At 30.8% G+C, this 194,221-nt stretch carries 174 protein-coding genes, 1 other RNA gene and 1 pseudogene; 83 read left to right on the top strand and 93 right to left on the bottom strand.

Annotation, left to right across the window (positions count from 1 at the left end; translation table 11 throughout):
* The 4 genes and pseudogenes from NHF47_RS12620 to NHF47_RS12605 all read right to left on the bottom strand — a co-directional run.
* A pseudogene (locus NHF47_RS12620) lies at positions 1–256 on the bottom strand (endonuclease III); the annotation flags it as partial.
* Between the two features lie 136 nt (positions 257–392).
* Complete coding sequence (locus tag NHF47_RS12615; RefSeq protein WP_252765264.1) at positions 393–1,271, bottom strand: TraB/GumN family protein; 879 nt, start codon at positions 1,269–1,271, stop codon at positions 393–395.
* 16 nt (positions 1,272–1,287) lie between these two features.
* Complete coding sequence (locus NHF47_RS12610; protein WP_252765263.1) at positions 1,288–1,929, bottom strand: hypothetical protein; 642 nt, start codon at positions 1,927–1,929, stop codon at positions 1,288–1,290.
* Between the two features lie 4 nt (positions 1,930–1,933).
* Positions 1,934–2,428, bottom strand: a complete 495-nt coding sequence (locus tag NHF47_RS12605; RefSeq protein WP_140996939.1) for an RNA polymerase sigma factor — start codon at positions 2,426–2,428, stop codon at positions 1,934–1,936.
* Positions 2,429–2,781: 353 nt separating this feature from the next.
* Between NHF47_RS12605 and NHF47_RS12600 the strand changes: the two genes are divergently transcribed.
* Both NHF47_RS12600 and NHF47_RS12595 read left to right on the top strand, forming a co-directional pair.
* A complete protein-coding gene (locus tag NHF47_RS12600; protein ID WP_252765262.1) occupies positions 2,782–4,086 on the top strand; it encodes an NAD(P)/FAD-dependent oxidoreductase in 1,305 nt (434 codons plus the stop codon).
* A 2-nt stretch (positions 4,087–4,088) separates the two neighbouring features.
* Positions 4,089–5,057: a hypothetical protein gene (locus NHF47_RS12595; RefSeq protein ID WP_252765261.1), complete on the top strand. Its 969-nt coding sequence runs from the start codon at positions 4,089–4,091 to the stop codon at positions 5,055–5,057.
* 17 nt (positions 5,058–5,074) lie between these two features.
* Here the strand turns inward: NHF47_RS12595 and NHF47_RS12590 are convergent, their stop codons facing one another.
* Positions 5,075–6,133, bottom strand: a complete 1,059-nt coding sequence (locus tag NHF47_RS12590; protein WP_252765260.1) for a DUF3810 domain-containing protein — start codon at positions 6,131–6,133, stop codon at positions 5,075–5,077.
* Positions 6,134–6,231: 98 nt separating this feature from the next.
* Here NHF47_RS12590 and NHF47_RS12585 point away from each other — a divergent pair, with 98 nt between their 5' ends.
* Positions 6,232–7,695 (top strand): aminoacyl-histidine dipeptidase, encoded by a 1,464-nt coding sequence (locus tag NHF47_RS12585; protein WP_252765259.1) that lies wholly within the window; start codon positions 6,232–6,234, stop codon positions 7,693–7,695.
* A 108-nt stretch (positions 7,696–7,803) separates the two neighbouring features.
* Here NHF47_RS12585 and NHF47_RS12580 read toward each other — a convergent pair whose 3' ends face one another.
* A complete protein-coding gene (locus NHF47_RS12580; RefSeq protein WP_252765258.1) occupies positions 7,804–8,406 on the bottom strand; it encodes a hypothetical protein in 603 nt (200 codons plus the stop codon).
* A gap of 434 nt (positions 8,407–8,840) precedes the next feature.
* Between NHF47_RS12580 and NHF47_RS12575 the strand changes: the two genes are divergently transcribed.
* On the top strand, positions 8,841–9,053 hold the full coding sequence (locus NHF47_RS12575) for a hypothetical protein (protein ID WP_252765257.1): 213 nt from the start codon (positions 8,841–8,843) through the stop codon (positions 9,051–9,053).
* Between the two features lies 1 nt (position 9,054).
* On the opposite strand, the gene NHF47_RS12570 is transcribed toward NHF47_RS12575, so the two are convergent.
* The 12 genes from NHF47_RS12570 to NHF47_RS12515 all read right to left on the bottom strand — a co-directional run bounded on the left by NHF47_RS12570 (position 9,055) and on the right by NHF47_RS12515 (position 23,728).
* Positions 9,055–10,758: an AraC family transcriptional regulator gene (locus NHF47_RS12570; RefSeq protein WP_252765256.1), complete on the bottom strand. Its 1,704-nt coding sequence runs from the start codon at positions 10,756–10,758 to the stop codon at positions 9,055–9,057.
* A gap of 64 nt (positions 10,759–10,822) precedes the next feature.
* On the bottom strand, positions 10,823–11,926 hold the full coding sequence (locus NHF47_RS12565) for an acyltransferase family protein (RefSeq protein WP_252765255.1): 1,104 nt from the start codon (positions 11,924–11,926) through the stop codon (positions 10,823–10,825).
* Between the two features lie 93 nt (positions 11,927–12,019).
* Positions 12,020–12,469 carry a Na(+)-translocating NADH-quinone reductase subunit F gene (locus tag NHF47_RS12560; RefSeq protein ID WP_252765254.1) on the bottom strand — a complete coding sequence of 150 codons (450 nt, stop codon included), beginning with the start codon at positions 12,467–12,469 and terminating at the stop codon, positions 12,020–12,022.
* A gap of 79 nt (positions 12,470–12,548) precedes the next feature.
* Positions 12,549–13,397 (bottom strand): T9SS type A sorting domain-containing protein, encoded by an 849-nt coding sequence (locus tag NHF47_RS12555; protein ID WP_252765253.1) that lies wholly within the window; start codon positions 13,395–13,397, stop codon positions 12,549–12,551.
* A gap of 70 nt (positions 13,398–13,467) precedes the next feature.
* A complete protein-coding gene (locus tag NHF47_RS12550) occupies positions 13,468–14,370 on the bottom strand; it encodes a GyrI-like domain-containing protein (RefSeq protein ID WP_252765252.1) in 903 nt (300 codons plus the stop codon).
* Complete coding sequence (locus tag NHF47_RS12545; protein ID WP_252765251.1) at positions 14,354–15,163, bottom strand: alpha/beta hydrolase; 810 nt, start codon at positions 15,161–15,163, stop codon at positions 14,354–14,356. The genes NHF47_RS12550 and NHF47_RS12545 overlap by 17 nt, the downstream gene beginning before the upstream one ends.
* Complete coding sequence (locus NHF47_RS12540) at positions 15,163–16,275, bottom strand: DUF748 domain-containing protein (RefSeq protein WP_252765250.1); 1,113 nt, start codon at positions 16,273–16,275, stop codon at positions 15,163–15,165. Before NHF47_RS12540 ends, NHF47_RS12545 begins: the two co-directional genes overlap by 1 nt.
* Before the next feature lie 75 nt (positions 16,276–16,350).
* Positions 16,351–17,322 carry a DUF4421 family protein gene (locus NHF47_RS12535; RefSeq protein WP_252765249.1) on the bottom strand — a complete coding sequence of 324 codons (972 nt, stop codon included), beginning with the start codon at positions 17,320–17,322 and terminating at the stop codon, positions 16,351–16,353.
* A gap of 162 nt (positions 17,323–17,484) precedes the next feature.
* Positions 17,485–18,594 (bottom strand): PepSY domain-containing protein, encoded by a 1,110-nt coding sequence (locus tag NHF47_RS12530; protein WP_252765248.1) that lies wholly within the window; start codon positions 18,592–18,594, stop codon positions 17,485–17,487.
* Positions 18,595–18,654: 60 nt separating this feature from the next.
* Positions 18,655–20,823: a TonB-dependent siderophore receptor gene (locus NHF47_RS12525; protein WP_252765247.1), complete on the bottom strand. Its 2,169-nt coding sequence runs from the start codon at positions 20,821–20,823 to the stop codon at positions 18,655–18,657.
* Positions 20,824–21,025: 202 nt separating this feature from the next.
* Positions 21,026–21,574 (bottom strand): PepSY-associated TM helix domain-containing protein, encoded by a 549-nt coding sequence (locus NHF47_RS12520; protein ID WP_252765246.1) that lies wholly within the window; start codon positions 21,572–21,574, stop codon positions 21,026–21,028.
* 12 nt (positions 21,575–21,586) lie between these two features.
* Entirely contained in the window at positions 21,587–23,728 is a 2,142-nt protein-coding gene (locus tag NHF47_RS12515; protein ID WP_252765245.1) for a TonB-dependent siderophore receptor, read from the bottom strand.
* A 188-nt stretch (positions 23,729–23,916) separates the two neighbouring features.
* Between NHF47_RS12515 and prfA the strand changes: the two genes are divergently transcribed.
* Both prfA and NHF47_RS12505 read left to right on the top strand, forming a co-directional pair.
* Positions 23,917–24,990 (top strand): peptide chain release factor 1, encoded by a 1,074-nt coding sequence (gene prfA, locus NHF47_RS12510; protein WP_140996902.1) that lies wholly within the window; start codon positions 23,917–23,919, stop codon positions 24,988–24,990.
* A gap of 73 nt (positions 24,991–25,063) precedes the next feature.
* Positions 25,064–26,377 carry a DUF5723 family protein gene (locus NHF47_RS12505; RefSeq protein WP_252765244.1) on the top strand — a complete coding sequence of 438 codons (1,314 nt, stop codon included), beginning with the start codon at positions 25,064–25,066 and terminating at the stop codon, positions 26,375–26,377.
* Positions 26,378–26,485: 108 nt separating this feature from the next.
* Here NHF47_RS12505 and NHF47_RS12500 read toward each other — a convergent pair whose 3' ends face one another.
* The 17 genes from NHF47_RS12500 to NHF47_RS12420 form a co-directional block, all read right to left on the bottom strand.
* Positions 26,486–27,151, bottom strand: coding sequence for a DUF6565 domain-containing protein (locus NHF47_RS12500; RefSeq protein ID WP_252765243.1), 666 nt, complete (start codon positions 27,149–27,151; stop codon positions 26,486–26,488).
* 164 nt (positions 27,152–27,315) lie between these two features.
* Positions 27,316–27,699, bottom strand: a complete 384-nt coding sequence (locus tag NHF47_RS12495; RefSeq protein ID WP_252765242.1) for a hypothetical protein — start codon at positions 27,697–27,699, stop codon at positions 27,316–27,318.
* Between the two features lie 2 nt (positions 27,700–27,701).
* Positions 27,702–28,055 (bottom strand): hypothetical protein, encoded by a 354-nt coding sequence (locus NHF47_RS12490; protein WP_252765241.1) that lies wholly within the window; start codon positions 28,053–28,055, stop codon positions 27,702–27,704.
* A 10-nt stretch (positions 28,056–28,065) separates the two neighbouring features.
* The gene (locus tag NHF47_RS12485) at positions 28,066–28,350 is read right to left on the bottom strand and encodes a YtxH domain-containing protein (protein ID WP_252765240.1); all 285 of its coding nucleotides are present in this window, start codon (positions 28,348–28,350) and stop codon (positions 28,066–28,068) included.
* Between the two features lie 32 nt (positions 28,351–28,382).
* Positions 28,383–28,535 carry a lmo0937 family membrane protein gene (locus tag NHF47_RS12480; protein ID WP_140996895.1) on the bottom strand — a complete coding sequence of 51 codons (153 nt, stop codon included), beginning with the start codon at positions 28,533–28,535 and terminating at the stop codon, positions 28,383–28,385.
* 22 nt (positions 28,536–28,557) lie between these two features.
* Complete coding sequence (locus NHF47_RS12475) at positions 28,558–29,205, bottom strand: porin family protein (protein WP_252765239.1); 648 nt, start codon at positions 29,203–29,205, stop codon at positions 28,558–28,560.
* Between the two features lie 117 nt (positions 29,206–29,322).
* Positions 29,323–29,781, bottom strand: a complete 459-nt coding sequence (locus tag NHF47_RS12470; RefSeq protein WP_252765238.1) for a DUF4142 domain-containing protein — start codon at positions 29,779–29,781, stop codon at positions 29,323–29,325.
* Between the two features lie 403 nt (positions 29,782–30,184).
* On the bottom strand, positions 30,185–31,123 hold the full coding sequence (locus NHF47_RS12465) for a YihY/virulence factor BrkB family protein (protein WP_252765237.1): 939 nt from the start codon (positions 31,121–31,123) through the stop codon (positions 30,185–30,187).
* Positions 31,124–31,125: 2 nt separating this feature from the next.
* Positions 31,126–33,339, bottom strand: coding sequence for a PAS domain-containing protein (locus NHF47_RS12460; RefSeq protein WP_252765236.1), 2,214 nt, complete (start codon positions 33,337–33,339; stop codon positions 31,126–31,128).
* 11 nt (positions 33,340–33,350) lie between these two features.
* Complete coding sequence (locus NHF47_RS12455) at positions 33,351–33,797, bottom strand: response regulator (protein WP_252765235.1); 447 nt, start codon at positions 33,795–33,797, stop codon at positions 33,351–33,353.
* 12 nt (positions 33,798–33,809) lie between these two features.
* The gene (locus tag NHF47_RS12450) at positions 33,810–34,373 is read right to left on the bottom strand and encodes an AraC family transcriptional regulator (protein WP_252765234.1); all 564 of its coding nucleotides are present in this window, start codon (positions 34,371–34,373) and stop codon (positions 33,810–33,812) included.
* An 83-nt stretch (positions 34,374–34,456) separates the two neighbouring features.
* Positions 34,457–35,197 (bottom strand): MlaD family protein, encoded by a 741-nt coding sequence (locus NHF47_RS12445; protein WP_252765233.1) that lies wholly within the window; start codon positions 35,195–35,197, stop codon positions 34,457–34,459.
* Between the two features lie 15 nt (positions 35,198–35,212).
* Positions 35,213–35,944, bottom strand: coding sequence for an ABC transporter ATP-binding protein (locus NHF47_RS12440; RefSeq protein WP_252765232.1), 732 nt, complete (start codon positions 35,942–35,944; stop codon positions 35,213–35,215).
* Entirely contained in the window at positions 35,941–36,750 is an 810-nt protein-coding gene (locus NHF47_RS12435) for an ABC transporter permease (protein WP_256477034.1), read from the bottom strand. The genes NHF47_RS12440 and NHF47_RS12435 overlap by 4 nt, the downstream gene beginning before the upstream one ends.
* Positions 36,751–36,864: 114 nt before the next feature.
* Complete coding sequence (locus NHF47_RS12430) at positions 36,865–39,147, bottom strand: BamA/TamA family outer membrane protein (RefSeq protein ID WP_252765231.1); 2,283 nt, start codon at positions 39,145–39,147, stop codon at positions 36,865–36,867.
* On the bottom strand, positions 39,147–44,105 hold the full coding sequence (locus NHF47_RS12425; RefSeq protein ID WP_252765230.1) for a translocation/assembly module TamB domain-containing protein: 4,959 nt from the start codon (positions 44,103–44,105) through the stop codon (positions 39,147–39,149). Before NHF47_RS12425 ends, NHF47_RS12430 begins: the two co-directional genes overlap by 1 nt.
* A 2-nt stretch (positions 44,106–44,107) precedes the next feature.
* Positions 44,108–44,902: a phosphatase PAP2 family protein gene (locus NHF47_RS12420; RefSeq protein WP_252765229.1), complete on the bottom strand. Its 795-nt coding sequence runs from the start codon at positions 44,900–44,902 to the stop codon at positions 44,108–44,110.
* A gap of 204 nt (positions 44,903–45,106) precedes the next feature.
* Between NHF47_RS12420 and NHF47_RS12415 the strand changes: the two genes are divergently transcribed.
* Together NHF47_RS12415 and NHF47_RS12410 are read left to right on the top strand one after the other, a co-directional pair.
* On the top strand, positions 45,107–46,018 hold the full coding sequence (locus NHF47_RS12415) for a DUF6268 family outer membrane beta-barrel protein (protein ID WP_252765228.1): 912 nt from the start codon (positions 45,107–45,109) through the stop codon (positions 46,016–46,018).
* Between the two features lie 2 nt (positions 46,019–46,020).
* The gene (locus NHF47_RS12410) at positions 46,021–48,330 is read left to right on the top strand and encodes a GAF domain-containing protein (RefSeq protein ID WP_252765227.1); all 2,310 of its coding nucleotides are present in this window, start codon (positions 46,021–46,023) and stop codon (positions 48,328–48,330) included.
* On the opposite strand, the gene NHF47_RS12405 is transcribed toward NHF47_RS12410, so the two are convergent.
* The gene (locus NHF47_RS12405) at positions 48,318–49,490 is read right to left on the bottom strand and encodes a Pycsar system effector family protein (RefSeq protein ID WP_252765226.1); all 1,173 of its coding nucleotides are present in this window, start codon (positions 49,488–49,490) and stop codon (positions 48,318–48,320) included. The genes NHF47_RS12410 and NHF47_RS12405 overlap by 13 nt on opposite strands.
* Positions 49,491–49,514: 24 nt before the next feature.
* On the opposite strand from NHF47_RS12405, the gene NHF47_RS12400 reads away from it, so the two are divergent.
* Positions 49,515–53,252 (top strand): metallophosphoesterase, encoded by a 3,738-nt coding sequence (locus tag NHF47_RS12400; RefSeq protein ID WP_252765225.1) that lies wholly within the window; start codon positions 49,515–49,517, stop codon positions 53,250–53,252.
* A 100-nt stretch (positions 53,253–53,352) separates the two neighbouring features.
* On the opposite strand, the gene NHF47_RS12395 is transcribed toward NHF47_RS12400, so the two are convergent.
* The 7 genes from NHF47_RS12395 to NHF47_RS12365 all read right to left on the bottom strand — a co-directional run bounded on the left by NHF47_RS12395 (position 53,353) and on the right by NHF47_RS12365 (position 59,375).
* Entirely contained in the window at positions 53,353–54,234 is an 882-nt protein-coding gene (locus NHF47_RS12395) for an SdiA-regulated domain-containing protein (protein ID WP_252765224.1), read from the bottom strand.
* A gap of 41 nt (positions 54,235–54,275) precedes the next feature.
* Positions 54,276–55,121, bottom strand: a complete 846-nt coding sequence (locus tag NHF47_RS12390; RefSeq protein ID WP_252765223.1) for a mechanosensitive ion channel family protein — start codon at positions 55,119–55,121, stop codon at positions 54,276–54,278.
* A gap of 6 nt (positions 55,122–55,127) precedes the next feature.
* Positions 55,128–55,505 (bottom strand): lipocalin family protein, encoded by a 378-nt coding sequence (locus NHF47_RS12385; protein ID WP_252765222.1) that lies wholly within the window; start codon positions 55,503–55,505, stop codon positions 55,128–55,130.
* 10 nt (positions 55,506–55,515) lie between these two features.
* The gene (locus NHF47_RS12380; RefSeq protein WP_252765221.1) at positions 55,516–56,646 is read right to left on the bottom strand and encodes an AI-2E family transporter; all 1,131 of its coding nucleotides are present in this window, start codon (positions 56,644–56,646) and stop codon (positions 55,516–55,518) included.
* Between the two features lie 92 nt (positions 56,647–56,738).
* Positions 56,739–56,924 carry a CsbD family protein gene (locus tag NHF47_RS12375; protein ID WP_130733594.1) on the bottom strand — a complete coding sequence of 62 codons (186 nt, stop codon included), beginning with the start codon at positions 56,922–56,924 and terminating at the stop codon, positions 56,739–56,741.
* Positions 56,925–56,983: 59 nt separating this feature from the next.
* Positions 56,984–57,463 (bottom strand): Dps family protein, encoded by a 480-nt coding sequence (locus NHF47_RS12370; RefSeq protein WP_252765220.1) that lies wholly within the window; start codon positions 57,461–57,463, stop codon positions 56,984–56,986.
* A gap of 115 nt (positions 57,464–57,578) precedes the next feature.
* On the bottom strand, positions 57,579–59,375 hold the full coding sequence (locus tag NHF47_RS12365) for an FAD/NAD(P)-binding protein (RefSeq protein ID WP_252765219.1): 1,797 nt from the start codon (positions 59,373–59,375) through the stop codon (positions 57,579–57,581).
* Positions 59,376–59,597: 222 nt separating this feature from the next.
* Between NHF47_RS12365 and NHF47_RS12360 the strand changes: the two genes are divergently transcribed.
* Genes NHF47_RS12360 through pdeM form a run of 4 tightly spaced genes read left to right on the top strand, consistent with a single transcriptional unit; the run spans position 59,598 to position 65,354 of the window.
* Complete coding sequence (locus NHF47_RS12360) at positions 59,598–60,617, top strand: ligase-associated DNA damage response exonuclease (protein WP_252765218.1); 1,020 nt, start codon at positions 59,598–59,600, stop codon at positions 60,615–60,617.
* Between the two features lie 18 nt (positions 60,618–60,635).
* A complete protein-coding gene (locus NHF47_RS12355) occupies positions 60,636–62,237 on the top strand; it encodes an ATP-dependent DNA ligase (protein WP_252765217.1) in 1,602 nt (533 codons plus the stop codon).
* A 3-nt stretch (positions 62,238–62,240) separates the two neighbouring features.
* Entirely contained in the window at positions 62,241–64,703 is a 2,463-nt protein-coding gene (locus tag NHF47_RS12350; RefSeq protein ID WP_252765216.1) for a ligase-associated DNA damage response DEXH box helicase, read from the top strand.
* A gap of 15 nt (positions 64,704–64,718) precedes the next feature.
* Positions 64,719–65,354, top strand: coding sequence for a ligase-associated DNA damage response endonuclease PdeM (gene pdeM, locus NHF47_RS12345; protein ID WP_252765215.1), 636 nt, complete (start codon positions 64,719–64,721; stop codon positions 65,352–65,354).
* Between the two features lie 22 nt (positions 65,355–65,376).
* On the opposite strand, the gene NHF47_RS12340 is transcribed toward pdeM, so the two are convergent.
* Complete coding sequence (locus NHF47_RS12340) at positions 65,377–65,643, bottom strand: hypothetical protein (RefSeq protein ID WP_252765214.1); 267 nt, start codon at positions 65,641–65,643, stop codon at positions 65,377–65,379.
* Between the two features lie 135 nt (positions 65,644–65,778).
* On the opposite strand from NHF47_RS12340, the gene pyrF reads away from it, so the two are divergent.
* The 3 genes from pyrF to NHF47_RS12325 are packed head-to-tail and all read left to right on the top strand — an operon-like array spanning position 65,779 to position 67,900.
* Positions 65,779–66,600, top strand: a complete 822-nt coding sequence (gene pyrF, locus NHF47_RS12335; RefSeq protein WP_252765213.1) for an orotidine-5'-phosphate decarboxylase — start codon at positions 65,779–65,781, stop codon at positions 66,598–66,600.
* Positions 66,600–67,103 (top strand): hypothetical protein, encoded by a 504-nt coding sequence (locus NHF47_RS12330; protein WP_252765212.1) that lies wholly within the window; start codon positions 66,600–66,602, stop codon positions 67,101–67,103. Before pyrF ends, NHF47_RS12330 begins: the two co-directional genes overlap by 1 nt.
* Positions 67,100–67,900, top strand: a complete 801-nt coding sequence (locus NHF47_RS12325; RefSeq protein WP_252765211.1) for an ABC transporter substrate-binding protein — start codon at positions 67,100–67,102, stop codon at positions 67,898–67,900. Before NHF47_RS12330 ends, NHF47_RS12325 begins: the two co-directional genes overlap by 4 nt.
* Before the next feature lie 183 nt (positions 67,901–68,083).
* Here NHF47_RS12325 and NHF47_RS12320 read toward each other — a convergent pair whose 3' ends face one another.
* Complete coding sequence (locus NHF47_RS12320; RefSeq protein ID WP_140996868.1) at positions 68,084–68,794, bottom strand: DUF4197 domain-containing protein; 711 nt, start codon at positions 68,792–68,794, stop codon at positions 68,084–68,086.
* Between the two features lie 128 nt (positions 68,795–68,922).
* On the opposite strand from NHF47_RS12320, the gene NHF47_RS12315 reads away from it, so the two are divergent.
* Positions 68,923–72,348 (top strand): methylmalonyl-CoA mutase family protein, encoded by a 3,426-nt coding sequence (locus NHF47_RS12315; protein WP_252765210.1) that lies wholly within the window; start codon positions 68,923–68,925, stop codon positions 72,346–72,348.
* A 559-nt stretch (positions 72,349–72,907) separates the two neighbouring features.
* On the opposite strand, the gene NHF47_RS12310 is transcribed toward NHF47_RS12315, so the two are convergent.
* From NHF47_RS12310 to NHF47_RS12300, 3 genes are all read right to left on the bottom strand, one after another.
* On the bottom strand, positions 72,908–73,453 hold the full coding sequence (locus NHF47_RS12310) for a type 1 glutamine amidotransferase domain-containing protein (protein WP_252765209.1): 546 nt from the start codon (positions 73,451–73,453) through the stop codon (positions 72,908–72,910).
* Positions 73,454–73,640: 187 nt separating this feature from the next.
* On the bottom strand, positions 73,641–75,803 hold the full coding sequence (locus NHF47_RS12305; protein ID WP_252765208.1) for a choice-of-anchor I family protein: 2,163 nt from the start codon (positions 75,801–75,803) through the stop codon (positions 73,641–73,643).
* 136 nt (positions 75,804–75,939) lie between these two features.
* A complete protein-coding gene (locus NHF47_RS12300; RefSeq protein WP_140996863.1) occupies positions 75,940–76,155 on the bottom strand; it encodes a DUF5963 family protein in 216 nt (71 codons plus the stop codon).
* A gap of 186 nt (positions 76,156–76,341) precedes the next feature.
* On the opposite strand from NHF47_RS12300, the gene NHF47_RS12295 reads away from it, so the two are divergent.
* The gene (locus NHF47_RS12295) at positions 76,342–76,872 is read left to right on the top strand and encodes a hypothetical protein (RefSeq protein ID WP_252765207.1); all 531 of its coding nucleotides are present in this window, start codon (positions 76,342–76,344) and stop codon (positions 76,870–76,872) included.
* A 66-nt stretch (positions 76,873–76,938) separates the two neighbouring features.
* On the opposite strand, the gene NHF47_RS12290 is transcribed toward NHF47_RS12295, so the two are convergent.
* The gene (locus tag NHF47_RS12290; protein WP_252765206.1) at positions 76,939–78,369 is read right to left on the bottom strand and encodes a T9SS type A sorting domain-containing protein; all 1,431 of its coding nucleotides are present in this window, start codon (positions 78,367–78,369) and stop codon (positions 76,939–76,941) included.
* 484 nt (positions 78,370–78,853) lie between these two features.
* Between NHF47_RS12290 and NHF47_RS12285 the strand changes: the two genes are divergently transcribed.
* A complete protein-coding gene (locus NHF47_RS12285; RefSeq protein WP_252765205.1) occupies positions 78,854–79,102 on the top strand; it encodes a hypothetical protein in 249 nt (82 codons plus the stop codon).
* Positions 79,103–79,117: 15 nt separating this feature from the next.
* On the opposite strand, the gene NHF47_RS12280 is transcribed toward NHF47_RS12285, so the two are convergent.
* From NHF47_RS12280 to NHF47_RS12265, 4 genes are all read right to left on the bottom strand, one after another.
* Complete coding sequence (locus NHF47_RS12280; protein WP_252765204.1) at positions 79,118–79,684, bottom strand: DUF1543 domain-containing protein; 567 nt, start codon at positions 79,682–79,684, stop codon at positions 79,118–79,120.
* Between the two features lie 40 nt (positions 79,685–79,724).
* The gene (locus NHF47_RS12275; RefSeq protein ID WP_252765203.1) at positions 79,725–81,680 is read right to left on the bottom strand and encodes an OmpA family protein; all 1,956 of its coding nucleotides are present in this window, start codon (positions 81,678–81,680) and stop codon (positions 79,725–79,727) included.
* Positions 81,681–81,761: 81 nt separating this feature from the next.
* Positions 81,762–82,700 carry a type IX secretion system membrane protein PorP/SprF gene (locus NHF47_RS12270; RefSeq protein ID WP_252765202.1) on the bottom strand — a complete coding sequence of 313 codons (939 nt, stop codon included), beginning with the start codon at positions 82,698–82,700 and terminating at the stop codon, positions 81,762–81,764.
* Between the two features lie 10 nt (positions 82,701–82,710).
* The gene (locus NHF47_RS12265) at positions 82,711–85,461 is read right to left on the bottom strand and encodes a gliding motility-associated C-terminal domain-containing protein (protein WP_252765201.1); all 2,751 of its coding nucleotides are present in this window, start codon (positions 85,459–85,461) and stop codon (positions 82,711–82,713) included.
* Positions 85,462–85,715: 254 nt separating this feature from the next.
* On the opposite strand from NHF47_RS12265, the gene NHF47_RS12260 reads away from it, so the two are divergent.
* The 11 genes from NHF47_RS12260 (at position 85,716) to NHF47_RS12210 (ending at position 98,009) form a co-directional block, all read left to right on the top strand.
* Positions 85,716–87,905: a glutamine synthetase III gene (locus NHF47_RS12260; RefSeq protein ID WP_252765200.1), complete on the top strand. Its 2,190-nt coding sequence runs from the start codon at positions 85,716–85,718 to the stop codon at positions 87,903–87,905.
* A 9-nt stretch (positions 87,906–87,914) separates the two neighbouring features.
* Entirely contained in the window at positions 87,915–88,364 is a 450-nt protein-coding gene (locus NHF47_RS12255; protein WP_252765199.1) for a GNAT family N-acetyltransferase, read from the top strand.
* Positions 88,365–88,494: 130 nt separating this feature from the next.
* Positions 88,495–89,301 carry an OmpA family protein gene (locus NHF47_RS12250; protein WP_252765198.1) on the top strand — a complete coding sequence of 269 codons (807 nt, stop codon included), beginning with the start codon at positions 88,495–88,497 and terminating at the stop codon, positions 89,299–89,301.
* Between the two features lie 9 nt (positions 89,302–89,310).
* Positions 89,311–89,760, top strand: coding sequence for a hypothetical protein (locus NHF47_RS12245; protein ID WP_252765197.1), 450 nt, complete (start codon positions 89,311–89,313; stop codon positions 89,758–89,760).
* Positions 89,761–89,837: 77 nt separating this feature from the next.
* Positions 89,838–91,016, top strand: coding sequence for an AIR synthase related protein (locus NHF47_RS12240; RefSeq protein WP_252765196.1), 1,179 nt, complete (start codon positions 89,838–89,840; stop codon positions 91,014–91,016).
* Positions 91,017–91,020: 4 nt separating this feature from the next.
* Positions 91,021–91,686 carry a hypothetical protein gene (locus NHF47_RS12235; protein WP_252765195.1) on the top strand — a complete coding sequence of 222 codons (666 nt, stop codon included), beginning with the start codon at positions 91,021–91,023 and terminating at the stop codon, positions 91,684–91,686.
* Positions 91,687–91,943: 257 nt separating this feature from the next.
* Positions 91,944–93,476, top strand: a complete 1,533-nt coding sequence (gene guaA, locus NHF47_RS12230) for a glutamine-hydrolyzing GMP synthase (RefSeq protein WP_252765194.1) — start codon at positions 91,944–91,946, stop codon at positions 93,474–93,476.
* Positions 93,477–93,582: 106 nt separating this feature from the next.
* Positions 93,583–95,283, top strand: a complete 1,701-nt coding sequence (locus tag NHF47_RS12225) for a LysM peptidoglycan-binding domain-containing protein (RefSeq protein ID WP_252765193.1) — start codon at positions 93,583–93,585, stop codon at positions 95,281–95,283.
* 67 nt (positions 95,284–95,350) lie between these two features.
* Positions 95,351–97,336, top strand: a complete 1,986-nt coding sequence (locus NHF47_RS12220; RefSeq protein ID WP_252765192.1) for a LysM peptidoglycan-binding domain-containing protein — start codon at positions 95,351–95,353, stop codon at positions 97,334–97,336.
* A 2-nt stretch (positions 97,337–97,338) separates the two neighbouring features.
* Entirely contained in the window at positions 97,339–97,743 is a 405-nt protein-coding gene (locus tag NHF47_RS12215) for an OsmC family protein (RefSeq protein ID WP_252765191.1), read from the top strand.
* A gap of 38 nt (positions 97,744–97,781) precedes the next feature.
* Positions 97,782–98,009, top strand: coding sequence for a DUF3820 family protein (locus NHF47_RS12210; RefSeq protein WP_140996847.1), 228 nt, complete (start codon positions 97,782–97,784; stop codon positions 98,007–98,009).
* 50 nt (positions 98,010–98,059) lie between these two features.
* Here the strand turns inward: NHF47_RS12210 and NHF47_RS12205 are convergent, their stop codons facing one another.
* Positions 98,060–98,428 (bottom strand): RDD family protein, encoded by a 369-nt coding sequence (locus NHF47_RS12205; RefSeq protein WP_252765190.1) that lies wholly within the window; start codon positions 98,426–98,428, stop codon positions 98,060–98,062.
* A 298-nt stretch (positions 98,429–98,726) separates the two neighbouring features.
* Between NHF47_RS12205 and NHF47_RS12200 the strand changes: the two genes are divergently transcribed.
* From NHF47_RS12200 to proC, 3 genes are all read left to right on the top strand, one after another.
* A complete protein-coding gene (locus NHF47_RS12200; RefSeq protein ID WP_252765189.1) occupies positions 98,727–100,340 on the top strand; it encodes a CTP synthase in 1,614 nt (537 codons plus the stop codon).
* 208 nt (positions 100,341–100,548) lie between these two features.
* The gene (yidC, locus tag NHF47_RS12195) at positions 100,549–102,429 is read left to right on the top strand and encodes a membrane protein insertase YidC (protein ID WP_252765188.1); all 1,881 of its coding nucleotides are present in this window, start codon (positions 100,549–100,551) and stop codon (positions 102,427–102,429) included.
* A 173-nt stretch (positions 102,430–102,602) separates the two neighbouring features.
* Positions 102,603–103,412, top strand: coding sequence for a pyrroline-5-carboxylate reductase (gene proC / locus NHF47_RS12190; protein WP_252765187.1), 810 nt, complete (start codon positions 102,603–102,605; stop codon positions 103,410–103,412).
* 82 nt (positions 103,413–103,494) lie between these two features.
* Here proC and NHF47_RS12185 read toward each other — a convergent pair whose 3' ends face one another.
* Positions 103,495–104,487, bottom strand: a complete 993-nt coding sequence (locus tag NHF47_RS12185) for a fasciclin domain-containing protein (protein ID WP_252765186.1) — start codon at positions 104,485–104,487, stop codon at positions 103,495–103,497.
* 164 nt (positions 104,488–104,651) lie between these two features.
* Here NHF47_RS12185 and NHF47_RS12180 point away from each other — a divergent pair, with 164 nt between their 5' ends.
* The 8 genes from NHF47_RS12180 to NHF47_RS12145 all read left to right on the top strand — a co-directional run bounded on the left by NHF47_RS12180 (position 104,652) and on the right by NHF47_RS12145 (position 113,716).
* Positions 104,652–105,416 carry a toxin-antitoxin system YwqK family antitoxin gene (locus NHF47_RS12180; protein WP_252765185.1) on the top strand — a complete coding sequence of 255 codons (765 nt, stop codon included), beginning with the start codon at positions 104,652–104,654 and terminating at the stop codon, positions 105,414–105,416.
* Between the two features lies 1 nt (position 105,417).
* Positions 105,418–106,605, top strand: coding sequence for a tRNA 2-thiouridine(34) synthase MnmA (mnmA, locus tag NHF47_RS12175; RefSeq protein ID WP_252765184.1), 1,188 nt, complete (start codon positions 105,418–105,420; stop codon positions 106,603–106,605).
* A gap of 8 nt (positions 106,606–106,613) precedes the next feature.
* Positions 106,614–107,552: a sodium:calcium antiporter gene (locus tag NHF47_RS12170; protein WP_252765183.1), complete on the top strand. Its 939-nt coding sequence runs from the start codon at positions 106,614–106,616 to the stop codon at positions 107,550–107,552.
* A 50-nt stretch (positions 107,553–107,602) separates the two neighbouring features.
* Positions 107,603–109,213 carry a S8 family serine peptidase gene (locus tag NHF47_RS12165; RefSeq protein ID WP_252765182.1) on the top strand — a complete coding sequence of 537 codons (1,611 nt, stop codon included), beginning with the start codon at positions 107,603–107,605 and terminating at the stop codon, positions 109,211–109,213.
* Complete coding sequence (locus tag NHF47_RS12160; protein WP_252765181.1) at positions 109,213–110,157, top strand: nitronate monooxygenase family protein; 945 nt, start codon at positions 109,213–109,215, stop codon at positions 110,155–110,157. The genes NHF47_RS12165 and NHF47_RS12160 overlap by 1 nt, the downstream gene beginning before the upstream one ends.
* Before the next feature lie 6 nt (positions 110,158–110,163).
* The gene (locus NHF47_RS12155) at positions 110,164–110,574 is read left to right on the top strand and encodes a hypothetical protein (RefSeq protein WP_252765180.1); all 411 of its coding nucleotides are present in this window, start codon (positions 110,164–110,166) and stop codon (positions 110,572–110,574) included.
* Between the two features lie 29 nt (positions 110,575–110,603).
* Positions 110,604–112,211: an alkaline phosphatase PafA gene (gene pafA / locus NHF47_RS12150; RefSeq protein ID WP_252765179.1), complete on the top strand. Its 1,608-nt coding sequence runs from the start codon at positions 110,604–110,606 to the stop codon at positions 112,209–112,211.
* Positions 112,212–112,519: 308 nt separating this feature from the next.
* Positions 112,520–113,716, top strand: a complete 1,197-nt coding sequence (locus NHF47_RS12145; protein WP_252765178.1) for a hypothetical protein — start codon at positions 112,520–112,522, stop codon at positions 113,714–113,716.
* Between the two features lie 39 nt (positions 113,717–113,755).
* Here NHF47_RS12145 and lysA read toward each other — a convergent pair whose 3' ends face one another.
* Positions 113,756–114,982, bottom strand: coding sequence for a diaminopimelate decarboxylase (gene lysA / locus NHF47_RS12140; RefSeq protein WP_252765177.1), 1,227 nt, complete (start codon positions 114,980–114,982; stop codon positions 113,756–113,758).
* Positions 114,983–115,205: 223 nt separating this feature from the next.
* On the opposite strand from lysA, the gene sucC reads away from it, so the two are divergent.
* Positions 115,206–116,399, top strand: coding sequence for an ADP-forming succinate--CoA ligase subunit beta (gene sucC, locus NHF47_RS12135; RefSeq protein WP_140996833.1), 1,194 nt, complete (start codon positions 115,206–115,208; stop codon positions 116,397–116,399).
* A gap of 58 nt (positions 116,400–116,457) precedes the next feature.
* Here sucC and NHF47_RS12130 read toward each other — a convergent pair whose 3' ends face one another.
* From NHF47_RS12130 to NHF47_RS12115, 4 genes are read right to left on the bottom strand one after another with little or no spacing between them, the layout of a single operon-like run.
* Positions 116,458–116,787 (bottom strand): hypothetical protein, encoded by a 330-nt coding sequence (locus NHF47_RS12130; protein ID WP_252765176.1) that lies wholly within the window; start codon positions 116,785–116,787, stop codon positions 116,458–116,460.
* A gap of 58 nt (positions 116,788–116,845) precedes the next feature.
* The gene (locus NHF47_RS12125; protein WP_252765175.1) at positions 116,846–117,322 is read right to left on the bottom strand and encodes a hypothetical protein; all 477 of its coding nucleotides are present in this window, start codon (positions 117,320–117,322) and stop codon (positions 116,846–116,848) included.
* A gap of 21 nt (positions 117,323–117,343) precedes the next feature.
* On the bottom strand, positions 117,344–117,727 hold the full coding sequence (locus NHF47_RS12120) for a RidA family protein (protein ID WP_252765174.1): 384 nt from the start codon (positions 117,725–117,727) through the stop codon (positions 117,344–117,346).
* A gap of 34 nt (positions 117,728–117,761) precedes the next feature.
* Entirely contained in the window at positions 117,762–120,506 is a 2,745-nt protein-coding gene (locus NHF47_RS12115; RefSeq protein ID WP_252765173.1) for a putative LPS assembly protein LptD, read from the bottom strand.
* Between the two features lie 49 nt (positions 120,507–120,555).
* Between NHF47_RS12115 and NHF47_RS12110 the strand changes: the two genes are divergently transcribed.
* From NHF47_RS12110 to NHF47_RS12060, 11 genes are all read left to right on the top strand, one after another.
* Positions 120,556–121,710, top strand: a complete 1,155-nt coding sequence (locus tag NHF47_RS12110; protein WP_252765172.1) for an N-acetylmuramoyl-L-alanine amidase — start codon at positions 120,556–120,558, stop codon at positions 121,708–121,710.
* A gap of 34 nt (positions 121,711–121,744) precedes the next feature.
* A complete protein-coding gene (locus NHF47_RS12105) occupies positions 121,745–122,716 on the top strand; it encodes an MlaD family protein (protein ID WP_252765171.1) in 972 nt (323 codons plus the stop codon).
* Between the two features lie 11 nt (positions 122,717–122,727).
* Positions 122,728–124,059, top strand: a complete 1,332-nt coding sequence (locus tag NHF47_RS12100) for a (Fe-S)-binding protein (RefSeq protein WP_252765170.1) — start codon at positions 122,728–122,730, stop codon at positions 124,057–124,059.
* A 99-nt stretch (positions 124,060–124,158) separates the two neighbouring features.
* Positions 124,159–124,953 carry a (Fe-S)-binding protein gene (locus NHF47_RS12095; protein ID WP_252765169.1) on the top strand — a complete coding sequence of 265 codons (795 nt, stop codon included), beginning with the start codon at positions 124,159–124,161 and terminating at the stop codon, positions 124,951–124,953.
* A 12-nt stretch (positions 124,954–124,965) separates the two neighbouring features.
* The gene (locus NHF47_RS12090; RefSeq protein WP_252765168.1) at positions 124,966–125,577 is read left to right on the top strand and encodes a hypothetical protein; all 612 of its coding nucleotides are present in this window, start codon (positions 124,966–124,968) and stop codon (positions 125,575–125,577) included.
* A complete protein-coding gene (locus NHF47_RS12085) occupies positions 125,577–126,059 on the top strand; it encodes an ABC transporter ATPase (RefSeq protein ID WP_252765167.1) in 483 nt (160 codons plus the stop codon). Before NHF47_RS12090 ends, NHF47_RS12085 begins: the two co-directional genes overlap by 1 nt.
* An 18-nt stretch (positions 126,060–126,077) precedes the next feature.
* Complete coding sequence (gene serB / locus NHF47_RS12080; RefSeq protein WP_252765166.1) at positions 126,078–127,298, top strand: phosphoserine phosphatase SerB; 1,221 nt, start codon at positions 126,078–126,080, stop codon at positions 127,296–127,298.
* Between the two features lie 110 nt (positions 127,299–127,408).
* Positions 127,409–130,297, top strand: a complete 2,889-nt coding sequence (locus NHF47_RS12075) for a glycoside hydrolase family 3 N-terminal domain-containing protein (RefSeq protein ID WP_252765165.1) — start codon at positions 127,409–127,411, stop codon at positions 130,295–130,297.
* A gap of 2 nt (positions 130,298–130,299) precedes the next feature.
* Entirely contained in the window at positions 130,300–130,755 is a 456-nt protein-coding gene (locus NHF47_RS12070; protein ID WP_252765164.1) for a DUF1801 domain-containing protein, read from the top strand.
* A 132-nt stretch (positions 130,756–130,887) separates the two neighbouring features.
* Positions 130,888–132,030: an N-acetyl-alpha-D-glucosaminyl L-malate synthase BshA gene (bshA, locus tag NHF47_RS12065; RefSeq protein WP_252765163.1), complete on the top strand. Its 1,143-nt coding sequence runs from the start codon at positions 130,888–130,890 to the stop codon at positions 132,028–132,030.
* Complete coding sequence (locus tag NHF47_RS12060; protein WP_252765162.1) at positions 132,020–132,487, top strand: protease complex subunit PrcB family protein; 468 nt, start codon at positions 132,020–132,022, stop codon at positions 132,485–132,487. The genes bshA and NHF47_RS12060 overlap by 11 nt, the downstream gene beginning before the upstream one ends.
* Before the next feature lie 35 nt (positions 132,488–132,522).
* Here the strand turns inward: NHF47_RS12060 and NHF47_RS12055 are convergent, their stop codons facing one another.
* Together NHF47_RS12055 and NHF47_RS12050 are read right to left on the bottom strand one after the other, a co-directional pair.
* A complete protein-coding gene (locus NHF47_RS12055; RefSeq protein WP_252765161.1) occupies positions 132,523–133,020 on the bottom strand; it encodes a porin family protein in 498 nt (165 codons plus the stop codon).
* A gap of 101 nt (positions 133,021–133,121) precedes the next feature.
* Positions 133,122–133,928 carry a hypothetical protein gene (locus NHF47_RS12050; protein WP_252765160.1) on the bottom strand — a complete coding sequence of 269 codons (807 nt, stop codon included), beginning with the start codon at positions 133,926–133,928 and terminating at the stop codon, positions 133,122–133,124.
* Between the two features lie 228 nt (positions 133,929–134,156).
* On the opposite strand from NHF47_RS12050, the gene aroC reads away from it, so the two are divergent.
* A complete protein-coding gene (gene aroC / locus NHF47_RS12045; RefSeq protein WP_252765159.1) occupies positions 134,157–135,218 on the top strand; it encodes a chorismate synthase in 1,062 nt (353 codons plus the stop codon).
* 212 nt (positions 135,219–135,430) lie between these two features.
* On the top strand, positions 135,431–136,387 hold the full coding sequence (locus NHF47_RS12040; RefSeq protein WP_252765158.1) for a T9SS-dependent choice-of-anchor J family protein: 957 nt from the start codon (positions 135,431–135,433) through the stop codon (positions 136,385–136,387).
* 53 nt (positions 136,388–136,440) lie between these two features.
* Here the strand turns inward: NHF47_RS12040 and NHF47_RS12035 are convergent, their stop codons facing one another.
* Positions 136,441–136,860 carry a thiol-disulfide oxidoreductase DCC family protein gene (locus tag NHF47_RS12035; protein WP_252765157.1) on the bottom strand — a complete coding sequence of 140 codons (420 nt, stop codon included), beginning with the start codon at positions 136,858–136,860 and terminating at the stop codon, positions 136,441–136,443.
* A gap of 16 nt (positions 136,861–136,876) precedes the next feature.
* Positions 136,877–139,045, bottom strand: coding sequence for a DNA mismatch repair protein MutS (locus NHF47_RS12030; RefSeq protein ID WP_252765156.1), 2,169 nt, complete (start codon positions 139,043–139,045; stop codon positions 136,877–136,879).
* A 77-nt stretch (positions 139,046–139,122) separates the two neighbouring features.
* On the opposite strand from NHF47_RS12030, the gene NHF47_RS12025 reads away from it, so the two are divergent.
* Together NHF47_RS12025 and NHF47_RS12020 are read left to right on the top strand one after the other, a co-directional pair.
* On the top strand, positions 139,123–139,788 hold the full coding sequence (locus tag NHF47_RS12025; RefSeq protein ID WP_252765155.1) for a uracil-DNA glycosylase: 666 nt from the start codon (positions 139,123–139,125) through the stop codon (positions 139,786–139,788).
* 117 nt (positions 139,789–139,905) lie between these two features.
* Entirely contained in the window at positions 139,906–141,285 is a 1,380-nt protein-coding gene (locus NHF47_RS12020) for an energy transducer TonB (RefSeq protein WP_252765154.1), read from the top strand.
* 81 nt (positions 141,286–141,366) lie between these two features.
* Here the strand turns inward: NHF47_RS12020 and NHF47_RS12015 are convergent, their stop codons facing one another.
* The 9 genes from NHF47_RS12015 to NHF47_RS11975 form a co-directional block, all read right to left on the bottom strand.
* The gene (locus NHF47_RS12015) at positions 141,367–142,521 is read right to left on the bottom strand and encodes a M23 family metallopeptidase (RefSeq protein WP_252765153.1); all 1,155 of its coding nucleotides are present in this window, start codon (positions 142,519–142,521) and stop codon (positions 141,367–141,369) included.
* A gap of 67 nt (positions 142,522–142,588) precedes the next feature.
* Entirely contained in the window at positions 142,589–143,521 is a 933-nt protein-coding gene (locus NHF47_RS12010; protein WP_252765152.1) for a transglutaminase, read from the bottom strand.
* A gap of 28 nt (positions 143,522–143,549) precedes the next feature.
* Positions 143,550–144,395: a substrate-binding domain-containing protein gene (locus NHF47_RS12005; RefSeq protein ID WP_252765151.1), complete on the bottom strand. Its 846-nt coding sequence runs from the start codon at positions 144,393–144,395 to the stop codon at positions 143,550–143,552.
* Between the two features lie 22 nt (positions 144,396–144,417).
* Positions 144,418–144,957, bottom strand: a complete 540-nt coding sequence (locus NHF47_RS12000; protein WP_252765150.1) for a GNAT family N-acetyltransferase — start codon at positions 144,955–144,957, stop codon at positions 144,418–144,420.
* Positions 144,935–145,471, bottom strand: coding sequence for a GNAT family N-acetyltransferase (locus NHF47_RS11995; protein ID WP_252765149.1), 537 nt, complete (start codon positions 145,469–145,471; stop codon positions 144,935–144,937). The genes NHF47_RS12000 and NHF47_RS11995 overlap by 23 nt, the downstream gene beginning before the upstream one ends.
* Positions 145,472–145,477: 6 nt before the next feature.
* The gene (locus tag NHF47_RS11990; protein ID WP_252765148.1) at positions 145,478–145,996 is read right to left on the bottom strand and encodes a GNAT family N-acetyltransferase; all 519 of its coding nucleotides are present in this window, start codon (positions 145,994–145,996) and stop codon (positions 145,478–145,480) included.
* A 68-nt stretch (positions 145,997–146,064) separates the two neighbouring features.
* Positions 146,065–146,931, bottom strand: a complete 867-nt coding sequence (locus tag NHF47_RS11985; RefSeq protein ID WP_252765147.1) for a nucleoside phosphorylase — start codon at positions 146,929–146,931, stop codon at positions 146,065–146,067.
* Between the two features lie 88 nt (positions 146,932–147,019).
* Positions 147,020–147,355: a translation initiation factor gene (locus NHF47_RS11980; protein WP_252765146.1), complete on the bottom strand. Its 336-nt coding sequence runs from the start codon at positions 147,353–147,355 to the stop codon at positions 147,020–147,022.
* Positions 147,356–147,441: 86 nt separating this feature from the next.
* Complete coding sequence (locus NHF47_RS11975; protein WP_252765145.1) at positions 147,442–148,395, bottom strand: isopenicillin N synthase family oxygenase; 954 nt, start codon at positions 148,393–148,395, stop codon at positions 147,442–147,444.
* 201 nt (positions 148,396–148,596) lie between these two features.
* On the opposite strand from NHF47_RS11975, the gene NHF47_RS11970 reads away from it, so the two are divergent.
* A complete protein-coding gene (locus NHF47_RS11970; RefSeq protein ID WP_252765144.1) occupies positions 148,597–150,573 on the top strand; it encodes a thiamine pyrophosphate-dependent enzyme in 1,977 nt (658 codons plus the stop codon).
* A gap of 34 nt (positions 150,574–150,607) precedes the next feature.
* On the opposite strand, the gene NHF47_RS11965 is transcribed toward NHF47_RS11970, so the two are convergent.
* On the bottom strand, positions 150,608–151,309 hold the full coding sequence (locus tag NHF47_RS11965; RefSeq protein WP_252765143.1) for an RluA family pseudouridine synthase: 702 nt from the start codon (positions 151,307–151,309) through the stop codon (positions 150,608–150,610).
* 23 nt (positions 151,310–151,332) lie between these two features.
* On the bottom strand, positions 151,333–152,151 hold the full coding sequence (gene panB, locus NHF47_RS11960) for a 3-methyl-2-oxobutanoate hydroxymethyltransferase (protein WP_252765142.1): 819 nt from the start codon (positions 152,149–152,151) through the stop codon (positions 151,333–151,335).
* A gap of 133 nt (positions 152,152–152,284) precedes the next feature.
* On the opposite strand from panB, the gene NHF47_RS11955 reads away from it, so the two are divergent.
* Positions 152,285–152,713: a nuclear transport factor 2 family protein gene (locus NHF47_RS11955; protein WP_252765141.1), complete on the top strand. Its 429-nt coding sequence runs from the start codon at positions 152,285–152,287 to the stop codon at positions 152,711–152,713.
* Positions 152,714–152,717: 4 nt separating this feature from the next.
* Here NHF47_RS11955 and NHF47_RS11950 read toward each other — a convergent pair whose 3' ends face one another.
* Positions 152,718–154,139 (bottom strand): L-serine ammonia-lyase, encoded by a 1,422-nt coding sequence (locus NHF47_RS11950; RefSeq protein WP_252765140.1) that lies wholly within the window; start codon positions 154,137–154,139, stop codon positions 152,718–152,720.
* 263 nt (positions 154,140–154,402) lie between these two features.
* On the opposite strand from NHF47_RS11950, the gene NHF47_RS11945 reads away from it, so the two are divergent.
* Positions 154,403–155,308, top strand: a complete 906-nt coding sequence (locus tag NHF47_RS11945) for a metalloprotease (RefSeq protein ID WP_252765139.1) — start codon at positions 154,403–154,405, stop codon at positions 155,306–155,308.
* Positions 155,309–155,511: 203 nt separating this feature from the next.
* Positions 155,512–157,398 carry a molecular chaperone DnaK gene (dnaK, locus tag NHF47_RS11940; RefSeq protein WP_252765138.1) on the top strand — a complete coding sequence of 629 codons (1,887 nt, stop codon included), beginning with the start codon at positions 155,512–155,514 and terminating at the stop codon, positions 157,396–157,398.
* Positions 157,399–157,505: 107 nt separating this feature from the next.
* Here the strand turns inward: dnaK and NHF47_RS11935 are convergent, their stop codons facing one another.
* Positions 157,506–160,043 carry a zinc-dependent metalloprotease gene (locus NHF47_RS11935; protein ID WP_252765137.1) on the bottom strand — a complete coding sequence of 846 codons (2,538 nt, stop codon included), beginning with the start codon at positions 160,041–160,043 and terminating at the stop codon, positions 157,506–157,508.
* 264 nt (positions 160,044–160,307) lie between these two features.
* Between NHF47_RS11935 and NHF47_RS11930 the strand changes: the two genes are divergently transcribed.
* From NHF47_RS11930 to NHF47_RS11915, 4 genes are all read left to right on the top strand, one after another.
* On the top strand, positions 160,308–160,940 hold the full coding sequence (locus NHF47_RS11930) for a hypothetical protein (protein WP_252765136.1): 633 nt from the start codon (positions 160,308–160,310) through the stop codon (positions 160,938–160,940).
* Positions 160,941–161,013: 73 nt separating this feature from the next.
* Positions 161,014–161,964, top strand: coding sequence for a nitronate monooxygenase family protein (locus NHF47_RS11925; protein WP_252765135.1), 951 nt, complete (start codon positions 161,014–161,016; stop codon positions 161,962–161,964).
* Between the two features lie 4 nt (positions 161,965–161,968).
* Positions 161,969–162,490 (top strand): DUF4442 domain-containing protein, encoded by a 522-nt coding sequence (locus NHF47_RS11920; protein WP_256477029.1) that lies wholly within the window; start codon positions 161,969–161,971, stop codon positions 162,488–162,490.
* Between the two features lie 521 nt (positions 162,491–163,011).
* Positions 163,012–163,503 (top strand): hypothetical protein, encoded by a 492-nt coding sequence (locus NHF47_RS11915; protein ID WP_252765133.1) that lies wholly within the window; start codon positions 163,012–163,014, stop codon positions 163,501–163,503.
* A gap of 28 nt (positions 163,504–163,531) precedes the next feature.
* Here NHF47_RS11915 and NHF47_RS11910 read toward each other — a convergent pair whose 3' ends face one another.
* A complete protein-coding gene (locus NHF47_RS11910) occupies positions 163,532–164,230 on the bottom strand; it encodes a carboxypeptidase-like regulatory domain-containing protein (RefSeq protein WP_252765132.1) in 699 nt (232 codons plus the stop codon).
* A 9-nt stretch (positions 164,231–164,239) separates the two neighbouring features.
* Positions 164,240–165,313: a glutaminyl-peptide cyclotransferase gene (locus NHF47_RS11905; protein ID WP_252765131.1), complete on the bottom strand. Its 1,074-nt coding sequence runs from the start codon at positions 165,311–165,313 to the stop codon at positions 164,240–164,242.
* Positions 165,314–165,402: 89 nt separating this feature from the next.
* On the opposite strand from NHF47_RS11905, the gene ffs reads away from it, so the two are divergent.
* The 4 genes from ffs to fsa all read left to right on the top strand — a co-directional run bounded on the left by ffs (position 165,403) and on the right by fsa (position 168,167).
* Positions 165,403–165,501, top strand: an RNA gene (gene ffs, locus NHF47_RS11900) — signal recognition particle sRNA small type.
* A gap of 78 nt (positions 165,502–165,579) precedes the next feature.
* A complete protein-coding gene (locus NHF47_RS11895; RefSeq protein WP_252765130.1) occupies positions 165,580–166,578 on the top strand; it encodes an enolase C-terminal domain-like protein in 999 nt (332 codons plus the stop codon).
* A gap of 49 nt (positions 166,579–166,627) precedes the next feature.
* The gene (locus tag NHF47_RS11890; RefSeq protein WP_252765129.1) at positions 166,628–167,431 is read left to right on the top strand and encodes an SDR family oxidoreductase; all 804 of its coding nucleotides are present in this window, start codon (positions 166,628–166,630) and stop codon (positions 167,429–167,431) included.
* 79 nt (positions 167,432–167,510) lie between these two features.
* The gene (gene fsa, locus NHF47_RS11885) at positions 167,511–168,167 is read left to right on the top strand and encodes a fructose-6-phosphate aldolase (protein ID WP_140996788.1); all 657 of its coding nucleotides are present in this window, start codon (positions 167,511–167,513) and stop codon (positions 168,165–168,167) included.
* A gap of 80 nt (positions 168,168–168,247) precedes the next feature.
* On the opposite strand, the gene NHF47_RS11880 is transcribed toward fsa, so the two are convergent.
* Positions 168,248–169,651 (bottom strand): thioredoxin-like domain-containing protein, encoded by a 1,404-nt coding sequence (locus NHF47_RS11880; protein ID WP_252765128.1) that lies wholly within the window; start codon positions 169,649–169,651, stop codon positions 168,248–168,250.
* A 162-nt stretch (positions 169,652–169,813) separates the two neighbouring features.
* Between NHF47_RS11880 and NHF47_RS11875 the strand changes: the two genes are divergently transcribed.
* A complete protein-coding gene (locus NHF47_RS11875) occupies positions 169,814–171,430 on the top strand; it encodes an ABC-F family ATP-binding cassette domain-containing protein (RefSeq protein WP_252765127.1) in 1,617 nt (538 codons plus the stop codon).
* Positions 171,431–171,533: 103 nt separating this feature from the next.
* Here NHF47_RS11875 and NHF47_RS11870 read toward each other — a convergent pair whose 3' ends face one another.
* Positions 171,534–171,881, bottom strand: a complete 348-nt coding sequence (locus NHF47_RS11870) for a BLUF domain-containing protein (RefSeq protein ID WP_252765126.1) — start codon at positions 171,879–171,881, stop codon at positions 171,534–171,536.
* A 120-nt stretch (positions 171,882–172,001) separates the two neighbouring features.
* Between NHF47_RS11870 and pyrR the strand changes: the two genes are divergently transcribed.
* From pyrR to pdxH, 6 genes are all read left to right on the top strand, one after another.
* A complete protein-coding gene (pyrR, locus tag NHF47_RS11865; RefSeq protein WP_252765125.1) occupies positions 172,002–172,544 on the top strand; it encodes a bifunctional pyr operon transcriptional regulator/uracil phosphoribosyltransferase PyrR in 543 nt (180 codons plus the stop codon).
* A gap of 25 nt (positions 172,545–172,569) precedes the next feature.
* Positions 172,570–173,499 (top strand): aspartate carbamoyltransferase catalytic subunit, encoded by a 930-nt coding sequence (locus NHF47_RS11860; protein ID WP_252765124.1) that lies wholly within the window; start codon positions 172,570–172,572, stop codon positions 173,497–173,499.
* Positions 173,500–173,585: 86 nt separating this feature from the next.
* A complete protein-coding gene (locus NHF47_RS11855; RefSeq protein WP_252765123.1) occupies positions 173,586–173,918 on the top strand; it encodes a ribonuclease Z in 333 nt (110 codons plus the stop codon).
* A gap of 4 nt (positions 173,919–173,922) precedes the next feature.
* Positions 173,923–174,126 carry a hypothetical protein gene (locus NHF47_RS11850; RefSeq protein WP_252765122.1) on the top strand — a complete coding sequence of 68 codons (204 nt, stop codon included), beginning with the start codon at positions 173,923–173,925 and terminating at the stop codon, positions 174,124–174,126.
* A gap of 9 nt (positions 174,127–174,135) precedes the next feature.
* Positions 174,136–175,041 (top strand): ribonuclease Z, encoded by a 906-nt coding sequence (locus tag NHF47_RS11845; RefSeq protein WP_252765121.1) that lies wholly within the window; start codon positions 174,136–174,138, stop codon positions 175,039–175,041.
* Between the two features lie 283 nt (positions 175,042–175,324).
* Positions 175,325–175,969, top strand: a complete 645-nt coding sequence (gene pdxH, locus NHF47_RS11840; RefSeq protein ID WP_252765120.1) for a pyridoxamine 5'-phosphate oxidase — start codon at positions 175,325–175,327, stop codon at positions 175,967–175,969.
* A 282-nt stretch (positions 175,970–176,251) separates the two neighbouring features.
* On the opposite strand, the gene NHF47_RS11835 is transcribed toward pdxH, so the two are convergent.
* A complete protein-coding gene (locus tag NHF47_RS11835) occupies positions 176,252–178,156 on the bottom strand; it encodes an OmpA family protein (protein WP_252765119.1) in 1,905 nt (634 codons plus the stop codon).
* 12 nt (positions 178,157–178,168) lie between these two features.
* Positions 178,169–179,077, bottom strand: coding sequence for a type IX secretion system membrane protein PorP/SprF (locus NHF47_RS11830; RefSeq protein ID WP_252765118.1), 909 nt, complete (start codon positions 179,075–179,077; stop codon positions 178,169–178,171).
* A gap of 240 nt (positions 179,078–179,317) precedes the next feature.
* Here NHF47_RS11830 and NHF47_RS11825 point away from each other — a divergent pair, with 240 nt between their 5' ends.
* From NHF47_RS11825 to NHF47_RS11805, 5 genes are all read left to right on the top strand, one after another.
* The gene (locus NHF47_RS11825) at positions 179,318–179,833 is read left to right on the top strand and encodes a histidine phosphatase family protein (protein ID WP_252765117.1); all 516 of its coding nucleotides are present in this window, start codon (positions 179,318–179,320) and stop codon (positions 179,831–179,833) included.
* Entirely contained in the window at positions 179,802–181,925 is a 2,124-nt protein-coding gene (gene ppk1 / locus NHF47_RS11820; RefSeq protein ID WP_252765116.1) for a polyphosphate kinase 1, read from the top strand. The genes NHF47_RS11825 and ppk1 overlap by 32 nt, the downstream gene beginning before the upstream one ends.
* Before the next feature lie 30 nt (positions 181,926–181,955).
* Positions 181,956–182,846 (top strand): Ppx/GppA phosphatase family protein, encoded by an 891-nt coding sequence (locus tag NHF47_RS11815; protein WP_252765115.1) that lies wholly within the window; start codon positions 181,956–181,958, stop codon positions 182,844–182,846.
* A 79-nt stretch (positions 182,847–182,925) separates the two neighbouring features.
* Entirely contained in the window at positions 182,926–183,735 is an 810-nt protein-coding gene (locus tag NHF47_RS11810) for a hypothetical protein (RefSeq protein ID WP_252765114.1), read from the top strand.
* A gap of 47 nt (positions 183,736–183,782) precedes the next feature.
* Positions 183,783–184,196 carry a hypothetical protein gene (locus tag NHF47_RS11805; RefSeq protein ID WP_252765113.1) on the top strand — a complete coding sequence of 138 codons (414 nt, stop codon included), beginning with the start codon at positions 183,783–183,785 and terminating at the stop codon, positions 184,194–184,196.
* 39 nt (positions 184,197–184,235) lie between these two features.
* On the opposite strand, the gene NHF47_RS11800 is transcribed toward NHF47_RS11805, so the two are convergent.
* From NHF47_RS11800 to dnaX, 5 genes are all read right to left on the bottom strand, one after another.
* Positions 184,236–184,655: a hypothetical protein gene (locus NHF47_RS11800; protein WP_252765112.1), complete on the bottom strand. Its 420-nt coding sequence runs from the start codon at positions 184,653–184,655 to the stop codon at positions 184,236–184,238.
* A gap of 554 nt (positions 184,656–185,209) precedes the next feature.
* On the bottom strand, positions 185,210–185,770 hold the full coding sequence (locus NHF47_RS11795; protein ID WP_252765111.1) for an HAD family hydrolase: 561 nt from the start codon (positions 185,768–185,770) through the stop codon (positions 185,210–185,212).
* The gene (locus NHF47_RS11790) at positions 185,767–186,345 is read right to left on the bottom strand and encodes a hypothetical protein (RefSeq protein ID WP_252765110.1); all 579 of its coding nucleotides are present in this window, start codon (positions 186,343–186,345) and stop codon (positions 185,767–185,769) included. The genes NHF47_RS11795 and NHF47_RS11790 overlap by 4 nt, the downstream gene beginning before the upstream one ends.
* Positions 186,346–186,381: 36 nt before the next feature.
* Complete coding sequence (locus tag NHF47_RS11785; protein WP_252765109.1) at positions 186,382–186,819, bottom strand: DNA polymerase III subunit gamma/tau; 438 nt, start codon at positions 186,817–186,819, stop codon at positions 186,382–186,384.
* Between the two features lie 215 nt (positions 186,820–187,034).
* A complete protein-coding gene (dnaX, locus tag NHF47_RS11780) occupies positions 187,035–188,120 on the bottom strand; it encodes a DNA polymerase III subunit gamma/tau (protein WP_252765108.1) in 1,086 nt (361 codons plus the stop codon).
* Between the two features lie 88 nt (positions 188,121–188,208).
* Here dnaX and NHF47_RS11775 point away from each other — a divergent pair, with 88 nt between their 5' ends.
* Entirely contained in the window at positions 188,209–188,976 is a 768-nt protein-coding gene (locus NHF47_RS11775) for a DUF3667 domain-containing protein (protein WP_252765107.1), read from the top strand.
* A gap of 1 nt (position 188,977) precedes the next feature.
* Here the strand turns inward: NHF47_RS11775 and NHF47_RS11770 are convergent, their stop codons facing one another.
* Positions 188,978–190,387, bottom strand: a complete 1,410-nt coding sequence (locus NHF47_RS11770) for a serine hydrolase domain-containing protein (protein ID WP_252765106.1) — start codon at positions 190,385–190,387, stop codon at positions 188,978–188,980.
* 311 nt (positions 190,388–190,698) lie between these two features.
* Between NHF47_RS11770 and NHF47_RS11765 the strand changes: the two genes are divergently transcribed.
* On the top strand, positions 190,699–191,046 hold the full coding sequence (locus NHF47_RS11765; protein ID WP_374670171.1) for a GIY-YIG nuclease family protein: 348 nt from the start codon (positions 190,699–190,701) through the stop codon (positions 191,044–191,046).
* 523 nt (positions 191,047–191,569) lie between these two features.
* Here NHF47_RS11765 and NHF47_RS11760 read toward each other — a convergent pair.
* From NHF47_RS11760 to NHF47_RS11745, 4 genes are all read right to left on the bottom strand, one after another.
* On the bottom strand, positions 191,570–192,067 hold the full coding sequence (locus NHF47_RS11760; RefSeq protein ID WP_252765105.1) for a hypothetical protein: 498 nt from the start codon (positions 192,065–192,067) through the stop codon (positions 191,570–191,572).
* Positions 192,068–192,414: 347 nt separating this feature from the next.
* On the bottom strand, positions 192,415–192,909 hold the full coding sequence (locus NHF47_RS11755) for a hypothetical protein (RefSeq protein WP_252765104.1): 495 nt from the start codon (positions 192,907–192,909) through the stop codon (positions 192,415–192,417).
* Positions 192,910–193,056: 147 nt separating this feature from the next.
* Positions 193,057–193,728, bottom strand: a complete 672-nt coding sequence (locus NHF47_RS11750) for a DUF4919 domain-containing protein (RefSeq protein ID WP_252765103.1) — start codon at positions 193,726–193,728, stop codon at positions 193,057–193,059.
* Between the two features lie 145 nt (positions 193,729–193,873).
* On the bottom strand, positions 193,874–194,221 hold a 348-nt coding region (locus NHF47_RS11745; protein WP_252765102.1), incomplete at its 5' end, for a hypothetical protein.

Genomic DNA, 194,221 nt, shown 5'->3' with positions numbered 1-194,221 from the left:
TTTTATTGGCGTCTTTATATTGTGGAGTTAATCCAAATCGAGGCACCACTCGTAAAACATGTAAGTCAACTAGAATGCCTTCAGGGCTTTGATGGGTTTCTCTTAAAATAACATTGGCTGATTTTCGACCAATACCTTTTAATTTAACTAGTTCATCTAGTCTTTTAGGAATAGTTTTGTCTTTTAAAACACTAGCGATATCTAAAATCCAGTTGATTTTATTGGAATAATTCTTTACACTTGAGAAATAAACCAAAAGATCATTAGAATTAGAGATAGATAGATCATGGAGTAAAAGCTGAAGGTATCTAATGATACCAACTTTCCTAAAAGTAGAGCTATAAAAAAAGAGGATTAATTATCCTCTTGTCAAGTTTTCTATTGTAATATTTTTAATTAACAGCTTCAACTTTATATCCATTTTTTCTAAGTAATTTAATAACTCCTTCTTCACCTGCTAAATGAGCTGCACCAACAGCAAAAAAAGTGGGTTTTAGTTTAGTCGTTTCTTCAATTACAGGAATCCAGTTTTTATTTCTTTGCACTATTAAATCATTTTCATATTCAGTAAACATCTTGCTTTCCGATTCTTTTGATATTGATAACATACCTTCAATATTTTCGCTTTTATAAACGGCAAGCATTTTGGCCATTTCATCTTTATCTGAAATTAAATTATCATTGGAAGCTTTTAAGAGTTCTTCTACTTGTATTTTGTAGGGTATTTTATCAAAAACGTTCATTTGATCTTCAATAGATTCTAATCCATAAATCTCTTCATTTTGCTCTTTAGCAATTTTCATAAGTTCCATGTCAACCGCTTTCATAGGACAATCCAATAATTTTGGTAAATACATAGAACTAATCATAAAGGGTTTGAATGTATCTATCATTTGTAAAGAAAAACCAATATTATCTTTTAGGAAGGTATCTAGTTTTTTTGCTTCATCTTTCGTTATTAAAGAACTAATAGTTACCCCATCATTCATCATTATTTTACGCATCATGGTAGCTTGTAAATTAGGGTCATCCATATCAATCTCAAGATATAATTGCGAAGTTTCATCAAATGCTTTTAAAACAGCATCATTTATATTGGTTTCACATACGGCATGCATGGTTCCATATAAATAGGATGGTTTTTCAATACCATTACCAGAAATTTTCCATAATAAACTATTTTCCAATTTTTGTGCATTGGCTAAATAACTAAAAATCATAAGGGCAAATACTACAGAAAATTTAACTAAGTCTACAATAATTCGTATCATAATGAAATATATTTAGTTATAAATCTAATTTTTCTAATTCTTTGTAATTTCTATTCAATCGTTTTAATAAAATACCATACAGTAGTTTATAAAATAACCATATCACACCTATAATAATTAATACGCAAACGGTATAAGCTGCAAATAAGAGAGTATAGAATACATTCGGATTTACATTTTGTGTCGCTTTTTCAATGACTTCATTTAAATTAGGATCATATTTAAATTGAAATGTAAAAACAAGAATAAACAGAATAAAAGACATCATTAGATTATACCATACATAGTATTTTACTGTTTTTCTAGTTTTAATGATGGATTGCATTAGTTTTTTTACCGTTTCAGTAGTATTAATATTTTTAAAATTTTTATAAAACTGAAAGATGAAGAAAATAATAATACCATAATTAATAATAGTAATTATTGGTATAATTTTATTTAAATGATACATTTCAAGTGTTTTGAAATAATGTTCATCTGTTGTAAAGAAGCTTAAAGTAAGCCATAAGACAATCTCTAAAATACTGATAATTAAAATCCATTTCACAATAGAAGAAGATCTTTTATGAAGCATTTTATAAATGTCTTTTTCGGTAAGTTGGTTAAAGGAATGTTCTCTTTTTTTCCAATCTTTTTTTAATATTTCTAATTCATCCATTCAATTACGGATTTAATATTTTTTTTAATTTTCCTTTCACTCTGTTCATTTTCACTCTGGCATTTACTTCGCTAATACCAAGTGTTTCTGAAATTTCAGCATAGTCTTTATCTTCTAGATATAAAAATATTAATGCCTTTTCTATATCATTCAACTCGCTTATGGCACTATACAAGAGTTTTAACTGCTCTTCCTCTTCATAGTTGTAATCTTCTTGTTTTACTTTATGAAAAGTACTGTCAAATTCTATAGTATTTATTGATTTTTTCTTTTTTCTGTATAAGGTAATAGCGGTATTTAAACCTACACGATATGCCCAAGTAGTAAATTTTGAATCTCCTCTAAACTTAGGAAAAGCCTTCCATAATTGGATGGTGATTTCCTGAAACAAATCATTATGCGCATCCTCATCAGTAGTATATAACCGACAAATCTTGTGGATTATATTCTGATTTTCCTGCAACTGTTTTACAAAAATTTCTTCCGATGTTGGATTCATAGAACTATAAGTAGCCATTTCCTGCTATTCGTTACAATTTTTTGAAATCATTTTGTATTTTTCTAATAAGCACAAGAACTTCCTACGGTCGTTTTGTCCTTTTAACAAAAATAAAAAAAGGATTTCAAAAAGATTTCCACTACTATCAGGGCTAGAAATATAATAGCAATAGCAATAACAATAACAATAACAATGGCAATAACAAATTGAATAGCAATTTCAATTTTTAAAGGATTCATTTCAATACTTATAACTATTTATTCCTTCAAGTGACTTCATAAATGCTTTTTGAATAGTATAAAATCCATCAATAAATGCGTATCTTTGGGTATACCAAATTAAGTATCTCAAAAATGAATATACCTCGTAGTAGTTTTCCTAGAATTGTAATTATAGGAGGAGGATTTGCAGGCATCGCTTTAGCCAAAAGATTAAGAAATAAAAAAGTGCAAGTGGTATTATTAGACAAACATAATTACCACAATTTCCAACCTTTAATGTATCAAGTTGCTACAGGTGGTTTAGAACCCGATTCTATTGCATATCCTATTCGTAAAGTAGTACAAGAGCATAAAGACTTTTACTTTCGTTTAGCAGACGTAAAAGAAATTGATTCCAATAACAATAAAATTATTGCCGATATTGGTGAATTAAAATACGATTATCTGGTAATTGCTACCGGTTCAAAAACGAACTTTTTTGGGAATAAAGAAATGGAACGCAATTGCATGGCCATGAAGACGATTCCACAATCCTTAAACATTCGTAGTCTTATTTTAGAAAACTTTGAACAGGCTTTATTAACTAATGATATCGATGAAAGACATAGTTTAATGAACTTTGTTTTAGTGGGTGGTGGACCAACAGGTGTAGAACTTGCTGGTGCATTGGCAGAAATGAAAAAGGCCATTTTACCAAAAGATTACCCTGATTTAGACATTCGAAAAATGGAAATCAATCTCATTCAAAGTGGTGATCGTATTTTGAATACCATGAGTGAGAATGCATCTCAAAAAGCGGAAGAGTTTTTAATTAAACTCGGAGTAAGTGTTTGGAAAAATGTACGTGTGACAGGGTATGACAGTAGAGTAGTAACCACTAATTCCGATTTAACTTTTGATAGTGCTACAGTAATTTGGACAGCAGGTGTGCAAGGTGCTTTGGTTAACGGCCTTAATGTACATTCTTTAATAGCAAGAGCCGATCGCATTAAAGTGAATGCTTACAACCAAGTAGAAGGTTATGATAACATATTTGCTATTGGAGATATTGCTTCCATGTCTTTAGAAGAGTATCCACAAGGACATCCTATGATGGCACAACCTGCCATTCAGCAAGGCAAACATTTGTCTGAAAATTTAGCGCGTTTATTAGATAAAAAAGAAATGAAACCTTTTGTATATAAAGACAAAGGCTCTATGGCAACCATTGGTCGTAATAAAGCGGTTGTCGATTTACCCCATTATCATTTTTCGGGTGTTTTCGCTTGGTTTGTTTGGATGTTTGTACATCTTTTTTCTCTAATTGGTTTTAAGAATAAAGCGGTAGTCTTTTTAAATTGGGTGTATAATTATGTTCGTTTTGACAGAGAAGCTCGGTTAATCATCAGACCTTATAAAAAGAAACAAATCGCCACTTTTACTACTGATGAGATTTAGATATGGATTTTAATAATATTCAACAAAGAATATCTTTGTTATATAAGGCGATTGAACTTTATTACGATTTTAAACAACCTATGATTCCCGTTACAGAAGAAGGAGAAAATAACGGTAAAAGATATTTGACTGTTAAATTGGGAGCAGGGATTACAACTGAAGATGAAAAGTTAGATTTTTTTAATAGAATTATCCTCATTATTCATAATATAGCAAATATAAAAGATAATTTAAAAAAATTTTTATCTGAGAGAAATTTAAATCAAAAAGTTGTTGAAATGATAATTGATGACTCAATTCACTTATCTATAATAGCTGATTTATCTAATTCAGAGAAGCATGGTTATCCATTAACAAAAACTAGAAGGTCTAAATTAGACCCAAAAATTACAAATATTAGAAAATCCTGGGATATAAATTTTCCCTTATCGAAGGTCTATCATAATATAATGGATTCTAATGTTCAATTTAAGGCTGATATTGTAGATTTTAATGATAATTTTATTTGTGATTTTGATGAGTTAATTGAAAAAGCCATTGAAAATTGGGAAGATTTTTTTATTAAAAATTTAAATGAGGTTTCTGGTGAAATTTTATTAATTCGTGAAAATAAAATACAAAAAAACAAACAAATATTAAAAGTTCAACAGACTATTAATGAAGTAAATAAAATTATTCAATCTTCAGAATGGATTAATGTTTCATGGCAAGAACTAGTTGTTGGAATGATTGTTAGAAATATTCAAAGAGAAAATAATCTAACTAATTCTACTGGAATTATTGTAGAGCAATTTATAGATGGAAATGCACTACCAATTATAAAATTAAAAGATGACTCTCCTTTTGGTATTATTAATTTTCATGTTGAAAAATATAATTGGCAAGTGATTAAGATTGTTAAACCAAATGACTTAATGGTTTTAAGTTATTACTATTACAATTGTGATGTTTTATTTCAAAGTATTAACTGAAAACTAATCACTCTTCACTAACCACTAATTTCTTCATACCCAATCATCAAACCCACAAATTTACTATAACTTTCTAAACCGTCTTTTTGTTGGTTCATCTTTAAAAAGTTATCATAGAAATATTCAAAAAAGGTATCGATAGGAGTGTGGTAACTTTCCCAAAAGGCTTCGTTTTCATCTAAGTTTTTTACCACTCCTTTGTTGAGTTTTTCAAAAAAAGGTTTGCTTTTGCCTTCTTCCATTTTTTCTAAATTTCCTAAACAATAACGTGTGATAAAATTATAAGCGGAATACTGAAAATAAATATCTTCATTTTTTATTGCAGCTAGAAAACCAATAAAATTACACTCACTTTCGCTTCCAATACCAGTTTGATGTGCCATTTCGTGACAGGTAGTCATCGGGCAATTGTATTTGGGTTTTAGAGTGTTTACTTGAGCTTCATTGGTAAACGGATTCAAATACCCACCAAAACCCATATAACTTAACGGATAACTCAATAACGAACCTTTTATACTTTGATGCTTGTATTGAAACTCTTTTAGGTTTTCGGGTAAGTTTTGATACCCTTTTATCGCTAATGTAAAAATTTCTGCTTCCGTATAAGGAATCGTTACTGCTAACGAATCAGTACCCGTAATTTTCTCTTGTAAAGCATTGGTCTTGCGAATCATTTTATCGGTGAAAGCTTCTAATTGTGCCAAGGTGTATTCTTTTGGAATATCTAATTTTTTGTTTAATGGAACCCGATAATAATTCAAACCCCATAAAATATTGAAGAAGAAATAGAATATCGCAAACCAACTCATGACGGTTAATCCATTGGTTTTCCAATTTTTAAAAAATCCTTTTCTGTTTTTCCAAAACCACCTTAGCAGAAAAAAGATGAGAATAAAATAGAGGAGATCTCCAATAGAGAAAGGAATCCAACCCAAACTGTTTCTAGAAACAAAGGCAATTTTTGGATATAAACCGTTACTGTACCACTTTTCAACACTTTCTGGAAATAATGCAATTAATTTTACAATAAGAATTTGTAGGAGTAAAGAAAGCGGTAAAATATATTTTTTCTTCAAAGCATCAATTTTAAACGTAAATATAATTAGAAATCATTTAGTAAAGCATTTAAACTTTGTAACTTTGGCATGTTAAAACCTTGAAATTATAAAGTAACATGAGTCAAGAAGTAAGAAACTTAGAGCCTAAAGCACTTTGGAACAAATTTGCCGATTTAAATGCAGTACCCAGACCTTCAAAAAAAGAAGAGCGTGTGATTGCTTTTATGATGGACTTTGGAAAAAAATTAGGCTTTGAAACCATAAAAGACCAAGTTGGAAATGTCATTATAAAAAAACCAGCCACTTCAGGAATGGAAAACAGAAAAACCATTGTCATGCAATCGCATTTAGATATGGTGCATCAAAAAAATAACGATACCGTTTTTGATTTTGATACACAAGGTATTGAAATGTACGTTGATGGTGATTGGGTTCGTGCCAAAGGAACTACTTTAGGAGCTGATAATGGGTTAGGAGTAGCAACTATTATGGCTATTTTAGAAAGTAAAGATATTCCACATCCTGCTATTGAAGCGTTATTTACGATAGATGAAGAAACGGGAATGACAGGTGCTATGGGCTTGCAAGGCGGTATGCTTGAAGGTGAAATTTTACTAAACTTAGATACGGAAGAAGATGACGAAATTGATATTGGTTGTGCTGGTGGAGTAGATGTTACAGCTGTAGCAGAATACGATGAAGAAGACACTCCTGAAGGTTCAGTTGGATATACTATTACCGTGAAAGGATTACAAGGAGGTCATTCTGGTATGGATATTCATAAAGGATTAGGAAATGCAAACAAAATTATGAATCGTTTGTTGTTTGATGGTTTTGATAATTTTGGTTTACAAATTGCCTCTATTAAAGGGGGAAGTTTACGAAATGCAATTCCAAGAGAAAGCGTGGCTCAGGTAATTATTGCTAATGTTTATGATGAAGCTTTCGTTTTTGACATGCAAGATATTATTTCGGAAATTAAAACAGAATTAAAAACGACAGAACCGAATTTACAAATTGTAATTGAAAAATCGGAAACAACTCCTGCTAAGGTAATGCCTCCAATGGCACAATATTATTTAGTGCGTGCTTTGTATACTGCACATAATGGCGTGTATAGAATGAGTGCTGATTTTGATAACTTAGTAGAAACATCTAACAATATTGCCAAAGTAACTGTAGGTGAAGGAAAATTAAACATACAATGTTTGACTCGTTCTTCCGTTGAAACGGCTAAGTTTGATTTGGCAAATGCACTTCGTTCTGCTTTCGAATTAATGGGTTGTGAAGTAGAATTTTCAGGAAGTTACCCTGGTTGGACACCAAATGCTAATTCTGAAATTTTAGATGTGCTAACTACTATTTATGAAAAGCAAAATGGAAGTAAAGCCCATGTAGTGGCTTGTCATGCAGGTTTAGAATGTGGTATTTTAGGGACGAATTATCCAGACATGGATATGATTTCTTTTGGACCAACCATTCATGGTGCACACAGTCCAGATGAAAGAGCAAGTATCTCTTCGGCTCAAAAATACTGGAAATTTGTATTGGAAATTTTAGAAAATATTCCAGTAAAATAATATAATAAGCTAAACAAATTATTTTTGTTATGTGATAAAAATTATTTTTATCAATAATTATCTATTAAAAAAGGCTATTCGTTCTTTTGAATAGCCTTTTTTATTTATTTATGGTAAATCAAAAACTTTAGTCGAACTAAAATTTTCTCTGTATACATCTGGTTCTGGGTTTTCATCAATAGAAGGATATCTATAAACCGCTTGAAAGCTCATAATTACATGCAATTTATTACCAACAACAACTGCAGATCTGCTTGAATATATTATTTCTTGTAAAAATGGGTGTCCACAATCATATTTCGCAAGTGAAATTTCTGAATTTGTTAAATAATATGTTCCTTGGGCATTTTTTGCAACAGTAACATCATAATCCATATAAAAGGAAATTAAAGATGCAGGATTGTTTGTTTGAAAAACTTTTGTTCCTTTCATTGTATATGTATTGTTGTTTTCACTAACATTACTGTACTCATTTTTTACACATTGTGTTGAACTTCCACCTCCACCACTAGCTTCACCATCCGGATTGTCTGCATCTGAATGTGTAAATACATTTGAACCATTATTATTAGAGTCTGCAGGATCTCTTTGTAACATTGTATTGTTATCTTTTTCCATTTGTAGTTCTTCACTTATACTTTCGTGTGAACAGGAGTTAAATGCAAAGGCAAATACTATTAGTAGAGCTACTCTTAAAAAAATATTTTTCATAAGTTTATTTTAAAAAATTAATACTTTAAATAAATCTGTTGTTAGATGTTATTTGATAAAATTTGTGTTTAAATAATTTCTTTCAAACCTTTTAAGTCAATTGAAAGTTTTGACTAGTGTTGCAACAATATTTTTATTTTAATATAAAATTCATTTTTAATAAGACTCGAAATTGTATCTCATTTTGTCTTTTCTAAAATTTTATTTCTTTGGCAAATCTCTTTATTAAAATGACATAAAAAAAGCATAGTATTAGATGTTTTATAAAAAATGTAGTACACATTTTATAAAAAATATAATAGTTTTTCTGTGTTAATGAATTGTTTTTTAGGTAATTGTGTTTGTTACTGCTGAGAATTGTCAACGAAGGAGAAGAATTGTTTTTAAATCAATTATTATCTGTAATTTTACATTAATAAATTAAAATGAGAAATATGAAAGTAAAGTTTTTATCCTTAAATGCCTTTTCAGAGAATAGTTTAACTATTGGACAAAAGAAAAATATTTTGGGTGGAGAATTAGAAAATTTAGATCCGAATGTGAGAAATCTACCACCTCCAGATACAAATACAGATACTACGAATGGACCTGGTATGGGTGATGATGGTGATCCAACTAAAAACAATCCAAAACTTGGAAATCCATAATCTATTGTGTATTATTAATTTTTATAATAAACTGAGCAGGAGAAACACCTGCTCTTTTTTTAAATGATTTAGTAAAGGATACATTATTCTTAAAACCTACACTTTCAGCGATGGCTTGTGTAGAATATTTCCTGTAAGTAGGATTATTAATTAATTCTTGGATAGCATAATTAATTTTTAATTCATTTGAATATTCTCTAAATGTCTTTTTAAAGTTTTTGTTTACTATTTGTGATAAATAAGTAGTATTTGTTTTAATTTTCTTAGCTACATTTTGTTGATTAAAATCTTGGCTTAAAAAGTATTTATTATCTATTAATGTTTTTAGTTTTTCTAATATTTCTTTTTCCTTATCATCATCAATAACCATTTTTTGATCCATATTAAAACTAGAATCTATAGTTTTATTTGCTTTAAATTCATTTAATAGTTTTTCAACTTTCTGATTTGCTTTATTTTTTTCATAGTAAAATTTAAATGCAATTAACAATAGAGAAATAAGAATGATAACTACTAATGATTTCCATAAAGAAGTATATAAGTTTTCTTTTTCAATAACTTTTTTTAAGGATTCAACTTCTTTGTTTATATCTAATGCGCTAATTTCGGTATTAATCTTAAAAGCGTGATTAATAATATTATTTTCATATTTTTTATATTCTTCAGAATAAATATTCAAATGTTTTAATCCTTCTTCATTGTTTTTTAAATAATAATAAATTTTTCCTTGATAAAAGTTAGATTTTAAAAATTCTTCACTATAAAATTTTTTTAAATTACTAATTGAATCAACTTCTCTAAAATAGATTAGCGATTTCTCATATTTTTTTTGAATATAATTTAAGTAACCTAGATTATATTTTATTGTTATTTGCTCGTTTACGAATTTTTTTTCATTTGCTAAAGCGTTGGCAGTATTATAGTAACTTTCTGCTTTTTTATACTCTTTTTTAAATAATTTAATGGATGCTAAATCACATATTGCTCTAATTTTATCATTCAATAAATTATTGGTATAAAGAAGTGTTTCATTGAAATAATATTCTGCTGAATCTAAATCTTTTAAAACTTTGTCGCGTATGTATAAATCTTGATAATAATTACCAATATTATAAGTGATTAGACTCTTACTTTTATTAAATTCATTTTCCGTATATAATTGTCTACTATTGTTAAGTAAGTTATTGTTGTCTTTTAGAGAATTTATTGCAAGATTATAATTTTGAATATCAGCGTTTAAAGATGCTAAATTATTATTGAATTTTAGAATGAATTTTTGATCCTTATTTTCTGTAGCAATTATTTTTCCTTTTTCAAATTTCTGCAAAGCATCACTATATTTATTTCTATTGCGATCTATTAAACCGCTTAAATTTATTATTTGACACTCAATTTCATATTTTAAAGGAGAATTTTTTATTTTTTTTAAATAATTATTTGCTTTAATAAGATGCTCATTTGAAGATAATGTATCCTTTTTTAATTCATATACATAAGCTTTGTATCCTTCTGAAAAAGATTTATGAAGATAATTGTTTGATTTTTCAATTACATCGCAATAATAATAAGCACTATCTAAATTATTTCTTATTTCTAATTTAATTTTTAATTTCAGTTTCTCAAAATCTTCATTTGTTAGAGTTTTACTTTGGGAGTAAATATTTGAAATTAGGAATAAGAGTATTAAGTTAATTGAAAATTTCATAGGATAATACAGTTGCTAGCGCAAATATAAACAAAGTAGTTAAAAGCTTAGATTGATTATTCAATTACACTTTAATAAAAATCTTCTTTTTATATAAAAAGAATAAGAACAACCATTCTACAATTAGTAATCCTAAGATTAAAATAATGGGTTTGAAATTTCCAAATAGAGAGGCTATTCCGTCAAAAATAAAAGTAGAGGTGGCTTGAAAATGTATCATAGCGACTGCCATATAAATAGCAATAGCATTTAAACCAATGACTCTAAAAACAAAGGTCCATTTTTGGTATTTCCAAACATCAATAACCAAATAGAATAGTGCTAATAAAATAAAACTGATACCTCCTGTCAACAAATTGAAAGTAGATGTCCAAATCGATTTGATAATCGGATATACGTTTTCTAAAAGTAATGCCAATCCAATTAAAACGATTCCGGTTATAATGAATAGTTGTACTTTTTTATAAGGTGAAAAGAAATGAGAACGCAAAATAATTCCTGCCAACGTTCCCATCAGGGTAATGGCTGAAGCCGAAATAATGCATAAAATGCCTTCTGGATCAAAGACAGTTCCATACAATTTTCCAGGAAGTAATAATTGGTCCAAATAACTGTTTATACTTCCATCTGGAGTTAAATTACCTGCTCCAAAATTAGGTACTGGAACAACCAATTGTAAAACAGCATAACCTACTAAAATTCCGATGACCCAAAAAAGTAGGGTTTTAAAATTTTTAAAATGTATACCAATGAAAGCTGCTATAGCATAAGCAATACCTATTTGTCCCAAAACACTAGCAATGCGCAACGTATCGAATTGAAAATTCAAACCACCGTTGTAAATAATTCCTAATACAATAAGTATAAAAGCTCTTTTTAAAATTTTGGGATACAACTCTTTTGTCGTTTTTCCTTTTTCTAACTGACTGAATAAAGCATATGGAATGGCAACTCCAGAGATAAACATAAACAAAGGAAAAATTAAGTCGTAGGCATAAAACCCTTCCCATTCAGCATGATCCATTTGTCTAGCAAAAAGGTCTGCCCAAACCCAATTGGTTTCTTTTCCTAATGCTTTAAAAAACAAATCACCACCAATTATCCAAAACATATCAAATCCTCTTAAAGTGTCTAAGGCTAAAAGTCGTGGTTTGGAAGTATCGTTCATTGTTTGTTTGTTTGTTTGTTAAAGTAAATATAAAAAAAACACCAAAGCAGTACTAATTGGTGTTTTAGATTCTTTATTAAATATTGGGACGATTTATGCGAATGTCATTGCTGTTGCTTTCGTATTTTGGTATTGAAATAATTGAGAACAATCCATTACATTTGGAATATGATCCAATGCACAAAGTTGGGCAACAACAGCTTCTAAACCTTTAAATAAAATGTCTTTAGAAGGTGTTTTTGTTTTTTTACGATTTAATTGTAAGGGTAATTGATAACCACAATGCGTTAAAAATGCCATTTCAATTTGTAATAATTCAAGCGGTGTGTACCCATTAAAACGTTTCCCTAATCTTTGATTTACTAAACCCACATAGTTGAGTTGTAGGGAGCCATGATTGTCTGATAAATGTTTCCAAGAATCGGTATTATCCAAAATGTTACCAACGGCACATTGTGTACACGATTCAGGATGCAAGGTATTATTATGAAAAGCTTGATATAGTTTTTTTACAGCAGTATCAAATCGTTTTGTCGTTTTCATAATAACTAATTTAGTCCTTTAAAAGTATTAAAAATAAAGGAATTACCAAAATCTAGTAAAAGGAAAAATGAGTAAAAAATCAATTTGTAATCATTATTTTACTTTTTTTAACCACTTTTGAATTTTCCATTAGTTCAAATAAATAGATTCCATTATTTAAGTTTTCTCTGTTAATTGTAAACGAAGTACCATTTATGTTTTCCATTAACCTAACAAGTTGTCCTAATGAGTTAAACAACATCAATTGTGCATTTTCAAGACGCGTTTCTGATGTGATTGTTACTTCATGTTGAAATGGATTAGGAAAAAAAACTATATTTTTATCATTCAAATGATAATTATCTGTACTTAACATTGAACAATCTGTAGGAGTAGAGCCATTTGCAAGTCCATGATTGTATACATCTTGTCCATTTTGCGAACTACAAGTCATATAAACATAAGGATCACTTGGTAATTCATAAGAAGGAAATAAAGGATGACGATTACTACCTATGCCTTCAATCCAAGTTTCTCCACCAGCAAAATTATACAAATTGTATTTTTTTCTGGTACCACCATTTATAGTAACGTCTGTGATAGAAGTTACAGTGTAGGTAATACCATTTGAAAGTGTTATCATATCAGAGATTTGTAAACTAAAATCATATAATAATTGATCCACTGAATTTACAAGTCTATATACTTTTTTGGATGCTACATCTTCCCGAATATAAACATCATTATTAAAAAATGGATCTACAAATTTTTTATAGGTGTAAGCTCCTACAACAACATCAACTCCTTCATTGATTACTAAATTATATGAGCCACCAAAATTGGCCACGGTAAGATTCCACTTTGAATTATTTAAAAAAGGAGTATAAGATTGCGAAAAGACGAAAGTAAAAAGTAAACTAAAAAAAAGTACATGTAATTTTTTTATCATAATGTATTGAAATTTAATTTGTTTCTTCTCTCAAATATAAAAAAAAATGAGCACAAATTTTAATTAAATATTATTCAACAGGAATATACAAATCGATAATTGCTTTTTTTTCAGGATGCTTATTAAAATCATTATGATACACTTCAAACGGATTATAATTTGCTTTTTTATACCCATTTTCATTCATCCATATAAATAAACCAGTCCATGCTTTTTCTAAATCTTCAATTGACAATTCATAACTACCTACAATATATTTTCCTTTTGGTAATTCTGCAATACTAATATCACCGTGAGTTTTTATTTTTTCGGTTAAAGTCACACCGATGCTCATGCGTACTTTATCAGGAGCAGTAATTTTAAAACTATCGTGAAAAACACGAATGATTTTGCAGCTGTGGTCTTCTAAAATTTGTTTTGGAGCACACCATTGAATAATTTTTTGAAAGGCTTTTTCTACTCCTTTAACTCCGATATGAGTTACATAGGCATAAGGTTGGGTAACCCATTCTTTAATTTCAATTTTTGCATGCATAGTCGTAAAGTTTTTAAGATTAATAAGGTTACAAATGTAGGTTTCATAACTTTCCTTTTGTTGACTATTCTTGCTATCCACTTGACTTATCTTGCTAAATTTATGAGGATGTGTTTTTCTAAAATCGGAAGGGTTTTGATGGTAATAGTTTTTAAATGTTCTTGTAAAAACGGCGTTGCTTGTAAACCCTAATTGATGAACAATTTCGGTAATTGTAAGTTCTTTTTTGTGTATTAATAAGGCAGCTGCTTTTTCAATTTTTCTGCGAATGATATACTGATTCAGCGTTTCATTGGTAATCATTTTAAAAATGCGATGAAAATGAAAAGGGGAATAGTAAGCCATTTGCGCCACTTTTTCTAGCGACAATTCGTTATCCAAATTGGCATCTATAAATTCAAAAACAGCATTGATTCTTTTTTTATATTCTTCTGTCATTTAAAATTTTTTCAATTTCAGATTGATACATAGAATTTTCATTCATACCATTGTGCCCTAGGTCATCTAATAAAATGAGTTGGGAAACCCTGTTACATTCTTTTTGTAATTTTTGAGAAGACTGAAAGGGTATAATTGTATCTTCTTTTCCATGAAAAAGGTATATAGGACAATGACAACTTTTTAAATAGCGATTGTTCTCTAATTTATATTTTAAAATAAAAGTGGGTACAAAAGGCATTTTTTGTTGCATCATATCAACAAGATTGTAATAAGGAGCTTGTAAGATAAGCATTTTAGGATGGTTCGTTGCCGCGAGATAGGAAGCAATTCCAGAACCAATTGAGTAGCCAGTAATTACAATTCGATTCTCATCATATTCTTGTTTTATGATTTGGTATACTAAAGTAGCATCATCAAAAAGTTGTTGTTGGTTTTTAATTTCGCCTTCGCTTTTGCCATAACCACGATAATCAAGAATAAAAACATCATAGCCTAAACGTGTATAGGTCTCAGCAGCAAAACCCCACGAACTCAAATTACCTGCGTTGCCATGCAAATAAAAGACGAGCCCTTTAGAAGGTACAGATTTAAAAAGTAAACCATTTAATTTTTTTCCATCTGAAGTTATAAAATTCCTTTCCTCAAAAGGTTGCTTGAATTTAAATTGAAAATTGGGGTTTAATTTTGTGGGTAAAAAAATGATTTTTTCTTGAAAGAAATACAAAACACTACAAAGCAGTACATAGAGTATAATTACAATTTTAAAAAAACTAAAAATGATTTTCTTCATTATTTTTTCTTCTCTTTTTTTGATTCCTTTTGCGCTTCTTGGAATGCATCTCTGAATTCGACATCATTATCCACTTGTCTTTTAAAAGCTTCAATCCAAGCATTTTGAAAAATATGAATAACAGTTGGCCAAACTCCTGCTTTTACATTTTTTAAATCTCCTTCAATAGGAACTTTAGTGGCTAAGGTATTGGTACGTTGATTTTTGAGAGCAAATTTAAAGAAACCGACAAAACCTTCCCATAGTTTTTCAAAAAATCCATCTTCTTTTCCAATTAATTTCGAATCTTTTAAAAGAGGTTTGATATATCCTTTTAGATAACCATCCGCAATAGCCACTTCGCTATACAATTCAAAAGTACCTTTTTCAAAATCAATACCTGCATAATGTTTGGAAAAATCATTTAATGCTGTAGCATTGGCCGATTGAAGTGAAAAAGTTAAATCCATATCAGGAATTTCTTTTATTAAATTGATATTTCCATCCAATGTCATTTTACCATTGCCAACAGATATTCCAGTAGCATGGAAAGGAGAAGGTAAGGTGCGAGATTTGGCTACTACATTTCTAAGATTATCTGCGTAAAGTTCAATTTTTTCAATGTGCAAATCAATGTCTGGACTGGCTTGTATTTGTACAAAAGCAACTTTTCCGTTATGAATTTCAAAATGGTTGATGTCGATAGGAATAATTTCAGTTAAGGCTTTGGTCCAATCGTCTACATCGGGTTCCTTTCCTTTAGAATTTTGATCTTCAAACACATAAATAGCATCAGGATTGTATAATATTACTTCACTTACAATTTTACCTTTGAAAAGCGATTTCCATTCAATAGAAATGTCGCTTTTAGGAAACTTTAAGAAAGGAATTTCAGTTTTTGGATTTAACTTATTTAAATACATACCTTTTATTATATAAGCACCTCTAATTAAAGCAATGTCAACATCATTCACGTAGCCATTATAACCCGGAATAGTAGCCAATGTTTTGTTGATTTGGTTTTTCACCAATGTAGGTAAGTAGATTCTAAAAATTAGAAGACCTAACACAAGTATAGCGATAAAGATATATCGCTTTCTTTTATAAAATGCTATTTTTTTTGGGTCTTTCATTGTATAAAATTACTCGTAAAATAGCCTGACAGTGTTATAGTTTTTCCTTAAAATGTTATATAATTTAAAAAATAATTAGTCCTTATTTTTCTTTTTAGGTGTTATTTTATCTACGAAACGAGCCACTCGTTTTGGAGGACTAAAACGATACCCAATGTAAAAAAGCAAATAGCTCTTCCCTTGACTGATGGTTTTTGACCCTTCTTCTTTGTAAGCATTTGCTGAAAAATTTAGATGAGTTCCAAAAATGAAATGATCCGAACTATATCCTAATTGTAGTCCGCCATCTAAATATTGGGTACTATACGTGTCTTTAGATATAGTGGTTTCATTTTGAGAAGTGTTTGTGTTTTTAGAAAATCGAATTCCATACGCTGGTGCTAAATAAACGGAAACAAATCCTTTTTTTTGGATAACCAAAGTATAGTAATAACCTAAAGCCAATCGAATATTAAAAAAATCTTCGGCTATCTTAGTGGATTCAAGTTGTAAAGAAGTTCTATTGTAATCATAGTACAAAGTGGGTATAAAACTACCTGCACTTTTTTGCTGCCATTCTGATTGAAAAAGAATATTGCGATAAGAAAATTTTGGATTGAAAACATAACTGGTATTCAAACCTATAGTTAAATATTTTAAATCTGGAAATTGGATGTAGGGATCTTTATTCTCGGTCCAATTTGCAATATAATCTTGCGAATTTTCTACATAGAATCCTCTTACTTTGGAAAACTCAATGCCTTGTACCCATTTGCCTAAGAAAAATCGAAATTTATAATTCGTATACGAAGATTTCCCTTTTAAAAATTCATCATTATTATCTGAAATAAATTTTGGGGCAAACCCGATGCTACCACCTATAAACTTATAATCTAAAGATATAAAAAGCCTAAAAGTAGTATTGGATTGAAGAGTAAGTTTTTTGTTATCTTCTGTATCATTTAAGGAGAACAAATCTTCTTGTGTATCTACATTTAATCGCACAGAAACTTTATCTGGAAATGTTTTGATATAAGTTGAATCGATTGCTTTTTTTTCTTGCGCCATTGAACTAGTGCAAAGAGAACAAATGAAAAATAATATGATGACTTTATACCACAAAATCCTGTAAATTCTAAGTTACTCAAAGATATAAAATATTGAATTAACGGCTTACAGGATGTTTTTATAAAAGTATTTTTTTCTTTCCTTAAAAGTGATAGTCTAAATTTATTTATTTCTCTTTCCCCACCAAATTAGAAAACCCGTTATAGGCAAACTAGCAATAAGTAAGCTAATTAAGAACGCAAAAATTTTTCCTGGTAAACCCATTATTGCACCTGTATGTATGTCATAATTCATGCGCATAATTTTATCTGAAGCTGTTGCGTGGTCTAGTTTTCCATAAATATGTTCCACTTCTTTTTCTTCTAAAGTGTACGGATCAAAATAGCGATAATCGGTTTGCCAATAAGTACCTTTTCCTACATTAGCATTAGCTGCAATTATTCCATCTGCTTTTTCAGGTGGATGTACTTCAATAGCGGATGCATTTGGATATTCTTCTTGCATTTTAATCCAAACTTTATCCAATGGATTATCTACAATCAAAGGAGAATCTGTTTTAGTAAATGCAGGTTCTTCATACACTAATGATTTTTTGCCACCAATTACCGTGTAATACGAATAGGCAAACCAAGGAAAACCCCAAACTAAACCCGTAACTGCAAAGATGAGTGCAATGGATAAAACATAAAAACCAGTAATATTATGTACATCATAATTTTTACGCTTCCATTTCGTAGTATTTTTCCATTGAAACCAAAAACGTTGTTTAGCCGCTTTTTTATTTTTGGGAAACCAAAGTATGAAACCAGAAATAATAAGTAAAACAAAAATTAATGTGGCAGAAGCAATAACCGTTTGTCCTATTTTTTCAGGTAACCAAAGATAAAAATGACCATCTAAAATAAATCTAAAAAAACCAGAAAGTTCATTTACCGTTCGTAATACTTCTCCAGTATAAGGATTAACGTAACAAATGTCATAGTATAATGGTTCCGCATTATAAAAGATGACTTCAGCGGCTTGTTCCTTTCCTCTATACTGAACCGCATGAATATGTTTGTGGGGTAGTTGCTGTTGTCCAATACTTTTTAATTGGCTGGGTAGCAAAAAATCGTGTTCTTGTTTTTTAACTTTTTTATAGGTTTCAGTTAGTTGAAGAATTTCCTCCTGAAATGCATAAAAGCAACCTGTTACAGCCACAATAAAAACAATGATACCAGAAGTTAATCCTAACCAAAGATGTATTTTTCGAATACTTTTTTTAAAATTCATAATCGTTTGATTAAAAAACTAAGACGTTTCAATACGTTGAAACGTCTTAGAAAGGAATTACTAAAATTTATAAGTTAAACCAGCTACGACATTTCGTAATTGTTGAGGTGTTACAGTTGACCAACCTGCAAAATACTTTTCATTCCATAGATTATTGATTTTTAATGCAAAGTTGAAATTTTCTGTATTGTATGATAAAGCCGAATTTAAAACGGTATAAGAAGGAATTTCAAAAGTACCAATATTAGCTCTATTTAAAGTTTTATAGACACTCGCATAGTTTCCACCAAAACCTATTCCTAACCCTTTTAGAGAGCCTTCAGTTAAGGTATAATTGGCCCATAAATTAAGTAGTGTTTCTGGTCCAGCTTGTTCTGGTCGTAAACCTAAGTAACCTCCTCCAGGAGTTTCTTCTATGACTTTACTTTTGTTGTTACTTATTCCAGTAATAATATTTAATCCTTTAGTGGGGTTTACAATTAGACTTACTTCAACCCCTTTGCTTTCCACTTCACCACCTTGTGTAAAACTATTCGGATTATTAGGATCAGCCATTAATATGTTTTGAACAGAAATATCATAATAACTTACGGAAGCAGTTAAAATGTCTTTGAATAAATTGGTTTTCACTCCAAATTCTATTTGATTCGCATGTTCTGGATCATAAGAAGCAATTCTTTGATTGCTACCATCAACATTTGCAACTGTTTGTGGTGTAATATTTTTAAATCCATTCATGTAATTTCCAAAAACAGAAACCTTGTTTTCAATGATTTGATATACGAGACCGAATTTAGGTGACAAATAAGTTTGATTATCAATTTCTTCAGCATCGTATTGTGACGGTTTTCCACCAAAATTATCCAATCGTAAGCTTGTCATTACAGCTAATTTATCCGTAATATTTAGTACATCTGAAAAATAAGCGCTAAAAATTTCTTGCGTAGCGTCTGAATTGGGACTAAAAGAACCAACCAAAGCATTATCTACACCTGCTTGAGTTAAAACAGTTGGATTGCCACCATTTAAATCGGTACCATTTACTAAAGAAACAGTTCCATAGCTTACCCAACCTGGGCCACCATTCGTTAATCTTGAATTAAAGTAATCTAAACCAACGGTTAATCTATTACGTAATGAACCAATTTTGAAGTCACCTATAAAGTTTTGTTGAATATCTGTTGTGTAATTGGTACCAATCGCTTTTGAAATAAAACGTGTAAATTCATCTCCATTAGCGGAATCCCATAAATATTGGTAATATCCATTCGTTTTAGTGGTACTTTTTGACAACACTGTTTGGGAAGTCCATTTATCAGATAAGGTATAGAAAGCCTGTGCTTGTATATTGAAAGAATTAGTATTTATAGTTAAATCATTTGCAGTGAATGATTTTTTATAATTTTTTTCAAATAAATCCATTGAATCAAAAGACAATGGGGAGTATCTACTCAAGAAAATCATAGCCGCTTTTGCAGAAGTATTTTTATAAATTTCGGTATTAATGTAGAACGTTAATTTGTCATTTACCTGATATTTCAAAGATGGAGCTACAAATAAAGAATTGGTAAAACCTGCATCTTGAAAAGATTCACCATTTTCATAAGCCGCGTTCACTCTTACTGCAGCTTTATCATTTAGAGGAAGGTTAAGGTCGGTTGTGACTCTGTTTAATCCGTAAGTTCCAGAATTATAACTGATTTCACCTCCAAATTTATAATATGGTTTTTTGGTAACAATATTTATCAAACCACCATAGGAGATAACACTACTACCAAATAATGTTCCTGAGGGACCTTTAATTACTTCAATATTGTCGATATTAATTGGGTCAATTGTAGTATTACTTAAAGCGGGCAATCCATTTATCATTGAAGGTTGAACGGAAAAACCACGCATCGAATAAAACTCAGCACCATCACCATTTCTACCGGTAGATTCCCAAAGCCTGGTTACCCCTGTTGCATTTTTTAAAGCATCGTTAAGGTTTGTGACTACTTGTTCTTTTAATAATTCATTCGTAACTAAATTGTAGACTTGTGGATTTTCTATGTTTTTAAGAGGCATTTTAGCAACTGTATTACTTTTCTCACGACTGTATTTATAGTTGCTTGTAATGGTAACTTCCTTTAATTTATTTATGGTATCTTTTTGAGTTTCATTCGTTTCTTGACTGAAAAGCGATAAGGATGTGAAAATTAAAATAGCGGGTAAAATTTGTTTGTACATTTTATTTAGATTAAATTAAAATAATAATGCAAAAATACACATGTCAAAAGAAATATACAAAATTTATTTAGACTTATTTAATATAAAAATATAACAAAATAAAACTTGAATGTTGTAAATTTTAAAAGTGTTGTTTGAATATATACGCAGAAAAAAAATCCTCAATAGAATTTTTATTGAGGATTTTGAATTGAAATATTTTTTATGAAAAAATCAAAAATAAGATAGGGAAGAGTAGACCAGCAAGTGTTAATTTCCAGCCTCTTCGTTTAAAAGTATGCTTTCCATGTTTGATCATTATTGCACCTGTAACAGCAATTAGGATTAGAGAAATACCAAAAATATCAGAAAAATAAATCCACCAATTCGATGTATTTTTATGTAAAAACATACTTTGACTAATGATTGGTGTTTTAATAAAAGAAACAATTTCTCCATCACCCGATTTTAAATCAATTTCGACTTCTGTATTTTCAAATTGCATTCTAAATTTACCTTTTCTTACATTGTGTCGTCGGATTTTATCTTCAATTTTTAATTCTTTTGCTAGATTTTCAGCATAAGCATCAGTAATGTCTTTTTCATTTTCAGGGAGCGTAACATGAATTTCTTTGGCTTCTAAAGTATATTTTTCAGGATGCCAATGCTCTCTATGATTCATCAGAATTCCAGAAAAAGCAAAGGAAATAATTAAACCTAAATAAATATAGCCTAAATCTCTATGGAGGTTTCTAACAGTAGTTGGTTTCATTTATAATAAATATTAAAGATTGTATTGTAAAGCAATTGAAAAATTTCTAGGAGCAATTGGGTTTAAGCTGTTGTCATCATGAGCATTATAGCTTAATTCATTAAAAACATTACTTAGTTTGGCTCTAAGCGTTGCTTTTTTAAATTGATAACCAACAGTAGCATCTACTTGAAAAAAATCTTGCAAATATATTAATTGTCGGGTATCATTTGCAACTCTTACTTGTGTTGATCTTCCTGCATATCTTTCACCAAAATAGGTGTTGATTAAGCCTAGATTTAAACCTTTCAGGCGTCCTGCTTCAAAGCTGTAATTTGCACTAAGATTAGCCGTATTCTTTGGGTTATATCGCAATAAACTGCCTTCAACATACGTATTACTTTTTACGTATTTTGTTTCATTAAAGCTATAACCAGCCACTATTTGTAAACCTTGGAATGGTTTGGTAATAATGTCAATTTCTACGCCTTCACTTCTAATGGAACCTGCTAATTCTTTAAAATTAGGATCTACTAATGAAGTTTGTGCTAAGTTGTTATTGTTAATTTGATAAAAAGTAACATTAGCCTGGATAATTTCTTTGAATAATTTATTTTTAAAACCTACTTCATATTGATCAATGATAGAAGGTTTTAGTGGTTCATTATTAATATCGGCACCTGTATTTACATCAAATGAATTGGAATACGTTGCAAAAACTGTATGATTTTTAGTAGGTTGGTAAATTAAACCTACTCTTGGTGAAAAAGCATCATCATAATTATTTGTCGTTGTTGAGGTATTATTGTTATACGTTACTACATTCGTTTCTGTATCTTGATAACTGTATCGTACACCTGCTAGCACTTTCCATTTTTCAGTAAGACTTACTAAATCTTGTATATAAATTCCAAAACGACTGATAGGAGTAGTGGTTAACCTATTTTTTGTAATGTCAGGAATTGCGGTTTCTGTATCTGGATTATAGTCTTCAAAAATATTTATCGTATCATATGAAGCATTGTTGTATCTCGTGGCATAATTTTTAAAATTTTCAACATCAGCTCCAAATAAAACATTATGTTTTGTTGTGCCAAGTGCAAACAAACCATTTAAATTCGCTTGTTGGGTGAAATAATTATCTTTAGAATCTGCTTTTTGTATGCTTCTATTCCAATCCCCATTTTCAGAAATTAAACCACCGGTATTCGGTCGTGCATTGGCTAAAAGGTTGGTTTGATAGTAACGAATTCCGTTTATAAAATTTACGCTCCAATTTTCATTGATTTTATGTGTTAAAGTAAGTGTACTCGATAGTTGTTCCGCATCATACCTTCCCCAACTAACACCTAAAAATCGATTTCTTGGTAAATCTACAATCTCGTAATTAATAACACCTGCTCCAAAATCTGGAGTTCTAGAATCATTGGTGTAATCCGCTTCTACTAATAATTCGGTTTTTTCAGATAGTTGGAAAGAAAAAGAAGGATTGATATAATATTTTTCAGAAGTTACATAATTTCTATAACTTTCAGCGTTTTCATAAGTTCCGTTAATTCGAAAAGCAACATTTTTTTTGGCTCCAAGTCCATCATAAACATCAAATGTTGGTTTGTAAGTACTAAAACTACCTTGTGCAAAACCAATTGCACCACCAAAGTTTTTCTTCGGTTTTTTGGTAACCAAATTCAGAACACCACCAGGAGCAACGTTTCCATATAACATAGCAGCACTTCCTTTTAAAAATTCAACTTTTTCAAGCCCTGATGTTTCTATCATCATACCATTATAATATCGAATTCCATTTTTAAACGTATTATCACTACGTAAAGAAAATCCTCTAGAAGCGATTTCTTCTTGATAACCACCACTAGTTCCCATAATGTAAACACCATTAGCATTTTTTAAAACATCAGTAAGAGATTTTACTTGTTGTTTTTGTAATACCTCCGAAGAGATGCTACTGGTAGCTTGAGGCAAATCCATTTCTTTTATGTTTGATTTACTTACATTAGGGGTATTTTGGTGCGAACCAGCAACAATAACTTCTTCTAAAATGTATTTTTTTGGTTTCACGGTATCTTTTTCAGTTTCTTGGTCTAAAAACGAATTTTCTTGAGCAGAAGCAAGGGTTGTTACCAAAAATATTGCGGTAAAGTAGAATTTGTTTTTCATGTTTATTTAGATTTAATAAAAATAATTACGCAAAAATAATTGGAGAAAATTAGTTTACAAAATTTATTTAGACTTATTTTAAATAAAATTTCTAAGAAGCACATTTTCAGATGGTAAAAATGTCAATTATAAACTGTAATAAGAGAATGATTTTTTTATTAACTTTGCACTCCAAATAAAAGTATACTATGCTAGATAGATTGCAATATGTGAAACAACGTTTTGATGAAATATCAGATTTGATTATTCAACCTGATGTTATTGCGGATCAAAAACGTTATGTACAATTAAATAAAGAGTATAAAGACTTAAAGGCTTTAGTAGAAAAGCGTGACGAATATATCGTATTAGATGGTAATATTAAAGAAGCGAATGAAATTCTAGCAGATGGTTCTGATCCAGAAATGGTAGAAATGGCTAAAATGCAGTTAGATGAAGCGAAAGAAAGATTGCCTCAATTGGAAGAAGAAATTAAGTTCATGTTAATTCCTAAAGATCCTGAAGATGCTAAAAATGTAATGGTGGAAATTCGTGCAGGTACTGGTGGCGATGAGGCTTCTATTTTTGCTGGAGATTTGTATAGAATGTATACGAAGTATTGTGAGTCCAAAGGATGGAGAACTTCAGTGGTAGATATGAACGAAGGAACTTCTGGTGGTTTTAAAGAGATTATTTTTGAAGTAACTGGTGAAGACGTTTATGGAACTTTAAAATATGAAGCAGGGGTACATCGTGTGCAACGTGTTCCTCAAACGGAAACGCAGGGTAGAGTACACACCTCTGCAGCTACCGTTATGGTTTTACCAGAAGCAGAGGAGTTTGATGTACAAATCGATATGAACGATGTAAGAGTTGATTTCTTTTGTTCTTCTGGACCTGGAGGTCAATCTGTAAACACCACAAAATCGGCAGTGCGTTTAACTCATATTCCTACAGGTTTAGTGGCACAATGTCAGGATCAAAAATCGCAACATAAAAACAAAGATAAGGCTTTAGAAGTGTTACGTTCTCGTTTATACGAATTAGAATTAGCAAAAAAAGAAGCAGAAGATGCCTCTAAACGTACTTCACAAGTGAGTAGTGGTGATCGTTCTGCAAAAATTAGAACCTACAACTACGCACAAGGTCGTGTTACAGATCATAGAATTGGTTTAACTTTATATGATTTAGGTAATATCATGAATGGTGATATTCATAAAATTGTGGATGAACTTCAGTTAGTTGCCAATACAGAAAAACTAAAAGAGACCGAAGTATTTTAAAAAAAAATAGTATTTTTGAAAGGCTATAAACTGATGTTTATAGCCTTTTTTTATAACCCTAAATCCAAGTTTTATGATAAAGAATGCTTTTTTAGTAGCTGTTTTATTACTAAGTACTACGTTGCAATCTCAATCTTTTTTTGGGAGTCAATATGATAATTATGCTGGAATTTACAGTGTTATGAATAACCCAGCGAATATTGCAGATTCACGTTTTAAATCGGATATTAATATTGTTTCAGGTAGTTTTTTTGCAGGTAGCGACTATTATGCGGTTAAAATTGGTGATTTATTAAGTAATTCTGATTTTGAAGCGTATGCAAAGAAGACGCCTTCAGATAATAATAATTTGTATACCAATGTTGATTTTTTAGGCCCTTCTTTTTTATTAAATATTGATGATAATAGTACTTTCGGATTCTTTACAAGAGCGAGAGGTATTGGACATGCTTCAGAAATCAATGGTCTATTTTTAGAAAAAATACAAGAAGATATTGAAGAAGATATTGATATTCAAAATCAAAATTTTAGCATTGCTACGAATTCTTGGTTTGAAGTGGGTTTGTCATATGCGAGAATTTTATTTAATAATGAGAGACATTTTATAAAAGGAGGGGTTTCTGTGAAATATATTGGGGGTTTGTATTCAGGTTATATTAAAGCTAGAAATTTGTCAATTACTTATGATTATACCGGTTTAGAATTAACGAATACAACTACTACTTCTGGTGAAATTGAAACAGGAAATATTAGTAGTTTAGAAAATTTTGACGACCCTATTGACAATCGAGGAAGTGGTTTTGGAACCGATATTGGTTTTACCTATGAATTAAGAACCAATGAATCCAATGCTAATTCTAGTAATGCTTATAATAAGTATTTAGTAAAATTTGGAGTTTCTGTAACTGATATTGGAAATATTAAATTTAAAGAAGGTGAAAAAGTAGTTTATGAAGCTGATGCTTCTTATACTGATGCAGAATATGCGATTAATGATGATTTCGATTCGTATTACACCAGAATTAGTGAAAGTAAGTCTTTTAACGTTTCTTTGCCAACAGCACTTCATTTTAATGCTGATTGGAATGCGTATGAAAAATTCTATTTGAATGTAAATACCGATTTGAATATGAATAAAGAGACTAAGCCTAATTCGAATTATATTAAGAATACTTTTAGTATGACTCCAAGATATGAATCGAGATGGTTTAGTATTTATTTGCCGTTTTCAGTGGTTGAAGATTCTGGTTTTTTATCTGGATTTGGATTTAGAGCTGGACCCATTACGTTAGGTTCTGGTTCTCTTTTTAATGGTTTATTTGGTTACTCAAATGCGGTAGATGTACATTTAGGTATTAAAATTCCATTATATCATACTGATAAATAAAAAAACCGTTTGAAATTAACTTTCAAACGGCTCTCAATAACTAAAACCTTTTTATTGAAAAAACAACAGCAAGTAAAAGCTTGCTGTTTTACTTTTATCCCAATGGGATTATTTTTTAGCTTCTTCGTTTTCTTCAGATTTAGCACCAATTCTGTTTACAGTATACATTGGAGCAAATTTGATTTTTAAAGCTGCAATTTTTCTATTATCTTCAGACGATAAACCTTCTTTTTCAACCGTATTTTTTCTAGTATCTAACGCTTCATACAGTAATTTAATTTCGTCCCAATCTTCTCTTGAATACGAATCTTTGTTATTTTCAACAGTAGTTACAAAGTTGTCATAAACACTTAAAATGTTATCTTTATTAACCCAGGCAAAAGTCATATCTGCTGAACCATCATAGGTTGGTCCTAAAAGTGTTTTGCGCATCGTCATTTTTGCATTTTCAGCGTCTGCTTTTTCTTTTTCAGTAACTACTTTCACTCTGTATTCTTCATATCTTACAGTAGCATTATCAATAGATTCTTTTAATTTTTGATCTTCTTCAACTCCAGTTAAAGAGTTTTCTGCATTCATTTTTAAACGATCGTAATCTTTTTGGATTTCATCCCAATCGTTAGCTGCTTGATTCATTTCAACGTTGCTTACTGAGTCTACATAATTTGCATACATAGCAACATCTTTTTCAGCTTGTAATTTTTTCTCATCTGTACAAGCAGTAAATGATACTGCTACAGCTAATAGTCCTAATGTGATTTTTAAGTTTTTCATCTTTATTTTTTATTTATGTTATTATTATAGTGTAAAATTAGTCCAGTTTATTCGATTACTTTTTATATAATTTTTGTAATCCTTTACATAATTTTTATTTTAAAGGAAGCTATAAGAACAAATAAATTGAGTCTAATAAGCCACTGTTAAATAATTAATTACCTTTAATTTTGTTGAATAGTACTGGGCTCTAATTTGTCTTCTTTTTCTTTTGAAGTTATTTGTTCTGCCTTGTTTGTAATAAAGTTGGAAACCAAATACTGTACAATTGTAGCTGTTATTTTTTTTAGTGTTCCTGCAGATTTTCCAATCATCATTTTTCGAGTTAAGTAACCTCCTGCAATTCCTAAAGTTGTTTCCAATAAAGAACTTTTTATTTCTTTTGATTTTTTAAAATCAGCTATTGTTTCTTTTACAATATTGACTGGTTTTAAGCTATCTAAGGTTTCATTAAATTGATTACGTAAAATTTCAAAATCATGATTTCGTTTAATTTCTAGTAATCTAATTTTTTCATCTAGAATTTGATTTTCGTCTATCCTTTTCATCTTTATCTGATTTTAGTTTCTAAAAGTTTTCTAATAACCATATTTGTTATTGGCACTTTAATTAATTGTTTTCTAAAAACAAATATTAGAATGGCAAGAACCAAATAAAATCCAGATACAATAAGAAAACCTAAGTATGTTTCTCCAAGTAGTTTTCCAATGTATAAACTAATTCCAATATTGATAAACAAGGAGAACATAGCTACAACTAAACCAAATGCTAATCTAAAAGTTAAAGAGGCAGTTATGTCTGCTGTTTTATCAATGGCATTCAATTTAAATAATTCAATGCTAGATTTTGTGTAATCTTGTGCCTTTTCTAAAAGCATTTCGAAATTTGTAGCTATCTTTTCCATCTTGTTTTACTTAGATTTTTGATAATTCTTCTTTTATTTTTGTTTTTCCTTCTTGAATTTTCTCATCGATATTTTCAGAAAGGAAATTGTATTTCTCTTGAAGTTCACCATATTTTTTTTCAAGTGTACTTACTGTGTTGTCAAAACCTTCTTTTAGGTTATCTTTTAACTCATTGGCTTTTTTACCAATTTTTTTTCTCGTGTTTGATCCTTTATCTGGTGCTAATAATACTCCGATAACTGCTCCAGCTGCTAATCCAGCTACTACTCCTAATATTGCATTATTTGATTTCATAATTTCTTTTTTTTAGATTTTTAATATGTTTTTTAAATTCTTCTTCCTTGAATAATTCTAACGATAATTGCTATGATAGCGATTACCAATAATATGTGTATTAATGAACCCACGCTATACACAAAGAACCCTAGTGCCCAGCCAATTATCAGTATGACTGCAACGAGATATAATAAATTTGACATCTTGATTAAATTTTAATTGTTATTAATTTAAACGAACGGCTAAGTATAAACTTAAGTTGCTATTTTTTCCATCTGGAACTGTATAGGTGGTTCCAGCAAATTCTCTATCTTTTCCAACAGTTTGTAAACCATAGTTGTATCGAACTCCAATTCCAATTGATTCAAAATCTAGACCTACACCAGCAGATAAACCATAATCGAATTTGTTGAAATCATCATTATCATAGTTGTCTTCAAAATCGAATGTTCCACTGTCAGTTTCATTAGTAACTTGTGCATTTACAAGATAGGCTAAGTAGGGCCCTGCGTGTACATTGAAACTATCTGTAATGTTTAATTTTAACAAGATTGGTAATTCAATGTAGTTTAATTTAAATTTAGCAGTTCCTTCAGCAAAAGCATTGTCATATACTAATTCTGCACCTTTTCTACTGTACAATAACTCAGGTTGAATGGCTACAGCATCTGAAATGGGTAACTTTGCATAGAAACCTGCGTTAAAACTTGTAAGAACGTTGTTATCATCTACATCTTCTGTGTACATGTTGGAGAAATTAACTCCTCCTTTAACTCCGAATTCTGCATTAGAGTCTTCGGATTGTGCATTAACTCCTAGTGAAGTCATTAAGGCTAATGCTAAAGTGGCTACAATTTTTTTTCTTCTTTTCATGTCAATTGTTTTTTAATGTTTGTATTTGGTTTTTATTAATTTAATTACTCATTACTATTGTGGCATTTGCAATTAGTGTAAAGAGAATACATACAACTAATGCTATAATCCATTTTTTCATGTTTCTGCAATTTTTATTTGGTTTACCTTATCTAGCGATGTATTTAATTTTACTATAGTTTGTAAGGCTAAAATTTTAAAATCTATGTCGTTTGTTGTTTTTGATAATTCTGTTAAATCCTGTATTTGATTTGATAAAATTTTTGATACAGTTTCTAAATAAACACTGTTGAAATTGTCTTTTTTAGTTCTCTCTAATCTATTGATGCTTTGTTCAACATTAAGATTTGGAACGATTATTAATTTTTCTGAAGTAATTTTGCTTATTACTTTATTTATCTTACTCTGTTCCTTTATTAATTCTGTTGCTAAGCATTTGACTCTAAAAGGAACTTCTTTTTCCTTAACATGATTACTTATTGTAATTAAGTTTAGATTCTTTTCATTAAACTTCGCCAATAGTTCTGCTTCTACATTTTTATAATTGTTTGTATTATTACTAGTTTTGGTTAGCATACTTTCTTCTTTTTTATTATTTGTAAAAACACAAGAAGTAACCGACAATAGTGTAATACTACACAGAATGAAATAGAAGTTTAACGTTCTCTTGGGGTTTGTCTTTCTCATTTTATTCGTTTTAATTACATTACAAAGTTGGTGTATTATGAAAAAATCTGTATTACATCATTTTTTGTATTGCTTATATCATTCCCATTTTACCAACTCACAAATTAAATTTCATTTTCTTTTCTAAGAACTTACATTACAAAAGTACTAGTTATAATAGGGGTTTATGTTATATCATTTTTATAGAAAATTATAGAATTTCAAGTTCTAATTGTCTTTTAAATTAAAATCATAAAAAAACACTTCCTAGGGAAGTGTTTGATGACTAATTATTACTATTTATCATAAAGAATTATGTATCAATAGTATTTTCATGTAAGATTTGTACATTACTTTTTTTTTCAGTGGTTGTAATAAATTCAGCAAAGGAAGAAGGTTGTATGGGAGACGCATATTCCACAGCATACGATTTTGCTAGTTGTGCTCCAAAGTACAATATCATAGAAGAATAATATACCCAAACCATTACTATTACAAATGAACCAGCAGATCCATATACCGAATTTATATTGGAATTTGCAATATAAAATGAGATTAAAAATTTACCTATTATAAATAATGTAGCTGTGGTAAAAGAGGCAAATTTAACCTGTCTCCATTTAATTTCTGCATCTGGTAAAATAGTGAAAATAGCTCCAAAGAGAAAGGAAATAACTAAGAAAGAGATTAAGGAATTAATGGTATAAATCACATAATAGAGCACTTCGGGAAAATAAGAAGTCAATTCATTACTTATGGTATCTAAAATAGCTGAAATACCTAATGAAACAAGTAAAATAAAACCAATACTACCAATAACTCCAAAAGACAATAAGCGAGCTTTTATAAATATCCAAAATCCAGAAGCTTTCTTTTTAGGTCGAATGTCCCAAATGGTGTTTATGGAATCTTGAATTTCTGCAAAAACAGAAGTAGCACCAATAATTAACATGACAATCCCAATTATTCCAGCTAGACTTGTACTATTTGAAATGCTTAAATTTTTAATCATTTCTTGTACTTGTATGGCACTTTCTTCCCCTACAAATTTTTTCAGTTGATTATAAATACTACCTTCTATGGCTTCTCTTCCCCAAAAAATATCACATAGATATAGAAGAACAAGTAATAAAGGACCAATTGAAAAAACAGTGGTATAGGCTAAGGAAGAACTTAGCTTTAAGATTTTTTTATCTAAAAAACCTGTAAAGGTGTTTTTCAATACTTTCCAAAATCGCTTAAAATCTATCATTATTAAATATATTTAGGAATATAAATGGTAAATGTTGCCCCTTTTCCAGGTACGCCTTTTGCAAAAATATAACCATTATGATTTTCAACAATTTTTTTACAAATTGCTAAACCTACACCTGTTCCTTGATATTCAGTTTTTCCATGAAGTCTATTGAATAATAAAAAGATTTTTTCAGCATTTTCTTGTTCAAACCCGATTCCATTGTCTGTAAACTTAATTTTATGATATACTTCATGAGAATTTTCTTTTAATATCGGCTCGTTTTTAGCTTTTACCTTTTTATATTTGATTACTATTTCTGGAACTACCTCTTCTTTAGAATATTTTAAAGAATTACTAATTAAATTCGTAAAAAGTTGTTGCATTTGAAACTCTACGCCTTCTATAATCTCTAAAGAGTCGTATTTTATTATTGCTTTTTTATCTTCAATGTTTTGAGATAATTCTAGAATACTATTGGCTAATACTTCATTTAAATCCACTTGTGTAAAAACATTATCACCCCTATTGGTTCTTGAATATTGTAATAAGTCGTTAATTAAAATACGCATTCTACTTGATGCTTTTTCAATGCGAATGAGATAATCTTTTCCAAAATCGGTTAGATTTTCTTTTTCTTTATCATTAATTCTAGAAATAAAAGTTTGAATTTTTCGAAGTGGTTCTTGTAAATCATGACTGGCAACATGATTAAATTCGCTTAATTCTTTTATGTTTTGTTCTAATTCGTAATTTCTTTCTTCTAATAATTCGTTTTTATGGTAATCTTCCGTAACATCTTGAGTAGTTCCAATCATACTTTCCATACCACTCAAATCGGTAAATAACTTTGCAACCGTTTTAAAATGTCTTATTCCTTTATCCTTGTGAACAATTCGATAATTAAGACTTGGGATTTCTCCTGTAATTAAGGCATTTTCAAACGCTTCTTTTACTAATTCATGGTCATCTTCATAAATGTAATCCAACAAATTATTCAAGTTAGGTTCAAAAGATTTAGGCTCAAATCCTAACAATCTGTACTTATTATCGGAATAGATGAATTCATTGGTTTCAAAATTTAAAATCCAACTTCCGTAATTACCCAAAATTTCAGCTTGTCTACTCGACTCATCGAAAATGATAAGTTCGTTATTTAATTTTTCTAAACTTTGTATATTTTGTTCTAAAAGCTTGTTTTTATTAATTTCTTCTGTGATATCGTGAGTAACACCTAAAACTGTTTTATGTTTTAATTTTTCAACAAATAATCTTCCTGTAGCTCTAAAATAGCGTATTTCTCCATCAGGGCGGATAATTCGGAAAGTAGTAGGAGGTAAGTTTTCCTCTCTTACGGTTTGATCCATGATTCCTAAAACAATTTCTTTGTCTTCTGGATGTACAAAAGTTAGAAAATTATCATTTGTTGAAGGAAAAGAGTAAGGTTCGTAACCTAAAATGCGATAAAAATTTTCAGAATATTTTGTTACATGGGTAACTAAATCCCATTCCCAAGTACCAAAATTAGATAAAATTTCAGCTTGAGAATTCAGAAAAAAAGATTTGTTTAAAGAATTGTTTGCCTCTTTAATTTTTTCTAAATCTTTGTTGGTTTTATAATACGCATACACAATTAAAAGTATAGTGACTAATAAAATGCTTAGCGTTAGAACTGGAGTTAAGCTGATTTGCTCATTATAAATTGAATTTCTTTTTTTTAAAAAAGAATCTTCAATTTCGGTCATTTGATTAATTTTATTACGAATAGCAACCAAAAGGCGACTACTTTCATTAAAATCTTCTTTGAACTTTTTTGTCTTTTGGATTTTTTTATTATTGTCGGGATCCGAATATTCTCCATTATAATCTAAACGTTTTTTTATAATTTCATATAGTTCATTTAGATTTTGTTGCTGTTTTTTATTGTCTTTGGTTAATTTTTTTAATTTCGAAAAAGACTCATTAATGTTGCTATTAGCCGTATAATAAGGGTTTAAATACATACTCTCATTAGTAATCAAAAAACCTCTCATACTATTTTCTGAGTCTTTAATATAAGAGAATAATTGTTCGAGCTCTAAATTAACTTCATAAGTATGTACTACGAGTTTTGATGACTGTGAAAGATTTTCAATGTGTTTATAGGTAACAGCACCAACAAATAGTACAACAAATAAACTGATAGTAAAGATAATTTTATGAACTTTTGAAGTTTTAAATTTATTTTCTCTCATACCGTTTTTCTTTATAAACGTAATAAAAAATTATCTTTATTTAATCCACTTGTATGGTACTGCCAATTGATAGTTACTACTTCAGATAAAACTTTCTTTAAAGTATTAAAATCACTCGGTTTTTTAATATAAATATTAGCACCAAGTACAAAAGTATTCTCTACATCTTGATCGGATGATGAGGTAGAATAGATAGCAATAGCGATATTATCAAACTTCTGATTTTTTTTAATTTCTTTTAAACAGTCGATTCCATTCAGAATAGGCATATTTAAATCTAGAAAGATAATATTGGGTAAAACAGATTCTGGGTGATGTAGAAAATCTAATAATTCTTTACCATTTTTAAAAGTGTTAACAACGGTGTTTATTTTTAATTCATCAAAAGCATCTGTAAAAAACAAACGATCATCTTCGTCATCATCGGCTAACGTAATTAAGATATAATCTTTCTGCATGAGTTTAGTTTATTAATTTATATTTTTTGTAGCAATTTCTCTTCTTTTAGTAATAATCCTTTGGAAAGCAGAAGGAGTAATACCAGTAGTGTTTTTAAATTGAGTACTTAAATGCGCCACACTTGAATAATTCAATTTAAAGGCAATTTCGGTAAGACTTAAATTTTCATTTATAATCAAATGTTTGGTCAGTTCAATTTTTTGTAGAATAATAAAATTTTCAATAGATGTATAGGTTACTTCTGAAAAAATATTGGATAAATAGCCGTAACTATGGTCTAATTTCTCAGCCAAATAAACGGAACTTTTGACATTTGGGGCTTCTTCATTAAATACCATTTCAATAATGGCATCCTTGATTTTTTGAACCAATATGTTTTTCTGATTTTCAATTATTTCAAACCCATACTCTTCTAACAAAGCCGTAATTTGATGATAGGTTTCAGTAGGGATGTTTTCTAAAAACAAAACTTCAGAAGCATTTACAATTTCAAATCGAATATTGAAACTTTGTAATTTTTCTTCTAAAATTTTTTTTGCTAAAACATTGGTGTCAAGCTTTAAAAATAATTTCACGGTACTGTTTTTAAATTTTAGTAAAAGTAAGAAAAATGTTTAATAAATGAATTGTGTTTATTAAACAAAAAAGTAGTGTTTTATCATTTCTTTTCCGCTTCTTCTTGGTTTTTTTCCGCTTCTTTTTCTGCCTCTTCTTGTGCTTTTCTTTTCTCTCTTTCTTTTTTTCTAAAGTAGCCTCTTAATAAAAAATTATGCTTAGCCGCTTCCATATTTTCATTTAAGCCTTTGGAACTTTTTCTTAAATTTTCCATTGTTTTTTCTAAATCTTCTGCCATAGTTTCATCGTTCATTAATTTACCTAAGGTCCCTTCACCATCGTTAATATCGGTCAATAGAATGGCTAATTCGTCTGTAATCACTTCAGCATTTTCAGCGGTTACTTTTACAGAAGCCATAATATCATCCATTTCAACAGGTTCAAATGAGCCTATCATGTCTCCATCTTCAATTTCTTTAGAATTTGATGAACCTTGTGATATAGTTAGTAATTTATCACCAATCACGCCTTCTGAACCTATCGAGGCCTTGCTGTTTTTTTTTATAAACTTTTTTACGTCTGATTTAATGGATAAATCAACTTGAACGGTACTATCATTAATTATTTCAACATTATCTACCGTACCAACATCTATTCCTGAAAAACGAACGGAACTACCTACTTGCAATCCGCTTGCATTTCTGAACTTGGTTTTTATTTTTATTTCTGAGCTAAATAAATTTTGTTGGCTACCAATTAAAAAGATAATTACAATTAAAAATGTTAGGCCTAAACTTACAAATAAGCCTAATTTTACTTTATATGATTTATTTTGTGTTTCCATGTTTGTTGTTTTTTATTAGTTGAAAAATGATTGTATGTAACTATCGTTATCGTTTTCAAATTCAGATAGTGTTCCTTCTTTATATACTACGCCATCTTTTAGCATAATAATTCGATCTGCTACAGTTTGTACACATTTTATATCATGTGTAATAATAATAGACGAAGTTTTAAATTTATTTTTGGTTTCATTAATGAGTTGACTAATTTCATCTGATGTAATCGGATCTAAACCTGTTGTAGGCTCGTCGTAAAGTAAAATTTTTGGATTTACGATTAACGTTCGTGCTAAACCAATTCTTTTTTTCATACCACCAGATAATTCAGAAGGCATTTTATCAATAGCTTCTGGTAAACTAACATCCTCTAATACTTTTTCAATTTTTTGAGTTATTTCTTCTTTTGAGAATTTTTTATCCAATCTCGTTAATGGAAAGGTTAAATTTTCTCTTACCGTCATGGAGTCATATAATGCAGCACCTTGGAATAAGAAACCTATCTTTTTTCTAACTTCAATTAAATCTTCATCTGTGCTATTTGCTATTTCATAATCTTCCACTTTAATACTTCCTGAATCGAGTTGTAGTAAATTAACGATACATTTAATTAAAACCGATTTTCCCGTTCCTGATTTTCCCAAAATCACTAAATTTTCATTCTCAAAAAGTTGTAAAGTAACTCCCTTCAGAATATCTTGTGTTCCAAAACTTTTGGTTACATCTTTTATGTCGATTAATACGTTTTTCATAATAAATCAGTTATTTGAACGGCAATTAAGTCGACGATAATTAATAATAAAGAAGCAGTTACTACAGCTGAATTGGCAGCCACACCCACACTTTCTGTTCCTCTTCCTGCGTTGAAACCTTTATAACATCCTACTAAACCAATAACAGCTCCAAAAAAGAAAGATTTGATAAGAGCAGGCAGTAAATCTATAAATTCAACACTATCAAATGCTTGATGCATAAACAAAGTGAGACTTACATCATCTTTGATATTCACACCCAACCAACTTCCAAAAATTCCTATGACATCAGCATATAATGTTAAAATAGGTATCATTACTGTAGCGGCTAATACTCTTGGAACAATTAAAAAATTAACTGGATTTGTATTGGAAACTTCCATGGCATCTATTTGTTCCGTCACTCTCATAGAACCTAGTTCAGCTCCCATACTGGAACCAATTTTTCCTGCACAAATAAGTGCAGTTATAACAGGTCCCATTTCTCTAATAATGGATATAGCAACCATACCTGGAAGCATAGCAACTGCTCCAAATTCTACTAGAGGAGGTCGAGATTGAATGGTTAAAACTAATCCAATAATAATACCCGTAATAGAAATTAATCCAACAGATTTATTTCCAATTTGATAACATTGTTTTAGGAATTCGCCTTTTTCAAATGTGGAATGAAGAATATTTTTTGCCACACTTTTCAAATACGACATTACATTGGCAACGTCTATAAAAAAGTCGATAAATTTTTGCTTGATATCATTCATAAAACTATTGGTTATGAATGAATTATTTGGTTTTAAATAAGACATGGTTGGTTTTTTATTAGTTATTCAAAGCTAGATATAAAACCAGTTGGTATGCTTACATAATTTTTTCCAAAGTTTATATAATTTAGTAGCTGAAGTGCTTTGTGAATTATATTTTTAAAAAGGATATCCAATAGCTAAATTGAATATTAAATTTTCTTTTCGCCAATTTCTGTCCCCAAAATCAATCTCATCAATTACCCATTCTTGTCCTTTAGGTAAATAAGGTTTTCGCAAAGGAAAAGCAAAATCTGTTCTTAAAATTAAAAAAGAAAAATCAAATCGAAGGCCCACACCAGTACCTATTGCTAACTGTTTTAGGAACTGATTTGAAAATTGAGCTCCAGGTTTATTGGGATTTTCATTTAGTAGCCAAATATTTCCTCCATCTACAAAAACGGCTCCTTTGATAAAATCATAAATTTTAGTTCTTAATTCGGTATTAAACTCTAATTTAAGATCTCCAGATTGATCGGGTAAAAACGTATTATTAGTAGTGTCAAGATACGTTCCAGGACCAATTGATCGCGCTCTAAAGGCTCTAATACTACTGGTTCCTCCAATAAAAAATTGTTTTATGAAAGGCAGTTCATCGGAGTTACCATATGGAATTCCAACTCCTAAAATAATTCTACTGGCTAGTTTGGTTTCCTTACCAAAGTTCAAGTAATGTCTAAAATCGGTTTCAAATTTAGCAAACTGGCTAAAGGGAACACCGAGAATACTTTTTGGATTATTGGAATCATTGGCACCCATTATTAAACCTGTTGCATTAGCAGATAAATCTAAAGCACCTTTAAAATAAATAGTGTTTTTTTTCTGTGTATGCATGGTATTGGTATACGTGTAAGAGTAGGTTGGACCAAAAATGAGCTGTTTCTGAATCACTTTTTCTAAAGAGGAATTCTCTTCAATTTGCTGTTTGTATAAGTCGGTTACTTTATTTGGTTTCGTATAGGTAATATCAAAAACATTCAAGTTATGTTCTTTTCTTTCATTTTCTTTCCACATGTAGCCAAACGAACTTTGGAACGTTTGTAACGCATATAATTGGGTTCTTAACTGGTATTCATAAGTGATGGATGCTTTGGTTCTAGGGACAAAGCCGCTTGCAGTATGTACTCTAAATGGTGTAATGAATCGAGGCCAAATTAAATTGGTTTCACCCCCAAAGCGATACACATTAAACCCATTATTTTGTCCAGAAACTTGTATTTCTAAACCACCAAATGCTTTTATACTTAACAATTCAGCACCTCTAAAGGTATTGCGATTGCTCCAATTGATATTTAATTCGGTACCTGAATAATTGGCTGAATTACTTTTTGCTAAGGCTTCTACACGTATTGATTTTTTAGGTAATGGAGTGAGGTAATAATAGGCATCTAAATAATTACCAATGGTATCACTTTCTTTAAACTGATTTTTTACAAATTTGAAAGTTCCTAGAGTAATTAATCGATTCAATGATAAATTATGATTCGTTCTATTATATATATCTCCTTTTTCGAAATTCAAGGTGTTTCCAAAGACGATAGGTTTGAAAAGCTTTTCACGATCAATAATGGTAAAATTTTTATATTTTTCGGCTACTGTTGAATTTTCTTGTAAAGTATCTTGTTCTAATTTAAAATTAGAATACACATAAATTTCATTAATATGATAGGCTTTTCTTGCTTTTTCAGGAGTTGTTTCTTTAATATCTAACCAAAGTTTTACTTCATGATTTCCTACTGTACTGTCGACTTGAGTTAGCATAAAATTTTCGTTAAAATAATAGTAACCTAATTCTTTCAGTTTTACATCTATTCTTGCTCTTTCAGCTTTAATTTTGTCTAAATCGTAGGGTTCACCAAGTTTCAATAGACTATTTTTTTTCAATCCTGCAATTTCTTTTCCTAAAGAAGTAGAATCATTAGGATATTGTATTTCTTTAATTTTATATTGATAATTTAAACTAACCACATAATCTGCAGTAGCTTTTTTTCTGTTTTTAGTAGAATCAGCTTCTGTTTTGACATTAAAAAAACCTTTGTTTTCAGCGTGGTTTTGAATGATTTTCTTATTGTAATTTAAATCTACTTCACTAAATAAAACAGGTTTTTCACCTAATTTATATTTTAACCAATAGCGAAAACCTTTCTCTTTTTTTACATCTCCAGCCAAGTTGTAGAAGAAAATCCCAGGGCGCATTCCAAGAAGGGAACGATTAGGCTTAGGGCGAATTAATTCATCCAATGATTTTTCAATTTTTTTTCTTTCACTGCGAGATGTTTTTTCTCCATTTATATCTATTTTATGTCCTGTATAAAGGAGGTCACCTTCGGGGATGTTTTTAGTACCACTACAACTATACAAAAATAAAATGGTAAAAAATAGGATGGAATATAGTGTCTTCATTAGTCTTTTTTGTCCTTGTTTTTTTGGAATAATTCTTTAAACTTATCATAATTCATTGTAATGATAAAAGCAACTCCAGTTTCAATGACTTGACCTTGAAGCGCCACTTGATAGTTGTTTTTTCTATAGGCTTTTAATTTATAACGTCCGTCTTTTGTAATTAAATATTCCGCAGCTACGTCGCCAGCAATATTGTTTGCTTGTTCATTTTCATTTTGAGTGCCTTCAATTCCAAAACTACTTCCTACAGATATTTTTAAGCGATCGTCTAATAGTTCTTTAGAAATGCCCACATTCAAATCGGTTCTATTTTGTTTTTGGCCAGAGGTATAATCTTCAGTAGCTTGTAAATCAAAGTCAATTTGAAATCCTTGAATTAAATCACCTGCAATTTGATTGAGTTGTTCCGATAAAATTCGGCTCGCACTTTGTTTGGCTAAGTAGGAGGCACTAATTCCTCCAGTTTCACTTTGGAATGGATTTTCTCCAATGAATCGATTCAGTAAAAGAACTGCAAAAACTTGTTTATTTAGAACATCTTCTTGCTGACGAATTTGTTCTAATTTTGCTTGAGTTGTATTAATAACTTCAGCTGAAACATCATTATTTCCATCTTGTAAAACAATATCAAAATGAATTTCAGGTTTCATGAGTTCTCCTGTCATTTTTAATTGAGTTTCAAAGGGTATTTTTTGTTTATACGTATTTCTCACTTCAGCGGTTACTTCGCCTAATTGATCATTCACTAAATCAATAGGAGCAATATCGGTTTTGTAAATAGCGGTTACATTTACATTGGCACTAGTTGGTTCCCCAATCCAAACAATATAACTACCAGGTTTAATATCAAATTTTCTTTTTATAAGATTAAAATTCATCTCATAAGAACCCGAAGTAAATTCATATTTACCGGTTAAGGTCGTTTTTCCAGACGGGTCTATACCTCCATTTAATTCTGCTTCTCCTTTTAACTTTAAGAAATCACCATTGGCTTTATCAATGATGATTGAGATTTCCGCATCCTTATCAATTTCAATATTGACTGAGGCATTCATCCCTTTTATATCGGTTTCTGTAATTGCTTTGGTAGGATCTTTTACGGTTATTAATACAGGCTGATCCTCATCAACAAATTCTACGATACCTTCTCTGTCTGCAATAGAAGGATCTTCTTGTGGTAAAACAATCGTAAATTTAGTGTCTTTATTAATTTTAATATTTCCTTCAATTATTGGACTATCAAAATCTCCTTTCAGGCTAAGGTTATTATCTAAATATAATTTACCGTAAAATAAGTCACTATCTTTTGCTTCTGAATTTACCGCTCTAAAATTGTCTGCTTGAATGTTTAAATCAAACCCTAAATTAGCATAATTAGCAGTAGTAACAGTGCCATTAATCTCTAAATCGTTATCATTTTCATCTTTAAATCGAAAGGTATTGAACGTTATGGTTTGATTGTTGAAATCAATGGCGTCATTAATTAGCTTAAACTTCGAATTAAGAGGTGCTACAACAAAACCAACATTATTAAATTTGAGTTGCCCTTGAATTTCTGGATTATTGGCTTGCCCTGAAACGGTTAAATTACCATTCAAATACCCTTCACTTTCTGTCAAATTTCCTGAAGTAAAAGGTTGAATCGATTTCATTTGTAATTTTTCTAACGTTACTTTAAAATCTAAGTTTCCGCTACCAATTTGATAATCACCTTGTATTGTTGCTTGATTGTTTTGTCCAGTTAAACTGATATTAGCTGTGTAAGTATTGGCAATTTTATTATCTATTTTTAATGCAACAGTTCCAATAGTATCTTTTTTAAAGCTTGCATTATCAATTGTAATATCGGCTGTAAAAATCGGGGTTTTATTTAGGTTCTCAATAGTGGTTGAACCATTCACAGTTCCACCAAATTCATAATTGGAAGTCACTATATTTGTAATAGATTCTAATTCGAAATCTTTCAAATCAATTTGAATAGGTGATTCAAATGATTCCGTTTCCGATTGAATTTTTAAATTATTCTGATTATGATTTAAGACGAAATCTTGTATGTTAATCCCATTATTAATGATAGTAATGGTGTTCTTTGGATTAATATTCCAATTTTCATAGTTTAGGACTAGTTTTTCAGCATCAATTTGAATCGTAGAATTTGTTTCTGTTTGTTTATAGCTACCTGCAAAATTGTATTTTTCAACGTCTTTAGTATCTGAAATGCTAAGTTGATAATCGAGTTGGTTATTCTCAATTTTACCAGAAACTTGAGTTTTTGGAACAATTATATCATTATTTTTTAACCTACCAATTTCAACATCGTATACTAGAGCTTCTTGCGCTTTATCAACAGAAATTGTAACCCCATTTATTTCATTATTAGCATATTTTATATGAGGGATAGTTCCTTTTATACGGATACTGTCATTGGCCGAATTGTAATTACCATTGATATGAATAGCTGATGTTTCTTCTAAATCAGGTACTATCTTTTTTAAAATTTCTTCTTCTTTTATGTAAATATCAAAATTTAGGTGTTGCGGTGGATTGGGTGCTTTTGACCCAGAAGATGAAGTACTATTAAAATAATGGTTAAAAGATTGCGAAACAGCTGCTGGTAAAGAAGCCAATTCATAGTTTCCATTTAAATTGACATTTACAAATTGCGATTTTAAAAGAATTGAATCTTGTGTTTCTGTTGCAACCGATTTTAAATAAATGGTATCCAAAGGGAATTGTTCGTTTTCAAGCGCTACTAAGAAATTAGTTGCCATTAAAGAACCATTCAAATGGTTCACATCTAAAGTTTCAAAATCTGCAGTAATAGTTCCCTTCATCTTTAAAGGACCTGCATGCAAATTTAATTTGTTTAAATCGATTAAATCTAGATTTAGATTGAGTTGCGCTTTAGGGTACTTTCCATCAAAACCTCCCTTAGATTCTAATTGAAAAGTGATATTAGGATCATTACTTTTAGTTGTGAATACAAAATGCCCGTTTTTAATCTCTCCATTTAAGATAAGGTTTTTATAATTATAGGCATTGTAATCTGCAGAAATAACAGTGACATCAGCTTTTGTGTTCATTATTTTGGGATCCAAAGATTTTCCATTAACTATCGTTTTAACCGAAACTTTACCTAATTTGTCATTTTGGATGAGTTTACCAATGTCAAATTGATCAAAGGATGCATTTAAAGTATATTGTTCTTGATGCACTTCCTTTTGATTCAAAGTTGCATCGACTACGGCATTTCCGAAAGAGCTTTTTAAATCAATATGCGTTGTGAAATTATCTAAATATCCAATAAAATTTCCAGTAGCTTCAAAATTTTCAGGTAAGGTTATTGTGTTTGGAATCGTATTTTTAGGAAGAAAGGTATTGACGTCTTTTGCGGTGCTCACTAATGCGTTAATACTAATGTCTAAATAGGTTGTTTTAGTATTTGGTAAGCCAGTAATTACCCCATTCATGTCAATTGCAGTGGAACCTATTCCAGAAGCTTGAATTTTCTTAACCTTTAAATTGTTTAATTTTCCACTAACTTGCGCGGTTAAATTTACAATACTATTTTTATTGGTATTGAATGGAATTTGATTTGCTAAATCTGGCACAAGAAATAAAATATCTTTGAATCCAATTTTACTGTTAGTAAAATTAGCTTGGACTTCAATACTTTCAGGATTTTTTGAGAGTGAAGCAATTGAGGGATATTTTAATAAAAGTGTTTCCTTATCGAGGTTTGTATTGGGAGTAACTAGTACTAAATTTTTTAAGAAGGCATTCTGTGAAGCATATTCAAATTGCGTGCTTAACTTTGTGACTACAAAACCTTTGTTTTCAATAAAAGAAAGATTTTTTATTATACCTTTTATAGTATGGGTAGCATAGACTAAATTGGTAGCTTCCCAATTGAGTTTTTTAATAGATAAATGATTGGTATCTAAACCATATTTAGTTTTCTTTACAGCTGTATTGTCATAATCAAAATTTACATTTTTAAATGCTACTTCATTAGCACTTAGTTCCCAACCTTTAGTAGTAGTTGTATTATTAGCTGAACCAATTTTATCTTGTGCTAAATTCAAAGATAACTTCCCATATGTCTCTTCTAACTGAAGATCATGTAAGGCTATTTTTTGTTGATTTAAATCAAATTCTTTAACCTTAGTGTTTAGTTTTTGGAATTGTAATTGTGTATCTAATTGTGTGTTTTCATCTTTATACTTTATCGCTATTTTTGAAAGAGCAATGTCTTTTAACTGCAATTTAATTGTTTGATTTTGAGTCTCTTCCTTGATTTTATCTGTTGCTTTTTCAATTGCTTCTGAAAGTCCTTGATTGAGTTCTAACTTTAAACCGTCTAATTGAATTTTTGGAATATTAAAGGCTAACTTTTCTAAATCGAAAGCATCTATTTCAGTTTCAAAATAGGCTATGGAAGTAGCAAGATCATTTTTGTTAATGGCATCATTATAGTAAAAGTGAGTATTGGAAATTTTAACTTTGTTTACATCTATTGCCATTGGTTTAGAGGTTGTACTAGGCTCTTTTGAGGCAAATGCTTTAATGATATAATCGAAATTAAAAACTGAATCTTTGTTTTTATTTATTTTAGCAGTAACTCCATCGATGTAAACATGATTGATTTCAAGTGAATTGGAAAAAAGTTTAATAAGACTTACATCTACATCTAGTTTTTTCCCAGATAATAAAGTGTCACCTGATTGATCTTCAAAATAAAAATCAGTTAAAATAACTTTTTTGGGTAAACCAATTTCAATTGTTCCCACACGAACTTCCGTATGAATCTTACTTTCAAGATAATCAACTGCTTTTTCTTTAACTTTATTTTGTACAAAAGGAATTTGTAAGGCTAGTATTAAAAGCAAAATAAGTCCAAAAATTGAACTTATAATCCATAAAATTATTTTTAAAACTTTTTTAAACTTCTTTTTCAAAATTAGAAAGTATATTGAATTCCTATTCCTTGATACCCAAAGCCAACTTCTGGTGCAATTTTTAAATTACTATCTTTTCTTCTATGTAATCTTGGTATTAGAATACCACTAGTGGCACCAATAACATAACCCACTATTGCATCTGATAAAAAATGATTTCCGCCCTTTACTCTATAATATCCTACTGCAGCTGGAAGTAGTGCAGCACCAGCCCAAATATAAGGCTTTGCTTTCGAATTTGGATAAAAGTCAGCATAAACTTGTGCCGCAAAAAAAGTTGATGCAGCTGCCGCAGCTACATGACCACTAAAAAAAGATCTTTGATTGTTACTTTCTAGTTTTTCATCTAAGCTTAAATTAGGATTGTATACTTTAGGTCTTGATTTTTCAATAAATCCTGATGAAACTGTAAAAGTCGCCAAAGACAAACCAACAGCTTCAACATACATAATGGATAATTGTCCCATATGCTGACGAGTGTCTTTATTTAAAGCAAATATAAGAGGTACAGCTATAGAAGTGTATAATGGAATGTCACTAGCCGAAGAAGCTTTTTCGTCATAATTTCCTGCTGACCATCGGTCTACAAACCAAATATCTTCTGCATTCAAAGCGCTTAATTTTTCTTCTGTAAGGGGCTTTTTATCTTTAATCACTAAAAGTCCCCAAGTATTTATCACAGTAGCACCACCTATTAATGAAGCATCGGTTAAAAAATCGGTCGTATAGGGAGATTCTTTTTGGCCTAACAGAGAATAGGGCAATACTAAAACAAATAAAAGGGCTATCTTTTTCATTTTCATCTTTGTTTATTTTCCAATGAAACAAAGTAACAATAGAAGGTTTTTATTTGTTTTATATAATGCGGAGTAACTTTTATATAATTTAAACATTAAAGGGAAGTGTACAGGATGCTTTATTGTAATTATATAAATCATCGTTTATAAAATGTAACTCTAACAGTTGCCATATTTCTAATTTTACTATTTAAATTAAGATTTATGAGATTCCAAAACAGTATAGTAGGCATTACTCTTTTATTTGTATCATTGGTTCATGCCCAATTTGATACCGATGCGATTCATTTAAATGTAAGTCACATTCCTAATTCAGATTTAAAAAATGCGGATGCAAGAGCTGATTTAACGGAAATAGATTTTCAAAGTTTTACACCCACGATTCGGATTGGTAGAACTACAAAGTTGAATAGTATTATTAATTATAGATTATATGATTATAATTTTGATTCTCCAGATCCTATTTCTGATAACTATCCAGATAACATGCATCATTTTAAATATACGTTATTGGTTAGACAAAAAATAAACGAACATTGGAATGCATACATCGCTCCAAGATTGAATATTCGAACTGATTTTAAGAGTAATTTTACTTATCGTGATTTATTTCCTGCACTTACTGCTATGTTTGTTAAAGATGTGGTTCGCAATCCACATTATAAATATGGTATTGGAATCAATTTTAATAACAACAATGGTAAATTTAGAGTATTGCCTACTGCTTATTTTCAATATCAAAAAGAGAATATGAAAATTAGCGCTTTCATTCCCTCAAAAGCTTCGATTACATTTGCCAATGAAAAATATGCCTATGGATTTGGATATCATTCTGAAAGTAATATAACGCATTTAAATTTATCGGACGATCCTGCTGTTAATCCCAATAATATTACTTATCTTAGGAACATGAATGTTTTTGTGTATCCTTCTTATTCAAGAAACTTAGGTTCAAATATTTGGGTTACCTTAAAGGCTGGAATTACGATATTAAGATTGTATGAACAATATAATAGTAGTTTCGATGATATTTCAGATTATTATAATGATTCGTTTAAACCGAATGCCTATTTTAGTATAGGATTTAGTTATAAAGTAGATGATAGTAAAAAATAAATATGATTACTAAAGAAAACATAGTTTTATCACCTTATGAAGTGGAATTTTCAATTGCACCTTTTCTTGATGCTTTTACTTTTCCGAAAAATCCTGAATTAAAGGAATATTACGAAAATTTGTTTTCTAAAATTGAACATGTGCTTGTTAAAGAAAAAGAAATAACAGGAATTGTTAGGGATAATGCTTCCTTGTTTGATGAATTTTTTTCTATTCTAATTCCTGAGCATATTTCCAAAAATGAATATAAAGCTGTTGTATTACCTGTAAAAAACACTATTTTATATCGTAGTGAAAAACTAAACGAGATAGATTGTTCTGTTAAAGAAAGCATTCGTTTCTTCGATGCTTCACCAGATACGATTTATAAACTAAAAGCCATGGTTATCTTAAATTCAATCATTGAAAATAAAATAACTTTAGACAATAAAATCATTTTTGAATTTAAAGATAATAAAGGGGTTTATAAAACATTTTTTATCTCTAATAAAAATGATTTTTTAAAAATTTATCCAAAAGACACTTCCCGTTATCCCACTACAGAACAAATTGATATGTTATTGGACGATTTAGATAATATTGATTTATGGAAAGAAATTTTTCCTGAAGGGAGTTGGAATGTAGAGGGGTTTTGTATTTTGACTATGGTCGAAAACACGTTAGAGAATGCAGTTTCCCAATTAAAAACCAATCTGTTAAGTTCTCAAAATGATACCTTAGTAAATGATGAAAGTTTTAAAAAAATTTTTAGATCTATTTTTGATATTCCTGATTTAAAAATTGGGATAACGGTTTACGATAGTGAAGAAAATGCGTTAATCAAAACGCGATACAATGATGTAGAGATTGACAGTTTTATTTTAAATGATAAAATGAGTAAAACCATTTCTGAGTTTAAAAACGATCAATTATTAAAGTACAGCATACTAAAAAGAGAACCTATTTATATTCAAAATTTAGAGCAATATAGTATTTCAAATTCCGATTCCGTATTATTAAAAGTATTATTGGAACAAGATATTCAAAGTGTAATTATTGCTCCTATTGTGAGTAGAAAAGGAATTATTGGTACCATTGAATTGGTGTCAGAAACCAAATACGCCATCAATAAAAAGAGTTTGAGCCGTTTGAAATTAATTTTACCCATTATTACCAATACGCTAGAACGCTCCTTAGAAGCTACAGCCAATCGGATAGATGCTATCATTCAAAACGAATACACTTCAATTCATCCTAGTGTATATTGGAAATTCAAACAAGGAGTAAGAGATTTTCTGAATTCGGATAAAAAACTAGAAGAATATTCGTTTAAAGACATTGTATTTAAAGATGTTTTTGCATTATTTGGTCAAATAGATATTAAAAACTCGTCTCATAATAGGCAATTAGCAACTATTGAAGATATTAGAAATCAATTGCAGCTATTAGTAAACTTATTTCAATCTATAATTAGTGAAAATAAAATTTTAATTGCCGATCAAATTCTTTTTGAATTGGATAAATTTTCTGTTGAGATTGAAAATAATTTTGATACGACTTCCGAAAGCAGTTTTAAATTATATGTAGAGAGCGAAGTGCATCCTGTTTTGGAAACCATGGCGTTTTCTGAAGGAATAACTGAAAAAGTAACCGCCTATTTTGAAAAATTAGATCCAAAACTGAATATCATTTATGACAATAGAAAAGCATATGATGAATCAGTGGCATTATTAAACAAAAAGATGTCATCCTATTTAGATGAATGTCAGTTAGAAGCGCAAAAAATATTTCCTCATTATTATGAACGTTATGCAACGGATGGCATAGAACACAATATGTATATTGGCGCTTCCATTAATCCAAGAAAGGAATTTAGTCCTTTGTTTTTCAATAATTTAAGATTGTGGCAATTAAAATCCTTATGTGAAACCGTTTATAATTTCCAAAAATGGAAACATATATTAGAATTTCCTTTAGAAGTAACAACTTTAATATTAGCTTTTAGTTCGCCTTTAACCATTCGTTTCCGAATGGATGAAAAATTATTTGATGTTGATGGCTCTTATAATGCACGTTATGAGGTTGTCAAAAAAAGAATTGATAAATCGCATATTAAAAATTCAGAAGAACGCATTACACAAGAAAATAAAATTACTATTGTATACGCTCAAAATTCTGAGAAAGTAGAGTATATGAAATACCTAAAATACCTTATTGCAAAAGGGTTACTCGAAGAAGAGATTGAAAAGTTTGATGTTGAAGAACTACAAAGTATTTCAGGCTTAAAAGCACTACGAGTTACCATTAAGTCAATTCCCAATCAAGAATGTTGATACGCATATAAAAAGGTAAGTACAGAAACGACGATACCTACCATAAAAATATTGTAAGTAATTCTCAATAATTTATATTTTCGGTCTAAAATAATACCTAAATAGTGTAAATCTTTCGTAAGAGAATTATATAAATAGTCGTTGTCTAACATCATTTTGTTAATTTCATCTTCATAATCTTGATAAGGAACTTTATAAAAGTTTCCAAAAAATAAAAGATTGACCTTTTTGTTTAAAATGTCTTCTTTTGTGAATTCTGTTGAGGTTACTTTCGGACGTGTTGCTAAAATGGCAAAGACTATCGAAATTACACTAAAAAATAAAAGTACAAATGTGGGTAAGGTGAGATAAATATTTCCTGGACTGTCTAATTTTGGTATTAAAACGGATAAGGCTACCGAAATAATAACTGCATTAACAGAGAGTAAAATATTCGCCTTACTATCTGCAATGTCACTTAATCTAGTATGATTAGTTATAGTAACTCTAAACAAGGTTTCAACACCACGCCCTAATTTTTTTTTCTTTTTCTTTTTTTTCTTTTTTGGGGTTACAACAAGATCTTCATTTTTTTCCATTCTTTTTTCTTCCAAAATTTGTATGTTTTTTTGTTTGATTGGCTCCCAATTTTCCTTAGCGTAATTGGTGTAAAATTGATGTTTTTCTTTTAAAAATAAAATGTTTTCATTCAACCATTCTTTTTCTGAAAATATGGCTACATCACATAATTTCCATTCTGTGCGTAATTCTTTTAAAAAGGAAAAGTAAGCATCACTACCTACATGGTAATAATCGGAATCACACATTACTTTTTCTAAAATGGTTTTAGGTTCATGATTAAAAACGGTTGCCATAATTAAATTACTAACCGCATCAATAGTGTTTTGATCAACTTCATTCGCAACTAAAAAAGTAGTAGCAATTTTTACACTTTCTCCTTCATGACCATCTTTGCATTTGATATAACCTGTATCATGAAACCAAGCTGCCAATTGCAAGATTTCAATATCTTTTTCAGAAATATTTTCATGCTGACCAATTTCTTGAACAGCATTAACAACATTTTTAGTATGCGTTACATCGTGATATTTATATTTAAATTCTAATACATTTTTAAATAATTCTGTAACGTAGAGTTCCGCTTTTTTTACTAATTTCATCCATTAAAAATATACTACTAAATTATGAAATTTAATTACTTTAGAAAGCTTTTTTTTGTAAAAATAATTTGTGTTTTAGCTTTAATAGGCTTTCTGAACTCTTGTGCTACTTTTTCAGTTCAAACGGGTAAAAATATTAAAAATCCTATTGCACCCATTGAGGTTGAAGCTCAAGAAGTGGATCATACCTTTTATTTAGTTGGAGATGCAGGAAATGCAAATGCTGTTAATTCAAAGCAGGCTTTATTACCATTAGAGAATAAATTGGAAAAAGCCTCTAAAAACAGTACTTTACTGTATTTAGGGGATAATGTTTACCCAGTAGGAATGTCTGATGATAAAGATACTGAAGAATATAAAATAGCAGAGAAAATATTAGAAAATCAATTAAAAATTACTAAAAAATTTAAAGGTAAAACTATTGTAATACCTGGGAATCACGATTGGTATAGTGGTTTAAAGGGGTTAAATAATCAAGAAGATTTTGTAATTTCCTATTTAAAAGATAAGGAATCATTTTCACCACGAAAAGGTTGTGCTATTGAAGACTTTGAAATCAATGATAATATTACTTTAATCACGATTAATAGTCAGTGGTATTTAGAAGATTGGAATAAAACCCCAACGATAAACGATGATTGTAATATAAAGAGTAGAGAAGAATTTTTTGCTGAATTTGAAAGTCTTTTAAATAAAAATCAAGACAAAACAATAGTGGTTGCGATGCATCATCCTTTGTTTACCAATGGAGTTCATGGTGGTCATTTTGGAGTGCGAAAAATGTTATTATCGGCTGAAAACTCATTTCCAGTACCATTATTAGGAACTTTATACAATTTATTGCGAAAAACTTCTGGAATCAGTTCGCAAGATGTTTTGAATAAAGATTACACCGCTTTATCCAAACGCATCCAAACCTTAATTCAAAAAAATGAGAATATTATTGTGGTTTCGGGTCACGAACATAGTTTGGAATACATTGAAAAAAATGGTGTCAAGCAAATTGTTAGTGGTTCTGGAACCAAAACAAATGCAGCTAGAGCTATTTATCCGAATGATTTCTCTTATGGAAAAAATGGTTTTGCAACTTTAGAAATCTTGAAAACTGGAGAAGGAATTCTTACATTTTATGGGAAAGAGAATGATAAAGAAATTGTGCTTTATAAACAATCTATTTTAAAACCTGTGAATACAGAAACAAAAGATTATCCCAATTCATTTCCGGCATACAAAGAAGCAACCGTATACGTACCAGAGAAAACTAAAAAATCTGGTTTTTATAATTTTTTATGGGGTAAGCATTATCGTAATTATTATGGATTACCCATTACGGCAAAAGTTGCCACTATTGATACTCTTTTTGGCGGTTTAACCATAGATAGAGAAGGAGGAGGACAGCAATCGAATTCTTTACGCGTAATTGATACAAAGAAACAAGAATATGTATTACGAGCAGTAAAGAAAAATGCAACTCGTTTTTTTCAAGCGGCTGTATTTACCGATCAATATGTACAAGATGATTTGAAAGATACCTATGTAGAAACTTTTTTAATGGATTTTTTCACAACTGGACACCCTTTTATGTCTTTCATAATTGATGATCTTTCAAAGAATATAGGAATTTATCATGCCAATCCGAAGTTGTATTACATACCCAAACATGATGCTTTAGGGAAATTCAATTCTAGTTTTGGTGATGAATTGTACATGGTTCAAGAAAGGGAATCGGATAGTCAATTGGATGAATCTTCCTTTGGTAAACCAGATGATATTATTGGAACAGATGATTTATTTAAAAAATTAAGAAAAGACGAAAAATACCAAGTTGATGAACAAGCATTTATTAGAGCACGACTTTTAGATATGCTTTTAGGAGATTGGGACCGACATGCAGATCAATGGAAATGGTCGGAATTTAAAAAAGGGGATAACGAGGTCATTTATAAACCCATTCCAAAAGACAGAGATCAAGCCTTTCCTAAATATGGTGGCGTTCTAATGAGCTTAATTCTTAATCTTCCTGAATTTAGAAAAATGCAATCTTATGATTCAGAAATTCAAAATTTAAAATGGTTGAATCATGTAGGTTATCAATTGGATATTGCTTTTTTACAATCGAATAAAAAGGAAGATTGGGAAAAACAAGCCACTTTTATTCAGGAAAATTTAACCGATGCTGTGATTGACAATGCCTTTTTGCAATTACCAAAAGAGGTTCAAGATGCAACAAGCGACAAACTAAAAGCCGATTTAAAATCGAGAAGAGATCATTTAAAAGAATATGCGGTTCAATACCATAAATTATTAGAAAAGAGAGCAATTATTGTTGGTACAGATAAAAAAGAAGATTTTTATATCAAAAAAATTAGTCCAAATGAAATTGAAGTTTCTCAGATTAGAAATAAGAAAGATGGTGAAGAACAATTTATTATGAAACGTACGTTCACCTCTAAAGACACTAGAGAAATTTGGATTTATGGTTTAGATGATGATGATAAATTTATAGTAGAAGGCGATTTTAGATCGAAAATTCATGTGAAGCTTATTGGTGGTCAAAATAATGACGTTTATAAAATAGAAAACGGTCATAATGTGAAGATTTATGATTATAAAACCAAGGACAATACTTTTGAAATTGATGGTAAAACCAATACTCGCTTAAGTGATGATTATGAAATGAATGTGTACACTTACAGAAAAGCCAAATACAATTCTTTTTCTGTAATTCCAGGAGGTGGATTTAATCCAGACGATGGTGTGAAATTAGGAGTAATTATGAATTATATTTACAATGGTTTTAGACAAAATCCGTATACGAGTAAACATACTATAACGCCTAATTATTTTTTCGCAACCAATGGTTTTGAAGTAAAATACAAAGGGCATTTCCCAAAATTAGTTGGCCCACTCGATTTTAATATTGATGCTAAAATTACCAGTCCAAATTTTACTATTAATTATTTTGGATATGGCAATGAATCGGTCTACAATGATTTGGATGCAGATATAGAATTTGATTATAACAGAGTTAAGTTAAGAAATTTCAGTTTTTATCCTTCATTAAACAAAGTAGGCAAAAAAGGAAGTTTGGTAAGTTGGCAATTAGGATTTGAAGATTTAGAAGTTGAAAAAACAGCCAATCGTTTTATTAGTGAACCAAATGTGGTTGCAGAACGTGTGTTTACGCATCAACAATATGCAAGTACAAAAATAAGTTATGGTTTTGAAAATTATGATATTGTTTCTTTACCAACCTATGGCATGGGATTTTTATTAGGAGCAGAATGGAAAAGCAATTTAGAAGACACTCAAAAGAATTTTTTCACTTTAGAAAGTAAATTTAATTTTTCTCATAAAATTTCTACGAAAGGGAATTTGGTTTTTGAAACCTTATTGAGAGGAAAGCTGATTACGAATGATAATTTTGATTTTTATCATGCTGCAGCTATTGGTGGAAATAATGGTATACGGGGCTTGCGAAATGAGCGTTTTATAGGTAGGCAATCTTTTTATCAAACTTCGGATGTGCGATTGACTTTAGGAAGTATCAAGCGCAGTTTTGTTCCAATGAAATATGGAATTATAGGAGGATTTGATTATGGAAGAGTTTGGACCAGTAATGATACTTCAAATACTTGGCATACTTCATACGGTGGAGCACTTTGGTTAAACGGAATTAATATGGTAACTGCCAAACTGGGTTATTTTAAAAATCCAAATGATAAAGGACGTGTTACTTTTGCAGTACAATTTGGATTCTAAATTGGAATAATAATAAAGCAAAAAGAGAGTAACTCATCTGTTACTCTCTTTTTTTATAAATATATAAGTGATATTGATTTATTAATATGAAATAGGAAAACTATTCTTGAATTTTATATTCATAAATTTTACCACCTACTTTCTTCGTTTTTTCATCTGAAATAAGTAAGATGTCATTATCTTTAAAGGTAACACCTTCACGTTGGGTAAAAGAATTAAACTGCACTTCTTTTAAGCTTCCTTTAGTGAAATTGTCTTCCACAAAATCAGAAAAAATCCACATTCTTTTGTTACTTAATAAAACTACTTTATCTTCATCTGGACTAATTGCTACATCAGTAATAGCACAAGTTGTAAACTTATCACAAGTAACATATTTGTTTAATAAAATGGCTTTATGTTCGCCTATTTCGTTTGGAATTTTATAAATATGAGTCGTACCATCAAAATCTTTGCTTCTATTTTTGGTAAACAAATAGAAATAACCGTCTTTATATAAGAAAGATTCACAATCGTAAAACAGCTCATCTTTTTTAGGAGGAAAATCTTCTTGATCTTCATAGTAGAATTCTATTTTTTGAATAGAATCGATAGTTTCTTTTTTTAAATCCACACGATTGATTTTATAAATGGCTAAATTTTTTCTTTTATTGTTATTGTTACCAAAATCTCCTATATATACATTGCCCTCTTCATCAGAAGTTAAAGCTTCCCAGTCATTATTTTTAACACCATTAAGTTTTACTTCTCGAAGTAGTTTTCCATCTGTGGTTACTTGGTACAATTTGTTAGGATTGCCATTATCTTGAATAACCCATAAGGTATCATTAACATAGGTCATTCCAGAAACTTCATCTAATTTATCTGAAAATTCTTGTACTTCAGTTACATCAATTTGTTTGATATCTGAATCCAAAGAGATACAGGAATAGTATAAGGCACTAGAAAACAAGAATGAGGTGAATATGAGGTACTTTTTCATTTTAATTTATTTTAGTTTATAATAATTTTTAAAAGTAAGTATTATTTTTCAAGCATTTTTACTTCCACAATATCAGAAGGTAATCCAAATCCTTTATCTAATAAAGATTTGAAAACTTTGAGCATAATATTACTTTTTAGTTTTACACCAGGAACTTTAATATCATTGGTCATATACCAATAAGAAACTCTTACATTAACGGTACTGGTGGCTAATTCATCAATTACAGCAAAAGGTTCAGGATATTGTAAGACACCTTCTTCGTTTTGTAAAATAGATTCTATTACTTGCAACGCTTCTTCTGTATTGTCGTTATAGTCTAGACCAATAACAAATTCGGTACGTAATAAATCGTCTAAAGTATAATTCACCAAACCATTTTTAGCAATCAAACCATTGGGAATAAAAACTTCTTTACCATCTAGGGTTTTAATTAAAGTTTCTCTCAGAGACATATTGGTTACTTTTCCTTTAAAACCATCAATTTCAATAAGATCTCCTATACGGAAAGGTCTTTTAAAAGCCATAATAATTCCCGAAAGGAAATTTTCTCCAATATCTTTTAATGCAAATCCAATAATAAAAGTTGTAATTCCTGCTCCAGCTAATATTTTATCTGTAATTTCTCCTAAACCTAAAATACTAAGTGAAATTACTAATAACAGAATGGTTAATATTAAAGCAATTACATTCACTAAAAAATCACTTACTAATGGATCTTTGGATCTTTTATCAATAAACGAATATGCTAACCCTTTTAATTTTCGTATAATTAATAAACCAATGGCAAAAATAAGTATAGCAAATACTATGGAAGGTAATGCCTCATAGAAATTAATCCAACTTTTTTGTAATGCTGCTCTAAAATTATCTAACTGTTCATTCATAAGGTGTTATTTACTAAGCTCTAAAGTTTGTACTTCGTTTTCACCATTCGTTGATTTCCAGATTTGAGAACTATTTTTATTCTCTAAAATAATCCATGTTTTAGCAAAATCGGAATTTTCACTATCTATAGTAATATAGTTTTCCGTGAGTTTCCATGTGAAGGAAACATTGTCTTTTTTTTGCATCCCTAAAACCGTATAATCAAGATTTTTTTCTCCTTTATGATTCGATTTAAAAGTCATGGTTCCAATATTTGTTAAGGTAATATTTTCAACTCCTGGTTTCGTAATTTGATATTTATGAACGTTCCATTCACCTACAATTTTCTCTGAACATGAAATGAATGAAAGAATCATAATCATAAAAAGTATTTTATTTTTCATAGTAATTTAATTAGGTATTATTTACTGCTTTATTTTTTCTAATTTTTTTCCAAATTTTCAATCGGTTTTTCGCTTTACTGCAAAAGTATTTTTCATCGGCTTGACCTAATAAGAATCCTATAGGTTTAAACTTTTCGGAGTTATCAAACAGTACTTTTAATGATGCTGTAATAGGTAAAGCGAGTATCATTCCTGGAATTCCCCATAGCATTGAAAAAAGTAAAATGGCTAAAATTGATACAAAAGAATTTAAAGATACTTTGGAACCTGTTATTTTTGGAGTAATAAAATTACCTTCAATAAATTGAATAAAACCAAAAATAGCAATTACACCAATGGCATACCAATACGAATCTTTAATTGCCAAAGCGACTAAAGCGGGTAATAAGGAACCTATTATAATTCCAATATAAGGAACTAATAGGAGTAAAGCACAAAGAAAGCCGAAGAAAAAGGGATAATCTATTCCTAATGCTAAAAGTCCGATACTGTTTAAAAGTCCGACAATTCCCATTACGCTTACTAAACCGACTAAATAGTTTTGCTGTACTTTATATAATTGTCTTAAGATTGCACGCATGCTTTTTTTGGTACTGATACGAGCTGTAGCTTTATACAAAAAACTAATTAGGAAATTTCTATATAATAATAGAAAAAACATATACAAGGGCGTAAAAAGAAAATCGCTAATTACCGATCCTGAACTAGTAATAAAATTTAAAATTCTATTCGAATTTTGTTTTACAATTTCTTTTACTTCTAATTTATCAGTGCCTACTATATCTTCACTTTCAATTCCTGTTGAATTTTCAGTTTCTTTAATAAGAATGTTTAATTTTTCTAGTATTTTATCATAATAGGTATCGCTTTTATCCATTATATCTTGAAATTGAATACCAATAGCAACAAAAATGATAAAAATGATAATGGTAAAAATAAGGATAGCAATAACAATTGAAACAATTCGATTAAAGCATAATCGTGTTTCAAAGAATTTTACTATTGGGTAAACCAATACGCTAAGTAATATTGCAAATAAAATAGGTATTAAAAAATCTTGCAATATATATGACATGAATACAATCAATATAAATGCAAATAAATCTTTTACAATATGGTTTTTTTGGATAGCTGTATTCATTGTTCTTGATATAAAAAACTGTCTATAAATGTATTAATAGCTTAAAAAGATACTAATAAATCCATAGACAGTAGTGTTAGTTGATTACTAGATTACAGTTCAGCAATCCATTGTTTAATTTCATCTTTGGTTTTACCCACTTTCTTTTGGATACGTCCATAAAGTTCGTCTTCTTTACCTTCTTCATAAAGTAAATCATCATCTGTTAAATCGGCATATTTTTGTTTCAATTTACCTTTAACTTCGTTCCAGTTTCCTTTTAATTCTGTAGTGTTCATAATGTTTGTATTTAAAAATTAATATTTGGTTTTTTTCATGTTTGTTTATTGGCTAAATTTTAGCTTAAATATTTTCTTAAAATCCAAGATTTCGATTCATGATCTTGAAGTACACCTGTTAAAAAATCTGCAGTTCCAGCATCATGAGCATCCTCTGCCTTTTCAATGAATTCTCTTAATTGAATAATTATTTTTTCATGATCGTCTAATAATTCTTCAAGCATTTGATTTTGGTTTACATATTTAGATTCTTCTTTAAGAATTGAATTTTCAATAAACTCTTTCATTGTTCCAATAGTTTTGCCACCTAATTTGCTAATCCTTTCTGCAACCTCGTCAATCGTTTTTTCTAATTTGCTATATTGATTTTCAAAAAGTTTATGTAATTCCATAAAACTATTACCTGTTACATTCCAGTGAAATTTTCTACTCTTAACATACAGAACCATCTCGTTTGATAAAACCACTGTTAAATCTTTAATACTTTGTGATAATTCTTTTTTTTCTAATCCAATTTTTGGTGCTAACATTGTTTCCATGATGTATTCTTTTATTTGGTTTTTTTTATCTATTACAAAGTTAAGTGTAGTGGTTAGGGAAATGCTTATATGATTTTTGGCAATACTTATATAATTATAAGTTGAACCTTAACTATTATAATTGTGGATCCTGTTCATAAATTTTACTTACTTCTTTTAACTCTCCATCAAGTGAGGTTTTATTATGTAAAGCGGCTACCCAATTTGCTACTACAATTTCACTCGTTGCACTGCAAGCTTGCAATCCATACGAATAAGGCCGCAAACCCGAGCTATGTGCAAAACTTATATCTTGTATCGCTTCAATTGTATCTCCATTTGCATTGACAAGGCAATAACTACTATTAATATTGATTCCTGATAGTTCATAGAAAAAGGTATTTTCTTTTTTTATAATCTTTTCTTTTTCCATAGTGGTTAATTCCATACCCCTTGGGTCCTTTTTAAATAGAACTTCAGGTTGCGTTACAAAACCCTCTTTAACTAATGACTGAAAGGGATAGTCCTCTACACGAATTGCACTTTGACCACTACAATTAATAAACATTGGATATAGATGAATCGATTGTTTATCATTGTGTGTTACTTCAATAGTTGTAAAATCTTGACTTTCCAAAATGTTCACATAACCAGGAACAATTTCGATTTTATTTGCATCATAAAGAGCCAGTAATACTTTTGCAGAAGGAATTGGCATCGCTGCAATAACATTCATTAAAAATGGCATGATTTCTTTTCTGAAAAAAATATGATCTTCAGCAGGCAATAATTCGGCATGAAAATTAAGTGCATACATTAAATCATCAATGACTTCTTTCCAATGAACAGGTTTGTTTTTATTAATGGAAACAGAAGCTTGTTTCATTTCTTCACGCATACCTTCAAAAGCATTGTCGTATTCATGCTTTTTAGCCATATCAATAACTAAATCTTTAAAAGTATAATCAGCATTCATTATTTTTTTGGATTGTGTAGTCAGATTGTCTTTTTGAAAGGCTTTGGATAATGCTGGAACACAAAATTTTCTAAAATAAGTGGAAAGGGTTAAAAATCCTTCTTCATCTACTGCAGCATAAAGTGCATTTCTATCAAAATGCCTATATATTTCTCGAATAGGCTCTTCTTGCTCGTATTGTAGATGAGGTAACCAACCGTTAGCAGCGTGCATCACAATTTTGAAATTATCGGTTCCTTTATAAGGTTGGTAAGTATAATTGCCCTTTGAGTCTGTTACAAATTTACCATGTCTTCTGGATAAAGAAGAGACTACATCAAACGCACTAAGTGAAGCCCCAAGTGTTCCAATGGTAAAATTGTGAAAAGTACCTGATTGCGGTAAAATTTTATGGATAGGCCAAGGAGATGCATAAAAACCACTTTTTTCTTGGTCATCTTCTTCCCATTGATGTCCTGTTGCAATAATTACATTATCAAATTCATATACTTTAGTTGAAGAATGCAAACTGACAATTTTATCTGCGTTATTGTAAGTAATATCTCTTATTTCTGTATTAGGGTATTCCATGCATTGAATACCAAAATCTTTTATATTTTGAATAATAGATTGGTATTGTGATTGTAAATATTGTCCTAATGCCAAACGATTATAAACTTCATTTTTGCTTATTTTGTCTTTTTCAATTTCCATTTTTTTTAAAAAGGTAACCGATTGTTTTTTTAACCAATCTTCAAATGTGATTTCTAATTCAGGTAATTCTTCAGAGGAAATATTAGATAAATTATATAAATCAGTAGTAATTGGATTATAAGGCATTCCCATACCTAAAATGGCATTCTTTTCAAAAATTGAAATAGAATACATTTCTTCTTTTAATATGGACATCTTATCTAAAAGATGTTTTAATAAATAAATAGAAGTTGCTCCGCTTCCTATGATAGCAATGTTTTTCATGGTAATTTTATCATTTATTCATTACTTTTAAAGTAACTTTTTAAAAGTGTATCTAAAGTATTTTATTATAAGGGATTAGGTGTTACAGTATTTTATTTATGAATTACATAACTACCATTCATTTTAAATAGCAATACAGTTAGTTATATAAGAAAAGAAAGAAAAGATGTAATATTTACATATTCATAATAATTAATTTTAACTTTAATTAATTTTAGATATATGAACCCACCTCTTTTACAGTTCAATAATAAGGGCATTTATTGTGCACAAGCGGATGTATATATTGATCCTTGGAGACCAGTTAAAAATGCAATTATTACACATGGTCATGCCGATCATTCAAGATGGGGGCATCAAAATTACATTACCCATCATACCAATATACCGATTATAAAACATCGATTAGGTGCTATTCATGTTACAGGAAAAAATTGGAATGAAACCTTTACAGTTAATAATGTCAAGTTTTCATTGCATCCAGCCGGACATATAATAGGTAGTGCCCAAGTACGAGTTGAATATAAAGGAGAAGTTTGGGTATTTACCGGTGACTATAAAACAGAAGACGATGGTATTGCAGTTCCTTATGAAGTAGTCAAATGTCATACTTTTATAACAGAATGTACCTTTGGATTACCGGTGTTTAAATGGGCTCCTCAGGCTGAAGTCATGCATTCTATTAATCAATGGTGGAATGAAAACAAAGCTGAAGGGAAAACTTCCATACTATTTGGATATTCTTTAGGAAAAGCCCAACGTTTATTGAAACATTTGGATACCAACATAGGTAAAATATATACCCATGGAGCTATAGAAAACATGAATAATGTGATTCGACCCATGGTAGCGTTACCAGAAACCACTTTAATTACAAGAGACACCAACAAGGAGGATATATCGGGTAATCTTGTTTTAGCTCCACCTAGCGCTCACGGAACCACTTGGATTCGTAAAATGGCTCCTTTTGTTACTGGAACAGCTAGTGGATGGATGGCTTTTCGTGGCGCCAGAAGGAGAAGGGCAATAGATAAAGGATTTGTATTAAGCGATCATTGTGATTGGGACGGTTTATTAAGCAGTATTAAAGCCACTGGTGCTGAAAAAATAATTTGCACGCATGGCTATACTGATATCTTTTCCAAATATTTAAGAGAGTTAGGCTATGATGCTCGTACAGAAATGACACAATATGAAGGTGAAAATGTAGAAATGAAAAAGGAAGAGGATTTAGAAAAATAGTTTCTTAAAAACGATACAATGAGGAATTTTGCCAACTTAATTAAAACCCTAGATAGTTCTAATAAAACCACTGTAAAAGTAGAGGCTTTAACTGCCTATTTTAGAACAGCTTCTCCAGAAGATAAAGTTTGGACTATAGCTATTTTATCACATCGTCGACCTCCAAGACCCGTTAATACTACTTTGTTACGACTTTGGGCAAATGAACTCGCTAACATTCCCATGTGGTTGTTTGAAGAAAGTTATCATATTGTAGGCGATTTAGCGGAAACCATTGCTTTAATTATACCAGCCAATGAAGCATATTCTACCAAAAGTTTGACTACTTATTTACAAGAAATTATAGCCTTAAAAAGTAAACCTGAAGCAGAAAAGAAAACCTATTTACAAGAGAATTGGTTGGCTTTGAACTATTATGAACGTTTTGTATTCACCAAATTAATAACAGGTAGTTTTAGAATTGGAGTCAGCCAAAAATTAATGACCAAAGCCTTATCCAAAGCAGAAGGAATAGATGAAAACATTTTGGCCTATAAGCTAATGGGAAATTGGGACCCAAATTCTATAACGTTTCATGATTTGATTCTTTCAGAAAAGAGTAGTGACTATATTTCAAAACCATATCCTTTTTACTTAGCGTATCCTGTAGAAGGAGAAATTGAAAGTTTGGGCGATCCAAAGGATTGGTATATGGAGCATAAATGGGATGGTATTCGTTCTCAAACTATTTTTAGAGAGGACCAAATTTTTATTTGGTCAAGAGGAGAAGAATTAGTGACCGATAAATATCCTGAATTTCATGATTTGATAGGTTTAATTCCTAATGGAACTGTTATTGATGCCGAAATTTTAGCTTTTCCAGACAATCAAATTGGTACTTTTAACGATTTACAAACACGCATTGGTAGGAAAACAATATCTAATGCACTATTGAAAAAAACACCTGTTATATTAAAAGCCTATGATGTATTAGAATGGGAAGGAAAAGATCTTCGAAATTATTCTTACGAATACCGACGGGATATATTGGAGAAATTATATCAAACATTAGAAAATGAAAAAGTGCCCTTTTATTTATCAGAGCGAATAATTATCAACTCGTGGGATGAGGTAACAGCAGAAAGAATGCAAGCTCGAGAAAAAAGAAGTGAAGGTTTAATGTTAAAAAGAAAAGATTCTACCTATCAAGTAGGAAGAAAAAAAGGAGATTGGTGGAAATGGAAATTAGAACCTTTAACCATTGATGCAGTTTTAACCTATGCCATGAGAGGAAGTGGAAGAAGAAGTACTCTTTTTACCGATTATACTTTTGCCCTTTGGCAAGAGAATGAAGAAGGGGAAAAAGAATTGGTCACATTTGCCAAAGCTTATTCTGGTCTAACGGATGCAGAATTTAGAAAAGTAGATGATTTTATCAAAAAAAACACGATTGATAAATTTGGACCTGTGCGAAGTGTTACGCCTCAATTAGTATTTGAAATTGGATTTGAAGGTATTGCACTTTCAAAAAGACATAAAAGTGGTATCGCTACTCGTTTTCCCAGAATTTTAAGATGGCGTCAAGATAAGAAAATTGAAGAAGCAAATTCTATTGAAGATTTAAAAAGCATGATTATTTAAGTTATGAATAGAGCAACCTTATATCAAATTGCTGAAAATTGGTTCGAAGCACAAAACTGGAAACCGTTTGCTTTTCAAAAGCAAACATGGAAAGCGTTCTTGCAAGGTAAAAATGGTCTTTTGAATGCACCTACAGGCAGTGGAAAAACCTATGCACTTTGGTTCCCCATTATTTTAAATTATATTCAACAAGTTGAAAAAGGCAAAATAAAAAAACAATCTGGATTAAAAGCCATTTGGATTACACCTCTGCGAGCACTTTCCACAGAAATCAAACAAGCTGCGGAACGTGTTATTACAGATTTAGGTGTTCCAATGACAGTTGGAATTCGTACCGGTGATACTTCAACCACAGAAAGAACCCAACAGAAAAATAAAATGCCAGATTTATTAATTACAACTCCTGAGAGTTTGCAATTGTTATTGGGATCCAAAAACTATGCTCAAACTTTTGAACAATGTACTGCTATTGTTATTGATGAATGGCACGAATTATTAGGAAGCAAAAGAGGGGTACAAATGGAACTGGCTTTGTCTAGGTTAAAATCAATTACTCAAAATCTGCGAATTTGGGGGATTTCGGCAACGATTGGTAACTTAGAATTAGCACAAGAAGTATTGCTCGGAAATGAAACGGATGCATTTCAAAATTCTGTTTTAATCAAAGCCAATCTTTCAAAAAAAATAACCGTTCGATCCATACTTCCTAAGAAGATGGAAACCTATCCTTGGAGAGGTCATATGGGGTTACATTTATTAGATGAGACGGTGCAAATCATTCGTAACAGTAAAACGACCTTACTTTTTACCAATACACGTTCACAATGCGAAATCTGGTTTCAATCGATATTAGATCATTATCCAGAATTTGCTGGTGAAATTGCGATGCATCATGGAAGTATTGCTAAAGAAACCCGAATTTGGGTTGAAAACGCTATTAAAAATGAAGAATTAAAGTTGGTAGTCTGTACTTCTAGTTTGGATTTAGGAGTAGACTTTGCTCCAGTTGAAACCATTATTCAAGTAGGTGGACCTAAAGGAGTCGCACGATTTTTACAAAGAGCAGGCAGAAGTGGTCATCAGCCCGGAAAAGAAAGCGTTATTTATTTTTTAGCCACTCATGCTATGGAATTAATAGAAGCTTCTGCTTTAAAAAAAGCGGCAGCGGAAACTATAGTAGAAGACAGAATTCCGTATTTAAACTGCTATGATGTTTTAATTCAATATTTAAATACGCTGGCTGTTGCGGACGGATTTTATCCCAATGAAATTTTCGAAGAAATAAAACAGACTTTTTGTTATCAAAATATTTCAGATGTTGAATGGCTCTGGATTTTAAATTTTATAACCAAAGGAAGTCAAAGTTTGCAAGCTTATGATGAATTCAAAAAAGTGGAAATAGAGGCAAACGGTTTGTTTAAAATTAATAATAAGCGAATCGCCATGCAGCATCGCATGCAAATAGGAACTATTGTTAGTGATGCAGTATTGAATGTTAAATTTTTAAGTGGTGGTTATATTGGTTCTATTGAAGAATGGTTTGCGTCTAAGTTGCAAAGAGGAGATACTTTTATATTTGCAGGTAGAAAACTAGAATTTCATTCTATAAAAAATATGATTGTTTTAGTGAAATTGGCCAATAGTAAAAAAGAATCGAAATCGGTGAGTTGGATGGGTGGCAGAATGACTTTTTCCGCTCAAATGAGTGAATTACTCCGACAAGAATTATACAAAGTGAATAAAGGAGTGTTAACTCCAGAATTGAAAGCGTTACAACCTGTTTTTGAAAGACAGCAAAAAGAAAGTAGTATTCCTAATGATAATCAGTTTCTTATTGAAACTTTTAAAACAAGAGAAGGGTATCATACGATTTTTTATCCGTTCGAAGGTCGATTCGTCCATGAAGCATTAGCTAGTCTTTTATCGTATCGAATTAGTTTATTGTCCCCCATATCATTTTCGTTAGCCTATAATGATTACGGATTTGAATTACTTTCCGATAAAATACTAGATTTAGAAGCACTTTTTGATAATAATTTATTCAGTACTTCTCATTTGCATGACGATTTACAAAGTAGTTTGAATGCTACGGAAATGGCAAGACGAAAATTTAGAGATATTGCAGTTATTGCGGGTTTAGTATTTACAGGAAGACCAGGACAACCTGTAAAAACCAAGCATTTGCAAAGTGGTTCTCAATTGTTATTTGAAGTTTTTAGAGACTATGAACCCGATAACTTGTTGTTACGACAAGCTTATTTGGAAACCTTTGAACACCAATTAGAAGAAGGAAGATTAATACAAGCTTTGGAAAGAATTAATAAGCAGGAAATCATGATTAAAAGATGTGAAAAACCAACACCTTTCAGTTTTCCAATAATAACAGATCGATTGAGAGAAAAATTATCAAGTGAAACTTTAGCAGAACGCATCGCAAAAATGACAGCGAGTTATTTAAAAGTTTAATAAGGAGATGCTTTTATGAATATTACAATTAAGAAACAAGTTTTTACATTGCATCCTTATGGGAGTTTATATTGGAAGGATAGAAATATTCTTTTAATTTCAGATTTGCATTTGGGGAAAATATCGCATTTTAGAAAAAATGGATTTGCTATTCCTAATTCGGCTATTCCCAAAAATTTTGAAAAATTAAATGAGTTATTGGATTTGTACCAACCTCAAAAAATTATTTTCCTAGGAGATTTGTTTCACAGTACTTTAAATAGTGAATGGTATTATTTTGATAATTGGGTCCAATTAATATCCCAAAAAATTATTTTAATCGAAGGAAATCACGACATTGTTGCCAAACAATTTTATGAAAATCTTCATGTTGAGGTTGTGGAGCGCTTACAAATAGATGATTTTCTTTTAACGCATCACCCAATGGAAACGGATAATCTATTTAATTTCTGTGGTCACATTCATCCAAGAGTGGTTTTATCTGGACTTGGAAAACAATATTTAAAAATACCCTGTTATTTTAGAAAACCTAACCAGCTGATTTTGCCTTCTTTTGGAGAATTTACCGGAAATTATACGCTAAAACCTTCAACAAACGATAAAGTTTATGTACTCACCCCTAATGAAGTAATTGAAGTGAACTTAGTTTAAAAACGTAATTCATCTTATGTATTTAAGCATTATTGGGTGTTAATGGATTGGAAAATTTATTCCATTTAGGCCAATCAAAGGAAGTATTTGTTTTTGCTAATTTTTGTAGCATAGTATGGTAAGTAGTACTCACTAAGATACTTCTTTTACATTCTACTACAAAAGAAAGTAAAAACATTTCAAAATAATTCACTTGTTTGGCGTGAATTACAAGGTCATTGGTACAAGTTGCAATAAGAATGCAAAAAGTGCGTATACAGAATCGATTGAATAATACTAGCGTTTTCATAACGTTTTATATTTATACTACAAATCTATTGTGAGTAGTCCTATTGTTGCTTATATAATTTCAATAGATATTTATACAATATTTATTTTAATGCTTTAAACTTTGTAGATTTGCAACAACAACAATTTTTTTTACATGACAACAACACAACTTGTTCATCAAATTCAAGCCAAAAAATCTTTTTTATGTATTGGTTTGGATGTTGATCTCAACAAAATCCCTGTATTTTTATTAGAAAAAGAAGATCCCATTTTTGAATTTAATAAAGCCATTATCGATGCCACACATGATGTATGTGTTTCGTATAAACCAAACACGGCCTTTTACGAAGCTTATGGAATAAAAGGATGGCAATCTTTGCAAAAAACCATACAATACCTTAATGATAACTATCCTGATCTTTTTACGATAGCCGATGCAAAAAGAGGAGATATTGGAAATACATCTTCTATGTATGCCAAGGCTTTTTTTGAAGACTTAGCATTTGATAGTGTTACAGTGGGACCCTATATGGGAAAAGATTCTGTAGAACCCTTTTTAGCATTTGAAAACAAGCATACGATTATGTTAGCATTAACGTCTAACGAAGGTGCTTTTGATTTTCAAACGTTGCAAGTAAAAGATAAGGAATTGTACAAACAAGTATTAGAAACTTCCAAAAAATGGAAAAATGCTGAAAATTTAATGTATGTGGTGGGTGCTACAAAAGCAGAATATTTTACTGAAATCAGAAAAATTGTACCAGAAAGTTTCCTGTTAGTCCCTGGTGTAGGCGCACAAGGCGGAAGTTTGTCTGAAGTGTGTAAATATGGAATGAATGAAAATGTCGGATTATTAATTAATTCTTCCAGAGGAATTCTTTATGCGTCCAATCAAGAAGATTTTGCCGAAAAAGCACGAGCAGAAGCAATGAAATTACAACAAGAAATGGAAACAATTCTATTACATAAAAAATAATGACAAAAAGAGATTTTTTCAGATTGCTAATTAAAATTTTTGGATTGTATTCCTTAATAATTACCTTATTTACTTTTATTCCTCAAAATATAAGTAATGTTTTTATATATAGAGATGAAAGTTGGATTCAACTTGTAATAGTTGGTTCTGTAATTTTATTATTAGTATTGTTTTATATATTGCTATTTAAAGCAGATTATATCATAGATAAATTAGAATTAGATAAAGGTTTTGATACTGATACAATTGTTTTGGGTAATTTTTCTAACGAACAAATTTTAAAATTAGCCATTATACTTATTGGTGGCTTCTTATTGATTGATTATTTTCCCAATTTTCTATTTGAAATTATTGCAATTTTTAAAATGAAAGTTTCTAATCATGGAATTATGGGTAATGAAGTCAATTATTTTAGTTTTAGTACTGCCATTATCAATTTAGTTTTAGGATTAATTTTGATTACAAATTATAAAAGAATTAGTCTTTTTTTAGATAAAAAATGAAAGAATTAATAGATCAAATAGGAACAAAACATCTATTTGAATATACACCCAAACGCATCATCTCTTTAGTGCCTTCTCAAACCGAATTATTATATGATTTAGGTTTGGAAGATAATTTGGTAGGGATTACAAAATTTTGCATACATCCGTATCATTTAAAAGCGACCAAAACGATTGTTGGTGGTACCAAAGCGATAAAAATAGATAAAATCAAAGCCTTAAATCCTGATATTATTATTTGTAACAAAGAAGAAAATACCAAAGAAATAGTGGAAGAATTAAGTAGTGTTTGTCCGGTTTGGGTTACCGATATTCTGACTATTGAAGATAATTTGAAAATGATTGATGATTTTGGCTTGCTCTTTAATAAACGAACGGAAGCTAGAAAATGGATTGATAAAACCCATTTTGCTTGGGAAGATTTTAAAAAATATATTGCTGACAAACCCATTAAAAAAGCGGCTTACTTTATTTGGGCAAATCCTTATATGGTTGCAGGAAATAATACTTTCATCAATGAATTATTACACGTAAATCATTTTAAAAACATTTATGAAAATAAAGAAAGCCGTTATCCTGAAGTCGAACTCAGAAAAATTAGATTAGAAGGTGATCCGGATTATGTTTTTTTATCTTCCGAACCTTTTCCTTTTAAAGACGATCATGCTTTTGAAATAGGTAGAGCAACCCATCATGCAAAAACCGTATTTGTTGATGGAGAAATGTTTTCTTGGTACGGAAGCCGATTGGTAAAGGCTTTTGATTATTTTAAAAAAGTACACGAGAAAATCGCCTAGTAAATAAGTTGAAAATTTGAAGCATAAAAAAACCACGTTTCGAAAAACGTGGTAATTTTTTTAACTAACCTTAACCAAACAAATATGAGATTTGTTACTTTTAACTCTGCAAATATCCGACTATTTTCGACCAAGGTGTGTTAACAATGTGTTATATATATGTTATTGAATATTAAAATTTAATTACTTATTATCTTGTAAAGCAAATACTCTTTTTAATAAATCTGAGGTTCTCGAACTTAACTGAGTTCTAATATTTCCTTCTTCAATGGCAATCATTTTAAATACGCCTTCCATAGCTTTATTAGTAGTATAGTCTGTTAAGTCTGGATTAACCTGATTTACAAAAGGAATACTGTTGTATTTGGTTATAATATTTGCCCAAACTTTATCCGCACCTACTTTTGAGAAAGAATTCTTAATCACAGGATTGAATTTACTATACAACGCACTTGAAGTGGTACTTTCTAAATAAGAAGTAGCCGCTCTATTGTCTCCCATTAGAATATTTTTTGCATCATTAAATGTCATTTGTTTTACCGCATCCACAAAAATAGGAGTCGCTTCTTTAACAGCATCTTCTGCGGCACGATTTAAAACTTTTAGACCTTCATCAGCTAATTTAGATAAACCAATATCTCTCAAACCTTTGTCTACTTTTTGTAACTCTTGAGGTAATAAAATTTTTACCAATTCATTTTTGTAAAAACCATCTACAGCGGTTAATTTGGTAACTTGTTTGTCAATTCCATTGTCTAAGGCTTCTTTCAAACCATTCGCAATATCTAATTGACTTAATCCACCAGGACCTTGAGGTAATTGATTCACTACTTGTTGTAACTCGGAACAACTGATACTAATAAATGCCAATACGCAAAATGCAATTTTTTTCATGTGTACTATTTTAGGACTTTTCTTCAAATATAATGCCTTTTTTTTTAGCACGAAATTCTGTAGAGAAATAAGCAAAGAAATTTATTAAATTCGTAAATTGCACCCTTAAATTTGAGATAAAATTACAAATGGAACAACAACAACCTTATATTCCTGTAAATAAAGTAAGAATTGTTACTGCAGCTTCACTTTTTGATGGCCATGATGCAGCAATCAATATCATGAGAAGAATCATCCAAGCAACTGGATGTGAAGTCATTCATTTAGGTCATGATAGAAGTGTGGAAGAAGTAGTGAATACGGCTATTCAAGAAGATGCCAATGCAATTGCTATGACTTCTTACCAAGGTGGTCATACCGAATATTTAAAATATATGTTTGATTTGCTAAATGAAAAAGGGGCAAGTCATATCAAAATTTTTGCTGGTGGTGGAGGTGTTATTCTTCCTTCTGAAATTGAAGAATTGCACGAATATGGAATTGAAAAAATCTATTCTCCAGACGATGGTCGTGCCATGGGATTACAAGGAATGATTAATGATTTAGTAAAACGTTCTGATTTTCCTATTGGAGATGCTTTAAATGGAGAAGCAGATCATTTAACGAATAAAAATTCACGAGATATTGCGCGTGTAATTTCTGCCGCTGAAAATTTCCCTGAAATAGCGAAAGCCACTTTAGACAAAATACATCAAGAAAACCAAACATCAACTACCCCAGTTTTAGGAATCACTGGAACTGGTGGTGCTGGTAAATCGTCTTTAGTTGATGAATTAGTGCGTCGTTTTTTAATTGATTTTCCTGAAAAAACAATTGGTTTAATTTCAGTTGACCCATCTAAACGTAAAACGGGTGGTGCTTTATTAGGAGATCGTATTCGTATGAATGCCATCAACAATCCTAGAGTATACATGCGTTCGCTAGCAACACGTCAATCCAATTTAGCCTTATCAAAATATGTAGCAGAAGCAATCCAAGTTTTAAAAGCGGCTAAATACGACTTAATTGTATTGGAAACTTCAGGTATTGGGCAATCCGATACTGAAATTATGGACCACTCTGATGTTTCATTGTATGTAATGACACCTGAATTTGGTGCAGCTACACAATTGGAAAAAATTGATATGTTGGATTTCGCAGATTTGGTAGCACTAAATAAATTCGACAAGAGAGGGGCTTTAGACGCTATTCGTGATGTAAAAAAACAATACCAACGCAATCATAACCTTTGGGATGCCAATCCAGATGATATGCCTGTCTTTGGAACTATTGCGTCTCAATTTAACGATCCTGGAATGAACTCGCTGTACAAAGCGATTATGGATAAAATTGTCGACAAAACAGGAATTGATTTACACTCTACTTTTGAAATCACCAAAGAAATGAGTGAGAAAATCTTCGTTATTCCGCCACATAGGACACGTTATTTATCGGAGATTGCTGAAAACAATCGCAAATATGATGAGACTGTTTTAACACAGGTTGAAGTAGCTCAAAAATTATATGGAATTTTCAAAACAATAGAATCGGTAAACGGAAATTTCCCTCAAATAGATAAAGCAGGAATTATTGAATCATCCTTACAAATTAATGATTCAAACAAAGATTTTGTTTCGCTTTTAGTAAAAGAATTTGACCGTGTTAAAATGAATTTAGACCCATACAATTGGGAAGTAATTCAAACTTGGGATGAAAAAGTAAATAAATACAAAAATCCTATTTACTCGTTTAAAGTAAGGGATAAAGTAATTGAAATTAAAACACATAGTGAGTCGTTATCACATACACAAATTCCTAAAATTGCTTTACCAAAATACCAAGCTTGGGGTGACATTTTAAGATGGAATTTACAAGAAAACGTACCGGGAGAATTCCCATTTGCATCAGGATTGTATCCGTTTAAACGTGAAGGGGAAGATCCAACACGTATGTTTGCAGGTGAAGGAGGACCAGAGCGCACCAACCGTCGTTTCCACTATGTAAGTTTGGGTATGCCAGCCAAACGTTTGTCAACTGCTTTTGACTCGGTAACACTTTACGGAAATGATCCAGACCATAGACCTGATATTTACGGAAAAATTGGGAATGCAGGAGTTTCAATCTGTTGTTTGGATGATGCAAAAAAATTATATTCTGGTTTTGATTTAAGTCACCCAGCGACTTCTGTTTCCATGACGATTAATGGACCAGCCCCTATGTTGTTAGGTTTCTTTATGAATGCAGCTATCGATCAAAATTGTGAGAAGTATATTAAAGAAAATGGCTTAGAAGCAGAAGTAGAGGCTAAAATTAAAGCGATTTATAAAGCTAAAGATTTAGAAAGACCCACCTATAATGGGGCTTTACCTGAAGGGAATGATGGTTTAGGATTAATGCTTCTTGGTGTAACTGGAGATCAAGTTTTACCTGCAGATGTGTACCAAGATATTAAAGTAAAAACCTTAGCACAAGTGCGTGGTACGGTTCAAGCCGATATTCTAAAAGAAGACCAAGCGCAAAATACCTGTATTTTCTCAACCGAATTTGCATTGCGTTTAATGGGTGATGTTCAGGAATATTTCATTCAAAACAATGTGCGTAATTTCTACTCGGTTTCCATTTCGGGTTACCATATTGCTGAAGCGGGTGCCAATCCAATTACACAATTAGCCTTTACTTTAGCTAATGGTTTCACTTACGTGGAATATTATTTGAGTAGAGGTATGGATATCAATGCATTCGGACCAAACTTATCGTTCTTTTTCTCAAATGGGATTGATCCTGAATATGCAGTTATTGGACGTGTTGCTCGTAAAATTTGGGCGAAAGCCTTAAAATTGAAATATGGAGCTAATGAAAGAGCGCAAATGTTGAAATACCATATTCAAACATCGGGTCGTTCTTTACATGCTCAAGAAATTGATTTCAATGATATCCGTACGACCTTACAAGCGTTATATGCTATTTACGATAATTGTAATTCCTTGCATACCAATGCGTATGATGAAGCGATTACAACACCTACAGAAGAATCGGTGCGTAGAGCGATGGCAATTCAGTTGATTATCAATAAAGAATTAGGTTTAGCGAAAAACGAAAACCCAATTCAAGGTTCGTTTATTATTGAAGAATTAACCGATTTAGTTGAAGAAGCCGTTTTAGCAGAATTTGATAGAATTACTGAAAGAGGAGGCGTTTTGGGTGCTATGGAAACCATGTACCAAAGAAGTAAAATTCAAGAAGAATCGTTGTATTATGAAACGTTGAAGCATACAGGAGAATTCCCAATCATTGGTGTGAATACCTTCTTAAGTTCGAAAGGGTCACCAACGGTTATTCCAGCGGAAGTGATTCGTGCGACTGAAGAAGAAAAGCAATTCCAAATTAAAACATTGGAAAACTTGCATAAAGCACATGCCGATAAAGTAAAAGAACAAATTGCTTTGTTACAAGATGCAGCGATTAAGAACCAAAACATATTTGAAGTATTAATGAATGCAACCAAATATTGTTCGTTAGGGCAAATTACTTCCGGTTTATTTGAAGTAGGAGGTCAGTACAGACGCAATATGTAAGCAGGATGCATCTGAAACAAGGCGAAAGCCGAAGTTAAAGATTGCATATCGCTTATACTGAGCCTGCCGAAGTATAGCAGAAAACCAATTCTGATTTTTATCCGGAATGTGCGAATCGCTTCTACCGAGCTTGACGAGTTATCTCAGACTAAAAATTAAATAGTATACATAAAAAGCCTTTCAGCAATGAAAGGTTTTTTATTGAAATAGTAGCTTGAAAATCTTTATAATAAGCTCAAAGCTATTAGTAATAACCAAAAAGGTTCAAATTATAAGCAAAATGCTATTAATTATAACCTCAAAGCTCTTATTTATAAGCAAAAAGGTAGTAACAATAACCAAAAAGGTTCTAATTATAACCTTAAAGTTCTTATTTATAAGCTAAAAGCGCTTAACTTTAACCTCAGAGCTTATATTTATAATCCAAAAGCTATTAATTATAAGCTAAAAGGTATTCGCGATAAGCTATTTGGTTTAAAATAAATTTATTCTCCTATAAAAAAGACCTTTCGCTATCGAAAGGTCTTTCTTTTTGTAATATAAAATGTAGAATAAAGGTTTACAATACAGGTTCGTGTTTCCCTTCTTTAATTTCTTCAATCATTTTTTTGTTGAAAGCTGGTAAATCATCAGGATTTCTACTGGTTACTAATCCTTTGTCGACCACTACTTCTTTATCATGCCATTCGGCACCTGCATTGATTAAATCTTGTTTGATAGAAGGATAAGAAGTCATTTTTCTACCATCTACTACGTCTGCACTAATTAATGTTTGTGGACCATGACAAATGGCTGCGACTGGTTTTCCAGCTTCAAAAAAAGCTTTTACAAATTCTAATGCTTTTTCATGGGTACGCAATTGATCTGGATTAATCACGCCTCCTGGTAAAAGTAGCGCATTATAATCGGATGCATGTACTTCCTCTAAGGTTTTATCAACAGGGTATAATTTTCCCCAATCTGTCGATGCCCAAGCTTTAATACTTCCCGATTTCGGACTTACAATTTCAGTACTCCAGCCTTCTTTTTCAAGTGCTTCTTTGGGTGATGTTAATTCTACTTCTTCAAATCCATTGGTAGCCAAAATGGCTATTTTCTTTTTCATAATTTAAATGTTTTTAATGTTTAACTATTAATTTGTTAGTGTAAAATTACGAATCAATTTCCCCTTGCTTGTTATAGGATTTTGTAAGATTGTTATAGAATAGTAAGGTATTTCATTTTTCAAATTTGGAACATAAAAAAGACCTTCCGAAGAAGGTCTTTTGGAATCAACAATAACACATTTATAATTATTCAACAACTACTTTTTGTGCGATTCCATCTTTCGTTCTTAGAAAATAAATACCTTTTGGATACTGCATTTCTAAGCTTTTTGTGTTTTCCTTTTCTGTAATTTTTTTGCCCGTATAATCATATAAACTGATGGTAACATTTTCTTTAAAATAAACGATTCCGTTTGTAACTGGATTGGGATAGGCTACAAATGAATTTGTGTTTTCTGCGAAATTTGGAGTAGCCAAAACATCATTTGTAATTTCATATAGGCTTAAAGTAGCACTTACTTCATTTGCCATTATGATTAAACCTTTAGTACTCGGACTATTTTCAGGAGCGATGTAAATAATTCCTTCAGGCCCTAAATCACCCCCTATACCAGTGGTATTTCTGCTATTGTGGTAGGAAACAAAAGTAGCGTTCATTGGATTTGTAATATCATAAACCATTAAACCACCTGTTCTTTCTAAAGTAATAAAAGCATAGGTTGCCCCATTAATTTCCGCAACGGTAATCCCTTCTGGTTCTGGGCCTTTATTATCGCTTCTATTTTTAGAAGTATTGTTGTCGTTACTCGCATTGAATAAGCTTCCATACACGGGATCAGCAGCGGTGATTCTTTCAAAATCGGAACCACTATCATATACTAATTGCCCTGTTGCAGTATTCCAAATACTAAAAGAGCGTGTACCAAATACATGTATTTCGTCAAAATCCCCATCGTTATCTGTATCACCTGTAGCATTGGTAACGGTTAATCTTCCTAAATTTTTATTATTTTTTAAAAAAGAAGCATTTGGGAAAACTGTTGGGTCTAAAACATAACTGCCGCTACTAACTCTTTTCTCTTCTGATAGTCCATTATAATCTCTTGAATCCCCTTCATTTGCAGTCACTAAATACGTCGTACCATTTACAGTGTAATTCGCAATTGCATCGGGCATATACATGCCTTTAACAGGCCAGTTTCCTAAAAAGATTTCCCCAAACTGATCGGATGTATCCAATTCATTACCAGGAAGCATATGATCTTTAAACCCTAAAGGGACAATGTCTGTTATTTGTTTATTCACTACATCAATAGTAGCAATCGCGTTGTTTTCCTGTAAAGAAACCCAAGCAGTAGTACCATCTGCAGCAACTGTGATATATTCTGGTTCTAAATCTTTGGAAACCGTAGCATTCAACCCAAAGATTCTTACATTATTGGCTCTTAAGGTGGCTAACTGACTGTCAAAAGCATTAAAGTTAAGTTGGGTAACATCACTTTGTTGAATGTTATTTAAACCCGCAGTTACATCAATAATGGAAATACTTCCTTCTGGATCAATCGTATAGTCATCATTTGGTTCCCCTTCATTAGCTACAATTACTTTAGTGCCATCTGGTGTAAACGTAATCATGTCTGGTAACACACCAGCATCAACAGTAGCTCCAATAGTTCCATTCACATCCATGAAAATAACTTTACCATTGGTATAATTAGCTCCTTGAACAGTAGCTGCAAGTAAACCATTTTTATAAGCAATGCTTGTGCCGCCAATTCCGTAAGCCGCTAAATCTACCGATTGAACAGAAGTAATAGAATTTGGGTTTGAAAAATCTAAAATTTCTATTTTTGAAGCTGTGGAGTTCATTACAAATAAACGCTGTGAAACAGGATCATGCGCAACTATTTCTGCAGAACCTGTTGCATCTACTAAATAGCTTGTCAAGTAATTGATATTTAATGCAGCAGAAGTGGTTGGTACATTTTCTTCATCTTCTAAAATGTAAACTGTAGTTTGAGAGGTACCTACAATGGTTCCATCCACTGGATTTGAAAGTGTTAATACAAAATACGTATCACCTTTAAAAGTCGTGTTATTTGTAATAGGAATGGTTAGAGTTTGCGTAGTACTATTTAAAGGGAAAGTAACCGTTTGATTGGTGAAGGAGTATTCTTGTCCGTTAGTTGCTGTACCAAATAAAGCAACAGCCAAATCAACTTGAGTAGAACCAGTTGAAGGGCTGTTTAAGTTTATGACTACATCTACGGTAGCGGTATTTTCGTTTACGATATAAAAATCAGATGCAAAAGAGATATCAGATGCGATTACCTCATTATTTGTTGCATACAGTATAGAACTGTAAGCACTGCTTAAAATTAAAAAGAATAGCGTAATTTTTGTTTTCATTTTGTAAGTTTATTGTTGTGCCACAAACTTACAGGTATGATGTAATGAAATCGTTATTTAAAAATTACGAAATTATTCTGAAAACTTTACTGAAATGTTTCATAATAGTAAACAAGTAAAGTAATTGTTAATTGTTTTATTTTTTAACGGTATACAAACCACCAACGAATAATGCGACTGCTAATCCAATAAAGATAAAGCCTTGCGTTTGACCTGATTCATTAGAAGCATCAATTTCAATTCCTAAAAATTTAACTTCTGCTGTATTGTTTGATACTTTGTTTACTCCTAAATAGCCTACATATAGTGATAAGGCAATTAATACGATTCCGATAATTTTTGTTGCTTTCATACTGTTTGGTTTATTTATGTTTTTGTTACTTAATTGTATTTCAAAATTAGGTTATTTAAAGTAGTTTATTTTACAAGGAATTTTAATTTAATTACATAATTTCCATAAGTAAAAAGGTGTTAAAATATTTTTTGGCACGACTATTGGTTGTAAGTAAATAGAAACAATTTTTAAAAACGAATAGATATGAAGAAATTTACTTTAATTTTAGCTTTAATCGGGATGATTACGCTACAGAGTTGTTATACAGAAGAAGTTATTGTTGATGATACTGTTGATAATGATACTATAAGTGAGGTGTTTGAATATTCAAATGTTGATTTTACGAGTTCAAATGGATATTCAGTAGTTTTAGATTTTCCTTATACTATTTATGGTTCAGACATGGTATTAGTATACCGATTATCAAATTATAATTCTGCTAATGGCGATTATTGGAAATTATTACCAGAAACCTATTATTTTGATGATGGGACTTTAGATTTTGGTTATGATTATGTTGCAACTCGTTATAGTGCTAAAGTTAATCTTTATGGTTTTGATTTACCAGCATTAAATCCAGAATTTAGATTAGATCAGGTATTACGTGTCGTTGTTATTCCTGCAGCTATTACATTTAACGGGAAAAGTACAGCATCTATAGACTATTCAGATTATAATGCCGTAATTGCTTATTATGGTATAAATGATAAAAACGTTACTACGATAAAAAAATAAAAGTAAAAAAACTTAATTTAAAAAAAGAGACAATACATTTTGAAATTGTCTCTTTTTTTTTAAAAATTATTCTTTAACAAATTTATATTGTATTTGTTCCTTATCAGTATTTATAATCAAACTGTACAAGCCTTTATCAAGATTAGATACATTTATTGAAAAGGTATTAGAATTTAATGTATTAATTTTTTCAGAATAATAAATGATTTTGCCAGTTAAATCAATAATTTTTATATCTGAAAAATTAATGTCATTAATTTTTTTTACGTTTAATGTAGTTGTAACAGGATTTGGATAAATATTAAATATATCAGTTTTGACATTTTCAAAATTATTTTTACTAATCCTATTTGTAGCTGAATAAAAATTAATTATAATTGAATTACTTGGATAATAAATTAAGTCTTCACTTACTAAAATTCTTCGATACTCGTTTTTAATTAATGTTTGTCTTCCTAATCTTGGTTTTGATGGCAAATAATTGTTTTCATTTGCCCCATCAATATTTGTCCATGGAGACTCTGAATTATAAGTTATATTTCTCATTTGCCATTTATACTTAACATTTTGTAAACTTGGATTGCTTCCATTTATTATGTTTACGTCTTGATTAGAATAAATATCCTGATTGCAGCAAATATTATTAGACACATCAGATAAATTTATGGGAAAAATCTCAATTACATTACTTGAAACAGAACCTCTTCCAACGTAAGGATAATTTGGGTCTATCACTAATCTCCTATATTGTGTTCCTTTCGTTATTAATCCTGGCGGAGTGTAGTTTTTATTAGTTGCATTTGGAATATCAACCCATTCATAATTAACTTTAAAGTTATTATATTGATTTAAATCCCAAAAAGGAGTAGGTTGAGCAACTCTTTTTTGCCATTGATAAGTAAATGTGATATTTTCAGATGTTTCACTATCTCTGCCAGAGATTATAACTTCATTTCCAATTAATTCTTGTGCATTAATACCGTTTGTTAAATATTGACTTGTTTGAATCTCATTTGTAAAAGTAAGTCTTGAAACACTTAAAAACGGTCTATTAATAATAATATTGAAAGGATAGGAATAATTAACCGTATTATTTAAAGGGCCATATAAAGTTTCAACTTGAACTATATTTACTGATTCATATACCCTTCCAGATCTACCAATTTGGAATGGTGTTCCCCATGGCTCAGTACTATTTTCCCCATGTATCCATTCATATGATATGTGTCCAGGTATATCATCACGTTTTGTTGGTAGCAAAGGTACAGCTCCATAAGGAGTTCCACCACTTTCAAATAGTGCAGTATAAACTCCTCCAGTTCCACCACCACCACCAGAAGAAGTTGTAACAACAACAGCTCTATTAGCGCTTTTATATTTTAATCCTGAATAAGTTTCATATTCAGTGTAAATGTAACCACCAGTAGAATCAAAATCACCTGAATTAAGTATAATATTAAAAGTTCTATATGCTGTAATAGAACCTAAAAATAACAAACCACCTCCATTACCTCCATTCGCAATGTTAATGGGGCTATTTGTGTTTCGTTAAAAATAAACTTTAATAGTTCCAGGATAATTATCACTTGGAGGATTTTGTAAAGTTACTTGAGTTTCTAATGATACATTAGCAATTGAATTAGAATTAATTGAAATTGGTTGGCTAGAGCTTATAGAGTTACCATTTACATCTGTGATAACAAGTGTGACTGACTGTGATAAACTCCTAGTGCTAAAAAAAAGTAATAAGACTAGAATTGATTTTAAAAGAAATTTTTTCATGTTTATTTATTTAATTAATATGTAAAAATAGTCTATTCTATAAGAATATTTTTACTTTAATATTAAGTAATCTTTAATTTGAAAATATTTAATATTTTTTATTGATAGATTATAATTTTTTAATAAATTGAGTATAAATTATATCTATAAATTGCGATAAATATTTTTTTATTGCAGTATAACTAAAAACTTTAATATTATGAGAAAAATAGGTGGTTATCTCGCTTTTTTCGGGGGTTTTGCTATTATATTGAAATTTTTTGATCGTGTTCCTCGATTGCTGTTTTGGATTTACACTTGGGGTGATACGGTAGCCTGGGTTATTATGGTTGCCTTTTTAGTAGCTGGCTTAGCGATGTTATTTTTGGCTCCCGCTCCAGAAGAAGAAGTGTTCGAAACGAAACCAAATGAAATGACAAATAAAGAAGAAAATGAAAGTATTTCATAAATAAAAGCGTCCTAATTAGGACGCTTTTATTTTGTCAAATTTTACGTAGCCAATGTGTTTTATATCTTCCTCAGTAGTAGTTGATTTTGTGATTTTCAATTGAAAATTCTTTTTAAATTTTGGAGCTAAAATGTCCTCAATTTCATAAATATCATCTACATCAACACCATATTTATCATCTATATGTGAAGTAGCACCCTTAAAACCATAATGTTTATAAAAGGTAGTTTGTTTGGATTTTTTGATAGCTTCTGCTTTATTTTTGGCAACTGCTAAAACTTTATAATGATATTCTTCAAATTCATTCTCTTTATAACCTCCTAGATTAATAAAAAAGAGTTTTTCTTCTTGCTCTAATTTTTCATCTTTTGAAACTACTGTAATGGAATGGCCATCAATTTGTGTAACCGTTTGCCAAGCATCTAAATGAATTTTACCTTTCGCTTCTGGCCAAAAATCAAGCATATCTTGTTTTAAATCGTATAACGAAGTTCCTATTCCAAAAAATATATCGTGTTGCTCCGTTACTCTTCCTTTAGGAGTACAACCCAACATAACCATAAATAAAGTGTTTTTTTCCATATTCAAATATAAAAAAAAGACCTCATTTGAGGTCTTACATTTAATCTTGTTTTACAATAATGACAAATTCACTTCGTCTATTAATTTGATGTTCTTCATCTGAACATTCTTTATGGATACAATCTACTTTAGGTTGGCTTTCTCCGTATCCTTTTGCTGTAATTCGTGAAGCATCAATGCCTTTTTCGACTAAATAATTCATCGTAGCGGTTGCTCTATCGTGTGATAATTGACGGTTGTATTCATCGGTACCTCGATTATCGGTATGCGAACCAATAGCAATATTAATTAAAGGATAACGATTGAGTTTGTCTACTAATTGGTCTAAATGTACTCTGGCGTCTGCACGTATATTAAATTTATCAAAGTCAAATAAGATTTCAGGTAAATCAAACATTAAAACGCCATTGTCTGTAATTACTTTTGGATCACCTTCTTCTGCTATAAGTTCTTCTAAGAACGTTTTTGGAATTCTTTTGACACTTATATTTTGTTCGTTTTTGGTAGTTCCATTATCCAATACAGTAAAGGTTTTTTCAGCAGGAATAATATCAGGATGGTATACGCTGATTTTGTAAGTTCCTGGGGGCAATTCAAAATAAAATTTACCAGAATCATTTACGGTTACTTCGTTAATTCGATTTTCTTTTTCATCAAACAAGAATACTGTTGCTTCATCAATAGGTAAATTGGTTTCTTCATCTACAACAATTCCTTGAATATAGTATTGAAAATCTTCTAAAGGGGCAGTTTGTAAAAAGCTATAAATATCATCATCACCTTTACCATCTGCTCGGTTAGAAGCGAAAAAACCACTCTTAGTTTCTTCTTTATAAATAAAAGAAAAATCGTCTAAATTGGTGTTTATTGGTAAACCTAAATTTAAAGGTTTTGTATACGAATCTTTTTTAATTTCCGACATAAAAATGTCTAATAGACCAAAGCCAGGATGACCATCAGAAGCAAAGAATAATTTATTTTCAGAACTTACAAAAGGAAATTGTTCTCTGTTTTTGGTATTGATATCACTTCCTAAATTAACGGGTTCTCCAAAGTTACCATTCGCATCAATAGTTACATAAAAAAGGTCAAATGACCCCATTGTTCCCGGTCTGTCTGACGAAAAATACAAACGATTATTTTCTTTATTTAAAGCGGGATGCATGGTAGAAAAATCAACGCCATTGAAGGGTAAAGAAGTGATATTGGTCCATTTTCCATCTTTTAAATCTGCAGAAAAGATACTCAAATGCGTTACTTTATTATCATCTTTAGTTCTTTTACCTTCCACACTAGTATTTCTTGTAAAATAAATTCGATTTCCATCATTTGTAAAAGCCACATTGGCTTCATGCAATTTTGAATTTAAATCTTTTGAAAAGGGATTTTTGATACTATCTAGCTCATTATTGGTAATTGAAGCTGCGAATAAATCCAAATAATGTTGTTTGTTCCAATTGTATTTTCTTGAAAAAAGACCATGTGAAGTACTCGGAGAAGAAAAAACCAATTGATTTTTATAAAATGCAGGTCCGAAATCGGAATTAGGCGTGTTTATAGCTTCATTCTTAATGTCAAATTTATTGCCTTGTTTTTTTATATTTTCTAATTTTTCAACATTTGCTTTATATAGCGTTTCTGGTACTTCTTTTTCATATAATTGCATCCATTTTTCAGATGCTTCAAAGTTACCTTGTGCTTTTAGTGATTGCGCATAGCGAAAGAGATATTGTTCGTCTACGGATTCTTTATATTTTTCAAGCAATGTCTTATATAAACCAGACGCTTTTTCAAATTCTGAAATATAATAATAGGAATCAGCTGCTTTTTTTAAAACTTCAACAGTTGTGTTTCCTTCTTCTAGTAAATTAGAGTAGGCTTCAGCAGCTTTTGCAAAGGAAGCAATTTTGAAATATTTATCGGCTCTCTTTTTTTGACTTTCTTGAGCAAATAGTGTTACTGTTGAAAGTAGGTATATGAGTATTAATTTTTTCATACGTTTTTATTTTTTCTGCCTCACCTTTTTCACGAAATATGTAGATGCAAAATTTAGGTTTTGGCTATGTCTAACTCGTTTTTAAAAGAATCTAGGAGATTTATCATATCCTCTGTTACCAAAGGTATCTAAGTCAAATAGTATAATTATTTCATGTGAACCCGAATTGAAACTACCTAAATTAGAGATGGTGTAATCATAGGCGTAACCAATTCTTAATTGAGGTGTAATACGATAATTAGCCAAACCACTGAATGAATCATCAATTCGATGTGAAGCACCAATTTCAAATTTATCAAAAAACATAAAATTTGCAGTTATATCAGCTGATAAAGGTGAGTTCTTAACAATTTTTGTCATAAAAGCTGGTTTGAACTTAATATTATCAGATATTTTAAAGACATAACCTCCTGTAAAAAAGAAATGCAATTCATCTATTCCAATAGCCTGAACCCCATTTGCTTCTTTTAATTGCTTATTGGGAAGAAAATTTGGAACAGATAATCCTAAATAATAGTTATCTGTAAAGTAAAAAGCACCAGCACCAAGGTTAAAAAAGGTTTGATTTAAATTTTGAAACGCTGGGTCTGAACTGATGTCATCATCATTTAATTGAAAACCATTAAAATTGGTAGTGAAAAAATTAGCGCCTACTTTAAAACCTAATGCCAGTTTAGCATTATTATTTAGAGTAACTTTATAAGAAAAGTCTGCATTAATTGTGGTTTCATTTAATACATCTTCTCCTAATTCATCTTTAACAACATTTAATCCAGTTTCTATTTTTTCAGACAAAGGAGTATGAATAAATAGGGATGAAGTTGTGGGAGCTCCAGTAGCTTTTACCCATTGCGTTCTATAAATTCCTCCAAAATTGATAGTACCTAAATCATCAGTAGCATAGCCAGGGTTAATTACACTCATATTATACATATATTGAGTGAACTGAGGGTCTTGTTGGGCAAATGATTTACAAAATACCAACAAGATAATTCCGAATATATAATTAATTTTTCTCATTTTCTTTCTCTTATCTACTTAAGTATAATCTTCCTTGTGTTGGTTTTTTGTTTGTTGCGTCATTATAATAGAGTACATAATAATATACACCTGTGGGTAAAATATCATTTCCTAAAATGGTAGATTGGGTGGATTTGCCATCAAAATCAGGGGTATTTATGTTTCCTTTATATACAAGATTTCCATAGCGGTTAAATATTTCTAACTCAAAATTGGGGTAAATGATATCTATGTTTTTAATGTAGAAAGTCTCATTCAAACCGTCATTATTTGGAGAAAATCCATCTGGAATGAATAAATCGGGACAATTCGCTAAATCTACTGTTACTTCTAATCTACTAGAGCCTTCACAACCTTGAGCATCAGTTAAAGAAGCATAATAAGTAGTTCCATTTGTAATTGGGTCGGTTAAAGCATAACTATTGCCACCCGTAGGCGCATCATACCAAGTAATTATTCCAGAACTTGTGATATTAGCATTTAAATCTGCAATAGTAGGATTGGGTAAATCTTGAATGCAAAATTGATTTCCATTAGCTGCTAAAGTGGGTTCACCAGGGTCTGTAATAGTAAAACTTACTGGATTTGTTGCTAAATCACTAGAGCCACATGTAGTTGTATTACTTGTTATGGTTTGTATGGTTATTGTTGTTGTACCTCCATTTTCAAGTAATGTAGATGGAATATCAAATTGCGCACTTCCATTTATAAAAGTTACTACAATTGAATTTGCATTACTATTATTTGCGCCCGTTAGATCATAACTTAAGGTGTAATCTCCATTAGTTAAAGAAGAAGCATTCTCAATAGTAATGGTTTCTATATCTAAAATACAGATGTTATTAGCATTTATAGTTGCTCCAGTTGTGTTAGGTAAAGGTAAAATGGTAAAACTGTCACTTGCTCCGCTTGATGTTGCTGTGCCACATAAAGTAGTCACACTAACAAAATTAGCAATGCTTAAGGTGGAAGTACCTTCGACAAGGATACTATTAGGTAAAATAAAACTTCCTGAACCGCTTGTAAAAGAAACATTTATTGCTGTCAAATTGCTAACTGAAATGGCTCCAGAAATAGAATACTCAATATCATATAAACCATCTGTCAGATTGGTTGCGTTAGATAAATTAACAACTACATCATCACCTGAGCAGGTATCATCAATACTAATCGTTAAATTACTAACATCTGGTATAGGATATACTATAAAAGAACTATTTAAATTAGTAGTTGTAGAACAACCTGTAGCTTCATTCTGAATATTCGTTATGGTGATAGAATAATTTCCTGGAATATTGGTTAAACTACTAATTAGTGAAAATAAAGCATTTCCATTGACTACTTGTATGACTGTTGTTTGAGTAGTTTGTTGGCCATTTGGATCCGTAAGGATATACGTAATAATATAACGATCATCAGATAGTTCTACACTATTGTTATTGATATCGGTTAGATTAACTTGAGCATTTTGACCCACACAAAAGTTAGCAACACTTATTTGAGTGTCAGTAGCGTCAGGGTTTTCTGCTATAGTAAAGGAACTATTTAAATTATTTATGATTCGAGTACAATTAGTGGCGCTGTTTGAATTAATAACATTTGTAATAGCCACTGTTGTTGTTCCAATAGTAGTTACAAAAACAGGATTGACAGTAAAACTTCCTGTTCCACCCGCAAATGTTACACTCACCGTTTCAGAACCATTATTAGCTCCTGATAACACGTATGTAATATCGTAAGTTCCATTAGGAATTGAATTCGCTCCTTGAATAATTGTTCCAGTTAATGAAGTTGTACTTAAATCATTAAAACAAATGGGTGTAGGAGAAAGTGTTAAAGTAGCTCCATTTAAATCAACTACAGGCTCTATTGTTATAGCAACATTTGAAGTGGCAGGTGTACAAATTGGATGAGTTGGATTTACATTATAGGTAAAAGTATAGGTGCCAGGGCCAAAATTTGCAACTATATTTTCAATATTTATAAATGAATCACCTGCTCCAGAAATTTCACCTGTGGGAAAATTATCTGTCCAAAAGCCACCAGTATCCTCGCCAGCTAATAAATTAAATAAATCTACATTTGTTAAAGTTGAAAAATCATCTGTTTCACAAAAGGTTAAACTCGATGCAACTCCAGATTCTGGTAAAGGATGAACTGTTAGAGTAACGTTTGCGCTTCGAGAAGGACAACTTCCTATAGCAGGAACGGTATAAGTTAAAGTATAAGTACCAACACCAGCAAATTCTGCATTAAAAAAATTGCCAGTAATTGATCCTGCAGGTCCACCAGTCCAAATACCATTAAAATGAGGATTTGGGGAACTTCCAAGGAAACTAAATAAAGGAACGGATGTATTATTATCACATGCTACTGCACTTGGGTTATCCACTCCAGGAAAGCCACCTAAAGTTAAAGTAATAATAGCAGTATTATTTGTACAACCAGGAATAGTATTATTTACATATTGATAATTATAATTTCCACTCTGATTAATCTGCCAAGTATTTAAAATTCCAGTAGTAGTATTTAATCCACCTGAACTGTTTAAATTTATCCAAGTCCCACCAGGTGAGGGAGTTCCCCCTAAAAGTAAGAACAGATTCACCACTCCATTTGGATTACCAATGCCTTGGTTATAAGTTTCTTTATTACAGATAGTTATGCTGTTGTTGTCACCAGCGCATTGTGCATATCCATCATAATTGTACACGAAAAAACTAATTATGAACATAATTAGCACAAATTTACATCTCCTCATACCAGTCATTTTTATCGGTTAACAACGTATTTTAGTACAAATAAAAGAAAAATTTAGAAATTATTAACATATAATTGTTAAAATGTTAATAACCTATCGTTTGTTTTATTTGTTTGATTTTTTATGTAAAATGTTATAATTTTTTTAAAAGACAGTTTGTTGAAAAAAAATAGGGGTCTAGTTAATATAACATATATATTTTTATATATTTGTATTCAAAATTAAGGGGTATAACTTAAAAAAATGTAAAATTTATGTCAACTTTTCGTTTCCAAGCTTTAAAAGAGACAGCAAATAGAAAACCAGTTGCTGTTGAAAAATTAGAAAAAAAATCCAAAATTTTTGGAAGTAATGTATTCAATGATAAAGCAATGCGTCAGTTTTTAACACCAGAAGCGTATAAAGCGGTTCAAAATGCAGTTCAAAATGGTGCAAAAATTGATCGTGTAATTGCTGATCAAATTGCAATGGGAATGAAAGAATGGGCATTGTCAAAAGATGTAACCCATTATACACACTGGTTTCAACCTTTAACTGGTAGTACAGCAGAAAAACATGATGCGTTTTTTGAAACTTCTTTTGATGGTAGTGATCCAGTTGAAAAATTTGGAGGAAGTCAATTAGTTCAACAAGAACCTGATGCTTCTTCTTTTCCAAATGGGGGAATTAGAAATACCTTTGAGGCAAGAGGTTATACGGCTTGGGATCCAACGTCTCCAGCTTTTATATATGGAACTACTTTGTGTATTCCTACGATCTTTGTTTCTTATACTGGAGAAGCATTAGATAACAAGACACCATTATTAAGAGCGTTACAAGCGATTGATAGTGCGGCAACTGATGTAGCCAAATATTTTGATAAAAATGTGAGAAAAGTAACGCCTACTTTAGGATGGGAACAAGAATACTTTTTAATAGATAGGTCATTAGCCAATACTAGACCTGATTTATTAGCAACTGGTAGAACGTTATTAGGACACGCTTCTGCAAAAGGACAACAGTTAGATGATCACTATTTTGGATCTATTCCTTCACGTGTTTTAAATTATATGCGTGATTTAGAAAATGAGTGTATGTTATTAGGTATACCTGTTAAAACACGTCATAACGAAGTTGCTCCAAGTCAGTTTGAGTTAGCACCTATATTTGAAGAAATTAATTTAGCTGTGGATCATAATTCTTTATTAATGGATGTGATGCAAAAAGTAGCAGAACGTCATGATTATAAAGTTTTATTTCATGAAAAACCGTTTAAAGGTGTAAATGGTTCTGGTAAACACAACAACTGGTCTTTGGCTACAGATACAGGAATAAATTTACTATCTCCTGGAAAAACACCAATGAGCAACTTACAATTTTTAACTTTCTTTATCAATACCATTAAAGCGGTTCATGATTATGAAGAATTATTAAGAGCTGCAATTGCTTCTGCAAGTAATGATCACCGTTTAGGTGCTAACGAAGCTCCACCAGCTATTATTTCGGTTTTCATTGGACAACAATTAACAAAAGTATTAGCAGAACTAGAAGGTGTTACTAAAGGAAAATTATCACCTGAAGAAAAAACAGATTTAAAATTAAATGTAGTAGGTAAAATTCCAGATGTTTTACTAGATAATACAGATAGAAATAGAACGTCTCCGTTTGCTTTTACAGGTAATAAATTTGAATTTAGAGCGGTAGGTTCTTCTGCGAACTGCGCTACATCAATGACTACTTTAAATGCAATTGTTGCCAAACAATTAAAAGATTTTAAAGAAGAAGTAGATGCGTTAATTGCTAAAAAAGATTTAAAGAAAGATGAAGCTATATTTAATGTATTAAGAGAATATATTAAACAAACGAAAAGTATCTTATTTGAAGGAGACGGTTATAGTGAAGCTTGGGAAAAAGAAGCTAAAAAACGTGGTTTAAGTAATTTTAAAACGACTCCTGAAGCTTTAAAAGCAAAAGTTTCTAAAAAAGCAATTGATTTATTTGAAGAATTGGCTATCATGAATCATGTGGAAGTCGAAGCACGATATGAAATTGAATTAGAAGAATATACTAAAAAAATTCAAATCGAAGGAAGAGTACTTGGTGATATTGCTAGAAATCATGTGGTACCAACTGCAATTCGTTATCAAAATACATTAATTGAAAATGTGAAAGGATTAAAAGAAATTTTTGGTAAAGATTTTGAAAAAATAGCGAAACAACAAATCTCTTTAATTAAAGAAATCTCAGAACATATAGAAGGAATCAATGCAAAAGTAGATGCCATGACGGATGAGCGTAAAAAGGCAAATAACCTTTCTGATATCTCTAAAATGGCTGCAGCATATTGCGATAAAGTAAAACCTTATTTTGAAGAAATTCGTTACCATTCTGATAAATTAGAATTATTAGTGGATGATGAAATGTGGACTTTAGTCAAATATAGAGAGTTATTGTTTTTAAGATAATTTTTTACAATGATTCAAGTTCTAAGAACGAATTCTTCACACCAAGATTTTATTAATTTAGTAGCTGAATTAGACAAAGATTTAGCTATTCGAGATGGAGAAGATCATTCCTTTTATGCACAATTCAATACCATAGCAACCATTAAATATGTTGTTGTTTTGTATGAGAATAATAAACCTGTAGCTTGTGGAGCGATTAAACACTTTGATACAGCTACTTTTGAAGTAAAAAGAATGTATGTTCCTGAGGAATTTAGAAAGAGAGGCTTTGCTACTAAAGTATTACAAGAACTGGAATTATGGAGTAAAGAACTGCAATATCACTATTTAGTTCTTGAAACGGGATTACAACAACCCGAAGCCATTGCTTTGTACAAAAAAAATGGTTTTACAATAATTCCTAATTACGGACAATATATTGGAATTGAAAATAGTGTCTGTTTTAAAAAGGAAATTTAATAGAAAAGCCTATTCATTATTTTGAATAGGCTTTTTTATATACTTTATGCTTCTTTATTACGTTAAAATACAAGTGATTCATTTTTTTATTATCTAAAAAAAGTGTTACTTCGTAAAAAAAACAGTTAAAGTGAAGCCTATTTTGTCAATAGTATTATTGCTTTTTATTAATGGATGTTTTGCCCAAGAGCAATTTACAGTCTATTTTGAAAGTAATAAATCGGATTTGACCTCAAAGGAATTACTTCGTTTGAATGATTGGATACATAAAAATTCTAAATCAAAAATTGTAGCAATAAATGGTTATACAGATGAAGTGGGTTCAGTAGCTTATAATGATTCTTTAGCTCAGAAAAGAGTTGATTTTATTTCAATGTATGTGCTAGAAAAAGTGGCCATTCGAGAAGATTTTAAAACAAGAAGTTACGGAGAAAAATTCAACCAATCTGAAAATAAAGCTGAAAATAGAAAAGCCACAATCTATTACATTTTAGAGAAAGATTTACATCGAGAAAATGAAATTTTAGGAATTAAAGATATTGTTATTGATGAAAATTTGCCTTTATTTGAGAAAATCAAATTAGCCAAAAAAGGTACAAAAATTAGATTAAAAGACATCAATTTTTTTCAAAATACATTTGCAATTACTCCCGAATCGAATAATGCGTTAAATGATTTGCTGTATGTTATGCAAAATAATCCTACACTTCAAATTGAAATACAAGGACATATTTGTTGTGTAAGTAGTGATCGAAGAAAATTATCCCTTGAAAGAGCAAAACAAGTGCGGCGCTTTTTAGTGGCTAAAGGTATTCCTATAACTAGAATGGCGGTTACAGGTTTTGGGATTAATCATCCGATTTACCCAATTCCTGAAGCTAACGAAGAGCAAGCAGCTGCAAATAGAAGAGTAGAAATTGAAATTTTAAGTAAATAAACAAAATAAATGAAAAAAAGAGGTATTGCTATTGTTAGTTTTTTAAGCCTTATTATAAGTGGTTGTTCTGATAAATGTATTGAAGGTAAACAACCTGTTCCAGCATCTTTTTTTGTAGAAATTATAGATGCCACTTCAGAAGAAAATGTTTTTACCAATGAGACTTTTTCTGCAAATGATATTACGGTTACAGATGTTATTGGTACCGAAATCCCTTTTGAATTTATTGAAGAAGTCAATATTATTCATTTATTGCCAAAAACAACTATTGATGCTCGAAATATTGATTTAAAAATAACTTTAAATAATCAAACTACATTGATAGAAGAAGAAGTCAATGTAAAGTATAATGTTGAATCTAAAGTAGAAGAATGTTATACTTCATTTGAATTTACCAATATTTTATTTCCAGAAAATGATTCGCAATATGAAGAAGGTGTGTTTATCGTAAAAATTTAGTCCTTTTTTTATGCCAAATTTTAGAATTTTGATATAAAAAACTATCTTTGCACCACAACACAACAAACTACTTTTTAATGAGTTCTGATACGAGCCAACGCTACAATCTTAGAGGAGTTTCTGCTTCTAAGGAAGATGTGCATAATGCCATCAAAAACATCGATAAAGGGTTGTTCCCTAAAGCATTCTGTAAAATTATTCCAGATTATCTTACTAACGATGAAGACTATTGTATTATCATGCATGCTGATGGTGCTGGTACAAAATCGTCTTTAGCATATATGTATTGGAAAGAAACAGGAGATATTTCGGTATGGAAAGGGATTGCTCAAGACGCTTTAATCATGAATATTGATGATTTATTGTGTGTAGGCGCAACCGATAATATTCTGCTCTCATCCACGATTGGTAGAAATAAAAACATCATCCCAGGTGAAGTCTTATCTGCAATTATTAATGGAACGGAAGAATTAATTCAAGATTTAAAAGAACATGGTGTCGTGATTCATTCAACTGGTGGTGAAACAGCCGATGTAGGCGATTTAGTGCGTACGATTATTGTAGATTCAACAGTTACCGCTCGAATGAAACGTGAGGATGTAATTGATAATGCGAATATACAACCGGGAGATGTGATTGTAGGATTGGCTTCTTTTGGGCAAGCAAGCTATGAGAAAGAATACAATGGAGGTATGGGAAGTAATGGATTAACTTCAGCTCGTCATGATGTTTTTGCCAAATACTTAGCTAAAAAATATCCAGAAAGTTTTGATGCTACTGTACCTAATGAATTGGTTTATTCGGGTAACACCCAATTGACTGATGCTGTTGCCAACAGTCCTCTAGATGCGGGAAAATTAGTTTTATCGCCTACCAGAACATATGCTCCAGTAATCAAAAAAATCGTATCAAAATACAAATCTGATGTCATTCACGGAATGGTGCATTGTAGTGGTGGTGCTCAAACGAAAATTCTTCATTTTGTTGATAACGTTCACGTTATAAAAGATAATTTGTTTCCTGTTCCTCCTTTATTCCAATTGATTCAAGAACAATCTAAAACCGATTGGAAAGAAATGTATCAAGTTTTTAATTGCGGACACCGAATGGAAATTTATGTGCCTGAAGCAATCGCACAAGATATTATTGCTATTTCAAAATCATTTCAAATTGATGCTCAAATTGTAGGTAGAGTGGAAGCTTCAGAAACTAAAAAACTAACCATTACCAGCGAATACGGAACTTTTGAATATTAAACAAATGAATAAAATATTTTTTTTAGTTTTAGTAGGACTTTTGATTAGTTGTAATCGTTCCAATGAATTGGATAAAAAAGGATTGCAAGTTGAAGAAGTTGTTGATTCAAAAGATTCTCAAAACGTTATAAAAAAAGATTCTTTAGACTTTAAAATAAAATCATTAGGAGTACTTTTAACAGCTAATCCTAATATAAGAATTGCACCATTATTTAAGCTAAATTATAATGAGAAAGAGAAAACCTATTATACAGGTTCAAACGAATTTCATTATAATTACTATCAAGACAATCAAAAGGAAGGGAATTATTGGCATAACATAATTCCTGGTTTTAATGCTCTTTATGGCTATAATTTAGTAAATATTTTTCATTTCGATCATAATGAAAATAAAGGTAAAAAGCTATTTGATAAGCCTGTTCTTATAAAAACGTGTTATTATCCATCAGATACAGTAGATACACTTAGTTATCAACCGTTAAATAGAAATTTTTATATGATTTCTGTTTACGATGAAGATACTAATAAAGATAACTACATCAATAGTAGAGATTTAAGAAGGTTTTATTTTTTTGACAAGAATGGCGATAATAAATCATTATTAATTCCAAAAAATTATTCAGTTATAGGAGCAGATTACGATGAGGATAATGATTACTTATATATATAAATGCAGTATTAGATTCAAATAAAGATGGTAAAACATCTGATGATGAACCTATTTCAATTTTTTATGTAAATCTAAAAGATCCGACATTAAAAGGATTGATTTATGAGAATTAAATTTAAGTTTAAAATTTCAATCTCAAAATCGATATAAAACAATAAAAACAACTAATTATTACATATAAAAAATGAGTTATTGGTTAAGAGTGTGAATTTTAAAATTTCTAACTTCTAACTTCTAATTTCTAACTTTAAAGAACAATGCAACACAACGTATTAATTTTAGATTTTGGTTCTCAATACACCCAATTAATCGCAAGAAGAGTAAGAGAATTAAATATTTTTTGTGAAATTTTTCCCTACAACAATCCGCCAAAAGATTTAGATAGTTATAAAGCTGTTATTCTTTCTGGAAGTCCGTTTTCAGTTCGTGCAGAAGATGCCCCTCATCCCGATTTATCCGAAATTAGAGGTAAAAAACCCTTATTAGCGGTTTGTTATGGAGCACAATATTTAGCTCATTTTTCAGGTGGAGAAGTTGCGCCCTCCAATATTAGAGAATATGGTAGAGCCAATCTTTCGTATATAAAAGGTAACGAACTTTTCTTAGAAGGAGTTTCAGCGGGAAGTCAGGTTTGGATGAGTCATTCCGATACCATTAAAGCATTGCCAACAAATGCTATTCGCTTAGCAAGTACCAAAGATGTGGAAAATGCAGCTTATAAAATTGAAGGTGAAACCACTTATGCCATTCAATTTCATCCAGAAGTATATCATTCGACGGATGGAAAACAGATGCTAGAGAATTTCTTAGTGAAAATTGCAGAAGTGCCTCAGAATTTTACACCAAATGCCTTCGTAGAAGAAATTGTTGCTGAAATGAAAGAGAAAATTGGGAAAGATAAAGTGGTTTTAGGTCTTTCAGGAGGTGTAGATTCTACAGTAGCAGCAGTTTTGTTAAATAAAGCTATTGGTGATAATCTATACTGTATTTTTGTGAATAATGGATTGTTGCGTAAAAATGAGTTCCAAAGTGTGTTAGATCAATATAAAGATATGGGTTTAAATGTGAAAGGAGTAGATGCTTCTCAACGTTTTTACGATGCTTTGGCAGGTTTAGATGATCCAGAAGCAAAACGTAAAGCGATTGGAAATGCGTTTATAGAAGTATTTGATGATGAAGCCCATTTATTAACCGATGTAAAATATTTAGGTCAAGGAACAATTTATCCAGACGTAATCGAATCTGTTTCTGCAACAGGTGGACCATCAGCTACTATTAAGTCGCATCACAACGTAGGTGGATTACCCGATTTTATGAAATTAAAAATCGTGGAGCCATTGCGTATGTTGTTTAAAGATGAAGTAAGAAGAGTAGGTGCAACATTAGGAATCGATCCAGAATTATTAGGTCGCCATCCTTTCCCAGGACCAGGTTTAGCCATTCGTATTTTAGGTGATATTACTCCTGAAAAAGTAGCTATTCTTCAAGAAGTAGATGCTATTTTTATTAATGGACTAAAAGAGCATGGTTTATATGATAAAGTTTGGCAAGCGGGCGCTATTTTACTTCCTGTAAATAGTGTGGGCGTTATGGGAGACGAACGTACTTACGAAAAAGTGGTAGCCCTACGCGCAGTTGAATCTACCGATGGTATGACGGCAGATTGGGTACATTTACCGTATGAATTTTTAATGAAAACATCGAATGAAATTATTAATAAAGTAAAAGGTGTGAACCGAGTGGTGTATGACATTAGTTCGAAACCACCCGCAACAATTGAATGGGAATAAGTTTTGCATAACTTTTAGATAATTTTAACAAAAAAGCTTTGAAAAGTCGTTACAATAAATAACTTTGTAACGACTCTTTTTAATTTTAAAAACAAACAAACTATCAATGAAATATCTTTTAATTGTATTTGCGTGTACTCATTTACTTTTTGCTCAAGAAAAAACTAAAACGTATACAGTGCAACCTAAAGAGACGCTGTATTCTATATCAAAAAAATTCAATATTAGTGTAGACGAATTAAAAAAAGCCAATGCTTCTTTACAAAATAATTCACTTTCAATAGGACAAGAAATTACCATTCCTATTCAAACAAATGAAGTTAAAAAAGAATCTTATAAAAAAAGTGCTACTCATACTGTACAATCTCAAGAGACTTTATTTGGTATAGCAAAAATGTATAATGTTTCAGTAGAAGACTTAGAAACCTTAAACCAAGAAATTTTAAAAGAAGGCTTAAAGACGGGACAAGTTATTGCAATTCCTTCTCGTAAAAAAACAGTGGATGGTAAATCTAGAATTATAACTGAAGAAACCGTTTTTCATAAAATTAAAGCAGGAGAAACAAAGTATTCTGTTTCTAAATTGTATAATATTAGTATCAAACAATTAGAATTACAAAACCCTGAAATTATCAATCGTTTTGCAGAAGGAACTGTATTAGCGGTAAATAAAAATGGTATCGCACCTACAGATATTTCTGACGAATTAATGATTGCTATAGCTGAAAAAGAGGCTGCAATCGAAAAAAATAAAGCTCAAAATGCTAAAATTGAAGATTTAGAAGATCGATTAATTGTGCAACAGCAAATGAATGAAAAAATTATTAAAATGAATTCGTTGCAAGTGGATTTAAAAGAAATAGATAATTCGAAAGGTTCTTCAGTAGATAAATTGAAACTTATTTTAGCTTCTAATAAAAATATTCAAGACGTCTTAACTTCTAAATTGGATTCTTTAGTAGGTTCGATGTATGAGGATTTGGAAAAATTAAAAAATTCAAATTTAGATGTAGAAGAATATAGAAAACTACAAAAGGAAACACAAGCCAATAGAATTGAAACCAGTAAGTTAATTATTCAATTGAAAAAAGATTTGAATGAATCTAGAAAGAATTATGTTTCTTTAATGAATAAAGTACAACGTGTCAATGTAGCTCAAGATCAAGAGTTGAAAAAACGCAGCAAAACCATGGCTGAAATTGAAGCGCAAGAAAAAGCGGAACAGGAGCAAATTGAAAAAATCAAAGCGTTACATGCGGATAGTGATAGAACGAATGAGTCTCTTTTCTTTAAAATGGCAACTATTGAAAAAGAAAAAGAGTATATTATTACTAAACGCATTGAAAAAGCTACTTTTTATAGTGCAGCAGCAAGAGAATATGACGATCGTTTAGCGATTCAAAAATTAAAACGCTATCAAGATAAGATTCGAAAAGAAAATAATATTATTGAAAAAGAAGAAGAACAAATTTCTTTAGAGGCTATTAGAGCTAAAATTAAGGACAGTCATTTTACAAATGAAAAACTACCAGCTATAGAGAAAATGACTAATTTAAAACAGGTTGAAGATGGATTTTATTTAGTAGCCAAAGTGACTCCGAATCAGGAAGAAAGAGACGCTTTTGCTCGAAAGCTTTCAGATGAAGGTGCTTTAAAAACTAGTTTTTTCTATGACATTAGTACGTTTACCTATTGTATCTATATTGAAAAATTTAAATGGTTTGAAGAAGCTTTGTTTGCTGTAAAAACGAAAGAAAGTTTACCTTTGTATGAAAATGTAAAAATTGTCGAAGTAAAATTGGAATAAAATTTGACAATACCATATAATAAATCACAAATCTATTTGTTATTCTATAACAATTTAAAACCTAATTATGAGAATTTTTAAGCTTTTAATTCTATTTTTTGTCTTTATCTCTTGTGCAGCCAAAGCCAAACAAGATAATTTTGTGAGACATAATGTCGCTAAAGGCGAAACGATATATCAAATTGCAATAAAATATCAAGTAACACCTTATGATATTTATAGATTAAATCCAGATGCAAAAAAAGGAATTGAAGAAGGAACTATTCTGCTTATTCCTAAAGCTTCTAGTGTGGCAATTACAAAAAAAGAAACCAAAAATATTATTCATGAGGTCAAAGCAAAAGAAACGTTATACAGTATTGCTAGAGAATATGAGGTTTCGGTTCCTCAACTTCAAGAGTGGAATGCTGAACTTTTAAAAGATGGCTTAAAAAAAGGACAAGAAATTATTGTAGGTAAAGAGGAAGTTGCTGTTACTGAAAATTATTTAGAAGTAGAAAATACTAAAAATACTGTGGAAACTTTTTCTCATAAAGTACTACCACAAGAAACTTTATATGGAATTTCTAAAAAATACAATGTGGCAATTGAGGACATTATTGCTCAAAATCCGGATGCTAAAGATGGATTAAAAGAAGGTTCTATTTTAACGTTAAAAAGAAAAACGGAAAAAACAGTAACCACTGTGGGTTCAACGAATTCTAATTCTAATTTATACACCGTAAAACCAAGACAAACACTTTTCAGTTTAACGAGAGAATTGAACATTTCTAGAGAAGAGCTTTTTGCCTTAAATCCTGAATTAAAAGATGGCTTAAAAGAAGGGATGGTTTTAAAGTTACCTACAACAACTTCAACTTCAACTGTTGTTACTAATACCACTTCTCCAGAATCTTCTATAAAAGTGATTCCATTAGACGATTTTCCAAAAAAAGATACCATTAATTTTATTGTAAAACCAGTTGCTAATTTAGTCGTAACGGCAAACAAAAAGAAAAAGAAGAATTTAGTATTATTATTGCCATTCAATCTAAGTAAGCTTGAAGCAAATACAGCTCTTACGAAACAAGACTTAAAAGAAAATCCATTATTAAATTTATCATTGGAATTTTATTCTGGTGCGATGATGGCTATAGATTCAGCGCGTGTTTTAGGGTTACCAGTGCAAGTTAAAATTTTAGATGTTGAAAGTTCGAGAACTTCTTCTAATATTGCGAAACTAATTTCGGATAATGATTTTTCAAATGTAGATGCTGTCATTGGTCCTTTCCAAAATTCGCATGCAGAAAAAACAGCCGAATTTTTACTAAAAGATAGTATTCCTGTAATTTCTCCATTATCAAAAGAAGTAGGTTTAAAATTACCTAACCTTTATAATGCGGTACCATCTGAAGACTATATGATTAAAAAATTATTTGAATATTTTAAAGTCAATAATGGAAATGTAGTGGCAGTGGTGAGCAATAAAAAAGGATCTACCAAAGAGTATTTGGAATCGCGTTATCAAGACATTAAATTTCCAGGCTATACCGCTAAAGGAAGTGTAGATACGGATCAGTTGAAAATATTTTTGCAAAAGAATAAAAAGAATTATGTAATCATAGAGTCGGAAACTACCGCTCAAATTTTAAATGTTACCAATTTCCTTAAAAAATTAAAACCTGAATACGATATTCAAATGGTGGTTTTAAAATTGTATGAGACTTTAGATTTTGAAGAAATCCCAATGACTAATTTAACAGAGTTAAATATGTTGTTTCCATCCATTAGAAAAGAAATAGAAACGAATTCAGATAAAATGTTCGCTAATAAATATAAGAAGGAAAATGGTACATTGCCAAGTAGCGCTGCAGCTAGAGGTTTCGATGTTACTTTTGATACCATTTTAAGAATTTGTCAAAATGAAGGTTTTGCTAAATCAAACCAAAACTTCAGAACAGAATATTTTGAGAATACGTTTGATTATGTCAACGACAATGGAAATATTATTAATAAAGGAGTTTATCTAATGTATTACGATACTGATTATTCCATTAAAAGAGTGATAGAATAACTATGCCTACATCAAAAATAACCTATGTTGGTGAATTAAGAACTACTTGTATTCACTTACAATCTGGAACTGAAATTTTAACGGATGCACCAACAGACAATCATGGAAAAGGAGAAGCATTTTCTCCTACCGATTTAGTAGCAACCGCATTAGGAAGTTGTATGGTGTCAATTATGGCCATCAAAACCAAGGATTTGGATATTGATTTAAAAGATTCCACACTTTCAGTTACTAAAATCATGCAAGCAGAACCTAGAAAGATTGCTAAAATAATTGTGGAATTGAATCTGTCAATTGCAACTTCTGATAAAAATAAAACGATTTTAGAACGAGCTGCCATGACCTGTCCTGTTTTATTGAGTTTGCATCCAGATATAGAAAAAGAAGTCACTTTTAATTGGAAATAACTTTACGTTTAAATAAATAATACAATTTTACCATTTCTTTGACACCAAACGATCAACTCATAAAATTGGCTCATACCAAAATGCCTTTCGGTAAATATAAAGATTGGTATTTGATCGATTTACCAGAATATTATATGGTGTGGTATGCCAATAAAGGGTTTCCAAAAGGGCAATTAGGAACACAATTGCAATTGGTTTACGAACTCAAATTAAACGGTCTAGAAGAAATGATACGAAATATTAGGAGAAATTTTCCTAAAAAATAAAAGCTCCAACAATTGGAGCTTTTATTTTTTTATTTTATTCCTGTTGATTTTTAAACATTAACAACTTTTGTTTTTGCAATTGTATCCCCAAGTCTAGGTTTGTCTATCAATACTAAAATAGCGTCTACTAATGGGATTAGTAAAGTAATATTTCTTATTAAACTAGACATAAAATCGCCGTCTAATGAAGTTCCATCTTCTTTAACTGCTTTGTATTTCATTACTTTTTTACCAATGCTTTGACCACCAAATAAGGCATCTCTTAATAAAAGATAGGCTAAGTAAACTAATCCTCCAATGGTGACTAATAGAGATAATCCAGTTGCTCCATATAGAAAAACACCTAAATAATAAAGGATAGAACCAATAATTCCATCAATAAAAAGCGCTAAAAACCTGTTTAATTTTGAAACTTCCATAGTATTAGTTTTAATTGTTAGTGTATCAAATATATTAAAAAAAGTTAATTTTTTTAACAGTATACATAATTTAATATTTATTTTTTAAGAAAAAGATGCAAACATATTCAGGCTACTCTTTTTTGTCAATAATTAGAACTGTTTATCAATGCTTATGCATTAATTTATTGTGATTAAATATTCTAGATTATGTTGTTAGTAAAAAATAAATTTTAGAGATATGAAATTGTCTAATTCATAAATTTAATCGTATTTTTGCCAAGTTTTTTAAACAACTACAACTACAAACCACAACACAATGAATCAAACGAAGTATATTTTTGTTACTGGAGGTGTTACTTCTTCCTTAGGAAAAGGAATTATAGCAGCTTCTCTAGCTAAATTGCTGCAAGCAAGAGGGTATCGAACGACCATTCAAAAGTTTGACCCTTACATTAATGTCGATCCAGGAACGCTTAATCCTTATGAACATGGAGAATGTTATGTAACCGATGATGGAGCGGAAACGGATTTAGACTTAGGACATTATGAACGTTTTTTAAATGTTCCTACCTCACAAGCCAATAATGTGACTACAGGTAGAGTATATTTATCAGTTATTGAAAAAGAAAGAAGAGGAGAATTTCTGGGAAAAACGGTACAGGTGGTACCGCATATTACAAACGAAATTAAATCGAGAATGCAATTACTTGGTCAAAGTGGTAATTTTGACATTGTAATTACTGAAATAGGAGGTACGGTTGGTGATATTGAATCATTGCCTTATATTGAATCGGTGCGTCAATTGTTATGGGAATTAGGAGATGAAAACGGAATTGTAATTCATTTAACATTAGTGCCTTACCTAGCTGCTGCAGGCGAATTAAAAACAAAACCGACTCAGCATTCGGTAAAAACCTTAATGGAAAGTGGTATTAAAGCTGATATTTTGGTTTGTAGAACCGAGCATGAATTGTCAGATGATTTACGTCAGAAGTTGGCTTTATTTTGTAATGTGAAAAAAGAAGCAGTCATTCAATCTATTGATGCTTCTACGATTTATGACGTTCCTAATCTAATGTTAGAAGAAGGATTGGATACCGTAACCCTTAAGAAATTGGGCTTACCAGAAAAAAATAGTCCTGATTTAAAACAGTGGAATGAGTTTTTACAAAAGCATAAAAATCCGAAACATGAAGTAAATATTGGTTTAGTAGGAAAATATGTAGAATTACAAGATTCTTACAAATCCATATTAGAAGCGTTTATACATGCTGGTGCTGCCAATGAGACTAAAGTGAACATTATTTCGATTCATTCGGAACATTTAGATGTCAAAACGGCAGAAAAACACTTAAAAGGATTAGATGGCATATTAGTTGCTCCTGGTTTTGGTAATAGAGGTATCGAAGGAAAGATTGATACCGTTCGTTTTGCAAGAGAGAATAACATTCCATTTTTGGGAATTTGTTTAGGAATGCAAATGGCAGTTATTGAATTTGCACGCAATATATTAGGTTTTGCTGATGCCAATTCTACAGAAATGAATGATAGTACCTCACATCCTGTAATCAATTTGATGGAGGAACAAAAAAATATTAAAAATATGGGTGGAACCATGCGTTTAGGAGCATGGAAATGCCATTTGAAAGAAAATACGTTGGCCAACCAAATTTACGGAACAACCGATATTATGGAGCGTCACCGTCACCGATATGAATTTAATGGGAAATACTTACAAGACCTTGAAAGTGCTGGTTTAACAGCTTCAGGAATTAATCCAGATACAGGTCTAGTAGAAGTGGTGGAAATTAAAAACCATCCGTTTTTCATTGGAGTGCAATATCATCCAGAATATAAAAGTACAGTAGCAAATCCACATCCTCTTTTTGTGAGTTTTGTGAAAGCGGCTGTGGAATATAAAAATAAATAGAATTTGAAGCGAATGGTTTGGTAATTGTTGCAATCCATTTTCCCGCTTTACGTTGCCATCTGTTTGGATAACAAAATCATTTCCATACGATATGATAGTTAATCCAAACAGGATGTTCACTGCAATCGGGGCTATTCCTTTTTTCTATTCGATAATTAGTAGTAATAGTAATTTCTAGGAGCATTGGCTTGTAGAACAAATAATTAAAATGGAAGAAAAAAAGTTTGATTTTAAATCAATTATTGGATTTGTATTAATTTCTGGTATTTTAATGTGGATGATGTATTCAAATCAACCCACACCTGAAGAATTAAAAGAAAAAGAAAAACAAGAACAGGTTAAAAAAGAGCAAGAAGAAGAGCAAGATGTAGTGGCTTCACCTGCAACTGCTAGTATCGAATCAGATTCTATTTCTAAAGAGAAAGCAAAAGCAGCTTTAGGAACTTTTGCTTATTCAGCGACATTGCCTACAGCTAAAGAAGACTTTACTGAAATTAAAAATGATGTACTTTCTTTAAAAATTGCAAATAAAGGAGGGTACATCGTTGATGCAACCGTTTTAGGTTATGATAAGTTTACTAAAAATTCCAATCAACCTGTAAAAATTATCAAGGATAACAATTCTAAATTTGATTTAGCTTTAAATACTACTGATAATCGTTTGTTGCATACTTCCGATTTGTTCTTTGAACCTAAAGAATCTAAAGAAGGAGAAAATCAAGTGGTAACCATGCAATTAAAAGCAGGACCTACACAATTTTTAGAGTATCGTTATGTATTGAAACCAGGTGAGTATATGTTGGATTTTTCTATTCGTTCTCAAGGATTAGAAAATGTAATTAATACTACTAAACCTGTTGATTTAGAATGGCAATTGAAAACCTATCGTAATGAAAAAAGTATTTCTTATGAAAATAGATACACTGAATTGGTTTTTGAATACGAAGGTGGAAAAGACGATTATTTAAATGCAGCTAGAGATTCGGAAGATACAGCAGAAGAGGTTACATACATTGCGTTTAAACAGCATATGTTTACTTCTATTTTGTTAACAGATACTCCTTTTAAATCAGCAAAATTTGTTTCTGATAATTTGGTGGATGATGAAGAGAAAGATACCATTTTTACAAAAAACTTTATCGCTCAAGTACCTTTAGAAGTTAAAAACGGTGCGATTAATTATAATATGAATTGGTATTACGGACCTGCTAAATATCAGATTCTAAATGATTATGATAGAAATTTAGATGAAATCATGCCCTTAGGTTGGGGAATTTTCGGTTGGATTAATCGTTATATTTTTATTCCTGTATTCGGACTTATTTCTAGTATTGGTATTGGATACGGATTTGCAATTATTATTTTTACCATTTTGGTAAGAATAGCAATGTCGCCAGTTACATATAAATCGTATGTTTCTCAAGCGAAAATGAAAGTACTTCGTCCTGAAATTGCAGAATTGAATGAGAAGTATAAAGACAATGCAATGAAGAAGCAACAGGAAACTATGAAATTGTATTCTAAAGCGGGTGTAAATCCAATGGCTGGTTGTTTACCTGCTTTAATGCAAATGCCTGTTTTCTATGCTTTATTTCAATTTTTCCCATCGATGTTTGATTTAAGACAAAAAAGTTTCTTATGGGCGAATGATTTATCATCGTATGATAGTATTTATGAGTTGCCTTTCCATATTCCTTTATATGGAAGTCATGTGAGTTTATTTCCAATTTTGGCATCTATTGCGATTTTCTTCTATATGAGAATGACAACGGGCGATCAACAAATGAGCGCACCTACTCAAGAAGGTATGCCAGATATGAGCAAAATCATGAAGATTATGATTTATATATCTCCATTAATGATGTTGTTCTTCTTTAACAACTACGCTTCAGGTTTATCGCTATATTATTTTATTTCTAACTTAATTACTATTGGTATCATGTTAGTAATCAAAAATTATATCGTAAAAGAAGATAAAATTCATGCACAAATTCAAGAGAATAAATCAAAACCCAAAACAGAAAGTAAGTTCCAAAGAAAAATGAGGGAAATGATGGAACAAGCGGAAGCTCAAAAGAAAAATAAGTAATCATATTACTTTTATATATAAATCCCTATTTAAAAAATAGGGATTTTTTTTTAAACAATACGAGACAAATTGTTACAAATCCTGCATAAGTTTTTCATAGAAGAATTAGTCAATATATTTAAACTATCTTATGCAAACTATAAAAATTATTTTGAAAATAACACAATTACTACATGAAAACGCTTATCATTGGTTACGGAAATATGGGACAAACGTATGCTAATAGTTTTGTTAGTTCAAGGTTTATTTTGCCATCAGATATTTTTGTGCTGACAAGAAGTCCAATTGGTGACAAAAACAAATATACCATACAAGATTCTAACTTCTATTCTAAACCCATTGACTCATTATTTGAAGTTGATATTATTATTTTAGCAGTCAAACCTCAAGATTTTAATGCATTAGCAAGTGATATACGTTTGTATATTCATGAGGAACATCTCATTTTATCAGTTATGGCTGGAGTAACCATCGAATCTATTCAAGAAAAATTAGGATGTTCCAAAGTCATTCGTTCCATGCCAAATATTCCCACCCAGATAGGTTTAGGAATGACTGTTTTTACAGCTTCTTCTCAAGTGGATCGTAAAGAATTATTTATTATCCAAAATCTCATTAATACCACTGGTAAATCAATTTATATTGATAAAGAAGAAATGTTGAATGCTACAACCGCTGTTTCAGGTAGTGGACCTGCCTATGTTTTCTATTTTATGAATGCCATGATCCAAGCCGCAATGCATTTAGGATTTTCTAAATCGGAAGCTGAATTTTTGGTTAATCAAACTTTCATTGGAGCTGTGCAATTGCAAAACAGAAGTGATTTGTCTCATGAACAATGGATTGATAAAGTAGCATCCAAAAAAGGAACTACGGAAGCAGCTTTACTCATTTTTAATGATAAAGATTTGATCAAAGTGATAGAAAAAGGAATTTTAGCGGCTAATACGAGAGCTGAAGAATTAGGAAAATCATTATTATAATAAAAAAACATCCCTATTGTTATTTTTAACAATAGGGATGTAATACTACATATAAACTTAACTGATTTCTAAAATTCTATTTTTATAAACTTGGTTGTAATACTTTGTCAACTGCGTGGATAATACCATTAGCACATTGAACATCCACAGCAATAATGTTCGCTTGTGTAGCAGATTGATCTGTAATTTTTGGTGCTGAAGGAGTACTTAAATCAATAGTGATGTTTTGTGTAGGATCTGTAATCATTGGTACAGATTGTCCGTCTGTTAAAGCTGATGATTGAACATTTCCTGCGGCAGTAACATGATATTGTAATACGGTTGAAACTTGAGCTGGTGTAGCATTTTCAGCAAAACCTCCTGCACCAACAGCCGTTGCGAAGGCATCATTAGTTGGAGCAAAAACGGTTAACGGTGTCGTATTGGTTGTTAAGGCTGTTGCTACTGCGCTTTGGTCACCAAAACCATTACCGTTAGTATCAGTGCTAGTAACAACAGTTACTAAAGTTGAGAAATTAGGGTTGGCCATCGCGTGGTCAACAATTGTAGCGAGACCAATAACAGCATCTACTTGATGAATTACACCATTTGTAGCCAATATATCAGCAGCAGTTACAGTAGCAACACCATTAATTTCAACACCACTTGCTGTATTAATAAATAAACTTAAAGTGTTAGTTGATGATGCAGAACCTTTGCCTAAAGATTTTACGTAACCTGTAGAAAGAGTTGAAGATAAATTAGTACCCATTACTACATGGTTTAAAAGAATTTCTTTTAATGTCGCAACTGGAACCGCATCTAAGTTAGCAAATCCATTGTCATTTAAAAATTCTTGGAATGCGTCGTTTGTTGGAGCAAAAACAGTGAATGGCCCATTTTGGTCTAATGTTTGTACTAATCCTGCTTTATCTAGAGCAGTAACTAAAGTTGTAAATTGCGGAGCTCTTGATGCAACAGCCGCAATGCTGTTATTTTCTGGTGTTACGACAGTGTCATCATCAGAACAAGAAAACATCGTTACAAATGTAGTAGCGATTAAAGTTAATTTGATTAATTTTGCAAAGTTTTTCATAGTAATTTGTTTTTATTGTTTAAGCAAATTTAAAAAACTTTAAACAAAATATCCTACAGTTGAACAAGAAAAAAATGTATTTCATAAAAAGTTTAACGTTCAATTTTATTTTGTTTAAGTAATTGAAAATAAAATAAGTGAATAAAAAAAATAATATTAAACACATGTTAATAAAATCGTATTTACTGGCTTTTATTATAATTTTTAATTGCCATATGGTTCTTTCTCAAAAGGATATAAATCAATTTGATAATAAAGGTCAACGTCATGGTTTATGGAAAGGTAGTTATGAAGCATCTAAAAGACCAAGGTATGAAGGAAGTTTTAATCATGGTAAAGAAACAGGAATCTTTACCTATTTTGATGACACAAAAGCTGGAAAAGTTATAGCAACAAGGGATTTTACAAAAGGAGATGGTTCGTGTTATGCTATTTTTTATCATCAAAATGGTAAAAAAGTAAGTGAAGGCTTATTACTTAATAAATTGCCACAAGGAGAGTGGAAGTATTATCATTTCGATAGTGATCAACTGATGTCGGTTGAAAATTATAAACAAGGCAAACTGGACGGAGTTAGAAAAGTATTTTACAAAGACGGTTCTTTAGCAGAAGTATCCCATTATTCTAATGGGAAATTAGATGGAAATTACAAGAAATATGCTGAAAATGAAACTATTTTAGAAGATTATAATTATAAAAAAGGAAAGTTAGATGGTCCAGCTTTGTATTATGATGGCAAAGGGAATATAAATATTAAAGGACAATATAAAAATGATCGAAAGTGGGGTTATTGGGAAACCTATGAAAATGGAAAGTTAGTCTCCAAAGAAAAAATTTCAAAAGAAACAAGAAAAACATTTCGATTAGAAAAAAATAAAGACGGGCAATTGGCACCCACAGAATTAAAGCCAAAAAATAAAATTGAATAAAATGAAAAGAGTAGTAGTAGGACTTTCAGGTGGTGTAGATTCTAGTGTTGCCGCTTACTTATTACAAGAGCAAGGGTATGAAGTTATAGGCCTTTTTATGAAAAATTGGCACGATGATTCTGTTACCATTTCTAATGAATGCCCATGGCTGGAAGATAGTAATGATGCTTTATTAGTTGCCGAAAAATTAGGAATACCATTTCAAACAGTTGATTTATCAGAAGAATATAAAGAGAAAATCGTAGATTACATGTTTAAAGAATACGAGCAAGGACGCACACCTAATCCAGATGTATTATGTAATCGTGAAATAAAATTTGATGTATTCCTGAAAATTGCCTTGTCTCTAGGGGCAGATTATGTAGCTACGGGTCATTATTGTAGAAAAGGTATTTTAGAGAAAGACGGTAAAGAAATTTATCAATTACTAGCTGGTAAAGATGGTAATAAAGATCAATCGTATTTTTTATGTCAATTATCACAAGATCAATTGTCAAAAGCTTTATTTCCAATAGGTGAATTAACCAAGCCTCAAGTACGTGAAATTGCAGCAAAATTAGATTTAATAACAGCTGAAAAAAAAGATTCTCAAGGATTATGTTTTATTGGAAAAGTACGCTTACCTGATTTTTTGCAACAGCAGTTACAACCAAAAGAGGGTATAATCATAGAAGTTCCAGAAGAAGCATCGATTTTCAATCAAGAAATGCCAAATTTTACTTCTGAGGAAGATATTTTTGCTTATGAATCTCGAAATAGAGATTATTCTAATGAAATCGGAAAAACAGTTGGAAAACATCAAGGTGCGCATTATTTTACTAAAGGTCAGAGAAAGGGATTGAATGTAGGTGGAACTAAAGAAGGTTTATATGTAATAGAAACAGATGTAGAAAAAAATATTATTTATACGGGTCAGGGAGCGAATCATCCTGGATTGTTTAAAAAGGCTCTTTTTATTAAAAATGATGAAATTCATTGGATTCGAGAAGATTTAGCATTGCAACCTAATGAAAAAAGGGAAGTTATGGCTCGTATTCGTTATCGTCAACCTTTACAAAAAGCAACATTGCATCAATTTGAAAACGGAATGTATGTGGTATTTGAAGAACCACAATCGGCTATTACTGAAGGTCAGTTTGTGGCTTGGCATCATGATGATGAAGTTTTAGGTAGTGGTGTAATCTCTTAATTTTTTTTATGGAAAACATGTTTTATATTTTAATAGGATTAGTATTATTAGTCCTAGGTGGTGATTGGTTGTTAAAATCTTCTGTAGGTTTATCGTATCGTCTTAATATTTCTAAAATTATTGTGGGTTTAACTGTTGTTTCTTTTGCAACTTCTGCACCAGAAATGATTGTGAGTGTAAAAGCGGCCATGGATGGTTTTCCCGATATTGCTTTGGGAAATGTTATTGGATCTAACATAGGTAATATTGGTTTAGTATTAGGAGTTGTATTATTAATTAATGCAATTCAGGTAGAGAAAAGTTTTTATATAACAGACTGGCCTACCAAAATGATTGCCTCTATTTTATTGTTTGTTTTCCTCGTAATTGATGGAGGATTAACAAGAGTGGATGGATTTATCTTTATCCTAGTTTTAGCTGTGTTTTTAGTTATTTTAATTCGAAACAATAAAAAAGTACAAGTAGATATTGAAAGCACTATTGATGATAAGATGTCTTATATTAAAATTATTGGATTTTTAGTTTTAGGTGGTGTAGCCTTATGGGGTGGCTCTGAATTATTAGTTAAAGGTGCTGTTAATTTAGCAACTAATTTAGGTGTAAGCAAGCGAGTTATAGCTATTACTGTCGTCTCTATTGGTACGAGTATTCCAGAATTAGCTTCTTCCGTTATAGCAGCTGTAAAAAAAGAAAATGATATATCCATTGGAAATATTATTGGTTCTAATATTTTTAATATTTTAAGTGTTTTAGGAGTTACAGCAATTATTCAGCCTATTGAGAAAGTAGATGTTCGTATTATTCATCAAGATATTTACTGGATGTTAGGTTTTGCCTTTATTTTGTTACCAATGGTAATCTTACCTAAAAGAGGAAGTTTAAGTTTTAAAGAAGGCGTTTTACTGTTACTTACATATGGTGTCTTTTTATATTTCACAGTAATTTAAGTAAGCTAACTATCAGAATTTTATATATTTGAATACAAATAAATAAAAACATGAAAAAAACAGCTACTCTTTTACTATTTCTATTTTATTTTTGCTCTTGGGCTCAAGAAGACGCTTGGGTTTATTTTACTGATAAACCAGATGTCGTTTTCTATACAAACAACCCTCTTGAAATGCTGACACAGAGAGCATTAGACAGAAGATCTGTTCAAAATATAATGTTAGATAATAAAGATATTCCTATTTCTGAATCCTATATTTCACAAGTTGAAGCTACTACTGGAATTACCATCATGGCAAAATCAAAGTGGTTAAATGCTTTACATATTAGAGGTTCGCAAACCAATATTCAAGCCCTAACAGCACTATCATTTGTAGACCATATTCAATTTGCGAATCATAGTTTGAATGGCATTAATAAGTCGGTAATAACATTAAATTCGAATAAAGATAATCAGACATTTGATGTTACTGCTAATTTCAATTATGGAAATTCAAGTAATCAGATTCAAATGTTGAATGGGCATTTATTGCATGAACAAGATTATACAGGTCAAGGAAAAATAATAGCGGTTTTAGATGCAGGTTTTCCAGGTGTAAATACAGCTTCACCCTTTCAAAGATTGAGAGATAATAATTTAATTTTAGGAGGTTATAATTTTCCGGATAGAAGTACGAATTTCTATACTAGAAATTCACACGGTACCAATGTACTTTCTACTATGGGTGGTTATGTTGATGGGCAGCTTGTGGGAACAGCTCCAGATGCTTCGTACTATTTATTCATAACGGAAGATGTAAGTTCTGAAAATCCTGTGGAAGAATCGTATTGGGTAGAAGCATTAGAAATGGCAGATAGTTTAGGGGTAGATGTTGTTAATTCGTCATTAGGTTATGGTGAATATGACAATCCTAATTATAGCTATTCTTATACGCAACGTAATGGTCAAGTAGGTTTTGCTTCGAGAGCTGCTGCAATAGCCGTTACTAAAGGAATCGTTTGTGTGGTAAGTGCTGGTAACGAAGGAAATTCTTCTGAACCTCACATTGGTATTCCAGCTGATGCGGATAATATTTTAACAATAGGTGCTGTTAATAGCACAGAAGTTCGTGCGAGTTTTAGTTCAATAGGACCTTCTTATGACGGTAGAATAAAACCTGATGTGTGTGCGAAAGGTCAAAGTGCTACAGTTAGTAGTTCCAGTGGAGCCATTACTACTTCAAACGGAACCTCATTTTCGAGCCCTATTTTAGCAGGTATGGTCGCAACATTTTGGTCTGCTCTTCCTAATTTAACTGCTGCTGAAGTAATTCAATTCGTAAAAGAATCTTCTGATCAGTTTACTAACCCAGACAATCTAAAAGGGTATGGCGTTCCAGATTTTCAATTGGCTCTTACAAATGCATTAAGTTCTGAAATGTTTTTAAATCAAAGTATCCTTTTTTATCCGAATCCTGTAGTGAATCAATTATATATTAAAGGGAACAATTTGGATGGTGCGGAACTGTTTTTATACAATAATCTGGGACAAAGAGTATTACAAGTTGAAATCAGGAATAACGAGGAAAAAATTTCTTTAGAAAGTCTTTCTTCGGGAATTTATAGCTATGATTTTTCTTCTAATAATGCTAAATTGCAGGGCAAATTAATTAAACAGTAATGAATAGAATTACAGAGCTTTTCAATATAAAATATCCAATAGTACAAGGTGGTATGATTTGGAACAGTGGTTACAAATTAGCTAGCGCTGTAAGTAATGCAGGTGGTTTAGGTTTAATAGGTGCTGGATCAATGTATCCTGATGTTTTAAGAGAACACATCCAAAAATGTAAAAAAGCTACCGATAAACCATTTGGAGTTAACGTTCCCATGTTATATCCTAATATTGTAGAAATCATGCAAATTATTGTGGAAGAAGGTGTTAAAATTGTCTTTACTTCTGCAGGAAATCCGAAGACATGGACTTCTTATTTAAAAGAAAATGGAATTACGGTTGTACACGTAGTTAGTAGTTCAAAATTTGCACTAAAAGCACAAGAAGCTGGAGTAGACGCTGTTGTTGCTGAGGGCTTTGAAGCTGGCGGACACAATGGAAGAGAAGAAACAACTACGTTAACCCTAATCCCAATGGTAAAACAACGCCTACAAATTCCATTAATTGCAGCGGGTGGTATTGCTACCGGTCGAGGCATGTTAGCAGCCTTAGTTCTAGGTGCAGATGGAGTTCAAATGGGAAGTCGTTTTGCAGCTTCTATAGAATCAAGTGCTCATGATAACTTTAAAAAAACGATTGTTGCAACTAATGAAGGAGATACCGTTTTAACTTTAAAAGAATTGGCACCTGTTAGACTTATAAAAAATAAATTTTATAACGAATTACAAGAATTATATTCCCAATGCCCTTCAACAGAAGATTTAAAAAACCTGTTAGGAAGGGCTAGAGCTAAAAGAGGAATGTTTGAAGGTGATTTGGAAGATGGAGAACTAGAAATTGGACAAATAGCAGGTGTTATTCATGATATTTTACCTGTGCAAACTATTGTTGATACAATTATGGATGAATTTCAAAAAGCAAAAGAAGAAATCCATAATTTTGTTTTTTAATATTTTATGAAGTTATTTAAATTCCTTGCATGGATTGCATTTTTTGCACTTGGTGTTGCAAATGCACAACAATTTAATTTCCAAACCACTTCGTTGTCCGTTTTACAAAAAGACAAAAAAGGGAATTGGGGAAAATGGAGTACTCCCGAAAAAGTTAACATTATTGTTAAATTAGATTATGATAAAAATAAAATTATCATCTATTCTAATGTAATTCAATATTATTCTATTGTTGAATATTTACAAAAGGAAGTTTCCAAAGTGGATGAAATTAATTCTTATTTATGTAAAGATGTGGATGGGTATCCCTTTAAGATTTCCTTTATCGTCAGAAAAGATTTAAAAAATAAACCTCAATTATATGTTTACAGTGAAGAATATATCTTTTGCTATGATATCTTCGAAATCGTAAAATAATTTTAAAAACCTACTCAAAAAAAATCGTAATGAAAAAGTTCTTACTGCTTTTTATCGCTTTAGTTTTTTCCAATATACAAGCACAAGAAAGACCTAAACTAGTGGTTGGTATTGTGGTGGATCAAATGAAAATGGAATACTTATATCGTTTTTCAAATGATTTTTCCGAAAATGGCTTTAAAAGATTAATGAAAGAAGGATTTACATTTCATAATGCACACTACAATTATATGCCAACGTATACTGGGCCAGGGCATGCTTCTATTTACACTGGTACAACACCTAGTGTTCATGGAATTGTTGGTAATAACTGGTTTAATAAAGGTTTAGGTAAAGAAATGTATTGTACAGATGATAATTCGGTGACAACCTTAGGTAATGGAACGGATTATGAAGGAAAAATGTCACCTAAAAACTTATTGAGCACTACCATAACTGACGAATTAAAATTAGCTACTAATTTTAAGGGTAAGGTAATCGGAATGAGTTTGAAAGATAGAGGCGCCATTTTACCAGCAGGACATTTTGCAGATTGGGCTTTTTGGTATAGTAAAACTGGAGCTTTTATATCGAGTACCTATTATGGAAACCAGTTGCCAGATTGGGTTACACAGTTTAACAATGAAAAACACTATGAAAAATATCTGAATACTACTTGGGAATTATTTAAGCCAAAAGAAGTTTACAATGAAAGTTTGAATGATAATAATCCCTACGAAGGAAAATTATATCAAAAAATACCTTTCTTTCCCTATAATATGAAAGATATGTATGCAAATAATGATGCTGGAGTTTTACGTTCCACACCCTTTGGAAATAATTTATTAGCTGATTTTGCTAAAAGAGCTATTGAAAAAGAAAGCTTAGGAAAAGATAATATTACCGACTTCTTGACAGTGAGTTTTTCATCTACAGATTATATTGGTCACTTATTAGGACCTCGATCCATCGAATTACAAGATACTTATTTAAGATTAGATCAAACAATTGCAGATTTTCTAACTTATTTAGATAAAACCGTAGGTAAAAATAATTATTTGATATTCTTAACTGCGGATCACGCTGGTGCAGAAAACGTAACTTATCTTAAAGATAATAAGTATAATGTAGATCAAGTAAATACAAGAAAATTTACGCAAGATTTGGAAACATATTCTAACGATAAATATGGTGAAAATCTGATTTTAAATTATTCAAATTCTAATGTTTTTTTTAATCAAGAGAATATTGAAGCTAGCAATTTGGATATTGAAGAAGTAAAGACTAGTTTTAAAGCATTTATTTACAAGCAAGATTTTGTTAGAAGAGTATATACAGATACTGAAATTTTAAATAATTCGGGTAACGATATTTATTTAAATGCTATTGCAAAAGGATATGATCCGAAACAAAATGGAGAATTGGTTATTTTAGAGAAACCAGGATATCTAGAATATGGTGCAACTGGTACGACACACGGTTCTCCTTATACTTATGACACTCATGTTCCTATGTTATTTTTTGGTTGGAAAGTGAAACCTGGTGCATCTTATAATAAAAAAGAGATCACTCAAATTGCACCAAGTTTAGCTCTAAAATTAAAAACAACCTTACCAAATGGAACCGAAGCCATAATTTTAGATGAAATACTAGAATAACGAATAGTATAAATCGTATTTAATTAACAAATAGTAAGTAAAATAAGAGTACTGATTTTTATTTGTAATATTTTTACACATTTCACAATAATTGCGTAAAATGTTATAAAATCTATATTTTATGTTAATGCAGTGTTAAAATAATCATACTTTGTACGATTAATCTTCTTTTTATACTCATTTTTTGAGTTTTTTTGTGTTTTTTATCTATAAAATCTACCTTTTGTCGATTTTATTAACAAATTATTTTTTCGATTGAAAGTTGAAAATATTAAATTTGGGAAAAACCAAACAAAACTCGTTTAAACATGAAAAAAAAGTACTTAAGTGCAATGGGTATGTTGTATTTCTCATTGTTACAAGCCCAAGTGGGTATTAACACCACAACACCAGCAGCCATACTGGATATTCAACCTACTAATCCTGCAAACCCGAACCCAAATGACGGTTTGTTAATTCCAAGAGTAACCAATTTAGCTGAAGTAAATCCTTCATCTAACCAAAACGGCATGTTAATTTATCTAAGTAACGATGTGGTAAAAAATGCAAAAGTGTATTCCAAAGGTTTTCTCTATTGGGATAGTGAAGCTGTAGATTGGTTTCCCTTAAGTTCGGGAGAATGGAAATCTGGAGTGAATCAAAACGGAGAATCACTGATCTATTCTACACAAGCAAATGCTAATGGAACTAAGATTGTGGTTACTGATGAAGGGAAAATTGGTATTGGAACCGATAATCCTGTAGAAAAATTTGAATTTAGAGGAGTTGGAGATAATGATTTTCAAATTACAAGTGCCGATACTAATCCACCTAACTTAATTTTATATAATACTGGTGGAACTATTGATTACCCTACTTTGCCAGGCACGAATCAAGAAATAGGAGCGTTACTATTTAAAACCAATAATGGCTATGGTATCCAGGAAGTAGGAGGTATTCATTATTTTATGGATGGAACTCCAAATGCTTCTAGTTTACCAACAAAACTTGTAATTAATACAACTAAAAATAATCAAATTAACGATTCAGGTTCGTTTACAATTACGGGTAACGGAAATGTTGGTATTGGAACATTAAATCCTTCAGCTAAATTAAATTTACCAGCATCAGATGGAACTTCCAATTCGGCTCCTTTAAAACTAACAGCGGGAACGACTCTTGCCAATCCAGAACCTGGTGCTATGGAATATGACGGTACCAATTTATATTTTACGAATGGTAATAATGCTAGAGAAGTGGTTATGAAAGGTTTGGTAGTAGATGGAAATTTAGATTTCCCTTCAATTGCTAATTTATCTTCCTATGAACTGGAAATTCCTTTACAAGGTATCTCTCAGAATAGTATTTGCAATTGTTCTCCTGTAGGCGCTATAGAAAGTGGTTTAACATGGAGTTGTTATGTAATTGATAATGCTATTAAAATTAGACTTTTAAATGCATCAATATTAGGAGCAATTGATCCAATTAGTAGAAACTGGAAAATAACAGTATACAAACTCAATTAATCAAAAATAAAAAAGCTTCTCTCAAGAGAAGCTTTTTTATTATGCAATTATGGTCTCATTTAAAACCTCTATTTCAATTTGATTGCGAATAATATCATCAAAAGTTTCTCTTTGACGAATTAAATGACCTTTTCCGTTCAACCAAAGTACTTCAGCAGGCTTTACTCTCGAGTTATAATTTGAGGCCATTGAAAAACAGTAAGCACCAGCATTTCTAAAGCATAAAATATCTCCTTCATGTATTTCTGAAATACGTCTGTTATTAGCAAAAGTATCAGTTTCACAGATGTAACCTACTACCGAATAATAGCGTTCTTTTCCTTTAGGGTTTGAAATGTTTTCAATATAATGTTGAGAACCATATAACATGGGTCTTATCAAATGATTAAAACCACTATCTATTCCTGCAAAAACAGTTGAAGTGGTTTGTTTTACGACATTTACTTTGGCAAGAAAATATCCAGCTTCACTTACTAAAAATTTACCAGGTTCAAAAGCAAGAGTTAATGGTCTTCCATATTCTTTTTCAAATGCAAGAAAACGTTTCGTTAACTTTTTACCAAATTCTTCTACATTAGTTTCAATATCATCTTTTTTATAGGGAACTTTAAAACCACTACCAAAATCAATAAATTCTAAATTTTTAAAGTTCTTAGCGGTTTCGAATAAAATTTCTGCTGCATATAAGAAAACATCTATATCTAATATATCAGAACCGGTATGCATATGAATGCCATTAATATTCATGTTTGTGTTTTCAATAATGCGAAGTAAATGAGGTAATTGGTGTATAGAAATTCCAAATTTACTATCAATATGACCTACAGATATATTAGCATTTCCTCCTGCCATTACATGTGGATTAATACGAACACAAACTGGTGTATTTGGATGTTTTGTTCCAAATTGCTCCAAGAAAGATAGGTTGTCAATATTAATTTGAACGCCCATTTCAGCTACTTTTTCAATTTCTTCCAATGAAACACCATTCGGTGTATACATAATTTCTTTTGGGTCAAAGCCTGCATACAATCCAAGTTGCACTTCTTCTATAGAAACGGTATCTAATCCTGAACCTAATCTTTTTAGAACTTTTAAAATCGATACATTCGATAAGGCTTTAACTGCATAGTGAATTTTAAACTGCTCTACCTTTGAAAATGCATTAGTTAGTCTTTTATATTGTGATTCAATTTTAGTCGCATCATAAACATATAATGGTGACCCAAATTCTTCTACTAATTGTAATAATTCCTGATTTTTCATCTCCCTTTTTTTATGCAAATTAAAAACATTTAGCACTAGAAATAATTAAAAACATGTTAATTAAACAAAAAATAACATTAAGTTACAAATATAACAAAAGATGGTTTTCTAAATTACGTTATAGGAGTCAAAGAATTCCAAATTATCCATAAAAATGTTAGCCAATTAAAAATTAGTTTGCTATTTTTGTGGCACTTTTTAAAAAGAAATAACCTATTATATTATGAATTTACACGAATATCAAGGTAAAGAAATATTAGCTAGCTATGGAGTACGTATTCAACGTGGGCATGTTGCTAATAACGCTGAAGAAGCTGTAGCTAAAGCAAAACAATTAACTGCTGAAACAGGAACAGGTTGGCACGTAATTAAAGCTCAAATTCACGCGGGTGGTCGTGGAAAAGGTGGAGGAGTTAAATTAGCTAAAAATTTAGATCAAGTAGCTGAATTAGCTGGTCAAATTATTGGAATGGATTTAATTACACCTCAAACACCTCCAACAGGTAAAAGAGTTCATAAAGTTTTAGTAGCAGAGGATGTTTATTATCCAGGGGAAAGTGAAACTTCAGAATTTTATATGTCAGTTTTATTGAATAGAGGAAAAGGTAGAAATATGATTATGTATTCTACTGAAGGAGGAATGGATATTGAAGAAGTAGCTGAAAAAACTCCTCATTTAATTTTTACTGAAGAGATAGATCCTGCTGTAGGTTTACAAGGGTTTCAAGCAAGAAGAATTGCTTTTAATTTAGGATTATCAGGTAATGCTTTTAAAGAGATGATAAAATTTGTAGATGCTCTTTACAAAGCTTACATAGGTTCTGATGCTTCAATGTTTGAAATTAACCCTGTTTTAAAAACGTCTGATGATAAAATTATTGCTGTAGATGCTAAAGTTGATTTAGATGATAATGCATTATTCCGTCATAAAGATTTAGCTGAAATGAGAGATATTCGTGAAGAAAATCCAATTGAAGTTGAAGCTAAAGAAGTTGGTTTAAATTATGTGGATCTCGATGGTACTGTTGGTTGTATGGTGAATGGTGCAGGTCTGGCAATGGCAACGATGGATTTAATTAAGTATGCAGGTTTCGAGCCAGCAAACTTCTTAGATGTTGGTGGTACAGCTGATGCAAAACGTGTGGAAACAGCTTTCCGTATTATTTTGAAAGATCCAAATGTAAAAGCTATTTTGATTAATATCTTTGGAGGAATTGTGCGTTGTGATAGAGTAGCACAAGGAGTTGTAGATGCTTATAAAAATATGGGTGATGCTATTAAAGTGCCAATTATTGTGCGTTTACAAGGAACGAATGCTGAAATTGCAAAAGAATTAATTGATAATTCAGGAATGCCAATTTTATCAGCTGTTCAATTCCAAGAAGCTGCTGATCAGGTAAAAGCGGCTTTATCGTAATAAGATAATTCTAGTTATATATAAAGAAATCCCAAGTAAAATCTTGGGATTTCTTATTTTATAAAATATCTAAATCAAATTCAAGAATTTGATGAATTTCATGTGCGATTAAACAAGAAAGGATAAGCAATACAATTTGTAATACGGTTTTATTTTCGAGGAATGTACTTTTACTTTTTTTAAGTAAAAAATAATTCAATAAGAAAAATAAAGTCGCAGCAATTAATCCTAAGATAGTTCCAACTGTCAAAATTATAAAATCGTGGAATAATCCAGCTAACTTAGAATTTGGTCTTCCATCAATTTCTAAATAGACGAGATACATCGAAAAAGCTATACTGAAGAGAATATATGCAAAATACAATAAACTATTTTTCAGTATTTTCATTGATAAAAGTCTTTGAAAAATTAAGATTTTAGTAAATAGATAAGCAATTACAGATGAATTAAGATTCGATTGCTGTAAAAATCATAATCCAATTGGTTTCCCATTCCTTTTTTTGAACATCATAATAAGCTTGTTCCCATTGTGCCGTATTTTCGGTTTCTTTTTTCCAAGAAAAGCGTAAAGGGACTTCTTTTCCTTCAAAAATATCCTTTCCAAAAAATTCACCGGTCCCATTTTCAAATTTACCAACGACTTGCTCTTGTAACATTTGATCAAGATGATACGTGTCTGCCCAATAGATTTTCCACTCATTCGTATCAGGATTCAACATTCGAATACTCAAACCATTAAAATTTTCTCCGAAATGATTGGTTTTCATCTCATCCATAACGATTAAACCATTAAAAATTTTCTTGGTTTCCATTTCAGCTGTAAATTCAACCCATTCTGTAGCACCTTTCATGCGCTCCTTTAGTCTTTTGTTTAGAACAGACCATTTACCCACTAAAAAATCAAAATTGGTAATCGGAATCATATTGGAAGTTGCTTATAATTATTAGTCTTTAATCGCAATCATTGAAATTTCAACATTGACATTTTTTGGTAGACAAGCCACTTGAACGGTTTCTCTAGCTGGTGCTGTTTTTTCATCAAAATAACTTCCGTAGACACCATTAATTTTACCAAAATCATTCATATCACTAATAAAAATACTGGTTTTAATTACATTATCAAAGGTCATTTCAGCTGCTTCCAGTACGGCTTTCATGTTTTCCATTACTTGTTTTGTCTCAGTTTCAATATCTGTTAAAACCAATTCTCCAGTGGATGGATGGATTGCTATTTGTCCGGAAGTATATAAAGTATTTCCTACTAGAACAGCTTGGTTGTATGGGCCAATTGGAGCTGGAGCTTTATCTGTAAAAATTATTTTTTTCATTTGTTTTGTGATTTTGTTTTTAAATAGTTAATAATTATCTGAAAACGCGATCGGGTAATTGGTTTTTCTCCCATTTAATATCGCTTAATACAGAAGAACTAATTCCAATAAAGAATCCCCAATAGGTATTAGGACCAAAAGGAACCCAATTGAAGCTCATTCTCCAGCTTTCTAAATCACGTTCAAAACGTAATTGTGTAAAGGTGATTCCTTTTTGTTTAAAATCGTATCCAGAAGATGCACCAACTTTCCATCTAGGTGCTAATTCTATATTACCAGAAACCATTAAAGAATGTGAAGCAATTTCATTTTGCCTATTACTATTTGAATAGGTAACAGAATAGGCTAGGCGCAAATCCCAAGGTAATTTGGTGTTGTACCATTCACTATCAGTTTCTTCCTCTTCTTTGTTTTCATCGTTAAAGAGACTTTGACGGTTGTCGTTTAAATTTGTACCGGTCCCAAATAAATCATCTTGACGACCACCATTTTGTTCTGTTTGACTAGATACATTTCCTTTTTTATCTCCATCTGCACTTGAAAAACCATAATTAATAGTCATGTTAGCACTTGTTAATCGGAATAAACTACCACCATTGTCAATGTTGTATTTCTCAATTCTTCTGCCAGAATTATCAATTGCATAAGGATCTAAAGTAGCTCCAAAGTTAAGATTCATTTTTTGTTTAAAAAGCTGAGTTCCTCCACTAACACGCATGGGTGACCAAGCTAATGAATCTGCAGCTAAATTGTAACTAGTTGAAAAATTCAAATTGTTTAAAAGCATTACTTTTTTAGGTTCATCTTTTTCACTTTCATCATCTCTAACCTTTGCTTCAAAGGTGTTGCTCAATGAAAAGCCTAAATTATTGGAATAACTTTTACCTGGTGCTCCAAATAATCCACCTTCAAAGCGCGTATATTCTTGATAGGTATTTCCTGTTGCATCAATGGCATAAGTATCATAATATTGATCAAAACTAGGAGTGTAGCCATACGATACACTCGGACGCATAACATGTCTTAATGCCTGAAATTTTTTATCTTCACCAAAATTAAAAGTACCATAAATAGTGGTTCCAATACTCGCACTAAAGTTATAGGTTCTAAAAGCGTCAAATCCTTTTACATCTTCAGTGACTACTTTGTTTTCAATAGTGCTGAATGATTTTTCAATGGTATTTAATGCCCAAACTTCATTATAACTAGCACCTGTAGTAACACTAAAATATTTAAATACTTTAAAATTGGTACTAATAGGAATAGTATGTTGAAAACCTGTTTTAGCATCTCTAAACATTTGAGGCTTGAAAAATAAAGAATCAGCCGTTGAAATTCTATTTTCACCTCTTAAATTATATTGTAAGTTGATATTTTTGATAAATCCTTTTTTAACACCATCTTTTGGTGCAAAAGGGAAAATACGATCTACACTAGCTTGTAGTGTTGGTAAAGTCATATTGATGACTTCTGTATTTGTATTTTGATTATGAGTAGCAGATAACGATAAATTAACTTGAGGAACAGTTTGGAATGTTTTTGAATAGGAAACAGAAGAACTTAAGTTGTTATTTAAACTGGAACCAATATTAGCTAAATTGACGGATTGTCTAAAATATTGGCTACTACCTAAGTTTACAGAAGCAGAAAATCGAGAATTAGCCGCTGCTTTTGCATCTTGACTATGTGACCATTGGATGTTATATTGTTTCGATTTTACATAGTCGGGTAATCCTTTTTCACTCTGAATGTTATTTTCAAATCTAAAATTGACGCGACCATTAAATTTATACCTTTTTGCATAGCTGCTTTCAAATCGTAATCCATAACTACCATTGGTATAATAATCACCTAAAACTGCTAAATCATAATAATCTGTTAGGGCAAAGTAATATCCTCCATTTTGTAAAAAATAGCCTTGTTGGTTGGATTGACCAGGTGTAGGTACAATAAATCCTGAAGTGCTTTTTTCAGACATTGGAAAATAAGCAAAAGGTAAAAATAGAGGTGTTGGAACATCTACAATAACTAAATGTGTAGGACCTACAACTACTTTTTTCTTAGGAACAAATTTTACTTTGGAAACCGCAAAATAATATTCAGGATCGTCTATGTTTTTTGAAGTTGTTATTCTTGCGTTTTTTAAGAAAATAACAGAATCATTTTCTCTCTTGGATACTTCTGCTTTAATATTTAATTCACCTTGTTTGGTTCTAGAATTCCAAATGAGCGCTTTTTTCGTTTTAAAATTAAATCGGATAGAGTCAGGCTCAATTACATTGCTTCCTTGTTTAAAAACAGGATATTGAGTATAGTTTCCTAAGCTATCTTTTATTCTTCCAGCGTAGACTTCATTTTTTTCATAATTAAGAACAATAATTCCAGCTTTTAATTCAATATCAGTATAATATAATTCAGCTTCATTGTAAAGTGTTAATTCTTTAGTTTTTTGATTGGCTTTTTCAAAATCTTTAGCCTTACGAGTTACAATACCTTCTAATAACGGCTTTTTTTTAACGGTATCGTTTGTTTTAGTAGTAGTTTGAAGAGGATTCTCAATCTTCACTAAAGAAGTATCGATAACAACACTAGTAGTAATAGAGTCGTTTTTAACCTTATCCTTATTGGTAAAGGATTTTTTAGGTTTTATTTCTTGTGAGTATAGCGCATGATTTCCAATTGTTAGAAAAATTGCTAAAAAAACGATATGAAATAACTTTGTATACAACGCTAATAATAGTATTTTTGTAAAAATTTGGCTTACTTTTTGAAGTGTCAAACTTACATATATTTTTTTGTAAAAATAAGCTTTTAATAAAATTATAACTATGCGGAAAGAAACCTGCTATACACCCCAATTAAAATTTAACCTTAAAGTGTTAGTAATCACTGTTTTGTTTTTGTCGATGTCAACTGTTGTTGCACAGTCTAAGACAAAATTTAAAGTAGTGTTGGATGCTGGACACGGTGGAAAGGATTACGGAAACGTACATCATGGTTACATTGAAAAGAAAATTGCGTTGGCTGTAACTTTGAAAGTGGGAGAGTATTTGAGTAAGGATAGCGATTTTGATTTTTTCTATTCTCGTAAAACCGATGTGTTTGTCGAATTGAAAGACAGAGCCATTCAAGCAAATAAACAAGACGCTAATCTTTTTGTTTCCATTCATTGTAATGCAGCTAAAAATTATTCCGCTTTTGGAACCGAAACTTTTGTGATGGGTTTGAGTAGAAGTTCTACCAATTTAGAAGTTGCTAAAAATGAAAACTCAGTAATTTTATTAGAAGAGGATTATAAAGAAAATTATAAAGGTTTTGACCCCAACCGACCTGAGTCGTTAATAGGGTTAAAAATTTTGCAAGAAGAGTATCTAAACCAAAGTATAGAGTTGGCTGCTTTTGTAGAAGATAATTTCAAAGATAATTTAGGTAAAAAGAGTAGAGGAGTAAAACAGGCACCGCTGTGGGTATTAGACGCTTCTTACATGCCAGGAGTTTTGATAGAAATTGGTTTTTTATCTAATAAAGTAGAAGGGGAATATTTAAATACAGAAAAAGGACAAAATGAAGTAGCAAAAGCTATTGCAGATGCTATTTTTTCGTATAAAAAGCAATATTATAAAACATCATCAGGAACAAAACCGGTGGTTACGGAGACCGTAAAAATTGAGGAGACTCCTTCAGTTGTAAAAGAAGATCCCGTTCAAGCAATTATTGAAAATGTTAAAAACGGGATTCAATTTAAAGTACAGCTGTCGGCAAGTAGTACAAAGATAGCAACATCTCCTTCTAATTTTAAAGGTTTAAATGGTGTTCATGTAGAACAATCAGGTAAAATTTACAAGTATCTTTTTGGTTCTGAGGACAGTTATGAATTGGCACAAAATAAATTAACAGAAGCTAAAAATAAAGGTTTTGAATCGGCGTTTATAGTAGCTTATAAAGATGGAGTAAAAATTAACCTATCTGATGCTATTAAATAAAATAAAGTTTTATTTTTGTTAAAAATAATGTATTTTGAAACTAACCAAAGAAATTAAAACCGCGATTTTAGTTATTTCCTCAATTTTACTTTTTATTTGGGGATATAGTTTTTTAAAAGGGAGAAATCTATTCGATTCTAGTAAAAAATTATATGTAGTTTATGATTCTGTTGAAGGTTTAGAACCCTCTTCGATTGTAAAGCTAAAAGGGGTGAATGTGGGAAGAGTGAATTCGTACCACTTTTTGGAAAATAAAAAAGTTGAAGTTGAAATTGCAATTACTTCTGATTATCCTATTTCAAAAACTAGTATTGCCGAATTATCTGGGTCATCACCTTTAGGAGGTAAAGAAATCATCATCATTCCAAATGATGACGACCCAAATTTAGCTGTATCTGGAGATTTTCTACAATCAAGATCCAAACTTGGTCTTACAGACGCCTTAGCAGAACAAATGGTACCCTTAAAAGATAAAATTGATAATTTATTAAATAATGCGAATATCTTATTTGCAAATTTTAATGAAATATTGGATCAAAAGACCAAAGATAACCTGAAAAGTAGTATCAATGAATTAAACAGAAGTATGACTCAATTTAGTGGTATTTCTAGAAATTTAAATACTTTATTAACGGAGAATAAAACCAAATTAAACCAATCGTTTGACAATTTAGATAAAACTACAGCTAATTTTGCAGTAATGTCAGATTCTCTTGCAAAGGCCAATTTAGGTCAAACTGTGAAAAATCTAGAGAAAACCTTGGCTAGTGTAGATAAAATCATGAAAGGAATTGAGAGTGGTAAAGGAACCATGGGTAAATTAATGAATGATGAAGCAATGTATACCAATTTTACTAAGGCTTCTAAAGAGTTAGAATTATTATTACAAGATTTAAGATTACATCCTACACGTTATGTAAACGTTTCTCTTTTCGGTAAAAAAGAAAAACCTTATGTTGCTCCAGAAAAAGATAATAAAACAGAAAATTCAGAACAAAATAAATAAAGACTAACCCTATGAGTATTTTACCTAATATATTATTTGCTATCGTATTAGTTATTGGAATTGGTTATTTTACTAAAAATGTAAAAAAACTCATTCGCAATATAAAATTGGGTCAAGATGTAGATCGAAAAGACAATCCTTCTGCAAGATGGAAGAATATGATGATGATTGCCTTAGGACAATCAAAAATGGTAAAAAGACCTATTGCTGGATTTTTACATATCATTGTCTATGTAGGATTTATCATTATCAATTTAGAGGTTTTAGAAATTATCATTGATGGTTTATTTGGAACACATCGTGTATTTGCTTTTTTGGGAGGGTTTTATAACTTTTTAATTGGTTCTTTTGAAATTCTTGCCTTTTTAGTTTTGGTAGCAGTAATTGTATTTTGGTTAAGAAGAAATGTAATCAAGTTGCAGCGTTTTTGGAAACCAGAAATGAAAGGTTTTCCTAAGAATGATGCCAATTATATTTTGTATTTTGAAGTTGTATTAATGACATTATTCTTAACCATGAATGCGGCCGATTTTCATTTGCAATATGTACCAGGAGGTTTTTCGCATTATCATCAAGCTGGAAGTTATCCTATTTCTCAGTTAATTGCTCCTATTTTCGATGGAATGGATAATAGTGTGGTTTTCATGATTGAAAGAACAGCGTGGTGGTTACATATTTGTGGAATATTAGTGTTTTTAAATTATTTATATTTTTCTAAACATTTACATATTTTATTGGCTTTCCCAAATACTTATTTTGCTAATCTTAAACCACAAGGTCAATTTGATAATTTGGAAAGTGTAACCAATGAAGTAAAATTAATGATGGATCCTTCAGCTGACCCATTTGCTGCACCGGCAAATCCAGATGCTGTACCAGCTAAATTTGGAGCATCAGATGTGCAGGATTTAAATTGGGTACAATTATTAAATGCTTACACCTGTACCGAATGTGGAAGATGTACCTCTTCTTGTCCAGCAAATCAAACAGGAAAAAAACTATCTCCAAGAAAGATCATGATGGACACAAGAGATCGCTTAGAAGAAGTAGGAAAAAATATAGATGCCAATAATGGAACATTTGTAGAAGATGATAAGTCATTGTTAAACGATTATATTACTCCTGAAGAGCTTTGGGCTTGTACTTCTTGTAATGCTTGTGTTGAAGAGTGCCCAGTAAATATTAGTCCACTATCTATTATTATGGATATGAGACGTTATTTAGTTATGGAACAAAGCGCTGCTCCTATGGAATTAAATAACATGATGACAAATATTGAAAACAATGGTGCTCCATGGCAATATAACCAGATGGATCGCTTAAATTGGAAAAACGAAAACTAAAATAAGTGAATAATTCAAGGTATTGAATGATTCGCTTTAGAAATACTAATTGAAAATCAGATTAAGGTACAAATTCTTAATCTCAAATCAAATTTTAATATGTCAGATAATAATATAGTTGTGCCAACAATGGCAGAGATGATGGCAGAAGGTAAGCAACCGGAAGTTTTATTTTGGGTTGGTTGCGCTGGTAGTTTTGATGATCGTGCGAAAAAAATTACCAAAGCTTTTGTGAAAATTTTAAATAGAGCCAATATATCATTTGCTGTTTTAGGAACAGAAGAAAGTTGTACTGGTGACCCTGCTAAAAGAGCGGGTAATGAATTTTTATTTCAAATGCAAGCCATGACAAATATTGAAGTTATGAATGCTTACGAAATTAAAAAAATTGTAACGGCATGTCCTCATTGTTTCAATACTTTAAAAAATGAATATCCAGAATTAGGTGGTACTTATGAAGTAGTTCATCATACTCAATTTTTAAAGTCATTATTAGAAGATGGTAGATTAACCGTTGAAGGCGGACAGTTTAAAGGGAAACGAATTACATTCCATGACCCCTGTTATTTAGGAAGAGCCAATCAAGTATATGAGGCGCCAAGAGATTTAATTCAAAAATTAGATGCTGAACTAGTTGAAATGAAACGTTCCAGAGCAAATGGTCTGTGTTGTGGAGCAGGTGGAGCTCAAATGTTTAAAGAGCCAGAAAAAGGGAATAAAGATATTAATATTGAGCGTACAGAAGATGCTTTAGAAACGCAACCAGAAATTATTGCAGCTGGTTGTCCGTTTTGTAATACCATGATGACTGACGGAATTAAATTTAAGGAAAAAGAAAACCAAGTTAAAGTGATGGATGTAGCGGAATTAATTGCTAACGCCCAAGATTTATAAATAACACCTTGTATGAAAAAAACAACCTTTTTTATAGTATTTTTTGTTTTTACAACTGCTCTTTTTTCTCAAAAATTAACGAAGGATGAGTTAAAAACAAAACTAGCTGAAGTAACCTGTAAATGTGCTGAAGGTAAAGAAATGACGAAAGAAAATTACGAATTATCTTTAGGGCTTTGTATTTTGGAAGCGGTTAATAAATATCAATCGGATGTTGAAAAACATTATGGTAAAGACTATATCTCTAAAATTGAAGAAATAGGAGGAGACGTTGGTGAAAAAGTTGCTGTAGTATGCCCGAATCTTTTAATGAAAATATTAGAAAATACAGGAGATAATTATGGTGATAGTAGTACTACTGATACTTATGAAGATGAAATTTTAGAAGGAACTTTTGTAAGTTCAAACGTAGACGGTTTTCTTTTCGTAAAAGTGAAAGAAGCTTCTGGTAAAACACATGAGTTATTATTAATAAATAGTTTTGATAATTCGTATTTAATTTTGGACAAAGTTTTAAAAGCAAATGATAAAGTAAAAGTATATTATTTTGATGCTTTATTGTATAATGCTAAAACCAATAAATTCGAAAATTTTAAAGTAATAAACGATTTAGTTAAGTTATAATGTACGTACCTTTTGACACATTACCTCCACATTCTAGAATTTGGATTTACCAATCGAATAGAAAACTATCTGATGAAGAAGTAACAGCAATAGAAGCTGCAACTAAAGAATTTTTGGAAGGTTGGTCTGCTCATGGACAAAGTTTAGAGGCTTCCTTTAAAATGGAATACAATCGATTTATAATTATAGCTGTCAATCAAGATGTGCAAGCAGCAACAGGTTGTTCCATAGATGCTTCTGTTCAGTTTATTCAAAATTTGGAACAAAAGTACCAAATCGATTTATTAGACAAAATGAATGTGACTTTTAAGCTCGGGGAACATATTGCTCATAAAACATTAATTGAATTTAAAAAAATGGCCAAAGAAAAAGCTGTGTCTGCTAATACAATTGTATTTAATAATTTGGTTAATACAATTGAAGAATGGGAAGACTTTTGGATGGTTCCAGCTAGCGAGAGTTGGCATAATCGTTTTTTTTAAAATATTAATTATCCATTAATGGCGAGTGAAATTTTTTTACTAAACATATCTGGACAAGATAAACCAGGCTTAACCTCTTCTTTAACTGCAGTTTTATCTGAATATGATGCAAAAATTTTAGATATTGGTCAAGCCAATATTCATGATACTCTATCATTAGGAATTCTTTTTCAAATTGAATCGGGAAAAAAATCGGCTGCTGTTTTAAAAGATTTACTTTTTAAATCCTATGAATTAGGTATAAAAGCTACATTTAAACCCATACCACTTGAGGATTACGAAAATTGGGTGGATCTTCAAGGAAAAGACCGTTATATTGTTACCTTACTAGGAGAAAAATTATCTGCCAAACAAATTTCTGAAGTAACCAAAGTAATATCAGAAAAAGGGCTCAATATTGATGCTATTAAGAGATTAACAGGAAGAGTTTCATTGGTAAAACATGATACCTATCCTAAAGCATCTATTCAATTATCTATTCGAGGCGCCATAAATAATAAAGCTGAGTTTACGGAAAAATTCATGCAAATTTCTAGAGAACTAGATCTTGATATTGCTTTTCAAGAAGACACTATTTTTAGAAGAAACAAGCGTTTGGTTTGTTTTGATATGGATTCTACTTTAATTCAAACCGAAGTTATTGATGAATTAGCTGAATTAGCTGGTGTAGGAGAAGAAGTTCGGAAAATTACGGAATCTGCTATGCAAGGTGAAATAGATTTTAAAGAAAGTTTTACCCAACGCATGCAGCTTCTAAAAGGATTAAGTGAAAAGGTACTTGAAGAAGTAGCTGTTAATTTACCAATCACTAAAGGAGCTAGAAGACTTATAGATACATTAAAAAAATATGGTTTTAAAACAGCCATACTATCAGGGGGGTTTACTTATTTTGGACATTACCTTCAGAAAGAATTAGGTATTGACTATGTGTTTGCCAATGAATTAGAAATTAAAGATGGTTTATTAACTGGAAACTATATTGGTGAAATTGTAGATGGGAATAAAAAAGCAGAATACTTGCAGGAATTAGCAGTAAAAGAAGGAATAGATATTAATCAAACCATTGCAGTGGGTGATGGTGCGAATGATTTACCTATGCTCAATTTAGCCGGATTAGGAATTGCATTTCATGCCAAGCCTTTGGTAAAAGATAATGCACAAAGTGCCATTTCTAGTATTGGACTCGATGGGGTTCTTTATCTTTTAGGATACCATGATAAACACATAGATTTGCATTAAAATCTGCATTTCATTATAAAAGATTTAAGATAATTTTGTTATTATTTCACTATATTTGAAAACATCATTAAACCAAATTTAATGATGTTTTTTATTAATACTATTTTCCAATGCGTTATTTACTTTTTCTAATTTTCTTATCGCCAGTTATTTATGCTCAAAAAAAATCAAATTTACCTCAAGAAAAGTGGGTTGATAGCATATATAACCAGATGAGTTTTGAAGAAAAAGTGGGTCAACTATTCATGGTTGCAGCCTATTCTAATAAAAATGAGTCTCATTGTAAAGAGGTTGATGAATTAGTTGAAAAATATCATGTGGGTGGTTTAATCTTTTTTCAAGGAGGTCCTGTTAGACAAGCCCAATTAACCAATCGATACCAATCTAAATCTAAAGTTCCTTTATTTATTGGGATTGATGCGGAATGGGGTTTAAGTATGCGATTAGATTCAACTTTTAGGTATCCTTGGAATATGACTTTGGGTGCTATTCAAGATTTTAAACTTATAGAAAAATTAGGAATACAGATGGGAGAACAATCGAAACGAATGGGTATTCATTTTAATTTTGCTCCTGTTGTAGATATCAACACTAATCCGAACAATCCCATTATTGGAAACCGTTCTTTTGGTGAAGACAAAATTAATGTTACCAATGCTGCTGTAGCATTGATGACAGGTTTGCAGAGTGAAGGTGTTTTTGCTACTGCCAAACATTTTCCTGGACATGGTGATACAGAATCAGATTCTCATCATACGTTACCAGTAGTAAAGTTTTCTAAAGAACGACTCGATGCTGTAGAGTTATATCCTTACAAAGAACTTATTAAAAATGATTTAGCAAGTGTAATGGTTGCCCATTTGGATGTTCCAAGCATTGAGCCTAGAAAAGGATATCCTACCTCTATTTCTTTTAATGTAGTGACCAACATTTTAAAGAATGAATTAAAATTTGACGGTCTTATTTTTACGGATGCTTTAAATATGAAAGGAGCAAGTAATTTTAAAAAACCTGGTGATATTGATTTAGAAGCCTTTTTAGCAGGAAATGATGTGTTACTTTTTGCTGAAAATGTACCCATTGCAATAGAAAAATTTCAAGAAGCTTTTCAAGAAGGTAAAATTTCTGAAATACGTTTAGCGTATTCCGTTAAAAAAATATTGCGCTATAAATACAAAGCAGGTTTGAATCATTATCTACCAATTGAATTGAATCATTTGTATGAAGATTTAAATCAATCTAAATATGATGCTATGAATTACGCATTATATGAAAATGCCATCACAGCCTTGAAAAACAAGAATGATATTTTACCCATACAACATTTGGAAAAAGAAAAACTTGCTTATGTGAAATTAGGGGATGCGGATGGTGATTTCTTTTTGCAAGAATTAAGAAAATATACTTCAGTTGATCAAATAGAGGTAAGTGTAAAGAAAATAGACGAAGCATTAGAAGAATTGAAAAATTATACTAAAGTTATTATTGGTTTTCACAAAGAAGACGGAGCATGGAAGAATCATAATCCAGATAAAGATGAAATTGCTATTTTAGAGAAAATAGCCAAAGAAAAGAAAGTTGTGGTTACTTTTTTTACAAAACCTTATTCCTTATTAAAACTGGACCGATTTTCAGATTATGAAGGATTCATTTTAGCCTATCAAAATAATAACTTTTCAAGCACGGTTGCTGCAGAAGCTATATTTGGTGCTATTGGTACTAAAGGTAAATTACCAGTATCTATAAACAAGAATTTTTATATTAATGATGGAATAGCTACAAAAACTGTAAATATTTTAGGGTATGGTGCACCTGAAAATGTAGGTTTAGATTCCAAAATTTTATCAAAAATTGATTCTATTGCCAACTATGCAATTGCCCAAAAAATGACACCAGGTGCGCAAATAATTGTTGCCAGAAAAGGAAAAGTAGTTTATGAAAAATCATTTGGCTATCATACGTATGATAGAGATTTAGAAGTGAAAAATACGGATTTATACGATGTTGCTTCTTTGACTAAAATTTTGGCTACACTACCTAATATCATGATTCAGTATGATAAAGGAAATCTAACGTTAAAAACAAAATTAAAAGAAATGTTACCCGTTTTTAAGGGAACTAATAAAGAAAATGCGACTTTTTTAGATATGCTTACTCATCAAGCTCGTTTTCAAGCTTGGATTCCTTTCTATAAAGAAACTTTGGATTCTTTGGGTAAACCAAAAAAGGATATTTATCGTAAAAAATTTTCGGAAGAATTTCCCTATCAAGTTGCGGAACATCTTTTTATTAGGAAAGATTATAATGATACTATTATAAAAAGAATTGCTGATAGTGAATTATTAAAAAAAGCAAAATACAAATACAGTGATTTTTCATTCATTTTAATGAAAGAATTTTTAGAGAGCAAAACGGGAAAAAAATTAGATAGTTTAGTAGTTGAAAATTACTTTGCTAAAATGGGTTTAACGACAATGACATACAATCCATTGCATAAATTTGATGTCGATCAAATTGTACCAACGGAAGTGGATAACTATTTTAGATACCAAACTATTCATGGTTATGTTCATGATATGGGGGCTGCCATGCAAGGAGGTGTTGCAGGACATGCAGGACTTTTTTCGAATGCTTTAGATGTAGCCAAGATGATGCAAATGTATTTGCAAAAGGGAAAATACGATAATCACCAATTTTTTTCAGAAAAGACATTTAATGCTTTTAATACGTGTTATTATTGTAAAGATAAAAACAGAAGAGGTTTAGGTTTTGATAAACCACAACTAGGAGATGCTGGCCCCACTTGTGGATGTGTTTCTATGACTAGTTTTGGGCACACTGGTTTTACAGGCACAATGGCATGGGCAGATCCAGAAAGTGAAATTGTATACATATTTTTATCCAATAGAACTTATCCTGAAGCAACTACAAATTATTTGTCAAAGGAAAATATTAGAGAGAATATTCAAAAAGTTATTTACGAATCTATAATTCATTAGTCATGACATCATCAGCAAAATCTCCTGACGAATATATTAAAGAAGTTCCAGAGGAAAGAAAACAAGCCATAAACAAACTAAGAGCTGTTATTTTAAAGAATTTGCCAAAAGGCTTTCGAGAAGAAATGAGTTATGGAATGATTGGTTATGTAGTGCCTCATGAACTATATCCTTCTGGATATCATTGTAACCCAAAATTACCCTTGCCTTTTATGAGTTTTGCTTCCCAAAAGAACAGTATCAATTTTTATCATATGGGGATTTATGCCAAAAAAGACTTGTACGACTGGTTTGTAGCTGCTTATCCAAAGTTCTCAAGCAAAAAACTCGACATAGGAAAAAGTTGTATGCGATTCAAAAAAGAAGAAGATATTCCGTACGATTTGATTGGAGAATTGGTTACTAAGATGACCGTTGCAGATTGGATTGCTACTTATGAAAATGCATTTACTAAATAATTTAACGAATATTTAAAAAATAGGCTTCTAAAATAATAGTACTTTTATAGTCTGTAAATCATTTCATACAATTGTTATTTTTTTATTGCTATAAGAATACGTTATGAAGTGTATGTCAATAAATAAACCTATATGAAAATAGCCATAGTTTGTTATCCAACTTTCGGTGGAAGTGGAGTAGTAGCAACTGAATTAGGACTTGAATTGGCACGAAAAGGTCACCAAATTCATTTTATAACCTACAGCCAACCCGTGCGTTTAGCACTTTTGAATCAAAACATTTTTTATCACGAAGTACACGTTCCTGAATACCCTTTATTTCATTACCAGCCTTATGAATTAGCATTATCGAGCAAATTAGTAGATATGGTAAAATTGTACAAAATAGAAGTATTACACGTACATTATGCCATACCTCATGCCTATGCGGGTTATATGGCTAAAAAAATGCTAGAAGAAGAAGGAATACGAATTCCTATGGTAACCACTTTACACGGTACAGATATAACTTTAGTTGGTAATCATCCTTTTTATAAACCTGCTGTTAGTTTTAGTATTAATAAGTCGGATGTGGTAACTAGTGTTTCACATAGTTTGAAAGAAGATACGTATCGTTTATTTGATATTAAAAAAGAAATTAAAGTAATTCCAAATTTTATCGAAATAAATAAAGAAAGATTAGATGTAAATGACCCTTGCCATCGTTCTTTAATGGCAACTTCAGACGAAAAAGTAGTTACTCATATTTCTAATTTTAGAAAAGTGAAACGAATTGATGATGTGGTCAAAATCTTTTTCGAAATACAAAAACATATCCCAGCTAAGTTGATGATGGTAGGAGATGGTCCTGAAAAAGAAAAAGCAGAAACGCTGTGTCAAGAATTAGGTATTCAAAGTAAAGTTATCTTTTTTGGAAACAGTAATGAAATTGATAAAATTTTATGCTTTACCGATTTGTTTTTACTACCCTCTGAAACGGAAAGTTTTGGTTTAGCAGCTTTGGAAGCAATGTCCTGTGGCGTTCCTGTTATTTCAAGTAATTCTGGAGGTTTACCTGAAGTAAATATTGATGGTGTAACGGGTTATTTAAGTAATGTGGGAGATATACAAGATATGAGTAAAAATGCCATTTCTATTTTAAAAGACAATATGGTGTTAAATCAGTTTAAAAGAAATGCTTTACAAGAAGCCTCAAAATACGATATTAAAAAAATATTACCTCTTTATGAAAATGTTTATGAGGAAGTTATACAATCTTATGCCAATGAAAATTAGTTACTTGTTATTTGTTTTTTTGATTGCATCATCTTGTTGTTCCAATAAAACAAAGTCAGAATCAGAAATGGATGTAGCAAATAATACTAAAAAGCAAAATGCGCTATTTGAAATTATTCATTCTTCTTCTTATGGAGGAAAGGATACTTTTGACTATTTAGTCGTAGAAAATTCAATGGATTTAAATCAAGAATTAGGACAATTGGGACTTTCTACTGAATTACCTGAATTGAATCTGTTTAATTTTGACGATAAAGCAGTTCTATTTTTATATTTAGGCCAAAAAAATACAGGTGGTTATACTATTACTGTTGAAAAAGTTGAAAAAACCAATGAAGAAGTAGTAATTTATTCCAAACAAATTGGCCCGAAAAGCGGAGAGAATGTGACCATGGCATTAACCAATCCTTTTTGTATTGCGATTATTCCAAAAGCTAAAAAATATACAATAAAATAAAAAAAGGAACTCATTTTAGAGTTCCTTTTTTATTATTAATTGAATCTGTATCTAATACCTAATGCGATATCTGGTCCAAAATCATCTCTGTAATTTTCATCCCCACCAAAATACAATTCAGGTCTAAAATCTAAAGACAATTGTAATGGGAAATCAAAATTATATTCGATTCCAATGTCTCCAGCTGCTAAGAAATAAGAACCGCTATCTTTAACACCATAGTATTTTTCATCTATACTCCATGAACCAACTCCAGCACCAACACCAGCATACCAATTAAAACCATCTTCAATATTCCAAACCCATTGGTATAAACCAACTAATTTAAAGGCATCAACATGATTACTATTTCTCCAACCTAAATCAAACTCTAATCGATTGTTATCCGATAAACCTCTTTGGTAAGAAATTTCTCCACCAAAACCATCATTATCTCCTAATCTAAGTCCTAATGCATTTTTAGATATGTCCTGTGCTTGGGAACTAAAAGCCAAACCTACTAGCATAAAAGCTGTTAAAATTAATTTTCTCATTTGTTTTTAATTTATTTAAAATTGTTGAATACAAAATTAGAACTTAAAACGAATTATTTTTTATAAAATTATAAAAATAAGTTATAGAATTGCAATTTTTGTTAATTTATTACATAAGTATCTAAATACTCAAATTGATTTCCACTATAAGATGTTGGTATATTTAATTGATTACTAATCTCTTCCGAAAATTGACTGTCTAAATAGTATTGAGAAATAGTATGCGTGTGTACCACACCAATATTTTTTGCCACAAATTGGTCAGAAATAATCACATCTTGCGGTTGTAATATCGTTATCGTTATAGGAATCCCAGAAACTTCTTGTGTTGTAGTAACTTTAATATTTAAAACAATTTTTCCAGATTTTACATCACTGTAGGTTTTTCCATCTGGTGAAGTATAGTTTGGATAAGAATTTCCTCCAACTGATTTTAGAACATAATTAATAATAAGTGGATAACCATTTACCTCTTCTTGAATAACTCCTGATCTTGTTGAAGGATTGCCTTCTAATGGTGCATCTGCATCAAATGCAATAAAATCATCTAAAACTAATGTAAAATTAAAAGGTAGATTTTGATCATTGTTTAATGAAAACGCTCCAGAGAGTAATAATTTATTTCCAGTAACTCTCACCCCGTTATTATTTAATGAATTAGAATAAAAACCAAATGCCACATTATCTTTAGTTTTCATTTTTTTATAGGTTTTACCATTTATTAAAGTGTCATTTCCTACAAATAATGAATCTCTATAGGTGTTTTGTGTGTCATCAGTTATGTCATATGTCCAATAATTATTACTATTAAAAGGTAAAACAAAGGACTCGCTTTGTGCTGTATCATTATCATTGGAACAAGAATATAAAATCGTAGAAATTAGAAAAAGAGCGATTAAGTTTTTCATAAATTATTAATTACGGTCTCTAGCAAATATAGAATTTTTTCATAATTAATAATCTATATCTTATAATTTTAATGATATAGTTATGAAAGTAGAACTTCTTTGCATTAGTAATAAAACTAATTAGTGAATTTACTAAAACTCATAAATAATACATAAATTTGTTTTTATCCAATCACAAAATAAAAATGGTAATAGTTACATCCACGTAACAACATATTTGTAAACATTATGGCAGGAAATTCATTTGGTAAGATTTTTTCATTAATGACATTTGGAGAATCACATGGAGAAGCACTAGGTGGTGTTATTGATGGTTGCCCAGCTGGAATTCAGTTAGATTTAGAGGCTATAAAAGTAGAAATGCAACGGAGAAAACCAGGACAGTCTGCTATTGTTACACAACGAAAAGAAGAAGATGAAGTTCAGTTTTTATCTGGAATTTTTGAAGGAAAAACTACAGGAACACCAATAGGTTTTATCATTCCTAATACCAATCAAAAGTCTCATGATTACTCTGATATTAAAGATACATTTAGACCAAGTCATGCAGATTATGTATATGAAAAGAAGTATGGACTTAGAGATTATAGAGGTGGAGGAAGAAGTTCTGCAAGAGAAACTGCAAGTAGAGTAGTTGCGGGTGCAATCGCTAAACAAGTAATTTCAAATATAAAAATTACTGCATTTGTTTCATCGGTTGGAGAAATTTCATTGGATAAATCGTATGAAGCATTGGATTTTTCTAATATTGAAAAAAACCCTATTCGATGTCCCGATTTAAAGATAGCTCAAGAAATGGAAAGCTATATTAAAGAAATTAAAAAGCAAGGTGACACGGTTGGAGGTGTTATTACTTGTGTCATACAAAATGTACCTATTGGTTTAGGTGAACCAGTATTTGATAAACTGCATGCTGAACTTGGCAAAGCAATGCTGTCTATAAATGCAGTCAAAGGATTTGAATTTGGAAGTGGTTTTGAAGGGGCTAAAATGAAGGGGAGTCAGCACAATGATTTATTTAATGCGGATGGAACAACCAAAACGAACTTATCGGGCGGTATTCAAGGAGGTATAAGTAATGGAATGGATATCTATTTTAAAGTAGCATTTAAACCTGTTGCCACTTTAATTCAGAAACAAGATGTTTTAACCAAAGAAGGTAAAATTATTAATTTGCAAGGAAAAGGGAGACATGATCCTTGTGTCGTTCCAAGAGCAGTTCCTATTGTTGAAGCAATGGCAGCTCTTGTAATGGTAGATTATTATTTGTTGCAAAATACCAAAGAATAATTATTTTTTGATAAATAATTTGAATTAAGAATAATTGATAAAAAGCAGTACTATTTAGTACTGTTTTTTTTATTATGATGATAAATGGGAATTATATGTTCTGAATAATGTTTAAATTCTTAACTTTAAAAGTTAAATATTTAATAATAAATTTCAATAAAGAATAGTTTTTTTGTATTTTGAGCTTGAAAAACAATTAAATATTAACAATCATGAAGAAAAATTTACTTTTTTTATTTGCTCTATTCAATTTATTTGCCTATTCTCAAGTTACTGTATATGAGGATAGTTTTGAAACATATCCAGATTTTGTGATTTCAGGAATTACAGATGGAACGAATACATGGCAAGTTTTAGATCTAGATATGTTGTTTACCTATACAGGTGGAGCAGATCCAGCAACATGGGATAATGCTGGTGCAGCCATGGCATATCAAATTTTTAATCCTACTACTGCGGGAGTTACTAATGCAACGGAGGGTGTAGGAAATGAAACCGAAAATAGAAATTTTGATCCTAGGACAGGGTCAAAATATGCAGCTGCTTGGGCAGGTGTACCATCTACTACTGGTGGAGCAACTGCGAATGAAGATTGGTTAATTAGCCCAGTAATTGATTTATCAGGTGTAAGTGGAAGCGCATTAAGTGTATGGGTAAAATCAATGTCAGATACCTATGGATTGGAAAGATATAGAGTAGGTGTATTTGTGGGTACAGGTGTACCAACACTATCAACCGATTTTACAATTATTTCTGGTGGTACATATTTAACTGCTCCTTATGGAACATGGGCAGAATATACGGCTTCTTTATCAGCTTATGATGGACAAAGTATAAGAATTGGAATTAAATACGAAACATCTGATGCTTACATGTTTATGGTTGATGATTTCAAAGTTACAGCTGCTACTTTAGGATCAGATTCTTTCCTAGCTTCAAAATTTGTAGTTTATCCAAATCCAGTTAACGACATTATTTCTATTTCCAGTGATGATGTTGTGTTTGAAAATATCTCACTAACTGATATTAATGGAAGAATTATAAAAGAAACGAAAACAGATTCAGTTACCAACTATAATTTAAATATTTCCGATTTAAACTCAGGAGTTTATTTTATGAAAATTAAAACGACTGATGGAGTTCTAGATAAAAAGATTATTAAAAATTAATTTTTAATAATCTTAAGAAAAACGCTCAATAAAATATATTGAGCGTTTTTTATTTATAAAAATTTAGCTTTTAATTCAGGTGTTGGAATCATACAGGATTCTTTCTTACCATACCACTTATATCGATTTTTTGCAATATAATCATAAACAGTATTTTTAATGACATTTGGAATGAAACTGAAATATCCCAATAAAGCGTAAAATCCTTTTATTTTTTTTGCAATTTGTAATGCAGCTTCTGCTTTATAATAATAAGCTTTTCCAGGAATATACAAAATAATAGAATCTGTTTTTGAGGTATCAATACCAATATGTTTAATAATCTTTTGACCTAATTCAGATTGAATGGCTACAAAACGAAAAACATCGTTTTTGTCTCTTTTTATTATAAATTGAACAGAAGATTCGCATAAATTGCAAATTCCATCAAAAAGAATAATCTGCTTGTCTTTGGGTAAGTTTTCTATTTCCATTATTCTTTTTTATAATTTATAAAGGTTGAATATACTCTAATTGATCCAAATTTACTTTAGAAGTGAAAATTCCATAATTCACAGTAGCTTTATTTTTTTCAATTTTGTCAATCGTACCAATCGCTTTTCCATCGTTCATTCGAACTCGATCTCCCACTTTTAAAATTACTTTTGGTTTTTCAGCTTCTAATTTTTGTGCTTTTATTTTCTTCTCTTTTTTCTCCGTTCTAATTTCTTCTACTTTTTCTTTTACTTCTTCAATTATTTGCTTTTCTACCCTTTCTTTGGCAATTTTCTCTTTTTTAGTAATTTTTTTTCGTTTTGAATTTTCTATCTCAACCATCTTTAAAAAATCACCGATTAAGGTTTTTTTATCTTTGTTATTGAAGTATTTTTCAGAAATGTCATCTAAACGCTGACCTAAATAAATTAATCGTTGATTCGCATCATACAATTCCTGATAGCGTTCTAATTTATCTTGAATCTTAGCGTTAATGCTTTCCATCTTTTTGCTTTCTTCTCTCGCTTTCGATTCTTCTTCTTTTAAATTTTGTGAGGTTTTTTCTAATTTGGAACGTTCCTTCTGAAGGGTAGCGATGGTTTTATCAAAACGTACCTTGCTCCCCTCAATTTTCTTTTTGGCTCTGTTAATTAAACCAAAAGGAATTCCGTTTTTTTGTGCTACTTCAAATGTAAAAGAACTACCAGCTTGCCCTAAATGCAATTTGTATAATGGTTCTAGCGATTTTTCATCAAATAACATATTTGCATTGGTTGCAAATGGCAATTCGTTAGCTAAAATCTTTAAATTCGTATAATGTGTGGTAATAATTCCGAAAGCTTCTCTTGCATAAAATTCTTCTAAAAACGTTTCTGCCAAAGCACCACCTAATTCTGGATCGGAACCAGTACCAAATTCATCAATTAAAAATAAGGTTTTTGAATTGCATTTTTTTAAGAAGTAATTCATGTTTTTTAAACGATAGCTATACGTACTTAAATGATTTTCAATAGATTGATTGTCTCCGATATCTGTTAAAATACGATCAAACAAGAAAGTAGAACTACGTTCATGTACGGGTATTAAAATTCCTGATTGTAGCATTAATTGCAACAAACCTATTGTTTTTAATGAAATGGTTTTACCACCCGCATTGGGTCCAGAAATAACAATAATTCTACTTTGATTATCTAACTCAATAGTTTGAGGATAAATAACTTCATTTTTAGCTTTATTGGTTAAATATAGAATGGGATGAAAGGCATCTCTAAAATACAAACGCTTTTCTTCAGTAATAGTGGGTAAAATGGCGTTTATTGCATTGGCATATTTGGCTTTAGCCGAAATTAAATCCACAGCTGCTAAGAAATTTTGGTATTCAAAAAGTAAATCTTTATAAGGCCTTATTTGATTTGTTAATTTTTTTAGGATACGAATAATTTCTTCTCTTTCATCTTGTTCTAAATCACTTAATTCTCTCGAATAGCGCAAGGTAGCTTCAGGTTCTATGTAAACAATGCTACCTGTTTTCGAACTACCTAAAACCGAACCTTTTACTTTTTTTCGATACATGGCTAAAACCGCTAAAACTCTGCGATTTTCAACTACAGTTTCTTTAATATCGTCTAAATATCCAGATGAATTATATTGCGTTAAAGCAGTACCAAAACTTTGATTAATTTTACCTCTAACCAATTGCATATTTCTACGAATATTCACTAAATCTGGAGAAGCACTATCTTTTATTTCTCCATATTTATCAAAAACCGTATCGATATATTTTGCTATTTCTTTAGTGTTCTCAATACTGCTCGATTTGAAATATAATTTGGGATAATATTCTTGAAATTTTTTAAGAAAAAGTAATAATGTATTTGCTGTTTCAGCTACATGTGCAATTTTTTTAAAACTGGATGCATCTAAAAAACTATCTTCTATACCTAAAAATTGTAAGTCTTTTGTAATAGATTCAAATCCGTGATTTGGAATTGCATTATTATTGGAATAAGAAGCAACATATTCTGAAGTTTGGGCTAGCTCCAGCATTAAAGCTTCTTTGTCTTTAAATGGTACAATTTCTAGTGCTTTTTGCTGTCCAATTTCGGTAGTACATTTATTGGAAATAGTTTCTAAAATAGTATGAAATTCTAAATCCTGTAAAGTCTTATTGGTAACTGAAATCATTCTTCTCGCTCTCTTTTTACTTGCAAATTTACATTCTATTCTAGTATAAATTTCTATTTTTGATAAAATTTTAAGTTATGTTGGTTAAAATTCATGATTCTTGGAAGAAGGTATTGCAAAATGAATTTGAAAAAGAATATTTTGATACATTAATTAGGTTTGTAAAAGAAGAATATCAATCCCATACTTGTTACCCTCCAGGGAATCAAATTTTCGCAGCTTTTGATATTTGCCATTTTGAAGATGTTAAGATTGTTATTATCGGACAAGATCCGTATCATGGTAAAGGGCAAGCCAATGGTTTGTGTTTTTCTGTAAATGATGGAATTCCCTTTCCTCCCTCTTTAATCAATATTTTTAAAGAGATTCAAAGCGATTTAGGTCAGCCTATTCCAGCAACAGGGAACTTAGAACATTGGGCAAAACAAGGTATATTGCTTTTAAATGCTACTTTAACAGTTAGGGAATCACAAGCAGGTAGTCATCAAAATAAAGGTTGGGAAACGTTTACCGATGCTGTAATCAAAAAAATTTCAGATGAGAAAAAAGAAGTAGTTTTTTTATTATGGGGTGGTTTTGCCAAAAAGAAAGGTTTAAAAATTGATAGAACCAAACATTTTGTTTTAGAAACGGGGCATCCATCACCATTGAGCGCGAATAGAGGGTTGTGGTTTGGAAACAAACATTTTAGTAAAACGAATGAGTATTTGAAAAGCATTGGTAAACCCGAAATTAAATGGTGATTATTCCAATTTTATAATTTTTTTAATTTTGACAATAAATTAACTATGAACTTTAGAACGCTTAAATCAATACGATTTAATTTTTTTATTATATGTTTTTGTTTTGCTTTTTTTCAAATGCAAAGTCAAGTATTTCCAAATAATCCTTATCAGACAGATTCTTTATATTCAGCATTAAAAGTTAAAGTAATTAAAGAAAGTATTGATTTTAATTCAATTTTTAATCAAGATGTTTTTAAGAAAACAATACAGATGACATTGCTCAATGATTTAGGTTTACCAATAAAGTCCAAAATGATTGTTACGACTTTTAAAAGTAATTTAGTAAGTAAATCATCCGAATATCTGTATAATGAAAACCAATGCACCCGTGCTACTAATTTTAAAGGCGAAACTGTAGAAAGTTACACTCTTTATACCTATGATTCTGAGGGTAGATTAAAACAATCTGAAGAATTTAAGATGCCTAATGAAAAAATAGAAATGATAGAGTATTCCTATAATCCTATTCAAACGCTTAGCACTAAATATGAAGAGGGAATTGTAATAGAAAAAACTATTAAAAAATATGATGCTAATTACTTTCTACAAGAGGTTATAAATGAGATTTATAAAAAGGATGTTGTTTTTTTAACTAGAAATATTACAAGTAGTTATAAAGTGAAAAAGGAAGGTGATTTAGTTATTGAAACAATAAAGAATAATAATTTTAAATCTACAAATGAGTTTGCTTTCGCAGCTAATAAATTACTGAAGAAAAAATCTATAATTTCAGGAAAAATGAATTATGATTATACCTATTTTTTTGAAAATGATAATAAGAAAGACAAATTCTTAAAAAATAAATTTTATGACAATAATAAAAAACTAACAGATAGTCTTAATGCTAAATATACACACTCTTATTTTGCTAGTAATTCTGCATTTAATGATGGATACATTATTATTAAAGATAGTTTAGGAAGAATAACCGCAAGAACAGAATATTTAGATATGGATTATTTAATTAGGGATGGTTCATCAATTAATTATTTTTCAAATAAAAAACCACACATTGAAGCTTTCTATGTTAATGATAAACTGCATAATGATTATAAAGTTTATTATGAATCAGGAATTGTGAAACGACAAGAAAAGTATAGTTATGGTAAGGTTCTTAGTGGTAAATGTTATGATATATCTGGAAATGAAATCGATTATTTTCCTTCACAAGTTAGACCAGTTTACCCAAATGGAAGCTTTGAACAAGATGTAACAAGAAGAATTAAAGAGTTAAAGTTTAGTAAACCCAAACAAGACACTAGAGTAAAAATTGATTTTATAGTAGATACTTCTGGCAAAGTAATTGATGTGGTAATTACAAATGGATTTTCTAAAGAAATTGAAGATCAACTGTTGGATATTATGCAATCTTTACCAGATTGGAAACCAGCTTTAATCGAAAATAAACCCGTCAGGTACAAATATTCATTGCCTCTTTTATTTAGAGCTAAATAAAGTGTCTAAGAATAAAATACTCCAAGAAAGTTTCATTTTAATAATCTTGGAGTATTTTTTTTAATATTTGAAATAGTGTATTTATTTTATTTCTAAAATATTTCCTGTTGTGGCACAACCAGAATTCAATTTTATTTTATGGGAGCCCTCTACCAAAAAAATATTTTTAAAATAGGATGGAAGACCTTCTGCATCATGTGTGATAGCGTTACGCATTTCAAAATGTAAATGTGGAAAAAACGAACTTCCAGAAGTTCCAATTTTTGCAATCGATTGATTGGTATGTATTGTATCGCCCAATTTTACCGTAAGACTATTGTGCATCAAATGTCCGTAAACACTAATGGTGTTGTCTTTATGTTGAATAGCAATACAATTTCCATATAATTCTAACGGATTGTCTTTTAATTTTTGAACATCAAACTTTTTGTTGTCTTGATGCTCGTTTGAGGCATAAATTACAGTTCCTTCTGCAGCTGCATAAACGGTTGCACCAAAACCAAAATAATCTTCGTTTTCTTCCCCTTGATTTTTAAATTGTTTATTTTCAGAATTTAGTAGTACAAAATCATAGGCATAACGCATAAAATTGGATTTTATTCCAAAACTTTTTATAGGTCTGAACGTATAATCAAAACGGCGATGATGGGAATTATAATCGTGAGCATCATACACTAATATTTTTCCTTTTAAAGGAAATATTAAGGCTACTTTTTCATTGTATCTTTCAGGATAAACAACAGTAGTTACTTTTGTTTCTTCATCCTTTGAATTTGTAAAAACCAATTCATATTCTAATTTATGTATCGGTGTAACCAACTCAAATTCTGAAAAGGGATTGAAAATCAACTGTTCTTGATTTCCTTCCCAGATTCGTTTTGGTAACAGTAAAATACTAGGTGCTGTACCGTTATTATCTAAAAATTTTCTTTGTAGTAAATACTCTTTGTTATCATATACAGACACACGTAACTGATCTAAAAGGATTGTATCAGTACTAGAATTAGTAACCAAAAAGTCAAAGTTTACAATTTGTTTGTTTTCATTAACTTCAATTAAAGTAACTTTAGGTTTAATTGTGATTTCGATTTTTGATTGACCCAATGCGGGTTTGGTAATGGTAATAGTGGCTACCATTACAAAAGGAATTAATTTTAAAAAATTCATTTTGATTTTTGATTTGATTTGATTGATGATGATTAAATTGATGCTTATTGTGATATTTTTGGGTATCATTAATTAGTATCACTTTTTTTTAAATGTTACATTTCTTTGGAAAAAATAAAAAAAGTTGTATTAATAACTAGTTAAAAGTTAATTCACCTAGTATTTCTTCATTCATAAAAGGTCCACCAGGATAACTAGCAGTATAATCCAAATTCAACCAAATTTGTCCTCTTTCATCAATATGATAGTGAATTTCTTGATTTTTTGCTTCTTCTTTAAAGAGCACTTCTTTAATTAAATAGATAGCAGTTTCTAAATTATTTTTATCACCAATTAACATTTCAGGATACAAATGTCCACCTGTGTGGATTATTCTTGGTGTTCCACCAATTGCTTTTATACTTGCCGACATTAAAATGGCATGATCATCACAATCACCAGAAAAATGTTGCAAACTTTCAGAAGCATAGGCAATATATTCTCTACCTTTTGGATCATTTACATAGTTCCAATTGTCTTTAATTTCTTTAAATACAGCAAAACACTGTATTAATTTTCTATTTTTAGCATAACCTTGTACATTTTTAAAATGTTGTGTGGTAGCATATAAAGCAAAATTTCTCACTTTTGGATTCGTAAAATCGACAGCGTCAATAATTTTGGATTTATTTGGAAAGGGTAATAGTTTGGAGATAATCAAATCCTGTGGTTTAGGATTTTCACTCATCGAATAAATCATATATTTATAATCTTCAAATACGCGATTAAACCCATAATTGCCAAATAAAGTGCCATAAATTAAGGTAAGTAAATAAATAAAAATGCAAATGATAATGATAGTTTTTAAAAGCCTTAATAATAGCTGAATGACAACCAGAATAATTAGGAATAATAAGATTCTGTCTAAATTATAAATCCAATTAAGTTCAATTAAATTTTGATGAGCAATTAAAAAAACAGGTATAGTAATTAAAATGTTTAATAAAAAAATGATAATAGTATCCCAAGGCTTTGGCAAAGAAAGCTTTTCTTTAACTTGTTTAAGAGAAATGGTTTTTTGGGTTATCATTTAGAATTAAAACGATAAAATTAAGTAATTATTTAACTATGGTTTCATAAGAAGCCATTTTTTCAATAATATTTAACGTATGAAGTTGGTTTTGAACTTTCTCTATCGTGATTTTATCAATTTGTTTTTGTGACCAATGGGTAACACGCAACCATTCTTGTATATCTTCAATTTTCTGATTGTATTTAGAAGCTAAAGTTCGATCAATACTTGGAATGCTTTTAAACTCTTCTGTGGTTGCATTGATAATTTCTAAAATTTGAGAGATAACAGGCATTTCTTTTTCTAGAACTTCATTTCTAACCGCAATAACAAAACAAGGCCATGGAGTAGGACAGTCCGCAATTCTTCTAAAAGTACCATTATCCACTAATGGTTTTGTCATAAAGCGTTCCCACATAAAATAATCGGCAGTACCAGAAGATAAAGCAGTTACAGCACCTTCTATTGTATGTACAATTTCAAATTGTAAATTGGATGTATTCCAACCATTTTTCTGTGCATTAACAAAACTCATTAAGTGCGAGCCTGAACCTAATCTTGAAATAGCAGCTGTTGTATTTTCTAAATCTGATAGTGTTTCATAAGGAGCATTGGCACTAACATGAATCCCCCAAATTAACGGACTTTTTACATATATTTGAACAATTTTGGATGGATTTCCAGCAACAATATCTTTAACAATTCCTTCGGTTAAAATCACAGCAATATCCGTTTCACCTTCCCGAAGCATTTGACACATTTTTCCTGTTCCTTCAGGAACGTCGGTCCATTGTAAATCAATTCCAGCTTCTTCAAATTCTCCATTTTCGATACAGAGATGCCAAGGTAAATTAAAATGTTCGGGTACTCCTGCTATTTTTATTGTTTTCATATTTTTTAATATACGTTTTGCGTTATTTATTAAGCTTTTTCAGTTGCCACCATTTCCATAAAACGCCTTCAGGATCAAGATAATCTTCTCTAAATTGCATGCCACATTTATGAAGCACTCGATTAGAAGCTGCATTTTGTGCGTGAGTATATGCATTTAATACATCAATATTCATTTGATTTATTCCATAATCCAACCAAAATTGAGTCGCTTCAGTTGCATATCCTTTATTCCAAAAAGGTGCGTTTAAACGATACCCATAATCAAAGAAATTAGTATTCCCGTTTTCAACATGATCATTCACAAATTTTATCCCAGTCCATCCAATAAATTCTCCTGTATCTTTTAAAATCGTGGCAAAACGTCCTATATTGTTTTCTTTGTATTGTCGTTGTACATATTCTATAACTTGAATTGATTCTTGAATATCTTTTGCAGGCTTATTCCAAAGATATTGGTGAACCAATGGATTGGCATCCATAGCAAACATGGCTTTTCCATCCGATAATTCTAAAGGACGAAGTAGCAACCGTTCTGTTTCAAATTTGAGATTCAAATTCATCTTTTTTAATTTGGTACCAATTATGTAACGTATTATTTATCATATATTGATTCTTTTTTTTAAACCCCACCTTTTCTAATAGATGATTGGAAGCCTTATTTTCATTGTCAGCACATGCATGAATTTCAGGTAATTTTAAAGTATGTAAACCATACGAAAGCCAAAATTTTGCTGCTTCTGTGGCATAACCTTTGTTCCAATGTTTTTCAGCAAAACGATAGCCCAAATCATAAAAATTGGAATAGCCATTTTCTTCAGCTGTTCTGAATTTTAATCCAGAAAAACCAATTAATTCCTCATTTTCTTTTAAAATTACAGCAAAACGAGCAATACCATTTTTTTGATGTTCTTTTATAATTTTATCGAGATAGTTTTCTGCATCTTTTAAGGATAGAATTGGATTTCGTAAAAAACGATTTATTTTGATACCCGAATGCATTTCCAAAAAAGCTTTGGTATCAGAAGAAGTTAAGGGTCTTAATTGTAATCGTTCTGTATTCAATTCTTGAATCATAATTGCTTATTTTGAGGCGTACCAAACACAAGGAATGGTAGTATTCCAAAGGTATTCGTTTTTCAATTGTAATCCTATTTTTTCCAAAATTCTTCGAGAACCTTTATTATCAATATGTGCAGAAGCATATAAAATGTTTACTTTTAAATTCGAAAAAGCATATTCATACCAAGTCTTAGCCGCTTCATAAGCATATCCTTTACCCCAAAATTCCTCTTTCAAACGATAACCAATTTCATAAAAATGAGAATGATTGTTTTCTATTTCAGTAATAAATTTTAATCCACACCAACCTACAAATTGATTTTCTTTTTTGGTAATCATAGCAAAACGACCTATTCCATATTGTTTATATTGCTGGATCACATTATTAAGATAAGCAATGCTTTCTTCTCTAGTTGTAAAAGGAGAATTACCTAAATAAAGATGTACCTTAGGATTACTATCCATAGCAAACATATCGTCTGTATCATTTAAATGTAATGGACGAAGAATTAATCGCTCTGTTTCTAATATCAGATTCATATTTTAGGATTTGTAACTAACTGGAATATAAAATTAGAAGTACCTTATGAAGAATGGTTTAATATAAATTAGCGAATCAATTTTTCTAAGGTATAATCAATTAAATTTTCAACTACTTGATATGGATTTTGACTAAAATCACCTGTTGCTCTGTTTGCGATGATAGCATTCAAAGACAAACAATGATGTCCTAATAACTTTCCTAAACCATAGATGGCAGCGGTTTCCATTTCTAGATTGGTCATTCGTGTGCCATTAAAATTGAAATTATCCATTTTAGTATTCAATTCAGGATCTTGAATAGCCAAACGTAATACTCTACCTTGAGGACCATAAAAACCACCCGCTGTTCCTGTAAAACCTTTGTGCATTTTGGAACTAAAGATTGTTGTAGCTAATTTTTCACTACATTTAATAACATAGGGACGCCCTTTTTTTAAATCCCAATTGGTTTGCGCAATAAAAGCTTCCTCAATTGCTGATTCTGAAATTGTATCTATTAAATAGGAACGCAACATATTATCCAAACCAATAGCATATTCACTCATCACAAATGCATCTACAGGAATGTCTTTTTGCAAAGAACCTGAAGTTCCAATTCGTACAATATTAAGCGCGGTATGCGTTTCTTTTGGTTTTCTGGTTTCTAAATCAATGTTTACCAAAGCATCCAATTCATTTAAAACAATGTCTATATTATCAGGACCAATTCCTGTAGAAATTACAGTGATTCTTTTTCCTTTGTAACTACCAGTTTGTGTTTTAAACTCTCTCTTTTGAGTGGTAAATTCTACACTGTCAAATCGAGAAGTTATTTTTGAAACCCTATCTTGATCACCCACAAAAATAATATCGTGAGCTATGTTTTCTGGTTTTAAGTTAATATGGTACAAACTACCATCTGGGTTTAATATTAATTCTGAATTTTTAATCATAATGTTCTTGTGAGCTTGCCAAGCAATCTCTTCGTTTAATTTTACATTTTACAAATTGTCAATTTATCATTGTCAACCGTATATTTTTTTAGCCACCAACTCGTTTTGTTTTAAAACCTTTATTTTGAAGAAACTGCATGATTTTATCACGATAATCACCTTGTATGATAATTTCTCCATCTTTAAAACTACCGCCTACAGCAAATTTATTTTTAATTTCTTTGGCTAATAATTTAAAGTCTTCTTCTTCGCCTTCATATCCAGCAATAATGGTTGTTGGTTTGCCTTTTCTTTTTTCATATTTACAAATCATTGGTTCCTTTTGAACAAATAATTCATGTTCTGAAATTTCTGGAGTTGCATCTTTTTCGTTTGATGGTTGATGATCTGGAAATAATTTTTTTAATTGGTCTTCTAAACTCATAAAAATATAGATTTTTAAAAAGCAAATTCCAAATCCCAAGTTATTACAATTGGAATTTGGAATTTTATAATTTGGAACTATTCCTATTACTTTTTGATTAATCCTAATTCCACTAATCTTTCATGTAAGAATTCACCAGCGGTTATATCTTCGTATAATTTTGGATTATTTTCATCAATACATTCAGGTAAACAGTTTAAACTCATATCGCTTACTGGATGCATGAAAAAAGGAATGGAATATCTTGAACTTCCCCATAATTCTCTTGGTGGATTTACCACTTGATGAATTGTAGATTTCAATTTATTGTTTGTATGACGCGATAACATATCACCTACGTTAATCATTAATTCATCAGGTTGCGCAATGGCATCTACCCATTCTCCATTATGGTTTTGTACTTGTAATCCTTTTCCTTGAGCACCCATTAATAATGTAATCAAGTTGATATCACCGTGAGCTGCAGCTCTAACGGCACCATCTTTAGGCTCATCCGTAATAGGAGGATAGTGAATAGGTCTCAAAATACTATTACCATCTTTAATGTATTTGTCGAAATAAAATTCATCCAAACCAATGTATAAGGCTAAAGCTCTTAAAACATAAATACCAGTTTTTTCAAGCATTTGATAAGCTTGTTTACCAACTGGATTAAAATTAGGTAATTCCGTTACCTGAACATTATCAGGATATTCATTTTCGTATTTTGACCCTTCTGAAACATATTGTCCAAAGTGCCAAAATTCTTTTAAATCACCAGCAGAACGACCTTTTGCATGCTCTTTACCAAAAGAAACATACCCTCTTTGTCCTCCAATACCAGGAATTTCATATTTTGATTTGGTTTCTAGAGGTAAATTGAAGAAATTTCTAACTTCAGCATATAAATCCTCTACTAATTTGTCATCTAAAAAATGACCTTTTAATGCTACGAAGCCGATTTCTTCGTAGGCTTTTCCGATTTCATTTACAAATTTTTGTTTACGTGCCGGATCATCCGACAGGAAATCACGTAAGTCAACACTAGGAATTTGTTGCATACTAAAACTTTATTGTTAATAAATCTAAAGGCGCTTAGCCCAAGTAAATACAAATGTATTGATTTATTTTTAATTTAAAATGAGGAAGTTATCAACATTTTAAGATACTGGTAAATTTTGATAAAATAAATTTTATAACAATTCCATTTGAAAATGTTATTTTTCCTATTTTTGAATTCAAATAATTACAAACCCATTACCATGAACTTTGATAGAAAAGAGTTAAGCAATCCCGAATTAATAGATTTGTACAAAAAACTTTTAAAACCAAGAATGATTGAAGAAAAGATGCTCATTCTTTTGCGTCAGGGTAAGGTTTCTAAATGGTTTTCAGGAATTGGTCAAGAAGCAATATCTGTTGGAATTACTGCGGTTTTAGACAAAGATGAATATATTTTGCCCATGCACCGTAACTTAGGTGTTTTTACCACTAGAGAAATCCCTTTGCATCGTTTGTTTTCACAATGGCAAGGTAAAAAAACTGGTTTTACTAAAGGTAGAGACAGAAGTTTTCATTTTGGTACACAAGAATTTAAGATTGTAGGAATGATTTCTCATTTGGGACCTCAAATGGGAGTTGCTGACGGAATTGCTTTAGCTAATAAATTGAAGCAAAATGGTAAGATAACTGCTGTTTTTACAGGTGAAGGTGCTACTTCAGAAGGAGATTTTCATGAAGCTTTAAATATAGCTTCCGTTTGGGATTTACCTGTTTTATTTGTGATTGAAAATAATGGATATGGACTTTCGACACCTACAAATGAACAATATCGTTGTGAAAATTTAGCAGATAAAGGAGTGGGTTATGGTATGGAAAGTCATATTATAGATGGGAATAATATTTTAGATGTTTTTCATAAAATTACAGAACTAAAAGCATCTATGATTGAAAATCCGAGACCTGTATTATTAGAATTTAAAACCTTCAGAATGCGTGGTCATGAAGAGGCGAGTGGCACTAAATATGTGCCTCAAGAATTAATGGATCTATGGGCTGAAAAAGATCCGATTGCTAATTTTAAAGATTATTTATTTAGAACCTTTGTTATAAATGAAGAAGATGACGCTTTAATTAAAGAGCGAATTAAAGCTGAAATTGATCAACATTGGGCAAAAACGCAATTGGAACCTGAAGTAGAAGCGAATTTAGAAGAAGAATTACATGATATGTACGAACCCTATGAGCACGAACAATTCTTCCATTCTGATGTAACCGAAAATATTAGAGTTATTGATGCGATTTCAAGTGCTTTAAAATTATCCATGGAGAAACATGAGAATTTAGTAATCATGGGACAAGATATTGCCGAATATGGAGGTGCTTTTAAAATTACAGAAGGTTTTGTAGCCGAATTCGGTAAGGAAAGAGTTCGAAATACACCTATTTGTGAAAGTGCCATCGTTTCTGCAGCAAATGGTTTGTCAATAAACGGTTATAAAGCGATTGTGGAAATGCAATTTGCGGATTTTGTTTCTACTGGTTTTAATCCGATTGTAAATTTGTTGGCAAAACAACATTACCGATGGAACGAAAAAGCAGATGTTGTTGTAAGAATGCCTTGTGGTGGAGGAACTCAAGCAGGTCCTTTTCATTCCCAAACTAATGAAGCTTGGTTTACCAAAACGCCAGGATTGAAAGTAGTTTATCCAGCCTTTCCATATGATGCAAAAGGGCTTTTAAACACGGCCATTAATGACCCAAATCCGGTGTTATATTTTGAGCACAAGCAATTGTATAGAAGTATTTATCAAGATGTTCCTGTAGATTATTATACCATTCCTTTTGGAAAAGCTGCAGTATTAAAAGAAGGAAATGAAGTAACTATTATTTCTTTTGGTGCTGGAGTACATTGGGCTTTAGAAACCTTATCAAAGAATCCTGATATTTCAGCAGATTTGATAGATTTAAGATCCTTACAACCCTTAGATACGGAAACTATTTTTAATTCGGTGAAGAAAACGGGTCGTGTAATTATTTTGCAAGAAGATACTTTATTTGGAGGTATTTCAAGCGATATTTCCGCTTTAATTATGGAGAATTGTTTTGAATATTTAGATGCACCAGTGAAAAGAGTAGGTAGTATAGAAACGGCTATACCATTCGTAAAAGCATTAGAAGATCAATATTTACCTAAAAATAGATTTGAAACTGAATTAAAAAACATACTGCAATATTAAGATAAACAAAAAGGGGACAATTGGGTTCCCTTTTTTATTGTATGATTGCGTTCCAAATCACATCATTTGGAGTGGATGCCACAAAAACTAAGTTTTCTTTGGTTACAGGATGCATAATCTCTAATTTTCTAGCATGTAAATGGATGCCTCCATCCGAATTACTTCTGTCAAAACCATATTTTAAATCTCCTTTTATGGGACAACCAATTGCATTTAATTGAGATCTAATTTGATGATGTCTTCCTGTATGTAATTGAATTTCTAGACCAAAATAATTGTCCAATTTTTTAAAAATACGATATTCTAAACTGGCTCTTTTACTATCAGGAACTTCTTTTAGATATGCTTTTGAAGTGTTATTTTTAGGGTTTCTTTTTAGAAAATGAACTAAGGTGTCATTGGGTTTTGGAGGTGTGTTTTTTACGACAGCCCAATAGATTTTTTTAGTTTCTCTATTTTTAAAACTTTCGTTTAAACGGGATAATGCTTTTGATGTTTTGGCAAAAACAACGACACCTGTTGTAGGTCTATCCAGACGGTGAATAACCCCTAAAAAAACTTCTCCAGGTTTATTATATTTTTCTTTAAGGTATTCTTTTACTATATCTGAAAGAGGTTTGTCTCCCGTTTTATCACCTTGCACAATATCACCAACACGTTTGTTTATCACAATGATATGATTGTCTTCGTGAAGAATTTGTAAATTATCTTTCGTGGATATTATTTTATTAGACATTAAGTTTCTATAACTAAATTATCTTAATACTGCTCGTTTTCATTTGGAAAATCAACTGCCTTAACATCAGTAACATATTGACTAATTGCAGTGGTCATATCTTCATATAAATTCATGTATCTTCTTAAAAATCTTGGACTAAATTCATGTGTCATTCCAATCATATCATGTAAGACTAAGACCTGACCGTCTACACCATTTCCAGCTCCAATTCCAATGACTGGTATAGAAACACTTTTAGCTACTTTTTCAGCTAAAGCCGCAGGAATTTTTTCTAAGACAATGGCAAAACAACCAATACGTTCTAACATTTTAGCATCATCCATCAATTTTTCTGCTTCAGCATCTTCTTTTGCTCTAACCGTATAGGTTCCGAATTTATAAATAGATTGCGGCGTTAAGCCTAAATGTCCCATTACTGGAATTCCAGCATGTAAAATTCGTTTTATGGAATCCTTAATTTCACTTCCTCCTTCTAATTTAACGGCATGACCACCACTTTCTTTCATAATTCGTATAGCTGAACGTAAGGCTTCTTTTGGATCTGATTGATAACTTCCAAAAGGTAAATCTACAACAACTAAGGCTCTTTCAACAGCTCTAATAACAGAAGAAGCATGATAAATCATTTGATCTAATGTAATAGGTAACGTAGTTTCATGTCCTGCCATCACATTACTTGCTGAATCACCCACTAATATAACATCGACACCTGATGAATCAACAATTTTGGCCATAGTGTAATCATATGCTGTTAACATGGAGATTTTTTCTCCATTGTTTTTCATCTCAATTAATGTTTTTGTGGTAATTCTTTTGTAATCTTTTTTGGCTACTGACATAATATTATAGTATAGTTTGAGAAACTCTCGTTTTTAAAATCAAAATTCTTTGTAAAATTAAGATATTCTTAGAAATTGTAACTATTTTTAATAAAAAACTACTTATAGTGAGCAACTAAAAATTTGTAAAACAATGAAAAAGTTATTTTTTATATTTTTTCTTGTGGCCAATGTTATTCAGGCACAGGAAATAGAACCTAAAAATGTAATTGAAAATTTCTTTAACGGATTTCATAAAAAAGATACTTTAGCTTTACGTGCAACAACACATAAAGATATAGTGATGCAATCGGTTGCTAAAACCAAAGAAGGAAATAAAGTTACCACTGAATCCTTTTCTAATTTTCTAAAATCTATAAAAAGTTTACCTGAGAATTTGGTTTTTGAAGAACGAATCTTAGACTATAAAGTGCAATCCGATGGGTTGTTAGCACACGTATGGACACCCTATGAGTTTTATGTTAATGGTAATTTAAGCCATAAAGGAACTAATTCCTTTACTTTGGTGAAAGAAAAGGAGCAGTGGGTAATTATTCATATTATAGATACAAGAATGAGGTAATGGTTTAACAATCTGCTAAATTAACACCTACAGCTAAACCTCCTTCTGAAGTTTCTTTATATTTTGTGTTCATGTCTTTTGCAGTTTCCCACATCGTATTCACTACTTTATCCAAAGGAACTTTAGTATTTTTAGCATCTGTTTCTAAAGCTAATTCGGCTGCATTTATTGCTTTGATAGCTCCCATAGTATTTCTTTCAATACATGGAACTTGAACCAAACCGCCAATTGGATCGCAAGTTAGACCTAAATGATGTTCCATTGCAATTTCTGCTGCCACCATAACTTGTTCTGGTGTGCCTCCCATTACTTCACATAATCCAGCTGCCGCCATGGCACTAGAAACCCCAATTTCAGCCTGACAACCACCCATAGCTGCTGAAATAGTAGCTCCTTTTTTAAAGATACTACCTATTTCTCCAGCAGTCATTAAAAATTGTTTGATTTGTTGTTCATTCGCTTGATGATTTTCAATTACCAAATAGTACATTAAAACTGCAGGAATTACTCCAGCACTTCCATTTGTAGGAGCAGTTACAACTCTTCCTAATGACGCATTTACTTCATTCACCGCTAATGCAAAACAACTTACCCATTTTAAAATTTGTCTGAACTTTACTTCAGTTTGTCTAATAATTTGCATCCACGAATAGGGGCTATCATAAGGCAATACACCAATAAGGTTTTTATGCATATCGTAGGCTCTTCTTCTTACATTTAGTCCACCAGGTAAAATTCCTTCAGAATGGCATCCAATATACATACATTCCAACATCGTATCCCAAATACGCATTAATTCATTATGTATTTCAGTTTCAGTTCGCATGGATTTTTCATTCTCATAAACAATTTCCCAAACTTTTTTATTTTGAGATTGACAATATGCTAACAATTCTGAAGCTTTATCTATCGGAAAAGGAAAGGCGCATTTAATTTCTTCATTAGCAGCAGAATTGATTCTTTCTTCAACAACAACAAAGCCACCACCAATAGAATAATAGGTGTTTTCATATTCTGAATCAGTGGTAAAAGCGGTAAATTTTATTCCATTAGCATGAAAAGGTAAAAACTCTCTATTGAAGATAATATCGGTATCCACATGGAAAGGAATAATAATTTCATTTCCTAAAAACAATTCATTTTTATTTTTAATAGCAGAAATAATAACATCAATGCTTTCAACAGGAATATATTCAGGATCAGCTCCACTTAAGCCAAGCATAACAGCTAAATCAGTAGCATGTCCTTTGCCAGTTAGAGAAAGAGAACCATATAAATCAACTTTGATTCTATTGATATGATCTAAAATTTCTTTTTCTTTTAATTCCTTAATAAATCTTTCAGCGGCTCTCCATGGTCCTAAAGTATGTGAACTAGATGGACCAACACCAATTTTAAGCATATCAAAGACCGAAATACATTCCATGAGTTTTTTTTGTTTACAAATATAGAGTAGAAAATTAAATTTAGATTAATAATTACAAAATCTTAACGTGTTACATTTTTAAATGACCTCCTGTTTTTTGTTAATTTTTACGGTTTTTTAACAAAAAACATCGATTAAAGTTTGATTTTTATAGATATATGGTTTTTGAAGGTATTTTTAACTATTAATATAGATTTAATGTAATTTTAATATTAAAAAAATGCATAATATTGTCATATTAATAACCTTAACTATTTCAAACAATGAAAACAAATTTCAGAAATGCATCTCTATTTTTAGGAGCTTTAGCATTATCTACTATGCTATCATGTAGTAAAGACGAAGAAACAACTGTTGATTCTCAAGAAGAAGTTCTATCAGTTATTGACCAACAACCTAACGGCAGAGAAGGAGAATGCGGTTATGTTGATGGTAATTGGAGTTCATCAGCAAGTCTTTATACAAGTTTACCTAACAGCGGAAGTACTAGAAATTCTAGTTTAATAACTTCGCAAAATAGTGCTATTGCATCTTTTTGGGGAAGATCAGCTCCTACATTTCGTTATGTAAGAGATTTGTCTAACCCAAGTTCAACTTTTAATGCTATTTCATATAGTAATGGTAAAATTTATTTTGGAGAAGCTATCTTCAAATGGGCTTATGACAGAGACAACTCAAACTTAATTAATGTAATGATTTTGGCTCATGAATATGGTCACCAACTTCAATATGCATATAGATTACCAACTAGAAATGAATCTACAGCAAGAGCTGCTGAGTTAGAAGCAGATGGTTTTGCAGGATACTATTTAAGAAGAGGATATGGTAAATCAACTTTCGCATCTATTGCTACTGCTTATGAAGCGGCTTATGCTATTGGGGATTATTCTACAACAAGTCCTGGTCATCATGGAACACCTCCTCAAAGAAGATCGGCTGTACGTTTAGGATTCTTGTTTGCAGATCCACAAAATGCTAAATTATCAGCAACTAATTTTGACTATTACTTCTTCTATTACTATAATGGAGTATTGAATGGTACTTACAGAATGCCACAACCAGAAGGTATTGATGCTCAATTCCACGATTTCATGATGTCACACATGGAAGAATTGGGAAGAATTGCAAGAGGAGAAATGTCTCAAGAAGAATATACAAACTTAAGATAAGTTTCAAAAATCTCAATAGAATAAAGGTTGCCAATTGGCAACCTTTTTTTATACTTTTATGTCATTATGTCATTGTTGTTTTTTTTTAGCTGTCAAAAAAATGACAATTATTCAATAAAATTGTCTTGGCACAAAGATTGACAAATACTAAACAAGTTTTAAAGAATAAAATAAAAAACACACAATAAATTAAGATTAAAATTATGAGTAAAATTATTGGAATTGATTTAGGTACAACAAATTCATGCGTGGCAGTTATGGAAGGTGGTGAACCAGTCGTAATTGCTAATGCAGAAGGAAAAAGAACAACCCCTTCAGTAATTGCATTTGTAGAAGGTGGTGAAATTAAAGTAGGTGATCCTGCTAAAAGACAAGCTGTAACTAATCCTACTAAAACGATTGCTTCTGTAAAACGTTTTATGGGTAATAAATATTCGGAAAGCGCTAAAGAAGCTTCTACTGTAGCTTATAAAGTGGTTAAAGGTGATAATGATACTCCTAGAGTAGATATCGATGGTAGATTATATACACCACAAGAATTGTCAGCTATGACACTTCAAAAAATGAAAAAAACAGCTGAAGATTATTTAGGAACTACAGTTACTCAAGCAGTTATTACTGTACCAGCATATTTTAATGATGCACAACGTCAAGCTACTAAAGAAGCTGGTCAAATTGCTGGTTTAGAAGTAATGCGTATTATTAATGAGCCTACAGCTGCTGCTTTAGCTTATGGTTTAGATAAACAAGGTAAAGATCAAAAAATTGCAGTTTATGACTTAGGTGGAGGTACTTTCGATATCTCAATCTTAGAATTAGGAGATGGTGTATTTGAAGTTTTATCTACTAATGGAGATACGCATTTAGGAGGTGATGATTTTGACCAAGTTATTATTGATTGGTTAGCCAATGAATTTAATGCTGCAGAAGGAATCGATTTACGTAAAGATCCTATGGCTTTACAACGTTTAAAAGAAGCTGCTGAAAAAGCAAAAATTGAATTGTCTTCATCTGCGCAAACAGAAGTAAATTTACCCTATGTTACGGCTACGGCTACAGGTCCTAAGCACTTAGTACAAACATTAACTCGATCTAAATTTGAGCAATTGTCTGAAAATTTAGTAAAACGTTCTATGGATCCAGTAGCTAAAGCATTAAAAGATGCAGGTTTATCAACCTCAGATATTGATGAAGTAATTTTAGTTGGTGGTTCTACTCGTATTCCAGTTATTCAAGAACAAGTAGAAAAATTCTTTGGTAAAAAACCATCCAAAGGGGTAAACCCAGATGAAGTAGTGGCAATTGGTGCTGCAATTCAAGGTGGTGTATTATCAGGAGATGTTAAAGATGTATTATTATTAGACGTTACTCCATTATCATTAGGTATTGAAACTATGGGTGGTGTAATGACAAAATTAATCGAAGCTAATACGACAATCCCAACCAAAAAATCACAAGTTTTCTCAACAGCTGCAGATAACCAACCATCGGTAGAAATCCACGTTTTACAAGGAGAAAGACCAATGGCTCAAGATAATAAAACAATCGGTAGATTCCATTTAGATGGTATTCCACCTGCTGCAAGAGGTATTCCTCAAATTGAAGTAACTTTTGATATTGATGCGAATGGTATTATTAAAGTTTCTGCTACAGATAAAGGAACTGGTAAATCACACGATATTCGTATCGAAGCGTCTTCAGGATTAACTCCAGAAGAAATTGAAAAAATGAAAAAAGATGCTGAAATGAATGCGGAAGCGGACAGACAAGCAAAAGAAAAAGCGGATAAGTTAAACGAAGCAGATTCGATGATTTTCCAAACAGAAAAGCAATTAGCTGAATTTGGAGAAAAATTATCTGAAGGTAATAAATCGGCTATTCAAGGTGCTTTAGAAGAATTGAAAGCAGCGTATGAATCTAAAGATGTAGCTACAATTACTCCAGCTTTAGATAAAATTAATGAAGCCTGGAAAAATGCATCGGAGGAAATGTACAAAGCGCAAGCGGAAGGTGGAGCACAAGAAGCACAACCACAAAGAGAAGCTTCTGGTGACCAAACTCAAGATGTAGATTTTGAAGAAGTTAAATAATATTTCTTATTCAGAAAATAAAACCCCAAGTTTAAACTTGGGGTTTTATAATTTAAAAAAAACCGCTTACAATTTTTGTAAGCGGTTTTAATTTTATAAAATAATTATTATTTAGGATCTAAAGCAGCATCAATTTTAGATAAAGCATCTTGTAAATGAAATTTACTTAATCGGTCGCTAGTTATAGTTAGTGCCGTTTTAACTTCTCTTTTCAATTCAGATAACTGACCTCTAGCAATAGATGGAATATCCGTTTCATTATAATTTACGGTTCTTCTATTTAATGCTCTTGCGGTTTGTTTTCCATCTACATCTAAGGCTTGTATCAATTCGTTGATATATAACTTTTGTAAATTTCTTCGATATACATCAATAGCTTTACCCGTTTTTAATTCAGAAAAAATTCCTTTTCTTAAATCACTCATTAATTCATCTACCGAATAATTTTCTTTACTTAAAGAAGATGTTTCAATTAAACGAATCAATCTATCACCAGATAGTAAACTAGATAAAGTACTGTTTTGCAACGATTTTATAGCTTCAACACCACTTTCAGGATTAATTTTTGAAAGTATATTTTGATCTAAAAGCCATGCAGGTGTTGCAAATAAATTTTCATTTAAAAAGGTTACCGCATCATTTTGAATGGAACTTGGTACCACTTCATATTGCGGTCCTTCCATATCATATGTTTTTGGTGTTTCATAAATACCACCTACATTTTTAGTCACATGCCCCATGTATCTTCTGAATTGACCTACTAAAGAACCGTACAAATCTTGTAATTCAGTATAATCTTCTCCATCTTCTTTACTCCATTGTATTAAATTTGGTAGAATTCGTTTTAAATTTTTAATACCATAAGTAGAAGCTTTCATAGCATTATCTCCTAAATCTTCGGTTTGATAACGAGGGTCATACGGACTTGTCTCTGTTCCAAACCATAAACGACGGTTTTTATAGGCTTCTTTAGTCATAGTGTTCAGCAACGCTTTTTCTTGTGCTTCATTTTTAGCTCCATCAAAATAAGAATAACCCCATTTAATTGCCCATTTGTCATAATCTCCAATTCTTGGAAATAAATCGGTAATATTATCTTCAGGTTGTGCTACATAATTAAAACGAGCATAATCCATAATGGAAGACGTATGACCATTTTTTTCGATAAAGTCTTTGTCGCGTAACATTTCTACTGGAGTAGCATTACTTGCTCCCATATTATGACGTAATCCTAACGTATGACCTACTTCATGAGAAGATACAAAACGAATCAACTCTCCCATTAATTTGTCATCAAAATTTTTATTTCGAGCTCTAGGATCAACTGCGGCAGCTTGTACTAAATACCAATCTCTTAATAAACTCATTACATTATGGTACCAACCGATATGACTTTCTAAAATTTCTCCCGTTCTTGGATCATGAACATTTGGTCCATAAGCATTTGGAATATCAGCAGCAAAATAACGTAAAACTGAAAAACGAGCATCTTCTAAACTCATAGTTGGATCGTTTTCAGGCCAATATTCACCACGAATTGCATTTTTCCAACCTGCAAATTCAAAAGCTTCTTTCCAATCGTCAATTCCTTGTTTGATATAAGGCTTCCATTTGTCAGGCGTTGCAGGATCAATATAATATACAATCGGTTTTTTGGGTTCAATTAATTCCCCATTTTTCTGCTTTTGTGCATCTTCTTCATTTTTGGGTTCCAATCTCCATCTAACGGCAAAAACCTCTTTATCTGCTTTTAATGACTCTTCTTTAAAAACATCATAATCGTTTGCAAAATAACCAACTCGCTTGTCGAATGCTCTTTTTCGCATTGGTTTTTCTGGAAGTAATAACATCGATGTATTTAATTCTAAAGTAACCACTCCTGCATCTAACCCTGAAGGTAAATCCACACCAATTTTAGGGGTAGGGGTTCTAGAAATTTTAGGTTGTTCAGTTGAAAAGGTCTTTACACTTCTGATTTCAGTGTTAATCGGAAAACTTTTAATATCCTGAATAAAAGATTTGTCTTTTTGGAACGATTGAATACTTAACAACTGTTTGTTAATCGGGCTTAATGAAAAGGTTTGAACATCGGCATCAAAGGTACTATTCATATCAATTACATAACCTATATTTTCTTTACCAGATGCATCTTTTTTATACGCTAAAATGTCATAGTTACCAATAATAGGATCGGAACTAGAATTTTTAACAGCTCTAGCAATAGGTTTGTCTTCATCAGGAGACATAATTACATAGGTAATTGATCGTAAAAGAATATTATCATTTAATCCTTTTTCAAATTTTACAACTTGTCGGTTAATTTCCTCTCCTCCAAAAATACCACCTCCTGCAGGGGTTTTAGAATATCGAGTAATGGTCATAATTTCTTTTCCAATTAAAGAATCAGAAATTTCAAAAAGAAATTTTTTGTCTACTTTATGAACATCAATTAATCCTTTTTGAGTAACAGCTGAAGAATCAATAACTTTGTTATACGGTTTTGGACCCTTTTTTTCTTCTGGTTTTTTAGCTTGAGCTGTAGTAGTAGCTTTTGCATTCTTTTTTTTGTTTTTTCTTTGAGCGTGACTTTCCACTGCAAATACAAGTAGTAAGCAGGTGGCAAGTAAAGTTACTTTTTTTAACATAAATTAAAGTTATAGGTTATATTGGTTTTGTTTTCTCAAATTTATTTGAAAAAAAGTAGAATTATTATTTTATTAATAAATTATTAGATTTATTTAACATTTGAATAATTTTAATTACAAAAAAGAAGTTTTTTGTGTTTTATTTTTGTGTCAATGTTTTTCGTATTTTGGCAATCTTGAAAATAGACAATAAAATTCTAAATATTTAGTTTATAATGTTTTATTCAAGTTAGTTTTACCAATCTATAAAACAAAGCCTTAATTATGAAACAATTATTTTTAATTTGTCTATTAGTAGCAAGCACCCTTACTTTTTCTCAAAAAAAGAAAGCTACAAGTAAAAAAACACCAACCAAAACAGTTTTGGCAAAAGTGGATAATCTTACCGCAGAAATTATTACAGTTAATAAAAAGAAACAACTTGTTTTATTTGTTGTAAATGAAGGGGTTCAAGATACTTTACGCTTAAAAATAATTGAAAATACTAACTATACTCCTTTAAATTTTAAAATAACTCCTTTTTCAACAAGTAATGTGAAACTATATCATATTCATTGGGAAGAAAAAAATGCAATTAGTACCAAATTAAAGAAAGAAGATCAAGATATTGTAGAGTCTCAAATTTGGAATGTGGCAAAAAAGGAATTGTTGATTGGAAATGTTCAAAAATCAAGTCATATTGTTGAGACCGTTTTTTTAGATAAAAATAAAACGGCTTCTGAAACTCAAGAAAGAAATAGAAAAGAAGGTTTTGAATTTATTTTATTGCCAAATGGAGACTTAATTTTGAAGAATAAAACGCAACAAAACACCTATGCTTATAATGTGGCTTCTGATAAATATGAAATGAAAAAAGGTAGTGTTTCTAAAACGACATCTTCTCGAAAAAAAAGATAATCTTTTTTATTAAATAGTATGCATGCATACTATTTAATAAAACTTTCCTATATTTGAATAAAATTATACTACAATGGAAAAACCAAATTTAACTACAATATTAGGAATAAAATATCCAATCATTATGGCACCTATGTTTTTAGTATCCAATACTAAAATGGTGATAGAAGGAATGAAAAGTGGTGTTGCTGGATGCATTCCAGCTCTCAATTATAGAACTTTAGAAGAATTAAGAGCTTCCATTAAAGAGTTACAAGCAGCAAAAATTGAGGGTGGTAGTTTTGGTTATAACCTAATTGTAAATAAATCGAACGTTAAATATAAAGAACAGCTTCGCGTTTTATGTGAAGAAGGGGTAGATTTTATTATTACTTCTTTAGGTAGTCCTGAAGAAACAATTCGAGAGGCACATAAGGTGGGAATAAAAGTTTTTTGTGATGTTACCGATTTGAATTTTGCAAAAAAAGTAGAAAGTTTACAAGCTGATGCTTTAATCGCAGTAAATAATCAAGCAGGTGGTCACAGAGGAAATATTAGTCCGGAAGAATTAATAAAGCAGTTAAATGAGGGTACTTCATTGCCCGTTATTTCTGCTGGTGGAGTAGGTAGTAAAGAAGAGTTAGATTCTATGTTGCGTTATGGTGCTATTGGTGTTTCTGTGGGAAGTCCTTTTATAGCCTCAATTGAAGCAGGTGTTTCCGATGAGTACAAACAAGCATGTGTAGAGTATGGAGAAAAGGATATTGTAATGACGGAGCGAATTTCCGGAACTCCATGTACTGTTATCAATACACCTTATGTTCAAAAAGTAGGAACCAAACAAAGTTGGTTAGAACGTATTTTAAATAAAAATAAATCCTTAAAAAAGTGGGTTAAAATGGTTCGTTTTTACATTGGAATGAAAGCAACTGAAAAAGCAGCAAAACAAGTAACCTATAAAACGGTTTGGGTGGCAGGACCAAGTATAGAACATACCAAAGCTATTTTACCTGTAAAAGACATTGTGTCACATTTAACAGTATAATGTGATGTATGACGCTCTATTTCAATTTTTGAATCGGTTTTTTAAAAAAGCAACGTTATTTAAAATCCTTTTCAATTTATCTCCCATGTACCGAAGAAGTTGTGGAAAAATTCTAACGGTTTCCGAAGATTTGCATCAAGTAAAAGTGGTTATTCGATTAAGTTATAAAAACAAGAATTATGTTGGTTCTATGTTTGGAGGAAGTTTGTTTGCTGCGACTGATCCTATTTATATGATTCAGTTAATGCAAATTTTAGGGAAAGAATATGTGGTTTGGGACAAAGCAACCGAAATTAAATTTAAAAGACCTGTGTATAAAAAGGCTTATGTGACTTTTCAGTTTACTCCAGATGAGATTCAATATATAATGGAAAGAGTAGCACAAGAAAAGGAAATGGATTTAATAAAGCTATTGAATATCACTGATGCAGATGGGAAAGTGTATACTGAAATTGCTAAGACCATTTATATAAGTTCTAAAGTATATTACAAAGAGAAAAGAGCAAAAAAGAAAGAATTGATATAATATTAAGTCCAACTATACTTTTAAAAAGCAAAAATAAATTAACATTATTTTTGCTTTTTTGCTTTTAAAAGTGATTAAATTTACTTTAGCAAATTGGTTCCAAATGAAAAAGTATCTGTTGTACTTTATTTTAATATATCTTTTTTCGTTTTTATTAAATAAGAGCGAAAATAATATTACAAATCAAAACCAATTTGTACCTTCTCATCAAGATCAATATCATTTCACGTCTAAAAGTACTCTTACTTCACTTTTAGTTGAAAATCCAAATTTTTTTATTGAAGAGGTTAACGAAATCTTTGTTGAAAGTAAAGTTGATTCCCCTTTTTTAAATTATTTTACAACATCTATAGTAAACAAGGAGTTGTTTTTTTCTTTTTTAAATACTTTAAATGAAAAAAATCAAAATCACAATCTTGTTGCTTTTTCAAAGTTTCAAATTATTTTTCCATTTCATAGTTTTTGGTAAAAAGAATTATTTTTTAGTAAAAAAAGAATAATTAATCAAAACTTAAATTAAAATGGATATATATAGTAGCCTAATGGGTATATTGTTTTTTGTACTAATATTTATACCTATTCTCTTAATCAATAATAAATTAAATAAAAAAAGAAAACGTCTTATAAACACTTTAAATGAATTTGCTGCTCAAGAAAATAAACGAGTACTTGAATTTGATACTTGGACAGATAACTCCATTATTGGTATGAGTACCGATAAGGAATATCTTTTCTTTATTAGAGACAAAAATGACTATCATACCAAACTTAAAATTCCTGTAAACCAAATTAAAAACAGTTATACTAATCAGCAAAAGAATAACTCCAAGTCAGTTGCACTTTTAGAATTAATTTTGGAAATGCAAGATCAAAACGAGAACATTCGTTTGGAGTTTTTTAAAGCGGATAAGAACGATTTTATAATGGGAGAAGAACTGCGTATTGCTAAAAAATGGGTTTCAAAAATAACGGAAGATTTTCCTAAACCAAGAATATTATTGTATAACATATAAAAAAAAGGGAGTTGAAACTCCCTTTTTTTTATCGAAATAGATTTCCTATTTTATGAAAGATTCTACCGAAGAAACTTCTTTTAACAAAAGCACCTCCTGCAACTACAATTGTTTCATCCTCAATTATCATGTCTTCTTCTAAAATAATTTTATATTCATTTTTGTTTTGAATAATTACTTCTTCGTAAGTCTTGTAACCAATATAATTAACTACCAAGGTGTCACCAAGTTTCGCTTTTATTGAAAAGTTGCCATTAAAATCTGAAGTTGCAAAATGTTGTTTATTTTTAATAAATATGGATGCATGGGCTAATGGACCATATGAATCATTAATAGAACCAATTATAATTGGATCCAAATTATTTGAAGAATTAATTTTATTAAAATTAACGTTTGTATCCGTTTGGACAATTTTAACAGGTTCTCCTTGAGAAAAAGCCTCTTGTGTAGCCAAACTTAAAAATCCAGTTAAGGTTGCTAAAGCCAACCATTTCTTTCTTTTTTGATTGGGTTTTTCAATGGTTCGATTTAATTGACTTTTCAAAAAACGACCACATAAATTGTCATTATCATCAATAGCAGCAATGATTTGTGTATCTGTAGCGTTCGTAAAATCATATACTTTTTTCTGACAACTAGAACAAAACCTCCCTTTTTCCACTTTTGTCATAGCCAGCCAATTTTCATGACAAGGAGTGGGGATATTTATTTTAATTTTAGTTGCCATCAATGAATTTTAATCAAGAACAATTTCGAATGTTTTATCCCAATTTTTACCCGTTACAAAAACAGTTTTTGTTTTTGGGTTATACGCAATACCATTTAAAACATCTACATCTGGATGTTGTGTAATCTTTGTTTTTAAATCACTCAAATTCATGATACCTTCAACAGCACCATTTTTTGGATTAATAACTGCAATGGCATCTCTACCATAGACATTGGCCCATATTTTTCCATCAATCCATTCCAATTCATTAAGTGCTTCAATTTTAGATTTCTTAGTATAAACATTAATATAATCTACTTCTTGAAGCGTTTCTGGATCCAATACGTAAATTTTCTCACTACCTTCACTCATGTAAATATGCTTTCCATCATTGGTTAAACCCCAACCTTGCATTTGTTTAAAATATTTAAAGGTTTTTATTTTTTCAAAGGTATCTGCATTATAAACATAACCTTCATTATTCAACCAAGTTAATTGGTACACTTTATTATTTAAGATGGTAATCCCTTCACCAAAATATTCTTGTCCTAGCGGTACTGTTTTATAAACTTCACCTGTTTTATAATTGGTTTTACGCAAGCTAGAAATACCTCTAGTTCCTGTTCCTTTCCCTTCACCATTTCCTGTCCCTTCATAAAGCGTATCTCGATAGAATTCGAAACCTTGTGTGTAAGCTTTATTATCATGAGGATACGTATTTACAATTTTATATTTTAATTCTTTTGGATTGACATTTGAAGCTACCATAAAATTGGCATTGGCTTCATAGAAAGTTTCATTTGCGTATACAATCGCTTTTACACCTTGGTACCCTAATTTTTGATTCTTTAAATCAAATGGAAAAGAAGCATTGTTTTTTACTGACCCAATTTTATTGTCATTTATAAAATAGACTACCGAATCAATTGTTTCGTTATTTTCATTTTTTAGCACTAAATTAACGCGTTCATTTAGTTGATAAACCTGCTTTAGAGCAGAAGTATCAATAGAAAATAAATTTTTTTCATCATTTTTGTTATTCCCACAAGAATTGATAAAAAGGCTTAATAGTATGAAAGCGAATGGCTTAAGATTCATCATTACAGTAAAATTTTATTAGTACAATATACAACGATTTTTTAAAGTTACAATTGTCCTTGCAAAAATATAAAATGTTTGTATATTTGCACCGGCAAGTCCTACACGACCAGCTCCTGCAGACTCCCCCAGGGTGGGAACGCAGCAAGGGTAAGCGGTTGTAGCGGTGCGATGTAGGTCGCTTGCCATTTTTTTATTTCTCCATCTTTTTTGCATTTCTTTAGTCTCCTTTCTGGGGATTTTTTATTTTTATGCCAATTCTAAAAATTATGAAATTACGTTGGCAGCTCGTTCAATTGCAATTAAAAGAAACCTTTACTATTAGTTATGGTGCCTACACTTATAGAGAAGCTATAATAGTTACTTTAAGTCAAAACGGCATTTCTGGTTATGGCGAATGTACAGCAATTGATTATTATGGCATCCAATCAAAAGATTTAATAGATTCACTCACCCGAATTCAATCTCAGATTGAGAAACAAACCATTCAACACCCTATTTTGTTTTACGATTTTTTAAAACAACTTAATTTGTCTACTTTTTTAACTTCCGCTTTAGATTGCGCTTATTGGGATTTATTTGGTAAGTTAGAGCATAAAAATTTTTTAAGTCTTAATGACCTATCGTATACAATACTTCCAGAATCTTCTTTAACCATAAGTATTGCTTCAGTTGAAGAACAAATTGAAAAAATCAATACATTCCATTGGCAAAAATTTAAAGTAAAATGTAATACGTGTAATCTTGATTCAATTGAAGCACTATTAGAAACAGATAAAGAAATCGCTTTGGATGCTAATGGTAGTTTTTCGATTGAAGATTGCAAACTATTAGAAGATCATACTCTTGCTGAAAGATTGCATTATATTGAACAACCGATGCCTATTGGTTATTCCAATTTCGTTCAATTAAATGCTTCCAAAAAAGCGAATTGGATGGCTGATGAAGATTGTCAAGAAAAGGAAGGTTTATCTCGGTTAATTTCTCATTATAAAACAATCAATATCAAATTAGTTAAAGTGGGTGGTTTAACTCCTGCTTTAGAATTGATTCGTGAAGCTAAAAAAAATAATTTTAAAATTATGATTGGTTGTATGACAGAAAGTACTGTTGGTATTTCAGCTGGAGCAGTTCTAACTCCATTTGCAGATTATGTAGATTTAGATGGAGCCAATTTAATTGCGAATGATTTAGCTGATGGAACTACTATTGATAAAGGTAAAATTCTATTGTCTGAAAAATCGGGTTTAGGAATTTGTATGAAATAGTTTTAAATAACCTATTAAAAGTTTTAATTTCGCACTTTAAATGTAAAAAATGAGCAAAGTTATTTTTATTACAGGAGCTTCCTCAGGAATTGGTAAAGCCATAGGAGAATATTTATTAGATAAAGGATATATTGTTTATGGTACTAGTAGAAATCCGGAAAGAATTTCCAATTCGAGAATTCCTTTATTAGCTTTAGATGTAAGAAATGCAGAAAGTATTCATAAAGCAGTTTCAGAATTAATTGCTAAAGAAGATAGGATTGATGTATTGATAAATAATGCAGGTGTAGGAATTACTGGGCCATTGGAGGAAATTCCAAGCGATGAAATAAAAAATAATTTTGAAACTAATTTGTTTGGCCCAATTGAAGCTATGAAAGCGGTTTTACCACAAATGCGTAAGCAAAAGAGTGGATTAATAATAAATGTAACATCAATTGCAGGTTATATGGGATTACCTTTTAGAGGTGTCTATTCGGCTTCTAAAGGTGCCTTGGAGTTAATTACTGAAGCGATGAATATGGAAGTACAATCTTTTGGAATTCGAATTACAAATGTAGCTCCTGGTGATTTTGCAACCAATATTGCTGCAGGAAGATATCACGCACCCGTTATAGAAGGATCAGCTTATAAAAAAACATATGGAATGACATTGTCAATGATGAATGAGCATGTTGATACAGGTAGTGATCCAAAACAAATGGCTGAAATAGTTTTAAAAATTATAAACGCCAAAAATCCAAAAATTCATTATCGAGTAGGGGCTTTTATGCAAAAGTTTTCTATTGTTTTAAAGAGAATATTGCCAGATACCGTTTATGAACGCTTATTGATGAATCATTATAAGTTGTAATATTTATTTCGAAATCTGAAGAAATAAATTGTAATTTTGCATTTTTAAACAACACACTTAGTAAATAAAACAAAAAAGTATGAAATTTTTTATTGACACAGCTAATTTAGATCAAATTAAAGAAGCACAAGCGTTAGGAGTATTAGATGGTGTAACTACCAATCCTTCTTTGATGGCAAAAGAAGGTATAACTGGGAAAAACAATATTCTAAAGCATTACGTTGACATATGTAATATTGTTGATGGTGATGTAAGCGCAGAAGTAAATGCAGTGGATTATGATGGAATGATTAAAGAAGGAGAAGAATTAGCAGATTTGCATGAGCAAATCGTTGTAAAATTACCTATGACTAAGGAGGGAATTAAAGCATGTAAATATTTTTCTGATAAAGGAATTAAAACGAATGTTACTTTAATCTTTTCTGCTGGTCAAGCTTTATTGGCGGCAAAGGCTGGAGCTACCTACTGTTCTCCTTTCTTAGGTCGTTTAGATGATGTATCTACAGATGGTTTAAATTTAATTGATGAAATTCGTCAAATATATGATAACTACGGTTTTGATACACAAATTTTAGCAGCATCTGTGCGTCATACCATGCATGTTGTAAATTGTGCTAAAATTGGTGCTGATGTAATGACAGGTCCTTTATCTTCCATTTTAGGGTTATTAAAGCATCCTTTAACAGATATTGGTTTGGCTCAGTTTATTGCTGATTTTGAAAAAGGAAATAAATAGAATTCTGATTTCATATTAAAATAAAAAAAGAGCGGTTTTATTTGAAAACCGCTCTTTTTATTTTTATGAAGAATTAATAATTATAAGTTCTTTTCGAAATGAGCATCAAATAAATTTGCAAAAGCATTTTTAATAGACCCATCAGGATTTAAAATAATAGTTCTATGCACTTTGGTAATTACCCAATTTTCTTTAATTTCATCAAAATTAGTTGCTTTTAATTCCACGACATCTTTAAAATTATACTTTTTAAAGGTTTCTAACCAATTTTCTTTGGAATCATTAATATTAATTGCAATAAAATTAATGTTTGGATGTTTTTCTTTTAATAAAATTACCTTTTCATGAACGGATTTAATATGGGACTCAGCATGAGTAGTCCAAAAGAAAACTACAGTTTCCTGATTCTTAATAAAATCATTAATAGAAACGTTTTTAGAATCTTTGTCAATTAAATCGATTTTCGGTAGTTGATTACCCACTTTTAAATTTTGAACCGCATTATAAATTTGAGTTACTTCTCTATGTTTTTCTTCATCTGAAGAAAGCTCAATATAGCGATCAATAAATTTTTTATTATTGTACATGTTTTGATCTTCTAAAAGATACATGTATGCAATATTATTGAGAACTATATTTTTAACATTTTGATCTTTTAATAGGGTATCTGCTATATTTAATTTTGCAATATTTTTTTCTAGCGATTTGGTTTCGAGTTTACATTTCCCTTTCTCATAAGTTACATTATTTAGTAAAGCCGAAACATATTTTATAAATGGTGAAAAACTACCAAGTTCAGGATTATTAAGATTTAATGATTTTCGATAAGAGTAATAATCTTTAGGTAATTTGGGACAAATATTTTCTCCCGTTTTATATTCATGTACATAGGGATATAATTCTTTTTTATAAAAATAATGTAAATCCACGCCCGCTTGAGCTACTGCATCAAAATTATCATTCCAATTAATCTGAGATTTTCTTTTTTGATAGTAAGTTCTTCTGTTTTTATAACTCGAATCAATTGCATTTGTGTAGGTTTCTAGATCTTTATCTAAAATGTCATATAAATTTGAACGATCTTGTTCGTTTTTTAAATATAAATCAATTAAGAAGTTATTTTTTTCATCACCTCTTCCACAAAACGACAAAGAATTGTCAAAATCTAATGAATTCAAACGAATCATTAAACTGTCATTTTTATCAAAATAAATGTATTGAAATTCAGGAGCATGTTTAAAGGTGTAAAGGCCTGGAGCTAACGAATCAAACTTATGCAAAAAACGATTGTTTTTATCTAGAAAGATGGTATCAATAACGGTTTCATCCTTCATGAATAAAACGTAGTTGTCTTGAGGATTAATAATTTCTCCACCAAAATAAGCCACATAATTGTCTGATTGAAAGACTTTTTTACAAGAAAATAATGTGGTTAAAGCTAAGATAGATAAGGGTAAAAAGTATTTAATATTGTTTTGAATCATTTATTAATTTACTAATTATTAGAGAACAAAAATAAATTTTACATGTTAAAGGTCTTGTTAATGATGCGTTAAAATAAGCATAATATAACTTATAGCTCCATTAGGATTCCAAAACTGCATATTTTTTTCTACTTTTGCAACAATTTTATAAAAACAATAATAATGTTAACAGTTTCTAATTTATCAGTTCAATTTGGTAAACGTATTTTATTTGATGAAGTAAATGTAACCTTTACTCAAGGGAATTGCTATGGAATCATTGGCGCTAACGGTGCTGGGAAATCTACTTTTTTGAAAATTTTATCAGGTGAGATTGACCCTACATCAGGAAGAGTCATACTAGAACCAGGAAAACGTATGTCGGTTTTAAACCAAAATCACAATATGTTTGATGAATATACGGTTTTGGAAACAGTTTTAATGGGAAATAAAGTCTTACATGCTATTAAAAGTGAAATGGATGCTTTGTATTTGGATTATACCGATGAAAATGCAGATAGAATAGGAGAGTTGCAGTTGCAATTTGATGAAATGAATGGATGGAATGCCGATTCAGATGCTGGAGCCATGTTATCTAATTTAGGTATTTCATCAGATTACCATTATACTTTAATGAGCGAATTAGAAGGAAAATTAAAAGTTCGTGTCTTATTAGCACAAGCTCTTTTTGGAAATCCAGATGTATTGATAATGGATGAGCCTACCAATGATTTGGATTTTGAAACGATTGGTTGGTTAGAAAATTTCCTAGCAAATTATGAAAATACTGTATTGGTTGTTTCACACGACCGTCACTTTCTAGATGCTGTTTGTACACATGTTTCTGATATCGACTTTGGAAAAATTAATCATTACTCTGGTAACTATACATTTTGGTATGAGTCAAGTCAATTAGCAGCCAAACAAAAAGCACAACAAAACAAAAAAGCAGAAGAGAAAAAAGCAGAATTAGAAGAGTTTATTCGTCGTTTTAGCGCTAACGTAGCAAAATCAAAACAGGCTACTTCACGTAAAAAAATGATTGAAAAATTAAATTTAGATGAGATTAAACCTTCAAGTAGAAGATATCCAGCTATTATTTTTGAAACGGAGCGTGAAGCTGGAGACCAAATTTTAAATGTACAAAATTTAAGTGCTTCCATTGATGGAGAGGTTTTGTTCAGCAACGTAGATTTAAACATGGCAAAAGGAGATAAAGTTGTTGTCTTTTCAAAAGATTCTCGTGCTACAACTGCCTTTTATGAAATATTAAATGGAAATCAAAAACCTGATTCTGGTACTTTTGATTGGGGAATTACAACAACTCAATCCTATTTACCAGCTGAAAATCATGATTTCTTTAAATCCGATTTAAACTTAGTAGATTGGTTACGCCAATGGGCAAAAACAGAAGAAGAAAGAGATGAAGTATATGTGCGTGGTTTCCTTGGAAAAATGATTTTTTCGGGAGAAGAAGCCTTAAAAAAATGTAATGTTTTATCAGGAGGTGAAAAAGTACGTTGTATGTTATCTCGAATGATGATGCTTCGTGCCAATGTATTAATGCTAGATGAACCAACCAATCACTTAGACTTAGAGTCTATTACAGCTTTTAATAATTCCTTAAAAAACTTTAAAGGTTCCGTTTTATTTACAACTCATGATCATGAGTTTGCTCAAACCGTTGCCAATAGAGTTTTAGAAATTACACCAAAAGGAGTAATTGATCGTTATATGACTTTCGATGAATATTTAGAAGATCCAAAAATTAAAGAACAAAGAAAAGCAATGTATGCTTAAAATATGAATCCCGATTGCAATCGGGATTTTTTTATTTTATATTCATTTTTTCTTTGTTGGATTTTAAAAAAGTTGCAATAAAAGTAGAAGCAATTAAATCATCTTAATCACTAATAGGTTGATAGGAATCAGTTTTACTTGTTTGATTATCAAAATCTTTATCAATAGAGTTAAAACCCATATGCCATTTGGGATAAATTCGATGCGAAACTTTACCTTCAAAGACTTTAATGATATTTCGATGTCGCTGATCCATGTTTATTTTGGCATACAAGGCTTTAATTTTTTTTTGTTTGCCTTCAATAATTTGAAGAAAATTGCCATCGGAATACAAGAGTAAACCTGTAATATCATTTGCTTCATTGCTTTTTCTTGAAGCATTTAATAAGGTCAGAATTTCTTCGTTTGTAAATTTGGTTGTAGCAGAACTTAGATAAATAATTCGATACATAATTTACTGAGTTACATTGCCTTATAAAGATACGAATTTATTTACATTTTTAAAACTTTTTTTTACCAAATTAAAATTGAGATTTTTATTGTAAATTTACACACCAAACAATACAACACAATGAGTCAAAAAATATTGCTAACTGCTAAAGAGGTCAATATCATATTACATCGTTTGGCTTGCCAACTTATAGAAAATCATCTTGATTTCTCCAATACTATTTTAATAGGAATTCAACCCAGAGGAAAATTTTTAGCACAGCGATTAGCAACCGTTTTAAAAGAGGAATATGGGATTATAAACCTTCAATTGGGATTTTTAGATATCACTTTTTTTAGAGATGATTTTAGAAGAGGAGAAAAGCCATTAGAAGCCAATAAAACTGAAATCAATTGTATAGTTGAAGACAAAAAAGTAGTTTTCATTGATGATGTATTATATACTGGTAGAAGTATTCGTTCCGCATTAACAGCTATTCAATCTTTTGGAAGACCTTCAGAAATCGAATTACTAACTTTAATCGACAGAAGATTTAGTCGTCATTTACCCATTCAACCCGATTACAGAGGCAGACAAGTAGATGCAATTAATGACGAAAAAGTGGTAGTAAAATGGAAAGAAAATGACGGTGAAGATTTAGTATTATTAGAACAAAAAAAATAACAACAACGACAACACAACAACCTAAATGAAAGAATTATCAGTAAATCATTTAATTGGAATTAAGCACATTAATAAAAATGATATTGATTTAATTTTTGAAACGGCAGATCACTTTAAAGAAGTTATTAATCGTCCTATTAAAAAAGTGCCTTCCTTAAGAGATATTACTATTGCTAATATTTTCTTTGAAAATAGCACCCGTACCAAGTTGTCTTTTGAACTGGCTCAAAAGAGACTTTCGGCAGATGTTATTAGCTTTTCAGCTGCACAATCGTCCGTTAAAAAAGGAGAAACACTAATTGATACGGTAAACAACATCTTATCTATGAAAGTAGATATGGTGGTTATGCGTCATAGCAGTCCAGGCGCAGCTCATTTTTTATCACAAAATGTAAATGCAAGTATTGTAAATGCTGGTGATGGTGCACATGAACATCCTACACAAGCTTTGTTAGATAGTTATACCATTAGAGAAAAACTAGGTGAAGTAGCAGGTAAAAAAATTGTAATAGTGGGAGACATTCTGCACTCTAGAGTTGCCTTATCCAATATTTTTGCTTTACAGTTACAAGGTGCAGAAGTTAAAGTTTGTGGACCAAAAACATTATTACCAAAATATATTGAATCTTTAGGTGTAAAAGTCGAACCGAGCCTTCGTAAAGCATTAGAATGGGCAGATGTAGCGAATATGCTTCGCGTTCAAAACGAACGTTTAGACGTTAATTATTTCCCTTCTACCAGAGAATATGCACAGCAATATGGTGTTACCAAAGAGTTTTTAGATTCTTTAGATAAAGAAATTGTAATTATGCATCCTGGACCTATTAATAGAGGCGTAGAAATAACGTCTGATGTGGCAGATTCTCAACAATCTGTTATTTTAAACCAAGTAGAAAATGGTGTTGCTATACGCATGGCTGTTATCTATTTATTGGCTAGTAAGATTAAACAATAAAGGCTTTTATTTTGCTATTTTTTAAAAAAAAACAAGTATTTTAGTTACAAATTTAAGTAAAGTCATTAAACGATGTAATTTATATCATGAAAGTAGATAAAAAAGGACATACAACTATATTGAGAGAAACCAAAGGGGATATACTTGCTTTTATTGATAATGTTTCCAATCAATATGCTTCTTATAAAGATCAAAATCTTATCTTAGATGTTACACAAGATAAAAATGTAACAATTTCTGATATTATTAATTTTAAAAAATTAGCCAAACAACATCAAAAAGCCAAAAAATCTTTTGTAATTGTTAGTGATGCAGTTGAATTTAATGAATTGCCAGATGATTTAACTGTTGTACCTTCTCTATTGGAAGCACATGATATTATTGAAATGGAAGAAATTGAACGTGATTTAGGTTTTTAAAAAAATGGATTTTTATAAAAAAAATACAGGAATCAATAATGTAAGAATTGGAGTAGCCATTGCTGCTTTGGTTTTACTTATCATCAATATTTATCTTTCTATTTCGGAAGGAGAAATTAAATACTTAGCTATTATTGCAAATGTACTATTAATTGTGAGCCTGTTTATTTCATTAAGAGATAGCAAGAAAGATAATGCCCAAACTTAAATTACCAATTTGAAACTAACCATATTAGGTTGTTATGCAGCCACGCCTCGAACGATTACCAATCCAACAGCACAAGTTTTAGAAATAAAAAATCAGATGTTTTTAATTGATTGTGGAGAAGGAACACAAGTACAATTACGAAAACATAAAATTAAGTTCTCTAGAATAAACCATATTTTTATTTCTCATTTACATGGAGATCATTTTTACGGTTTAGTAGGTTTAATTTCTACCTTTATGCTTCTTAATAGAGAAAATGACTTGCATGTATACGGACCAAAAGGAATTAAAGAGTTAATTTTAATGCAATTAAGAGCTTCAGGTTCGTATACTGGATACCAACTTTTTTTTCACGAATTAGAAGGAACTGAAAGTGAAACTGTTTTTGAAGACGAAAAAGTGGTGGTCAAGACCATTCCATTGAAGCACCGAATTTATACCAATGGCTATCTATTTCAAGAAAAGAATCAACAACGAAAACTGAATATTGAAGCCGTAGAAAAGCATAAAATTGATACCTGTTATTATCAAAAAATTAAATTTGGAGGAGATATTATTTTAGAAGATGGTACAATTATATTAAATAAAGAGCTAACTTTCGACCCAGAGCCAGAAAAAAGTTATGCCTTTTGTAGTGATACGGTTTATAACGAAAATATTCTACCCATTATAAGTGAGGTTGATGCTTTGTATCATGAAACTACTTTTTTAGAAAGTGAAGCGCATTTAGCTGAAAAGACCATGCATACAACCGCAAAACAAGCTGCAACTATAGCTTTAAAAGCTAGAGTTAAAACCTTAATTATGGGACACTATTCCACTAGATATGGAAATATAGAATTATTTAAAGAAGAAGCTCAAACTATTTTTAATAACGTAATTTTAGGAGATGATGGAAAAGAAATCGAACTCTGAAACATATTTTACCAAAATTATTAGATTCTTGTATAATTTTTTTACCAAGAAAAAAAAATAATTTTTAGTAGCGCAAATTGGATGCTTTCTTGGCTATGCAATTCCTGCTGTTTGTTGCAATCTTTTTTAGATTGTTAGACCCATTTTTGTCCAAACCAATTTAAAATAGTACCTGTAAAAAAGGATTTTCACTGCCATCAGGGCTAAATTATCACTTTTTTAGTACTTGTTAACGCATCCAATTCTTAGCTTATTACTACCTTTGTAGTCTAATTTTATAATCATGTCAGATTTAAGTAATTATAGAAAATCTTACGAAAAAAGCGAACTTTTAGAAACAAACCTACCAGAAGATCCGATTAATCTTTTTAATCGATGGTTTCATGAAGTGGAAGATTTTGGAGGTGTAGATGAAGTGAATGCCATGACAGTTGCTACGTTAGGCTTAGATGGTTTTCCTAAAAGTAGAGTGGTTTTATTAAAAAAATTCAATGAAGAAGGTTTTATTTTTTATACCAACTATGAATCAGAAAAAGGGAAGGCTATACTTTCAAATCCGAATATTTGTTTGTCTTTTTTCTGGCATTCAATGGAACGCCAAGTGATTATAAAAGGAATTGCCGAGAAAACCTCTTCTCAGGATTCCGATAATTATTTTGCATCTAGACCAGTAGGCAGCCAATTAGGAGCATTGGTTTCTCATCAAAGTGAAATTATTCCCAATAGGACTTATCTGGAAAATAAGTTAAAAGATTTAGAGCAAAAATTTGAAAATAAAGAAGTGCCTCGACCAGATTTCTGGGGTGGATTTTTAGTACGACCCGTCGAAGTAGAATTTTGGCAAGGAAGACCCAATCGTTTACATGATAGAATACGATATAAATTGTCAGAAAAATACTACTGGAATATTGATAGATTATCCCCATAAATCCTAAATTGAGTTAAAAATGTTAAAATTTAGTGTATTTCATCGATTTTATTTGCAGTTAAGCGATTTTGTTGTATCTTTGTCTTGTAAATATGTAATAAGAGATATTTACAAGATTAAAAATCGATTTATACCTTTTTGCCCTGAATCGTATAAATTTTAAAATAAGAAAAAAGTATTTATAATATATAAATTTTTCATGTTTGTTTATTTGTTTGTTAAAAAGGCATTACTACCGCCAACGTAATGCCTTTTTTCTTTTCTTATTGTGATTAAAGTGAATTATTCCACTTTGGTAACTATAAATTCACTTCTACGATTTTTTTGATGGTCTTCTTCGCTACAATACACACCATCAGCGCATTCATTTACTAGTTCTACTTCTCCAAAGCCTTGTGCGGTTAATCGCTCTGCTTCAATTCCATTTGCAACCATAAACGCAAATGTAGATTTAGCTCTGCGGTCAGATAATCCTTCATTGTATTTATGAGTTTGTCTACTATCGGTATGGGAACGGATAGCCACATGCATTTTAGGGTATTCTTTCATTACTTCAATCACTTTTTGAATATCTCTGGCTGCATCAGGTCTAATATTGGATTTATCCAAATCAAAATAAATAATACTAATATCAAAGACCTTGGCTAAATCGGTTCCAATTTCAAAAGGAAAAATAGTACGTTGTAATTGAATTTCCATTGAAATGGAAGTATTTACAGGTTCAATAGGTTGTTCAACCGTTTCGTATTCTGGGTGTTGCGTACGCAAAAAATATTTTTTATGGCATTCCATTTCGATCCAATAAAAGCCATCTTTGTAGGTAACATTGGTATTTATTGGATTTCCTTCTTCATCTTGTAAAGTTATCATTGGGTTTAAAATGGCATCTTGCGTTTGTGTATCGGTAACGTGGAGATTAACAGTAACTTTACAAGGTTTAAATTGGTAAATATCATCAAAACCTAAGCCTTCAGTTCTATTTGAAGTGAAATATCCTGTTTTTAAATCTTTAGTTATGAATCCAAAATCATCTGAAACACTATTTATTGGTTTTCCCATATTAATAGGTTTTTGGAAAGAAGAATTTTCATAGTTTGATTCAAAAATATCTAAACCACCATAACCAAGATGTCCGTCTGATGCAAAATAAAGTTTCCCATTTGGTGCTAAATATGGGAAGGATTCTCTTCCAACCGTATTAATTAAGTCACCTAAATGCTCCACTTTTCCATACTGATTGTTATCTTTTATTGCTACTTTAAAAATGTCGGCTCCTCCTAAAGTTCCAGGTCGATCCGACGCAAAATAAAGTGTTTTTTCATCAACACTTAAAGCAGGATGAGCCGTGTTAAAATTATCACTATTTATGGGAAGTTCCTTAATGTTAGTCCATGTTCCATTACTAAAACTGGCTTTATAAATTTTAAGAAGTGTTGTGTTTTCTTTATTCTTTCCTTTATCTCTTCCTTTTTTGCCTTCCAAATAATTATTTCTGGTGAAATACATGGTTTTTCCATCTTTGGTAAACACAGCTGTTGCTTCATTGAATTGACTATTTACAGTTGATGAAAAATTTATGGGTTGAAAAAATAACGTATCATTTTGTTTAGAAGCTTTATATAAATCGGTAAAATTTTGTTCCGTCCACTGATGTGTTTTTTTTACCAAAGCTAAATCTGATCGGGAAGAGGCATATACAATTTCGTCATTATAATAAGCTGGTCCAAAGTCATAATATGGAGAGTTTAAATTAGTACTTTGAACAATATATGAGTTCTTATGAGTTACAAGGGTAGTAAAATTAAATAAAGAATCAGTGACATTTGTGCCTATTTTTTCATAATATACTTTTAAATAATAGGAAGCTTCTTCATAATTTTCGATTCTTTTTAAAGTTTGAGCATATCTATAATAGTATTCGGGTTCTATTTTACTTTCTGGGGTATCAAAAAGGGATTTGTACCAAAGAGCCGCTTTTTGTAAATCACCATTAAAATAGTAGGCATTGGCAATTTTTTTGATTAATTCTGGAGATTTATATCCTTTTTCTACTACTTTTTCATAGATTTTTATAGCATCAATATAAGCGTATTTTTCATATTTCTTATCAGCAATAGCTATAGCTGTTCTTTGCGCGACGCTATAGAGGCAAAAAAAAGAGGTGAGAAGTAGTAAAATTTTCTTCATATTCATTTACTATTAAAAAAATCGAGGTGCGGTAATTCGGGATGATTGATTAAATTCATAACGCAAAAAGATTTCATGCGAACCCGAATTATAATTACGAAGTTGGGTAGTTTCTGAATCATATCCATAACCAATAAACCATGATTTTGAAATTTGAAAGCCTATTAATCCACTCAAAGCAGCTTCCCATCGATAGGCAACGCCTAAGGTTAATTGGTCTTGAATTAAAAAATTAGCCGTAAGATCTATTTGCAAAGGCGCACCTTCCACTATTTTTGTTAGTACTGCAGGTTTAAAATCTAAATTTTCATGCAAACTAAACACTTTACCAGCTAATAAATAAAAATGCATTTTTTGTTTAAAAATAGCTAGAGAATTATCGTTATATCGATAACTTTCCCAAAAATTAGGAACGGATATACCGGCATACGTATTTTCTGAAAATAAATAAAGACCTACACCTAAATTAGGAGAAAATTTAGTGTTTATATTTTGAAATTCAGGATCATTTTGATGATAAAGGGTAAGTTTGCCTACATCTAAATGAAACAAATTGACCGATGCATTCAAACCAACAGCTAATTTATAGGTATTAGTAAGAGGTACAAAATAGGCAAGATTAGCACTAATCAAATGGGTAACTGTGGGACCAATTTCATCTCTAGTAAATGATAAACCCGCTCCAAAATTACTAACACCTAAAGGGGTATGAATGGAAAAATTACTGGTAACTGGAGCACCATTCAAACCTAACCACTGATTTCGATGCAACAAAAATATACTCATGATATCTCTACTTCCTGCATAAGCAGGATTAATTTGTAAGGTGTTATACATATATTGCGTGTATTGCGAATCCTGTTGAGAAAAAGCAAACAAAAAAGGAAACAACGTAAAGATGAAAAATACAATTTTTAGCATAGGCGTAAGACCCTCTTTATTCTTTAGTAATAAAGTTATATAAAAATAAGATTTAATTTCTATATAAAACATTTTCTTTAAAGATATAGTAGTAAAATGATACTTAATTTGTGAATATTTAGCCGATTTTTTCAAAACAAAGCTCTTTTTTTTAGAATTTAATTTTCTAGTTAATTTTTGAATAAAATGTTAGTTTATATAAAAAAAAAACACTTACTTTATATGACTAAATAAATGATTATGAAAAATTTAATCCTTATTCGTCACTCCAAATCAAGCTGGGATTTACCTGTAAACGATATTGAAAGGCCATTATCTAAAAGAGGAATTCATGATGCTCTATTAATATCTTCAAATATTGAAACGAGTCTACCAAAGTCATTTATTGTATGGTCGAGTAGTGCTAAGAGAGCTAGAGAATCGGCTATGATTTACTCTCAAAATTTAACAATTCCATTTGAAACGATTATCATCAAAGATGAGCTGTATACTTTTGATGAAAAAAGATTGGAAGAAATCATAAAAAAATGTGAAAATCGATATGATAACCTAATTCTTTTTGGACATAATGAAGCTATTACAAATTTTGTTAATAAATTTGGAAGCCTTTTTATAGATAATGTTCCAACTTCAGGTTTTGTATCAATGCAATTTGATATTGATGATTGGACCCATCTTAAAAAAGGAGAAACTATAAAAACCGTTTTCCCAAGTCATTACAAAAATGAGCAACATACAGCAAAACAAATACATTGATAGAGAAAAAAGTTGGCTTACATTTAACGCTCGAGTTTTACAAGAAGCAGCTGATGAATCGGTACCGCTTTTAGATCGTTTGCGATTTTTAGGAATTTTTTCAAATAATTTAGACGAATTTTTTAGAGTGCGTTATGCGGCTATCCGTAGAATGCGCTTTGAAAACGTGGATAGTGAAAAAATTTTAGGAGGAATCTCTGCCGAACAATTGCTAAAGGAAATTACAGAAATTGTAATTGAACATCAATCTGAAAGTTTACGTATTTTAAGTGAAATTGAGCAAAAGCTTGAAAAAGAGAATATTTTTATTCTTAACGAAAAACAAATTTCCAAAGAGCAAGAACTTTTTATTCGCGATTACTTTATTCAAACTGTTAGTCCCGCTATTGTGACAATCATGTTAAATGACTTGGATAAATTTCCTTTGTTGAAAGATACATCGGGTTATTTAGCGATTAAATTGGTGATGAAACCAGAACAGGAAGGTACTAATGAAGAAAAAGAAATTCGTTATGCTGTAGTTGAAATTCCGAGTACCATTAACCGAATTGTAGTTTTACCTTCTAACTCTGAGAAACAGTTTATCATTTTATTAGATGATGTCATTCGTTTGAACTTGAATTCTATTTTTAATATTTTCAATTACGAAAGTATTTCCGCTCACATGATTAAGATTACAAGAGATGCTCAGTTAGAATTTGATAGTGATTTGAGTAAGAGTTTTATCGAAAAAGTTTCGGACAGCGTAAAAGAAAGAAGAGTAGGTGAACCCGTTCGTTTTGTGTATGATCAAGCCATCGGAAAAGATACCTTAGCTTTTTTACTGGAACGTATGCATATTGATAGATCCGATAGTATTATTCCAGGTGGAAGGTATCATAATCGGAGAGATTATATGAATTTTCCAAACTTAGGACGTTACGATTTGTTGTACAAAAAAAATCCACCCTTATCGATTCCTGGATTAAATTTGGAAGGAAGTATTTTAGAAAAAATCCGCCATAAAGATTATCTGTTAAATGCTCCTTACCAATCGTTCTCTTATATTATTAAGTTTTTAAGAGAAGCGGCTTTGGATCCAAAAGTAGTTTCTATTAAAATTACCTTGTATCGTTTGGCTAAAAACTCACAGATTATTAGTTCTTTGATTAATGCAGCTAAAAATGGTAAAAAAGTAACCGTTCAAATTGAATTACAAGCCCGTTTTGATGAAGCGAGTAATATTTCGTATGCTGAACAAATGCAAACGGAAGGTATTCATCTTATCTTTGGAATTAAAGGGTTAAAAGTACATAGTAAAATTTGTTATATCGAAAGAATTGAAGAAGCTAAAATTAGGAGATATGGTTTTATTTCGACAGGTAACTTTAATGAAAATTCAGCGAAAGTATACACCGATGTTACTTTGTTTACTTCCAATACGCCTATTTTAAAAGATGTTGCTAAAGTTTTTGATTTCTTCGAGATCAATTATAAAGTACACCGATACAAACATTTATTTGTATCTCCTCATTATACGAGATCCAAATTTATTAAGTTAATTGATCGAGAAATTATGAATGCACTTTCTGGAAAAGAAGCTTATATTAAGCTGAAAATGAATAGCGTTTCCGATTTTAAAATGATTGATAAACTGTATGAAGCGAGTAATGCAGGTGTTAAAATTCAAATGATAATTAGAGGGATATGTTGTTTGATTCCTGGTGTGAAAGGCATGAGTGAAAATATTGAAGCCATTAGTATTGTAGATAATTATTTGGAACACTCGCGAGTATATATTTTTGGAAACAACGGTGAACCAGAAATTTATATTTCTTCGGCTGATTTTATGACCCGAAACATTGATGCACGTGTAGAAGTAACCTGTCCTATTTACGATGAAGAAATTAAAAAGGAATTAATAGAAACCTTTGAAATTGGCTGGAAAGCAAATGTAAAAGCACGAATTCATTCTGAAAATTTAAAAAATGAATACCGAAAAGTAGATGGCGAAAAACCATTTAGAGCCCAATTAGAAATGTACAATTATTACAAAGAAAAAATGGAGGCAGCTACGGAAAAAAATAAAGTAACCAAAATTGAAGAATTGTAAACCCATACATTGCTTCAAAATTAGAACTAAATGATTACATTAAAAAAATATGCAGCTATAGATATTGGTTCCAATGCCATGCGTCTATTAGTTACTAATATTGTAGAAGAACAAGGAAAACCTGCTCAATTTAATAAAAGTTCATTAGTACGGGTACCTATTCGTTTAGGTCAAGAAGCCTTTACCGTGGGAGAAATTTCGGATGAGAATATTGACCGAATGGTAGACGCTATGAAAGCCTTCAAATTGCTGATGAAAGTGCATAAAGTTGAAAAATATAAGGCTTGTGCTACTTCTGCCATGCGAGAAGCCATTAATAACGATGAAATTTTGGCTCTTATCAAGAAAAAAGCAGATATTAAAATTGAAATTATCGATGGTAAAAAAGAAGCATCCATTATTGCTTCTTCCGATTTAAAACAGTTTATCAATTCGGATAAAACCTTCTTATATGTAGATGTAGGTGGTGGAAGTACCGAATTTTCTATCTTTTCAGGTGGTAAAATTGTGGCCTCACGCTCCTTTAAAAATGGTACGGTACGTTTGTTAAACAACATGGTAAATGATATAGTATGGACAGAAATTGAAAAATGGATTAAGACCGTTACAGCACCTTACGAAGAAATTACCATGATTGGTTCTGGTGGAAATATCAATAAATTGTTCAAATTATCAGAAAAACATCAAGAAAAACCACTTTCGTATTTGTATATCAATTCGCAGTATCAAAAATTGAATAGTTTAACCTACGAACAGCGAATTTCCGAGTTAGGTTTAAATCCCGATCGTGCCGACGTTATTATTCCCGCAACTCGCATTTATTTGAGTGCAATGAAATGGAGTGGCGCAAGGCAAATTTTTGTACCTAAAATTGGACTTTCTGATGGTATTGTGAAAGCCATGTATTACGGACGCATTTAATAAAGAGAAGGCTTTAGTTTTGATATGATTTAAAATAAGTTTTTAGTATCTTTACTCTAAACAAATTAATTATACTAACATGAAGCGTAGATTATTAAAAACGATGCTATTAACCTTGCTCTTTTTTTCTAATCAAAAACTAGTTTCCCAAATAGGAATTGGTACCACCTCACCCGATCCTTCTTCTATTCTTGAGATAGAAAGTACTAATTCAGGCTTGCTAATTCCTAGAATAAGTTTGTCTTCTACAACAGATACAGTTACCATTCCTTCACCAGCCACAAGTTTATTGGTTTATAATACCAATGCTATTGTAGGAGTTGGGTTTTATTATTGGGATGGAACTTCTTGGACGCCTTTAAACGGAGCCGATAAAATTGAGAATCTTGTGGACGGAGCTTCTGACCAACTCTACAATGTTGCTTTAGGAGAAAATGCGGGAACACTTTTTGTACCAGATCCGAGTCCTTTTGCTGCTAACGGGAAATATAATGTTGCAATAGGAATTGATGCTTTAGCAACTTCTGATACAGGCGGAAAAAATGTGGCCATAGGTTATAAAAGTATGGAATCTACAACTACCGCGACACATAATGTTGGTGTAGGAAATACCACTTTGCAATCTACCTTAGGTGGTTCTGAAAATACTGCAATTGGAAATGATGTATTGCAAAAAAATGTCAATGGGAATAATAATACGGTAGTGGGTGCCTTTGCAATGAAATATAATATTTCGGGTTCGTCTAATGTAGCTATAGGTTCAGGTACAATTGAAAATTTGACTAGCGGTGATTTTAATATTGCAATAGGTAGACTAGCTGCTACCAATCAATCTGGAGGAAACAATAACATTACTATAGGAGGACTTACTTTGATCCCGTTAATTTAAGTGGAAGTAACCAACTCAATATAGGCAATATTATTTATGGTATCGATATGGATGGAACAGGTACAACCGTTTCAACAGGAAATATTGGAATCAAAGAAAAGGCACCCTCTAGTGCAATGGATATTAATGGGTCTCTCGCTACGGCAATTTTATATCAATCAATACCCGTTAGTACGCAATTTGATTTAACAAGTAATCATCATAGCCTAATTGCAGAGTATAATTCTACTACAGGAACCGATATTTCCACGGTGCGACTTCCAGCGGCTTCTTCTTGTCCTGGTAGAATTTATGTGATTAAATTAATTGTTTCAAACATACAACCTACTACTGGAGGACTTCAAATTACTTCTCTAGGTGGCACAATAGATGGAAATGCAAGTCAATTGGTACAAACCAATAAAGAAACCTTAACCTTGCAAAGTGATGGAAGCAATTGGTGGATTATATCAAAATTTTAATTCTTGTTTAAGAAAATAGGAAACTAATAGAATATCAATTTATTTAGAGAATACGTATTCGTTTTTCTCTAAAGTCAATTTTTCTATCCAAGGTATTTCAGAGTGATAAAACCGAAATTGATTCTTGTTTTTACCATCAAATCTTCCAGAACTGTTGGTAAAATCTAAAGTATATTTTTGATCTAAATCACTCGCATTGGTATAAAAATGAATCACGTTTTTGATGACTTTCCAGGTGCCTTTACCATACACATTTTCATCTTTACTGATTGACTGTCCTAAATTTCTAAAAAAATGAAAGGTAAAGGTGCTATCGGATAAAATTTGTAGTTCGTATTCCAAAACCTCATTTTTTACGGTTTTAATTTTCTTTTCATAAATTCCCACATAGTTGTCGTTTTGTGCATTGGAAACAAAAGAAAATAAGAGTAATAATAGGAGTGAAGTATAATTTTTCATGGTTTTAATTTTTAAAAATATATCAAAAATGAAGCCAAAATACATTTAAATATAAGCTAATCCACAGGAAGCGCATTTCTGATTTTGTGGATTTGTTTTATTTCCGCAAGCAGGACAAAAATTACTTATTTCGATAATTTCTTTTTGATTGACTATCCAGGTTTTTAAAACGTTTAAATTAGTTTCTTCGATAAAATGGATGCTTCTCTTTTTATTTTTTGGAAAAGAAAAAGGAATAGCTAGATTTTTTGTAACAATAGCGTAGAATACTTGAAATGTATTATTTTCTTTGGAATAACCTATAATAAAAAATAGGAACTAATTGATGTAATCTTTTGATAAAATGATAGTTCGGAAATCACCGACTGTTTCTGACCTATAGCATGATGTTCTCGATAGATTAATTGTTTATTATTTAAAAAAGTCAGTATTTCACTTTGCAATAGAATAGGTCTCATAAAAAGTGGAAGCAATATATAACGAACTATCAATAAGAAAATGAATAAAAAAAATGAAAATACAATCAAAATTGGTACTATTTGTCCGTCCATAACTTAAAAATTTTTCCAGTTTCTTTTTTCTAGAGTTCTTACATTTTCTACTTCTTTTATAGAAATGAGATAGTCCAATAATAATGGTAATTCACTGTCATTAGAATCTCCTAAGAACTCCGTTGGATAAATGGCATTTCCATAATTGTATTTGCATTTTCTAGGTGTATCATCAACAATTAGAATGTCTTCTAGTCTTGCAAACTTTTTTTTAGCCACTTTTTTGAGTATTTTGACATAATTCATATGATTAAAATAATCAAAATAACCATAATCATCTATATTTTGGGAATCAATTTGTAAGGTACATTTGGATCGTCCCCACACAAACTCTAAAGGGTAATTTTCAGGAAAAATTTTAGCAACAATCTCAGCCACATAATCATCAGAGGCAGAAGACCAAACCGCAACTTTAAAATGATTTTTTAATTCCGAAAGAAACACGTCTAAAAAAGGGCGTTTGTATACAAAATAGTTGAAAACTTGAAAGGAATATTTTTCATGAATCTTCTTTTTTGTGGCATGTATTAATGTTTCATCCAAATCGAGTACAATTAATTTCATTCATCCTTTTTTTTACTTTTAATTATGCTATCAACGGTTCTTTGAGCAAGACTATCTATAGACATTTCTTTACCCGTTTGAGTATCTATATAATGTAACTCATTAGGAGAGATGGTTTCTAAACTTTTAGGTGTTGTAAGATAGTTATTTAAAGAAAATAAATATAAAATTAATATAGGAAAAACATGAAATACAACTAAGATGTTTATGATACGACTTTTCCAATGGTATCGCTTCCAATTTTGAACGAATACCTTATCAATACTTTTTAAGATGATTACTAAATAGAAAAATAAAAATAATAAAACAATAAAAATAGAATAGAAAAGAATGCCAAATCCAATTATCAAAAGTTGAAAAATAAGGCTAATTAAACTGTAATTAAAAATTAGAGAATTGATTTCTAAATTGATTTTTTTCCTTTTTGTAATTTCATAAAGCACAATGATAAGGATATACGAAGTTAAAACATAAGAAAATTGAAATAAATAAGATTTTATAGTTAAGATACTAATGTAAATTACGATAGTAATAAATAGAAATATGTAAGTGATGTTTCTTTTAGAAAAATTCATTAATTAACGAATTAAAGATAATATTTGATTCAAAAACTACACATCCAAATCAAACAATTTCTTCAACAATTCAATATTTGGATTAATGGTTTTTAGTTTTTCAAATTTTTCTTGCGGTGTAAATGCATATTTGGTCTCAGAAACTTCGTTTACCTTAACTTCAATTGTAATATCGTGATTGTGTAGTTTTCCTCTTAAATAGCCTAAAAGATCATGATAACCACTTAAAAATTCTTCTTTCGTACTTTGGTTGGGTAATTCTAAGGTAATTGTGGTACCATTCAAAATAGGATCATTCATTTGCATGTAAGTTGCCATTAAACGTTTTCCTTGATCGGTTAAGCGTTGGGCAAACTTATTCCACAACAAGAGCATATCGGTTTCAGTAAAAGCTTCTGTGGGTAATTCTTCGTGATGTTTTTGATGTAAAGCTTGTTTGGCTTCTAATTCTTTCTTCGCACGAATACTCGACAAAGATAAAGCCGATATTTTTGGACTGGTATCTGTTTGTGGTTTGTTCTCCGTTAGCTGTTGCTTGTTCTCCGTTGGCTGTGGTTTGTTTTCAGTAACTTGACTTTCAACTTTCGGCTTTGGACTTTCGACTTCAGCCTTCGGACTTTCAATTTCAGGCTTTTGAGTTTTAACTTCCGTTATCGAATAACCACCATTTCTAAAATAAGTAGCAGGAATTATAAAGGACTTAGCTTTTTTTTTTCTCCATCGATAGTGATAGAGGCCAATTGCATTAAGCAGAGTTCTACAAGCAAACGCTGATTCTGACTCGTTTTATATTTTAAATCGGTATCATTTGCCAATTCAATGCCTTGTAATAAAAAGGATTGTGTCGCTTTTTGTGATTGAGCAGCATACAAACTTTGCGCTTGTTCCCCTGCTTCTAAAAGCGCTAGAGTAGCTGGGTTTTTGCATACTAATACATCTCTAAAATGTGATGCCAAACCAGCAACAAAATGATGACCGTCAAATCCTTTAGCTAAAATATCGTTATAGGCTAAAAGCAATTCAGGAATTTTATTCTCTAAAATTAAATCGGTGATTTTAATATAATATTCAAAATCAAGGACGTTTAAATTTTCGGTTACGGCTTGACGCGTTAAATTGGTACCGCAATAGGAAACCACTCGATCAAAGATAGACAAAGCATCACGCATCGCACCATCAGCTTTTTGCGCAATAATGTGCAAAGCATCATCTTCAAAAGTTACGCCTTGTTCTTTGGCAATTTCTGCTAAATGTTCTTTGGCATCAGTAACCGTAATACGTTTGAAATCAAAAATTTGACAACGCGATAAAATCGTTGGGATAATTTTATGTTTTTCGGTAGTCGCTAAAATAAAAATGGCATGTTTAGGCGGTTCTTCTAACGTCTTTAAAAAAGCATTAAAAGCAGCCTGAGACAACATGTGCACCTCATCAATGATATATACTTTGTATTTTCCCGTTTGTGGAGGGATGCGTACTTGATCGATAATACTACGAATGTCATCTACACCATTATTGGAAGCAGCATCCAATTCGAATACATTAAATGAAAAATCTTCATTGGGGTCATCGTAACCTTCCTGATTGATTTTTCGTGCCAAAATACGCGCACATGTGGTTTTACCAACACCTCTCGGACCTGTAAATAGTAAGGCTTGAGCCAGGTGATTGGTTTCAATGGCATTCAACAAGGTATTGGTAATAGCTTTCTGTCCCACAACATCTTTAAAGGTTTGCGGACGGTATTTTCGAGCTGATACTATAAATTGTTCCATTGCAGTAATTGAATTACAAATATAGTGTACAAATTATGATTATTCAAAAGTAAATTTAATATATATTTGAAAAATAATAGGTCAAACCATGGAGTGTAAAAATTGCTTGAACCAGTTAACTAATAATCAAAAGTTTTGCCCAGAATGTGGAGGAAAAGTAGGAGTACAAAGAATTACTTTTAAAACTATTTTCGAAGAGTTTTTGGATAAATTCTTTAATATTGACAATAAATTCTACCAAACCTTTCTCACCTTATTGAAACAACCACAGGAAGTAGTTTCGGGTTATTTAGAAGGGAAGAGGGTACGCTATTTTAATCCGGTTTCTTATTTTGCTTTTGCCTTAACCTTATCGGGTTTGTACTTTTATTTGGTACAAAAAGGGTTTATCGATTATGGACAATTGATGGATGCTTCTGCGGCTTCTTATGATAACGAAATGCAAAAAGAATTGGCCTTAAAAATCAATTCGTATATTGTAGAATATTCGAATGCTTTTGCGGTGCTTTTTATTCCATTATATGTGTTTTTTACCAAAGTCTTATTCTCGAAATACAAGGATTACAATTGGGCCGAACATTTTATCATCAATATTTATCTGTATTCGGAAGCAGCTATTATCAGCACTGTGGTCTTGTTATTTTCGGCATTTAATAAAGAAATAATAGTAGTGATTAATATGCTAATGTTTTTCTTTCAGTTGGCTTATTTTACCTATTCCCTTCGAAAAATATTTGGTCTCAGTATCAAAGCCATGTTACTGCGAGTTTTTTTCTTTGTAATGTTGATTGCGAGTTTCTTTCTTTTAATCCTAATTGTTGGTGTTGTTATTGGAATTCTAACGCATAAAGGGTAAGTTACTGTTTCAATTTGGCTTTACATCGCTTTATTTTTTCTTTTATTACTTCATTTTCCGAATGCATCGTATAAGCTTTTTCGTAAGCAGTTATCGCTTCGTCATACTTAGCTAATTGTTCTAAATTTTGCCCTCTAATATCATAAACTTCCCAATCATCGGGTAATTCTTGCATCATTATAGCACTCAATTGATTACTGATACGATAATTTCCTTTTCCAAAATGAAAACGTTCTAACCAATAGATGTCAATAATGTTTTGCGGATAATTCTCTTTCTTGAATTTATTGTATTTTTCAAACAATTCCATGGTGTCTCCATTGTCAATTGCAGCGGCTAATTCATAAGCAATAGTTCTTTCTGGATGAAAGAGTGAAAATGAGGGATGTAAAATAGCGATACCAAGATCATCCACAACAGTCACAGAATTGGAAAGCACCACAACTCCCACTTGCGTTTTTTTATTAAAGCCGATAAATGAAATATAACCTCCAGTACCACCATTATGCAATACAATTTGAGTGGTTTCATCGGGTGTTAGTACAAACCAACCTTCTTTATAGAAAAGTTTGTCTTTTCCCAGATTTGGAACACCTGTTGGGATAAGTTGGTTTAACAAATTTGGGAGAAATAAAGGATTGGTTTCCTTTTGGTATTTTAAATACAGTAACAAGTCTTGGGTGTTACTAACCAATCCACCTGCATACCTACTCGGACCTGTAAAATGCCAATGGCTATTGGTCGTGCCAATATTGGTTGGTTGTGCAAAATTATCGAGCTGTTGTTGAGGAACCTGAAGTAATGTGTTTTTCATACCGATAGTTTCCAATAAGTTTCCCATCAGCGTTTCATAAGATTTGTGAGTGGCTAATTCAAGCGTTCTGCCTAGAATACTGTAACCTAAATTAGAATAGCGCCATGTGTAAGAAGTATCGGTTTGCAATTGTCGTAATTCTGCTTCCAAAATAGCATTGGAATACCCATGAAAAGGATCACTCCAATTTTTAGGTGTAAACTGATTGGATAGTCTTGGAAGACCCGCAGTGTGATTTCTTATATTAAAAATAGCAATCGAATCCAGCCGAGGGTTTTTAATTTTCGAAAAATACTCTGGTAAAAACGTATGCAATGCGTCTTTTAAATGAATAGAAGTAAGTGTAGCCGTAAAAGTTTTGGTGACCGAACCTATTTCGTATAAAGTCAAACTATCGGGTTGCTTGTTTGATTCATTAATTGAGCCAAAATTATAGAATTGAGTGGTATTGTCAGGCAATAAAACACCTATAGCTATACTAGGATTAATTTGAAGTGAGACACGTCTTTGGATTTCTTGTTGTAATTCGTTGGTTAGGGTTTGACCCAAAAGAGAACCCGTAAAGACCATTAATAAAAGAGTAATAAGATATTTCAAAGCAATTAGTTTAGGCTTATAGCGTGAATGCAATAATTGAGATTTCAAAAATAAGCAAAACGGATTGGATTCAAAAGGAAGCTAAGTAAACAGAAAACATTTCATAAGCAGTCACAAAAAATAATGTCTTCACCATACTCCTTTATGAGTAACTTAACAACAAATAATATTTGAATGAGACCCTTACAGGGTGACAATATTGAGTATAAAGTTTGTGGTTAAATTATGTTTGGTATTACTAAAAAACATTCTCCACAATCTTGTCATGCTGAAAGCATCCCATTAGAAGATTAAAAAAAGTATTATATTTAATGCTTATTCTATTCGCCATGCAACATTTTAATGAAGGATCATACACCTATTATGTTTATATTTTAACGAATAAACATCGAAATACTTTTTACATTGGAGTAACCAATAATTTAACGGTAAGATTGCAACAACATTTAGAAGCAATAAAAAACAAAACCAATACCAATACTTTTGTTGCTAGATATTCAGTGGGTAATCTAGTCTATTACGAAAAATTTTCATGGATTCAATTAGCTATTGAAAGAGAGAAAGAATTGAAAAATTGGAAAAGAGAAAGAAAAATAGAATTGATTCGTTCTTATAATTATAATTTCGAATTTTTAAATGATCGATTTATTAAAGAATAATTCATCTTTTTACTTTACTTATGAGACCCTTACAGGGTGACAGTATTGGGCTTAAATTATGTTTGGTATTATCTCCACAATCTTGTCATGCTATAAGCATCCCATTAGCTTGTAAAACGTATAGTTAAAATCTTATGAGACCCTTACAGGGTGACAGTATTGAGTGTAAAGTTTGTGGTTAAATTATGTTTAGTATTTATAAAAAACATTCTCCACAATCTTGTCATGCTATAAGCATCCCATTAGCAGGTAAAACGTATATTTAAAATCTTATGAGACCCTTACAGGGTGACAATATTGAGTATAAAGTTTGTGGTTAAATTATGTTTGGTATTACTAAAAAACATTCTCCACAATCTTGTCATGCTGAAAGCATCCCATTAGTTGGTATAGCTCTCTCTTAAAGTAATAAGTAAGAATTCAAAAATAAATTAAAAGTTATACAAAAAAAAGAGTGCCTTTGCGACACTCTTTTACCAATAATTCAACAAACTAGTAAACAGGATTATTTTTAAAACTATCCTTATTCGGTAGTCGTATTATTTTTGGTTACCAACGTACTGCTGGCACTGGTATTTGGGAAAAACTGTCTCAGTTCGTCTACTTTTCCAGTAAAACCAGGCGTTTTGGTTGTGGATTTGTACTTACTAAAATCATAATCGGTGAGGGCATCTTGGTAATTGTCGTAATCGTGTACAATTTTAAAGTCACTCAACATACGGGTAATCGTTGCCAAACGGTCTAAACGGGTATCGGCAAAAAGACGATCTTGAAAATCGGCTTCAAATTCTACCCAATCCACATCGGGAGAAGCCAAGCTACTTTGCGTTTGTTGAAATTCGCGGCATTTGTTTACCAATAACTTATTGGTCTCATTAATGCTACCAAACTTTTGACGGTCATCGTTAGATAAGTTTTGAGTAACCGAAGTTAAATTCGCTTCAATGCTCGCCAAAGCATCATCAATAGCTTGTTTCTGTGCTGGAGTAATGTGGTATACTCCTAAATTGTTTAATGACATATTTGTACTATTAATTTGTTATAAGAAACTATTTACAAATGATATGCCATAAATTGCAAGAAATGTGTTATAAATATGTTAAATGCATGAAAAAACCTAAAATTTTACGTCTCTGTACGTAAAACTTTAGGTCCTGAACGTAAAATTTTACGTCTGCTACCGTAAAATTTTACGTCTCCCTACGTAAAATTTTGGGTCTCTTACCTAAAATTTTAGGTCTCCAACCTAAACGTTTAGGTCCTTGAGGTAAAATTTTAGGTTATTGGGGTAAAAATAGAGATGTTTTAGGAAAAGGAGTTCTTTGAAAGAGTTTAGTGATTGGTAAAAACGATGTTGGGCGTTGGTTTTTATTCATTTATAGATTCTATATCACCCGTTTGGTATAATCTTTCAATAAAAGGTTTAAGTTGTTGCCAATTAATTCCTTCTATTTCTTTTTTGTATTTTTCAGTTGATTTCATGTAAGATAAAAGAAACCAACTATCAATATGCCCAAACTCTGGATGATTACTTAATACAACCTCTACTAGTTGTTTATTCTTTTTATTATAAAATCCACATTCACAACCGTGAAAAGCATAATTCCAACGTTTAGAAAGTTCACCATTTATAGGTATTTCTTCGTTATTTCTTGAAATTAATTTTTCGTAATCTTTTTCGTTTTCAATATCAAGCCCATATTTTTCTGCAAGTTTACGCATCAATTCTTTACCGTCACTTCGATAATCAATTATGGCTTCTTTAACAACATCAAGTTTTATTTTGATAGTATTCTTTTTAAAGTATTTCAACCATTTTTGTATCATTTTTTTGATGTAGAATTTTTGTTTGACGGTTTTCATAAAATCATATAAAGGTTTAGGCTATGAGTAGTTGAGTGAATTTACCCTAAAAGTCAACAAGTACAAAACTCATTGTTGAATTTTTAGTGAAAATTCTTAAGTAGCCCAAGTTTAGCAATTGTTACAAATGGCTGTTAGCACAAGTATTTATTTCTTATTTATAATTTCTTCATGTCTAATCATTGATCTTGAAGCGTCAAAATAGATTTCGGTTGCTTTATAATATTCTCCAACTTCGTTCGTAAATCTATCACAATGTCCAGATAAACCTTGGCGACTAACTTTAGGAATTTCAAAATAGTCATAAATCATAATGTACTCGTCGGAAACATATATAACTTTAAATGCGTTTTCACAGCTTGAACCATTTCCACTTAAAGAAATTACTTTTCTAATATCTCTAAATCTTTTTTGATATTTCTTCCATTCAGATTCAGGCTTTCCCAATTTAAATAAGGCATAAGCTAATTCATCATTACCACGCAAGCTAACTGGATTTTTTTCTAGGATTTTTTGAGCTTCTTTCACAACATTTTCATAGTCATTGTTTTTTGCAAAGGTTAGAAGTTGTTCTTCTCTAGGTTGATTTTTTAAGTAATCTTCTTGAAATGAAAAACCATAATATATTAGTGCATTCTCTTCTACTGTCAATGTATTATCAAACTCATTGAATCTTTTGAGAAGTTTTGGATAATAGCTTTCTGAATTTACATTTTCTACTTTCGATTTTATCTCCTCGAAGTTGATCCTGATTTCATCTTGCGCAAATGAAATTTCAAAGAAGAATAGGACTAATAATAAGAGTAGGTGTCTTTTCATGATGGTTGGTAATATTGGTGCTATGGTTTTGACGCTTGACGAGGTTGCGAGCTTCAGAACTGATTATTTTCTGTTAAAGATAAAATTTCTTGCGAGAGAAAAATGTGATTTTTTGCACATTTTTCGCAATCTAGCAAAACCACTGTTAGCGGCTAGCTTTTTCTTTTAAGCGATTAGATTCTTTAAATGCAATCAAAAGATCTGTATAATTTGAGAAATTTATAGGTTGTCCCAACAAATCTTGTCTTCCAATTCCTTTAAAAATTCTATTTTTCTTTTTTTTATTAAAATCTGTGGAGTAAGAAATAGTATTCCAATTAGACCAATAAGGTGAAAAATCATTCCATAAGTAACCTGTCATTATTGGTTTTTTATTGTCGGTCATAATGAATTGAATACCATATAAACTTCCTTTTAGTTTACTTAGTTGTTTTCTACCTGATTCGGAAAAAATAATTTCGTTTTTGTCTAAATCTAACATCAAGATTTCTTC

The sequence above is a fragment of the Flavobacterium sp. NRK F7 genome, assembly GCF_024054195.1.
Taxonomy (GTDB): domain Bacteria; phylum Bacteroidota; class Bacteroidia; order Flavobacteriales; family Flavobacteriaceae; genus Flavobacterium.
Note: the sequence above shows the minus strand (reverse complement) of the source record. Positions and strands in the feature narration are given on the sequence as shown.

Excerpts from the sequence above, each read along its gene's own strand:
- NHF47_RS12185 (WP_252765186.1), bottom strand. The coding sequence starts at position 104,487 with ATGAAAAACTTTGCAAAATTAATCAAATTAACTTTAATCGCTACTACA.
- NHF47_RS11850 (WP_252765122.1), top strand. The coding sequence starts at position 173,923 with ATGGATTTTTATAAAAAAAATACAGGAATCAATAATGTAAGAATTGGA.
- NHF47_RS12595 (WP_252765261.1), top strand. The coding sequence starts at position 4,089 with ATGGATTTTAATAATATTCAACAAAGAATATCTTTGTTATATAAGGCG.
- mnmA (WP_252765184.1), top strand. The coding sequence starts at position 105,418 with ATGAAAAGAGTAGTAGTAGGACTTTCAGGTGGTGTAGATTCTAGTGTT.
- NHF47_RS12420 (WP_252765229.1), bottom strand. The coding sequence starts at position 44,902 with ATGAAAAAGATAGCCCTTTTATTTGTTTTAGTATTGCCCTATTCTCTG.
- NHF47_RS12385 (WP_252765222.1), bottom strand. The coding sequence starts at position 55,505 with ATGAAAAATAAAATACTTTTTATGATTATGATTCTTTCATTCATTTCA.
- pyrF (WP_252765213.1), top strand. The coding sequence starts at position 65,779 with ATGACAACAACACAACTTGTTCATCAAATTCAAGCCAAAAAATCTTTT.
- dnaK (WP_252765138.1), top strand. The coding sequence starts at position 155,512 with ATGAGTAAAATTATTGGAATTGATTTAGGTACAACAAATTCATGCGTG.
- NHF47_RS11810 (WP_252765114.1), top strand. The coding sequence starts at position 182,926 with ATGAAGCGTAGATTATTAAAAACGATGCTATTAACCTTGCTCTTTTTT.
- NHF47_RS12570 (WP_252765256.1), bottom strand. The coding sequence starts at position 10,758 with ATGAAATTTTCAATTAACTTAATACTCTTATTCCTAATTTCAAATATT.
- NHF47_RS12340 (WP_252765214.1), bottom strand. The coding sequence starts at position 65,643 with ATGAAAACGCTAGTATTATTCAATCGATTCTGTATACGCACTTTTTGC.
- NHF47_RS12070 (WP_252765164.1), top strand. The coding sequence starts at position 130,300 with ATGACATCATCAGCAAAATCTCCTGACGAATATATTAAAGAAGTTCCA.
- NHF47_RS12285 (WP_252765205.1), top strand. The coding sequence starts at position 78,854 with ATGAGAAAAATAGGTGGTTATCTCGCTTTTTTCGGGGGTTTTGCTATT.
- NHF47_RS12470 (WP_252765238.1), bottom strand. The coding sequence starts at position 29,781 with ATGCTAACCAAAACTAGTAATAATACAAACAATTATAAAAATGTAGAA.
- dnaX (WP_252765108.1), bottom strand. The coding sequence starts at position 188,120 with ATGGAACAATTTATAGTATCAGCTCGAAAATACCGTCCGCAAACCTTT.
- NHF47_RS12525 (WP_252765247.1), bottom strand. The coding sequence starts at position 20,823 with ATGTACAAACAAATTTTACCCGCTATTTTAATTTTCACATCCTTATCG.
- NHF47_RS12545 (WP_252765251.1), bottom strand. The coding sequence starts at position 15,163 with ATGAAGAAAATCATTTTTAGTTTTTTTAAAATTGTAATTATACTCTAT.
- NHF47_RS12130 (WP_252765176.1), bottom strand. The coding sequence starts at position 116,787 with ATGAAAATACTGAAAAATAGTTTATTGTATTTTGCATATATTCTCTTC.
- NHF47_RS12520 (WP_252765246.1), bottom strand. The coding sequence starts at position 21,574 with ATGAAACCAACTACTGTTAGAAACCTCCATAGAGATTTAGGCTATATT.
- NHF47_RS11860 (WP_252765124.1), top strand. The coding sequence starts at position 172,570 with ATGAAAGAATTATCAGTAAATCATTTAATTGGAATTAAGCACATTAAT.
- NHF47_RS12535 (WP_252765249.1), bottom strand. The coding sequence starts at position 17,322 with ATGGCGCAAGAAAAAAAAGCAATCGATTCAACTTATATCAAAACATTT.
- NHF47_RS12565 (WP_252765255.1), bottom strand. The coding sequence starts at position 11,926 with ATGAACGATACTTCCAAACCACGACTTTTAGCCTTAGACACTTTAAGA.
- NHF47_RS11925 (WP_252765135.1), top strand. The coding sequence starts at position 161,014 with ATGGAAAAACCAAATTTAACTACAATATTAGGAATAAAATATCCAATC.
- NHF47_RS11875 (WP_252765127.1), top strand. The coding sequence starts at position 169,814 with ATGTTAACAGTTTCTAATTTATCAGTTCAATTTGGTAAACGTATTTTA.
- NHF47_RS12390 (WP_252765223.1), bottom strand. The coding sequence starts at position 55,121 with ATGAATGAACAGTTAGATAATTTTAGAGCAGCATTACAAAAAAGTTGG.
- NHF47_RS12005 (WP_252765151.1), bottom strand. The coding sequence starts at position 144,395 with ATGAAAACAATAAAAATAGCAGGAGTACCCGAACATTTTAATTTACCT.
- NHF47_RS12490 (WP_252765241.1), bottom strand. The coding sequence starts at position 28,055 with ATGGAAAAGATAGCTACAAATTTCGAAATGCTTTTAGAAAAGGCACAA.
- NHF47_RS12445 (WP_252765233.1), bottom strand. The coding sequence starts at position 35,197 with ATGGAAACACAAAATAAATCATATAAAGTAAAATTAGGCTTATTTGTA.
- NHF47_RS12110 (WP_252765172.1), top strand. The coding sequence starts at position 120,556 with ATGCGGAAAGAAACCTGCTATACACCCCAATTAAAATTTAACCTTAAA.
- NHF47_RS12320 (WP_140996868.1), bottom strand. The coding sequence starts at position 68,794 with ATGAAAAAAATTGCATTTTGCGTATTGGCATTTATTAGTATCAGTTGT.
- NHF47_RS12500 (WP_252765243.1), bottom strand. The coding sequence starts at position 27,151 with ATGAAAAACTTAAAAATCACATTAGGACTATTAGCTGTAGCAGTATCA.
- NHF47_RS12275 (WP_252765203.1), bottom strand. The coding sequence starts at position 81,680 with ATGAAAAAATTAATACTCATATACCTACTTTCAACAGTAACACTATTT.
- NHF47_RS11795 (WP_252765111.1), bottom strand. The coding sequence starts at position 185,770 with ATGAAATTAATTGTACTCGATTTGGATGAAACATTAATACATGCCACA.
- NHF47_RS11950 (WP_252765140.1), bottom strand. The coding sequence starts at position 154,139 with ATGGAATGTATTTCGGTCTTTGATATGCTTAAAATTGGTGTTGGTCCA.
- NHF47_RS12380 (WP_252765221.1), bottom strand. The coding sequence starts at position 56,646 with ATGAATACAGCTATCCAAAAAAACCATATTGTAAAAGATTTATTTGCA.
- NHF47_RS11965 (WP_252765143.1), bottom strand. The coding sequence starts at position 151,309 with ATGTCTAATAAAATAATATCCACGAAAGATAATTTACAAATTCTTCAC.
- NHF47_RS12180 (WP_252765185.1), top strand. The coding sequence starts at position 104,652 with ATGTTAATAAAATCGTATTTACTGGCTTTTATTATAATTTTTAATTGC.
- NHF47_RS12575 (WP_252765257.1), top strand. The coding sequence starts at position 8,841 with ATGAAAGTAAAGTTTTTATCCTTAAATGCCTTTTCAGAGAATAGTTTA.
- pyrR (WP_252765125.1), top strand. The coding sequence starts at position 172,002 with ATGAGTCAAAAAATATTGCTAACTGCTAAAGAGGTCAATATCATATTA.
- NHF47_RS12240 (WP_252765196.1), top strand. The coding sequence starts at position 89,838 with ATGAGTTCTGATACGAGCCAACGCTACAATCTTAGAGGAGTTTCTGCT.
- NHF47_RS12480 (WP_140996895.1), bottom strand. The coding sequence starts at position 28,535 with ATGTCAAATTTATTATATCTCGTTGCAGTCATACTGATAATTGGCTGG.
- NHF47_RS12015 (WP_252765153.1), bottom strand. The coding sequence starts at position 142,521 with ATGATACCCAAAAATATCACAATAAGCATCAATTTAATCATCATCAAT.
- NHF47_RS12605 (WP_140996939.1), bottom strand. The coding sequence starts at position 2,428 with ATGAATCCAACATCGGAAGAAATTTTTGTAAAACAGTTGCAGGAAAAT.
- NHF47_RS11945 (WP_252765139.1), top strand. The coding sequence starts at position 154,403 with ATGAAAACAAATTTCAGAAATGCATCTCTATTTTTAGGAGCTTTAGCA.
- NHF47_RS12495 (WP_252765242.1), bottom strand. The coding sequence starts at position 27,699 with ATGAAAAGGATAGACGAAAATCAAATTCTAGATGAAAAAATTAGATTA.
- NHF47_RS11815 (WP_252765115.1), top strand. The coding sequence starts at position 181,956 with ATGATTACATTAAAAAAATATGCAGCTATAGATATTGGTTCCAATGCC.
- NHF47_RS12550 (WP_252765252.1), bottom strand. The coding sequence starts at position 14,370 with ATGACAGAAGAATATAAAAAAAGAATCAATGCTGTTTTTGAATTTATA.
- prfA (WP_140996902.1), top strand. The coding sequence starts at position 23,917 with ATGCTAGATAGATTGCAATATGTGAAACAACGTTTTGATGAAATATCA.
- NHF47_RS12040 (WP_252765158.1), top strand. The coding sequence starts at position 135,431 with ATGAAGAAAAATTTACTTTTTTTATTTGCTCTATTCAATTTATTTGCC.
- NHF47_RS11870 (WP_252765126.1), bottom strand. The coding sequence starts at position 171,881 with ATGTATCGAATTATTTATCTAAGTTCTGCTACAACCAAATTTACAAAC.
- NHF47_RS12035 (WP_252765157.1), bottom strand. The coding sequence starts at position 136,860 with ATGGAAATAGAAAACTTACCCAAAGACAAGCAGATTATTCTTTTTGAT.
- NHF47_RS11830 (WP_252765118.1), bottom strand. The coding sequence starts at position 179,077 with ATGCTAAAAATTGTATTTTTCATCTTTACGTTGTTTCCTTTTTTGTTT.
- NHF47_RS12010 (WP_252765152.1), bottom strand. The coding sequence starts at position 143,521 with ATGATAACCCAAAAAACCATTTCTCTTAAACAAGTTAAAGAAAAGCTT.
- NHF47_RS12170 (WP_252765183.1), top strand. The coding sequence starts at position 106,614 with ATGGAAAACATGTTTTATATTTTAATAGGATTAGTATTATTAGTCCTA.
- NHF47_RS12200 (WP_252765189.1), top strand. The coding sequence starts at position 98,727 with ATGAATCAAACGAAGTATATTTTTGTTACTGGAGGTGTTACTTCTTCC.
- aroC (WP_252765159.1), top strand. The coding sequence starts at position 134,157 with ATGGCAGGAAATTCATTTGGTAAGATTTTTTCATTAATGACATTTGGA.
- NHF47_RS11805 (WP_252765113.1), top strand. The coding sequence starts at position 183,783 with ATGGATGGAACAGGTACAACCGTTTCAACAGGAAATATTGGAATCAAA.
- NHF47_RS12400 (WP_252765225.1), top strand. The coding sequence starts at position 49,515 with ATGAAATTTAATTACTTTAGAAAGCTTTTTTTTGTAAAAATAATTTGT.
- NHF47_RS12560 (WP_252765254.1), bottom strand. The coding sequence starts at position 12,469 with ATGAAAACGACAAAACGATTTGATACTGCTGTAAAAAAACTATATCAA.
- NHF47_RS12300 (WP_140996863.1), bottom strand. The coding sequence starts at position 76,155 with ATGAAAGCAACAAAAATTATCGGAATCGTATTAATTGCCTTATCACTA.
- NHF47_RS12095 (WP_252765169.1), top strand. The coding sequence starts at position 124,159 with ATGTCAGATAATAATATAGTTGTGCCAACAATGGCAGAGATGATGGCA.
- NHF47_RS12355 (WP_252765217.1), top strand. The coding sequence starts at position 60,636 with ATGAGGAATTTTGCCAACTTAATTAAAACCCTAGATAGTTCTAATAAA.
- NHF47_RS11760 (WP_252765105.1), bottom strand. The coding sequence starts at position 192,067 with ATGTCATTAAACAATTTAGGAGTATACCACATTACTCCAGCACAGAAA.
- NHF47_RS11890 (WP_252765129.1), top strand. The coding sequence starts at position 166,628 with ATGAGCAAAGTTATTTTTATTACAGGAGCTTCCTCAGGAATTGGTAAA.
- NHF47_RS12600 (WP_252765262.1), top strand. The coding sequence starts at position 2,782 with ATGAATATACCTCGTAGTAGTTTTCCTAGAATTGTAATTATAGGAGGA.
- NHF47_RS11980 (WP_252765146.1), bottom strand. The coding sequence starts at position 147,355 with ATGAGTTTAGAAGACCAATTAAAAAAATTATTTCCAGATCATCAACCA.
- NHF47_RS12225 (WP_252765193.1), top strand. The coding sequence starts at position 93,583 with ATGAAATATCTTTTAATTGTATTTGCGTGTACTCATTTACTTTTTGCT.
- NHF47_RS11835 (WP_252765119.1), bottom strand. The coding sequence starts at position 178,156 with ATGAAGAAAATTTTACTACTTCTCACCTCTTTTTTTTGCCTCTATAGC.
- NHF47_RS12465 (WP_252765237.1), bottom strand. The coding sequence starts at position 31,123 with ATGATAGATTTTAAGCGATTTTGGAAAGTATTGAAAAACACCTTTACA.
- NHF47_RS12100 (WP_252765170.1), top strand. The coding sequence starts at position 122,728 with ATGAGTATTTTACCTAATATATTATTTGCTATCGTATTAGTTATTGGA.
- NHF47_RS12350 (WP_252765216.1), top strand. The coding sequence starts at position 62,241 with ATGAATAGAGCAACCTTATATCAAATTGCTGAAAATTGGTTCGAAGCA.
- NHF47_RS11990 (WP_252765148.1), bottom strand. The coding sequence starts at position 145,996 with ATGAATCTGATATTAGAAACAGAGCGATTAATTCTTCGTCCATTACAT.
- NHF47_RS12475 (WP_252765239.1), bottom strand. The coding sequence starts at position 29,205 with ATGAAAAGAAGAAAAAAAATTGTAGCCACTTTAGCATTAGCCTTAATG.
- NHF47_RS12410 (WP_252765227.1), top strand. The coding sequence starts at position 46,021 with ATGATTACTAAAGAAAACATAGTTTTATCACCTTATGAAGTGGAATTT.
- fsa (WP_140996788.1), top strand. The coding sequence starts at position 167,511 with ATGAAATTTTTTATTGACACAGCTAATTTAGATCAAATTAAAGAAGCA.
- NHF47_RS12160 (WP_252765181.1), top strand. The coding sequence starts at position 109,213 with ATGAATAGAATTACAGAGCTTTTCAATATAAAATATCCAATAGTACAA.
- NHF47_RS12025 (WP_252765155.1), top strand. The coding sequence starts at position 139,123 with ATGTTGGTTAAAATTCATGATTCTTGGAAGAAGGTATTGCAAAATGAA.
- NHF47_RS12030 (WP_252765156.1), bottom strand. The coding sequence starts at position 139,045 with ATGATTTCAGTTACCAATAAGACTTTACAGGATTTAGAATTTCATACT.
- NHF47_RS11775 (WP_252765107.1), top strand. The coding sequence starts at position 188,209 with ATGGAGTGTAAAAATTGCTTGAACCAGTTAACTAATAATCAAAAGTTT.
- NHF47_RS12330 (WP_252765212.1), top strand. The coding sequence starts at position 66,600 with ATGACAAAAAGAGATTTTTTCAGATTGCTAATTAAAATTTTTGGATTG.
- NHF47_RS11765 (WP_374670171.1), top strand. The coding sequence starts at position 190,699 with ATGCTTATTCTATTCGCCATGCAACATTTTAATGAAGGATCATACACC.
- NHF47_RS12405 (WP_252765226.1), bottom strand. The coding sequence starts at position 49,490 with ATGAAATTAGTAAAAAAAGCGGAACTCTACGTTACAGAATTATTTAAA.
- NHF47_RS12430 (WP_252765231.1), bottom strand. The coding sequence starts at position 39,147 with ATGAAGACACTATATTCCATCCTATTTTTTACCATTTTATTTTTGTAT.
- NHF47_RS12530 (WP_252765248.1), bottom strand. The coding sequence starts at position 18,594 with ATGAATTTTAAAAAAAGTATTCGAAAAATACATCTTTGGTTAGGATTA.
- serB (WP_252765166.1), top strand. The coding sequence starts at position 126,078 with ATGGCGAGTGAAATTTTTTTACTAAACATATCTGGACAAGATAAACCA.
- guaA (WP_252765194.1), top strand. The coding sequence starts at position 91,944 with ATGCAACACAACGTATTAATTTTAGATTTTGGTTCTCAATACACCCAA.
- NHF47_RS12120 (WP_252765174.1), bottom strand. The coding sequence starts at position 117,727 with ATGAAAAAAATAATTTTTACAGATAAAGCTCCAGCTCCAATTGGCCCA.
- NHF47_RS12165 (WP_252765182.1), top strand. The coding sequence starts at position 107,603 with ATGAAAAAAACAGCTACTCTTTTACTATTTCTATTTTATTTTTGCTCT.
- lysA (WP_252765177.1), bottom strand. The coding sequence starts at position 114,982 with ATGAAAAATCAGGAATTATTACAATTAGTAGAAGAATTTGGGTCACCA.
- NHF47_RS12055 (WP_252765161.1), bottom strand. The coding sequence starts at position 133,020 with ATGAGAAAATTAATTTTAACAGCTTTTATGCTAGTAGGTTTGGCTTTT.
- NHF47_RS11915 (WP_252765133.1), top strand. The coding sequence starts at position 163,012 with ATGGATATATATAGTAGCCTAATGGGTATATTGTTTTTTGTACTAATA.
- NHF47_RS11910 (WP_252765132.1), bottom strand. The coding sequence starts at position 164,230 with ATGGCAACTAAAATTAAAATAAATATCCCCACTCCTTGTCATGAAAAT.
- NHF47_RS12205 (WP_252765190.1), bottom strand. The coding sequence starts at position 98,428 with ATGGAAGTTTCAAAATTAAACAGGTTTTTAGCGCTTTTTATTGATGGA.
- NHF47_RS12155 (WP_252765180.1), top strand. The coding sequence starts at position 110,164 with ATGAAGTTATTTAAATTCCTTGCATGGATTGCATTTTTTGCACTTGGT.
- NHF47_RS12245 (WP_252765197.1), top strand. The coding sequence starts at position 89,311 with ATGAAAAAAAGAGGTATTGCTATTGTTAGTTTTTTAAGCCTTATTATA.
- ppk1 (WP_252765116.1), top strand. The coding sequence starts at position 179,802 with ATGAGCAACATACAGCAAAACAAATACATTGATAGAGAAAAAAGTTGG.
- NHF47_RS12060 (WP_252765162.1), top strand. The coding sequence starts at position 132,020 with ATGAAAATTAGTTACTTGTTATTTGTTTTTTTGATTGCATCATCTTGT.
- NHF47_RS12310 (WP_252765209.1), bottom strand. The coding sequence starts at position 73,453 with ATGAAAAAGAAAATAGCCATTTTGGCTACCAATGGATTTGAAGAAGTA.
- NHF47_RS12455 (WP_252765235.1), bottom strand. The coding sequence starts at position 33,797 with ATGCAGAAAGATTATATCTTAATTACGTTAGCCGATGATGACGAAGAT.
- NHF47_RS12435 (WP_256477034.1), bottom strand. The coding sequence starts at position 36,750 with ATGTCTTATTTAAAACCAAATAATTCATTCATAACCAATAGTTTTATG.
- NHF47_RS12555 (WP_252765253.1), bottom strand. The coding sequence starts at position 13,397 with ATGATAAAAAAATTACATGTACTTTTTTTTAGTTTACTTTTTACTTTC.
- NHF47_RS12610 (WP_252765263.1), bottom strand. The coding sequence starts at position 1,929 with ATGGATGAATTAGAAATATTAAAAAAAGATTGGAAAAAAAGAGAACAT.
- NHF47_RS12485 (WP_252765240.1), bottom strand. The coding sequence starts at position 28,350 with ATGAAATCAAATAATGCAATATTAGGAGTAGTAGCTGGATTAGCAGCT.
- NHF47_RS12585 (WP_252765259.1), top strand. The coding sequence starts at position 6,232 with ATGAGTCAAGAAGTAAGAAACTTAGAGCCTAAAGCACTTTGGAACAAA.
- NHF47_RS12215 (WP_252765191.1), top strand. The coding sequence starts at position 97,339 with ATGCCTACATCAAAAATAACCTATGTTGGTGAATTAAGAACTACTTGT.
- NHF47_RS12125 (WP_252765175.1), bottom strand. The coding sequence starts at position 117,322 with ATGATTCCGATTACCAATTTTGATTTTTTAGTGGGTAAATGGTCTGTT.
- pafA (WP_252765179.1), top strand. The coding sequence starts at position 110,604 with ATGAAAAAGTTCTTACTGCTTTTTATCGCTTTAGTTTTTTCCAATATA.
- NHF47_RS11920 (WP_256477029.1), top strand. The coding sequence starts at position 161,969 with ATGTATGACGCTCTATTTCAATTTTTGAATCGGTTTTTTAAAAAAGCA.
- NHF47_RS12235 (WP_252765195.1), top strand. The coding sequence starts at position 91,021 with ATGAATAAAATATTTTTTTTAGTTTTAGTAGGACTTTTGATTAGTTGT.
- bshA (WP_252765163.1), top strand. The coding sequence starts at position 130,888 with ATGAAAATAGCCATAGTTTGTTATCCAACTTTCGGTGGAAGTGGAGTA.
- NHF47_RS11755 (WP_252765104.1), bottom strand. The coding sequence starts at position 192,909 with ATGAAAACCGTCAAACAAAAATTCTACATCAAAAAAATGATACAAAAA.
- NHF47_RS12090 (WP_252765168.1), top strand. The coding sequence starts at position 124,966 with ATGAAAAAAACAACCTTTTTTATAGTATTTTTTGTTTTTACAACTGCT.
- NHF47_RS12255 (WP_252765199.1), top strand. The coding sequence starts at position 87,915 with ATGATTCAAGTTCTAAGAACGAATTCTTCACACCAAGATTTTATTAAT.
- NHF47_RS12395 (WP_252765224.1), bottom strand. The coding sequence starts at position 54,234 with ATGAAAAAGTACCTCATATTCACCTCATTCTTGTTTTCTAGTGCCTTA.
- NHF47_RS12085 (WP_252765167.1), top strand. The coding sequence starts at position 125,577 with ATGTACGTACCTTTTGACACATTACCTCCACATTCTAGAATTTGGATT.
- pdxH (WP_252765120.1), top strand. The coding sequence starts at position 175,325 with ATGTCAGATTTAAGTAATTATAGAAAATCTTACGAAAAAAGCGAACTT.
- NHF47_RS12540 (WP_252765250.1), bottom strand. The coding sequence starts at position 16,275 with ATGAAAGACCCAAAAAAAATAGCATTTTATAAAAGAAAGCGATATATC.
- NHF47_RS12460 (WP_252765236.1), bottom strand. The coding sequence starts at position 33,339 with ATGAGAGAAAATAAATTTAAAACTTCAAAAGTTCATAAAATTATCTTT.
- NHF47_RS11750 (WP_252765103.1), bottom strand. The coding sequence starts at position 193,728 with ATGAAAAGACACCTACTCTTATTATTAGTCCTATTCTTCTTTGAAATT.
- NHF47_RS12415 (WP_252765228.1), top strand. The coding sequence starts at position 45,107 with ATGAGATTCCAAAACAGTATAGTAGGCATTACTCTTTTATTTGTATCA.
- NHF47_RS12050 (WP_252765160.1), bottom strand. The coding sequence starts at position 133,928 with ATGAAAAACTTAATCGCTCTTTTTCTAATTTCTACGATTTTATATTCT.
- NHF47_RS12325 (WP_252765211.1), top strand. The coding sequence starts at position 67,100 with ATGAAAGAATTAATAGATCAAATAGGAACAAAACATCTATTTGAATAT.
- NHF47_RS12000 (WP_252765150.1), bottom strand. The coding sequence starts at position 144,957 with ATGAATTTGAATCTCAAATTTGAAACAGAACGGTTGCTACTTCGTCCT.
- NHF47_RS11855 (WP_252765123.1), top strand. The coding sequence starts at position 173,586 with ATGAAAGTAGATAAAAAAGGACATACAACTATATTGAGAGAAACCAAA.
- NHF47_RS11800 (WP_252765112.1), bottom strand. The coding sequence starts at position 184,655 with ATGAAAAATTATACTTCACTCCTATTATTACTCTTATTTTCTTTTGTT.
- NHF47_RS12505 (WP_252765244.1), top strand. The coding sequence starts at position 25,064 with ATGATAAAGAATGCTTTTTTAGTAGCTGTTTTATTACTAAGTACTACG.
- NHF47_RS12295 (WP_252765207.1), top strand. The coding sequence starts at position 76,342 with ATGAAGAAATTTACTTTAATTTTAGCTTTAATCGGGATGATTACGCTA.
- sucC (WP_140996833.1), top strand. The coding sequence starts at position 115,206 with ATGAATTTACACGAATATCAAGGTAAAGAAATATTAGCTAGCTATGGA.
- NHF47_RS11930 (WP_252765136.1), top strand. The coding sequence starts at position 160,308 with ATGAAACAATTATTTTTAATTTGTCTATTAGTAGCAAGCACCCTTACT.
- NHF47_RS12265 (WP_252765201.1), bottom strand. The coding sequence starts at position 85,461 with ATGAGGAGATGTAAATTTGTGCTAATTATGTTCATAATTAGTTTTTTC.
- NHF47_RS12280 (WP_252765204.1), bottom strand. The coding sequence starts at position 79,684 with ATGGAAAAAAACACTTTATTTATGGTTATGTTGGGTTGTACTCCTAAA.
- NHF47_RS11975 (WP_252765145.1), bottom strand. The coding sequence starts at position 148,395 with ATGCAACAAATTCCTAGTGTTGACTTACGTGATTTCCTGTCGGATGAT.
- NHF47_RS12370 (WP_252765220.1), bottom strand. The coding sequence starts at position 57,463 with ATGGAAACAATGTTAGCACCAAAAATTGGATTAGAAAAAAAAGAATTA.
- NHF47_RS12375 (WP_130733594.1), bottom strand. The coding sequence starts at position 56,924 with ATGAACACTACAGAATTAAAAGGAAACTGGAACGAAGTTAAAGGTAAA.
- NHF47_RS12305 (WP_252765208.1), bottom strand. The coding sequence starts at position 75,803 with ATGAAAACAAAAATTACGCTATTCTTTTTAATTTTAAGCAGTGCTTAC.
- yidC (WP_252765188.1), top strand. The coding sequence starts at position 100,549 with ATGGAAGAAAAAAAGTTTGATTTTAAATCAATTATTGGATTTGTATTA.
- NHF47_RS12315 (WP_252765210.1), top strand. The coding sequence starts at position 68,923 with ATGGAACAACAACAACCTTATATTCCTGTAAATAAAGTAAGAATTGTT.
- NHF47_RS11995 (WP_252765149.1), bottom strand. The coding sequence starts at position 145,471 with ATGATTCAAGAATTGAATACAGAACGATTACAATTAAGACCCTTAACT.
- NHF47_RS11935 (WP_252765137.1), bottom strand. The coding sequence starts at position 160,043 with ATGTTAAAAAAAGTAACTTTACTTGCCACCTGCTTACTACTTGTATTT.
- NHF47_RS11970 (WP_252765144.1), top strand. The coding sequence starts at position 148,597 with ATGAACTTTGATAGAAAAGAGTTAAGCAATCCCGAATTAATAGATTTG.
- NHF47_RS11880 (WP_252765128.1), bottom strand. The coding sequence starts at position 169,651 with ATGATTCAAAACAATATTAAATACTTTTTACCCTTATCTATCTTAGCT.
- NHF47_RS12260 (WP_252765200.1), top strand. The coding sequence starts at position 85,716 with ATGTCAACTTTTCGTTTCCAAGCTTTAAAAGAGACAGCAAATAGAAAA.
- NHF47_RS11790 (WP_252765110.1), bottom strand. The coding sequence starts at position 186,345 with ATGAATTTTTCTAAAAGAAACATCACTTACATATTTCTATTTATTACT.
- NHF47_RS11895 (WP_252765130.1), top strand. The coding sequence starts at position 165,580 with ATGAAATTACGTTGGCAGCTCGTTCAATTGCAATTAAAAGAAACCTTT.
- NHF47_RS12365 (WP_252765219.1), bottom strand. The coding sequence starts at position 59,375 with ATGAAAAACATTGCTATCATAGGAAGCGGAGCAACTTCTATTTATTTA.
- NHF47_RS12580 (WP_252765258.1), bottom strand. The coding sequence starts at position 8,406 with ATGAAAAATATTTTTTTAAGAGTAGCTCTACTAATAGTATTTGCCTTT.
- NHF47_RS12440 (WP_252765232.1), bottom strand. The coding sequence starts at position 35,944 with ATGAAAAACGTATTAATCGACATAAAAGATGTAACCAAAAGTTTTGGA.
- NHF47_RS12220 (WP_252765192.1), top strand. The coding sequence starts at position 95,351 with ATGAGAATTTTTAAGCTTTTAATTCTATTTTTTGTCTTTATCTCTTGT.
- NHF47_RS11985 (WP_252765147.1), bottom strand. The coding sequence starts at position 146,931 with ATGATTAAAAATTCAGAATTAATATTAAACCCAGATGGTAGTTTGTAC.
- NHF47_RS12515 (WP_252765245.1), bottom strand. The coding sequence starts at position 23,728 with ATGAAAAACAAATTCTACTTTACCGCAATATTTTTGGTAACAACCCTT.
- NHF47_RS12075 (WP_252765165.1), top strand. The coding sequence starts at position 127,409 with ATGCGTTATTTACTTTTTCTAATTTTCTTATCGCCAGTTATTTATGCT.
- NHF47_RS12270 (WP_252765202.1), bottom strand. The coding sequence starts at position 82,700 with ATGAGAAAAATTAATTATATATTCGGAATTATCTTGTTGGTATTTTGT.
- NHF47_RS12145 (WP_252765178.1), top strand. The coding sequence starts at position 112,520 with ATGAAAAAAAAGTACTTAAGTGCAATGGGTATGTTGTATTTCTCATTG.
- NHF47_RS11825 (WP_252765117.1), top strand. The coding sequence starts at position 179,318 with ATGAAAAATTTAATCCTTATTCGTCACTCCAAATCAAGCTGGGATTTA.
- NHF47_RS11905 (WP_252765131.1), bottom strand. The coding sequence starts at position 165,313 with ATGATGAATCTTAAGCCATTCGCTTTCATACTATTAAGCCTTTTTATC.
- NHF47_RS12360 (WP_252765218.1), top strand. The coding sequence starts at position 59,598 with ATGAACCCACCTCTTTTACAGTTCAATAATAAGGGCATTTATTGTGCA.
- NHF47_RS12615 (WP_252765264.1), bottom strand. The coding sequence starts at position 1,271 with ATGATACGAATTATTGTAGACTTAGTTAAATTTTCTGTAGTATTTGCC.
- NHF47_RS11955 (WP_252765141.1), top strand. The coding sequence starts at position 152,285 with ATGAAAAAGTTATTTTTTATATTTTTTCTTGTGGCCAATGTTATTCAG.
- panB (WP_252765142.1), bottom strand. The coding sequence starts at position 152,151 with ATGTCAGTAGCCAAAAAAGATTACAAAAGAATTACCACAAAAACATTA.
- NHF47_RS12020 (WP_252765154.1), top strand. The coding sequence starts at position 139,906 with ATGCAAAGTCAAGTATTTCCAAATAATCCTTATCAGACAGATTCTTTA.
- proC (WP_252765187.1), top strand. The coding sequence starts at position 102,603 with ATGAAAACGCTTATCATTGGTTACGGAAATATGGGACAAACGTATGCT.
- pdeM (WP_252765215.1), top strand. The coding sequence starts at position 64,719 with ATGAATATTACAATTAAGAAACAAGTTTTTACATTGCATCCTTATGGG.